Annotated in this window: 188 protein-coding genes, 13 tRNA genes and 4 pseudogenes (1 of these 205 running past the window's edge); 79 read left to right on the top strand and 126 right to left on the bottom strand. The window is 65.1% G+C overall.

The genetic code is table 11. The features are described 5' to 3' along the window. The 7 genes from tig to ACIPG5_RS01435 all read right to left on the bottom strand — a co-directional run. Nucleotides 1–1,002, bottom strand: partial view of a trigger factor gene (gene tig / locus ACIPG5_RS01465; protein WP_236237248.1) — the 5' portion only. The gene continues 312 nt to the left of window position 1, outside the view; the window shows 1,002 of its 1,314 coding nt (coding positions 1–1,002); its start codon is at nt 1,000–1,002; its stop codon lies off the left edge, out of view. 247 nt (nt 1,003–1,249) lie between these two features. Further along, on the bottom strand, nt 1,250–1,549 hold the full coding sequence (locus ACIPG5_RS01460; RefSeq protein WP_039603708.1) for a DUF6388 family protein: 300 nt from the start codon (nt 1,547–1,549) through the stop codon (nt 1,250–1,252). A gap of 267 nt (nt 1,550–1,816) precedes the next feature. Continuing rightward, nucleotides 1,817–1,901 (bottom strand) — tRNA-Leu (locus ACIPG5_RS01455). 57 nt (nt 1,902–1,958) lie between these two features. Further along, a tRNA-His gene (locus ACIPG5_RS01450) sits at nt 1,959–2,034 on the bottom strand. 43 nt (nt 2,035–2,077) lie between these two features. Next, a tRNA-Leu gene (locus ACIPG5_RS01445) sits at nt 2,078–2,162 on the bottom strand. Nucleotides 2,163–2,215: 53 nt separating this feature from the next. Further along, nucleotides 2,216–2,291 (bottom strand) — tRNA-His (locus ACIPG5_RS01440). 42 nt (nt 2,292–2,333) lie between these two features. After that, a tRNA-Arg gene (locus tag ACIPG5_RS01435) sits at nt 2,334–2,410 on the bottom strand. Between the two features lie 255 nt (nt 2,411–2,665). Between ACIPG5_RS01435 and folD the strand changes: the two genes are divergently transcribed. The 4 genes from folD to ACIPG5_RS01415 all read left to right on the top strand — a co-directional run bounded on the left by folD (nt 2,666) and on the right by ACIPG5_RS01415 (nt 10,263). Beyond that, entirely contained in the window at nt 2,666–3,520 is an 855-nt protein-coding gene (folD, locus tag ACIPG5_RS01430; protein WP_176512100.1) for a bifunctional methylenetetrahydrofolate dehydrogenase/methenyltetrahydrofolate cyclohydrolase FolD, read from the top strand. Between the two features lie 222 nt (nt 3,521–3,742). Next, complete coding sequence (locus ACIPG5_RS01425) at nt 3,743–4,807, top strand: ornithine cyclodeaminase (protein ID WP_401372971.1); 1,065 nt, start codon at nt 3,743–3,745, stop codon at nt 4,805–4,807. 73 nt (nt 4,808–4,880) lie between these two features. Then, nucleotides 4,881–5,369, top strand: coding sequence for an Lrp/AsnC family transcriptional regulator (locus ACIPG5_RS01420; RefSeq protein WP_176512102.1), 489 nt, complete (start codon nt 4,881–4,883; stop codon nt 5,367–5,369). Between the two features lie 73 nt (nt 5,370–5,442). Beyond that, complete coding sequence (locus ACIPG5_RS01415; RefSeq protein ID WP_401372968.1) at nt 5,443–10,263, top strand: dermonecrotic toxin domain-containing protein; 4,821 nt, start codon at nt 5,443–5,445, stop codon at nt 10,261–10,263. 5 nt (nt 10,264–10,268) lie between these two features. On the opposite strand, the gene ACIPG5_RS01410 is transcribed toward ACIPG5_RS01415, so the two are convergent. Further along, on the bottom strand, nt 10,269–11,957 hold the full coding sequence (locus ACIPG5_RS01410) for a bifunctional diguanylate cyclase/phosphodiesterase (protein ID WP_176512104.1): 1,689 nt from the start codon (nt 11,955–11,957) through the stop codon (nt 10,269–10,271). A 12-nt stretch (nt 11,958–11,969) separates the two neighbouring features. Next, nucleotides 11,970–13,535, bottom strand: coding sequence for a methyl-accepting chemotaxis protein (locus tag ACIPG5_RS01405; RefSeq protein WP_401372966.1), 1,566 nt, complete (start codon nt 13,533–13,535; stop codon nt 11,970–11,972). Nucleotides 13,536–13,800: 265 nt separating this feature from the next. Here ACIPG5_RS01405 and ACIPG5_RS01400 point away from each other — a divergent pair, with 265 nt between their 5' ends. The 5 genes from ACIPG5_RS01400 to ACIPG5_RS01380 all read left to right on the top strand — a co-directional run bounded on the left by ACIPG5_RS01400 (nt 13,801) and on the right by ACIPG5_RS01380 (nt 18,289). Next, a complete protein-coding gene (locus ACIPG5_RS01400) occupies nt 13,801–14,115 on the top strand; it encodes a helix-turn-helix domain-containing protein (protein ID WP_176512106.1) in 315 nt (104 codons plus the stop codon). 240 nt (nt 14,116–14,355) lie between these two features. Continuing rightward, nucleotides 14,356–15,666 (top strand): C4-dicarboxylate transporter DctA, encoded by a 1,311-nt coding sequence (locus tag ACIPG5_RS01395; RefSeq protein ID WP_176512107.1) that lies wholly within the window; start codon nt 14,356–14,358, stop codon nt 15,664–15,666. Between the two features lie 44 nt (nt 15,667–15,710). Beyond that, nucleotides 15,711–16,412, top strand: a complete 702-nt coding sequence (locus ACIPG5_RS01390; RefSeq protein ID WP_286915125.1) for a FadR/GntR family transcriptional regulator — start codon at nt 15,711–15,713, stop codon at nt 16,410–16,412. Between the two features lie 17 nt (nt 16,413–16,429). Next, complete coding sequence (locus tag ACIPG5_RS01385; protein ID WP_176512109.1) at nt 16,430–17,110, top strand: GntR family transcriptional regulator; 681 nt, start codon at nt 16,430–16,432, stop codon at nt 17,108–17,110. 129 nt (nt 17,111–17,239) lie between these two features. Next, nucleotides 17,240–18,289 carry a hypothetical protein gene (locus ACIPG5_RS01380; RefSeq protein WP_401372962.1) on the top strand — a complete coding sequence of 350 codons (1,050 nt, stop codon included), beginning with the start codon at nt 17,240–17,242 and terminating at the stop codon, nt 18,287–18,289. Nucleotides 18,290–18,296: 7 nt separating this feature from the next. Here the strand turns inward: ACIPG5_RS01380 and ACIPG5_RS01375 are convergent, their stop codons facing one another. Continuing rightward, complete coding sequence (locus tag ACIPG5_RS01375) at nt 18,297–18,725, bottom strand: PACE efflux transporter (RefSeq protein ID WP_176512111.1); 429 nt, start codon at nt 18,723–18,725, stop codon at nt 18,297–18,299. 100 nt (nt 18,726–18,825) lie between these two features. Between ACIPG5_RS01375 and ACIPG5_RS01370 the strand changes: the two genes are divergently transcribed. Together ACIPG5_RS01370 and mcpA are read left to right on the top strand one after the other, a co-directional pair. After that, nucleotides 18,826–19,704 (top strand): LysR family transcriptional regulator, encoded by an 879-nt coding sequence (locus ACIPG5_RS01370; protein ID WP_401372960.1) that lies wholly within the window; start codon nt 18,826–18,828, stop codon nt 19,702–19,704. A gap of 144 nt (nt 19,705–19,848) precedes the next feature. Beyond that, the gene (gene mcpA / locus ACIPG5_RS01365) at nt 19,849–21,735 is read left to right on the top strand and encodes a methyl-accepting chemotaxis protein McpA (RefSeq protein WP_401372958.1); all 1,887 of its coding nucleotides are present in this window, start codon (nt 19,849–19,851) and stop codon (nt 21,733–21,735) included. A gap of 107 nt (nt 21,736–21,842) precedes the next feature. On the opposite strand, the gene ACIPG5_RS01360 is transcribed toward mcpA, so the two are convergent. From ACIPG5_RS01360 to ACIPG5_RS01350, 3 genes are all read right to left on the bottom strand, one after another. After that, nucleotides 21,843–22,907, bottom strand: coding sequence for a hypothetical protein (locus ACIPG5_RS01360; protein WP_401372956.1), 1,065 nt, complete (start codon nt 22,905–22,907; stop codon nt 21,843–21,845). Nucleotides 22,908–22,976: 69 nt separating this feature from the next. After that, the gene (locus ACIPG5_RS01355) at nt 22,977–23,354 is read right to left on the bottom strand and encodes a RidA family protein (protein WP_176512115.1); all 378 of its coding nucleotides are present in this window, start codon (nt 23,352–23,354) and stop codon (nt 22,977–22,979) included. A gap of 12 nt (nt 23,355–23,366) precedes the next feature. Continuing rightward, nucleotides 23,367–24,503, bottom strand: coding sequence for an FAD-binding oxidoreductase (locus tag ACIPG5_RS01350; protein ID WP_236237237.1), 1,137 nt, complete (start codon nt 24,501–24,503; stop codon nt 23,367–23,369). Between the two features lie 114 nt (nt 24,504–24,617). Here ACIPG5_RS01350 and ACIPG5_RS01345 point away from each other — a divergent pair, with 114 nt between their 5' ends. The 3 genes from ACIPG5_RS01345 to ACIPG5_RS01335 all read left to right on the top strand — a co-directional run bounded on the left by ACIPG5_RS01345 (nt 24,618) and on the right by ACIPG5_RS01335 (nt 26,821). Then, nucleotides 24,618–25,241 (top strand): helix-turn-helix domain-containing protein, encoded by a 624-nt coding sequence (locus tag ACIPG5_RS01345; RefSeq protein ID WP_401372954.1) that lies wholly within the window; start codon nt 24,618–24,620, stop codon nt 25,239–25,241. 108 nt (nt 25,242–25,349) lie between these two features. Beyond that, a complete protein-coding gene (locus ACIPG5_RS01340; protein ID WP_176512118.1) occupies nt 25,350–26,135 on the top strand; it encodes a sulfite exporter TauE/SafE family protein in 786 nt (261 codons plus the stop codon). A 92-nt stretch (nt 26,136–26,227) separates the two neighbouring features. Then, complete coding sequence (locus ACIPG5_RS01335; protein WP_176512119.1) at nt 26,228–26,821, top strand: biliverdin-producing heme oxygenase; 594 nt, start codon at nt 26,228–26,230, stop codon at nt 26,819–26,821. Here the strand turns inward: ACIPG5_RS01335 and ACIPG5_RS01330 are convergent. From ACIPG5_RS01330 to ACIPG5_RS01315, 4 genes are all read right to left on the bottom strand, one after another. Beyond that, nucleotides 26,814–27,146, bottom strand: a complete 333-nt coding sequence (locus ACIPG5_RS01330) for a DUF3325 domain-containing protein (protein WP_401372951.1) — start codon at nt 27,144–27,146, stop codon at nt 26,814–26,816. The genes ACIPG5_RS01335 and ACIPG5_RS01330 overlap by 8 nt on opposite strands. Beyond that, entirely contained in the window at nt 27,143–28,657 is a 1,515-nt protein-coding gene (locus ACIPG5_RS01325; RefSeq protein WP_401372949.1) for a PepSY-associated TM helix domain-containing protein, read from the bottom strand. The genes ACIPG5_RS01330 and ACIPG5_RS01325 overlap by 4 nt, the downstream gene beginning before the upstream one ends. Next, complete coding sequence (locus ACIPG5_RS01320) at nt 28,654–28,941, bottom strand: iron transporter (RefSeq protein WP_176512122.1); 288 nt, start codon at nt 28,939–28,941, stop codon at nt 28,654–28,656. The genes ACIPG5_RS01325 and ACIPG5_RS01320 overlap by 4 nt, the downstream gene beginning before the upstream one ends. A gap of 140 nt (nt 28,942–29,081) precedes the next feature. After that, a complete protein-coding gene (locus ACIPG5_RS01315) occupies nt 29,082–31,322 on the bottom strand; it encodes a TonB-dependent siderophore receptor (RefSeq protein ID WP_401372946.1) in 2,241 nt (746 codons plus the stop codon). Between the two features lie 231 nt (nt 31,323–31,553). On the opposite strand from ACIPG5_RS01315, the gene ACIPG5_RS01310 reads away from it, so the two are divergent. Next, on the top strand, nt 31,554–32,837 hold the full coding sequence (locus tag ACIPG5_RS01310; protein ID WP_314614072.1) for an arsenic transporter: 1,284 nt from the start codon (nt 31,554–31,556) through the stop codon (nt 32,835–32,837). Nucleotides 32,838–32,906: 69 nt separating this feature from the next. On the opposite strand, the gene ACIPG5_RS01305 is transcribed toward ACIPG5_RS01310, so the two are convergent. Next, nucleotides 32,907–34,184: a Y-family DNA polymerase gene (locus ACIPG5_RS01305; RefSeq protein WP_401372944.1), complete on the bottom strand. Its 1,278-nt coding sequence runs from the start codon at nt 34,182–34,184 to the stop codon at nt 32,907–32,909. Between the two features lie 136 nt (nt 34,185–34,320). Between ACIPG5_RS01305 and ACIPG5_RS01300 the strand changes: the two genes are divergently transcribed. Then, a complete protein-coding gene (locus tag ACIPG5_RS01300; protein ID WP_401372942.1) occupies nt 34,321–35,526 on the top strand; it encodes an MFS transporter in 1,206 nt (401 codons plus the stop codon). Here ACIPG5_RS01300 and ACIPG5_RS01295 read toward each other — a convergent pair. Next, on the bottom strand, nt 35,521–35,952 hold the full coding sequence (locus ACIPG5_RS01295; protein WP_236238328.1) for a LexA family transcriptional regulator: 432 nt from the start codon (nt 35,950–35,952) through the stop codon (nt 35,521–35,523). The genes ACIPG5_RS01300 and ACIPG5_RS01295 overlap by 6 nt on opposite strands. 100 nt (nt 35,953–36,052) lie before the next feature. Here ACIPG5_RS01295 and ACIPG5_RS01290 point away from each other — a divergent pair, with 100 nt between their 5' ends. Further along, nucleotides 36,053–36,745 (top strand): SOS response-associated peptidase family protein, encoded by a 693-nt coding sequence (locus tag ACIPG5_RS01290; RefSeq protein WP_401372940.1) that lies wholly within the window; start codon nt 36,053–36,055, stop codon nt 36,743–36,745. Between the two features lie 104 nt (nt 36,746–36,849). On the opposite strand, the gene ACIPG5_RS01285 is transcribed toward ACIPG5_RS01290, so the two are convergent. The 9 genes from ACIPG5_RS01285 to ACIPG5_RS01245 all read right to left on the bottom strand — a co-directional run bounded on the left by ACIPG5_RS01285 (nt 36,850) and on the right by ACIPG5_RS01245 (nt 48,991). Continuing rightward, nucleotides 36,850–38,667 carry an ABC transporter ATP-binding protein/permease gene (locus ACIPG5_RS01285; RefSeq protein ID WP_401372938.1) on the bottom strand — a complete coding sequence of 606 codons (1,818 nt, stop codon included), beginning with the start codon at nt 38,665–38,667 and terminating at the stop codon, nt 36,850–36,852. Between the two features lie 189 nt (nt 38,668–38,856). Further along, the gene (locus ACIPG5_RS01280) at nt 38,857–39,060 is read right to left on the bottom strand and encodes a formate dehydrogenase subunit delta (protein ID WP_176512130.1); all 204 of its coding nucleotides are present in this window, start codon (nt 39,058–39,060) and stop codon (nt 38,857–38,859) included. Further along, complete coding sequence (fdhF, locus tag ACIPG5_RS01275) at nt 39,057–41,927, bottom strand: formate dehydrogenase subunit alpha (protein WP_401372936.1); 2,871 nt, start codon at nt 41,925–41,927, stop codon at nt 39,057–39,059. The genes ACIPG5_RS01280 and fdhF overlap by 4 nt, the downstream gene beginning before the upstream one ends. Continuing rightward, nucleotides 41,924–43,483 (bottom strand): formate dehydrogenase beta subunit, encoded by a 1,560-nt coding sequence (locus ACIPG5_RS01270; RefSeq protein WP_401372934.1) that lies wholly within the window; start codon nt 43,481–43,483, stop codon nt 41,924–41,926. The genes fdhF and ACIPG5_RS01270 overlap by 4 nt, the downstream gene beginning before the upstream one ends. Next, a complete protein-coding gene (locus ACIPG5_RS01265) occupies nt 43,477–43,959 on the bottom strand; it encodes a formate dehydrogenase subunit gamma (protein ID WP_286915098.1) in 483 nt (160 codons plus the stop codon). Before ACIPG5_RS01265 ends, ACIPG5_RS01270 begins: the two co-directional genes overlap by 7 nt. Nucleotides 43,960–44,184: 225 nt before the next feature. Beyond that, nucleotides 44,185–45,441: an OprD family porin gene (locus ACIPG5_RS01260; protein ID WP_401372931.1), complete on the bottom strand. Its 1,257-nt coding sequence runs from the start codon at nt 45,439–45,441 to the stop codon at nt 44,185–44,187. 46 nt (nt 45,442–45,487) lie between these two features. Then, nucleotides 45,488–46,201 (bottom strand): sulfite exporter TauE/SafE family protein, encoded by a 714-nt coding sequence (locus ACIPG5_RS01255; RefSeq protein ID WP_176512135.1) that lies wholly within the window; start codon nt 46,199–46,201, stop codon nt 45,488–45,490. Between the two features lie 21 nt (nt 46,202–46,222). Next, entirely contained in the window at nt 46,223–47,620 is a 1,398-nt protein-coding gene (locus ACIPG5_RS01250; protein WP_236238337.1) for an amidohydrolase family protein, read from the bottom strand. A 21-nt stretch (nt 47,621–47,641) separates the two neighbouring features. Then, on the bottom strand, nt 47,642–48,991 hold the full coding sequence (locus ACIPG5_RS01245; RefSeq protein ID WP_176512137.1) for a uracil-xanthine permease family protein: 1,350 nt from the start codon (nt 48,989–48,991) through the stop codon (nt 47,642–47,644). A 249-nt stretch (nt 48,992–49,240) separates the two neighbouring features. Between ACIPG5_RS01245 and ACIPG5_RS01240 the strand changes: the two genes are divergently transcribed. Both ACIPG5_RS01240 and ACIPG5_RS01235 read left to right on the top strand, forming a co-directional pair. After that, the gene (locus tag ACIPG5_RS01240; protein WP_401372928.1) at nt 49,241–50,266 is read left to right on the top strand and encodes a LacI family DNA-binding transcriptional regulator; all 1,026 of its coding nucleotides are present in this window, start codon (nt 49,241–49,243) and stop codon (nt 50,264–50,266) included. Between the two features lie 126 nt (nt 50,267–50,392). Further along, nucleotides 50,393–52,165 carry a phosphoethanolamine transferase CptA gene (locus tag ACIPG5_RS01235; protein ID WP_401372926.1) on the top strand — a complete coding sequence of 591 codons (1,773 nt, stop codon included), beginning with the start codon at nt 50,393–50,395 and terminating at the stop codon, nt 52,163–52,165. A 4-nt stretch (nt 52,166–52,169) separates the two neighbouring features. Here ACIPG5_RS01235 and ACIPG5_RS01230 read toward each other — a convergent pair whose 3' ends face one another. Then, nucleotides 52,170–52,790 carry a LysE family translocator gene (locus tag ACIPG5_RS01230; protein ID WP_176512140.1) on the bottom strand — a complete coding sequence of 207 codons (621 nt, stop codon included), beginning with the start codon at nt 52,788–52,790 and terminating at the stop codon, nt 52,170–52,172. Nucleotides 52,791–52,917: 127 nt separating this feature from the next. Here ACIPG5_RS01230 and ACIPG5_RS01225 point away from each other — a divergent pair, with 127 nt between their 5' ends. The 6 genes from ACIPG5_RS01225 (at nt 52,918) to ACIPG5_RS01200 (ending at nt 57,763) form a co-directional block, all read left to right on the top strand. Then, nucleotides 52,918–53,265 carry a metalloregulator ArsR/SmtB family transcription factor gene (locus ACIPG5_RS01225; RefSeq protein ID WP_176512141.1) on the top strand — a complete coding sequence of 116 codons (348 nt, stop codon included), beginning with the start codon at nt 52,918–52,920 and terminating at the stop codon, nt 53,263–53,265. 19 nt (nt 53,266–53,284) lie between these two features. Beyond that, nucleotides 53,285–54,568, top strand: a complete 1,284-nt coding sequence (locus tag ACIPG5_RS01220; RefSeq protein WP_401372923.1) for an arsenic transporter — start codon at nt 53,285–53,287, stop codon at nt 54,566–54,568. Nucleotides 54,569–54,595: 27 nt separating this feature from the next. Next, complete coding sequence (locus ACIPG5_RS01215; RefSeq protein ID WP_401372921.1) at nt 54,596–55,066, top strand: arsenate reductase ArsC; 471 nt, start codon at nt 54,596–54,598, stop codon at nt 55,064–55,066. 13 nt (nt 55,067–55,079) lie between these two features. Then, nucleotides 55,080–55,781, top strand: a complete 702-nt coding sequence (arsH, locus tag ACIPG5_RS01210) for an arsenical resistance protein ArsH (RefSeq protein WP_401372919.1) — start codon at nt 55,080–55,082, stop codon at nt 55,779–55,781. A 195-nt stretch (nt 55,782–55,976) separates the two neighbouring features. Continuing rightward, a complete protein-coding gene (locus ACIPG5_RS01205) occupies nt 55,977–56,324 on the top strand; it encodes a hypothetical protein (protein WP_401372917.1) in 348 nt (115 codons plus the stop codon). Between the two features lie 422 nt (nt 56,325–56,746). Next, the gene (locus ACIPG5_RS01200; RefSeq protein WP_401372915.1) at nt 56,747–57,763 is read left to right on the top strand and encodes a glycosaminoglycan attachment site; all 1,017 of its coding nucleotides are present in this window, start codon (nt 56,747–56,749) and stop codon (nt 57,761–57,763) included. Between the two features lie 388 nt (nt 57,764–58,151). Here ACIPG5_RS01200 and ACIPG5_RS01195 read toward each other — a convergent pair whose 3' ends face one another. From ACIPG5_RS01195 to ACIPG5_RS01185, 3 genes and pseudogenes are all read right to left on the bottom strand, one after another. Next, nucleotides 58,152–59,948, bottom strand: coding sequence for a DUF262 domain-containing protein (locus ACIPG5_RS01195; RefSeq protein WP_401372913.1), 1,797 nt, complete (start codon nt 59,946–59,948; stop codon nt 58,152–58,154). 301 nt (nt 59,949–60,249) lie between these two features. After that, nucleotides 60,250–60,863, bottom strand: a pseudogene (locus tag ACIPG5_RS01190) (DNA adenine methylase); the annotation flags it as partial. Nucleotides 60,864–60,979: 116 nt separating this feature from the next. Beyond that, a pseudogene (locus tag ACIPG5_RS01185) lies at nt 60,980–61,111 on the bottom strand (site-specific integrase); the annotation flags it as partial. A 101-nt stretch (nt 61,112–61,212) separates the two neighbouring features. Between ACIPG5_RS01185 and dusA the strand changes: the two are divergent. The 3 genes from dusA (at nt 61,213) to ACIPG5_RS01170 (ending at nt 65,460) form a co-directional block, all read left to right on the top strand. Then, on the top strand, nt 61,213–62,223 hold the full coding sequence (gene dusA, locus ACIPG5_RS01180) for a tRNA dihydrouridine(20/20a) synthase DusA (RefSeq protein WP_401372911.1): 1,011 nt from the start codon (nt 61,213–61,215) through the stop codon (nt 62,221–62,223). Nucleotides 62,224–62,501: 278 nt separating this feature from the next. Then, nucleotides 62,502–63,428, top strand: a complete 927-nt coding sequence (gene tal / locus ACIPG5_RS01175) for a transaldolase (protein WP_236235604.1) — start codon at nt 62,502–62,504, stop codon at nt 63,426–63,428. A 184-nt stretch (nt 63,429–63,612) separates the two neighbouring features. Further along, entirely contained in the window at nt 63,613–65,460 is a 1,848-nt protein-coding gene (locus ACIPG5_RS01170; RefSeq protein ID WP_401372909.1) for an alkaline phosphatase D family protein, read from the top strand. 126 nt (nt 65,461–65,586) lie between these two features. Here ACIPG5_RS01170 and rssC read toward each other — a convergent pair whose 3' ends face one another. The 3 genes from rssC to ACIPG5_RS01155 form a co-directional block, all read right to left on the bottom strand. Next, complete coding sequence (rssC, locus tag ACIPG5_RS01165; protein WP_016394629.1) at nt 65,587–66,069, bottom strand: anti-sigma factor antagonist RssC; 483 nt, start codon at nt 66,067–66,069, stop codon at nt 65,587–65,589. Continuing rightward, complete coding sequence (gene rssB / locus ACIPG5_RS01160) at nt 66,066–67,250, bottom strand: two-component system response regulator RssB (protein ID WP_286915133.1); 1,185 nt, start codon at nt 67,248–67,250, stop codon at nt 66,066–66,068. The genes rssC and rssB overlap by 4 nt, the downstream gene beginning before the upstream one ends. A 294-nt stretch (nt 67,251–67,544) precedes the next feature. Continuing rightward, a complete protein-coding gene (locus ACIPG5_RS01155; RefSeq protein WP_286915083.1) occupies nt 67,545–68,252 on the bottom strand; it encodes a VacJ family lipoprotein in 708 nt (235 codons plus the stop codon). A 190-nt stretch (nt 68,253–68,442) separates the two neighbouring features. Here ACIPG5_RS01155 and ACIPG5_RS01150 point away from each other — a divergent pair, with 190 nt between their 5' ends. Next, the gene (locus ACIPG5_RS01150) at nt 68,443–69,006 is read left to right on the top strand and encodes a phosphonoacetaldehyde phosphonohydrolase-related protein (protein ID WP_401372907.1); all 564 of its coding nucleotides are present in this window, start codon (nt 68,443–68,445) and stop codon (nt 69,004–69,006) included. 122 nt (nt 69,007–69,128) lie between these two features. After that, nucleotides 69,129–69,392: a DUF4404 family protein gene (locus ACIPG5_RS01145; RefSeq protein WP_176514510.1), complete on the top strand. Its 264-nt coding sequence runs from the start codon at nt 69,129–69,131 to the stop codon at nt 69,390–69,392. Nucleotides 69,393–69,431: 39 nt separating this feature from the next. Here the strand turns inward: ACIPG5_RS01145 and queF are convergent, their stop codons facing one another. Both queF and ACIPG5_RS01135 read right to left on the bottom strand, forming a co-directional pair. After that, nucleotides 69,432–70,262, bottom strand: coding sequence for an NADPH-dependent 7-cyano-7-deazaguanine reductase QueF (gene queF / locus ACIPG5_RS01140; RefSeq protein WP_176514512.1), 831 nt, complete (start codon nt 70,260–70,262; stop codon nt 69,432–69,434). 68 nt (nt 70,263–70,330) lie between these two features. After that, complete coding sequence (locus ACIPG5_RS01135) at nt 70,331–70,834, bottom strand: plastocyanin/azurin family copper-binding protein (protein WP_401372904.1); 504 nt, start codon at nt 70,832–70,834, stop codon at nt 70,331–70,333. Between the two features lie 149 nt (nt 70,835–70,983). Between ACIPG5_RS01135 and cinR the strand changes: the two genes are divergently transcribed. Together cinR and ACIPG5_RS01125 are read left to right on the top strand one after the other, a co-directional pair. Then, complete coding sequence (cinR, locus tag ACIPG5_RS01130; protein ID WP_176514515.1) at nt 70,984–71,664, top strand: two-component system response regulator CinR; 681 nt, start codon at nt 70,984–70,986, stop codon at nt 71,662–71,664. Beyond that, nucleotides 71,661–73,001, top strand: coding sequence for a heavy metal sensor histidine kinase (locus ACIPG5_RS01125; RefSeq protein WP_401373351.1), 1,341 nt, complete (start codon nt 71,661–71,663; stop codon nt 72,999–73,001). Before cinR ends, ACIPG5_RS01125 begins: the two co-directional genes overlap by 4 nt. Nucleotides 73,002–73,037: 36 nt before the next feature. On the opposite strand, the gene ACIPG5_RS01120 is transcribed toward ACIPG5_RS01125, so the two are convergent. The 3 genes from ACIPG5_RS01120 to ACIPG5_RS01110 are packed head-to-tail and all read right to left on the bottom strand — an operon-like array spanning nt 73,038 to nt 76,261. Further along, nucleotides 73,038–74,279 carry a lipoprotein-releasing ABC transporter permease subunit gene (locus ACIPG5_RS01120; protein ID WP_401372902.1) on the bottom strand — a complete coding sequence of 414 codons (1,242 nt, stop codon included), beginning with the start codon at nt 74,277–74,279 and terminating at the stop codon, nt 73,038–73,040. Between the two features lie 40 nt (nt 74,280–74,319). Beyond that, complete coding sequence (lolD, locus tag ACIPG5_RS01115; protein ID WP_176514519.1) at nt 74,320–75,003, bottom strand: lipoprotein-releasing ABC transporter ATP-binding protein LolD; 684 nt, start codon at nt 75,001–75,003, stop codon at nt 74,320–74,322. Nucleotides 75,004–75,010: 7 nt separating this feature from the next. Further along, nucleotides 75,011–76,261 (bottom strand): lipoprotein-releasing ABC transporter permease subunit, encoded by a 1,251-nt coding sequence (locus tag ACIPG5_RS01110; protein WP_236235597.1) that lies wholly within the window; start codon nt 76,259–76,261, stop codon nt 75,011–75,013. 93 nt (nt 76,262–76,354) lie between these two features. Between ACIPG5_RS01110 and ACIPG5_RS01105 the strand changes: the two genes are divergently transcribed. Together ACIPG5_RS01105 and ACIPG5_RS01100 are read left to right on the top strand one after the other, a co-directional pair. Beyond that, nucleotides 76,355–76,939: a PilZ domain-containing protein gene (locus ACIPG5_RS01105; protein ID WP_313395611.1), complete on the top strand. Its 585-nt coding sequence runs from the start codon at nt 76,355–76,357 to the stop codon at nt 76,937–76,939. Between the two features lie 32 nt (nt 76,940–76,971). Continuing rightward, a complete protein-coding gene (locus tag ACIPG5_RS01100; RefSeq protein WP_176514525.1) occupies nt 76,972–77,688 on the top strand; it encodes a glycerophosphodiester phosphodiesterase in 717 nt (238 codons plus the stop codon). A 48-nt stretch (nt 77,689–77,736) separates the two neighbouring features. Here the strand turns inward: ACIPG5_RS01100 and sthA are convergent, their stop codons facing one another. The 3 genes from sthA to ACIPG5_RS01085 all read right to left on the bottom strand — a co-directional run bounded on the left by sthA (nt 77,737) and on the right by ACIPG5_RS01085 (nt 81,978). Beyond that, a complete protein-coding gene (gene sthA / locus ACIPG5_RS01095; protein WP_176514527.1) occupies nt 77,737–79,131 on the bottom strand; it encodes a Si-specific NAD(P)(+) transhydrogenase in 1,395 nt (464 codons plus the stop codon). Nucleotides 79,132–79,334: 203 nt separating this feature from the next. Then, the gene (locus tag ACIPG5_RS01090; protein ID WP_401372899.1) at nt 79,335–80,333 is read right to left on the bottom strand and encodes an FAD:protein FMN transferase; all 999 of its coding nucleotides are present in this window, start codon (nt 80,331–80,333) and stop codon (nt 79,335–79,337) included. 181 nt (nt 80,334–80,514) lie between these two features. Beyond that, nucleotides 80,515–81,978, bottom strand: coding sequence for a glyceraldehyde-3-phosphate dehydrogenase (locus ACIPG5_RS01085; protein ID WP_176511690.1), 1,464 nt, complete (start codon nt 81,976–81,978; stop codon nt 80,515–80,517). 170 nt (nt 81,979–82,148) lie between these two features. On the opposite strand from ACIPG5_RS01085, the gene mfd reads away from it, so the two are divergent. The 3 genes from mfd to ACIPG5_RS01070 are packed head-to-tail and all read left to right on the top strand — an operon-like array spanning nt 82,149 to nt 89,499. After that, a complete protein-coding gene (gene mfd, locus ACIPG5_RS01080) occupies nt 82,149–85,598 on the top strand; it encodes a transcription-repair coupling factor (protein ID WP_401372897.1) in 3,450 nt (1,149 codons plus the stop codon). Nucleotides 85,599–85,607: 9 nt separating this feature from the next. Beyond that, nucleotides 85,608–86,180, top strand: coding sequence for a CsiV family protein (locus tag ACIPG5_RS01075; RefSeq protein WP_236235593.1), 573 nt, complete (start codon nt 85,608–85,610; stop codon nt 86,178–86,180). Between the two features lies 1 nt (nt 86,181). Next, on the top strand, nt 86,182–89,499 hold the full coding sequence (locus ACIPG5_RS01070) for an SNF2-related protein (protein ID WP_401372894.1): 3,318 nt from the start codon (nt 86,182–86,184) through the stop codon (nt 89,497–89,499). A gap of 117 nt (nt 89,500–89,616) precedes the next feature. Here ACIPG5_RS01070 and nagZ read toward each other — a convergent pair whose 3' ends face one another. The 3 genes from nagZ to ACIPG5_RS01055 are packed head-to-tail and all read right to left on the bottom strand — an operon-like array spanning nt 89,617 to nt 91,910. Continuing rightward, nucleotides 89,617–90,615, bottom strand: a complete 999-nt coding sequence (nagZ, locus tag ACIPG5_RS01065; RefSeq protein ID WP_176511691.1) for a beta-N-acetylhexosaminidase — start codon at nt 90,613–90,615, stop codon at nt 89,617–89,619. A 22-nt stretch (nt 90,616–90,637) separates the two neighbouring features. Then, nucleotides 90,638–91,162: a L,D-transpeptidase family protein gene (locus ACIPG5_RS01060; protein WP_401372892.1), complete on the bottom strand. Its 525-nt coding sequence runs from the start codon at nt 91,160–91,162 to the stop codon at nt 90,638–90,640. Between the two features lie 40 nt (nt 91,163–91,202). Continuing rightward, a complete protein-coding gene (locus ACIPG5_RS01055) occupies nt 91,203–91,910 on the bottom strand; it encodes a TetR/AcrR family transcriptional regulator (RefSeq protein WP_176511685.1) in 708 nt (235 codons plus the stop codon). A 221-nt stretch (nt 91,911–92,131) separates the two neighbouring features. Between ACIPG5_RS01055 and lexA the strand changes: the two genes are divergently transcribed. Beyond that, nucleotides 92,132–92,740: a transcriptional repressor LexA gene (gene lexA / locus ACIPG5_RS01050; protein WP_176511684.1), complete on the top strand. Its 609-nt coding sequence runs from the start codon at nt 92,132–92,134 to the stop codon at nt 92,738–92,740. A gap of 13 nt (nt 92,741–92,753) precedes the next feature. Then, the gene (sulA, locus tag ACIPG5_RS01045) at nt 92,754–93,230 is read left to right on the top strand and encodes an SOS-induced cell division inhibitor SulA (protein ID WP_176511683.1); all 477 of its coding nucleotides are present in this window, start codon (nt 92,754–92,756) and stop codon (nt 93,228–93,230) included. Between the two features lie 42 nt (nt 93,231–93,272). On the opposite strand, the gene ACIPG5_RS01040 is transcribed toward sulA, so the two are convergent. The 7 genes from ACIPG5_RS01040 to ACIPG5_RS01010 form a co-directional block, all read right to left on the bottom strand. Then, the gene (locus tag ACIPG5_RS01040) at nt 93,273–93,506 is read right to left on the bottom strand and encodes a hypothetical protein (protein WP_133970879.1); all 234 of its coding nucleotides are present in this window, start codon (nt 93,504–93,506) and stop codon (nt 93,273–93,275) included. Nucleotides 93,507–93,556: 50 nt separating this feature from the next. Then, nucleotides 93,557–94,072 (bottom strand): DUF6586 family protein, encoded by a 516-nt coding sequence (locus ACIPG5_RS01035; protein WP_401372889.1) that lies wholly within the window; start codon nt 94,070–94,072, stop codon nt 93,557–93,559. 183 nt (nt 94,073–94,255) lie between these two features. After that, complete coding sequence (gene topA, locus ACIPG5_RS01030; protein ID WP_176511681.1) at nt 94,256–96,868, bottom strand: type I DNA topoisomerase; 2,613 nt, start codon at nt 96,866–96,868, stop codon at nt 94,256–94,258. Nucleotides 96,869–96,968: 100 nt separating this feature from the next. Continuing rightward, nucleotides 96,969–97,220: a DUF1653 domain-containing protein gene (locus ACIPG5_RS01025; RefSeq protein WP_176511680.1), complete on the bottom strand. Its 252-nt coding sequence runs from the start codon at nt 97,218–97,220 to the stop codon at nt 96,969–96,971. An 80-nt stretch (nt 97,221–97,300) separates the two neighbouring features. Then, nucleotides 97,301–98,476 (bottom strand): acetyl-CoA C-acyltransferase FadA, encoded by a 1,176-nt coding sequence (gene fadA / locus ACIPG5_RS01020; protein WP_176511679.1) that lies wholly within the window; start codon nt 98,474–98,476, stop codon nt 97,301–97,303. A 31-nt stretch (nt 98,477–98,507) separates the two neighbouring features. After that, a complete protein-coding gene (fadB, locus tag ACIPG5_RS01015; RefSeq protein ID WP_401372886.1) occupies nt 98,508–100,655 on the bottom strand; it encodes a fatty acid oxidation complex subunit alpha FadB in 2,148 nt (715 codons plus the stop codon). A 500-nt stretch (nt 100,656–101,155) separates the two neighbouring features. Continuing rightward, entirely contained in the window at nt 101,156–101,593 is a 438-nt protein-coding gene (locus tag ACIPG5_RS01010; protein WP_176511677.1) for a hypothetical protein, read from the bottom strand. 109 nt (nt 101,594–101,702) lie between these two features. Here ACIPG5_RS01010 and ACIPG5_RS01005 point away from each other — a divergent pair, with 109 nt between their 5' ends. Then, the gene (locus tag ACIPG5_RS01005; RefSeq protein ID WP_176511676.1) at nt 101,703–102,143 is read left to right on the top strand and encodes a universal stress protein; all 441 of its coding nucleotides are present in this window, start codon (nt 101,703–101,705) and stop codon (nt 102,141–102,143) included. Nucleotides 102,144–102,253: 110 nt separating this feature from the next. Here ACIPG5_RS01005 and ACIPG5_RS01000 read toward each other — a convergent pair whose 3' ends face one another. After that, the gene (locus ACIPG5_RS01000; protein WP_176511675.1) at nt 102,254–104,182 is read right to left on the bottom strand and encodes an ATP-binding cassette domain-containing protein; all 1,929 of its coding nucleotides are present in this window, start codon (nt 104,180–104,182) and stop codon (nt 102,254–102,256) included. 221 nt (nt 104,183–104,403) lie between these two features. Here ACIPG5_RS01000 and ACIPG5_RS00995 point away from each other — a divergent pair, with 221 nt between their 5' ends. Beyond that, the gene (locus ACIPG5_RS00995; RefSeq protein ID WP_176511674.1) at nt 104,404–106,332 is read left to right on the top strand and encodes a transglycosylase SLT domain-containing protein; all 1,929 of its coding nucleotides are present in this window, start codon (nt 104,404–104,406) and stop codon (nt 106,330–106,332) included. A gap of 67 nt (nt 106,333–106,399) precedes the next feature. Here ACIPG5_RS00995 and ACIPG5_RS00990 read toward each other — a convergent pair whose 3' ends face one another. Next, nucleotides 106,400–107,203, bottom strand: coding sequence for an MOSC domain-containing protein (locus tag ACIPG5_RS00990; protein ID WP_401372882.1), 804 nt, complete (start codon nt 107,201–107,203; stop codon nt 106,400–106,402). 57 nt (nt 107,204–107,260) lie between these two features. Further along, nucleotides 107,261–108,196, bottom strand: coding sequence for a chemotaxis protein CheV (locus ACIPG5_RS00985; RefSeq protein ID WP_236235583.1), 936 nt, complete (start codon nt 108,194–108,196; stop codon nt 107,261–107,263). Nucleotides 108,197–108,549: 353 nt separating this feature from the next. Here ACIPG5_RS00985 and ACIPG5_RS00980 point away from each other — a divergent pair, with 353 nt between their 5' ends. From ACIPG5_RS00980 to ACIPG5_RS00970, 3 genes are all read left to right on the top strand, one after another. Further along, a complete protein-coding gene (locus ACIPG5_RS00980) occupies nt 108,550–109,062 on the top strand; it encodes a histidine kinase (protein WP_401372880.1) in 513 nt (170 codons plus the stop codon). 321 nt (nt 109,063–109,383) lie between these two features. After that, entirely contained in the window at nt 109,384–110,271 is an 888-nt protein-coding gene (locus ACIPG5_RS00975) for a sensor histidine kinase (RefSeq protein WP_176511670.1), read from the top strand. Beyond that, on the top strand, nt 110,268–110,927 hold the full coding sequence (locus ACIPG5_RS00970) for a response regulator transcription factor (RefSeq protein ID WP_176511669.1): 660 nt from the start codon (nt 110,268–110,270) through the stop codon (nt 110,925–110,927). The genes ACIPG5_RS00975 and ACIPG5_RS00970 overlap by 4 nt, the downstream gene beginning before the upstream one ends. Here the strand turns inward: ACIPG5_RS00970 and yegS are convergent. Then, nucleotides 110,911–111,798, bottom strand: a complete 888-nt coding sequence (yegS, locus tag ACIPG5_RS00965; protein WP_401372877.1) for a lipid kinase YegS — start codon at nt 111,796–111,798, stop codon at nt 110,911–110,913. The genes ACIPG5_RS00970 and yegS overlap by 17 nt on opposite strands. 307 nt (nt 111,799–112,105) lie before the next feature. Here yegS and ACIPG5_RS00960 point away from each other — a divergent pair, with 307 nt between their 5' ends. Both ACIPG5_RS00960 and ACIPG5_RS00955 read left to right on the top strand, forming a co-directional pair. Next, entirely contained in the window at nt 112,106–113,560 is a 1,455-nt protein-coding gene (locus ACIPG5_RS00960; RefSeq protein WP_176511667.1) for a mannose-1-phosphate guanylyltransferase/mannose-6-phosphate isomerase, read from the top strand. Between the two features lie 54 nt (nt 113,561–113,614). Next, nucleotides 113,615–114,862 carry a glycosyltransferase family 4 protein gene (locus ACIPG5_RS00955; protein ID WP_401372875.1) on the top strand — a complete coding sequence of 416 codons (1,248 nt, stop codon included), beginning with the start codon at nt 113,615–113,617 and terminating at the stop codon, nt 114,860–114,862. Here ACIPG5_RS00955 and glp read toward each other — a convergent pair. Next, entirely contained in the window at nt 114,851–116,077 is a 1,227-nt protein-coding gene (glp, locus tag ACIPG5_RS00950; protein WP_401372873.1) for a gephyrin-like molybdotransferase Glp, read from the bottom strand. The two genes, ACIPG5_RS00955 and glp, sit on opposite strands and share 12 nt — an antisense overlap. Continuing rightward, nucleotides 116,061–116,600 carry a molybdenum cofactor biosynthesis protein B gene (moaB, locus tag ACIPG5_RS00945; protein ID WP_176511664.1) on the bottom strand — a complete coding sequence of 180 codons (540 nt, stop codon included), beginning with the start codon at nt 116,598–116,600 and terminating at the stop codon, nt 116,061–116,063. Before moaB ends, glp begins: the two co-directional genes overlap by 17 nt. 175 nt (nt 116,601–116,775) lie before the next feature. Between moaB and ACIPG5_RS00940 the strand changes: the two genes are divergently transcribed. Continuing rightward, nucleotides 116,776–116,997 carry a YgdI/YgdR family lipoprotein gene (locus ACIPG5_RS00940; protein WP_176511663.1) on the top strand — a complete coding sequence of 74 codons (222 nt, stop codon included), beginning with the start codon at nt 116,776–116,778 and terminating at the stop codon, nt 116,995–116,997. A gap of 81 nt (nt 116,998–117,078) precedes the next feature. Then, nucleotides 117,079–117,155, top strand: a tRNA-Pro gene (locus ACIPG5_RS00935). 86 nt (nt 117,156–117,241) lie between these two features. Here ACIPG5_RS00935 and ACIPG5_RS00930 read toward each other — a convergent pair. The 3 genes and pseudogenes from ACIPG5_RS00930 to ACIPG5_RS00920 form a co-directional block, all read right to left on the bottom strand. Next, a complete protein-coding gene (locus ACIPG5_RS00930) occupies nt 117,242–117,955 on the bottom strand; it encodes a methyl-accepting chemotaxis protein (protein ID WP_371871923.1) in 714 nt (237 codons plus the stop codon). 171 nt (nt 117,956–118,126) lie between these two features. After that, nucleotides 118,127–118,285, bottom strand: a pseudogene (locus ACIPG5_RS00925) (HAMP domain-containing protein); the annotation flags it as partial. A 762-nt stretch (nt 118,286–119,047) separates the two neighbouring features. Then, nucleotides 119,048–120,808 carry an ABC transporter transmembrane domain-containing protein gene (locus tag ACIPG5_RS00920; RefSeq protein ID WP_401372870.1) on the bottom strand — a complete coding sequence of 587 codons (1,761 nt, stop codon included), beginning with the start codon at nt 120,806–120,808 and terminating at the stop codon, nt 119,048–119,050. A gap of 203 nt (nt 120,809–121,011) precedes the next feature. On the opposite strand from ACIPG5_RS00920, the gene ACIPG5_RS00915 reads away from it, so the two are divergent. Next, nucleotides 121,012–121,185, top strand: a complete 174-nt coding sequence (locus tag ACIPG5_RS00915; protein ID WP_176511660.1) for a PA1571 family protein — start codon at nt 121,012–121,014, stop codon at nt 121,183–121,185. Nucleotides 121,186–121,343: 158 nt separating this feature from the next. On the opposite strand, the gene pdxB is transcribed toward ACIPG5_RS00915, so the two are convergent. The 3 genes from pdxB to rlmM all read right to left on the bottom strand — a co-directional run bounded on the left by pdxB (nt 121,344) and on the right by rlmM (nt 123,954). After that, on the bottom strand, nt 121,344–122,486 hold the full coding sequence (gene pdxB, locus ACIPG5_RS00910; protein WP_401372868.1) for a 4-phosphoerythronate dehydrogenase PdxB: 1,143 nt from the start codon (nt 122,484–122,486) through the stop codon (nt 121,344–121,346). 60 nt (nt 122,487–122,546) lie between these two features. Then, entirely contained in the window at nt 122,547–122,789 is a 243-nt protein-coding gene (tusA, locus tag ACIPG5_RS00905) for a sulfurtransferase TusA (protein WP_176511658.1), read from the bottom strand. Nucleotides 122,790–122,886: 97 nt separating this feature from the next. Next, nucleotides 122,887–123,954 (bottom strand): 23S rRNA (cytidine(2498)-2'-O)-methyltransferase RlmM, encoded by a 1,068-nt coding sequence (rlmM, locus tag ACIPG5_RS00900; protein ID WP_314618298.1) that lies wholly within the window; start codon nt 123,952–123,954, stop codon nt 122,887–122,889. Between the two features lie 218 nt (nt 123,955–124,172). On the opposite strand from rlmM, the gene acnA reads away from it, so the two are divergent. Together acnA and ACIPG5_RS00890 are read left to right on the top strand one after the other, a co-directional pair. Next, complete coding sequence (acnA, locus tag ACIPG5_RS00895; protein WP_236235573.1) at nt 124,173–126,914, top strand: aconitate hydratase AcnA; 2,742 nt, start codon at nt 124,173–124,175, stop codon at nt 126,912–126,914. A 111-nt stretch (nt 126,915–127,025) separates the two neighbouring features. Continuing rightward, nucleotides 127,026–128,591: a PAS domain-containing methyl-accepting chemotaxis protein gene (locus ACIPG5_RS00890; protein WP_176517733.1), complete on the top strand. Its 1,566-nt coding sequence runs from the start codon at nt 127,026–127,028 to the stop codon at nt 128,589–128,591. An 85-nt stretch (nt 128,592–128,676) separates the two neighbouring features. Here ACIPG5_RS00890 and ACIPG5_RS00885 read toward each other — a convergent pair whose 3' ends face one another. The 5 genes from ACIPG5_RS00885 to ACIPG5_RS00865 form a co-directional block, all read right to left on the bottom strand. Continuing rightward, entirely contained in the window at nt 128,677–129,561 is an 885-nt protein-coding gene (locus ACIPG5_RS00885; protein WP_401372865.1) for a pseudouridine synthase, read from the bottom strand. Between the two features lie 30 nt (nt 129,562–129,591). Continuing rightward, nucleotides 129,592–129,915: a transcriptional regulator gene (locus ACIPG5_RS00880; protein WP_176517735.1), complete on the bottom strand. Its 324-nt coding sequence runs from the start codon at nt 129,913–129,915 to the stop codon at nt 129,592–129,594. Nucleotides 129,916–129,980: 65 nt separating this feature from the next. Further along, on the bottom strand, nt 129,981–130,412 hold the full coding sequence (locus ACIPG5_RS00875) for a D-Ala-D-Ala carboxypeptidase family metallohydrolase (protein WP_176517736.1): 432 nt from the start codon (nt 130,410–130,412) through the stop codon (nt 129,981–129,983). Between the two features lie 108 nt (nt 130,413–130,520). Further along, nucleotides 130,521–130,760, bottom strand: a complete 240-nt coding sequence (locus tag ACIPG5_RS00870) for a glutaredoxin family protein (RefSeq protein WP_176517737.1) — start codon at nt 130,758–130,760, stop codon at nt 130,521–130,523. Nucleotides 130,761–130,833: 73 nt separating this feature from the next. Continuing rightward, nucleotides 130,834–132,042, bottom strand: coding sequence for an ammonium transporter (locus ACIPG5_RS00865; RefSeq protein WP_401372862.1), 1,209 nt, complete (start codon nt 132,040–132,042; stop codon nt 130,834–130,836). A 326-nt stretch (nt 132,043–132,368) separates the two neighbouring features. Between ACIPG5_RS00865 and ACIPG5_RS00860 the strand changes: the two genes are divergently transcribed. The 6 genes from ACIPG5_RS00860 to ACIPG5_RS00835 all read left to right on the top strand — a co-directional run bounded on the left by ACIPG5_RS00860 (nt 132,369) and on the right by ACIPG5_RS00835 (nt 139,319). Next, entirely contained in the window at nt 132,369–132,683 is a 315-nt protein-coding gene (locus ACIPG5_RS00860; RefSeq protein WP_176517739.1) for a YqjD family protein, read from the top strand. 9 nt (nt 132,684–132,692) lie between these two features. Beyond that, the gene (locus ACIPG5_RS00855) at nt 132,693–133,067 is read left to right on the top strand and encodes a phage holin family protein (protein ID WP_176517740.1); all 375 of its coding nucleotides are present in this window, start codon (nt 132,693–132,695) and stop codon (nt 133,065–133,067) included. After that, a complete protein-coding gene (locus ACIPG5_RS00850; protein WP_176517741.1) occupies nt 133,064–133,393 on the top strand; it encodes a hypothetical protein in 330 nt (109 codons plus the stop codon). Before ACIPG5_RS00855 ends, ACIPG5_RS00850 begins: the two co-directional genes overlap by 4 nt. A gap of 98 nt (nt 133,394–133,491) precedes the next feature. Beyond that, nucleotides 133,492–134,823: a deoxyguanosinetriphosphate triphosphohydrolase gene (locus ACIPG5_RS00845; protein ID WP_401372859.1), complete on the top strand. Its 1,332-nt coding sequence runs from the start codon at nt 133,492–133,494 to the stop codon at nt 134,821–134,823. A 277-nt stretch (nt 134,824–135,100) separates the two neighbouring features. After that, entirely contained in the window at nt 135,101–135,721 is a 621-nt protein-coding gene (locus ACIPG5_RS00840; RefSeq protein WP_176517743.1) for a response regulator transcription factor, read from the top strand. Nucleotides 135,722–135,728: 7 nt separating this feature from the next. Beyond that, nucleotides 135,729–139,319 (top strand): transporter substrate-binding domain-containing protein, encoded by a 3,591-nt coding sequence (locus ACIPG5_RS00835; protein WP_401372857.1) that lies wholly within the window; start codon nt 135,729–135,731, stop codon nt 139,317–139,319. A gap of 38 nt (nt 139,320–139,357) precedes the next feature. Here the strand turns inward: ACIPG5_RS00835 and ACIPG5_RS00830 are convergent, their stop codons facing one another. Further along, nucleotides 139,358–139,702 carry a YggL family protein gene (locus ACIPG5_RS00830; RefSeq protein WP_176517745.1) on the bottom strand — a complete coding sequence of 115 codons (345 nt, stop codon included), beginning with the start codon at nt 139,700–139,702 and terminating at the stop codon, nt 139,358–139,360. 187 nt (nt 139,703–139,889) lie between these two features. Between ACIPG5_RS00830 and dacB the strand changes: the two genes are divergently transcribed. Next, the gene (dacB, locus tag ACIPG5_RS00825) at nt 139,890–141,353 is read left to right on the top strand and encodes a D-alanyl-D-alanine carboxypeptidase/D-alanyl-D-alanine-endopeptidase (RefSeq protein WP_176517746.1); all 1,464 of its coding nucleotides are present in this window, start codon (nt 139,890–139,892) and stop codon (nt 141,351–141,353) included. Between the two features lie 114 nt (nt 141,354–141,467). On the opposite strand, the gene ACIPG5_RS00820 is transcribed toward dacB, so the two are convergent. Both ACIPG5_RS00820 and rlmKL read right to left on the bottom strand, forming a co-directional pair. After that, on the bottom strand, nt 141,468–143,870 hold the full coding sequence (locus ACIPG5_RS00820; protein WP_401372854.1) for a diguanylate cyclase: 2,403 nt from the start codon (nt 143,868–143,870) through the stop codon (nt 141,468–141,470). 93 nt (nt 143,871–143,963) lie between these two features. Continuing rightward, the gene (gene rlmKL / locus ACIPG5_RS00815; protein ID WP_401372852.1) at nt 143,964–146,156 is read right to left on the bottom strand and encodes a bifunctional 23S rRNA (guanine(2069)-N(7))-methyltransferase RlmK/23S rRNA (guanine(2445)-N(2))-methyltransferase RlmL; all 2,193 of its coding nucleotides are present in this window, start codon (nt 146,154–146,156) and stop codon (nt 143,964–143,966) included. Between the two features lie 561 nt (nt 146,157–146,717). Between rlmKL and rmf the strand changes: the two genes are divergently transcribed. Beyond that, nucleotides 146,718–146,933 carry a ribosome modulation factor gene (gene rmf / locus ACIPG5_RS00810; protein ID WP_003248687.1) on the top strand — a complete coding sequence of 72 codons (216 nt, stop codon included), beginning with the start codon at nt 146,718–146,720 and terminating at the stop codon, nt 146,931–146,933. Nucleotides 146,934–147,030: 97 nt separating this feature from the next. Here the strand turns inward: rmf and ACIPG5_RS00805 are convergent, their stop codons facing one another. The 9 genes from ACIPG5_RS00805 to ppsA all read right to left on the bottom strand — a co-directional run bounded on the left by ACIPG5_RS00805 (nt 147,031) and on the right by ppsA (nt 156,389). Next, nucleotides 147,031–148,056, bottom strand: coding sequence for a quinone-dependent dihydroorotate dehydrogenase (locus ACIPG5_RS00805; RefSeq protein ID WP_401372850.1), 1,026 nt, complete (start codon nt 148,054–148,056; stop codon nt 147,031–147,033). 144 nt (nt 148,057–148,200) lie between these two features. Beyond that, the gene (locus ACIPG5_RS00800; RefSeq protein ID WP_176511840.1) at nt 148,201–149,238 is read right to left on the bottom strand and encodes an OmpA family protein; all 1,038 of its coding nucleotides are present in this window, start codon (nt 149,236–149,238) and stop codon (nt 148,201–148,203) included. A 110-nt stretch (nt 149,239–149,348) separates the two neighbouring features. Next, nucleotides 149,349–149,915 carry an RNA polymerase sigma factor SigX gene (sigX, locus tag ACIPG5_RS00795; protein WP_033696348.1) on the bottom strand — a complete coding sequence of 189 codons (567 nt, stop codon included), beginning with the start codon at nt 149,913–149,915 and terminating at the stop codon, nt 149,349–149,351. Between the two features lie 113 nt (nt 149,916–150,028). Continuing rightward, nucleotides 150,029–150,853, bottom strand: a complete 825-nt coding sequence (locus ACIPG5_RS00790; RefSeq protein ID WP_236235561.1) for a mechanosensitive ion channel family protein — start codon at nt 150,851–150,853, stop codon at nt 150,029–150,031. A 2-nt stretch (nt 150,854–150,855) separates the two neighbouring features. Beyond that, complete coding sequence (locus tag ACIPG5_RS00785) at nt 150,856–151,107, bottom strand: CrfX protein (protein ID WP_176511842.1); 252 nt, start codon at nt 151,105–151,107, stop codon at nt 150,856–150,858. Nucleotides 151,108–151,221: 114 nt separating this feature from the next. After that, nucleotides 151,222–152,217 carry a zinc transporter ZntB gene (locus ACIPG5_RS00780; RefSeq protein WP_176511843.1) on the bottom strand — a complete coding sequence of 332 codons (996 nt, stop codon included), beginning with the start codon at nt 152,215–152,217 and terminating at the stop codon, nt 151,222–151,224. Between the two features lie 27 nt (nt 152,218–152,244). Continuing rightward, nucleotides 152,245–152,736, bottom strand: a complete 492-nt coding sequence (gene rraA, locus ACIPG5_RS00775) for a ribonuclease E activity regulator RraA (RefSeq protein WP_401372846.1) — start codon at nt 152,734–152,736, stop codon at nt 152,245–152,247. Between the two features lie 183 nt (nt 152,737–152,919). Continuing rightward, nucleotides 152,920–153,912: an alpha/beta fold hydrolase gene (locus tag ACIPG5_RS00770; RefSeq protein WP_401372845.1), complete on the bottom strand. Its 993-nt coding sequence runs from the start codon at nt 153,910–153,912 to the stop codon at nt 152,920–152,922. 101 nt (nt 153,913–154,013) lie between these two features. Continuing rightward, entirely contained in the window at nt 154,014–156,389 is a 2,376-nt protein-coding gene (gene ppsA / locus ACIPG5_RS00765) for a phosphoenolpyruvate synthase (protein ID WP_176511846.1), read from the bottom strand. A 177-nt stretch (nt 156,390–156,566) separates the two neighbouring features. Between ppsA and ACIPG5_RS00760 the strand changes: the two genes are divergently transcribed. After that, nucleotides 156,567–157,385 (top strand): pyruvate, water dikinase regulatory protein, encoded by an 819-nt coding sequence (locus ACIPG5_RS00760; RefSeq protein ID WP_176511847.1) that lies wholly within the window; start codon nt 156,567–156,569, stop codon nt 157,383–157,385. A gap of 93 nt (nt 157,386–157,478) precedes the next feature. Here the strand turns inward: ACIPG5_RS00760 and ACIPG5_RS00755 are convergent, their stop codons facing one another. Then, nucleotides 157,479–162,344, bottom strand: a complete 4,866-nt coding sequence (locus tag ACIPG5_RS00755) for an NAD-glutamate dehydrogenase (protein WP_176511848.1) — start codon at nt 162,342–162,344, stop codon at nt 157,479–157,481. Nucleotides 162,345–162,589: 245 nt separating this feature from the next. On the opposite strand from ACIPG5_RS00755, the gene ACIPG5_RS00750 reads away from it, so the two are divergent. From ACIPG5_RS00750 to ACIPG5_RS00735, 4 genes are all read left to right on the top strand, one after another. Then, entirely contained in the window at nt 162,590–162,943 is a 354-nt protein-coding gene (locus tag ACIPG5_RS00750; RefSeq protein ID WP_401372842.1) for a hypothetical protein, read from the top strand. Between the two features lie 174 nt (nt 162,944–163,117). Then, complete coding sequence (locus tag ACIPG5_RS00745; protein WP_176511849.1) at nt 163,118–163,828, top strand: FadR/GntR family transcriptional regulator; 711 nt, start codon at nt 163,118–163,120, stop codon at nt 163,826–163,828. 103 nt (nt 163,829–163,931) lie between these two features. Further along, nucleotides 163,932–165,125, top strand: a complete 1,194-nt coding sequence (gene lhgO, locus ACIPG5_RS00740) for an L-2-hydroxyglutarate oxidase (protein ID WP_176511850.1) — start codon at nt 163,932–163,934, stop codon at nt 165,123–165,125. 44 nt (nt 165,126–165,169) lie between these two features. Beyond that, complete coding sequence (locus tag ACIPG5_RS00735) at nt 165,170–166,501, top strand: MFS transporter (RefSeq protein WP_176511851.1); 1,332 nt, start codon at nt 165,170–165,172, stop codon at nt 166,499–166,501. Between the two features lie 51 nt (nt 166,502–166,552). On the opposite strand, the gene ACIPG5_RS00730 is transcribed toward ACIPG5_RS00735, so the two are convergent. Next, nucleotides 166,553–167,836, bottom strand: coding sequence for a phospholipase effector Tle1 domain-containing protein (locus ACIPG5_RS00730; protein WP_401372839.1), 1,284 nt, complete (start codon nt 167,834–167,836; stop codon nt 166,553–166,555). A 184-nt stretch (nt 167,837–168,020) separates the two neighbouring features. Between ACIPG5_RS00730 and ACIPG5_RS00725 the strand changes: the two genes are divergently transcribed. The 9 genes from ACIPG5_RS00725 (at nt 168,021) to ACIPG5_RS00685 (ending at nt 180,627) form a co-directional block, all read left to right on the top strand. Continuing rightward, nucleotides 168,021–168,980: a MoxR family ATPase gene (locus ACIPG5_RS00725; protein ID WP_176511853.1), complete on the top strand. Its 960-nt coding sequence runs from the start codon at nt 168,021–168,023 to the stop codon at nt 168,978–168,980. 185 nt (nt 168,981–169,165) lie between these two features. Beyond that, nucleotides 169,166–170,110, top strand: coding sequence for a DUF58 domain-containing protein (locus ACIPG5_RS00720; RefSeq protein ID WP_176511854.1), 945 nt, complete (start codon nt 169,166–169,168; stop codon nt 170,108–170,110). Further along, complete coding sequence (locus tag ACIPG5_RS00715; RefSeq protein ID WP_176511855.1) at nt 170,107–170,601, top strand: DUF4381 domain-containing protein; 495 nt, start codon at nt 170,107–170,109, stop codon at nt 170,599–170,601. Before ACIPG5_RS00720 ends, ACIPG5_RS00715 begins: the two co-directional genes overlap by 4 nt. Then, nucleotides 170,594–171,670 (top strand): vWA domain-containing protein, encoded by a 1,077-nt coding sequence (locus ACIPG5_RS00710; RefSeq protein ID WP_401372836.1) that lies wholly within the window; start codon nt 170,594–170,596, stop codon nt 171,668–171,670. Before ACIPG5_RS00715 ends, ACIPG5_RS00710 begins: the two co-directional genes overlap by 8 nt. Continuing rightward, complete coding sequence (locus ACIPG5_RS00705; RefSeq protein ID WP_401372834.1) at nt 171,667–173,385, top strand: tetratricopeptide repeat protein; 1,719 nt, start codon at nt 171,667–171,669, stop codon at nt 173,383–173,385. Before ACIPG5_RS00710 ends, ACIPG5_RS00705 begins: the two co-directional genes overlap by 4 nt. Further along, complete coding sequence (locus ACIPG5_RS00700) at nt 173,382–175,010, top strand: BatD family protein (RefSeq protein WP_401372832.1); 1,629 nt, start codon at nt 173,382–173,384, stop codon at nt 175,008–175,010. The genes ACIPG5_RS00705 and ACIPG5_RS00700 overlap by 4 nt, the downstream gene beginning before the upstream one ends. A gap of 147 nt (nt 175,011–175,157) precedes the next feature. Next, complete coding sequence (locus tag ACIPG5_RS00695) at nt 175,158–176,396, top strand: exonuclease SbcCD subunit D C-terminal domain-containing protein (protein ID WP_401372830.1); 1,239 nt, start codon at nt 175,158–175,160, stop codon at nt 176,394–176,396. Further along, a complete protein-coding gene (locus ACIPG5_RS00690; protein WP_401372828.1) occupies nt 176,393–180,037 on the top strand; it encodes an AAA family ATPase in 3,645 nt (1,214 codons plus the stop codon). Before ACIPG5_RS00695 ends, ACIPG5_RS00690 begins: the two co-directional genes overlap by 4 nt. Beyond that, complete coding sequence (locus ACIPG5_RS00685; protein ID WP_401372826.1) at nt 180,034–180,627, top strand: glutathione S-transferase; 594 nt, start codon at nt 180,034–180,036, stop codon at nt 180,625–180,627. The genes ACIPG5_RS00690 and ACIPG5_RS00685 overlap by 4 nt, the downstream gene beginning before the upstream one ends. Nucleotides 180,628–180,748: 121 nt before the next feature. Here the strand turns inward: ACIPG5_RS00685 and ACIPG5_RS00680 are convergent, their stop codons facing one another. From ACIPG5_RS00680 to ACIPG5_RS00630, 11 genes are all read right to left on the bottom strand, one after another. After that, entirely contained in the window at nt 180,749–180,928 is a 180-nt protein-coding gene (locus ACIPG5_RS00680; protein WP_176511862.1) for a hypothetical protein, read from the bottom strand. A 123-nt stretch (nt 180,929–181,051) separates the two neighbouring features. Further along, a complete protein-coding gene (locus ACIPG5_RS00675; protein WP_314616306.1) occupies nt 181,052–182,182 on the bottom strand; it encodes a lactonase family protein in 1,131 nt (376 codons plus the stop codon). Further along, on the bottom strand, nt 182,148–182,438 hold the full coding sequence (locus tag ACIPG5_RS00670) for a DUF5629 family protein (protein ID WP_401372823.1): 291 nt from the start codon (nt 182,436–182,438) through the stop codon (nt 182,148–182,150). The genes ACIPG5_RS00675 and ACIPG5_RS00670 overlap by 35 nt, the downstream gene beginning before the upstream one ends. A gap of 153 nt (nt 182,439–182,591) precedes the next feature. After that, nucleotides 182,592–184,967, bottom strand: a complete 2,376-nt coding sequence (locus tag ACIPG5_RS00665; protein ID WP_176512288.1) for an RND family transporter — start codon at nt 184,965–184,967, stop codon at nt 182,592–182,594. A 20-nt stretch (nt 184,968–184,987) separates the two neighbouring features. After that, on the bottom strand, nt 184,988–186,028 hold the full coding sequence (locus tag ACIPG5_RS00660; protein WP_401372821.1) for a YCF48-related protein: 1,041 nt from the start codon (nt 186,026–186,028) through the stop codon (nt 184,988–184,990). A 255-nt stretch (nt 186,029–186,283) separates the two neighbouring features. Continuing rightward, nucleotides 186,284–188,941 (bottom strand): aminopeptidase N, encoded by a 2,658-nt coding sequence (gene pepN, locus ACIPG5_RS00655; protein WP_401372819.1) that lies wholly within the window; start codon nt 188,939–188,941, stop codon nt 186,284–186,286. 13 nt (nt 188,942–188,954) lie between these two features. After that, complete coding sequence (locus ACIPG5_RS00650) at nt 188,955–189,785, bottom strand: DUF2797 domain-containing protein (RefSeq protein WP_176512283.1); 831 nt, start codon at nt 189,783–189,785, stop codon at nt 188,955–188,957. Next, nucleotides 189,782–190,042, bottom strand: coding sequence for a YeaC family protein (locus tag ACIPG5_RS00645; protein ID WP_176512282.1), 261 nt, complete (start codon nt 190,040–190,042; stop codon nt 189,782–189,784). The genes ACIPG5_RS00650 and ACIPG5_RS00645 overlap by 4 nt, the downstream gene beginning before the upstream one ends. A 13-nt stretch (nt 190,043–190,055) precedes the next feature. After that, nucleotides 190,056–190,934 (bottom strand): rhomboid family intramembrane serine protease, encoded by an 879-nt coding sequence (locus ACIPG5_RS00640; protein ID WP_401372816.1) that lies wholly within the window; start codon nt 190,932–190,934, stop codon nt 190,056–190,058. Continuing rightward, nucleotides 190,931–191,905 carry a metallophosphoesterase gene (locus ACIPG5_RS00635; RefSeq protein ID WP_176512287.1) on the bottom strand — a complete coding sequence of 325 codons (975 nt, stop codon included), beginning with the start codon at nt 191,903–191,905 and terminating at the stop codon, nt 190,931–190,933. Before ACIPG5_RS00635 ends, ACIPG5_RS00640 begins: the two co-directional genes overlap by 4 nt. Next, nucleotides 191,902–192,792 carry an NAD(+) kinase gene (locus ACIPG5_RS00630; protein ID WP_176512280.1) on the bottom strand — a complete coding sequence of 297 codons (891 nt, stop codon included), beginning with the start codon at nt 192,790–192,792 and terminating at the stop codon, nt 191,902–191,904. Before ACIPG5_RS00630 ends, ACIPG5_RS00635 begins: the two co-directional genes overlap by 4 nt. A gap of 44 nt (nt 192,793–192,836) precedes the next feature. On the opposite strand from ACIPG5_RS00630, the gene ACIPG5_RS00625 reads away from it, so the two are divergent. Together ACIPG5_RS00625 and cybB are read left to right on the top strand one after the other, a co-directional pair. Next, nucleotides 192,837–193,817 (top strand): DUF1853 family protein, encoded by a 981-nt coding sequence (locus ACIPG5_RS00625; RefSeq protein WP_401372813.1) that lies wholly within the window; start codon nt 192,837–192,839, stop codon nt 193,815–193,817. Between the two features lie 162 nt (nt 193,818–193,979). Further along, complete coding sequence (cybB, locus tag ACIPG5_RS00620; RefSeq protein ID WP_401372811.1) at nt 193,980–194,525, top strand: cytochrome b561; 546 nt, start codon at nt 193,980–193,982, stop codon at nt 194,523–194,525. On the opposite strand, the gene ACIPG5_RS00615 is transcribed toward cybB, so the two are convergent. Beyond that, nucleotides 194,516–195,415, bottom strand: coding sequence for a 1-aminocyclopropane-1-carboxylate deaminase/D-cysteine desulfhydrase (locus ACIPG5_RS00615; protein ID WP_401372809.1), 900 nt, complete (start codon nt 195,413–195,415; stop codon nt 194,516–194,518). The genes cybB and ACIPG5_RS00615 overlap by 10 nt on opposite strands. Nucleotides 195,416–195,467: 52 nt before the next feature. Further along, a complete protein-coding gene (locus ACIPG5_RS00610; protein ID WP_176512276.1) occupies nt 195,468–197,504 on the bottom strand; it encodes an NADPH-dependent 2,4-dienoyl-CoA reductase in 2,037 nt (678 codons plus the stop codon). A 184-nt stretch (nt 197,505–197,688) separates the two neighbouring features. Here ACIPG5_RS00610 and ACIPG5_RS00605 point away from each other — a divergent pair, with 184 nt between their 5' ends. Next, a complete protein-coding gene (locus tag ACIPG5_RS00605) occupies nt 197,689–198,807 on the top strand; it encodes a nitrilase-related carbon-nitrogen hydrolase (RefSeq protein ID WP_176512275.1) in 1,119 nt (372 codons plus the stop codon). A 4-nt stretch (nt 198,808–198,811) separates the two neighbouring features. Next, nucleotides 198,812–199,852, top strand: coding sequence for an AraC family transcriptional regulator (locus ACIPG5_RS00600; protein ID WP_401372806.1), 1,041 nt, complete (start codon nt 198,812–198,814; stop codon nt 199,850–199,852). 237 nt (nt 199,853–200,089) lie between these two features. Here ACIPG5_RS00600 and ACIPG5_RS00595 read toward each other — a convergent pair whose 3' ends face one another. The 21 genes and pseudogenes from ACIPG5_RS00595 to leuC all read right to left on the bottom strand — a co-directional run bounded on the left by ACIPG5_RS00595 (nt 200,090) and on the right by leuC (nt 220,148). Beyond that, nucleotides 200,090–200,908, bottom strand: coding sequence for a DUF2242 domain-containing protein (locus tag ACIPG5_RS00595; RefSeq protein WP_401372804.1), 819 nt, complete (start codon nt 200,906–200,908; stop codon nt 200,090–200,092). Between the two features lie 188 nt (nt 200,909–201,096). Further along, nucleotides 201,097–201,173: transfer RNA gene (locus tag ACIPG5_RS00590), tRNA-Asp, on the bottom strand. A gap of 140 nt (nt 201,174–201,313) precedes the next feature. Then, nucleotides 201,314–201,390, bottom strand: a tRNA-Asp gene (locus tag ACIPG5_RS00585). Between the two features lie 99 nt (nt 201,391–201,489). Then, nucleotides 201,490–201,566, bottom strand: a tRNA-Asp gene (locus ACIPG5_RS00580). Nucleotides 201,567–201,646: 80 nt separating this feature from the next. Continuing rightward, nucleotides 201,647–201,722 (bottom strand) — tRNA-Val (locus ACIPG5_RS00575). A 147-nt stretch (nt 201,723–201,869) separates the two neighbouring features. Further along, nucleotides 201,870–202,645: pseudogene (locus ACIPG5_RS00570) on the bottom strand (SDR family oxidoreductase). Continuing rightward, complete coding sequence (locus ACIPG5_RS00565; protein ID WP_401372802.1) at nt 202,645–203,856, bottom strand: O-succinylhomoserine sulfhydrylase; 1,212 nt, start codon at nt 203,854–203,856, stop codon at nt 202,645–202,647. The pseudogene ACIPG5_RS00570 and the gene ACIPG5_RS00565 overlap by 1 nt, the downstream one beginning before the upstream one ends. A gap of 15 nt (nt 203,857–203,871) precedes the next feature. Then, nucleotides 203,872–205,377 carry an amidophosphoribosyltransferase gene (gene purF / locus ACIPG5_RS00560; RefSeq protein ID WP_176512270.1) on the bottom strand — a complete coding sequence of 502 codons (1,506 nt, stop codon included), beginning with the start codon at nt 205,375–205,377 and terminating at the stop codon, nt 203,872–203,874. A gap of 42 nt (nt 205,378–205,419) precedes the next feature. Continuing rightward, nucleotides 205,420–205,977: a CvpA family protein gene (locus ACIPG5_RS00555; RefSeq protein WP_176512269.1), complete on the bottom strand. Its 558-nt coding sequence runs from the start codon at nt 205,975–205,977 to the stop codon at nt 205,420–205,422. A gap of 182 nt (nt 205,978–206,159) precedes the next feature. Further along, entirely contained in the window at nt 206,160–206,837 is a 678-nt protein-coding gene (locus ACIPG5_RS00550; protein WP_401372800.1) for an SPOR domain-containing protein, read from the bottom strand. Between the two features lie 4 nt (nt 206,838–206,841). Next, nucleotides 206,842–208,128 carry a bifunctional tetrahydrofolate synthase/dihydrofolate synthase gene (gene folC, locus ACIPG5_RS00545; RefSeq protein ID WP_401372798.1) on the bottom strand — a complete coding sequence of 429 codons (1,287 nt, stop codon included), beginning with the start codon at nt 208,126–208,128 and terminating at the stop codon, nt 206,842–206,844. Beyond that, nucleotides 208,128–209,021, bottom strand: coding sequence for an acetyl-CoA carboxylase, carboxyltransferase subunit beta (accD, locus tag ACIPG5_RS00540; RefSeq protein WP_401372796.1), 894 nt, complete (start codon nt 209,019–209,021; stop codon nt 208,128–208,130). Before accD ends, folC begins: the two co-directional genes overlap by 1 nt. A gap of 223 nt (nt 209,022–209,244) precedes the next feature. After that, on the bottom strand, nt 209,245–209,865 hold the full coding sequence (locus ACIPG5_RS00535; protein ID WP_176512265.1) for a phosphoribosylanthranilate isomerase: 621 nt from the start codon (nt 209,863–209,865) through the stop codon (nt 209,245–209,247). 60 nt (nt 209,866–209,925) lie between these two features. Continuing rightward, nucleotides 209,926–210,780 (bottom strand): tRNA pseudouridine(38-40) synthase TruA, encoded by an 855-nt coding sequence (truA, locus tag ACIPG5_RS00530; RefSeq protein ID WP_176512264.1) that lies wholly within the window; start codon nt 210,778–210,780, stop codon nt 209,926–209,928. A 100-nt stretch (nt 210,781–210,880) separates the two neighbouring features. Then, nucleotides 210,881–213,607, bottom strand: a complete 2,727-nt coding sequence (locus ACIPG5_RS00525; protein ID WP_401372793.1) for a FimV/HubP family polar landmark protein — start codon at nt 213,605–213,607, stop codon at nt 210,881–210,883. 72 nt (nt 213,608–213,679) lie between these two features. Then, on the bottom strand, nt 213,680–214,684 hold the full coding sequence (locus ACIPG5_RS00520; RefSeq protein WP_176512262.1) for an aspartate-semialdehyde dehydrogenase: 1,005 nt from the start codon (nt 214,682–214,684) through the stop codon (nt 213,680–213,682). 170 nt (nt 214,685–214,854) lie between these two features. Continuing rightward, the gene (gene asd / locus ACIPG5_RS00515) at nt 214,855–215,967 is read right to left on the bottom strand and encodes an aspartate-semialdehyde dehydrogenase (RefSeq protein WP_176512261.1); all 1,113 of its coding nucleotides are present in this window, start codon (nt 215,965–215,967) and stop codon (nt 214,855–214,857) included. A gap of 63 nt (nt 215,968–216,030) precedes the next feature. Then, the gene (leuB, locus tag ACIPG5_RS00510) at nt 216,031–217,113 is read right to left on the bottom strand and encodes a 3-isopropylmalate dehydrogenase (protein WP_401372790.1); all 1,083 of its coding nucleotides are present in this window, start codon (nt 217,111–217,113) and stop codon (nt 216,031–216,033) included. A gap of 55 nt (nt 217,114–217,168) precedes the next feature. Continuing rightward, nucleotides 217,169–217,933 carry a class I SAM-dependent methyltransferase gene (locus tag ACIPG5_RS00505; RefSeq protein WP_401372788.1) on the bottom strand — a complete coding sequence of 255 codons (765 nt, stop codon included), beginning with the start codon at nt 217,931–217,933 and terminating at the stop codon, nt 217,169–217,171. Nucleotides 217,934–218,073: 140 nt separating this feature from the next. Beyond that, nucleotides 218,074–218,718, bottom strand: a complete 645-nt coding sequence (gene leuD / locus ACIPG5_RS00500; RefSeq protein ID WP_054885742.1) for a 3-isopropylmalate dehydratase small subunit — start codon at nt 218,716–218,718, stop codon at nt 218,074–218,076. Beyond that, nucleotides 218,715–220,148 (bottom strand): 3-isopropylmalate dehydratase large subunit, encoded by a 1,434-nt coding sequence (gene leuC / locus ACIPG5_RS00495; protein ID WP_236235524.1) that lies wholly within the window; start codon nt 220,146–220,148, stop codon nt 218,715–218,717. Before leuC ends, leuD begins: the two co-directional genes overlap by 4 nt. 130 nt (nt 220,149–220,278) lie before the next feature. On the opposite strand from leuC, the gene ACIPG5_RS00490 reads away from it, so the two are divergent. Next, nucleotides 220,279–221,157 carry a LysR family transcriptional regulator gene (locus tag ACIPG5_RS00490; RefSeq protein WP_176512257.1) on the top strand — a complete coding sequence of 293 codons (879 nt, stop codon included), beginning with the start codon at nt 220,279–220,281 and terminating at the stop codon, nt 221,155–221,157. Nucleotides 221,158–221,215: 58 nt separating this feature from the next. Then, the gene (locus ACIPG5_RS00485) at nt 221,216–224,512 is read left to right on the top strand and encodes a bifunctional diguanylate cyclase/phosphodiesterase (RefSeq protein ID WP_176512256.1); all 3,297 of its coding nucleotides are present in this window, start codon (nt 221,216–221,218) and stop codon (nt 224,510–224,512) included. Nucleotides 224,513–224,561: 49 nt separating this feature from the next. Here the strand turns inward: ACIPG5_RS00485 and ACIPG5_RS00480 are convergent, their stop codons facing one another. The 8 genes from ACIPG5_RS00480 to ACIPG5_RS00445 form a co-directional block, all read right to left on the bottom strand. Then, the gene (locus ACIPG5_RS00480; protein ID WP_176512255.1) at nt 224,562–225,005 is read right to left on the bottom strand and encodes an Hsp20 family protein; all 444 of its coding nucleotides are present in this window, start codon (nt 225,003–225,005) and stop codon (nt 224,562–224,564) included. A gap of 216 nt (nt 225,006–225,221) precedes the next feature. Continuing rightward, nucleotides 225,222–226,193, bottom strand: coding sequence for a tRNA dihydrouridine synthase (locus ACIPG5_RS00475; protein WP_401372784.1), 972 nt, complete (start codon nt 226,191–226,193; stop codon nt 225,222–225,224). A gap of 51 nt (nt 226,194–226,244) precedes the next feature. Further along, nucleotides 226,245–226,679 carry an acyl-CoA thioesterase gene (locus ACIPG5_RS00470; RefSeq protein ID WP_401372782.1) on the bottom strand — a complete coding sequence of 145 codons (435 nt, stop codon included), beginning with the start codon at nt 226,677–226,679 and terminating at the stop codon, nt 226,245–226,247. Between the two features lie 43 nt (nt 226,680–226,722). Then, nucleotides 226,723–227,556: an alpha/beta fold hydrolase gene (locus ACIPG5_RS00465; RefSeq protein WP_401372780.1), complete on the bottom strand. Its 834-nt coding sequence runs from the start codon at nt 227,554–227,556 to the stop codon at nt 226,723–226,725. Nucleotides 227,557–227,579: 23 nt separating this feature from the next. Further along, the gene (locus tag ACIPG5_RS00460; protein WP_236235521.1) at nt 227,580–228,119 is read right to left on the bottom strand and encodes a TetR/AcrR family transcriptional regulator; all 540 of its coding nucleotides are present in this window, start codon (nt 228,117–228,119) and stop codon (nt 227,580–227,582) included. A 173-nt stretch (nt 228,120–228,292) separates the two neighbouring features. Beyond that, nucleotides 228,293–228,368: transfer RNA gene (locus ACIPG5_RS00455), tRNA-Glu, on the bottom strand. A 43-nt stretch (nt 228,369–228,411) separates the two neighbouring features. Beyond that, a tRNA-Ala gene (locus ACIPG5_RS00450) sits at nt 228,412–228,487 on the bottom strand. 65 nt (nt 228,488–228,552) lie between these two features. Next, nucleotides 228,553–228,628: transfer RNA gene (locus ACIPG5_RS00445), tRNA-Glu, on the bottom strand. Nucleotides 228,629–228,632 lie beyond the last annotated feature (4 nt).

Raw genomic sequence — 228,632 nt, 5'->3', positions numbered from 1 at the left:
CTCGGCCGGCAGTTGCTCAGGCTTGATGTTGCCACCGAACTGCTGAACGGCCTGCACGCGCAGACGGTTGACTTCGTTTTCCAGCAGGGCCTTCGGCACTTCGATCGGGTTGGCGGCCAGCAGACCGTCCATGACCTGGTTCTTGACCTTGGTCTTGATCGCCTGGCGCAGCTCACGCTCCATGTTCTTGCGAACTTCGGTGCGGAAGCCTTCCAGGGTGGTTTCCTTGATGCCGAACTGGGCGAAGAATTCTTCGTTCAGTTCTGGCAGCTGAGGAGCCGACACGCTGTTGACGGTGATGGTGAACTCGGCGGCTTTGCCAGCCAGGTCCAGGTTCTGGTAGTCCTCAGGGAAGGTCACGTTGACAACGCGCTCTTCGCCCGCCTTGGCGCCTACCAGGCCATCTTCGAAGCCTGGGATCATGCGGCCGGAGCCCAGTACCAGCTGGGTGCCCTTGGCCGAACCACCGGCGAAGGCTTCGCCGTCGATCTTGCCGACGAAGTCGATGTTGACCTGGTCGTCTTTCTCGGCAGCGCGCTCAACGGCTTCGAAGCGCACGTTCTGCTTGCGCAGCACTTCCAGCATGTTGTCCAGGTCGGCGTCGGCCACTTCGGCGCTCAGGCGCTCGACGTTGATCGACTCAAGGCCAGCAACGGTGAACTCAGGGAACACTTCGAAGATGGCGACGAATTCCAGGTCCTTGCCCTTTTCGAAGGACTTCGGCTCAACGGCAGGTGCGCCAGCCGGGTTCAGCTTCTGCTCGACGATGGCTTCGTAGAAGGAAGCCTGGACCAGGTCACCGAACGCCTCTTGACGGGCATCGGCTTCGAAACGCTGGCGGATCACGCTCATCGGCACTTTGCCTGGGCGGAAGCCCGCGACTTTGGCGCGCTTGGCAGTCTGCTGCAGACGCTTGTTGACTTCGTTCTCGACGCGCTCGGCCGGAACGGCGATGGTCATGCGGCGCTCGAGAGCGGAAGTGTTTTCAACAGAAACTTGCATGGATATTCCTCGTTGCACAGACGTTAGCCGGCGATAGCCCGACTCCAGAATCAAGGGCAAGCATTCTAGTGAGTCACGCAGCAGAAGTCACCCCACCCGGGACGACGGGAAACTACGCCGGTCGATTAGCTTGCAAGGCCCGCACGGCGTGCCGCCAGGCCCGTTCATATCAGGGGGCTGCACAGCGCCTTTTGGCACCACGCCGCCGAAATAACTTGTCAAACAACCACAGCCTCGGAAAACACCCTTATTCGGGGTCGATTTCGTTGAACTGGCAGTACTCTTCCCAGGCCATGCCCAGCGCCTCGGCCACTTCGCGATGGGTTTCCAGGCGCATGGCCTGGAGCTGCTCGGGGCTTTCGGCAATCAGTTGCAGCGCCAGCTCCCAGGGCTGGATGCCCTGCTCATCGGCGGCATCCTCGAAGGCCCACTCGATCTGCTGGGCCTGCTCGCGCGCATCGAGCTCGCGGATTTCTTCGAGCAGTTGCGGGTTCGCCTCGGCGAATCGCTGCAGCGCCAGGGCCTGGCGGGCTTCTTTGGCAATCATGGGTAATCCTCTACCGGCATACGGGCCGGGGTTTCAACCGGCTGAAATCTATCAGCTTTTATTGGGGTGTCACCAGAGGATTACAAGGGCCGCATGCATTCTTGCCAGCCAATAGCATATTCCTACGCAAGCGAAGTGCGCCTGGTGCCAGAGCACACCCCTGCCCACTCCTAATCAGCCATCCGGCAAAAAGCAAAAGGGCAGCTCATGGGCTGCCCTTTTTACCGCCATGCCCTCAACAACTTGAAAGCACGCGCTTATATCAGATGGTGCGGACGAAGAGACTCGAACTCTTACAGCTTGCGCCGCTGGAACCTAAATCCAGTGTGTCTACCAATTTCACCACGTCCGCGCAACGCAGAAAAAACAAAGGCGCCCGATTATACAATCAAGGCGCCTTCGAAGAATATGGGGTGGACGATGGGAATCGAACCCACGACAACTGGAATCACAATCCAGCGCTCTACCAACTGAGCTACGCCCACCATATTGCGGTGTTGCTATGTTGCGGTACTGCCTACAGAAGCATGGTGCGGACGAAGAGACTCGAACTCTTACAGCTTGCGCCGCTGGAACCTAAATCCAGTGTGTCTACCAATTTCACCACGTCCGCGTAGCGCTTAAAACAAAGGCGCCAGATCTGCATCAAGGCGCCTCTGAAGAATATGGGGTGGACGATGGGAATCGAACCCACGACAACTGGAATCACAATCCAGCGCTCTACCAACTGAGCTACGCCCACCATATCGCTATACAGCCTTACTTGCTTGCCCAAGCTGCCTAATGGCGCACCCGGCAGGACTCGAACCTGCGACCATCCGCTTAGAAGGCGGATGCTCTATCCAGCTGAGCTACGGGCGCATAAGCTAAAAGCCTAACCGAACGAGTTACAAACCACCCATTCTGCCCGACTCTGCCAACCAGTGCTAGGCTGTGCCCGACAAGTGCGGCGAATCTTATAGGCGAGCCGTAGGAGCGTCAACACCTTTCTCAAAAAAATTTAAATTATTTAAGGGGTTAGGGGATTTGCCCGACCACCCGCCTTTGCCCTCGGGCCATGTCGTGCGAGAATGCGCCCTCTTTATTGTTCCTTTCTCGATGGTTAATCACGCGTCTATGACTGCACACCTAATCGATGGCAAGGCGATCGCCGCCAACCTGCGCAAAGAGATCGCTCAACGTGTCGAGGAGCGTCGCCAGCAAGGCCTGCGCACGCCGGGCCTGGCGGTGATCCTGGTCGGCACCGACCCTGCCTCCCAAGTCTACGTTTCGCACAAGCGCAAGGACTGCGAAGAGGTCGGCTTCATTTCGCAAGCCTTCGACCTGCCCAGCGATACCACGCAGCAAGCCCTGACCGAGCTGATCGACCGCCTCAACGACGACCCGGCCGTCGACGGCATCCTCCTGCAGCTGCCGCTGCCGGCGCACCTGGACGCCTCGCTGCTGCTCGAACGCATCCGCCCGGACAAGGACGTCGATGGCTTCCACCCCTACAACATCGGCCGCCTGGCCCAGCGCATCCCGCTGCTGCGCCCCTGCACGCCAAAAGGCATCATGACCCTGCTGCAAAGCACCGGCCAGGACCTGTACGGCATGGACGCGGTCATCGTCGGCGCGTCCAACATCGTCGGCCGGCCGATGGCCATGGAGCTGCTGCTGGCCGGCTGCACCGTGACCGTCTGCCACCGCTTCACCAAGGACCTGGCAGGCCACGTCGGTCGGGCCGACCTGGTCGTCGTGGCCGCCGGCAAGCCGGGCCTGGTCAAGGGTGAGTGGATCAAGCAAGGCGCCATCGTCGTCGACGTGGGCATCAACCGCCAGGACGACGGCAAGCTGGTGGGTGATGTGGTCTACGAGACTGCCCTGCCCCGCGCCGGCTGGATCACCCCGGTGCCGGGCGGCGTCGGGCCGATGACCCGCGCCTGCCTGCTCGAGAACACGCTGTACGCAGCAGAAGAGCTGCACAAGTAACATGGCGTGAAATGAAAACGGCACCTCAGGCAGGTGCCGTTTTTTTTGCCTGCACGCACGGCAATCCTGGCACTGCCAGGCAACACAGCCGATTCGGCTGCCACGGCCTTGAAATCAGCCGGTCCCGCTGCCCCGCCTCCCTGTTTCAGCCAGCCTTGGCTCCGCGCCCGCGGGACAATAGCCCTGCGCCCACTCTGAGAGCGCTGCTGCAGGGAGACCCCCATGACCCGCTATATCGACGTGCAAGACATCGCCCGCCTGGTCAACCGCAAGGGCCTGGCCACCTGCCTGATGGAAATGGCCGAATACATCCGCCAGGACTACCTGCGCTGGCCAGCCTTCGAGAAATGCGCGCGGGTGGCCAACCACTCGCCCGAGGGGGTGATCGAGCTGATGCCGGTTGCGGACGCCAACCTGTACGCCTTCAAATACGTCAACGGCCACCCGAAGAACACCCGCGTAGGCCTGCCCACGGTCATGGCCTTCGGCACCCTGAGCGAAGTGCGCTCCGGCGCGCCGCTGCTGCTCAGCGAAATGACCCTGACCACCGCGATCCGCACCGCCGCCACCTCGGCCCTGGCGGCGCGCTACCTGGCACGGGAAGAAAGCCGCAGCATGGCGCTGATCGGCAATGGTTCGCAAAGCGAGTTCCAGGCCATCGCCTTCAAGACGATGCTGGGCATCGATGAAATCCGCCTGTACGACACCGACCCCAAGGCCACGGCGAAACTGGTGGCCAACCTGGCCGGCCGGCCCGGGCTGAAGCTGATCGTCGCCCACTCCGTCGCCGAAGCCGTACGCGGCGCCGACATCGTCACCACGGTCACCGCCGACAAGCGCAACGCCACGATCCTGACCCCGGACATGATCGAGCCCGGCATGCACCTCAATGCCGTGGGCGGCGACTGCCCCGGCAAGACCGAACTGCACCGCGACATCGTCGAGCGCGCACGGGTGGTCGTGGAGTACGAGCCACAAAGCCGCGTCGAAGGCGAAATCCAGCAGATGCCCGCCGGCTCGCCGGTGACCGAGTTCTGGCAGGTGCTGGCAGGCAAGGCCCCGGGCCGCGAGCACGCCGCGCAAGTGACCCTGTTCGACTCGGTAGGCTTTGCCCTGGAGGACTACTCGGCGCTGCGCTACGTGCTGGACACCGCGCGGGCCTTGAACATCGGCCAGGGCATCGCGCTGGTGCCCTCGCTGGAAAACCCCAAAGACCTGTATGCGCTGCTCCAGCCCCGGGTGGTGGGCATTCGCACCACGCCCAAGGCCGGTAGCGCATGCGCCTGATTGACCAGGGGCTGCACGCCAGCCCCTTTTTGCCTAACCTGTGCATGCCCCTTCGACAAAGAAGCCGACGTGCATGGACACCCAGGACACCCCACCGCCGCTGGACCGCATCGACCACGCCATCCTCGATGTGCTGCGCGTGGATGGCCGCATCACCTTCGAAAAGCTCTCCAGCCTGGTCCACCTCACCCCGCGCCCGTGCCTTGAGCGCGTGCGCAAGCTGGAGCGGCGCGGCGTGATTCGTGGCTACGGCGCAATCATCGACCCGCACAAGGTCGCCCCGGGCCTGTCGCTGCTGGTGCTGGTGGCCCTGTCCAACCAGCGCGGGCGCGTCGCGCAGAAGGCCTTCGAGGCCGCCATGCGCGCCTGCCCGCAGGTGCACGAGTGCCACTTGATCAGCGGCCATTTCGACTACAGCCTGCAGCTGCACTGCCGCGACATGGAGCATTACCGGGTGCTCAGCGAAAGCTGGATGAACACCGAAGCCCTGCACATCGACAAGCTGGTCGCCCACCCGCACCTGGCCGTGGTGAAAAGCAGCGCAGGTACTGTCGACGGGTAGTGCCTATCTACCCGCGCTCCTGCCATCGGCATCGCTAGCCTCCCTGCTCCCCCCCTCCCCGCAGGAGCAGACGATGACGCATGCACATCACACCCACCTCGCCCTCATCCAACGCCAGATCCCCGACTGGCTGCGGCAAGCCAGCCCAGAGCAGCGCGCCGAACTGGCGCTGCTGATCCGCGACAGCCAGCAACAGACGCAGCGCCTGAAGCTGGCCCTGGCGCCCTTGCAGCCGATCGATGCCTTCTGCAAACCGCTGCTGGAACACGCGCTGGCACGCTGGTTCCCGCAAACGCCCGTGGCGAGCCTGCTCCAGGCGCAGGTGTCGTTTACCGGTGACGCCCCGCGCAAGCACCTGTCGATGCTCGAAGCCGCCCTGCAAAATGCCGAAGCCGACACCCCTGCCAAACTGCGCGCAGCCGACTTCAGCCCATTGGCGCTGGATACCGCGACCCTGGTCCGGGGTATCCGCAACCTGGACCTGGGCCAGCGCTACCGCGCTCACCTGGGCGATATCGTCGATAACGACGCTTTTCGTGCCCTGCTCGAAAAGCAGGACCGCAGTGCGTTGCGCGCCGAACTGGCGATGGCCACCCTGCGCGGGCATCTCGACAGCCACGGCCAGGCGCTGGCACAGGCAGTGCTGGAAGACCAGGCGCAGATCACCCGCGAAAGCGGCAGCCGCGTTGTCCAGCGCCAGTTCATCACCCTGTTCGGCACGCCGCTCAATGGCCCGCTGGTCATTCAGTTGCAGGACCCGAGCGCAGACGAAAGCTGCCTGCTGTACCTGCCCGGCGACCCACAAGGCGCGCTGCGCCAGCATGCCTCGCTGGGCGAACTGCGAGCCGCGCTCACCGACCGCCTGGCCGACCATGACTTCCGTGCCTTCTTCATCCGCCACGTCCCCCTGCCGGAGCAGGCCGGGTTCCTCCAACGCCTGCGCGAAACCCTTTACCCCCACTACCCCTACGCCGAACTGCACCCCACCCCGCCGGTGCTGGACAAGGGCGACAGGTTCAGCTGGCTCAGGCGCGCCTTCCCCGGCCCGCGTGACATCTGGCAGGAAACCCGCGACAAGAACGCCAGGCTGCCACTGGGCCTGGAGCAGTGGCCAGGTGACTGCTTCAAGGCGCGCGCACGCACGCAGGTGGAGCGCAAGTTCATCGATGCCGCCAGCATTGCCGTACCCGTCGCTCAACTGGACGCCAGCGCACTACTGGCGCGCCTGGAAAGCTGGCTGGGCGCCGGGCTGACGGTGCTCAACCTGGCCAGCTTCTTCGTGCCAGGCCTTGCCGAATTGATGCTGGTGGTGGGTGGCGCGCAGATCGTCGACGAATTCCTCGATGGCGTTCACGCCGCCAACGCGCACGACAGCGACGCGGCCATCGCCCACCTGTTCGGCGTGATCGAGAGCCTGGTGCAGTTCGCCGCGCTGGGCGCCGTGGAAGCACTGAGCGTACCCGCAGGCCCACTGCAGGGTTGGCATCTGGTCGACAGCGAGGCCGGCACTCGGCTGTGGCACGGCGACCTTGCACCCTTCCACCGCGAAGCACCAGGGCAACTGACCGTGCGCGCCGATGGCCTGCATCAGGGGCAAGGGCGAACCTGGCTGAAAACGCCCACCCACAACTACCCGCTGGAGCAGGCCGGCAATGGCGGCCGTCGCCTGGCCGCAGCGCCAGGGCAGCGCGTGCGGCCGAGCTTGCAGGGCATGGAGCCCGGGCCGTGGATCTTCGCCCATGAACAACCGCTGCACTGGGATCGCGCACAGCTGTTGCAACGCCTGGCCAACAGCGCAAGTGATATGGACACGCCTGCACTGCAGCGCGCCTTGCAATGCAGCGGCTACGACGAAGCGGTGCTGCGCCGGGTCATGGTCGATCGCGAACCCGCCCCGGCATTGCTGCTCGACGCCCTGGAGATGCTTGGCGGCCAGGTCCCGCCTGCGCCCGCGCGGGTAGCCCAGGGCGAGTTGCTGGCGCGGGACTTCCCCTCGCTCAGTGCCCGGGCACAAGCCGAGCTGCTGGCCCAGGCACGCCCCGCCGACCTGCTGCAGATGCAACGCACCCAGCGCCTGCCCCTGCAACTGGGCGAGTCCGCCCGCCTGTACCTGAGGGAAGCCCGGATCAACCGCGCCCTGGCCCGCTTGCACCAGCCCGGCGGCCCGGTCGAAGATCGCGACGCCCTGGTGTTCGGCGCCCTCGCGCAGTTGCCCGGCTGGACGGGCGAGGTTCGCATCGAACTGCGCGAAGGTTCGGTTTCCGGCCGGCTGCTGCAGGCCTGCGGCCCGGAGGCGCTGCCGGCGAAACGCATCGTTCGCAGCGAAAAAGGGTACGAGCCGCTCAATGAGCAAGGCGAGGCCCTGGCCAACCGGGCGGACATCTTCCAGGCGCTGCTCAATGCCCTGCCCGACAGCGAACGCACCGCACTCGGCCTGCAGATCCATGAGCCCGACGCGCTCAAGGATGCCCTGCTCGGCCTGCTCGCCATCGATCGCACCTCGGCGGCGCGGCACCTGGGCATGCAGCCGCTGCGCCCCTGGTACCGTTTGCCACGGCGGCTGCCCGGCGGCCAGGTCGGTTATCCCTTGAGCGGGCGCGGCCTGGGCTGGGTCAGCGAAGACGAACTGTTCAACCGGCTGTTCCCCTCCACCGAGCCACAAGCGCACCAGGCGCTGCGCCAACGCCTGCTCCAGGAGGCTGGAGGGCAACCATTGAGCGCATTGCTCGAACGCCTAAGGGGCGAGTACCTGCAGCTCGAAAGCACCCTTCAGCTGTGGATCCATGACCCGCATGTCGCCAACGGCACCTCGCTGGAGGCGCAGCGCGCAGTGCGCGGTGAAGCGGCCAGGCGCCTGCGCATGGCCTGGCGCCGCGAATCGACCCATGCTGCCAGCAGGGTCGACCATGTGATCCTCGAGCTCGATGGCCACAACCTGGGGCAGTTGCCCACCCTGCCGGCACCGATGCCCCATGTGCGGCAGCTGCGGATCACCTACCTGTCCGGCTCAGCGGTTGACAGCCTGGATGATTTCCTTGGCGCCTTCTCCAACCTGCAGACCCTGGACCTTGAGTACAACACGCTGGAAGCCATCCCGCCCTCGATCGGGCAGATGGATGCCCTGCAGAGCCTGGACCTGTCGAGCAACAGCGTGGACCTGGCCGAGGCTGCCAACCTCGAGCTGCTGGCCGGGCGGCGCAACCTGCGGCGGCTGAACCTGGGCAACGCGCTCGACGATCTCACGGTAGCCGCGCTGGAGCGGCTGGCGAGCCTGCCGTCGCTGACTACCCTGGCCATCGACAACAATGGCCTGAACCTCACCACCGAGCACTTCGAGGCGTTGCAGCGCTGGCCGTCGCTGATCGACCTGAGCATGACCAGCAACGACACCACCCTGAGCGAAGAAAGCCGGGCCGCACTCGCCCGCCTGAACCGCCTGCAGACCCTGTTCCTCGGCGAAAACCCGCTGGACCTGGCACCCGATGTCAGCGGCTGGCACCAGTTGCAGGCCCTGGACCTGCAGCAAACCGGCATAGACGTATGGCCCACCGGCCTCACCGAGCTGATGAACCAGCGCCCGCTGCAACTGCACAGCCTGGACCTCAGCGAGAACGAGCTCACCGAAGTTCCTGACCTTCAGGGCAGCGCGTTCGCCGAGGCGGTGCATGGGGCCGAGCCACGTGCCTCTTTCGACTTCGACAACAACCCATTCACCGAGCAAGCCCACCAGCGCCTGGCCGATGCCGGGTTGCCCGCGCTCGGCGACGTCGAGGTCGAAATCCCCTGGTACATCGACTGGCCTGACGAATTGCAGGAGCACCACGCGATGACCGCCGACGACCCCTCATGGCAGCCGCTCTACCAGTTGTTCGAGCGGCTGATCCTGACAGCCGACTACCAGAGCCAGCCAGGCCTCGTGCGCACCCGCATGCAGCACGTGCTGCGCACGCTCAGCGAGAACCCCGGCGAAGCAGCCGAGGGAGGATGGGGCCGGGCGCAGTTGCACGAGCAGGTAATGGAGGCGATCGACGATGCCACCCAGGGCTGCGTCGATCAGGCCAGCCTGCTGTTCCAGCAGATCGAAACCGACGTGATGCTGTGGGACGCGGTCAACACCGCGGCACCCGGCACGCACAGCGAGCAGGTGGCCCTGAACAGTGCTGCCGGCCTGCTGCGCCAGCAGCGCCTCGACGAGCGCATCGGCGACCTGTTCAATGCCCGCGTGGCCCGGCGCCGGGCACTGGCGCAAGCGGCTGATGCGCAAGCACGTGAAGCTGCCCCAGCGCTGGACGCCGACGACGACCTCAACGACGTTGCACTGACCGAGCCGGACTACAACGTCGACGAAATCGAAATGGCCCTGCACGCGCGCATGCAGCTACGCGGGCCGCTCGGGCTACCGCCGCAACCGCAGGTGATTCGCTTCGACTACCTGGCACGCCTGAGCCCGGCGACCGTCAACCGCCTGGGCGCTGGCGTAAACGCGCAGGTGGACGCCGCCCTGTTCAGCCAATGGGCATGCGACCAGCGCTTCTGGCAGCAGTGGCTGCGCCGCCTGCGTGCCGGGGAATTCCAAGCGCTGGCCAGGGAATGGGAGGCGGCAAGCGAGTACCACAGCGAACTGACCGAGCCCACGCAGAGCCTGGGGGACTACACCGGGCCACGCGTACCGGCGGCCTACATCGATGCACTGGAGCGCGAACTGGGCCACATCGACGGCCTGCAGTGGCGCCAGGGCGGCGCCTTGCAGCGGGTCGACCTGGTGTCCGGGCGCCATGCCGATGAAAGCGCCATCTACCAGCGGGCCAGCGAGCTGCTGCTCAGCACCCGCAAGGCAGCCGAAGACGCGCTGCTGCGCAGCCTGACCGAGGCCATGGCCAGCACCCTCACCTGAACCGGCTAGGCATCCTGCCATTCGCTGGGTTGCCGATAACCCGCCACCCACGGCACCACCTGGGTGGCGGGCATCGGTGGGGCAATGCAGTAGCCCTGCGCCAGTTCGCAGCCCAGCGCCATCAGCACCCGCCCATGCTCGACACTTTCCAGCCCTTCGGCCACCACCTCGCGGCCGAAGGCCCGCGCCAGGCCGATCACCGCGCCGGTCAGGGCCAGGTCGTCCTGGTCGTGGAGGATGTCGCGCACGAACGACTTGTCGATCTTGATGGTCTGGGTCGGCAGCCGCTTGAGGTAGCTCAACGACGAGTAGCCGGTGCCGAAATCATCCAGGGAAAACCGCACGCCCAGCGCCTGGCAGGCCTCCAGGCAGCGGCTGACATGCTGCAAGTTGTCGATCGCCACCGACTCGACGATCTCCAGGTCCAACCGGGCTGGGTCAACATGCGGATAGGCCGCCAGCAACTGTTTCAGCCGTTCGACGAAATCGCCACGCTGCAAATGCCGCGCCGCGATGTTCACGCTCAGCGACCAGGGTTTGCCCAGCCGCTGCCAGGCCAGCAGGCGCTGCAAGGCCTGCGCGATCACCCACTCGCCGATCTCGACGATCAGGTCGGTCTGCTCCACCAGCGGCAGGAACTCGCCGGGCAATACCAGCTCGCCCGAGGGGCGCTGCCAGCGCAGCAGTGCCTCGAAGCCCAGCACCTGGCCGGTGCGCAGGTTGACCTTGGGTTGATAGTGCAGGCTCAGCTCGCGGTTGCGCAGCGCCCAGCGCACCCGCGCCACGGTCTGGTGGGTGGCCTTGAGCTCGAGCTCCTCGGACACGTCGAACACCTGGTAGCGATTGCGCCCGCGCTGCTTGGCCACGTACATGGCCTGGTCGGCATGGCGCACCAGGGTGTCGGCGTCCTCGTCATCCTGGGGGAACAAGGTCACGCCGATACTGGCGCTCAAGGTCAGGCGCTGCTCGCGGATCACATAGGGCGCGGCCAGCGCCCGCAACACCCGCTGCAGGGCCATATGCAACTGCTGGGGGTTGTCGACGTGGCGCAGGATCAGCACGAATTCGTCGCCCGACAGCCGCGCCACGGCATCGCCGCCACGCAGGATGCCCTTCAGGCGCTGCGCCACTTCCACCAGCAGCAGGTCGCCGGCGGCGTGCCCGTAGCCATCGTTGACCGCCTTGAAGCCGTCCAGGTCGAGCATGCACACCGCCAGCGCAATATCTTCCCGGCGCGAGAAGGCCAAGGCCTGGTTGAGCAAGTCGGACAGGTAGGCGCGGTTGGGCAGGCCGGTGAGCACATCGTGCCCCACCCGCCACTGCAAGGTGTGCAGCAACTGGCGCTTCTCGGTCACATCGAAGCGGATCGACACATACTTGCGCACCTTGCCGCTGGCCGGGTCCACCAGCGGCACCATGGTGCTGTCGACCCAGTACAACGAGCCGTCCTTGGCGCGGTTGCAGATCTCGCCCTTCCACACCCTGCCCGCCGCCAGCGCCCGCCACATGCCGAGGAAGAACTCCGGCTCGTGCAGGCCCGAATTGAGAATGCGGTGGTTGGCCCCCAGCAGCTCCTCGCGGCTGTAGCCGGAGATGCTGCAGAACTGCTGGTTGACGTAGGTGATACGCCCGCGCAGGTCGGTTTCGGAAAAGATCGCGGCCGCGTCCACGGCCGCACGGTAGTTATCGTCCATAAGCATCCTGCTTCAGCGGTTGAAGCGCTCCACCAGGGCGCGCAAGCCGGCGCACACCTGCTCCAGCTCAGCACCGCGCGAGGCGGCGGCGTTGGCACTGTGGGCGCTTTGCTGGGCAATGCCCGCCACGCCATTGATCTGCCGCGAAACGTCCTCGGCCACTGCCGACTGTTGCTGCGAGGCCGTGGCCATCTGCTGGCTCATGCTGCTGATGCGCTGCACCGCGTCGCGGATGCCATGCAGGGTCTGCTGCGCCTGCTGCACCTGGGCCACGCCCTGCTCCGCTGCCGCGCTGCCCTGGCTGGCCATGCCCACGGCCTGCTCGGCGCCGCTGCGCAGGGCGTCGATGATGCTCTGGATGTGCAGGGTCGATTGCCGGGTCTTGTCGGCCAGGGCGCGCACTTCATCGGCGACCACCGCAAAGCCGCGGCCTTGCTCGCCGGCCCGCGCCGCTTCGATGGCGGCATTGAGGGCCAGCAGGTTGGTCTGCTCGGCGATGGCGCGGATCATCCCGGTGGCCTCGCCAATCCCGGCGCACTGGCCGGCCAGGTGCAGCACCGCCTGGTTGATCTGCTCGACGGTGGCGGCCAGCGCCTGGATGGCCGCGCCACTGGCATCGGCCACCTGGCTGCCCTGCTCGGCCAGCAGGTGCACGGTTTGCGCTTCGCCTGCGCTGAGTTGCACATGGCTGGCGACCTCGCTGATGGAGGCGGCCATCTCGGTCATCGCCGTGGCGCTGAGGTCGGTTTGCGCGCGTTGCTCCAGCAGCGCCGCCTCGGTGCCGCGAGACAGGCGCCCGGCGTCCTGGGCGGCCACGGCCATTTGCGTGGCCAGGTCGCTCAGGCGCGTGAGCGCGGTCTTCAGGCGCGCTTCTTCGCTGGTCAGCACCAGTTGCAACTGCCCAGCAGCACCGGGCAGGTCGCTGTAGGTCAGCGCGGCCAGCGGGTCGGCGAAGGTGCCTTCGGCGCCCTCGATCACCTGCTGCATCTGCCGGCCGAGGCTGTTGCGCATCCACAGCCCGTAGGCCGCGAACAACGCCAGGGTCAGCCCCTGGCCGGGCAACCCGGGCCAGAGCTGGTTGGCGCCCACGGCAAGCACCCCGCCCAGCAGTGGCAAGGCCAGCGCCTGGCCCAGCAGCGCCAGCCGGCGGCCCGCAGGCAGCGGGCCCTTGCCCTCGGCCAGGCGCGCGTACAACGCCTCGGCCCGGCGCACCTGCTCACGGCTCGGGCAGACCCGCACCGACTCATAGCCCACCACCCGCCCGCCTTCGCGTATCGGTGTGACATAGGCATTGACCCAGTAGTAGTCGCCATTGCGGCAGCGGTTCTTGACGATCCCCATCCAGCTCTTGCCGGCCTTGAGGTAGCGCCACATCAGCTCGTACACCGCCGGCGGCATGTCCGGGTGGCGTACCAGGTTGTGCGGGCTACCGATCAGCTCGGCTTCGCTGTAGCCGCTGATGGCGGCGAATTCGGGGTTGCAGTAGGTGATCAGGCTGGCGGTGTCGGTGGCCGAAATCAGCCGCTGATCCTGGGGGAAACATTGCTCGACCGGGGTTACCGGCAAGTTGAGGCGCACGATGAGACTCCATTCACTGACGGCCCGGACGCTGCCCTTTGGCAGCCATCGGAACCGATCCACGTCGATCCGCTCCAATGTGCAAATGTGCATCCAGCAGCCCGGGCCTGGCGCCCGATCGGGCTGGATGCGCGACGTTGACTATCCGGTCAAGCCAAGAATTCTACGAAATCCGTCACAAAAATGAAATGAAAGTGATGAAATATGGCGTTGTGCTATATGGATGAATATCGTTAAGTTCTTGATTCTGCATGGGAATTAAGTGATGACGAGATCAGGTCTGGGTTTTGCCCTGCGCCGCTACCGCAAACTGGCGGGTCTGACGCAGGCACAATTCGCCGAACGGACCGGTTTCGATCCCAAGACCATCAGCCGCTTCGAAACCGGCACCTACAGCCCCAGCATCGACGCCCTGTTGATGTTCGCCGGGGTACTGGGCATCAAGCCCAAGGAATTCTTCGCCGAACCCGACGACGAACAGGAGCAGCGCGCCTATCTGTTCGGCGTCATCCACAACGCCCCGCCCAAGGATCTTGGCAAGCTGATTGCAGCGGTCGACCAGGTGCTGGCCAAGCCCTGACTCCGTTCGTCCCACCGCTTGAGTGACCCTTTCCCACCCACGCACCGGACTAGAGCCCGGCAGGCCATCGTGCACCACAACTGGTCAGACCGGTAAGGCCAAAAACCCTTGCCTTGTAGGAAATTTCGCGGTTTTATGGCTCCGCGCTAAACAAACCGGTAAGACCACAAAAATAAATAAGTCCTGCGCTCTTTCGCCCCGTGCGGCACCGAAGCAAGGACACCGACAGAGATACCTCCCATGCTCAAATGGTGCTCGCGTTCGATCTTCCTGCAAGTGGTGCTCGGCCTTGCCCTCGGCATCGCCTGCGGCCTCAGCTTCCCCGACCTTTCCCTGCAACTCAAACCCCTGGGCGACGGCTTCATCAAGCTGATCAAGATGCTGATCGGCCTGATCGTGTTCTGCGTGGTGGTCAGCGGCATTTCCGGTGCCGGCGACCTGAAGAAAGTCGGCCGCATCGGCCTCAAATCGGTGATCTACTTCGAAGTGCTGACCACCATCGCCCTGGTCATCGGCCTGGTGTTCGCCTTCAGCAGTGGCATCGGCAGCGGTGCCAACATCCACCTGGACCAGCTGTCCAGCGCCGACGCCAGCAGCCTGGCCGAGCGTGGCCAGCACATCCACGGCGCCACCGCGTTCTTCATGGACCTGATCCCGACCTCGGTGGTGGGCGCCTTCGCCGACAACAACATCCTCCAGGTCCTGCTGTTCTCGGTGCTGTTCGGCAGCGCGCTGAACCTGGTGGGCGAATCGGCGGCCGGCATCTCGCGGCTGATCAACGAACTGAGCCACGTGATCTTCCGCATCATGGGCATGATCGTGCGCCTGGCGCCGATCGGCGTGTTCGGCGCCATCGCCTTCACCACCAGCAAGTACGGCCTGGAATCGCTGCAGCACCTGGGCGGCCTGGTGGCGCTGTTCTACCTGACCTGCGCAGGCTTCGTGCTGATCGTGCTGGGCACGGTGATGCGCATTTCCGGCCTGAAGCTGCTGCCGTTCATCAAGTACCTGCGCGAAGAGCTGACCATCGTCCTGGGCACCGCCTCCTCCGACGCCGTGCTGCCGCAGATCATGCGCAAGCTCGAGCACCTGGGCATCGGCAGCTCCACCGTCGGCCTGGTGATCCCCACCGGCTACTCGTTCAACCTCGATGGCTTCTCCATCTACCTGACCCTGGCCATCGTGTTCATCGCCAACGCCACCGGCACGCCGCTGGAAATGACCGACCTGCTGACCATCCTGCTGGTGTCCCTGGTGACGTCCAAGGGTGCCCACGGCATCCCAGGCTCGGCGCTGGTGATCCTCGCTGCCACCCTCACCGCCGTGCCGGCCATCCCCGTGGTGGGCCTGGTGCTGGTACTGGCGGTGGACTGGTTCATGGGCATCGGCCGAGCCTTGACTAACCTGATCGGCAACTGCGTGGCCACGGTGGCCATCGCCCGTTGGGAAAAGGACATCGACCTTGAGCGCGCGCAGAACGTGCTCGATGGCAAACCCGGCTTCGCCCATGCACCGCGCAAGGCCGCCAACGCCCATCAACAGGAATTCTGAGCCCATGTGGCCGGCGCTGGCGCCGGCCCTTTCAGGAGCGAAACGTGATCAGCTCATCGACCGTCGTCACCTCAGTGGTGGAAAAACTGCGCCAAGCCCTGGCCCGCGGCCAATGGCGCTCCGGCGACATGCTGCCGGGCCAGCGTGAACTGGCCGAGCAACTGGGCATCAGCCGCCCCAGCCTGCGCGAAGCGGTGACCGTGCTGGAAACCCTGGGCCTGGTGCGTTCGATGCCGGGCAAGGGCGTGCTGGTGCTGGACGCCGAGGCCGCCACGCTGGAAACCGCCAGCGATACCGCCGCCGCCAGCCTGGCCGACGTGCTGGAGCTGCGCTACACCCTCGAACCCTTCATCGTCGGCCTGGTGGCGCAGTCGGCCAACAGCCAGGACATCGGCCAACTGCGCCTGACCCTGATGGACATGCGCGAAGCCCTGGAGGCCGATGACAGCGAGGCCGGTGCCAAGGCCTACATCGCCTTCCACGAAGCGCTGTTCGCCCTGACCACCAACCCGATCTTCCAGAGCGTGGTGCAGCAGACCGGCAATGCCCTCAAGCAGAGCGCCGGCATGCTGCGCAATTCGCCCGAGCACCTGGCCGCGCGGCTCAAGGAAAACGAAGCGGTGGTGCGCGCCATCCGCGAGCGCAACAGCGCCCAGGCCAGTGCCCAGATGCGCCAGCACATCCTCGCCGAGGGCCAGCGCATGGGCATCGAACTGAACATCCCGGACGACCATCCGCAGCCCTGACCCGAAGGAGAGCGACCATGACCGCCTGCGCCCACGCCGCCCCCCGCCTGCCTGCCCTGCTCGCCGCCGGCGAAACCCGCCTGTCGGCCGAGCAGATCTACCCACGCCTGTTCGACGCCATCCTCGAACAGCGCCTGCCGCCTGGCAGCCTGCTGCCCGAACAGGCCCTGGGCAACGCATTCGGCGTCAGCCGCACGGTGATCCGCCGGGTGCTCGGGCGCCTCTCGGACCAGCAGGTGGTGGTGCAGCGCCCCAGCCACACCGCGCACCTGGCCGCCCCCGACCCGCAACAGGCGCGCCAGGTGCTCAGCGCCCGGCGCCTGGCCGAAACCACCTTGATCAGCCTGGCCGCGCAGCGCGCCCGGCCGGCGCAGGTGCGCCAGTTGCGCCAGCTGGTGGAGCGCGAACGCCAGCATCACGAACGCGGCGAGCGCTGTGCGGCGATCCGCCTGGGTGGCGAGTTCCACCTCAAGCTCGCCCAGGTGGCCGCCAACGCACCGCTGGCGCGGTTTCTCAATGGGCTGGTGCCGATGACCTCGCTGATCATCGCCCGCTACGAATCGCCCTGCTGCGACCACTGCGCCTGGCAGGAGCACGCGGCGATCATCGATGCCGTGGAAGCCGGTGACGAAGGGGCGGCGCTGGCGTTGATGCACGAGCACCTGGACCGCCTGGAAGACAAGCTGAACCTGGAGTGAACGGCGCCGCTTCAAGGCTTGCGCTGTATCTGTGGCAGCCGGCTTGCCGGCGATGGGCTGCAGCGCAGCCCCCAGCACCGCGCCCTATACTCGGATAACCGCCCAGCCTCTACCCAGGGAGGCCACCGAGTGAGCTTGCGCATCCCCCTGCTGCTCTGCCTTGTGCTGGCCCTCGCCGGCTGCGCCGGCAAACGCCCTGCTCCGCCGCCGCCGCCCGCCGTACTCAACCCCGCCGCCTGGCAACGCATCGACCAGGAGCTGATCGATGCCTCGGTCGGCGCCGCAGGCTCGGCCAACGACTATGCGCGGCGCTCGATGCGGGTGTGGAAGGAGCAAGTGCAGCAGCGCACCGAGAGCGATTTCATCCCCTGGTTCACCGGCTACTGGACCCAGCAATGGCTGACCCTCAAGGTGGCCTGGTACAAGCTCGACAGCGGCGAAGGCCGCGAGCCTGCGGAAAAACGCCTGGCCCTGTACCTGCAGGAGCAGTACCACAAGCGGGTGATCGACCCGGTGGCCGAGCAGATCAACCCCGAAGGCATCCGCGACCGCGCCTGCGAGCTGTACATCCAGCTGTTCGGCCAGCAGTTGCCGGCGATCATTCAGCGCTACAACGCCCCGCCCGAGCAGGTCAGCCAGCGCCTCAACCGCATCCCGGCGATCAACCTGGGCCCGCCGCCGGCGCGCAATGCCAGCCTCTACCAACTGCTGCGGGCCAAGGCCCTGGACCAGCAACCCGCCTGGCTGGCGCTGCGCGAATACCTGCATCAACAAGCCGCCAAGGGGCCAGGCAGGACCGATGTCGGCCTGTCATCGGTGGCCAACCGGGCCAGCGAAAAACTCGGCGCCACGCTCGCCCCACGGGGCATCGCCAGCGCCGTGGCCAGCGCGGTGGGCAAGGTGGCCGGAGCGATGATTTCGGTGGCGGCGGCGGGCTACGGGATGATCACCCATGACCGCGACCACCCGGAGATGGTCGAGCAGTTGCGGGTGATCCTCAACGTGGCGCTCAACCAGGAGTGGCAGGAGTTGATGGAAAACCGCCAGAGCGGGGCCATGGCGGGGGTGTACTACTTGTCGGGGCAGGTCGAGGACAGCCTGCTGGCCAGTGCGCCACGGGCGCAGGAGCCGGAAGAGGTGCCACAAGCCCAGCAACCGTTGCTGATTCGCCTGCCCTAGCGGCGCCTCAGGCAGTGGCCATGGCCGATGTCGGCAAGCCAAAGATGCGATCGAACGCCCAGTTGTAGGCAAAGGTGTAGCACGGCACCAGAATGATGAACGCCAGGTCCACCAGAAACGCCTCGACCAGGCTCATGCCCAGCCACCAGGCAATCAGCGGAATCAGGTACACCACCAAGGTCAGCTGGAACCCCACCGCATGCGCCACCCGCCGCGCCACGCTGCGCCCGCGCTTGGCCTGGCGGCTTTCCCAATACTCGAACAGGCTGTTGTAGATCAGGTTCCAGAGCATGGCGATGGTGGTGATCATCACCGCCAGCGGCCCGGTGTGCGAGGCCTGGGTGTCGGACAGATACGCCAGCCCCAGGGTCGACATGCACAGCCCGATCAGTTCATAGAAGGTCACATAGACCAGTTTGCGTTTGACTCCCTGCACCGGAAAAACCTCATGTCGCGAAAACGAAGGGCGCAAGGATGCTTCAATTAACCTGACAGAAAAAGTTGGCAGCTTTCAGATTAACTGACAGCATGCGCCCATGAACTTTTCCAGCGACAACATCTTGCTGTTTCTCGCCGTGCTCGACCGAGGCTCGTTCTCGGCAGCTGCCCGGGCCTTGCAGCGCGTGCCCTCGGCGGTGAGCATGGCAATCGGCAACCTGGAGGCGGAGCTGGGCTATGCCCTGTTCGAGCGCGGCCCGCGCGAAGTGCGCGCCACTGCCCAGGCCCTGGCGCTCGAACCCCACGCGCGGCTGATCGCCGAACAGCTGGGGCTGTTGCAGGTGCATGCGCTGGAGCTGTCCCAGGGGCTGGAAAGCCGCCTCACCGTGGCCGTGGTACCGGACATCGACCACCGCCCCCTGCTGGCCGCCATCGCCAGCCTCGGCGAGCGCTTTGCGCTGCTCGACATCGACTTGCTCAGCGCCCCCCAGGACGAAGCCCTGCAACTGCTCGACAGCGGCCGCGCCGACCTGTGCGTGGCCTTCGCCGGCCTGCAGGTCGATGCCCGGCGCGGCTTTCAGCACGTCGGCACGCAAACCCTGGTGGCGACCCTGGCGCCCCATCACCCGGCCCTGCGCGAAGGCCGCATCCGTAACCTTGAAGACCTGATCGAGGTGCGCCAGATCCTGGTGCGCAGCCGCGACCTGCCGCTGCTCGACCCGCGGGCGCTGATCGGTGCCACGCACTGGTCCACCGACAGTTTCGACCTGGCCCTGCAGATGGTCGAAGCCGGCCTTGGCTGGGGTGACCTGCCACTGGCCCGGGTCGCGCCGCTGATCGCCAGCGGCCGGCTGGTGCGCCTGGCGTTCGGCAACACGCGCAACGAACTGCAGTTGCCCATCCACGCCCTGTGGCGCAAGCAACAACCGCTGGGCCATGCAGCGCGCCTGCTGATCGAGCAGCTGGCGCACCGCTAGGGGTGCCGTCCGTCGCCTGCGGCGCAAGACAATGCGCCGGCATTTCAATGTTTTACCGCCCGCGCCGATAGCTCAGGAGACAGGCCCCGCCAGCGCGCCACAAGCGCGCGGCGCCCTCCCCTCCATGGCTTAAGGTCTCGAAACATGAACCTGAAATTTCGCCACAAAATCCTGCTCAGCGCCTGCGGCGTCGTGGTGCTGGCATTCGCCCTGTTCACCCTCTACAACGATTACCTGCAACGCAACACCTTGCGCCAGAACATCGAAGCGTCGGTCCAGCAGGCTGGCGCTCTGACCGCCAGCAGCGTGCAGAACTGGATGAGCGGGCGCATCCTGGTGCTGGAAAACCTCGCCCAGGACATCGCCACGCAAGGGGCCGGCGACACGCTGGCCGGGCTGATCGAGCAACCTTCCTACACGCGCAACTTCCTCTTCACCTACCTGGGCCAGGCCAACGGCGTGTTCACCCAGCGCCCCGACACGCAGATGCCCGCCGGCTACGACCCGCGCCAGCGGCCGTGGTACGCCAGTGCGGCGAACGCCGGGCAGACCGTGCTCACCGCCCCCTACCAGGGCGCTGTCGGCGGCCTGATGGTGACCATCGCCACCCCGGTCAAAAGCAAGGCCAGCGGCGAGCTGATCGGCGTGGTCGGCGGCGACCTGACCCTCGACACCCTGGTGCAGATCATCAATTCGGTCGACTTCGGCGGCATCGGCCATGCCTTCCTGGCCGACAGCGAAGGCCAGGTGATCGTCAGCCCCGACAAAGGCCAGCTGATGAAAAACCTCAAGGACATCTACCCCGGCAGCGGCCTGCGCGTGGCCGCGGGGATGCAGGATGTGCAGCTCGATGGCCAGGAGCGGCTGATCTCGTTCGCCCCGGTGGCCGGCCTGCCGTCGGCGCAGTGGTACATCGGCCTGTCGATCGACAAGGACAAGGCCTACGCCGCCATCGGCCAATTCCGCACCTCGGCGGTCATCGCCATGCTCATCGCCGTGGTCGCCATCGCCGTGCTGCTGGGCCTGCTGATCCCGGTACTGATGCGCCCGCTGACCACCATGGGCCGCGCCATGCGCGACATCGCCGAGGGCGAAGGCGACCTGACCCGGCGCCTGGACGTGCAGCACAAGGACGAGTTCGGCGAACTGGCCAGCTCGTTCAACCGCTTCGTCGAGCGCATCCACACCTCGATCAGCGAAGTGTCCTCGGCCACGCGCCTGGTGCATGACCTGTCGGAGCAGGTGGTCAACGCCTCCAATGCCTCGATCATCGGCTCCGAAGAGCAGAGCATGCGCACCAACAGCGTTGCCGCGGCGATCAACCAGCTGGGCGCCGCCACCCAGGAAATCGCCCGCAACGCCGCCGAGGCTTCGCAACATGCCAGCGGCGCCAGCGAACAGGCCCATGGCGGGCGCGAGGTGGTGGAGGAAACGATCAGTGCGATGACCGCCCTGTCCCAGCGCATCAGCGAGTCCTGCGCGCAGATAGAAACGCTCAACGCCAGCACCGACGAGATCGGCAAGATCCTCGACGTGATCAAGGGCATTTCCCAGCAGACCAACCTGCTGGCGCTCAACGCCGCCATCGAGGCTGCGCGCGCGGGCGAGGCCGGGCGCGGCTTTGCCGTGGTCGCCGACGAGGTGCGCAACCTGGCGCACCGCACCCAGGAGTCGGCCGAAGAGATCCACCGCATGATCACCGGCCTGCAGGTGGGCTCACGCGAGGCGGTGCACACCATGAACACCAGCCAGGTGTCCAGCGAGCAGACCGTGCAGGTGGCCAACCAGGCCGGCGTGCGCCTGGCCAGCGTGACCCAGCGCATTGGCGAGATCGACGGCATGAACCAGTCGGTGGCGACCGCCACCGAAGAGCAGACGGCGGTGGTCGAGAGCCTGAACCTGGACATTACCCAGATCAACGCGCTGAACCAGCAAGGGGTGGAGAACCTGAATGAAACCCTGCGCCATTGCGATGCGCTGGCGCAGCAGGCCGGGCGCTTGAAGCAACTGGTGGGCAGCTTCCGCATCTGAGGTGAACCCATCGCCGGCAAGCCGGCTCCCACAGGCAATATGCTGCAGCCAAAATCGCATGAAACCTGTAGGAGCCGGCTTGCCGGCGATTGGGCTGCGCAGCAGCCCTAGGCCACCGCCACCTTGCGCTGCCTGCCGCGCCGCAGCCAGGCCAGCAACACCGCCGCCATCAACACGAACCCCAGGTAGCCGAACAGCGGATACACCTGCCCCACCAGGCTGATGAAGCCCACCAGGCTGCAGACGAACGCCACCACCCCGGTCACCACCGAGCCCCAGCGGAACTTGGCGGTGCCCGCCGGCAGCAGGCGGGACAGGAACGAGAACAGCGTGCCCACCGCCGTGTTGACGATCATGCCGAAAATGATCAGGCACATCACCAGCCCCAGCAGCGGTGAAACCTCGTTGGCGATCGACAGCATCGGCATCGGCAGGTCGGCGACGCTGTCCAGGCGCGACAGCAAGCCTGCACTCATCACCAGCATCAGCCCACCCAGCGCGGCGCCGCCGAGCAAGCCGCCCCATATCGCGGTCTTCTCGCCCTTGGCCGAACCGCCAAGAATCGCCAGGATCGGCGCGCCGGCGACGATGTTGTACGACACATACAAGAACGCCCCCAGCAGCCAGTGGCGCGTACCGGCCTGCTGCTGGCTGGCCAGTTGGTCGAGCATGGCGAAACTCTGCCCGCGGGTGAACACGGCATACAGGGCGATGGCCGAGGCCACCAGGATCAGCAGCGGGGTGATGGCGCCGATGGCGACGATCACCTTGCGCACGTCCAGGCACACGATGCCCACCACCAGCAGGGTCACCAGCACGCTGCCGGTCAGCGCCGGGATGCCGAACTGCTGCTCCAGCAAGGCACCGCCGCCGGCCAGCATGACCACGGTCACGGCGAACATGAAGAAGGTGATCAGCCAGTCGACGAACAAACCCAGGTGGCGCCCGCAGATGGCCTGGATCACATCCTTGTGCGACGTCGCCCGCTGGCGATTGCCAAGCGCCGCCAAGGCCATGCCCAGGAAGGTGAACAGCGCGGCGCTGACCAGCGCCCCGGCCAGCCCCCAGACGCCGAAATCGACGAAGAACAACAGCAATTCCCGCCCGGACGCAAAGCCCGCCCCTACGATCACGCCGACGAAGGCCCCGGCGATCTTCAGTTGTTCTTGCATGTGAACCTCAGGTTATTTTTGTTGTGTGTGGGTGGCCCCGTCGCGGGCATGGCCGCGACGGGGCTGCACTCAGCCCTGGCCGATATAGGCCTGCACTTCGATTTCCACGTCCACGCCCAGCGCCAGTGCCGAGGCCACGGTGGAGCGCACCGGCAGCGCGTCGCCGAAGAAGGCCTTGTAGACCTCGTTGAAACCGGCGAAGTGGGCCATGTCGGACAGCCACACGGTCACCTTGACCACCTGGTCGAAGCGCGCGCCGCAGGCCTCCAGGCTCTCGGCGATGCGCTCGCAGGCGGCGCGCGTCTGGGTCTGGATATCGCCACGCACCACCTCGCCCGCCGGGCTCATCGGCACCTGCCCGGAAAGGAACAGGAAACCGCCCGCCTTGACGGCACGCGAGAACGGGAATGGCAGGCTGCTGGGGAAACGCTGGATGTCGTTGCTCATGCAAAGCTCCTTTCAGGATGACTGGAAACGTGCCGGGGACAGGCGCTCGGGCGCCACGCCCTGGGCAATCAGGCTCGGGCACAGCGGCTGCCCGAGCAACAGGTCGGCGGCCAGGCGCGAAGCACCGGCCGCCGACTGGATACCATAGCCGCCCTGCGCCGCCAGCCAGAAGAAGCCCGGCGCCTGCGGGGCGAAGCCGATCACCAGGTCGCCATCGGCGACGAACGAACGCAGGCCCGCCCAGCTGTGGCTGGGGCGGCGGATGGCCAGGGTGGTCATGGCTTCGATGTTGTAGATGCCCAGGGCGATATCGAGCTCTTCGGGGGCGGCGTCCTGCGGCTCGACCGGGTCGGCGTTGGCGGGGGAGCCCAGCAACTGGCCGGCGTCGGGCTTGAAGTAGAAGCTCTCGTCGACACCGATCACCGCCGGCCAGCGGGCGAAGTCCTGCTCGGCCGGGCCGGGGAAAGTAAAGGCGCTGCGCCGGCACGGCTGCAGGCCGATCGGCGCCACCGCGCATTGCGCGGCCACCCGGTCGGCCCAGGCGCCTGCGGCATTGACCAGCTCGCGCGCGCGCAACTGGCTGCCGTCGGCCAGCGTCACATGCCACACGCCATCCAGGTAGCGGCCTTCGAGCAGCTCGGCATTGCAGCGCAGCTCGCCGCCGGCGGCGCGGTAGCCGCGCAGGAACCCCTGGTGCAGGGCATGCACATCGAGGTCCATGGCGCCTGGCTCGTGCACGGCACCGGCGATGACTTCGTCGCGCAGGCTCGGCACCAGCGCCAGGGCGGCTTCGCGGTCCAGCAGGCTGACGTCGGTGCCATTGGCCAGGTTCTGCGCGTAGGTGGCTTGGAGCAATTCGCCCTGCTCGTGGCTGGCGACGTACAGGCAGCCACGTGGTTCGAGCAGCGGGTGCTCGCAGAAGCCGGCCGGCGGCGTTTCGTAGAACGCCCGGCTGGCGCGGGTCAGGGCCTGGATCTGCGGGGTGCCGTAGGCCTCCATGAACATCGCCGCGGAGCGCCCGGTGGAGTGGTAGCCCGGCTGCGCTTCACGCTCCAGCAGCAGCACCTGGCGCTGGCCCGCCAGGCGGTAGGCCAGGGAGGCGCCGGCAATGCCGGCACCAATGATCAAGGTGTCGTAGATCGGGGTCATGCACACTCCTGCCAGGGAATTATCATTTATGAGAATTCTAATATATGAGAATTTAGAATTAAGCAAGGCTGCAAGGTAAGATGCCCGACCTTTGCCCTACACCGAGAGCCGCGAATGCCCGATGACCGCCCTGCCGCCACAGGCCGCCCCACTGCCCTGCCCCTGCTCGATCGCGCCGAGGTTGGCGGGCGCCTGCGCCAGGTGCGCAAGGCCCGCCAGCTGACGCTCAAGCAGTTGTCTGCGCTCAGTGGCGTGCCGGTCTCGACCTTGTCGAAGATGGAATTGGCGCAGGTGTCGGTGGGCTACGAGAAACTCGCCGCCGCAGCGCGGGCGCTGAATATCGACATCGCCCAGCTGTTTCGTGCCAGCGGCTCGGTGAATGCCCCGGTACCTGTGACCGTGGTGGTCGACTCCTTGCCAGCGGCGGCGGGCTACTCCACCGGCACCTACGACTACCACCCGCTTGCCGGAGCCTTCCCGCAGCGACGCATGACCCCCGCCTATGCCCGCATCATCGCGCGCGAACGCGGCCAGTTCGATGACTTTATCCGCCACCCCGGGCAGGAGTTCGCCGTGGTGCTGAGCGGGCGCGTGCGCATCGAGTTCGAAACCGGCGAGGCGGTGCGCATCGGCCCGCAGGAAACGGCGTATTTCGACAGCCAGGTGGGGCATATCTACCTGTCGGAAAGCGACGACGGCGGCGACGCCCATGTGATGGTGGTGATGACCGACCGCTGAGCTGCCGCTGGTTATAACCTAATAACGAACAAGTCTATTTGGCTATAAAAACTCCCTATATGCTGGCACCCATCCGATCACGGGCAAAGCTGGGCAGTCGAGTAGCGTATGGATGTAGGTTCTTTCGGTTTCACCCTGGCCGGACTGGTTGTGGGTTTCATCGTCGGCATGACCGGCGTGGGTGGCGGCTCGCTGATGACGCCAATCCTGCTCTGGTTCGGCATCAACCCCGCCACCGCCGTGGGCACCGACCTGCTCTACGCCGCCATCACCAAGGCCAGTGGCGTCTGGGTACATGCCCGCAACAAGAACATCGACTGGAAGATCACCGGCCTGCTGAGCCTGGGCAGCGTGCCGGCTGCGGCACTCACCCTGCTGTTCCTCAGCACCCTGCACACCGACACCTCGGCGCTCAACGCCATCATCAAGCAGGGCCTGGCGGTGGTGCTGATCCTCACCGCGCTGGCGATCCTGTTCAAGTCGCGCCTGCAGGCCTTCGCCAGCCGCCATGCCGGTGACCACTATCACTTGAGCGACCGCAGCCTGAACATCCTCACCGTGCTGACCGGCGTGGTGCTCGGGGTGATGGTCACGCTGACCTCGATCGGTGCCGGCGCGCTGGGCACCGTGGCGCTGTTCCTGCTCTACCCGTTCCTGGTCACCCGCCGCCTGGTGGGCACCGAAATTGCCCACGCCGTGCCCCTGACCCTGGTGGCGGGCCTCGGCCACGCCGGCATGGGCAACATGGACTGGTCGCTGCTGGGTTACCTGCTGCTCGGATCGTTGCCTGGCATCTACCTGGGCAGCCACCTCACCGGGCGCATCTCCGACCGCGTGCTGCGCCCGTGCCTGGCGGCGATGCTGCTGCTGATCGGCTACAAACTGGCATTCTGAAGCGGCCAGGCCGCGATAAAGTCGCGGCCTGGCAGGAACACTGCGGTACGATCGCCAGTCCAACTAGGCGAAATGCCACCAGAGCCCGTTCAATGCCAGCCACCCCCAGCCCGTTACTGCTCGCCCTGCGCGAAGGCACCCTCACCTGCCACAAAGCCCTCGAGGCGCGCCTGCCGTTCTTCGATGCCGGCTTCGACACCGCCGCCTACAGCCGGCTGATGCAAGCCTACTACGGCTTCCACGCGCCGCTCGAAGCGCGCCTGGGCGCGTACCAGGAACCCTTGCGCGCCAAGACCCCCGCACTGGCCCTGGACCTGCAGGCCCTCGCACTGAGCGCCAGCGACATCGACACCCTGCCCTTGTGCCAGGCCTTGCCGGTGGTGCGCGACGAAGCCAGCGCCCTGGGCGTGATGTACGTACTGGAAGGCTCGACCCTGGGCGGCCAGGTGCTCAAGCGGGCGATGGCCGAGCGCCTTGGCCTGGGGCCGAGCAGCGGTGCGGGCTTCCTGGATGTGTACGGCGCCCTTACCGGGCGCTACTGGCGCGACTTCCTCGAGCGCCTCGACCGGGCCCCAAGCGCCCCGGCGGCGCAGGCCGCCACCGTGCAGGCCGCAATCGACACCTTCGCCTGTTTCGAACACTGGCTGGGGCAGCGCAACGTGCTCAACCCGGCGCCGGTCAACTGACCCACTGCCACAGCCCCCAAGCCGGCAGTGCGCCGGCCAGCCACACCGCCAGCCGCGGCCAGTAAGGCAACAGCACGACCAGCAGCAGCCCGGCCAGGGACAGCAGCGCGCACCACGCCACCGGCCCCATCGCCCAACCCCAGGCCTGGGCGCACAGCCACAGGCTGGCCAGCAGCGCCAGCCAACCCGCGCCGCGCAGGAGCTTGCCAAGCACGGCCGGGCACTCGCGCTGCCATACCTGTTTGTAGTGCCGCTGTAGCCCCTGGCAGAGCCCCAGCATGCCGGCGTAGGCAAACAGCCCGGCACCTGCGATCAACAACGTCATGCGCCCACCTCCAGCCGTCGCCCTGCCCCGACCTTGCGCGTTGCCGGCTGCGCCCGCTGAACGCGCAGCGCCACCAGGCCCAGCAAGGCGCCCAAGGCCAGCGCGCCTGCCGCCACACCCAGGCGCAACGCGTCATCCAGCCCGCCGAATGCCACCAGGCCCATGCACAGCAGCGCCGCCAAACCCAGTTGTTCGACCCAAGCCTGCCGCGCCGGCCTCACACCCGCATGCAACAGCGCCAACAACCACAGGCCGAAGAACGCCCGCACTTCCCAGGCCTCGCGCCCGGCCAGCTCCATCGGCAACAGGCGGCTGGCCCACAGCAGGCCCACGCACGCCAGCAGCAGCCCGGAAACGAAGCCGACATTGCACACCTCGGCCAGCCGGTACCAGCGGTGGCCAGGCGCTTCGCTGCTGGCGTACTTGCGCCCGCGCTTGACGCAGAACAGCACCAGCCCGCTGGCGATCATCACGCAGCTGATCACGCCGCAGACGAAATACAGCCAGCGCATCGGGTAGCCGCCGAACTGGGCAAAGTGCAGGCCGGCCATCACCCGCTGGGTCAACGGTGCCGCCCGCCACTCGCTGACATCGCTGAGCAGCGCGCCGCTGACTCCGTCGAAGACCATCGCCTGGCCCTTGGACAGTGCGATGCGATTGCCCAGTTCGGGGCGGATTTCGATACGTGCTCCTGCAGTGTTGGGGTTGCGGATGTTGAACCCGGCGATCGGCCCCAGCCGCGCCTCGGCCTGGGCCAGCAACGGCGCGATGTCGACCAGCTCGGCCGGCTGCTTGCTCAGCGCCCGTGGCTGCTCCAGGCGGGCGTTGCCCTGGGCCTGGAAATAGGCGCGGTTGTCGCCGGCGAACAACGCATCGACGCCGGCCGGGATGTAGATGAGCATGAAGATCACCAGGCCGGTGTAGGTGATCATCAGGTGGAACGGCAGCAACAGCACCGCGCTGGCGTTGTGGAAGTCCAGCCAGGAACGCTGGCCCTTGCCGGGCCGGAAGGTGAAGAACTCCTTGAAGATCTTCTTGTGGATGACGATGCCGGTGACCAGCGCCGCCAGCATCACCAGGGCCAGCGCCCCGACCACGAAGATGCCCCAGTTGCGCGGCAGGTCGAGGGTGAAGTGAAAGCGGAAGAAGAAGTTGCCGCCGACGCTGTCGCGCACCGCGATGGGCTCACCACTGCCTGGGTCCAGTTGCACCCCGCCGCCATGGCGCCGCTCGCCGGTGGACACCCGCAGCCCAGGGGCACGCTCGGTCGGCAGGCTGACGCCCCAGTTGCCGGCCTGGGCTTCGTTTGCCTTCAGGTAGTCGATGGCACGTTGCGCGGCGGTGGCCTGGGGCACTGCTGCCGACGGAATCTCCGGCTGCATCCAGTGGTTGAGCTCCTTGTCGAAGACCGCCAGGGTGCCGGTGACGAAGATGGCGAACAGCAGCCAGCCGAAGATCAGCCCGGCCCAGGTGTGCAGCCAGGCCATCGATTGGGTGAAGGTGTTTTTCATGCCAGCCACTCCAGGGCCTGGGGCCAGAAACCGACCAGTGCCAAGGGCACCGCCACCGCCAGCGGTGCCCAGGCGCGCAGGGCGTCACGGCTGGCGAAGGCCCAGAGGATGGCCAGGGTGTAGAAGATGAAGGCGGGCAAGGTGGCGACGATGACCGCGTCGCGGTCGGCCAGTGGCAACAGCCGGGCCAGGCAAGCGGTGGCGGCGTAGCTGAAGGCATAGCCGCCGAGCAGCGCGGCGGCGCTGCGGGAGAGGATTTGCAGCCAGGCGGGGGGGTTGCTCATTGGGGGATTCCTTGAGGTCATTGTGGCATTGGGGCTGCTTTGCAGCCCTTTCGCGACACAAGGCCGCTCCTACAGGAACATTCGCCTGCCTGTAGGAGCGGCCTTGTGTCGCGAAAGGGCCGCAAAGCGGCCCCCTGCAATCAGAAGGAGATATTCAGCGCAGCAAACAACGCCCGCCCCGGCTGGTTATAGGTATTGGCCCCCGAGCTGCTGGCATTGCCGCCACGCAGAATCTGCTTGTCGAACACGTTGTTCACCCCCACCCGCACGTCATAGTTGGCGTTGAACTTGTACCCGGCACTCACATCCACCAGCCCATAGGCCGCGACGTCCTGCTGCGCCTCGCTGTCGTACTTTTCCTGGGTGCGGTAGTTGTAGGTCGGCGACTTCTGCTTGCCGTAGTAGGTACCGGCCAGCTGGAACGACAGTTTGTCGGTGGCACGCCAGTCGAGGGTGCTGTTGACCGTGTACTCGGGGATCACCGACAGCGGCTCGCCGGTCTCGCGGTTGTCGTTGTCGAGCATCCAGGTCAGGTTGGTGTTCCAGTCCAGCACCGGGCTGAGCTCGACGAACAGGTTGCCCTCGATGCCTTCCACCCGCGCCTTGCCGGCGTTTTCCCACTGGGTCACGCGGCGGCCGTTGTTGATGGTGTAGAGCAGGTCGGTGCCGCCGATGATCTTGTTCTGGTAGTCGTTGCGAAAGTACGTCGCGCTGGTGCGCCAGCTGCCACGGTCGTACAGCAGGCCGATTTCCTTGTTGACGCTGATCTCCGGCTTGAGGTCGGCATTGCCCTGCAGGTAGCAGCCGCCCGAGTTGCCCTGCTGCACGCTGCAGCCCTGGCCTCGGCTGTAGAGCAGGTAGTTGGGGTTGGACTGGTACAGGTTCGGCACCTTGTAGGCGCGGGCGATGCCGCCCTTGACCGACAGCGCCTCGGTGAGCTTGTGCGACAGGTTGAGGCTGGGGCTGAAGTTGTCGCCGAACATCTCGTGGTGGTCGAAGCGCAGGCCTGGGGTCACGGTGGTGTCGCCAAGGATGATGTTGTCCTCGACGAACAGCGCGTAGCTCTTGGCGGTCATCTTCGAGTCGCTGCGGTCGAAGCCGATGATCGCGTTGCCGCTGCCGCCGCTCGGGTCGAAACTTTGCGGGCGGAACGAACCCTGGTCATTGAGCGACTCGTACAGGTATTCGCCGCCCAAGGTCAGCACGTGCTCGGTGCTGCCCATGGCGAACGGCAGGTTCACCTCGCTGCTCAGGCGCGTGTTGCGCAGCCGCGACATCGCCGCACCACTGTCGTTGATCGCCCCTTCCGGGCCACCGGCCAGGCCCTCGTTGAGGCGCCAGTTGCGCACGTACTCGTAGGCCAGAGTGCTCTTGCTGGTGCCCCAGGTGAAGTCGCCCAGGTGGGTCAGGTCGTAGGTGTTGCGCTGCATGACGTTGGTTTCGTGGCCATACAAACTGTCGATCAGTTCGAGGTTGCCGCCACCGTTGCTGTTCATGGTGTCGCCGGCGTAGATGTTACCCTGGCGGCTGTAGCCTGCGCTGGCCTCCAGGCGGTGCTCGTCGTTGAGCTTCCAGCTCAGCAGGCCGTTGATGTCCTTGTTGCGCACGCCCTCGCGGCCGGCCACCAGCGCGCTGTTGGCATGCCCGGCGTTGATGTCCAGGTCGTCGGCGTCGGTCTTGGCCAGGCCACCGAACAGGCGGAACCCGAGGTCATCGGTAAGGCCGCCGCTGAGGTTGAAGTTGGCGCGGCGGCTGGCGCCTTCGGCGCTGTCTTCGGGCATCTGGGTGTAGAAGTTGAGGTTGCCCTTGAGCTCGTCCGTGGGCCGCTTGGTGATGATGTTGACCACCCCGCCCATGGCCCCGGAGCCATAGCGCGCGGCCGCCGGGCCACGCAGGATCTCGATGCGCTCGACCGCCTCGGCAGGCACCCAATTGGTTTCGCCGCGGGTGTCGCGGTCGCCATTCCAGCCGTAGCGCACGGCGTTGCGCGCACTGGAGGGCTTGCCGTCGATGAGGATCAGGGTGTTTTCCGGGCCCATGCCGCGCAGGTCGATCTGCCGGTTGTTGCCGCGTGCGCCGCTGGCGCTGTTGCCGGTCAGGTTGACGCCGGGTTCGCGGCGGATGATGTCCGAGAGGTCGTTGGCCGGCGGGCGGCGCTTGATGTCTTCTTCGGTGATGATCGAGGAGCCCAGCGCCTGGCGCGCTTCGCGCTCGGCGGTGATCAGGGTGTCCTGGATCACCAGCGCCTTTTCCCCTGCCGGGGCCTGCAGCACCTCACCGGAACGCTGCGGCTCGGCGTCGGCGGCATTGGCCAGCATGGCTGGCGATGCCAGGGCGACGAAGGCCAGGGCCACGCTGTTGGGTGAGGTTTTGCACTGCATTGACACATCTCCTGCGGATCATGGGCGAACGGCACACCCCAGGCGGATGCCGGGGGCCTTCGCCCACCGGCCTCGTTTGGGGGCCAACAGGGATGGTGAATATAGTGATTCTCAAATGAGTTTAAATCTTATTTACGAAACTTACATGTTTGTAACGGAACTTGTCCGAAGCGGCGGTGGCCCGTGTACAGTCGGGACCGCCCTTCCCATCCACGTCGAGACAAGCTGTCCATGCTCACCGCCGCACTGATCTTCCTGTTCACCCTGACCCTGGTCATCTGGCAACCCAAAGGCCTGGGCGTGGGCTGGAGCGCCACCCTCGGCGCCGTGCTGGCGCTGCTGTTCGGGGTGGTCTCGCTGCACGACATTCCTGCCGTGTGGGCCATCATCTGGAACGCCACCGGCACTTTCATCGCCCTGATCATCATCAGCCTGCTGCTGGACGAGGCCGGGTTCTTCGAATGGGCCGCACTGCATGTGGCGCGCTGGGCGCGGGGCGATGGGCGCCGCCTGTTCGCCTTCATGGTGCTGCTGGGCGCGGCGGTGTCGGCGCTGTTCGCCAATGACGGGGCGGCGCTGATCCTCACCCCGATCGTCATGTCGATGCTGCTGGCGCTGCGCTTCTCCCCTGCCGCAACCCTGGCCTTCGTCATGGGCGCCGGCTTCATCGCCGACACCGCCAGCCTGCCGCTGGTGGTGTCGAACTTGGTCAATATCGTGTCGGCGGATTACTTCGGCCTGGGCTTCAACGCCTATGCCGCCGTGATGGTGCCGGTCAACCTGGTGGCGGTGGCGGCCACGCTGCTGGTGCTGTGGCTGTATTTTCGCCGGGACATTCCGCAACGCTATGCCACCGATGAGTTGAAGCTGCCGGCCATGGCCGTGCGCGACCGGGCGACCTTCCGTGTCGGCTGGGTGGTGCTGCTGGCGTTGCTGGCCAGCCTGTTCGTCCTCGAACCGCTGGGCATCCCGGTCAGTGCCGTGGCTGCAGCGTGCGCGGCGGTGCTGTTCGCCGTCGCTGCACGCGGCCACGTGATTTCCACCCGCCGCGTGCTGCGCGAGGCGCCGTGGCAGATCGTGGTGTTCTCGCTGGGGATGTACCTGGTGGTCTATGGCTTGCGCAATGCCGGCCTGACCGACTCGCTCACCAGCGCGCTGAACTGGCTGGCCGGCCACGGGCTGTGGGCCGCCTCGCTGGGGACAGGGCTGATTGCGGCGCTGTTGTCGTCGGTGATGAACAACCTGCCCAGCGTGCTGATCGGCGCGCTGTCGATCCATGCCAGCGAGGCGCAGGGGGTGGTGAGGGAGGCGATGATCTACGCCAACGTGATTGGCTGCGACCTGGGGCCGAAGATCACCCCGATCGGCAGCCTGGCCACATTGCTGTGGCTGCATGTGCTGGCGCGCAAGGGGGTGAGTATTGGCTGGGGGTACTACTTCAAGGTGGGGGTGTTGTTGACGGTGCCGGTGTTGCTGGTGACGTTGGCGGCGTTGGCCTTGCGGTTGAGTCTTTGAGTGTGTCGGGCTGCTGTGCACCCCATCGCCGGCTTGCCGGCGATGGGCCGCGCAGCGGCCCCCGCGATGTCACAAGCCGTTCACCCGCCACAACCCCGCCATCTGCGTGGTGAACCCTGCACTCATCAACTCCCGCCGCATCGCCCACTCCCCCGCCGCCGGCACCGCTGCACTGCGCAGCGTGCCCCTACCCCAACGCGCGTTCACCCCGTCGATCACACCCATCACCCGCTCGGCCTGCGCCGTCTGCGCTGGCGTGAACAGGTCGCCGGTGAACTCGCCGCGCTGGCACAGCTCCAGCAGCAGCACCTCGGCTTTGCTGTAGCGAAAGCCCTGGCGATAAACCCGCTCCAGCGCCTCCAGCGCCATGCGGGTGAGCAGCCGCACATCGTCAGTGGGATACGGCAACTGCACCACCACGCCATTGGCATAACGGGGCTCGTCCGGGTTGAACATGCCGGTGCGGATGCTCACGCGCATGCGCCGCGCCAGCGAGCGTTGCCCGCGCAGCTTCTCGGCGGCGCGCATCACGTAGGTGGCCACCGCTTCCTTGATCGGCGCCAGCTCGGTCAGGCGCTGGCCGAACATGCGGCTGCAGCAGATTTCCTGGCGGGGCGGGTCGATTTCCTGCAGCTGCAGGCACGGCGTGCCGGCCAGTTCGCGGGCGGTCTTTTCCACCACCACGCTGAAGGTCTTGCGCAGCAGCCCAGGGTCGGCGCGCGACAGCTCCCAGGCGCTGCGGATGCCCATGGCCTGCAGGTGCGCGGTCAGGCGCTTGCCGATGCCCCATACCTCGGACACGTCGCACTTTTTCAGCACCCACTCACAACGTGGCCGGTCGCGCAGGTCGACCACCCCGCCGCTCTGCACCGCCCAGCGCTTGGCCGCGTGATTGGCCAGCTTGGCCAGGGTCTTGGTGCCGGCAATGCCGACCCCGACCGGGATGCCGGTGTGCTTGAACACCCGCTCGCGGATGCCACGGCCCAGGTACTCGAGGTCGCCAGGCATGCCGGAAAGGTCGGCGAAGGCTTCGTCGATGGAATACACCTCCAGCGCCGGGACCATGCCCTCGATCACGGTCATCACCCGCTGGCTCATGTCGCCATACAGCGCATAGTTGGACGAGAACGCCACCACCCCGTGACGGCGCAGCAGGTCCTTCACCTGGTAGTAGGGCTGGCCCATCTTCACCAAGGGCTTGGCCTCAGCGCTGCGGGCAATGATGCAGCCATCGTTGTTGCTGAGCACGACGATGGGCGTGCGCAGCAGGTCGGGGCGGAACACGCGCTCGCAGCTGGCGTAGAAACTGTTGCAGTCGACCAGGGCATAGACAGGAGAAGGTTTCATCGGGCGGGTTCACGAATACTGTATTTATATACAGTTAACCACAGCGCCGGGCGCACGCGCTGCCCACTCATCCGATTTGCATCCTGCGCCCAGGCTCCTACAGTTTCGAACGTAGCGATCGCGCCGAGGCTCCACCATGCGCAGCGTCGAAAAAACCGCACCACCGGCCGCCAGCAAGGCCTTGCCAAAGATCCCCCGCAGCGTCTGGGCGCTGGGTTTCGTGTCGATGTTCATGGACATTTCCTCGGAGATGATCCACGCCCTGCTGCCGCTGTACATGGTCACCGTGCTCGGCACCTCGGTGGTGGCGGTGGGCGTCATCGAAGGCATTGCTGAGGCCACCGCGTCGATCACCAAGGTGTTTTCCGGCGCCCTCAGCGACCGCTTCGGCAAGCGCAAGCTGCTGACGGTGCTGGGCTATGGCCTGGGCGCGCTGACCAAGCCGGTGTTCCCGATGGCTTCGGGGCTGGAATGGCTGATCGGGGCGCGTTTCGTCGACCGGGTCGGCAAGGGTATCCGCGGGGCGCCGCGCGATGCGCTGGTGGCCGACGTGACCCCGGCCGAACTGCGCGGGGCGGCCTTCGGCCTGCGCCAGGCGCTGGACACGGTCGGCGCCTTCCTCGGGCCGCTGCTGGCGATCCTGCTGATGTGGCTGACCGCCAGCCACTTCCAGACGGTGTTCTGGGTGGCGGTGATCCCGGCGTTTCTGGCCGTGTACATTCTTGTCGCCTTCGTCCGCGAACCGCCGGCTTCGGCCGCGAAAAGCAGCGCCCGCTCGCCGCTGGCATGGCACCAACTGGCACGTTTGGGCCCGGCCTACTGGCGCCTGATCGGCCTGGCGATGGTGTTCACCCTGGGCCGTTTCAGCGAGGCGTTCCTGCTGCTGCGTGCCCAGGACATGGGCCTGGCGCCGCTGTGGGCGCCGGCCGTGCTGGTGTTGATGGCGCTGGCCTACGCGCTGTCGGCCTACCCCGCCGGCGCGCTGTCGGACCGCGTCGGCCGGCGCGGCGTGCTGATGACTGGGCTCGGCTTGCTGGTCGCGGCCGACGTGCTGCTGGCACTGGTGCCGGGCTGGGCCGGGCTGGCGCTAGGGGTGGTGGCCTGGGGGCTGCACCTGGGCTTTACCCAGGGCATCTTCGCGGCGCTGATCGCCGACAGCGCGCCGGCCCACCTGCGCGGCACGGCGTTCGGCCTGTTCAACCTGCTGACCGGGCTGGCGCTGCTGGCCGCCAGCGTGGTGGCGGGGCTGCTGTGGGATGGGCTGGGCTTTCAGGCCACCTTCCTGGTGGGCGCCGGTTTTGCCGGCGCGACCTTGCTGGGCGTCGCGCTGCGGGCGTCATGAATGCGGGTCGTGGCTGCGCACGCTGAAGGTCACCACCCCCCAGATGGTCAATTCGTCACCCTCCATGATGTAGCGTGGCGCAAACCGCGGGTTTTCCGAGCGCAGCACCACCTGCGCGCCAATGCGTTGCAACCGCTTGCACAAGGGTTCGCCGTTGACCGCGGCAATCACGATATGGCCGTGGCGCGCCTCGATCGAGCGGTCGACCAGCACCAGGTCGCCGTCGAAGATCCCGGCGCCCTGCATGCTGTCGCCGTCTATCCTGACCAGGTACATGTGCGGCGCGCGCAGGTTGAACAACTCGTCCAGCGAGATGGGTTGCTCCATGTGGTCCGCCGCCGGCGACGGGAACCCCGCCGGAACGCGAAACAGGTAGCGCGGCAGCGCCGCGCTGCCACAGGTGATCGGGCCCAGGATGGAAGCCATGTCACTGCCTTGAATAATAACTGTATGCATATACAGTAATGATATGCCTGCGGCCCGGTCAATCTCGGCGTAGGAAATTTCGACAAGTGGGGTGCATGCCATGTGCGGACGCTTCGCCCAGTACCAGGGCCTCGCCGATTACCTGCGTGAACTGGACGCCGAGCAGGACGTGATCAGCGGTTACGACAACCTGCCCATCGGCCGCTACAACGTCGCCCCTGGCAGCCGCGTGCTGATCCTGCACAACGCCGCCGATGGCCTGCGCATCGACCCTTGCCACTGGGGCTGGGCGCCGTTCTGGGCCACCGGCAAGCGGCCTGCGCCGATCAACGCGCGGGTGGAGACGGTGACCACCGGCAAGTTCTTCAAGGCCCTGTGGCCCCAGGGGCGGGCCCTGGTGATGGCTGATGGTTGGTACGAATGGGTAACCGACCCCAACGACCCCAAGCGCAAGCAACCCTATTTCATTCGCCTGAAAAGCCAGGCGCCGATGTTCATGGCGGCGCTGGCGCAGGTGCGTGTGGGGCTCGAGCCGAACGAGGGGGATGGCTTCGTGATCATCACCGCTGCCAGTGATGCCGGGATGGTCGATATCCATGACCGCCGGCCGCTGGTGCTGGCGCCGGCGGATGCGCGGGCGTGGATCGACCCCCAGGTGCCGGCCGCGCAAGCCGAGCGGCTGGCGCGCGAGCAGTGCTTGCCGGTGGAGGCGTTCGAGTGGTTTGCGGTGGGCAAGGCGGTGGGGAATGTGCGCAATGAAGGGGCTGAGTTGATCGTGATGCACGACGCGTGAATGGCGGGGGGTGTTCCGGCCCTATCGCCGGCAAGCCGGCTCCCACAAAGTACCTGTGTACTTTGTGGGAGCCGGCTTGCCGGCGATGGGGCCAGCCCATACACCTACACCTGCAGCTCAACCTCCGGCCGCTGCTCGAGGAACGACCACCCACCCTGCCCATCCACTTCCAGCCGATGGGTATGGAAGTCCGCCAGCGTGCTGCGATGCCCCACACTCACCAGCAAGGTCTGCGGCATCTCCCGGCGCAGCAGCGAATACAGCGCATGCTCCAGCCCTTCATCCATCGCCGACGTCGACTCATCGAGAAACACCACCTGCGGCCGGTTGAACAGCACCCGGGCGAACGCCAGGCGCTGCTGCTCGCCCACCGAGAGGATGTGCGACCAGTCGCAGCTCACCTCCAGCCGCTCAGCCAGGTGCGCCAGGTTGACCTGGCGCAGGGCCTGCTGCATGCGCGGCATGTCCTCGGCCGTGCCGCCGGCGGGGTAGGCGATGGCGGTGCGCAGGTCGCCCAGGGGCAAGTACGGGCGCTGGGAGAGGAACAACGCCTGGGTGCCCGTGGGCCGTCGCACTTCACCCTCGGCATACGGCCACAAGCCCGCCAGCGCGCGCAGCAGGGTGGTCTTGCCACTGCCCGAGGGGCCCTTGATCAGCAGCGCCTGGCCGGCGTGCAGGCGCAGGTCGAGGTTGGCGATCAGCGCATGGCCATCGGGGCGCAGCACCTGCAGCCCGCTGATGTCCAAGGCCTGCGCCTGCTCCTCGGTGAGCACCCGCGGCAATGCGGCGGCCTGCCGGTTGGCATCGAGAAAACCGGTCAGACGGTCGAGGGTGGCGCGGTATTGGGCGAAGGTGTCGTAGGACTCGCGGAAGAACGACAGCGAATCCTGCACCTGGCCGAACGCCTGGGAGGTCTGCATCACATCGCCCAGCTTGATCGCGCCACTGAAGAAGCGTGGCGCCTGGAGGATGAACGGGAACACCACGGCCACCTGGCTGACCCCAAGGTTGAAGCCGCTGAACTTCAGGTTCCGGTACACCAGCGCCCAGACATTGACGATCAGCGCGCCGAAGCGCCCGAGCAAGGTCGCCCGCTCCACCGGCGCGCCCTGGTAGAAGGCGATGTTCTCGGCGTTCTCGCGCAGGCGCATCAACGCGTAACGGAAGTTGGCGGTGAGTTTTTCGTTGAGGAAGTTCAGGCGGATCAGCGGCTGGCCGAGGCGGAAGGCAACCCACGTGGCGATCAGCACATACACATAGACGGCGAACACCATCGCCCGCGGGATCTCGTAGCCGGCCACCGTCAACGGCGCCGACAGCCCCCAGAGTATGCCGGTGAAGGCCACCAGCGACACCAGCGCGCTGACCGCGCCCAGCGCCAGCGACACCGAGTTGGTGACGTAGGCGTTGACGTCCAGCTCGATACGCTGGTCGGGGTTGTCCACCGGCTCGGCGAGGAACTGGCCGCGGTAGTAGGCATCGCCGTGCATCCAGTCACCGGTCAGGCGTTCGGTCAGCCACACGCGCCACTGGATGCTGAACGCCTGGGTCACGTAGAAGGTGAACAGCGCGCGCAGCACGTGGAGGGTCGCCAGCACCGCGAACACCCCCAGCAAGTACCAGAAGGCCGCCTGGTCGAGGGCCTGCAAGGCGCTGTAGAAGCCGTTGTACCAGAACGAGAACAGCACGTTCATGCGCACCGAGAACAGCGTCAGCACCAGCAGCAGGGCAAACCCGAGCAACGGCCGCCAACTGCGCCGGAAGGTGAAGTACGGGCCGGCCAGCTGCCAGAACTGCCGGCCCCAGCGCGTGTAGCGCACGGCCAGGGCAGCGGCGGCGGTGAAACCGATGAGGGTGATGAACGAGGCGATTGCAAGCCAGCTCAGGCTCTCTTGCAGGGCCTGGTGCCAGTTCATGTCCATGGGGGGGTATCCGTGCAGAGTGTTTCCGCGAGCGTAGCATTGTGCCGGGATTATTCTGGCCTAAATGACGGACATTTCATGTTGTCTGTACCGGCCCTATCGCCGGCAAGCCGGCTCCCACAGGTACAGAGGTACATAGGTGCTTTGTGGGAGCCGGCTTGCCGGCGATAGGGCCAGTGCAGCCAACGCCTAACCCAAAGCCTCCACCACCTTGGGGTCCAGCCCCTGCCCCGCATTGGCCGCTATCCACTCCCCCAGCTGCTGGCGCATCGCCGGGGTCCAGAAGCTCAACAGATGCTGCCGCACCCCCTTCACCGCCAGCTCATGGCTCGGCTCACAATCGAAATAATGGGCAATCTGGTTGGCCATCTTGACCAGGTTGTCACTGCTCATCGGCGCACCTCGGCTTGCTCTGCGCTGCGCCGCTCCTCGAGCAGGCGCCGCTGTTCGTCACTGAAGTCCTGGTAACGCTTCTGCCACTGCGACGGCTGGAACACCTTCACCACCTCCACGGCCGTGACCTTGTATTCCGGGCAGTTGGTGGCCCAGTCGGAGTTGTCGGTGGTGATCACGTTGGCGCCGGACTCGGGGAAGTGGAAGGTGGTGTACACCACCCCCGGCGCCACCCGGCCGCTGACCTTGGCGCGCAGCACCGTCTGCCCGGCGCGGCTGCCGATCCCCACCCAGTCGCCGTCGCGGATGCCACGGCTCTCGGCATCGGTGGGGTGGATTTCCAGGCGGTCGGCATCATGCCAGGCGACGTTGCCGGTGCGCCGGGTCTGGGCGCCGACGTTGTACTGGCTGAGGATACGCCCGGTGGTCAGCAGCAGCGGGTAGCGGCTGTTGACCTTCTCGTCGGTGGGCACGTAGCCGGTGAGCATGAAGCGCCCCTTGCCGCGCACGAACTGGTCGATGTGCATGGTCGGGGTGCCGTGGGGCGCTACGTCGTTGCACGGCCACTGCAGGCTGCCGTGGCGGTCGATCTCGGCGTAGCTGACGCGGCGAAAGCTCGGTGTCAGGCGGGCGATCTCGTCCATGATCTCGGACGGGTGGCGGTAGTGCATCGGGTAGCCCAGGGCGTTGGCCAGGGCCACCGTGGCTTGCCAGTCGGCCTTGCCGGCCAGCGGCTCCATCACCTTGCGCACCCGCGAAATGCGGCGCTCGGCGTTGGTGAAGGTGCCGTCCTTTTCGAGGAACGAGCTGCCCGGCAGGAACACGTGGGCGAACTTGGCCGTTTCGTTGAGGAAGATGTCCTGCACCACCACGCACTCCATGGCGCGCAGGGCGGCGGTGACGTGCTGGGTGTTGGGGTCGCTCTGGGCGATGTCCTCGCCCTGGCAGTACAGGGCCTTGAAGCTGCCATCGAGCGCGGCTTCGAACATGTTGGGGATGCGCAGCCCCGGGTCGGGCTGCAAGGTCACGCCCCAGGCCTGCTCGAACTCGGCACGCACGCCTTCGTTGGAAATGTGCCGGTAGCCGGGCAGCTCGTGGGGGAACGAGCCCATGTCGCACGAGCCCTGCACGTTGTTCTGCCCGCGCAGCGGGTTCACCCCTACCCCTTCGCGGCCGATGTTGCCGGTGGCCATGGCCAGGTTGGCGATGGCCATCACCGCGGTGCTGCCCTGGCTGTGCTCGGTCACGCCCAGGCCATAGTAGATGGCCGCGTTGCCGCCGGTGGCGTACAGCCGGGCGGCGGCGCGGATTTGTTCGGCAGGCACGCCGCACACCGGCCCCAGAGATTCCGGTGCGTTCTCGGGCAGGCTGACGAAGTCGCGCCAGCGGGCGAAGTCCTCGGTTTCGCAGCGGGCATCGATGAAGCGCTGGGCCAGCAGGCCCTCGCTGACGATCACATGGGCCAGGGCATTGAGCATGGCCACGTTGGTGCCTGGGCGCAGTTGCAGGTGCAGCTCGGCGCGGGCGTGGGGCGAGTCGACCAGGTCGATGCGCCGCGGGTCGATGACGATCAGCCGCGCGCCCTGGCGCAGGCGGCGCTTGAGCTGCGAGCCGAACACCGGGTGCGCGTCGGTGGGGTTGGCGCCGATCACCAGCACCACATCGGCCTGCATCACCGAGTCGAAGCTCTGGGTGCCGGCCGACTCGCCCAGGGTCTGCTTGAGGCCGTAGCCGGTGGGGGAATGGCAGACACGCGCGCAGGTGTCGACGTTGTTGTTGCCGAACGCCGTGCGCACCAGTTTCTGCACCAGGTAGGCCTCTTCGTTGGTGCAGCGGCTGGAGGTGATGCCGCCAATCGAATCGCGCCCGTACTTGAGCTGGATGCGCCGGAACTCGCTGGCGGCGTAGGCCACCGCCTCGTCCCAGCTGACTTCCTGCCACGGGTCTTCCAGGCGTTTGCGGATCATCGGCCGGGTGATGCGGTCCGGGTGGGTGGCATAGCCCCAGGCGAAGCGGCCCTTGACGCAGGCGTGGCCGTGGTTGGCGCCGCCGTTCTTGTCCGGGACCATGCGCACCAGCTGGTCGCCCTTCATCTCGGCGCGGAACGAACAGCCCACGCCGCAATAGGCGCAGGTGGTGATCACCGCCCGCTCGGGCTGGCCGAGCTGCACCAGGCTTTTTTCAGTGAGGGTCGCGGTCGGGCAAGCCTGCACGCAGGCGCCGCAGGACACGCATTCGGAGGCCAGGAAGTTGTCGCCGCCCGCGGCGGCCACCCGTGATTCGAAACCACGCCCGGTGATGGTCAGGGCAAAGGTGCCTTGGATGTCTTCGCAGGCGCGCACGCAGCGGCTGCAGACGATGCACTTGCTGGGCTCGTAGTCGAAGTACGGGTTGGAGGTGTCCTTTTGCTCGGCCAGGTGGTTGGCGCCGGCATAGCCGTAGCGCACCTCGCGCAGGCCGACCTGGCCGGCGACGGTCTGCAGCTCGCAGTTGCCGTTGGCCGAGCAGGTCAGGCAGTCCAGCGGGTGGTCGGAGATGTACAGCTCCATCACGTTGCGGCGCAGGTCGGCCAGGCGCGGGGTCTGCGTGCGCACCACCATGCCTTCGCTGACCGGCGTGGTGCACGAGGCCGGGTAGCCGCGCATGCCGTCGATCTCGACCATGCACATGCGGCACGAGCCAAAGGCTTCGAGGCTGTCGGTGGCGCACAGTTTGGGGATGCTGGTGCCGAGCAGCGCCGCGGCGCGCATCACCGAGGTGCCGGCGGGCACGCTGATGCTGCGCCCGTCGATGTTCAGGCTGACCTGTACGTCGCTGTCGCGGGCGGGGGTGCCCAGGTCGCTGGCGGGGTCGAAGTAGTTGATCACTGGGCGGCCTCCGGGGTGGTCAGGCCGAAATCGGCGGGGAAGTACTTGAGCGCGCTGGCCACCGGGTAGGCGGTCATGCCGCCCATGGCGCACAGCGAGCCGTATTGCAGGGTGTCGCACAGGTCGCGCAGCAACAGGGCCTGGTCGTGGCGCTCCGTGAAGCCGCTGCTGGCGATCAGCCGGTCGACCACCTCCATGCCGCGGGTCGAGCCGATGCGGCACGGGGTGCACTTGCCGCAGGATTCCTCGGCGCAGAACTGCAAGGCAAAGCGCGCCATGCTGGCCATGTTCAGGGTGTCGTCGGCCACCACCACCCCGCCGTGGCCCAGCATCGCGCCCATGGCGGCGAAGGCCTCGTAGTCCAGTGGCGTGTCGAAGTGGCTGGGCGGGACCCAGGCGCCAAGCGGGCCACCGACCTGGGCGGCCTTCAACGGCCGGCCGCTGGCGGTGCCGCCGCCGTAGCCTTCCACCAGCTCGCGCAGGGTCAGGCCGAAGGCACGCTCGACCAGGCCGCCATGGCGGATGTTGCCGGCCAGCTGGAAGGCCATGGTGCCCAGCGAACGGCCCATGCCGAAGTCGCGGTAGAACGCCGCGCCCTTGGCCAGGATGACCGGCACCGACGCCAGGGTGAGCACGTTGTGCACCAGGGTCGGCTGGCCGAACAGGCCTTGCAGGGCCGGCAGCGGCGGCTTGGCGCGGACGATGCCGCGCTTGCCCTCGATGGACTCGAGCAACGCGGTTTCCTCGCCGCAGATGTAAGCACCGGCGCCCTCGCGCACTTCCAGGTCGAACGCCTGGCCGCTGCCGGCCACGTCCGCGCCCAGGTAGCCGGCAGCGCGGGCGATGGCGATGGCCTGGCCCAGCACGCGGATGGCGTCGGGGTATTCCGAGCGCACATAGAGGTAGCCTTTGCTGGCGCCCACGGCAAGACCTGCGATGAGCATGCCTTCGATCAGCAGGAACGGGTCGCCCTCCATCAGCATGCGGTCGGCGAAAGTGCCGGAGTCGCCTTCGTCGGCGTTGCACACCACGTACTTCTGCCCGGCCACGGCGTCGCGCACGGTTCGCCACTTGATGCCGGCCGGGAACGCCGCGCCGCCGCGCCCGCGCAAGCCGGAGTCGAGCACGGCCGCGACCACCTCGGCAGCGCCCAGGGCCAAGGCCCGCTCAAGGCCGGTGAAGCCGCCATGGGCGCGGTAATCGTCCAGCGACAGCGGCCGGGTGATCCCCGCCCGGGCGAACAGCAGGCGTTGCTGGCTTTTCAGGTAAGGGATCTGCTCGACCGGCCCCAGCGCCAATGAATGGCCGCCCGGCTCGCCGGCCAAGGCATCGAGCAGCGCGGGCACCGCCTCAGGCGTGACCGGGCCAAAGCCGTTGCGCCCTTGCGGGCCATCGCACTCCACCAGCGGCTCCAGCCAATAAAGGCCGCGCGCGCTGGTGCGCTGGATGTCGATGGGCAACTGCCGGCGCTCGGCCTCGCGCTGCAGGGCCGCGGCGACCTGGTCGGCGCCCACGGCTCGCGCCACGGAATCACAGGCAATGAACAGCTTCAGCATGCTGCGTCCTCCAGGCAACCGTTCACCAGCGCCCGCAGGCGTTCGGGGGTGAGCCGTGCATGCACCTGGCCGTCCAGCTCCAGGGCCGGCGAACAGGCGCAGGCGCCCAGGCAATACACCGGGCGCAGGCTGATGGCGCCGTCGGCGCTGGTGCCGTGGTCGTCCAGCGCCAGCTGGTCACGCAGTTGCGCGGCCAACGCTTCGCTGCCGCGGCTCTGGCACGACTCGGCCCGGCACAGGCGCAAGGTATGGCGGGCCGGCGGCGAGGTGCGGAAGTCGTGGTAGAAGCTGATCACCCCGCGCACCTCGGCAAGGCTGAGGTTGAGGGCGTGGGCGACCTGAGGCACGGCGGCCTCGGGGATGAAACCGATGGCGTCCTGGATGGCGTGAAGGATCGGCAACAGGGCGCCGGGGGCGTCCTTCTCGCGGCTCAGGATGCTCTGGATGGCAGGCAGGTGAAGCAGTTCATCAGGCATTCAGCGGACCTCGGCATCACGGACCCTGCCTGGATGGGTAGGCGGGGCAGGTATCCGGCGTGTTCTGCTGCGGCATACCGGCCACGCCACGGTTGCGTGTCGGCCGCCTCCTTGCCGATGGCCGTGCGTCTGCGCGCACTGGGCTCACGGCATCACACAAGCATGGCACTTGTAGCGCCAGGCAGATGCATGCGAGCGACCAGGCGCGTCCTGAAACCGACCCGCTCAGAACAGCTCGATGGGCAGGCTGACGATCAGCCGATTCTCGGTGAAGTCGTTCGTGCCGAAATCACGCCCCACCTTGGCATTGATCCAGCGAACGCTCAGCCCCTGCAGCCGGCGGAACTGGAAGGTGTAGGTGAGCGCCACATCACGCTCCCATTCGCGCCCATCCGCCGTGTCGTCATTGCGCACCTGGTCGCCATGGGTATAGCGCGCCAGCAGCATCAAGCCGGGGATGCCCAATGCGGCAAAGTTGTAGTCGTAGCGCAGTTGCCAGGAGCGCTCGTTGGCGTACACGAAGGTGTTGGCGAACATGTCGTTGGCCAGGGTGCTGCCCAGGGTGCGGTCGATGGTGACCCAGCCATCCTCCCCGTACATCCGCTGCAAGCCCAGGTAGAAGCGGTGGCCGCCGTGCGCGGCCGACAGCAGCAGCGACGCCGCCTGGTTGTCCAGTTGCCCCGCGAAGGCTCGCCCCGCCTCGCGCGTGTCGAAGGCGCCGAGCACGCCGCCGAGCGTCCAGCCACCCAGCGGCTGGGCATGGGCAATGCTGTAGTAGTTCTGCCGGTAGACGTCTTGCAGCTCGGCCGTCCATGCACCCAGCACCGACGCCTGGCCCAGGCGGTACTCACCGCCCAGGAAGGTGAAACGGTCCGAGGTGGCCGTTGCCACGGTGCGGCCGGCGATCGATGGATAAAGCGCTTCGCTGTCTGCCGCACTGCGCGGGCTGAAGGCGTGGATGCGCCCGGCCTGCAGGGTGAGGTGGTCGATGGCGTTCGAGGTGAGCACGGCGCCCTGGAAAGTCTGCGGCAGCAGGCGGCCGTCGTTGTAGCGCAAGATCGGCAGCTCTGGCAGGAGTTCGCCCACACGCAATTCGGTACGCGCCAGGCGCACCTTCGCGGTCAGGCCCAGCCGCCCGTAATCACCCGGGGCGCGGCCGTCATCATGGTCATAGGGCAGCAATTCGGTGCCGGTGCGGTCCGGGCTGCTGTCCAGCTTCACGCCCAACAGCCCCAGCACATCCAGCCCGGCGCCGAGCCCCCCCTGGCTATAACCGGAGGTGGCTTTGAAGATGAAGCCCTGGGCCCATTCCTGGCGCTGGCTTTGCACCGCGCCGGTGTCGCGGTAGTCGCGATCGAAGTAGTAATTGCGCAGCAGCAACGTCGCCTTGCTTTCGTCGACGAGCCCCGCATCGGCATCCACTGCGCAGGCGCACAGGCACAGCAAACCCGCCCAGCCAGTGGGCAGCTTGACGTTCAACATGGCGAATTCCTTTGTTGTACTTGTTGTGGAATACGGCGGTCGTGACTTACTGCACCAGCAACAGCGCCCCGGAGACGAAGGCGAAGATCAGCACGAAGCGCCTCAGGCGCGCTTCATCGAGGTAATTGCGCACCCAGTTGCTGGCGATCACACCCAGCGCCAAGGGCAAGCACAGGGCCAGCACCGGCGACAGCTGTTCGGTGCGCAGATGCCCGCCCAGGGCCAGCACCACCAGCGAGATCACCTCCCCCACCAAAAAGCACAGCGCCACCGACCCTCTCAAGGTGGCCACCGGCGAGTGCTGGTACACCAGAGCAAGCGGCGGGCCACCGACGCCGGTGGCGGTTTCGGTGATGCCGGTGATGACCCCCGTGGAAATCAGCGCCCGCCGCCCCGGCACGAAGGAGGGCGCCATCCAGGTGACCAGGCAGGCGGCGATGGTCGACAGGCCGATGAACAGGTTCAGCTGCGAAAGCGGCAGCCAGAGCAGGATCCACACCCCGCCAAAGGTGCCGGCGAAGCGCCCCAGGGTGATCCACGAACTGCCCCTGAAGTCGATGGCGCGGCGTTCGCGCCAGGCGACGGCGGCGTTCAACGGCAGCATGAGGATCAACAGGCTCACCGGCAGCGTCTGGGGCGCCAGCAGGCCCATCACCGGCGCCACGATCAGCGCGAAGCCCATGCCGGTGGCGCCCTGGACGAGCGCGCCGCAGGCCACGGCGACGGCGATGAGGTACAGGGGGTCGAAAGGTAGATTCATTTTTTGCTCGTTCCACGGGAGTTACGCCACAGTCGGCAGGGGATGCACTTTATGGATGGGCGCCTGGTGCACGACGCTTCTGGCCAGCTCGTCCACCTGGCGCATCAGCGCGCGGGCGTCCCAATCGGTCGGCCAGCCTTGCCACAGGCGCAGCTTGCCGTGCACCACGACGGCCTGGATCTGCTCGCGGTTGGCCAGCCGGACCAGGTCCCAGCTGAGGTTCCACGACGGCAGCAGCTCCGGCACCGCCAGGTCCACCAGCAAAAAATCCGCCGCCCGGCCGGCGGCGATGCTGCCGGTCACCTGGCCCAGGCCCAGCGCATCGGCGGCCTGGCGGGTCGCCATGTCGAGCCACAGCTGGCCACCGCCACACACCGAGTCGCCGACCGGCAAGCCATGGGCAAAGCGTTGCGCCGCCTCGGCGTAGTCGAGCAGGCGGAAGCCATCGCCGCGGGTGCCGTCGGTGCCGAGCGCCACGGGGATGCCCAGGCAGTGCATCAAATGCGCCTGGGCCACGGCATTGCCCTTCCAGGCACTGGCCACCGGGTTGTAGCTGACCGTGGCGCCGCTCTCGCGCAACAGGCAGATTTCGTTCGAAGTGAGCAGCGTTGCGTGGGCGAGCAGCGCCCCAGGGCCCAGCGCACCGGCCCGGTGCAGGTGCTCCAATGGGCGCACGCCATAGCGTTCGAGCGAGCGCTCGACCGCGACCAGGTGCTCGTTGACATGGCTCTGGAACACCCTCCCCGCTTCACGGCACAGGCCATACACCGCCCCCAGGGTGCTGTCGGTGGCAATTTCCGGGATCGGCACCGCCAGGGACGGCGTGATCAGCGGGTCATTGTCCCACTGCGCGAGGTGTTGCTGCGCCCGCGAAAGCACCCCGGCGGCATCCAGCACCCGCTCACCTTCGAGGTCGTTGCAGGTTTTTGCCAGCACGCAGCGCATGCCCACTTCATGCACCGCCTGGGCGATGGCCTCGACCCCTTCCCTGGAACGGGTACCGGCATCGCACACGGTGGTGAAGCCGCCGCGCAGCGATTCGAACGCCGCCAGCTTGCTGGTCAGGTACAGCAGGTCGGTATCGAGCGAGCCCTCGAGCGGGATCCACACCCGCCGGAAGATCTCCGACGGCTCGCCAAACACCAGCCCTTTGCCAAAGCTCTGGCTGAGGTGGTGATGGGTATCGATGAAGCCGGGCATGATCAACTGGTTTTCCAGCCGTAGCAGCGCATGGCCTGGGTACCGGGCCTGCAGCAGCGCCAGCGGCCCGACGTCGGCAAAGCGGCCATCGACCACCAGCACGGCCTGCTCACGGCGCGGCCCTTCGGGCAGCAACAGCCAGTCAGGGGCCAGCAACTGGCCGGCAGCCAGCAGTTGTTCAGGCGCAAGCGCCAAATGCTTGGAAACAATGGAGTTCATAGATGAGCCTTAGTGTACGCGTCAGGGATTGAGCAGCTTGGCCTTGGCATCTGCCGAAGAGGCTTTGGCGCCCGTGCAATGGAAGAGGAAGTTCATGACCGCCGCGGTGAGCGCGCCCATGGCCACGCCATTACCGAGCAGGCCGGCCACGCCACTGGGGAACTGGCTGTAGACGCCCGGCACGAGAATCGGCAGCAGGCCGACTGCCAGGGCGACAGACACCACGTACAGGTTGCCGTGGCTGCGCATGTCCACTTTGCGCAGCATGTCGATGCCCATGGTGCCGACGATGGCGAACACGATCAGGCTGGTGCCGCCGACCACGGCCTCGGGCACGCCTTCGATCAGCCGCGCCAGCGGCGCCAGCACGGCGAACAGCAGCAGCAACACCCCGGAAACGGCCGTTACATAGCGTGAGCGCACCTGGGTGGCGCGGATCACACCGATGTTCTCGCCGCTGGTGATGATCAGCGAAGTGCCCATGAAGCCGCCCAGGATCGAGGTCAAGGCGTCCCCGCGAATGGTGCGCACCACATCGCGGTCGACATCCAGGGGCTTGTCCACCGCCTCGCTGATCGCCACCGTCTGCCCCGTGGCCTCGACCATCGAAACCAGGCAAAACAGCATCAGCGGGATGGAGGCGAACAGGTCGAAGTGCGGCACGCCAAAGGGCATGAAGGCAGGGAGGCTGAACAGCGGGGCGTCACCGCCGCCTGAATAATCGAAAGCGCCCAGCGCCACCGCCAGCAAGCTGCCCCCCAGCAGGCCGAGCAGAATCGACAGCTGCGCCAGCATGCCCCGCAACAGCCGGGCGCAGGCCACGGTGATGGCGATGGTGGCGAAGGCCAGCAGCAGTTGCTCGGGCGCGGCGAAGTGGCTGCTGCCAGGCTGGCCGACGATCAACTGCCCCGAGAGCTTGACCAGGTTGACCGCCACCAGCAGCAACATGGTGCCGACCACCACGGACGGAAAAAACCGCAGCAGCCGTCGGAACAGCGGCAATACCAGGAAGTAGAACGCGCCCGTGAGGATCACCGCACCGGACGCGGTGGCGACCCCGTTCTGCTGGGCGATCAGGATGAACAGCATGATCGGCGCGCCGCCCGGCAGCATGATGAACGGCAGCCGCGCGCCACAGCCGCGCAGGCCCAGCGACTGCACCAGCGTGCCCAGGCCGCAGACCAGGAAGGTGGCGCTGAGCAACTGCAGGGTCAACGCACTGGAAAAGCCCAGCGCGGTGGCCATCAGGAACACCGAGGCAATCGGCGATGCCGCCATCACCAGCACATGCTGGGCACCAAACATCAACAGCTGGCGCCAGGGCAGGCGCTCGTCAACAGGGCAAAGCGGTGTATCCACGCGATTCGGCATATCCCACCTCAAGCTGAGCCGCCTTGGGCGGCCCATTGAATTATTGTTATTAAGCGCTGGGTGAAGCCGCCTGGAAAATGCAGGCATTTACCAGACCAAATCGATTTTTATACTTACCCAAATCGATTTGGTTGAAATCTAGCCCCAACCCTTGGCAGTGTCAACGGCTGTTCGACACGGGCCGGCAAGTAGCCGCTGACTTTGTGGCAGCGTATAACTGCGGCCATCGTTCAAAGAGCCGCCCCGCCCATGCCCAGCAGCCCTTCTCGCCGCCCCACCATCGCCGATGTCGCCGACGCTGCAGGCGTTTCGCGCACTACCGTTTCCCACGCCTTGAACGACCGCGGGCAGGTCGACCCGCAAACGCGGGCCATGGTCAAGGCCGTGGCCGAGCGCCTTGGCTACAGCCCCAACCTGCGCGCCCAGCGCCTGCGCACCGGCCGCGCCAATGCCATCGCCCTGCTTTCGTCCATGCCATTCGCGGTTGCCGGTGGCTCGTCGCGCCTGGGCTTTTTGATGGAGATCGCCGCCACCGCGACCGAGGCAGCCATGCGCCAAGGCGTGGCACTGGTGCTGGTGCCGCCGATGGACGAAGCGCAGGCATTGCTGCACACGCTGGACATCGACGGCGCGGTGATCATCGAACCGGTCGCCGACGACCCCAACGTCGCCTGCCTGCGCAAGCGTGGGGTAACCGTGGTGACCATCGGGCGCCAGCCCGAGGCCCGAGAGGCGCTGCCGTACATCGACATGCACGGCGAACAGACCGGCGCGCTGCTGCTCGAGCACCTGCAGCGACAGGGCGCACGGCACATCGGCCTGATCATCGGCGCGCAGGCCCGGCATTCCTACCTGGACATGGAGCGGGCCTACCGCGCCTATTGCGCGCGCCACGGCCAGGTGGCGGCGATCGTGCGGGCCGATGAAGGCGGTGGCGAAGCGGCGGGCGCGGCGGCCTGCCTGCAACTGCTGCAGGCACACCCTGGCATCGACGGCCTGTGCGTGCCGGTCGACGCCTTCGCCACCGGCGCCGTGCAGGCGCTGCAGGGCAGCGGGCGGCAGGTGCCGGAGGATGTGAAAGTGGTCACCCGCTATGACGGCTTGCGTGCGCGGGAATGCTCCCCACCCCTGACATCGCTGGACATGCACCTTGAAGAGGTGAGCGCGCTCGCCATCGAACTGCTGTTCGAACACATCAACGGCACTGGCGCGCGCGAATGCATCCATGCCCCCATGCCCAGCCTGGTGGTGCGCGACTCAACCCGGCAGGCATAGCGCCATTCGCGCCACTTGATGGATTTTCCATGCCTGGATGACGCAATTTTCACATACGGCAGATTAGCGTCACCGCCTTTCGGCAGCGTGCCCACTTGGCCGCCGCCATGGTTCTAAGAGGCAAACGTGGCAAACACTGCATCCCCATCCGCGCCCAAGCGCGTGGACTGGGCCGGCCTGGGCTGGCTCCTGCTGTTCTTCTGGTACTTCTCCGGCGTCACCCAGGCGCTCTTGCTGTTCAGCGGCACGACCGGCTTTGCCGGCTTTCGTGACTCGCTGTTCCTCAGCACCCTGTGGCTTGCCCCGGTGCTGTTGCTGCCGCGTTTCACCCGCGCCACCACCGCAGTCATCGGCCTGGTGCTGTGGGCTGCCTCGCTGGTAGGGCTGAGCTACTTCGGCATCTATCGCCAGGAGTTCTCGCAGAGCGTGATCTTCGTGATGTTCGAGTCGAACACCGCCGAAGCCGGGGAATATTTCAGCCAGTACTTCAACATCTGGCTGATGCTGGCGTTGCTGCTGTACACCGTGGGCGCCGTGCTGCTGTGGAAACGCGTGCGGCCGGTCACCCTGCCCCTGCGCAGCCGCCTGCCGGTGGTGCTGCTGTTGCTGGCGGCCACCCTGGTGTTCCCGTTCTACAAGCAGATGGTCACGCAGGAACGCAACTTCGCCGACGCCCTGGAGAAGGTCCAGCAGCGCATGGAGCCTGCGGTGCCGTGGCAACTGCTGGTGGGCTACAAACAGTACCGCCAGCAGCTCGACAACATGCAAGCCCTGCTCGCCCAGAACGCCGCGCTGCCGCCCTTGCAGCAGCTGCAGGACAGCAGCGGCGACGCCCCGCGCACCCTGGTGCTGGTGCTGGGCGAGTCGACCACCCGCGAGCACATGCACCTGTATGGCTACAACCGCGACACCACGCCCAACCTCGACGCCCTGGCCGCCAGCGACAAGGGCCTGACGGTGTTCCAGAACGTGGTTTCGCCGCGCCCCTACACCATCGAGGTGATGCAGCAGATCCTGACCTTCGGCGACGAGCAGAACCCTGACCGCTTCCTCACCGACCCGTCGCTGATCAACTTGATGAAACAGGCAGGCTACAAGACCTTCTGGATCACCAACCAGCAGACCATGACCAAGCGCAACACCATGCTCACCACCTTCTCCCAGCAGACGGACGAGCAGGCGTACCTGAACAACCAGCGCAGCCAGAACGCCAGCCAGTACGACGATGTGGTGCTCGCGCCGTTCGAAAAGGCCCTGCAGGACCCGGCCAAGAACAAGTTCATCATCATCCATCTGCTTGGCACGCACATGGACTACCGCTACCGCTACCCGCAGGGCTACGAGCACTTCACCGACCGCCAGGGCGTACCTGCGGCGCTGAGCGACAGCCAGGTGGAAACCTACAACTTCTATGACAACGCGGTGCGCTACAACGACTACGTGGTGTCGAGCCTGATCAAGCGCTATGCGGCCACCACGCCCAACGGCTTCTTGATGTACCTGTCGGACCATGGCGAGGACGTGTACAGCTCCGGCGACCATGACCGCCTGGGCCGCAACGAAGGCGCGCCGACCCGGCCGATGTACACCATCCCGTTCCTGCTGTGGACGTCCCCCAGCTGGCAGGCAGCCCACCCGCGTGACCTGCAGGCCCTGGCCAACCGGCCGTACAGCAGCTCGCACCTGATCCACACGCTGTCGGACCTGGCTGGCCTGAGCTACGACCGCTTCGAGCCGGCGAAAAGCCTGGTGAGCCCGCAGTTCGTGGTGGCGCCGCGCTGGATCGGCGACCCGTACCGCAAGGACGGCCTGCACGAGTTCGACAAGCTGCCCCAGGACAAGGCCGAGCAGGTGCAGAAAACGGCCGACATCAGCCAGGAACAACCCGCCAGGCACTGAGCCCTTAGCGCCTGCCCAGTGCCAGCCGTGCGGCAAACAGGACGAACACCAGGCCTGTCGCACGGTCCATCCACTGGATGACCCTGCCCCGGCGCAACACACCCGCCAGTGACTGTGTTGCGCCGATCAGGGCCATCGACCAGAGCAACCCCAGGGCCACGTGAATGCCCACCAGGCCGAATGTCCAGGCCACCAGCGGCTGGCCCTGCGGGATGAACTGCGGCAGGAAGGACACGTAGAAAATCCCCACCTTCGGGTTCAGCAGGTTGCCCAGCATGCCTTTGAGGAACCAATTGGCTTGCCCGCGCCCCTCCCCTGCAACGGCCCCCAGCGACTGCCTGGGCCGCACCAGCATGTTCACTCCCAGCCACGCCAGGTAGGCGGCGCCGCAGTACTTGAGGATGTCGTAGGCCAGCGCCGACACCGCAAGCAGTGCGCCCAGGCCAAAGGCAACCGCAGCGCCCCACAGCAGGCAACCGGCATTGATGCCCAGCGCGGCACGCAGCCCTTGCTGGCGGCCCTCCACGGTGGCGGTGCGCAGGATCAGCGCGGTATCCAGGCCCGGGGTCAGGGTCAGCAAGGTGGCAGCGAAGGTGAAGGCAAGCAGGTTGTCGGCAATGGACATGGGCATTCGTGCCTGAGGGTGAAATGGCTTGAGGTTAGCATGCCTCCCCCGGCGCTCATCGCAGGCGACTTGCTTTTTACATATGGAAATCCGTATATTCGATTATCCATATGTAAAGGGCCCTGCCATGCTCACTCCTCCCGAGGTCTTCAAAAGCTTGTCCGACGAGACCCGCGTGCGTGCCACGCTGCTCATCACCCGCCTGGGCGAGCTGTGCGTCTGCGAGCTGATGTGCGCCCTGGACGACAGCCAGCCGAAGATCAGCCGCCACCTGGCGCAACTGCGCAGCAGCGGCCTGCTGCTCGACCGTCGCCAGGGCCAGTGGGTGTATTACCGCCTCAACCCCGAATTGCCCGCCTGGGTGCACGAGATGCTGCAGCTGACCTTGCAGGCCAATGCCCAATGGCTGCAGGACAACGCCTCGCGCCTGCAGAACATGGACGGCCGGCCCGTTCGTGACGCCGCCTGCTGCTGACCCCTCGAGCGAGCCTGCCATGCTGATTGCAGTAGCTGTCTTCGTCTTCACCCTGGTTCTGGTCATCTGGCAACCCAGAGGCCTTGGCGTCGGCTGGAGCGCGGCGCTGGGCGCGCTCATCGCACTGGCTGCCGGCGCGGTTTCCCTGCAAGACATCCCCACCGTCTGGGCCATTGTCTGGAATGCCACGGCCACCTTCATCGCCGTCATCATCATCAGCCTGTTGCTGGATGAGGCAGGCTTTTTCGAGTGGGCCGCCCTGCACGTGGCGCGCTGGGCAAAAGGCAGTGGCTACCGCTTGTTCGCCTTTTGCGTGCTGCTGGGCGCTGCGGTGTCGGCACTGTTCGCCAACGATGGTGCGGCGCTGATTCTTACGCCCATCGTCATGTCGATGCTGGTCGCTTTGCGCTTTTCGCCGGCGGCGACGCTGGCATTCGTCATGGCCGCAGGCTTCATTGCCGACACGGCGAGCCTGCCGCTGGTGGTCTCCAACCTGGTGAACATCGTCTCGGCCGACTACTTCAAGCTCGGCTTCGCCGAGTATGCCTCGGTGATGGCACCGGTGAACCTGGCCAGCGTGGCCGCGACCTTGCTGGTGCTGTTCGTGTTCTTTCGTCGCGACCTGCCAAGGCACTACGCCCTTGAAGCGCTGCAACAGCCCAGCGCAGTCATCCGCGACCGCGCCACATTCGTGGTGGGCGGGTGGACCCTGCTGTTGTTGCTGGTCGGCCTGTTCGCACTGGAACCGCTGGGTATCCCGATCAGCGCGGTGGCTGGCATGTGCGCAGCGCTGTTGTTCGCGGTCGCCGCGCGCGGCCACAAGATCTCTACCCGCCGCGTGCTGCGTGAGGCGCCCTGGCAAGTCGTGGTCTTTTCCCTGGGCATGTACCTGGTGGTATACGGCTTGAAAAATGCCGGGCTCACCGATTTGCTCACGCAGCTGCTCGACCGCCTGGCCGAGCACGGCGTGTGGGGCGCCGCCTTGGGTACTGGCCTGCTTTCAGCGCTGTTGTCGTCGGTCATGAACAACATGCCTAGCGTGTTGATCGGCGCGCTGTCGATCCAGGCGAGCGGCGCGGACGGGCTGGTGCGCGAGGCGATGATCTACGCCAACGTCATCGGCTGCGACCTGGGGCCCAAGATCACCCCCATCGGCAGCCTCGCCACGCTGCTCTGGCTGCATGTGCTGGAACGCAAGGGGGTACGCATCACCTGGGCGTACTACTTCAAGGTCGGCATTATCCTGACCCTGCCCGTTCTGCTGATCACCCTTAGCGCCCTGGCCCTGCGCCTGAGCTACTGAAACCCGACCTGAACCGAGGAGCCTTTCATGCGAGTTCTTTTCATGTGCACGGCAAACAGCTGCCGCAGCATCCTGTCCGAAGCCTTGTTCAACCACATGGCCCCCGCCGGGTTCGAGGCGATCAGTTCCGGCAGCTTCCCCAAGGGCCAGGTGCTGCCGCGTAGCCTCAGCACCCTGCAGCAAGCCGGCATTTGCATCGAAGGCCTCAGCAGCAAAGGTAACGATGCCTTCGAAGGCAACCCGCCCGATATCGTCATCACTGTTTGCGACAAGGCCGCCGGCGAAGCCTGCCCGGTGTATTTCGGCCCGGCGCTGAAAGCCCACTGGGGGCTGGCGGACCCGTCCGACGTCACAGGCAACGAAGCCGCCATAAGCGCCGCCTTCAGCGCGACCCTCGCCCATATCGAAAAACGTTTCCAAGCCTTCTTTGCACTGCCTTTCGACGCCCTCGACCGTGACCAGCTCAAGCACGAGCTGGCCCGGATCGGCGCGCTCTGAGCAGGAGGACCCCATGTCAGAAGAACTGCCCAACCTCGACCTTTCCCTGTTCGATACTCCTCCCGCCAAGGCGCGCAGCAGCGAGCACAAGCCGCGCATCCTGCTGCTCTACGGATCGACCCGCGAGCGCTCCTTCAGCCGCCTGCTGGTGGAAGAAGCCGCGCGCCTGCTCGAGCATTTCGGCGCCGAAACCCGCATCTTCAACCCCTCCGGCCTGCCCCTGCCTGACGATGTGCCGGTCGAGCATCCCAAGGTGCAGGAGCTGCGCGAGCTGGTGCAGTGGTCCGAAGGCCAGGTCTGGTGCTCGCCGGAGCGCCATGGCGCGCTGTCGGCGGTGTTCAAGGCGCAGATCGATTGGATACCCCTGGCGCTTGGCGCGCTGCGGCCTACCCAGGGCAAGACCTTGGCGGTGATGCAAGTGTGCGGGGGGTCGCAGTCGTTCAATGTGGTCAACCAGCTGCGCGTGCTCGGGCGTTGGATGCGCATGTTCACCATTCCCAACCAGTCGTCGGTGCCCAAGGCTTACCTGGAGTTCGATGAGGCTGGGCGGATGAAGCCTTCGGCGTATTACGACCGGGTGGTGGATGTGATGGAGGAGCTGGTGAAGTTCACGTTGTTGCTGCGGGATCGGCAGGAGTACTTGGTTGATCGGTATTCGGAGCGTAAGGAGAGTGCTGAGGCATTGTCTTCGCGGGTGAATCAGCGGGCGATTTGAAGGGGCGGATGCCAGACGCTGTTGGTAAAACTAGCGGCCTGTGCGATTGATTCGAATGCAGCGGAAGCCCAGCTCGCCTGAGCACATCGGGATTTGAACCCGTATCCTTCCTCAGCCCCTTTTCCCTTGCCAGGAGTCATGGCTACCACCTAAGCTCGACGCCTGCTTACACAAATACAAAGGCATGGAGAGCACATGAAAGTAACAGCACTTACCGGACTTATACTACAAATCAACAAAGTTATTGATTCCGGAAAATATAACGACATCAGCATTTCCGAAGTACACAGCGCGATAGACTCCCAAAGACTACTGCGATTCATGAAAGAAAAGTGCGGCAAAGACATTGACCTCAGCATCCACTTAGAGAGTAGAGCCTATGGTGACTTTGAGGCGTACTATGAAGAAAAAATCAATCAAATCTACAATGCCTATGCAGGGGATGAAAGACGTAAATGGGGCGTCGAAAATTTAGGGCTGTGTCTAGTCCTGGCGTGGACAAACGAAATCATACAGTGGGGCGAAGGACTACAGCTATCCTGATAGAACCTATGGGGGCAACATCAAAAGGGACAAAATTTTGACTGCATACACCCCGCTCGTGCTGAAGCATTAACGAAAAAAGGCGGCAACAGCCCAATACATAAGGGCTTAGACGCCTTTTTACGTATGCGGAAGCGCGCATAAATTGGTGTGTATTAGCATAGATGGACGTATGGCTTACCCATTTTTTGCCATAAGCTAAATTACCGCGCGTTAAGCTACAACGTGAAACCGGAAGGACAGCGCTTACGAATCGCCTTCTTAGAGTAAGTCAGCCACTATTAAGACAACCGCACTGACGCCTTCAACTTCGACAGCATAGCAACCCAGGAAGGCGACCAAATTTGCGGTGAAAAATGTGCGAAATCAAGAACCAAGCCTGATTGCCTCCCCAAACTATGCAAAGCCAAGTGAGACTATACATGGCCCTTGACCTTTTTACACCTATAGTATCTGACGAAGAGCAACACCCAATATTCCAAATGATACTTAACGAAGCGTACACACCCGAAAGATCAATAATTACGAGCTGGGCAGAAGGCTTCGAAGATCGAGACGGAAAATTTATAACTGAGTTTCAAAAAACCTTTGAATCTTCATTCTGGGAACTCTACCTGCACGCAGCCCTAAAAGACTTTGGCTTTGAAATTAACTTAGAACATCACGCGCCAGACTTTGCCATAGAGAGCCCTACTCCATTTTTACTAGAAGCGACTATTGCCGCTCCTCCAGCCGGAGGGAGGCCTCCCATAGGCGCAACCAAGGAAGAACTACCCAAAGACTTCACTGAATTCAACATTGAATCAACTCTTCGAATTTGCAACAGCTTTGACAGTAAATTAAAAAAATATCGTAAAAGCTACTCCAAACTTGATCACGTAAAAGACAAGCCATTTGTAATCGGAATAGCATCTTTTGACCGCCCACACTCACACTTTGCTGCAGGCCGAAGCATCATGGCCGCATTGTATGGAATTTATCATGATGAAGCAGCCACAAAACCAACTGACGAACGCGTCCCCTCTTACAACGTTAGTGCCGCGCCAAAAAATGAGAATACCAATATTGAAGTCGGCCTATTTTGCGACGACACGTACCCAGAGGTATCAGCAGTAATTTATAGTTGCTTAGCCACTTGGGGAAAAGTCAGAGCCTTAGCCGACAACCCCGACGCACTGACAATTTATCAAACAGTCCACCCCCGCGAAGGCAGCATACTTCCTGAAGTACGAAGCACAACAAAGAAAGACTACCATGAACATCTGTTAGATGGACTCTACGTACTACATAATCCGTTTGCCACCAATCCACTACCTCGCGGCCTGCTCAATCACGAACGCATTTGTGAAGTATCTGTAGCCAATGACGGAGAACTAATCATGGATGCCCCTGACGACTTCCTATTATTGCGCATGCTCTTCTCTGCAATCCCTAAATAGTGCCAAAGCCTACTAGACAACCGCCCAGTAATCGATACCGATGTTCACCCCGATTGAGCTGAATAGCAATGAAAAGGCGCCCAAGCACCGAGATATCGGCACTTGAGCGCCTTTCTTCCTTCCAGCATAAGCGTATGCATTGGCATGAAATAGTGCATGGCTTACCCAATGGGGCAACACCCAATAGGCCGAGCTAAGGACTTTATAACATCTGTCCTGTCGGGCACAACTGAGGCACCTTGAAGGATTGAGCATGCTCTGCTCAGGCAGCTCTAGGAACAAGGGGCTCAGTGTTTCGACTTTATTCCGTACCAGTTTTCTACCAAAGAAAAAGCCCAGCTCTCGACTGGGCTTCTAAAGGCTAAGCTATGCAGAGTCGGTTACGCTATCAAATCCCCGCGATAAAACGCCTAAATAGCTCACCATACTGGGCAGTAGGAATTTCTGCAAGCTTATTCCCGTGACGGATGTAGAACTGCCCTCCGTAACTTGATGGTTCGCTTTGAGCACAAGCTTCAAATACGAATATGGTCTTATCATAATACCGTACAGACTTTATGTTTCGAGCAACGTAATCCCGCAACGGCTCAGACAATGCAGATTGTTTAATTCTTGTGGTCAACTCCATGAACAAATCATCCAGACTCTTGTTTAACGCACCGGCTTCATGTTCGACACCCGTGATAAAAAAACGATCAAAAGGCGTGGGGTTCACACCATATAGGGCACTAACTCGTTGCGCATCTGCGTCGGTATCCGCGACACCAACCAGGACATAACCGCGAACGCCCTTACGCAGATTGGATATACCAACTAGAGTTTTTAAAATTTTTTCAAAACTATCTTCATCAAACGTATTCTTACCATCCAAACGCAAGAAACCCTGCTTGAAGTCATAGCACGCTTGCTCAGTGTATGACTGGGTCAGGATATTTTCCATCTGGGTTATCCAGCGAACCTTCCCAGGATCATATCCTTGCGACGGCCCAAATGCAGCGCCATAGATACCTGCGACCGCATTAACAGAATTCAAACGATCCTCAGCTCCCCATCGCCCGCCCTCCGGAACGTTAATCTGCTTTCCACTACCATCCATCAACTTAATAAGTTGATCTTGATCCACCACCTCCTGCCCTTGAACTACAATCAATTTATGCAGGGCGAGGAACACGACCTGGAAATAGCGTGGGGCGCGGGGTGGCTGTGCCCCGAAAAGAAGCTGTCCGAGCGTCTTCCCGCTGCGCTTTAGAGTAAGTTTCAGCTGATCCAATACTCGCTGAAAGTCAAGAGTAACAACTTCTACGGTATTTTTCTGTACGGCAAGCTCTATTTGATCATAGCGTGCTTGAGAGCTTTCGCCTTCGCTGTACCCAAAGAAATCATCTAAGACTTCGCTCCGAGATGGCGGCTTGACGTCCAACAGCATAAAGGCCAGCACATCCGCCACAACTTCCTCATCACGAGACTCGCGAACCTGCTCTTTGGTCAACACCCCTTGCTTGATCCAGAACATCTCATCGACATCAATGCCGTAATCCAACTCTTTGTTCGTAATCGAGATCTTTTTCATCTCATTAAGAGGGAGCTCATCGGACGAAGAAACATCTCCGCGAACTTTGGATGCGACATATCGAACAGACTGTGCAAAATGTCCTGTACTACCAGCAATGCGCAATTCCTGGCGAGACAGCTTTCGACCGCCGGAATTGATTCGACGAAAAACCTCGTCAACCTCCCCATCGCCCGAAAACTCATAAATTGAAAGGGGAATTGTATAGGAAGCAATCGCAACACAAGCTTCGCGAGGCAGAATAGGCTCTCGCTGCTCGATGATACCCGCATCAAGCAGCGCCTTCGTCTCAGCCATGGTATTCAAATCAAAATACATACCGTCAACTGAATACTCATTTTCGATATAACCGAATATTGCATTTAGTCGCTGCATCCCATCGATTATCTCAAACTGGCCAACTCCAGAGGCACCTTGACGCTCTGCGAGTAGGACGATAGGAACAGGGTAGCCAGAGCGCAGCGAGTCGATAAATCGACGCTTTTCTTCAAGCGTCCACACCAGCTTACGCTGGTACCGACGGTTGACCATGTACTGTCGCGACTGATAATTACCAAACACCCTTTCAACTGACTCACCTTTCACGGTGAGATCCTGCCTTTTTGAATCGTCCACTCGGCCTCTCCTAGGCTTGTCCGTGTTGCCGTCCAGTTTAAGGGTTGGCTTGTCATCCGACCATCCCCGACCCTTCGCGGCTTGACGTCTACTCAAGCTCCCCGCCGCGACCTGTTTCAGCTGTCAGCCGCCCTGCACCATCGAATCGAACAGCGCACAACAAATCAGGCTCAGCAACTGAAGGAGCTGCATCAGAGAGTAGTGGTAGGCCGATAGCTCATGGATTGAAGGAGCCGGGGGTGGGCAACCTGCCCGCCTTGTTTGCCCTGCATCAGAACAGCTGTCCAAGCCCAGCAGGCTGCTAGTTCATGATCACCAGCTCGCCAGTCACCTCCGCCTTTCCTTGCCGCTGGTTCGTGTTGCTGTAGCGGATGTCCAGGCACTCGAAGTGGAAGCCTCGAAGGCGCGCCCGATGTCCGGGTGGTCGTTGATGCTGACCATCACCCTGCCCTTGCTCCGGCGCATAAAGTCGGCCATGCGCTCGTACTCCTCGAAGGGGAAGTCTATGCCGTAGCCGGCGATCTTCCAATATGGCGGGTGCATGTAGAAGAAAGTGTGCACTCGATCATAGCGCTCGGCGCACGCTAGCCAGGAAAGGTTCTCGACGTAAGTGCCGGCGAGGCGGTGCCAGGCTGCGGACACATTCTCCTCGATACGCAGCAAGTTGATCGCCGGCCCGGTGGTGGCGGTACCGAACCTCTGCTCGGTGACCTTGCTACCGAAAGCATGTTGCTGCAGGTAGAAAAATCTGGCAGCGCGTTGAATGTCGGTCAGGGTTTAGGGACATGTCATCTTCTGCCACTCGAAAATCTGGCGAGAGCTGAGTGCCCACTTGAACTGTCGCACGAACTCCTCTAGATGGTTCTGCACAACGCGATAGAGGGTGACCAGGTCACCATTCAAATCGTTCAGCATCACGCGGCGAGCCTAAATACTGATCATATATACAGTAAAGAATTGCATACCTATCACTTGTCCAATCATTCCCTGGATGGGTTGCAGACGCGGACTGGCCGACCGCTTGATCCCCCTGCCACTGCAGCCTGTTTGCGGGCGAACGTTTTGCTCTCTTGGTAGACTGTCACCTTGTCGCGATTAATGCGGATCTGGACGAAGTAGCTAGCGCTGCCATCGGCCTTTTTACGCGTTCTGATCGTTGCCATCTGAGATTGGTACACGTCGTCTGTCGATTGGTACATAGCACCCGGCGCTTGATAAAACCGTCCCATCCCCCGAAAAATTGGTACAAAACACGTTGAACGAAATGACCGCAAATTCAGGCTCTAAGCCAGAAACCACGCGCCCTGAGCCGTCCCGCCGCTTCAGCGTTGCACCGATGATGGATTGGACCGACCGCCATTGCCGGTTCTTCCTGCGCCTGCTGTCCAAGCACACCCTGCTCTACACCGAAATGGTCACCACCGGCGCCCTGCTGCACAACGACGCCCACCGTTTCCTGCGCCACGACGTGTCCGAACACCCGCTGGCCCTGCAACTGGGCGGCAGCGTGCCGGCCGACCTGGCCGCCTGCGCGCGCCTGGCCGAGGAAGCGGGTTACGACGAGGTCAACCTCAACGTCGGCTGCCCGAGCGACCGGGTGCAGAACAACATGATCGGCGCCTGCCTGATGGCGCATCCGGCGCTGGTGGCCGATTGCGTGAAGGCCATGCGCGATGCGGTATCGACGCCGGTGACGGTCAAGCACCGCATCGGCATCAATGGCCGCGACAGCTATGCCGAGTTGTGCGACTTCGTCGGGCAGGTGCGTGAAGCGGGTTGCCGCAGTTTTACCGTGCACGCGCGGATCGCGATTCTGGAAGGGTTGTCGCCCAAGGAGAACCGCGAGATTCCGCCATTGCGCTATGACGTGGCGGCGCAGCTGAAGGCGGACTTCCCGGACCTGGAGATCGTGCTCAACGGTGGCATCAAGACGCTGGACGAGTGCCAGGCGCACCTGGAGACGTTCGATGGCGTGATGCTGGGGCGCGAGGCGTACCACAACCCTTATCTGCTGGCCGAGGTGGACCAGCGGCTGTTCGGCAGCGAGGCGGCGGTGGTCAGCCGCAGTGAGGCGATGGCGCAGTTGCGGCCTTATGTGGTTGCGCACATGCAGAGCGGTGGGGCGATGCATCACATCACCCGGCATATTCTTGGGCTTGGGCAGGGGTTCAAGGGGGCGCGGCGGTTCCGGCAATTGTTGTCGGCGGATATTCACAAGGCGCCGGAGCCGCTGGTGGTGTTTGATCAGGCGGCGCAGCTGCTGCAGGGTCGTTGAGGTTTGCCCTGCTTTTTGTGGGAGCCGGCTTGCCGGCGATGCAGGCGCCGCGGTGCATGGCACCGGCCTTGCCGGTGATCGCCGGCAAGCCGGCTCCCACAACACAAAGTGCGCTCATGGTAGCCCCAGCGCTACAGGCTGTTGTCAGGCGTGGGGAACCTCGTGCGGGCGGGTGACTCGAATCATCACCTTCGCCATTTCGCCCCCGCCCCACAGGCCCCTTGAGCGGCCGTCGGGGCTCGGGTAATGTCGAGCAATCGCACAGGACAGAGCACGCCATGACTTCCAAGCTGGAACAACTCAAGCAGTTCACCACCGTGGTCGCCGACACCGGGGACCTGGACGCCATCACCCGCCTCAAGCCGGTCGATGCCACCACCAACCCGTCGCTGCTGCTCAAGGCTGCCGCCATCCCTGGCTACGCCGACCTGCTCAAGCAGGTCAAGGCCGATGCCAAGGGCAACGTCGACCTGGCCTGCGACAAGTTCGCAGTGGCCGTGGGCTCGGGCATCCTCAAGGCCATCCCCGGGCGTATCTCCACCGAAGTGGATGCCCGCCTGTCGTTCGATGAGCCGGCGCTGCTGAACAAGGCCCGCCAGCTGATCGCCCTGTACGACGCCGCTGGCGTATCCAAGGACCGCGTGCTGATCAAGCTGGCCTCCACCTGGGAAGGCATCCGCGCTGCCGAGAAGCTGGAGAAGGAAGGCATCCAGACCAACCTGACCCTGCTGTTCTCCTTCGCCCAGGCCCAGGCCTGTGCCGATGCCGGGGTGTTCCTGATTTCGCCGTTCGTGGGCCGTATCTACGACTGGTACAAGAAAAGCACCGGCCAGGAGTACGTGGGCGCCGATGACCCGGGCGTGCAGTCGGTCACGCGCATCTACAACTACTACAAGGCCAATGGCTACGACACCGTGGTCATGGGCGCCAGCTTCCGCAATATCGGCCAGATCGAGCAACTGGCCGGCTGCGATCGCCTGACCATCAGCCCGGAGCTGCTGCAACAGCTCAGCGACGACCAGGGCGAGCTGCCACGCATGCTCAAACCGGGCAATGCCGGCGAGGCCAAGCAGGTGCTGAACGAAAGCCAGTTCCGCTGGGCGATGAACGAAGATGCCATGGGCACCGAGAAGCTGGCCGAAGGCATTCGCCAGTTCGCGCGGGACCAGGAGAAGCTGGAGAAGTTGATGGCTGACAAAGCCTGATACATCTCAGGTTTGCCAGGCGGGCGGGAAATGTTCAGCATTTTCCGCCCGTTTTTGTTTCATCTGATTTGATTTGAACGCCAGGGCCTCTTCGCGGGGCAAGCCCGTTCCCACAGGTGCAAAACAGTACCTGTGGGAGCGGGCTTGCCCCGCGAAGAGGCCCGCATAGCCCCCCGAGCTGTCGATGACCTCCTGCGCCCCACTGCCCAAAGTGCTCGTTGGCCCGATACTGCGCCGCCTGGAACCCCAGCGCCTGGCCATCTGGCTGGTCGGCACGCAACCCTTGCAACCCGAGCTCATCATGGATGCTGCGGCCAAGGTCGATTGCCAAGTCATCCCCGTAGGCCAGCACGCCTTCATCCACCTGCTGGACATCCACTTCAGCCAGCCCCTGCCCTGCGACATCGCCCTCGAGTACGACCTGCTCATCGACGGCCTCGGCATCGCCAGTTGGGCGCCGTACCTGCTCTACCCCGGCCAGCAACGCCCCAACCTGGTGCTGCGCGGCCGCCTGGACCAGCTGCTACACGGTTCCTGCCGCAAGCCACACCACCCGGCCAGCGATGGCCTGCTGTGCGCCGACCGCTTGCTGTTGGCCTGCCAAGACCCGCAGCAGCGCCCTGCCGTGCTGCTGATGACAGGCGACCAGGTGTATGCCGACGACGTCGCCGGGCCGATGCTACGGGCCATCCATTCGCTGATCGAAGGCCTGGGCCTGTACGACGAAGCGCTGCAAGGCGCGGTGGTCGCAGGCAGCCAGGCGCTCTATCGCCACCCGGCCAGCTACTACCACCGCGCCGACCTGCTGCCCGCCCAGGCGCGCAACGAAAGCCTGCGCGAGCGCTTCTTCGGCGGCAAGCGCAAGCCGATCTTCTCTTCCAGCAACGCCGACAACCACCTGGTGACCTTCGCCGAGGTGTTGGCCATGTACCTGCTGGTCTGGTCGCCCGTGCCTTGGCAACTGGTCAGCCTTAGCATGCCCGCAGGCCTCGCCGAGCCGCACCAGGCGCGCTACAGCCAGGAGCTGCCGCTGATCGAGGCGTTCGCCGCCAACCTCGGCGAGGTCGCGCGGGTGATGGCCCACCTGCCCTGCCTGATGATCTTCGACGACCACGACATCACCGACGACTGGAACCTCTCGGCGCAATGGGAAGAAACCGCCTACGGCCACCCCTTCTCGCGCCGCATCATCGGCAATGCCTTGCTCGGCTACCTGCTGTGCCAGGCCTGGGGCAACGACCCGGACGGCTGCCAGGCGCTGGTCGGGCAATGCCAGCAGCTGGGCAGCCAATCCCGGGATGCCTTGATCGACGAATTGCTGCGCTTCCAGGGCTGGCAGTTCAGCCTGCCCAGCGAGCCGCCGTTGCTGGTGCTGGACACCCGCACACGGCGCTGGCGCAGTGAAAGCGACCTGGCCAAGCCTTCCGGCCTGCTCGACTGGGAAGCGCTGTGCGAGCTGCAACAGGCTCTGCTGGATCACCCTTCGGCGATCATCGTCTCGCCAGCGCCGATCTTCGGCGTGAAGTTGATCGAGACGGTGCAACGGGTATTCAGCTGGCTGGGCTATCCGCTGCTGGTGGATGCCGAAAACTGGATGGCCCACCGCGGGGCTGCGCAGGTGGTGCTGAACATCTTCCGCCATTCGCGCACGCCCGGGCATTACGTGATCCTGTCGGGCGATGTGCACTATTCGTTCGTCTACGAGGTGCTGATCCGCCATCGCCAGCGCAGCCCGCACCTGTGGCAGGTGACCAGCAGCGGCATCAAGAACGAATTCCCCCGGCGCCTGCTGGATGTGCTGGACCGGCTCAACCGCTGGCTCTATTCGCCGCGCTCGCCGCTCAACTGGTTTACCAAGCGGCGGGAGATGGAGGTGGTGCCGCGCACACCCAGCCACAGCAAGGCCGGGGAACGGCTATGGAATGGGGCGGGGTTGGGGCAGGTGTTCTTCGATGAACAGGGGCGGCCGGTGCGGGTGTTTCAGCTCAGTGCCGAGGGTGGTGAGGCGACCGAATTCATTCGGCGGGAGTGACGGGGGTGGCTGCGCTGGCCTCATCGCCGGCAAGCCGGCTCCCACAGAAGATCCGCACTGCCAGCAGGCTGGTCATTTACCCATGGGAGCCGGCTTGCCGGCGATGAGGCCGCAGCAGGCTGAAGATCAGGTACGCTCCAGGGCGTTCACCAGGTCATGGAAGGCTTCACGGTTGGAGTCGTTCAGGCCCATGAGGATCTTGTGCGCCTCCAGCACCTTGGAACGCACCACATCCTCGTTCTGGTCCTGGGACGGCAGGTCGGTCAGGCATTCCGGGCACGGCACCGGGCGATCGACGATGTTGAACACCTGATCGAAGCCCATGGACTGCAGCAGGCGCGAAATGTCCGGGTTGGTGGTGACCACGGTGGGCAGCAGCCCCACCTTCTGCCGCGACAGGATCGACAGCTTGGCCAGCAGGCCCAGGGTGGTGCTGTCGATGCTCTCGGTCTCGGTCAGGTCGATGACGATGGCCGAGAAGTTCAGCGCGGTGAAGATCTTCTCGATCGTCGCATCCAGCGCCGAACACAGGGTCAGGCGCACCTCACCGACGAATTTCAGTACAAAGGTACCGCTCTGCTCGGCGAACTGAATTCTACCGGTACTCATTGAAGGTTCCTGCTCAACACCAATAGGGCGATATCATCCGGCATCTCCCCAAGCGTAGCCAATCCGAAACGTTGGCGCAGCCCATCCAGGCTGCCACCCGCTGCCTTGACGATATCCGGCAAGGCGGCCTCTTTATCTTTGAGCGTGTCACCCGGCAAAAGGTCCAGAATGCCATCGGACATCAGGCTCAGGCTGAACTGCGGCGGCAACTCGATCACCAGGTCCTGGTAGGTCGCCTCTTCGAACAACCCCACCGGCAGGCCACGGCCTTCAAGGTAGCGCGCCTGGCCCGGGGTATACAGCACCGGCAGCGGCAAGTGGCCACCCACGGCGTAGGTCAGCAGGCCGGTCTCTTCGTCGATCACCCCGCCGACCATGGTCACATGCTTGCCCAGCTTGCAGTTGATCAGCCCGCGGTTGATGTGGCTGAGCACTTCCGAGGGCTTGAATTCGCGCAGCTTGCTGTTGCGCTTGAATTCGAACAGCAGGCGCGTGGTCATGAACTTCAGCAGCACCGTGACGAAGGCCGACGACGCGCCATGCCCCGACACATCGGCCAGGTAGAAGGCAATGCGCCGATCATCCACGCGGAAGTAGTCGGTAAAATCGCCCGACAGGTACAGCGACGGGATGATCTGGTGCTCGAAGGCAAACTCGCCCAGCGACCGCGGGCTCTCCGGCAGCATGTTCATCTGCACCTGGCGACCGGCTGTCTGGTCTTCCTGCAACAGGTGCAGGCTGGCCTCCAGTTCACGGTTGGCCGCTTCGAGCTTGTCGCGGTAGCGCTGGTTTTCCAGCACCAGGCGCGAACGGTCCAATGCCCGGCGCACCGAATGCTCGAGCACGGCCAGGTCTTCCAATGGCTTGATCAGGTAGTCGGCGGCGCCCAGGCGCAAGGCCTCGACCGCGTCGCTCATCACCCCGGCACCCGAGACCACGATCACCGGCAACTGCGGCGCTCGCTCGCTGATCTGGCGGATCAGTTCGAGCCCGCCCATCTGCGGCATGCGCAGATCGCAGATCACAAGGTCAGGCTGGTGTTCTTCGAAGACCTGGAGCCCCTGCTGGCCGTTACTGGCCTGAAGGACGCTGAAGCCACTGTCTTCCAGATAGGCGGCGAGGCTCGCACGGACCACGTCGTCATCATCGATGATCAGCAGCGTTGCACTGATTTTCTGCATGTGGGCGAACGGCGCCGATTTGGGGTGATGCAGGGGCGTCTGCAAGGCTGACATCCGACTGCTGGAATTCTTGGTAGTAACGCTCTACTTGAGTTGTAGGCCAATTACGCAGGCCAGGCAACCGGCAGAGGTACCTCGTAAGGCGCAGACGGTACTCCCATCCGCCAGGGGTTTCAAGCATACGAGGGTCGAGTCGCCTGCAGTTTGAACGGCAAATTCCCGGCAGTTATAAGAAAGGCCAGCACAGTGACTAAAAAGGCGACCCGAAGGTCGCCTTTTTAGTCAGGGCATGAATCAGAAATCGTCTTCGACTTCGCCGTCCTTGACCTTGAACTCGCGGTTCTGCAGGTAGGCATTGCGAATGAAGATGTACTTGTCGCCCTGGATCAGCTTCTCCGCCGACAGCAGGCTGGCACGGGTGTCGACCACGTCCAGCGCGAAGATCGAGTTGCGGGTCGGCACGTGGTCGATGTAGCGGTAGGGTTCGGTGTAGGTGTCCGGGTACTTGGCCAGGCCGTCACGCACGGTGCTCGGGCCCAGCAGCGGGATCACCACGTAGGGGCCGCTCGGCACGCCCCAGTAGCCCAGGGTCTGGCCGAAGTCTTCGTCGCTGCGGGTCAGGCCCATCTTGGTGCCGACGTCGAAGAAACCGCCCAGGCCGAAGGTGGTGTTGACGATCAACCGCGCGGTGTCCACGCCCGCGGCATGCGGTTTGAACTGCAGCAGGTTGTTGGCCAGGTTGGTGACATCGCCCAGGTTGCGGAAGATGTTGTGAATGCCGTCCTCGAGGAACTGCGGGGTGACCGCCTGGTAGCCTTTGGCCAATGGCTTGAGGGCATACGTGTCGAGGGTATCGTTGAAGCGGAAGATCGGTCGGTTGACCGCCTCCCAGGGATCCTCCTCGGTGGCTGCCTGGGTGGCCGCCACGGGTGCCAGCAGCAAGCTGGCACAGACACAGGCCTGGGTGACTCGCTCGATCACACCGGCACCGATCCTACGCATAGATGATTCTCCATCGAAATTCTTGGCCGCAAGCGCAACGGGTCGCGCAGCTGGTAAGGCGGCAGTATAGAGGCTTGCGGGCTGATAAACAGCTTTACACATTTTTGCTCAATATTTTGTGAACATCTGTTGCCGTCACAGCACCGTAACAATCAGCGCCTAGCCTGCGGACTATTTCAGGGACGTTGCCATGCACGATGCATCCGCCTTCACCGCTGTGCTGTTCGGCCTGCGCGGTTGCCTGGTCCAGGCTGCCAACGGCAGCCCCCTGCCCGCCCCCGGCGCCCTCGAGGCCCTGGCCAGCCTGCGCCGCCAGCAAGTGCCGTGCATCTGGCTGGATGACCTGAGCAACACCCAGAGCCAGCGCCTGGCCAGCGTTTTGCCGGACTGGCTGCCGGGCCAGCGGGTCAATGGCGTGCAGTGGCCTGCGCCCAATGCCTGCTGGCAGGCCCTGATGACCCTGGACAGCCAACGCCTGGACGGCTGCGTGCTGGTCAGCGGCGAACCGCGCCTGCTGCAGTCGGGCCTCAATGCCGGGCTGTGGACCATCGGCCTGGCCGCCTGCAGCCCTTCCTGCGACCTGGGCTCACAGCATTGGCAGGCCATGAGCGCGCAAGAACAGGAGCTGGCCCGCGGCAAGGCCACCCTCGAGCTGTTCGGCCTGGGCGTGCATTCGGTGATCGACCACCTCGAAGCGCTGGACACCTGCCTGGTGGACATCGCCCAGCGCCGGCGCAAGGGTGAAAAACCCTGATCCAGGCCGTTGATGCGGATCATGCAAAGCGACGGCGAGTGGATTACGCTTGGAGACAGGTGCGAACCTTTGCCGCTTCGCTGAGGTCCATGCCTTGCCAAGCCATTGATGGAGAACAGCCAATGCCTGCCCGCGAATTGCAAGAGCGCCTGAACAGCTTGCGCGAGCAACTGGATAGAAACGTACCGCTTACCGATGAAGAACTGGCCGCGCTGCACGAGGAGGCCAGGCAGATAGAGGCGCAGCTGAAAATCGAGGAAGCCACCCCGGACAACAACCTGGTCGATGGCGTGAACCTGGCGATCGAGCGCTTCGAGGCCGAACACCCCGACCTCACCGCCACCCTGCGCAGCATTGCCAACTCGCTGCACAGCATGGGTATCTGAAACAACCAGGGGCCGCTTTGCGGCCCCTGCCATTGCACGTTACTGACGAACCAGGCGCAGATTCTTCGGGCTGATCGCCCCGGTGCTGCGGTACGGGTTGATATCCAGCCCACCCCTGCGCACATAACGCGCGTACACCGTCAGGTGCTCCGGCTGCAGCAGGTTCTTCAGGTCCAGGTAAATCCGCTCCACGCACTGCTCGTGGAAGTCGGCGTGCTGGCGGAAGCTGATCAGGTAGGTCAGCAGGCTGGCATGGTCCAGCGCCCTGCCCTTGTATTCCACCACCACACTGCCCCAGTCCGGCTGGCCGGTCACCGGGCAGTTGGACTTGAGCAGGTGGCTGTGTACGGTTTCTTCCACCTGCCGGTCCGGGCTGCACTGCAGCAACTCAGGCTGCGGCTGCTCATAATTGCTGATGGCCACGTCCAGCGCATCGATGCACAGGCCCGGCAGCGCCGTCACGCCTTGCGCCTCGACCTCAGCCAGGGTGTGCACCTGCACGCCCACGGGCTTGCCCGCGGCTGCCGACAGGTCCTTTTCCAGGCACGCGCGCAGCTCGGCGATCGAGGCGAACACGGTCTGGTTCAGCGAGTTGAGGTAGAGCTTGAACGACTTCGATTCGATGATGTTCGGCGAATCGGCCGGGATGGCGAATTCGCCAATCGCCACCACCGGCTTGCCCGACGGCAGCAGCCAGGACAGCTCGAAGCAGTTCCAAAAGTCCACGCCCTGCCATGGCAGGGTCTGGGCAGTCACGCCCAGTTCGGCCCACTTGGCCGTGCGCGGGATCGGAAACAGCAGCGAAGGGGTGTAGGTGGCGATGTATTCGCTGGACTTGCCCAGCGGAGAGTGTTCGGCAGCAGGGTGCATGGAAACTGACCTGAAGGTTCGGAAATGCACCTAGTTTACCGGTTTTACCCTGCGCCTTGGAGCGCAAGTCACTCGATGGTCAACGGCCCGACCATGCCGGCCTGGTAATGCCCCGGCACGTTGCAGGCAAACTCGATGGGGGCGGCCTTGCGGAAGGTCCAGGTCAGCTCGGCGCGCTGGCCAGGCTGCACCAGCACGGTGTTGCCGGTGTCGTGGCCATGGGCGCCATGGTTCATCTGGCCGTGGTCCATGCCTTCGTGGTTCATGCCTGCGGTAAAGATCTTGCCTTGCATGGCGAGCATTTCTTTCTGGTGCTCGGCGTGCATGGCCTTGTCGCCCAGGTTGAACTCATGGGGCAGCTGGCCCTGGTTGATCAGCACGAAGCGCACGGTTTCGCCGGCCTTGACCTGCAAGCTCTTGGGTTCGAAGGCAATATCCTTGAGCACCACCTCGACGGTGCGGGTGGCCTTGGCCGCCGGGGCCGGCTCACCGAAGGCGAAGGTGTTCGCTTCGCCAGCGAAGACAGGCAGGCTTGCCAAGGCAAGCGTGGCGGCGATGAACAGGTGCTTCATGATGACTCCAGAACTTTCAACGAGATAAGGCCACTTTAAAAAGGGCTGACTGGCAGCGACCTGACAGCGAGATTACAACTTTGTCAGCTTGGGCGACGCCGGGCAGAGTCACGTATCATTTCAGCCATCACCCAGACTGCGGACACTGCATGAAACTGCTGATCGTCGAAGACCAGGCCCGCACCGGCCAGTACCTGAGCCAGGGCCTCAACGAAGCCGGCTTCGCCACCGAGCTTGCGGCCGATGGCGAGACCGGCCAGTTCCTGGCACTGACCGGCGATCACGACCTGCTGATCCTCGACGTGATGCTGCCCGGGCGCGACGGTTGGCAGATTCTCCAGGCGGTGCGCCAGGCAGGCCTGGATACCCCGGTGCTGTTCCTGACCGCCCGCGACGCCGTGGAGGACCGCGTGCACGGCCTGGAACTGGGCGCCGACGATTACCTGGTCAAGCCCTTCGCCTTCTCCGAACTGCTGGCCCGGGTGCGCAGCCTGCTGCGCCGCGGCTCTAGCCCCAGCCAGGAGACCACCCTGAGCCTGGCCGACCTGCGCCTGGACCTGCTGCGCCGCCGCGCCGAACGCGCCGGCCAGCGCATTGACCTGACCGCCAAGGAGTTCGCCCTGCTCGAGCTGCTGCTGCGTCGCCAGGGCGAAGTGCTGCCCAAGTCGCTGATCGCCTCGCAGGTGTGGGACATGAATTTCGACAGTGATACCAATGTCATCGAAGTGGCCATCCGCCGCCTGCGCCTGAAACTCGACGACCCGCACCCGACCAAGCTGATCCACACCGTGCGCGGCATGGGCTATGTGCTCGAGGAGCGCCCCGACTGATGCGCAGGCTTTCCCTCGGCACCCGCCTGGCCCTGTTGTTCGCAGCCTGTACCGCCGCCGTGTCGCTGGGCGCGGGCCTGCTGTTCAACCACGCCAGCAAGCAGCACTTCATCGAACTGGACCAGCAATTGCTGGAATCGCGCCTGTCGCTGTTTCGTACCCAGCTCGCCGGCCTGGCCAACCCGGCCGACCTGCAAAGCCGCCTTCCAGCCCTGCGCGAGGAGCTCAGCCACCAGGCCGACCTGGCCTTGCGCATCACCGGCCGCGATGGCGCCCCCTGGTACGCCAGCCGCCCGTCCTTGCCGCAAGCGCCCTCCACCACGGGCCTGGCGACCGTGCACGCCGACGGCATCGACTACCGCAGCCTGGCCGTGCCCTTGAACGAAAACGCCCGGCTGACCCTGTTCCTCGACATCACCCACCACCAGCACTTCCTGCAGGGCATGCAGCGCCTGATCTGGCTGACCGTGGGCCTGTCGGCACTGGCCACCGCGCTGCTGGGCGCCTGGGCCGCACGCCGCGGGCTGCGGCCGCTGCGCCAGATGGGCCAGGTGGCCGACAGCGTCTCGGCGCGCTCGCTGACCACCCGCCTGCCCGTGGAGCAGATGCCCGAGGAGCTGGCGGCACTGGCCAGCACCGTGAATGCCATGCTGCAACGCCTGGACGACGCCTTCCAGCGCCTCTCGGCGTTTTCCGCCGACATCGCCCATGAGCTGCGCACGCCGCTGTCCAACCTGCTGACCCACACCCAGGTCACCCTCACCCGCCCGCGCAGCCTCGAGGAATACCGCGAAGCGCTGCACGGCAACCTGGAAGAGCTGCAGTGGATGGCGCAGATGATCAACGACATGCTGTTCCTGGCCAAGGCCGACCACGGCCTGCTGGTGCCGGGGCAGGCGCCGCTGGCGCTGCATGAGGAAGTGGATGCGCTGCTGGAGTACTACGCACCGCTGGCCGAGGACGGCGAAGTGGCGCTGGTGCGCGAGGGTGAAGCGATGCTTAGCGGTGACCGGCACATGCTGCGCCGGGCCTTGTCCAACTTGCTCGACAATGCCTTGCGCTTTACCCCAGCCGGCGGGCAGATTCGCGTGTCGCTTTCGCCTGGCTCACGGATTTGCGTGGCCAATACCGGGGCGCCGATCGACAGCGCTGCGTTGCCTCGGCTGTTCGATCGGTTCTATCGCGTGGACCCGGCGCGGCGGGAAGGCAGCAGCGAGCATGCGGGGTTGGGGCTGGCGATTACCCGCTCGATCGTGCAGGCCCATGGCGGGCAAATTCGCGCGGAATGTGAGGGTGGCTGGACGCGGTTCGTGATCGAATTCGGGGCAACCCGTTAGGGCTACCTTGCCGGCGATAGGGCCCTCAAGCCTGAATCAGACCGCCAAGCCGATCGCCGGCTGCACCTGCGACGCCCGATACGCCGGGTAAATGGTCGCCAGGAAGCTCATCACCAACCCCGCCACGCAGATCATCGCCACATCCCCCCACTGCAACTCCGACGGCAAGCTGCTGATGAAGTACACATCCGAGGTAAAGATGTGCTGCCCGCTCACCCGCTCCAGCCAGCCGACGATCTGGCTGACATTGAATGCGGCGATCACCCCGAGCACCCCACCGATCAGCGTGCCGACGATGCCGATCAGGCTGCCCTGGACCATGAACGTGCCCATGATCTGCGCCGGCGTGGCGCCCAGGGTGCGCAGGATGGCGATGTCCGGCCCCTTGTCGTTCACCACCATCACCAGGGTGGCGATGATGTTGAAGGCGGCCACGGCGATGATCATCATCAGCAGCAGGCCAATCATGGTCTTTTCCATCTTCATGGCGCTGAACAGGCTGCCCTGGGTGTGCGACCAGTCGTCAGCGCGGTAGGCATCGCCCAGCCCCGTGACAATCGCCTTGGACACCTGCGGCGCGGCGTACAGGTCGTGCAGCTTCAGGCGCACGCCCTGCACCTGGCCCGGCGCCCAGCGCTGCATTTCGCCGGCATCGGCGACGTGCATGTAGGCCTGGGAGCCATCGAGCTCGGCGCCGACCTTGAAGATGCCGACCACGGTCAGGCGCTGCATGCGCGGGGTGATGCCGCCCGGCTCCTTGCTGATTTCCGGCACGATCAGGGTCAGCTTGTCGCCGGTATTGAGGCGAAAGCGCCGTGCGGTCAGCTCGCCGATCACCACGCCATATTCACCCGGCTGCAGGTCCTGCAGGCGGCCCTGGACGATATGCTGGCCGACGATCGACACCTTGCCCTCTTCGGCCGGGTCGATGCCGCTGACCTGGATCGGCTGCATCGACCCCTTGTAGGAGAGCATGCCCTCCATTTCGGTGATCGGCGCCGCCGCCATCACGGCCGGGTTCTTCAACGCGGCATCGGCGGTCGCGCGCCAGTCATCCAGCGGCTGCACGCCAAGAATCGCGGCATGCGGCACCAGGCCGAGAATGCGCGAACTCATCTCGCGCTGGAAGCCGTTCATCACCGACAGCACCACGATCATCGCCAGCACGCCCAGGGACAGGCCGATCATCGAGGTCATCGAGATGAACGAGATGAAATGGTTGCGGCGCTTGGCACGGGTGTAGCGAGCACCGATGAACAAGGGCAAGGGTCTGAACATGTACGAAAATACCCAATGAAATAAGGTGGGGCGGCCTGGCTCAGATCGCGACCAGGTGGCCGTCGTCGAGCTTCAGCACACGGTCCATCTGGCGCGCCAGGTTGAGGTCGTGGGTCACCACCAGGAACGCCGTGCGCGAGGAACTGGACAGCTCCTGCATCAGCTCCTGGATGCCTTGGGCGGTGTGGTGGTCGAGGTTGCCGGTCGGCTCGTCGAGCATCACCAGGCCCGGGCGGTTGACCAGCGCGCGGGCGATCGCCACACGCTGGCGCTCGCCGCCGGACAGTTCGGCCGGCTTGTGGTGCAGGCGGTGGCCCAGGCCCACGCGCTTGAGCAGCGCCTCGGCGCGCTCACGGGCTTCGGGGATGGCGGTGCGGCCGATCAGCAGCGGCATGCACACGTTCTCCATGGCGGTGAACTCAGGCAGCAGGTGGTGGAACTGGTAGACGAACCCCAGCTCGCGGTTGCGCAGCAGGCCGCGGGCGCGCTCGCCCAGGGCCGACAGTTCTTCGCCGGCCAGCCAGACGCTGCCCTGGGTCGGCCGGTCGAGGCCGCCCAGCAGGTTGAGCAAGGTACTCTTGCCCGAGCCCGAACTGCCGACGATGGCCACCCGCTCACCGGCGTGCAGCTCCAGGTTCAGGCCCGACAACACCTGCACCGACTCCGGGCCCTCGTCGTAGGACTTGCCCAGGTTGCGGCAACTCAGAACTGCTTTATCACTCATGCGCGACTCACTCATAACGTAGCGCCTCTGCAGGCTGGGTGCGGGCCGCACGCCAGGCCGGGTACAGGGTGGCGAAGAAACTCAGGACCAACGCCGCACCACAGACCATGTACACGTCCTGGGCCTGGATCTGCGACGGCAGGTAATCGATGAAGTACACGTCGGCATTGAGGAACTTGTGCCCGATCAGTTTCTCGATGCCGGCGATCGCCGCGCTGACATTGAGCGCGGCGAGGATCCCGACCACGGCGCCGATCAGGGTGCCGATCACCCCGATCACCGTGCCCTGAACCATGAAGATGGCCATGATCTGCCCGGGCGTGGCGCCCAGGGTGCGCAGGATGGCGATGTCGCCGCGCTTGTCGTTGACCACCATCACCAGGGTGGAAATGATGTTGAACGCCGCCACCGCGACGATCAGCAGCAGCAGCAGGCCGATCATGGCCTTCTCCATGCGGATCGCCTGGTACAGGTTGCCGTGGGTGCGGGTCCAGTCGCGGCTGTAGTACTCCTGCTCGCCCAGCTGCTGGGCGATGCTCCAGGCCACCCGTGGCGCCTGGAACAGGTCGTCGAACTTCAGCCGCAGGCCCTGCACCTGGTCGGCCTTCCAGCGGTGCAGGCGGGACAGGTCGGCGATGTTGGTCAGGCCCAGGTAGCCGTCGATCTCGCCGGCGCCGACGTGGAAGGTGCCGACCACCGTGAAGCGCTTCATGCGCGGGAACATGCCGGCCGGGGTCACGCTGACCTCGGGGGCGACGAAGGTCAGCTTGTCGCCGACGGCCACGCCCAGCTTGGCGGCGGCCTTGTCGCCGATCATGATGCCCCACTCGCCCGGCGCCAGCTGATCGAGGCGGCCCTGCAGGATGAAGTTGTCGATGATCGACACCTCACGCTCGCGCGCCGGGTCGATGCCGTTGAGCAGCACCTTCTGCACCTTGCCGTCATGGGTCAGCAGGCCCTGCATCTGGGTGTAGGGCGCAACCGCCAGCACCTGCGGATTCTGCTTTACTTGTTGGGCAAGGGCAGGCCAGTCGTTGATCGGCTGGCCGCTCTCCAGCGTGGCATGCGGGATCATGCCCAGCACGCGGGTACGCATCTCGTGGTCGAAACCGTTCATGACCGAGAGCACCACGATCATCACCACCACGCCCAGGGCGAGGCCGATCATCGAGGTCAGGGAAATGAACGAGACGAAGTGATTACGGCGCTTGGCACGGGTGTAACGCGTACCGATGAATGCGAAAAGAGGTCTGAACATGTCGGGGCTTGTTCGGATGAAAGGGAACGTCCTTGTGGCGAGGCGCCTGTGGCGGCTTTACACTCGGACCACCGCCGCTACCATGGGTTCGCCATGACGACATTAGACGAAGAAGATCGCCGCGAATACTACCGCATCGAAGATCGGATCGCACTGGAAATAAGCCCCTTGAGCGCGGCCCAAGCCCTTGAGCCAGAACTGTTGCAGGATGATTCACCACTGTTCAACCTGCTCAGCGAGCTGCACCTGTCAGACTTCGAGTCACAGCACCTGCTGCGCCAATTGAGCGAGAAGGACCGCACCCTGGCGGCTTTCCTGCGGGCGCAGAACAAACGCCTGGACCTGCTCAGCGCGGTGGTCGCGCAAAGCCTGATCGGCGAGATCGGCCAGCCGCAACGGGTGATCATCTCCGAGGGCGGCATCGAGTTCGCCCAGCCCCAGCAGATTGCCCCTGGCACCCGGGTGAAGGTGAAGATGGTGCTGATGCCACGCGCCCACGGCCTGCTGCTGCGCGGGCGCATCACCCACTGCGACCCGCGCCCGGAAGGCGACTACGAGGTCGGCACCGAATTCATCGACATGACCGATGCCCAGCGCCAACTGCTGGCCCGCTATATCCTGCAGCGCCAGCAGCAACAACGGCGCCAGCAGCTGGAACAGAACGACCCCGCCTCCTGAGCCTTATTCATTCTTGACCTGAAGGAACGAACGTGACCCTTATCTACGGCCACCGTGGCGCCAAGGGCGAAGCGCCCGAGAACACCCTGACCAGCTTCCGTCAGTGCCTGTCCCACGGCGTCAATCGCTGCGAGCTGGACCTGCACCTGTCGGCCGACAATGAGCTGATGGTCATCCACGACCCCACCCTCAAGCGCACCACCGGCCGGCGCGGCAAGGTGGCCGAACACCCGGCCGTCGACCTGGTCACCTACGACGCGCGCAAGGGCGGCCCGGGCCATGTGCAGCCCTGCCCTATCCCGCGGCTTGAGGAGTTGTTCGAGAAATGCGCCTTCGAGCACTGGCAGCTCGAAGTCAAGAGCGCCTCGCGCACCCGCGCGGCCACCACGGTGCTGGCGATCCGCGAACTGGCCCAGCAGTACGGCTTGCTGGACAAGGTGACCATCACCTCCAGCTCACGCGAGGTGCTGGGCGCGGCGCTGGAACTGGTACCGGACGTGAAACGCGGGCTGGTCGCCGAATACGCCTGGCTCGACCCGCTGAAGGTCGCGCAGAACTATGGCTGCGAGATGCTGGCGTTGAACTGGACACTGTGCACCCCGGAGCGCCTGCTCAAAGCACAGGGCCAGGGTTTGCACGTGTCGGTGTGGACGGTCAACGAACCGGCACTGATGCGCCGGCTCGCTGACTTTGGCGTGGACAGCCTGATTACAGACTTTCCCGGTTTGGCCAAGACCACCCTCGGGTAGGGCTGAAATCGGTCTCCCCGACCGGCTCAGGCCACCGGCCGGAGCCGCTCAAAAAAGCCGGTTCAGGCCGTCGTAGGCAGCTACCCGATAGGCTTCGGCCATGGTCGGGTAGTTGAACGTGGTGTTGACGAAGTACTTCAGGTTATTCAGCTCGCCCGGCTGGTTCATGATCGCCTGGCCGATGTGGACGATTTCCGAAGCCTGGTAGCCGAAGCAGTGCACGCCGAGGATTTCCAGGGTTTCGCGGTGGAACAAGATCTTCAGCATGCCCTGCGGCTCGCCGGCGATCTGTGCACGCGCCATGCCCTTGAAGAACGCCTTGCCCACTTCGTATGGCACCTTGGCCTGGGTCAGCTCCTGCTCGTTCTTGCCGATCGAGCTGATCTCCGGGATGGTGTAGATGCCGGTCGGCACGTCGTTGACGAAGCGCCAGCTGCCGTTGTCGACGATGCTGCCCGCCGCCGAGCGGCCCTGGTCGTGGGCGGCACTGGCCAGGCTCGGCCAGCCGATCACGTCACCGGCGCCGTAGATGTTCGGCACGCTGGTGCGGTAGGCCTCGTCGACCTCGATCTGGCCACGGCTGTTGACCTTGATGCCGATGTTCTCCAGGCCCAGCTTGTCGGTGTTGCCGGTACGGCCGTTGCACCACAGCAAGGCGTCGGCCTTGATCTTCTTGCCCGACTTCAGGTGCAGGACCACGCCGTTGTCCAGGCCTTCGACCCGCTCGTACTCCTCGTTGTGGCGCACGGTGATGTTGTTGTTGCTGAAGTGGTAGCTCAGCGCCTGGGAGATTTCCGAGTCCAGGAAGCTCAGCAGCTGGCCGCGGTTGTCGACCAGCTCCACCAGCACACCCAGGCCGCTGAAGATCGAGGCGTATTCGCAACCGATCACACCGGCGCCGTAGACGATCAGCTTGCGCGGGGTGTGGCTGAGGCTGAGGATGGTGTCGCTGTCATAGACGCGCGGGTGATGGAAGTCGATGTCGGCCGGGCGATACGGGCGCGAGCCGGTGGCGATGATGATGTGCTTGGCGTTGAGCTTTTCCACCACGCCGTTGGGGCACACCACTTCCACGGTCTGCTCGTCGGCGAAGCTGCCGGTGCCGAAGAACACGTCGACGCGGTTGCGCGCGTAGTAACCGGTGCGCGAGGCAACCTGCTTGGAGATCACCTTCTCGGCGCTCTTGAGCACGTCGGGGAAGGAGAACCAGCGCGGCTCGCCGATGGCACGGAACATCGGGTTGGTGTTGAACTGCATGATCTGCCGCACCGAGTGACGCAGTGCCTTGGACGGGATGGTGCCCAGGTGGGTGCAGTTGCCACCGACCTGACGACGGCTATCGACCATCGCCACCTTGCGCCCTGCTTTGGCGGCGTTCATTGCCGCACCTTCTCCGGCCGGGCCGGAACCCAACACCACTACGTCGTAGTTGTAGACAGCCATGCGTACTCCTTCAGAACTGGCCCGCCAGCCACGGTCGCCGCGGGACTCGATCATGCCGCCGGAGCGCCATGAGAAAATTCGTGTGCAGTCTAATCAAGCGTGAACGCCGCGCACATTAACCCTTGGTCGCGTCGTAGGCCAATTTTGCCTGCACTACATATGGTTTACCGGTTCCCTGGCGTGGATCTTCCCTGCTTGCGCTTTCATTCGCCTTTCACGGCCCGTTCGAACGCGGGCGTAGCTCGGGAGACGAAGCCACCCGCCACCCGAGTCACCAGCACGGCGGCCAGGTCATGGGCAACGGCAAAATCCCAACCTTGCTCCGGCCCGAGGATCAGCAGCAGGGTCGAATAACCGTCCGCTTGCAGCGCCGAGCCATCGAGCACGGTCACCGCTGCCAGGTCATGCTCGACCGGCCGCCCGAGGCGGGCATCGAAGGTGTGCGAATAGCGCCGGCCATTCTCCTCGAAATAGTGGCGATAGTCACCCGAGGTCGACAACGCCAAGCCATCGACCGGGATGACCTGGCGGGCAATCTGCAGGTCGTCGCGCGGCAGCTCCAGGGCGATGCGCCAGGGGCTGCCATCGGGCTTGCGGCCGAGCGCCTTGAGCTCGCCGGTGACTTCGGCGACGAAGCTGGCCACGCCCATGGCGCGCAGGCGTTCGGCAATCAGGTCGACCGCGTGGCCGGCGGCGATGCTGTTGAAATCCAGCTCCACGGGGGCGTCCTTGCACAGCGCCTGGCCGTCCAGGTGCAGGTGCCGGTAGCCGACGCGCTGGCGGGCCTGGGCCAGCGCCTTGGGGTCGGGCACCTGTTCGTGGCGGGCCTGGGGGCCGAAGCCCCAGAGGTCGAGGAGCGGTTCGACGGTGAGGTCGAAGGCGCCGTCGCTCTGCTCGGCCAGGTGCTGGCCGAGGGCGACCAGTTCGAGCATGTCGGCGGGCAAGGCCAGGCACTGGTTGGCGGGGAGCTGGTTGAACTGGCTGACGGTGGAGTCGCCGCGGTAGGTCGAGTAATGCAGGTCGATGTCCTGCAGGATGGACTCGACCGCCGCCTGCACCTGGGCCGGTGCCGGGCCGCCGGGTTCGCGCACGTATTGAATGCTGTAGCTGCTGCCCATGGTCGGGCCGCCCAGGCGCTCCAGGGCCGGGCCCTGGTTGCAGGCGGTGAGGAGCATCAGGATGAACAGCAGGGCTGTGCGCACAGTTGGAGTCTCGCTTGTCGGCAACGGCCCTATCGCCGGCAAGCCGGCTCCCACGGGTACGACGGTGCTGTCATTGTGGGAGCCGGCTTGCCGGCGATAGGGCCGGTAGATACACCCTAAAAGCTGGTCAAAAAAAACGGGAACCCGAAGGTTCCCGTTTCTCTAGCACTTTACAAGCGAATCAGCGTGGAAACGCTGGCGGGTTCACACCGGCCATCTCTTCCATCACGCGAACCACCTGGCAGCTGTAACCGAACTCGTTGTCGTACCAGACGTACAGCACAACGCGGTTGTCGTTGGCGATGGTCGCCTCGGCATCGACCACACCGGCGTGGCGCGAACCCACGAAGTCGGTCGAAACCACTTCCTGGGAGCTGACGTAGTCGATCTGCTTGTGCAGTTCCGAGTGCATGGCGGTCTGGCGCAGGTACTCGTTGATTTCGTCGCGGTTGGTGCCTTTCTCAAGGTTCAGGTTGAGGATGGCCATCGACACGTTAGGCGTCGGCACGCGAATGGCGTTGCCGGTCAGCTTGCCCTTGAGCACTGGCAGTGCCTTGGCGGCTGCGGTGGCAGCACCGGTTTCGGTGATGACCATGTTCAGCGGCGCGGCGCGGCCACGACGGCTGCCCTTGTGGAAGTTGTCGATCAGGTTCTGGTCGTTGGTGAACGAATGAACGGTTTCGACGTGGCCGTTGACGATGCCGTACTTGTCGTTGATGGCCTTGAGCACCGGCACGATGGCGTTGGTGGTGCAGGAGGCGGCCGAGATGATCTTGTCATCGGCGGCGATGTCACCGTGGTTGATGCCGTGCACGATGTTCTTCAGCGCGCCCTTGCCAGGTGCGGTGAGGATCACGCGGGCAGCGCCCGGGCAGGCCAGGTGCTGGCCCAGGCCGTCGGCGTCACGCCATACGCCGGTGTTGTCGACGATCAGGGCGTTGTCGATGCCGTACTGGGTGTAGTCGACTTCGCTCGGGCTCTTGGCGTAGATGACCTGGATCAGGTTGCCGTTGGCGGTGATGGTGTTGTTGGCTTCGTCGATGGTGATGGTGCCATCGAACGGGCCGTGCACCGAGTCACGGCGCAGCAGGCTGGCACGCTTGACCAGGTCGTTCTCGGCGCCCTTGCGCACGACGATGGCGCGCAGGCGCAGGCCGTCGCCGCCACCGGTCTTCTCGATCAGGATGCGCGCCAGCAGGCGGCCGATGCGGCCGAAGCCGTACAGGACGACGTCGGTGCCCTTGCGCGCCGAAGCGTTCTGCTGGCCAACCACGTCGGCCAGTTCTTCACGCACGAACTGCTCGGCGCTGCGGCCGTTGCCTTCCTGCTTGAACTTGTTCGCCAGCTTGCCCAGGTCGACCGAGGCGGCGCCCAGCTTCAGCTCGCTCATGGCCTTGAGCAGGGGGAATGTCTCGTGGACGGACAGCTCGGTTTCGTCGGTTTGACGGTGACGCGCAAAGCGGTGTGCCTTGAGGATCGAGATAACCGAACGGTTGATCAGGCTGCGGCCATAAATCGAGCTCACCACATTGTTGTTGCGGTAGAGCTGACCGATAAGCGGGATCATCGCTTCAGCCAGAGCTTCACGATCAATCCACTCACCAAGACACTGGTCGGGCTTCTGAGTCACGGGAACCTTCCACATGTAGGGGGAGAAAAAAGGGGCTACATTATGACGCCCCAACGCGTAACCGGCAATGAGCGCCTGTCGATGCAGCGCCAGCCCGCGTCCATGCCCCTTTTCCGAGCCTGACAGCACGCACTGGCACCGGTACAATCGACCTCTTTGCCGCAACGCTTGGAGTGCAATCTCCCGTGTCAGTTCTGCGCCTACCGCAACTGTCGGCCACGGCCGGCAAACAAACCTGGGGCAACCTGCCCGGGGCCGCCCTCAGCCTGGCCATCGCCGAAGCCGCCAGCAGCGCCGGGCGCTTCACCCTGTTGCTGACTGCCGACAGCCAGGCCGCCGACCGCCTGGAACAGGAGCTGCGCTTCTTCGCCCCGGAGCTGCCGGTGCTGCCGTTCCCTGATTGGGAAACCCTGCCCTACGACCTGTTCTCGCCGCACCAGGACATCATCTCCCAGCGCATCGCCAGCCTCTACAGGCTGCCGGAGCTGAGCCATGGCATCCTCGTCGTGCCGATCACCACGGCCCTGCACCGCCTGGCGCCGACGCGCTTTCTGCTCGGCAGCAGCCTGGTGCTGGACGTGGGCCAGACCATCGACGTGGAGCAGATGCGCACGCGCCTGGAGGCCAGCGGCTACCGCTGCGTCGACACGGTCTACGAGCACGGCGAGTTCGCCGTGCGCGGCGCGCTGATCGACCTGTTCCCGATGGGCAGCAAGCTGCCCTACCGCATCGACCTGTTCGATGACGAAATCGAAACCCTGCGCACCTTCGACCCGGAGACCCAGCGCTCGATCGACAAGGTCGACTCGATCCGCCTGCTGCCGGCGCGCGAATTCCCCATGCAGAAGGAGGAAGTGACCCGCTTCAAGGCGCGCTTCCGCGAGCGTTTCGACGTCGATTTTCGCCGCAGCGCGATCTTCCAGGACCTGGCCAGCGGCATCATCCCCGCCGGCATCGAGTACTACCTGCCGCTGTTCTTCGAAGAAACCTCGACCCTGTTCGACTACCTGCCCAGCGACACCCAGGTGTTCTCCCTGCCGGGCGTGGAACAGGCTGCCGAGCACTTCTGGAACGATGTGCGCGGGCGCTATGAAGACCGCCGCGGCGACCTGACCCGCCCGCTGCTGCCCCCGGCCGAGCTGTTCCTGCCGGTGGAAGACTGCTTCGCCCAGCTCAAGCAGTGGCCACGGGTGGTGGTCAGCGCCGACGACATCGAGGCCGGCGGCGGCCGCGAACGCTTCCCCGCCCGCGCTCTGCCCAACCTGGCCATCGAGGCCAAGGCCAACCAGCCGCTGGCGGCGCTGTCGGCGTTTCTCGACCAGTTCGACGGCCGCGTGCTGTTCACCGCCGAATCGGCGGGCCGCCGCGAGGTGCTGCTGGAGCTGCTCGAACGCCTCAAGCTGAGGCCGCAGACAGTCGAAAGCTGGGCCGACTTCATCACCGGCAGCGAGCGCCTGGCGATCACCATCGCCCCGCTCGACGAAGGCCTGCTGCTCGAAGACCCGGGCCTGGCCCTGGTCGCCGAAAGCCCGCTGTTCGGCCAGCGCGTGATGCAGCGCCGGCGCCGCGACAAACGCGGCGAGGCGGCCAACGATGCGGTCATCAAGAACCTCACCGAATTACGTGAAGGCGCCCCGGTGGTGCACATCGACCACGGTGTGGGCCGCTACCTGGGCCTGGCCACCCTGGAAATCGAAGGCCAGGCCGCCGAGTTCCTCACCCTGGAATACGCCGAGGGCGCCAAGCTCTACGTGCCGGTGGCCAACCTGCACCTGATCGCCCGCTACACCGGCAGCGACGATGCCCTGGCACCGCTGCACCGGCTCGGTTCGGAAACCTGGCAGAAGGCCAAGCGCAAGGCCGCCGAGCAGGTGCGCGACGTGGCCGCCGAGCTGCTCGACATCTATGCCCGCCGCGCCGCGCGCAAAGGCTATGCCTTCGCCGACCCGGCCGCCGACTACGCCACCTTCAGCGCCGGCTTCCCGTTCGAGGAAACCCCGGACCAGCAGAACGCCATCGAAGCGGTGCGCGCCGACATGCTCGCCGCCAAGCCGATGGACCGCCTGGTGTGCGGCGACGTCGGCTTCGGCAAGACCGAAGTGGCCATGCGCGCCGCCTTCATTGCCGTGCACAGCGGCCGCCAGGTGGCGGTACTGGTGCCCACCACCCTGCTCGCCCAGCAGCACTACAACAGCTTCCGCGACCGCTTCGCCGACTGGCCGGTGACGGTCGAGGTGATGAGCCGCTTCAAGTCGGCCAAGGAAGTGGCCGCGGCCGCCGCCGACCTTGCCGAGGGCAAGATCGACATCCTCATCGGCACCCACAAGCTGCTGCAGGATGACGTGCGCTTCAAGGACCTGGGCCTGGTGGTGATCGACGAAGAGCACCGCTTCGGCGTGCGCCAGAAGGAGCAGCTCAAGGCCCTGCGCAGCGAAGTCGACATCCTCACCCTTACCGCAACGCCGATCCCGCGCACCCTGAACATGGCCGTGGCCGGCATGCGCGACCTGTCGATCATCGCCACGCCGCCGGCGCGGCGCCTGTCGGTGCGCACCTTCGTCATGGAGCAGAACAACAGCACGGTCAAAGAAGCCCTGCTGCGTGAACTGCTGCGCGGCGGCCAGGTGTACTACCTGCACAACGACGTGAAGACCATCGAAAAATGCGCCGCCGACCTCGCCGAGCTGGTCCCCGAGGCACGGATCGGCATCGGCCACGGGCAGATGCGCGAGCGCGAGCTCGAGCAGGTGATGAGCGACTTCTACCACAAGCGCTTCAACGTGCTGATCGCCTCGACCATCATCGAGACCGGCATCGACGTGCCCAGCGCCAACACCATCGTCATCGAGCGCGCCGACAAGTTCGGCCTGGCCCAGCTGCACCAGCTGCGCGGCCGGGTCGGGCGCAGCCACCACCAGGCCTACGCCTACCTGCTCACGCCTGCGCGGCAGAAGGTCAGCAGCGACGCCGAGAAGCGCCTGGAAGCCATCGCCAACACCCAGGACCTGGGGGCCGGTTTCGTCCTGGCCACCAACGACCTGGAAATCCGCGGCGCCGGCGAGCTGCTGGGCGAAGGCCAGAGCGGGCAGATCCAGGCAGTGGGCTTCACCCTCTACATGGAAATGCTCGAGCGTGCGGTCAAGGCCATCCGCAAGGGCACCCAGCCGAACCTCGAACAGCCCCTGGGCGGCGGCCCGGAGATCAACCTGCGCCTGCCGGCGCTGATCCCCGAGGACTACCTGCCCGACGTGCATGCGCGCCTGATCCTGTACAAGCGCATTGCCTCGGCGGCCGACGAAGAAGGCCTCAAGGACCTGCAGGTGGAAATGATCGACCGCTTCGGCCTGTTGCCCGAACCGACCAAGAACCTGATTCGCCTGACCCAGCTCAAGCTGCAGGCGGAAAAGCTCGGCATCAAGAAAGTCGACGCCGGCCCCAATGGCGGCAAGCTCGAGTTCGAGGCCGAAACGCCGGTCGACCCGCTGACCCTGATCAAGCTGATCCAGAGCCAGCCCAAACGCTACAAGTTCGAAGGTGCCACCCAGTTCCGTTTCCTGGTACCGATGGAACGCCCCGACGAACGATTCAATACTCTGGAAGCGCTGTTCGAGCGCCTGACCCCACAGACTGTCTAAGGAAGATCCATGCGTGCCATCCGTTGCCTGACCTTGTTGCTCGCGCTGTTCGCGCCGGCCGCCTTCGCCGAAGGCCTGTATCAGGTGGAAATGCTCCTTGTGCGGCAGAACAGCGTGCCCGCCTTCACCAGCCCGTTCGCCCCGGAAGACTGGAGCGCCGGCGCCCCGCGCCTGGACAAGGGCGCCGAGCGGCCATTGGCACTGCAAGACGAGGCCACCCGCCTGCAAGCCACGGCCGACTACACCGTGCTGCTGCACAAGGCCTGGCAGCAGCAGGTAGGCAGCGCGCCGAGCCGCATCGCCCTGGGCGCGGGTGAAGAGCAGTTCGGCCACTTCCCGATCGAAGGCAACCTCAGCCTCACCGAGGGCCGCTTCATCGCAGTGGAGGCGAACTTCTGGGTCAACCAGCTCGACAGCAACGGCAACGTGCTGCAGAGCGAGCAGTTCAAGCAGAGCAACAGCAACATGAAAGGTGGCCAGCTGACCTTCATGGATGGCGGCCACCTTGCCCTGCTGCTGAAGGTGACCCCTCCCGGCACGCCGAAAATGCCGGTGATGGACCCGGAGATGATGGAGCAGTGATGTGAGCACGGAGGATGCGCGGCACCTGCTGAGGGCCCACCCGGGCTGGGTAGACCACATCCAGGACGGGGCCATGAAGCGGGGCCGGGCATACGCGGCGCAAGGCCGCACCCGCCTCCTGGCGCTGCACGACAAAACCATCGAAGCGACCTGCCAGGGATCGTCGGGCGAGCAGTATCGGCAGACCATCGAGCTGCTGCTCAACGGCGCCGAGCTTCGCGTCTACGGGCGCTGCAGCTGCCCGGTGGGCCTGAACTGCAAACACTGCGTGGCCGCGCTGCTGGCTGCCCAGCTGGGTGATAGCCTGCCCGACAGCCAGCCGGCGCAGCAGCCTGCGCTGTCACCGGCGCTCGACCAATGGGTAGAAACGCTCGAAGCCACCGGCCAGCAGGTGGCCGCGGCCAAGCCCGAACGCAAGGGCCCGGCCATTCACTACCTGATCCATACCGGCAACCAGCAGTGCACGCTGGAAGTGGCCAAGGGCACCCGCCAGGCCGACGGCGGCGTGCAGTTCGGCAAGATCACCTCGTTGCCTGAACTGATCTACTACCCACCCCGCTACGTCACCCAGGACGATGCCCGATTATTGCGCCTGATCGATGCCACCAACCAGGCCGTTCGCCCCGTGGTCGAGCTCGAAGGCAAGCAAGGCGCTGAGCTGCTTGGCTACGCACTGGCCACCGGGCGCCTGCATTTTTCCACCGACGCCCTCCCACTGGAGGGTGGACCGGCGCTGCAGGCCGAGTTCCGCTGGGTCAGGCTGGACGATGGCAGCTACCGGGGAGCCTGGTACCAGGGCGAGCAGACCCAACTGCTGGCGCTGCCCGTCGAACCCATGTACTACGTCGACCGCGCCGCGCACCTGCTGGGCAAGCTGCAGCACGACTTGGACCCTTTCATCGCCAGCCAGCTTGCCCGTGCCCCCACCGTTCCGGAACACCTGGTCGTACCCTTGAGTCATCGATTGAACGCCTTGAACCGCCAAGTCCCCACACCCACCACCGTCAACACCGAGCAACTCGAAGGCATCCTGCCCAAGGGCCACCTGACCCTCGGCAGCCTCGAATTCAGTGCCTACATGCCCAAGACCGGCCGCATGCAGCGCCAGATGCAGCATCGCGCCGCGCTGTCATTCGACTACGACGGCCTGCGCGCCAGCGGCAGCGACGACAAGCCACTGGCGCGCCTGGTCGGTACCACCAGCCAGCGCATCCGCCGCCAGCCGGCAGCCGAGCAGGCGCTGCGCAAAGCCCTGCGCGACCTCGGCTTCAAGCCCGCCACCCGCCAGAGCAAGGCGCTGCCCGACAGCGCCGGCGAGATGCTGCAACTGCCCGACGACGAAGCCTGGCTGCACTTTGCCCGCGAAGGCCTGCCGCGCCTGCGTGAGGCGGGCTGGGACATCGATATCCACCGCGACTTCGCGTTCAACCTGCAGGAGGTGGACGACTGGTACGCCAGCATCGACGAAGCGCCTGGCCACGAATGGTTCGACCTGGAACTGGGCATCGTCGTCGATGGCCAGCGCCACAGCCTGTTGCCGATCGTGCTGCAACTGCTGCGCAGCAACCCGGAGCTGCTGCGCCCCAGCGAACTGACCCGGCGCAGTGACGACGAACACCTGCTGATCGACCTCAACCGCGGCCGCCTGGACAGCCCGGCGCTGCGCGTGGCTCTGCCCTACGGGCGGATCAAGGCGGTAATGGGCACCCTCGGCGAGCTGTACCTGCACGAAGACGCCGCCGGGCCCACCCTGCGCATGGACCGAGCCGACGCGGCGCGCCTCAACGACATCGAGCACCTGCCCCTGCACTGGGAAGGCGGCGCCCACGTGCGCGACCTCGGCCGGCGTCTGCGCGATGCCCGCGACCTGCAGGTCGAGCCGCCCAGCGGGCTCGCCGCCACCCTGCGCCCCTACCAGCAGCAAGGCCTCAACTGGCTGCAGGCCCTGCGCGAGATGGGCACCGGCGGCATCCTCGGCGACGACATGGGCCTGGGCAAGACCCTGCAGACGCTCGCCCACCTGCTGCTGGAAAAACAGCACGGGCGCCTGCCCCACCCGGCCCTGGCGGTGATGCCCACCAGCCTGGTGCCCAACTGGCTGGACGAGGCCCAGCGCTTCGCCCCGGGGCTGCGCGTGCTGGCCCTGCACGGCCCCGGCCGCAGCAAGCATTTTGCCAAGCTGGGCGAGTACGACCTGGTGCTGACCACCTACGCCCTGGTGCCGCGCGACCTGGAGCACCTGCGCGCCAACCCCTGGAGCGTGCTGGTGCTCGACGAAGCGCAGAACATCAAGAGCAGCACCAGCAAGGCCGCCCTCGCCGTCTGCGAGCTTGAGGCCAGCCAGCGCCTGTGCCTGACCGGCACCCCCATGGAAAACAACCTGGGCGAGCTGTGGTCGATCTTCCACTTCCTGATGCCGGGCTGGCTGGGCGAGGTCAAGCGCTTCAACCAGGACTACCGCACCCCGATCGAACGCCACGGCGATGGCGAACGCCTGGCGCACCTGGTCAGCCGCATCCGCCCGTTCCTGCTGCGCCGCACCAAGGAACAGGTGGCCACCGAACTGCCGGCCAAGACCGAGATGGTCCACTGGGTCGAGCTCAGCGACGCCCAACGCGACACCTACGAGGCCGTGCGGGTGGCGATGGACAAGAAGGTACGCGACGAGATTGCCCGCAACGGGGCGTCCCGCAGCCAGATCGTGATCCTCGATGCGCTGCTCAAGCTGCGCCAGGTGTGCTGCGACCTGCGCCTGGTCAAAGGCGTCGAAAGCAAAGGCAACCAGGCGGACAAAGGCAAGCTTGGGGCGCTGCTGGAGATGCTCGAGGAGTTGCTCAGCGAAGGCCGGCGGGTTTTGCTGTTTTCGCAGTTCACCTCGATGCTGGCGCTGATCGAGCAGGAGCTGGTAAAGCGCAAGATCCGCTACAGCCTGCTCACCGGCGACACCCGCGACCGGCGCACGCCGGTGCAGCAGTTCCAGAAAGGCGACAGCGAGGTATTTCTCATCAGCCTCAAGGCTGGCGGCGTCGGCCTGAACCTGACCGCGGCGGACACAGTGATCCACTTCGACCCGTGGTGGAACCCGGCCAGCGAAAACCAGGCCACCGACCGCGCCTACCGCATCGGGCAGGACAAGCCGGTGTTCGTGTTCAAGCTGATTACCCGGGGCACGGTGGAAGAGAAAATTCAGCAACTGCAGCAGGAAAAGGCCGCGCTGGCGGCGAGCTTGCTCGATGGCGGGCAGGCGGGGCAGTGGCGCCTGGGGGATGAAGAGATCGACGCGCTGTTTGCGCCGTTGCCTGGAAAGCGTGGGCGTTAGCCTTTTGCAGCCTGAGATGGCCCTATCGCCGGCAAGCCGGCTCCCACAGGATTTTCACTGCCCTTCAGGGCGGCGCGTTACCTGTGGGAGCCGGCTTGCCGGCGATAGGGCCTGCGGTCAATCGATCAACTGTGCGTCCTTCAACGCCCCCAGCGCCTCCAGCCAACGCGGCTGCTGGCGATAGTCGGTACGCGCAAAGCCCTGCCCGCGCATCCGTGCAATACGCGGCGAAGGCTTGACCTTCAGCCGCTGCGCCGCCGTCAACGCCAGCTCCGCCGCCGCCCGGTCGTTGCACACCAGGCCCATGTCGCAACCGGCACTCAGCGCCGCCTCGATCCGGTTGGCCGCATCGCCCACCACATGCGCGCCCGCCATCGACAGGTCATCGCTGAAAATCACCCCGTCAAAGCCCAGCTCGCCGCGCAAGATGTCCTGCAGCCAGCGGCGCGAGAAGCCGGCAGGCTGGTTGTCGACTTGCGGGTAGATGACATGCGCCGGCATCACCGCCGCCAATTGCCCACTGAGGCGGCTGAACGGCACCAGGTCGGCCTGGCGCAGTTGCTCAAGGCTACGCTCGTCGGTGGGAATGGCCACGTGCGAGTCCGCCTCGGCCCAGCCATGCCCCGGGAAATGCTTGCCGCAGGCAGCCATGCCCGCCGCGTTCATGCCACGAATGAAGGCACCGGCCAGCTGCGTGGCACGCTGCGGGTCGCCTTCGAAGGCACGGCTGCCGACTACCGCGCTGCGCTGGTGATCCAGGTCCAGCACCGGGGCGAAGCTCAGGTCCAGGCCCACTGCCAGCACCTCGGTGGCCATCAGCCAGCCGCATTGCTCGGCCAGGTACTCGGCATTGGCATTGTCAGCAATCGCGCGCATCGCCGGCAGGCGCACGAAGCCCTGGCGCAGGCGCTGCACCCGGCCGCCCTCCTGGTCTACCGCAAGGATCAGGTCGGGGCGCACGGCGCGAATGGAGGCGCACAGCTCGCGCACCTGGCGCGGGCTGTCGATATTGCGGGCAAAGATGATCAGGCCGGCCACTTCAGGCTGGCGCAGGAGCTGGCGGTCCTCGGCGGTCAGCCATTTACCGGCGATATCCACCATCAGGGAGCCTTGCAGGCTGGCGGTCATAGGCAATCCTTCATTGCAAACTAATGGAAGCCCACTGGGGGCATGCGGCCTCGTCGATGCGCACCGGGCAATGCGCCGGTACACGCTCGAACAGGCCAAGCAGGTCGGTGTTGCGCAGGCGTATGCAGCCATGGGACAGCGGTACGCCCAAGGGTTGCGTGTCGGGCGCGCCGTGCAGGTAGATGTAGCGGCGGAACGTGTCCACCGGCCCCAGGCGATTGAAGCCGGGTTCGCAGCCACTGAGCCAGAGAATACGGGTGAGGATCCAGTCGCGGCCGGGGTATTGCGCCTCAAGCTGCGGCGCCCACAGCTCACCGGTCCAGCGCCGGCCGCAGAGCACGGCATTGAGCGGCAGGCCCGCGCCGATCTTCGCCCGCACCTGATGCAGCCCGCGCGGGGTACACCCCGAGCCGTTGCGTTCGCCGGCACCATTACGCGCGGTGGACACCTGCAGGCGTACGCGCAGCTGCCCATGGGCAAAGCCATAGAGGCACTGGTCGGCGAGGGAGATATGCAGGAAATCGAGGTCGGGCATGGGCGCTAGCTTAGCCGAAGCGCCCTGCCCCGCCCAGCCTTCAGGCCTTGGCGGTGGCGCTGGCGGTCTTGCTGCGTGGGCGCAGCTGGGCCGCGGCCATGGCATTGTCGGTGACGCCACTGTCGGCGCGCATGCCCGCTGCCAGGAATGGCACCATCAGGCGCATGACCTGTTCGATCGAGGTATTGATGCCGAAGTCGGTTTCAGCGATGGCGCGCAGCGCCTTGATACCAGACATGCTGAACGCCGCCGCGCCGAGCATGAAGTGCACGCGCCAGAACAGCTCAAGCGGCGGAATGCGTGGCGCGGCCTCGTTGACCAGCAGCATGTAGCGGCGGAACACCTTGCCGTACATGTCTTCGAGGTAGCGGCGCAAATGGCCCTGGCTCTGGCTGAAGGCCAGGCCCAGCAGGCGCATGAAGATCGACAGGTCGTTGTTGCTGCGCGGCTGCACCGCCAGGGCCTGCTCGACCAGCATCTCCAGCAGCTCCTCGAGGCTGGGCTTGTGCTCGGGCTTGGCCTGGCGCCGCTCCAGCTCGCGTTCGAGGCTGGCGCAGAACGGGCCGAGGAAGCGCGAGAAGACCGCCTGGATCAGCGCCTTCTTCGAACCGAAATGGTAGTTGACCGCCGCCAGGTTGACCCCGGCCTTGCTGGTAATCAGCCGCAACGAGGTTTCCGCAAACCCCCTTTCCGCGAACAATTGCTCGGCAGCATCGAGAATGCGTTCAACGGTTTCCGATTGGGCCATGACTACTCCGGCAGGCAGACAAACAGGTGTTTGAAACATACGTTTCAGGCCTGACCCTGTCAAGGCCAGGTGACCCGCCGGTCGCCATTAAAATGCGCCAAGCTGCAGGCTGCAAGCGACAAGATGCGCCGTTTGCCGCTTTTATTGCAGCTTTGGCGCTTGCAGCGCATCCGGTACTGTATATAATCCCAGTCACTGTATAAAAAGACAGAGCGCTCGCCATGTTGAAACTGACGCCACGCCAAGCCGAAATCCTGGCTTTCATCAAACGCTGCCTCGAAGACAACGGCTTCCCGCCGACCCGCGCGGAAATCGCCCAGGAGCTGGGGTTCAAGTCACCCAACGCCGCTGAAGAACACCTCAAGGCCCTGGCTCGCAAGGGCGCGATCGAAATGACCCCGGGGGCCTCCCGCGGCATTCGCATTCCTGGCGTCGAAACCAAGGCCGAAGACAGCGGCCTGCCGATCATCGGCCGGGTCGCTGCCGGTGCGCCGATCCTCGCCGAGCAGCACATCGAGCAATCCTGCAACATCAACCCGGCCTTCTTCCACCCCCGCGCCGACTACCTGCTGCGCGTGCACGGCATGAGCATGAAGGACGTCGGCATCTTCGACGGCGACCTGCTGGCAGTGCACACCTGCCGCGAGGCCCGTAACGGCCAGATCGTCGTGGCCCGCATCGGCGACGAAGTGACCGTCAAGCGCTTCAAGCGTGAAGGCAGCAAGGTCTGGCTGATGGCCGAAAATCCCGAGTTCGCCCCTATCGAAGTCGACCTGAAAGAACAGGAACTGGTGATCGAGGGCTTGAGTGTCGGCGTTATTCGCCGCTGATCCAGGAGGCGTCATGCAACAGTTCATCCAAGCACAACAGCAGGTCCAGCTTCCCCTGTTCGAGGCCTTCCTTGCCCAACCGGTTCTGCCGGGGCTCAAGGCCACCGAGCAGGCACGCAAAAGCAGCCAGCCGGAGCTGTTCAGCGAACTGTCCTTGCGTGGCGCCCCCGAGCACTGCCAAAGCCTGCTGGCGCCGGTTTTGCGCGAACTGAGCGAAGAGCAGGAGGCCCGCTGGCTGACCCTGATCGCGCCCCCTGCCAGCCTGACCCAGGCCTGGCTGCGTGACGCCGGCCTGAACCGCGAGCGCATTTTGCTGCTGCAACCCAGCGACAACCAGAGCGCGCTGCAACTGGCCTGCGAGGCCTTGCGCCTGGGCCACAGCCACACTGTGGTGAGCTGGCTTGGCAGCGTCAATGCCACTGCACGCCAACAACTGGTACGCGCCGCCAGCACCGGAAATGCACAAAGCCTGAACATCCGCCTTGGCTGATGTTCAGGCTTTGCCTGTCTTGCAATAGAAACCTGGAGGGGCTCAGTGCAGCACGCGAGGCCCTTCGTCGCGCTCAAGCTCACCATCGATCAGCCGGCCGGCCATCTGCACACCCACACTCAGCATCGCCTTGGCGACTTCGACATGCTGGCCTTGCAGGAACGCCTTGGCGTCTTCCGAGAAATCCAGGGTTACCAAAGAGCCTTCATCCTCGGCGCGACGCAGTTCGATGCGGCCATCAGGCAACTCGACAATTTCCAGAAACGACGTAGACATAAAGGGCTGTTCTCCACGAAAGGCGGCCATTGTACCAGCCGCCGCCGCGCTCAGCACTCACTCAACGCGTCGCGGAAACGTCTCACCAGCCCTTTGAGGTTGCTGCGCCAGCTTTCCAGTTCTTCACGCGACAGCGCAGGTGGCTCAGGCTGGTCGAGATTGACGGCCTGGATCAGGGGCTGGGTGACATCGGTTTTGGGCGTTTTCTTCGCGACAGGTGGTCGGAACAAATCGGCATAAGCGCCGAGCAGTTGCGCCAACCAGGTTTCCCGCTGACGGGCCAGCTCCAGCAATTCGGCCACTTCAGGAATGGCAATGGCACTCAGCGCGTCGTCGGCCAGCAGTTGCTCAACGCTTGGCGCCATGGACAGGCGATAGTAGCCGGCAATTTCGTGGCACAACCCCAGCAGCGCGCCATAGAGGTGGAACAATGCCGACTCGCGTTCGGCCTGGACCAGGCCCTGGGCATTCATCGCCTGGCTATCGGCCGCCTTGGCCATGGACTCCAGGGCAAGGCCAGCGAAGAACAGCTTCTGGTTGGTGCGGGTGTAGAGTTCCTGGGCCATGTCGAGTGGCCTCCTTTAGGCTGCAAGGCGAATAGCTGCAGTTTCAAGGATCGAGGGGTGCTTGTCACCAATGAAATGGGGCCGCTTCGCGACCCATCGCCGGCAAGCCGACTCCTACAGATCTGTGGGAGCTGGCTTGCCAGCGATGGGCCGCAAAGCGGCCCCATTCACAGCACCGAAAAATCAGCGCTTGTCTTCGACCTTCCAGGCATTGCCGTCGTAGAAGGCCTTCCAGCCAGTCGGCTTGCCATCGACCTCGGACTGTACGTACTGCTCCTTGGTCTTGCGGCTGTAGCGGATCACCGCCGGGCGCCCGTCCGGATCCTTCTGCGGTGCATCGCAGAGGAAGTGGTATTTCGGGTCGATCTCGTGCTTGTGCGGCAGAATCTCCAGCACCAGCGGCGCGCGGGTTTCACGGTTTTTAGGGAACTGGCTGGCGGCCAGGAACAACCCCGAAGCACCGTCGCGCAGCACGTAAGTGTCGTCGACCTTCTCGCACTTGAGCTCCGGCATGTCCACCTTGTCCATCTTCGGTGGCGCAGCCTCGCCGCTCTTGAGCAGTTTGCGGGTGTTCTTGCACGCAGGGTTGGTGCAACCGAAGAACTTGCCGAAACGGCCGGTCTTGAGCTGCATCTCGCTGCCGCACTTGTCGCACTCAAGGCTTGGCCCTTCATAACCCTTGATGCGATAGCTGCCCTCCTCGATCTCGTAGCCGGCGCAATCTGGGTTGTTACCGCAGATATGCAACTTGTGCTTCTCGTCGAGCAGGTAGGCATCCATGGCCGTGGCGCAGATCGGGCAGCGATGCTTGCCACGCAGCACCAGCGATTCGGATTCACCCTCGTCGTCGGCGGCAATCTCGTCGCCCGGCACCAGGTTGACGGTGGCCTTGCAGCGCTCTTTGGGCGGCAAGCTGTAACCGGAGCAGCCCAGGAACACGCCCGTGGAGGCGGTACGAATCATCATCGGCCGGCCACATTCCTTGCACGGAATGTTGGTCATGGTCGGCTGGTTGGCGCGCATGCCGTTCTCGGCAGACTCGGCGGTCAACAGCTTCTTGCTGAAGTCACCGTAGAACTCGTCGAGCACGTGCTTCCAGTCGCGTTCGCCGTGGGCCACGTCATCGAGGTTCTCTTCCATGCCGGCGGTGAAGCCGTAGTCCATCAGGTTGGAGAAGCTCTCCGACAAGCGCTCGGTGACGATGTCACCCATCTTCTCGGAATAGAAACGGCGGTTGTGCAACGTCACATAGCCGCGGTCCTGGATGGTCGAAATGATCGCCGCATAGGTCGACGGGCGGCCAATACCGCGCTTTTCCATTTCCTTGACCAGGCTGGCTTCGGTGAAGCGTGCCGGCGGCTTGGTGAAGTGCTGGCTCGGGTCGAGCTGGATCAGCTTGAGCACCTCGCCCTGGCCCATTTCCGGCAGCACGTCGTCTTCGCCCGGCTTGCTCTGCTGTGGCAGCACGCGGGTGTAACCGTCGAACTTGAGGATACGGCCCTTGGCGCGCAGCTCGAAGTCGCCTGCAGCCACGGTGACGCTGGTGGACAGGTATTGCGCGGGCGGCATCTGGCAGGCCAGGAACTGGCGCCAGATCAGCTCGTACAGACGCTCGGCGTCACGCTCCATGCCGGTGAGCTTGGTCGGGTGCGTGTTGACGTCGGACGGGCGAATCGCCTCGTGCGCCTCCTGGGCGCCTTCCTTGCTGCCATACACCACGGGCGCTTCCGGCAGGTACTGCTTGCCGAACTCGTGCTCGATGTAGCTGCGTGCCATGTCCACCGCGTCGGCCGACAGGTTGGTCGAGTCGGTACGCATATAGGTGATGTAGCCGGCTTCGTACAGACGCTGGGCCATCATCATGGTCTTCTTCACCCCGAAGCCCAGGCGGTTGCTCGCTGCCTGCTGCAGGGTGGAGGTGATGAACGGTGCCGACGGCTTGCTGCTGGTCGGGCGGTCTTCACGCTTGATGACGCTGTAGCTGGACGCCTTGAGCTTCTCCAGCGCGGCCATGGCCTGGGCTTCGTTGAGCGGCTTGAACGCCTCGCCCTTCTCGCGGGCCACCTCGAAACGCACCTTGGCGTTCTTGGCAGTGCCGAGGTCGGCGTGCACTTCCCAGTACTCCTCCGGGTTGAAGGCACGGATCTCGCGCTCACGCTCGACCACCAGCTTCACCGCCACCGACTGCACGCGCCCGGCCGACAGGCCACGGGCAATCTTGGCCCACAGCAGCGGCGAGACCATGTAGCCCACCACGCGATCGAGGAAGCGCCGCGCCTGCTGGGCATTGACGCGGTCGATATCCAGCTCGCCTGGCTGCGAGAACGCCTCCTGGATGGCCTTCTTGGTGATTTCGTTGAACACCACGCGCTTGTAGCGGCTGTCGTCGCCGCCGATGGCTTCGCGCAGGTGCCAGGCAATGGCTTCCCCTTCGCGATCCAAGTCGGTTGCGAGATAGATGGTGTCAGCATCCTTGGCCAGGCGGCGCAGCTCTTCGATCACCTTTTCCTTGCCGGGAAGGATCTCGTACTTGGCCTTCCAGCCGTGATCGGGGTCGACGCCCATGCGCGCCACCAGCTGGCGGCGTGCCTTCTCTTTCGGCGACAGGGCCGGAGCCTCACCCGCAGCGGCCTTTCCACGCTTGGCGGCCGGCTCTTTGCTGGCGCTGGCCGAACCGCTGGTGGGGAGGTCACGGATGTGGCCGATACTCGACTTCACCACGTACTGGTTGCCCAGGTACTTGTTGATGGTCTTGGCCTTGGCCGGGGATTCCACAATGACCAGCGATTTGCCCATGGATCGGAGTATTCCTGAATCTGAAGATGAAAAACGCGTCAGGTGCCGGACGCGGCACCGCTATATATAGTGGCAAAAGAGTGAGGTCAAGCGCGGTCGTTCACTCGTGCGACTTGCCAGGCACTAAAGGCAGCCCCTCTTCGGCCTTGACCAAAGCAAAGCGTGGCACCTGCTCGCCGTCAACCTCGACGGACTCCTGGAACATCGAAAGTGGCCGCACCCAGTAGCTGTAATCACCATACAGGCATTGGTAGAAGACCATCCACTCTTCGCTCTCGGAGTGCCGTGCAACACTGAAGACACGGTACTCAGGCCCTTTGTAATGCCGGTATACGCCTGGTTGTATCTGCATGCCGCCTACCCTCTTGAAACAAATTCCGTAAAAAAACAAAAACCGGGGCACGAGGCCCCGGTTGCTGCCTTGCGACGCGATCAGACGCGTTCGAAGACAGTGGTGATGCCTTGGCCCAGGCCGACACACATGGTGGCGACACCCAGGGTACCGCCATTCTGCTTCATGACGTTGAGCAGGGTGCCGGAAATCCGTGCACCAGAGCAACCGAACGGGTGACCCAAAGCGATGGCGCCGCCGTGCAGGTTAACCTTCTCATCCATCTTGTCGAGCACTTTCAAGTCTTTGAGCACTGGCAGGGCCTGTGCAGCGAAGGCTTCGTTGAGCTCGATGAAGTCGATATCGGCCATGGTCAGGCCGGCACGCTTGAGGGCTTTCTGGGTCGATGGCACAGGACCGTAGCCCATGATTGCAGGGTCGACACCCGCCACGGCCATGGAACGGATCACCGCCAGCGGCTGGATGCCGAGGTCCATGGCGCGCTGGCCGGACATGACGATCATGCACGAGGCGCCGTCGGTGATCTGCGACGAAGTACCGGCAGTTACGGTACCACCTTTGGGGTTGAACGCAGGCTTGAGCGAAGCCAGGCCTTCGAGGGTGGTTTCCGGGCGAATGGTTTCGTCGAAGTCGAACACCTTCAGGAAGCCGTTCTCGTCATACCCTTGCATCGGGATGATCTCGTCCTTGAACTTGCCTTCGACTGTCGCCTTGTGGGCGAGCTGGTGCGAACGCAGGCCGAACAGGTCCTGCTGCTCACGGGTGATGCCGTGCATCTTGCCGAGCATCTCGGCCGTCAGGCCCATCATCCCGGAGGCCTTGGCCGCGTGCAGCGACATGTGCGGGTTGGGATCGACGCCATGCATCATGCTGACGTGGCCCATGTGCTCCACGCCACCGACCACGAACACATCGCCGTTGCCGGTCATGATCGCCTGGGCAGCGGTGTGCAGCGCGCTCATCGACGAGCCGCACAGGCGGCTGACGGTCTGCGCAGCCGAGGTGTGCGGGATCTGGGTCATCAGCGAGGCCATGCGGGCGATGTTCCAGCCCTGCTCCAGGGTCTGGTTGACGCAGCCCCAGATCACGTCCTCGACTTCTTTCGGGTCGACCTTGCCGTTGCGCTCGAGCAGTTTGCTGATCAGGTGCGCCGACATGTCTTCGGCGCGGGTATTGCGGTGCATGCCACCCTTGGAGCGGCCCATCGGCGTGCGACCGAAGTCGACAATCACCACGTCTCTTGGATTGAGGCTCATATCAATATTCTCGCTCTAACTCGTTGGCCGCTCAGTTGAAGAAGCGCTGGCCGTTCTTGGCCATTTCACGCAGCTTGGCGGTCGGGTGGTACAGCGGCCCCAGGTCGGCGTACTGGTCGGCCAGGGCAACGAATTCGGCCACGCCGATCGAGTCGATGTAGCGCAGCGCACCACCGCGGAAGGGAGGGAAGCCAATGCCGTAGACCAGGCCCATGTCCGCTTCGGCAGCCGTTTCGACGATGCCGTCTTCCAGGCAGCGCACGGTTTCCAGGCACAGCGGTACCATCATCCAGTTGATGATGTCTTCGTCAGTGACTTCACGCTGCTCGAAGATGACCGGCTTGAGCACGTCGAGTACGGTGGCATCGAAGACTTTCTTCGGCTTGCCGCGCTTGTCGGTCTCGTAGGCGTAGAAGCCCTTGCCGTTCTTCTGGCCCAGGCGGTTGGCCTCGTACAGGGCGTCGACGGCGGAGCGGCGATCGTCCTTCATGCGGTCCGGGAAGCCTTCGGCCATCACGTCGCGGCCGTGGTGGCCGGTGTCGATGCCGACCACGTCCATCAGGTAGGCCGGGCCCATCGGCCAGCCGAACTTCTCCATGACCTTGTCGATGCGCACGAAGTCGACGCCAGCGCTGACCAGCTTGGCGAAACCGCCGAAGTACGGGAACAGCACACGGTTGACCAAAAAGCCCGGGCAGTCGTTGACCACGATCGGGTTCTTGCCCATTTTCTTGGCGTAGGCCACGGTGGTGGCGACGGCCACTTCACTGGACTTCTCGCCACGGATGACTTCGACCAGCGGCATCATGTGCACTGGGTTGAAGAAGTGCATGCCGACGAAGTTCTCGGGGCGCTTGAGCGCCTTGGCCAGCAGGTTGATGGAGATGGTCGAGGTGTTGGAGGCGAGGATCGCGCCCTCTTTGACCTGGCCTTCTACTTCCGCCAGCACGGCCTGCTTGACCTTCGGGTTCTCCACCACGGCTTCGACGACGATGTCGACGTTAGCGAAATCGCCGTAGGACAGGGTCGGGCGAATGGCGTTGAGCGCCTCGGCCATCTTCGCCGGGGTCAGGCGGCCCTTCTCGACGCGCTTGCCGAGCAGCTTGGAGGCTTCGTTCAGGCCCAGCTGGATGGCTTCCTCGCGGATGTCCTTCATCAGGATCGGCGTGCCTTTGACAGCCGACTGGTAGGCGATGCCGCCGCCCATGATACCGGCGCCGAGCACGGCAGCCTGTTTCACGTCGTGGGCGATCTCGTCGTGGGCCTTGGCCTTGCGCTTGAGCTCCTGGTCGTTGAGGAACAGGCCGATCAGGCTTTCGGCGACCGAGGTCTTGGCCAGCTTGGCAAAACCTGCCGCTTCCACTTCCAGGGCCTTATCACGGCCGAAGTTGGCGGCCTTCTGGATGGACTTGATGGCTTCGACCGGCGCCGGGTAGTTCGGGCCGGCCTGGCCGGCAACGAAGCCCTTGGCGGTCTCGAAGGCCATCATCTGTTCGATGGCATTGAGCTTGAGTTTTTCCAGCTTGGGCTGGCGCTTGGCCTTGTAGTCCAGCTCGCCGCTGATGGCGCGCTTGATCAGGTCCAGGGCACCGGCCTGCAGCAGCTCGGGTGCGACCACGGCGTCGACGGCACCGACTTTCAGGGCTTCTTCGGCGCGGTTTTCCTTGCCGGCGGCGATCCACTCGATGGCGTTGTCCGAACCGATCAGGCGCGGCAGGCGCACGGTACCGCCAAAGCCCGGGTAGATCCCCAGCTTGACTTCCGGCAGGCCGATCTTGGCGCTGCTGGACATGATGCGGTAATCGGCCGCCAGGCACATTTCCAGGCCGCCACCCAGGGCGATGCCGTTGATGGCCGCCACGGTCGGCACTTCGAGGTCTTCGAAGGCATTGAAGATGCGGTTGGCTTCCAGGTTGCCGGCAACCAGTTCGGCCTCGGGCAGCTTGAAGTTATCGACGAATTCGGTGATGTCGGCGCCGACGATGAACACGTCCTTGCCACTGCTGACGATCACGCCTTTCACCGAGGCGTCGGCCTTGATGGCGTCGACGGCCTGGCGCAGCTCTTCCAGGGTCAGGCGATTGAACTTGTTGACGGACTCACCCTTGAGGTCGAACTTCAGTTCGACGATGCCGCTTTCAAGAGCCTTAACCGTGATGGCTTTACCTTCGTAAATCATCAACTGATCTCCACGATATGGAAGCTGAACTGTACACGCCGATCGCTGGTGGGAAAGCAGCCTATCGCTGCCCTCGCCCCAGGCACACCCGTCAGCGCGCTAGTCGGGATTCTGTACGAGCGGTGTGACATACAAACGCTCAATTCATACGCCCGTTTGATTTGGGTATGCACACATTCTCCGAAAAGATCCGCGTTGTCAAATGCTCGCAAGCAGGGTGAAAACGCGACTTTGCGGTCATTTTCCATAGTCCGTGTGCAAAACGTGATGACAGTGATCGCAGATCATTCATGTCAGCAATCGACCACAAACCACGCACAATGCTGCATTTTTCTCATGCGCAGGTTCAAAGCTGGCTACACTGCTACTCGCTCCATGAAATTCCCGGCCTGCCTGGCCTTTTCTGCACTGCAGAAACGACAAAGCGGCAACCTGGCAGCACCTCCAAGGGTGCTGCCAGGTTGCCGCTTTGTCGTTGCAGCGCGAGCGTTAAGACGCCATCAGGCGAGGGTTTCGAACGCGTGGGCAATATCCTGCAATACAGATTTATCACCGCGCTCGCTCCAGTACAGGGCGAGCATGCGCTTGTCGGCCTCGACCTTGTAGACGGTTGCCGGCAAGCGCGCGAACACCTCGCTCAGGCGCGGCTCCTCGCACACTTCACGCCACTGGTTCCACCACACGCCAGGGCTGACCTGCCAGTAACACCAGCTGTCCTCATGGCCTCGGCGCCGCGCCCGGTGGTATTGCGGGCATGGGCTCGGTGGCTCGTTTTCCAGCCAGTGCGGCCACTTCTGCGGCGCCAGCTGCATGGCCAGGCCCATGCGCCGCGCCTCCAGGCGCAGGGTCATCTGCTCGCCCTGCTTGCGCGACAGGCGCAGCCACGAAAGCGGGCTGAGAATCAGCGCAAGGATTGACACCACCAGCCATACCGTCATATCTGTAGATTCCATAAAGCGTTGCAAATGAGCGGGTTACTCGGTTTCACGGATGACCTGCCCGAAAGCGACCATACTTCTACTATCGCGATTGTCAGGAGTACAGCTCATGTCCTACGAACATCTTCTGGTCGCCGTCGACCTCACCGAAGAGTGCGACCCGGTGATCAAACGTGCCATGAAGCTCGCCGAACCTACCGGAGCCAAGGTTTCGCTGGTGCATATCGTCGAACCCATGGCCATGGCCTTTGGTGGTGATGTGCCGATGGACCTGTCGCAACTGCAACAGCAGCAGTTCGACCAGGCCAAGGAGCGCATGGACCGGCTGTTCAACAAGTACCCGGACATCAACCGCGGTGATTCGCACCTCACCTACGGCCAGCCGCGCCAGGAAATCCACCAGCTGGCCAAGGACCAGCAGTGCGACCTGATCGTGGTGGGCAGCCATGGCCGGCATGGCCTGGCGTTACTGCTCGGGTCCACTGCCAATGACGTGCTGCATGGTGCGCCGTGCGATGTGCTGGCGGTGCGGTTGCAGAAGAAGGAATGATGTAGCCGGTACCGGCCTCATCGCCGGCAAGCCGGCTCCCACAGGGTTAGCTCAGATATTGAGAACCGTGTGGGAGCCGGCTTGCCGGCGATGAGGCCCGAAGGCCGAACTCAGCCTTCCAGCTCAGCCCAACGCTCTACCAGTACATCCAGCTCGCCCTGCAGTTTCTCGATCTGCGCCAGCACCGCCGTAGTCTCGGCGATCGGGCGCTGATAGAAGCCCGCAGCATTGACCTCTTCCTGTGCCACCGCCATGCGCTGCTCCAGCGCATCGATCTGCCCTGGCAACATCTCCAGCTCGCGCTGCAGCTTGTAGCTGAGCTTCTTCTTCGCCGCATCGGCCGCAGGTGCTACCGGCGCAGGCGCTGCTTCCTCAGCCACCTTCTCGACCACCGCACTGTTGAGCTCGGACTTGCCGCCCTTGCTCTCGGTGACGCCCAGCAGCTTCGGCGAACCACCCTGGCGGATCCAGTCTTCGTAGCCGCCAACATACTCGCGCACCTTGCCCTGGCCTTCGAATACCAGGGTGCTGGTGACCACGTTGTCGAGGAATGCCCGGTCGTGGCTGACCATCAGTACCGTGCCCTTGTAGTTGCACAGCACTTCTTCGAGCAGCTCGAGGGTTTCCACGTCGAGGTCGTTGGTCGGTTCGTCGAGCACCAGCAGGTTGGCCGGCTTGCTGAACAGCTTGGCCAGCAGCAAGCGCGCACGCTCACCACCAGACAACGCCTTGACCGGCGTGCGGGCACGTTGCGGGCTGAACAGGAAATCGCCCAGGTAGCTCAGCACATGGCGGCTCTGGCCATCGATGTCGATGAAGTCGCGGCCCTCGGCCAGGTTGTCGATCACAGTCTTTTCCAGCTCGAGCTGGTGGCGCATCTGGTCGAAATAGGCGACTTCCAGCTTGGTGCCGCGCTCGACCTTGCCCGAGGTAGGCTCCAGGTCGCCGAGCATCAGCTTGAGCAGGGTGGTCTTGCCGGTGCCGTTGGCGCCCAGCAGGCCAATGCGGTCTTCACGCTGCAGGACCATGGAGAAGTCCTTGACCAGCATCGGGCCGCCCGGGTGCGAGAAGCTGACGTTCTCCAGCACCATCACCTGCTTGCCGGACTTTTCCGCCGCTTCGATCTGGATGTTGGCCTTGCCCTGGCGGTCGCGCCGCTCGCTGCGCTCGACGCGCAGCGCCTTGAGCGCGCGCACCCGGCCTTCGTTACGGGTACGACGGGCCTTGATGCCCTGGCGGATCCACACCTCTTCCTGGGCCAGGCGCTTGTCGAACAGCGCGTTGGCGGTTTCCTCGGCGGCCAGGGCGGCCTCCTTGTGCACCAGGAAGCTGGCATAGTCGCCGTTCCAGTCGATCAGCCCGCCGCGGTCCAGTTCGAGGATGCGCGTGGCCAGGTTCTGCAGGAAGGAACGGTCGTGGGTGATGAACAGCACCGCGCCGTTGAAGCCGCTCAGGGCTTCTTCCAGCCAGGCGATGGCGCCGATGTCCAGGTGGTTGGTCGGCTCGTCGAGCAGCAGCAGGTCGGGCTCGGACACCAGTGCCTGGGCCAGCAGCACGCGGCGGCGCCAGCCACCGGAGAGCTCGGCCAGGGTCTTCTCGGCAGGCAGCTGCAGGCGGCTCAGGGTGCTGTCCACCACCTGCTGCAGGCGCCAGCCGTCACGGGCCTCGAGCTCGTGCTGCACGTGCATGAGCTTTTCCAGGTCTTCGTCGCCGTGGATGTTCTGGCTCAGGTGATGGTATTCGGCCAGCAGCTCGCCCACGCCGTCCAGGCCGGCGGCAACCACGTCGAACACGCTGCGCTCATCGGCCACCGGCAGCTCTTGCGGCAGTTCGCCGATCTTCAGCCCAGGGGCGCGCCAGATCTCGCCGTCATCGCCCTTCTGCTCGCCCTTTACCAGGCGCAGCATGCTGGATTTGCCGGTACCGTTGCGGCCGATGATGCACACCCGCTCGCCACGGGCGATCTGCCAGGACACTTTGTCCAGCAGCGGCATCGCGCCGAATGCGAGGGACACATCGCTGAATTTGAGCAGGGTCATGTTCGTCTCCAGAAAGCGGGCGCGCATTCTACCTGAGTTGGCCCATTCCGGCATTAAGTTGACTGCGCCGCCAGGGCATTGCGACATCCGGTCGACGTTAACGCATTGATACAAGCACAGTGCTTTCACCCGCTGCCGGCAAACGGCTAAGCTAAGGGCAATGCTTCCAACCGTGCTGGCTACGCCGTCACTTTCCCATGGTTCAACTGCCCGGACGTATCATGCGCAGCCGCCTGTTACAGATTGCTTCCTGCCTGCTGCTCACCGCCGCTACCGCCCATGTGGCGCAGGCCGCCGACCTTACCCTGCAGCGCCAGTACTACGATGAGGCCAAGCGTGCGCTGGCCAAGGGCGACAAGGGCCCTTACCTGCGCTATGCCCAGGCCCTGCGCGATTACCCGCTGACGCCCTACCTGGCCTACGACGAACTCACCGCACGCCTGAAAAGCGCCAGCAACGAGGAAATCGAAGGGTTCCTCGCCAAGCATGGCGACCTGCCCCAGGCCAACTGGATGAAGCTGCGCTGGTTGCGCTGGCTGGCCGAACGCGGCGAGTGGGACACCTTCGTCAAGTACTACGACCCCAAGCTCAACTTCACCGAGCTGGACTGCCTCAATGGCCAGTACGAACTGAGCCACGGCAAGCGCGCCGAAGGCTATGCCAACGCCGACAAGCTGTGGAACGTGGGCAAGTCGCAACCGGCCGCCTGCGACACCCTGTTCGGCATGTGGGCTGCCGAAGGCCAGCTCACCGAGGCCAAGCGCTGGAACCGCGCCAAGCTGGCGGCCCAGGCGCGCAACTACAGCCTGGCCAGCAGCCTGGTCCAGGGGCTCACCACCCTCGGCCCGCAAGGCCGCCTGCTGATCGATGTGGCGCAGAAGCCCGAGCTGCTCAACCAGCCTTCGCGCTTCATGCCGGCCAACGAAGCGATGTCCGACGTGGTCAGCCTCGGCCTGCGCCGCCTGGCCCGCCAGGACCCTGACCGGGCCATGGCGTTGCTCGACGACTATGCCCAGCGCATGCACTTCTCCCGCGACGAGAAGGTCGCCATCGCCCGCGAGATCGGCCTGACCCTGGCGCGCCGCTACGACCCGCGCGCCCTGGACCTGATGACGCGCTACGACCCGGAACTGCGCGACAACACCGTCAGCGAATGGCGCCTGCGCCTGCTGCTGCGCCTGGGCCGCTGGGAAGATGCCTACGAGCTGACCAAACGCCTGCCGCAGGACCTGGCCACCAGCAACCGCTGGAAGTACTGGCAAGCGCGCAGCCTGGAGCTGGCCCAGCCGAACAACCCGCAGGTTCCACAGCTGTACAGAAACGTGGCGCGCGAGCGTGACTTCTATGGTTTCCTCGCCGCCGACCGGGCGCAGACGCCGTACCAGTTGAACAACAAGCCGCTGGTGCTGAGCCCTGCCCTGGTCAGCAAGGTGCGCAACACCCCGGGCGTGCAGCGCGCGCTGGAGTTCCATGCTCGCGGGCAGATCGTCGAAGGCCGCCGCGAGTGGTACCACGTCAGCCGCCACTTCACCCGTGACGAAATGGTCGCCCAGGCTCGCCTGGCCTACGACCTGCGCTGGTACTTCCCGGCCATTCGCACCATCAGCCAGGCGCAGTACTGGGACGACCTGGACATCCGCTTCCCGATGGCCCACCGCGATACCCTGGTACGCGAAGCCAAGGTGCGCGGCCTGCATTCGAGCTGGGTGTTCGCCATCACGCGCCAGGAAAGCGCCTTCATGGAAGATGCACGCTCCAGCGTCGGCGCCAGCGGCCTGATGCAGCTGATGCCGGCCACGGCCAAGGAAACCGCGCGCAAGTTCAGCATTCCGCTGGCATCGCCACAGCAGGTGTTCAACCCGGACAAGAACATTCAGCTGGGCGCCGCTTACCTGAGCCAGGTGCACAGCCAGTTCAATGGCAACCGGGTGCTGGCCTCGGCGGCCTACAACGCGGGCCCAGGGCGGGTACGCCAGTGGCTCAAGGGCGCCAAGCACCTGAGCTTCGACGTGTGGGTGGAGTCGATCCCGTTCGACGAGACGCGCCAGTACGTGCAGAACGTGCTGTCGTATTCGGTGATCTACGGGCAGAAGCTCAATGCGCCACAACCGCTGGTGGACTGGCATGAGCGGTATTTCGATGACATGTAAGTGATCGTGGGCCTGTGCCGGCCCTGTCGCGGATTCATCTGCGACAGGGCCGGCACAGCCTTGATTGTCACTCCAGGATTTCCACTTCCATCCCCACTTCCAGCCAACCACTGCCATCCACGGCCAGGTTCTGCCCGAACAGGATATCCCCCTCCTTCTCCCGGAAGGTCTTCAAGGTGGTCAGCGGTTCACGGTCTGGGCTGCGCTCCCCGGTCGCCGGATCGAGCGTGGTAAAGATGCACCGCACGCTGGGCTTGAGCACCCGAAACTCCAGCGCGCCGATGCGAATCCGTTTCCAGCCGTCCTCGGCGAAGGGCTCAGTACCCTGCACCACCAGGTTGGGCCGAAAACGCAACATCTCCATCGGCCGCCCTACCCGCCGGCTCAACTCATCCAGCGAGCCCTGGCCTATCAGCAGCAATGGGAAACCATCGGGAAACGCCGCGCGGTCACTGTTCAGGCCGTAGCCGCTGGGCAGGTAGCGCGCCCGCTGCTCGGGGCAATGGACCAGGCGCACCGGCTTGCCCAGCAGCTGCGACAACCAGGCCGCCGCCTCATCGCCCGCGTCGGGTACGCGCAAGGTGTCACGCCAGATGGTCACCCCACGCAGGCTGTCGTCGCCAGCCGGCACCGCCACCCGCAGCGCTGCCAACCCCGGCGCCTGAAGCAGCAGCTCGCCGGCTTCGCCTTCGCTTGCCTTGAGCAGCCCTAGCTGGGGCCATGCACGCTGGGTAAGGAAGCGTCCGTTCTCTTCCTCGACCACCATCCAGCGGCGGTCCCCCTGCAACCCCAGCAGGCCCACCGGCGAGCCCTGCAAGCGTTGCGCCTGCCCCGACTTCACCGGGTATCGATACAACTCACTCAGAAACATCCCTGCCTGCCTCGTGCCATGCCAAAACGCCAAGCTTATACCTGGCAGGCCCAGGGATCACGCAGTGGCAGCATCCAGCAGCAGGCGTTGCTTGACCACATCGACCAGGCGGTCGGGCTGGAACTTGGAAAGGAAGTTGTCGCAACCCACCTTTTTCACCATCGACTCGTTGAAGCTGCCCGACAGCGAGGTATGCAGCACCACGTACAACTGGCGCAGGCGCGCATCGCTGCGAATCTCGGTAGTGAGGCGGTAGCCGTCCATCTCCGGCATCTCGGCGTCGGTGAACACCATCAGCAGTTTTTCGCACACATCCTCACCGGCGTCGGCCCAGCCCTTGAGCATGCGCAGGGCCTTCAGGCCATCGCTGGCCACATGCAGTTTCACCCCCAGTTGCGAGAGGGTGTCACGCAGTTGCGCCAGCGCCACGCTGGAGTCATCCACCAGTAGCACTTCACGGCCACGTGCACGCGCCAGCACCGGGTCGGCGAGCTTGTCGCCAGACACCCTGGCGTTGTAGGGCACGATTTCGGCCAGCACCTTCTCCACGTCGATCACCTCCACCAGCTGCTCGTCCACCTTGGTGATGGCCGTCAGGTAGTGTTGGCGTCCGGCGCTGGTGGGCGGCGGCATGATGGCTTCCCAGTTCATGTTGACGATGCGGTCCACCCCACCCACCAGAAACGCCTGCACCGAGCGGTTGTACTCGGTGACGATGATGGTGCTGTCCGGCCCCGGCTGCAGCGGGCGCATGCCGATCGCCTGGGACAGGTCGATCACCGGCAGGGTCTGCCCGCGCAGGTTGACCACGCCGCAGACGAACGCATGGCGCTGGGGCATCAAGGTCAGCTTCGGCAGTTGCAGCACCTCCTGCACCTTGAACACGTTGATCGCGAACAGCTGGCGACCGGCCAGGCGAAACATCAGAATTTCCAGTCGGTTCTCACCCACCAGTTGCGTGCGTTGGTCTACCGTGTCGAGAATGCCAGCCATTGGAAAACCCCCGGGCTTGAGTGGGAAAAAGGTGAATTCATTCACCCTGTATCGGCCGCTTGGGACGCAGCTTGACCCCCGCGAGAAAATGCCGCACAGGCAATTGATATCACATTACCATCATGCTTTACTGCGGGCATCGCCACCTTGGATCCATTCACGCGCTCAAGCGTCGCACCCTAGGCAACCATCAGGGAAACCCCTAGTGGCAATCGGGTGCAACCTGATGTTCGCGATATCCTTTAGCCATTAATGTGACGCCATTCTCACTGCATGAATGGAGTCAGGCTCTTGCTAGCGATCGACATGGCGTGGCCATCCCTTGCTCCTGCCCTACGCGCCGGAGTGTCATGATGGACAACATCGTCTTCCCCAACAGCGCCTTGCAGGAGTTCCTGCTCGATGCGCAGGTCTTGCTGACCCAGACCCAGGAATGCCTGCAGCACCTGGAGCTGATCGCCAATGACCCGGACGCCTGTCACTGCCTGAACAACGCCCTCGACACCCTGGCCCGCCGCGCCAGTGGCCTGAACCTGCACGAAGTCGCCCATTACGCCGCAGCCCTGCAGGCGCTGCTCGCGCCGGCCTGCCAGCAGCTGCACGTGCACAGCGAGGTGCTGCCTGCGCTGGATGCCTGCCTGACCCTGCTGGCCTGGCAGCTGGAACTGGTGGACCTGCGCACCGGCCGCCTTGCCCTCGATACCAGCGAGCAAGCGGCGCTGCTGCACGACCTGGCCAACGCGCTCGGCCAACCCGTGCCGCAAATGTGTGCCCCTTGCCATGAAACTGGCAGTAGCTGCCTCCACCCCCATGCACCTGTGGCTAAACACTCGCATGCACTAACAAGTGCATCCAGGCGCAACTAAAGGCACTGTACGCGGTTATTTCAACGCAAACTTGTCAGGTGATAAGCAGCCATTTCGAGCCATACGCCAACAGTGGCACATCGCCACTTATCGGCACCGTCGAGCCCCCGTGTTCCCCCCGTAATTCCTGAGCTTTCAAAGCATTACCCAGTCGCGACCAAAGCAGTTCGAAGTGATACCATGCGCACTAACAAAACCCGGCCACCCGTATATGAATCGCTTTCCACGCGCACTTGCCCAGTGTTGAAAGCTCGACGCCAACGCCTCTGGTAAAACATGTGCAAGGCCTCCATCAGCAAGACTTCAGTGGCTTCCCTATCTATGTCCCCACGCTTGAAGATCCCTCTGCGTCGCTGTTCTCGCGCCACCTTGCTGCGCTGGGCGACGGCGATGCTGTGCGTGGTGTCGCTGATCGCCAACCTGTCGCTGGTGGCCCTGCAAGCCCTGCCCGCTGGCCTGCTGCTGTTGCAGCTCATCGCCACCCTTGGCGTCTGCTGGCACCTGAGCCACGGCGCACGGTCGATCAGCATGCGCCCGGCGGAACTGGCCGACCGCATGCTCAAGGTGCAGGAAAGCGAGCGCCAGCATCTGAGCCGCGAACTGCATGACGACATCGGCCAGCTGCTGACGGCCGCCAAACTGCAGCTCGACTGGCTGCAGCGGCGCGTGCCTGGCGAGCTGCAAGCGCACTGCGGCGCGTTGCGCAGTACCCTGGAAGACTCCCTGAGCAAGGTGCGCGACGTCTCTGCCATCCTCAACCCGCGGCAACTGGCCAGCCTTGGCCTCGAGGCCAGCCTGCGCGCGCACCTGGTGCGCACCCTGGCAAACAGCGACGTGCACTGGAGCCTGGAGTGCCAGCAGCGGCTGGGCGGCGTGTCGGAGGAAGTGGCCATGGCAGCCTTTCGCATTACCCAGGAAGCGGTGACCAACATGTTGCGCCATGCCCAGGCAAGCAACCTGACCATCCGCCTGCAGCGCAGCCCCAGCGGCTTGGCCTTGATGATCCAGGACGATGGCCTGGGCTTCATCCCCGCCAGCAACCCGGCCGAGGCGGGCCAGCGTGGCATGGCCGGCATGCAGGAGCGCGCCACCGCACTCAAGGGCAGCTTGCAAATCACCAGCCAGCTGGGCCTGGGCACGCGCATCGAAGCCTTGTTCCCGTGGCCACCGCGCACCCATGAACGTGCCAGGACTCCGCACTCGCCATGACCTGTAGATTGCTGCTGGTGGATGACCACTCGCTGATCCGCGCCGGGGTGCGTGCCCTGGTGTCCGATATCCCCGGCTACACCGTGGTTGGCGAAGCCGACGATGGCGACCAGTTGCTCGAACAGGCCCTGCAGCTGGCGCCCGATATCGTCCTGCTGGACATTTCCATGCGCTCGACCAGCGGCCTGGATGCCCTCACTTCCCTGCGCGCCACCGGCAACACCTGCAAGGTGCTGATCCTGTCCATGCACACCGACCCGGACCTGATCATGCGCGCGCTGGAAAGCGGCGCCCACGGCTACCTGCTCAAGGATGCCACCGCCACCGAGCTCGAGCAGGCGCTGACCGCGTTGCGCAGTGGCGAGCGCTACTTGAGCCCGGCCATCGCCCACACCGTGATCAACCAGGCGCTGATGCGTGCCCAACGCGGCAAGCAGGCACCCGCCGACCGCCACAACCTGACCGCGCGGCAACTGGAAATCCTGCGCCTGATCGTGCGCGGCAAATCCACCCGGGAAATCGCCAGCGGCCTTGGCCTGTCGATCAAGACCGTGGAAACCCACCGCTCGCAAATCATGAAGCGCCTGCAGATCTACGACGTTGCCGGCCTGGTGCTGTTTGCCGTGCGCGAGAAGATCATCAGCCTGGACGACTGAGCAGCGGCGAGTTCGCCGGCAAGTGCAGGCGCAAGGCCGCGGGGCAGGCCTCGAAGCGCAGGCTGTTGGCCTGCAGCGGTTCGCCATCGAGGTTGATGTCCAGGCCTTTGGAGCACTTGATCTCAACCCAGGGCAAGCGAGCCCGCACGAACAGCCCCTGCCCTGCCAGCAACTCGCGCAACGCGCCGACCACTTCCTGCGGCGCCGGCAGAATGGCCACGTCGAGCAAACCGTCGTCCACCCACGCCTGCGGGCACAACACCTGCCCGCCGCCGGCCTGACGGCCATTGCCGATGCCCAGCGCCAGCAGCTCGCCCTGCCACTGGAAGCCCGGCCCGGTCAGCTCCACCGTCGCAGCCTGCAGCTCGCTGAAACGGGACAGCCCGGTGAACAGGTAGGCGGCCGCGCCCAGCACCTTCTTCAAATCCTCGGACGTGCTGGCGGTGACCTGGCTGCCAAAGCCGCCCGTGGCCATGTTCAGGAACCATTGATCGCCCACACGCCCCAGGTCGATCAGCCGCGCCGGCTGGTCGAGCAAGGCCAGGGCTTCGCCAGGCTGCAGTGAAACACCGGCGGCCTTGGCAAAGTCGTTGGCGGTGCCCAACGGCAGCAGCGCCAGGCTGGCATCGGTGGCCGCCTGGCCCATGGCCTCGGCCACATCGCGCAGGGTGCCATCACCGCCGCCGGCGACCACATGGGTGTAGCCTGCCGCCAGCGCTTCGCCGACCAGGCGCTGGGCATCACCCGCTTCCCAGGTCACCCGCACATCCAGTTTCCAGCCCCGCTCGCGCATGGCCGACACGGCCTGGCGCACCTCTTCGTTCATCGCCTGCTTGCCATGCAGGATCAACATCGCCTTGCGCGTTTGCATAGCGCCTCTCCATGGGGGCTTGTCAGTCCAGATCTCGACCACAGGCGCAGGCAGAATGCTGCATGCCTGCGGCAAATTCATTACGGCTCGAAGGGTTATTTACCCAGAAACGTACAAAAAATAGCCAGATTCACACAAATATCATTGAAAGCTTTTCGCATTGGGCGCATGATCGACAAAATTTTGGCCTTCATGGATGATGCCGTTGTGAAAAGTCGGTTTTTTGACTTTGCCCGCCAGAACCCTGACAGGTCGCAAGTTCCCCTTCATCGCGCCGCCACCCGGCGCCCTGAGTCGAGGCTGTGAAATGAGCGTTCTGATCCCCTGCATCATCGCTGGCGGTGCTGGCACTCGCCTGTGGCCGGTATCCCGCGAGGCCATGCCCAAACCCTTCATGCGCTTGCCCGATGGCCAAAGCCTGCTGCAAAAGACCTTTGCCCGCGCCAGTGCGCTACCGGGCGTGGGCCGCGTGCTGACGGTCACCAACCGCGAGGTGTTCTTCCGCACCCAGGACGAGTACCGCCAGGTCAACCCCGGCAACCTGCCGCTGGATTACCTGCTCGAAACCAACGGGCGCAACACCGCCCCCGCCATTGCCGCAGCCGCGCTGCACTGCGCGCGGCACTACGGTGAAGACAGCGTGCTGCTGGTGATGCCCGCCGACCATGTGATCGAGGACTTCGAGGCGTTTGCCGTAGCGGTGGGCCAGGCCCAGGCACTGGCGAGCGAAGGCTGGTTGAGCACCTTCGGCCTGCTGCCCGACCGCGCAGAAACCGGCTTCGGCTACATAGAACAAGGCCCGGCGCTGGGCGAACACGCCCATCAGGTTGCCGCCTTCGTGGAAAAACCCGACGCCCTTACCGCCCGCGAGTACCTCGAAGGCGGTCGTCACCTGTGGAATGCCGGCATGTTCTGCCTGCACGTGGGCACCCTGCTGGCCGAGCTGCACAAGCACGCCCCGCAAGTGCTGGCCAGCGTCAGCGAATGCCTCGAACGCAGCGCGATCAAGCAGGGCGATGGCACCCTGCAGGTGGAGCTAGACCCCGAAAGCTTCGCCCAAGCCGAGGACATCTCCATCGACTACGCGCTGATGGAGCGTTCCGACCGGGTGGCCGTGGTCCCCTGCGAACTGGGCTGGAACGATATCGGCAGCTGGGAGGCGGTGCGCGGTCTGCGCCACAGCGACGACGACGGCAACCACTGCAACGGCGAAACCGTGCTGCACGACGTGCACAACTGCTACATCGATTCGCCCAAGCGGCTGGTCGGCGCGGTGGGGCTGGACAACCTGATCGTCATCGATACGCCCGACGCCCTGCTGATCGCCGATGCCGCGCGCAGCCAGGAAGTCAAGGTCATTGCCCAGCAGCTCAAGCACCAGGGCCACGACGCCTACCGCCTGCACCGCACGGTCACGCGCCCGTGGGGCATGTACACCGTGCTCGAGGAAGGCCCGCGCTTCAAGATCAAGCGCATCATGGTGCGCCCTGGCGAATCGCTGTCGCTGCAGATGCACCATCACCGCAGCGAACACTGGATCATCGTCAGCGGCATGGCCTGCGTGACCAACGGTGAAGAAGAGTTCCTGCTCGACACCAACGAGTCGACCTTCATCAAGCCTGGCCGTACCCACCGCCTGACCAACCCCGGCGTCATCGACCTGGTGATGATCGAGGTGCAAAGCGGCGAGTACCTGGGCGAAGACGACATCGTGCGCTTTACTGATATCTACGGACGCGTCCCGGCAGCAGCGATTGGCTGAGTGCACTCAGGGGGCGCGTTTTTTGTCCGCGGCCTTTCACGAGGATTCCGGTTCATGCGCATACTCTGGACGCTGCCCTACCTGCCCTGGCCCACCACCAGCGGCTGCAAGACCCGGCAATACCACCTGCTGCGCGCCCTCGCGCAGCATGGCCATCGGATCACCTTGCTGGTGCAGTCCAAAGTGCCCCTCAGCGATGCCACCCGCGAAGCCCTGGAACCGCTGCTCGAGCGCCTGATCGTGATCCCCAGGCGCGCCGTGCACAGCCCGCTCAACCTCTTGGCCTCGCCGATCATCGACTACCCCATGCGGGCGATCATCAACGGCCTGGCGCCGTGCCTGCGGCATCGCTTCGAGCAGTTGCTGGACGAGCCCTGGGACGTGATCCAGATCGAGCACAGCTACAGCTTCCAACCGTTCGAAAAAGCCCTGCAGGCCCGCGGCCTGCCCTACATGCTCACCGAGCACACGCTGGAATCGGTGATGGGCGCCGCCTGCCACGATCGCCTTCCCTTGTGGCTGCGCCCACTCAATGCCTTCGACCGCTGGCGCTATCGGCGCTGGGAACAGCGCGTGCTGCGCCAGCCCAGCGAGGTGGTGGCGGTGAGCGCGCACGACGCCGAGCTGATCGGGCAGATCAGCGGGCGGACGGTGAACGTGGTGGTCAACGGCGTCGACTGCGACTACTACCAGGACGTGCGCCCGGCCCTGCACAGCCAGCGCCTGCTGTTCGTCGGCAACTTCGAGTACGGCGCCAACCAGGAAGCGGTCGAATGGGCGCTGGAGGAAATTCTCCCGCAGGTGTGGATGAGCAATCCGGCGGTGCGCCTGGCGATTGCCGGGCATGCCCTGCCGGCCAGCTGGAAACTGCACTGGAATGACCCGCGTATCGAATGGATCGGCTATCGCCCCGACCTGCGCGAGCTGCAACGGCGCTCGGCGCTGTTCTTCGCGCCGCTGCGCTACGCCGGGGGCTCCAAGGTGAAGATCCTCGAAGCCATGGCCGCCGGGCTACCGGTGATCACCACTCGCAAGGGGGTATCAGGGCTTGCGGCGAACAACGGCGAGCACTACCTGGGCAGCGATGACGGTGACCAGCTGGCGCTGTCGATCACCCAGCTACTCAACCAGCCCTGGCGCATGTGCCAGATGAGCGAGGCCGGCCGCCAGTTTGCCCGGCAACGCCACGACTGGAGCGTTGCCGCGCAGCAACTGGAAAACGTGCACATGCGCCTGACCCAGTCGGCGCCGGCCGATCTCACCCAACGCGGCGCGAGCTGGGTCGGCCGCTCAACCGAGTAGTTCGCTCAACGGAATGAACGGCACGCTATCGCCCACCTTCGGCGTGCTGCCTTCACGCACCTCGACCAGGCCTTCGGCCCAGGCGGCGCTGCGCAGCACGCCGGAGCTCTGGTTCTTGTAGATACGCACCTGGCCATTGTCGATGCGGGCGCGCAAGTACTCGCGCCGGGTACCGGCCTTGGGCCAATCGAAACCTGCGGGTACCTCGAACTGCAGCGGCGTGACGGCGCTTACCCCCTGGCGCCGCAGCAGGTAAGGCCGGGTGAGCAGGCCAAAGGTGACCAGCGTCGAGGCCGGGTTGCCGGGCAGGCCAATCACCGGCACGCCCTGGTAGTGGCCGAAGGTCAACGGCTTGCCCGGTTTGATCGCCAGCTTCCACAGCGCCAGTTCACCCGCTTCGCGCAGCGCCGCGCCCAGGTAGTCGGCCTCGCCGACGGAAACGCCGCCGGTGGACAGGATCAGGTCGACATCGCCCAGGCTGGCCAGGCACTCACGGGTGCGCGCCAGGTCATCGGGCAGGATACCCATGTCGCGCACCTCGCAGCCCAGGCGCTGCAACCAGCTCACCAGCAGGCGCCGGTTGCTGTTGTAGATCTGCCCCGGGCCCAGCGGCAAGCCTGGCTCGACCAGTTCGTCACCGGTAGACAGCACCGCCACGCGCACCCGGCGCACCACCTGCAGGTGGGCATGCCCCAGGGTCGCCGCCAGGCCCAGCTCGATCGGCCCCAGGCGCGTGCCGGCCACCATCACCTGCTCGCCCTTGCGGGTTTCCTGGCCTTGCGGGCGAACGTTCTGGTCGAGCTGCAAAGGCTCGAGGAAGCGCACCCGGCCGTCTTCGAGCACCTGGGTGTTTTCCTGCATCTCGACGCAATCGGCACCGGCGGGCAATGGCGCGCCGGTGAAGATGCGCGCGCAGGTGCCAGGCTGCAGCGGCTCGGGAGCGTGGCCGGCGAAAATCCGCTGGCTCACCGGCAACGGCTCGCCCACGTTGTCGGCCAGGCGCAGGGCATAGCCGTCCATGGCGCTGTTCGGCCACGGCGGTAGATCGAGCGAGGCCACCAGGTCGGCTGCCAGCACGCGGCCCTCGGCTTCAGCCAGGGAAACCTCTTCGAGCTCTTTGATCGGCGCTGCCTCGGCCAGTGCCAGCAGGCGTTCGAGGGCTTCTTCCACCGGCATCAGCGGCCGGGCTTGGGTTGCCTCAGCCACGGCTGTCACAGGCCGCTACCTGCTTCAGGTGGGGCACGAAGTTGCAGGGGCGATGACGGGCGTCGAGCTGTTCGGCGAGGATGCCGTCCCAGCCGGTGCGCACGGCATTGGTCGAGCCTGGCAGGCAGCACACCAGGGTGCCGTTGGCCAGGCCGGCCAAGGCCCGCGATTGCACGGTGGAGGTGCCGATGTCAGGTACGGAAATCTGCCGGAACAGCTCACCGAAACCGTCCACCTGCTTGTCCAGCAGGCAGGCCACGGCTTCCGGGGTGCTGTCGCGGCCGGTGAAGCCGGTGCCGCCGGTGATCAGCACCACTTGCACGCTGTCGTCGGCAATCCAGGTGGCGACCTGGGCGCGGATCTTGTACAGGTCGTCCTTGAGCAGCACGCGGGCGGCCAGCTGATGGCCCGCGCCGGTCAGGCGGTCGACGAACATCTGGCCGGAGGTGTCGGTTTCGAAGGTACGGGTGTCGCTGACCGTCAGCACGGCGATGTTCAGCGCCACGAAGGGGGTATCTGCCTTGGCTTTCATGAGTGTCCGTCGCAGGAGAGGGAATCGCGCATTTATATCACAGCAGGCCCCACGCCAACCTTTGCAGATCCAGGTCAACACCTCGTCATCAAGGCTATGCTGAAAATGCAAAGGAACTTGCGCAGACGCACCGCGTCATAAACGTCATCTAGCACCATTGCACTGGAGAAACACGATGATTCAACGGACTCTTCCCGCCTTCTTCCTCGCCCTCGGCCTTGGCGCCCTCGCCGGCTGCGCTTCGCCGAGCGTGATCACCCTGAACGATGGCCGCGAAATCCAGGCGGTGGATACCCCGTCCTTCGACGAGGACTCCGGGTTCTACGAATTCAAGCAGCTCGACGGCAAGGTCATGCGCCTGAACAAGGACCAGATCCGCACCGTCAAAGAGCTCTGATTCGCCCCCTGTTTTGGGCATAAGCCCTTTTAACAACAAGGGCTTGCGCTCAAAAATGCGATGCAGTAGGATTTCGTTCATCGGAGTGTAGCGCAGCCAGGTAGCGCGTCTCGTTCGGGACGAGAAGGCCGCAGGTTCGAATCCTGTCTCTCCGACCAAATCCTGTTCAAAAAGCCCGCCTTGCGCGGGCTTTTTGTTGCCTCGAAGAATCCGCCGGGCGCTTTTACGAGCGCCCGGCGCCCTCTCAGGCGGTAAGCCGCGAGGTCACTTCGCCCAGCTGCCCCGACAGCCCATGCAGACGCTGCCCGGCCTGCTCGGTGTGCTGCACGGCCTCCTGGTTGGCCGTGGCGATACGGGTGATTTCGATCAGGTTGCGCGAGATGTCTTCGGCAACGCTGGTCTGCTCCTCGGCCGCCGTGGCGATCTGCCGGTTCATGTCGCGGATCGCCTCCACCGCAGTGGTGATGCGCTGCAGCATCTGCCCGGCCTGCTGCACCTGCTCGGCGCCCTCCTCGCTGCGCTGCTGCCCGCTCTCGATGGCCTTGACCGCTTCCAGCGCGCCCGACTGCACCGCCTCGATGATCTGGTGAATTTCGGCAATCGAGGCTGCGGTGCGCTGGGCCAGGCTGCGCACCTCGTCGGCGACCACGGCAAAACCACGCCCGGCCTCGCCGGCACGGGCAGCCTCGATCGCCGCGTTGAGCGCCAGCAGGTTGGTCTGCTCGGCAATGCCGCGGATCACTTCCAGCACCTTGCCGATGCGCGAGCTGTCGTTTTCCAGGTCGCGGATCACCGCCGCGGTGCCGGCGATTTCACGGTTGACCACGCCGATGATATCGATGGTCTGCTGCATGACCTGTTCGCCGGCCTGGGCACTGTGGTCGGCGTCATCGGCAGCCCGTGCCGCTTCAGCCGCGTGGCGCGCCACTTCCTGGGCGGTGGCGGACATCTCGTGCATCGCCGTGGCCACCTGGTCGGTGCGCTGGAACTGGTCATGGGTGCCGCGGGCCATGTCGCCGGCGATGTTGCGCAACTGGCCACTGGCGCCTTCGAGCTCCTGGGCGTTGTCCTTGAGGCGGCCCACGGTGTCGGCGAGAAAATCGCGCAGGGTATTGGCTGCCCGCGCCAGGCGGCCCAGCTCGTCCTCGCGGCGGCTGTCGACGCGCTCGGCAAAGCGGCCCTGGCTCAATTGCGCAACGTACTCGATCAGTTGCCGAATCGGCTCGATCAGGCTGCGGTTGACGCGCCACAAGCTGAGCAGGCCCACCAGCAAGGCCGAACCGAGCATCACCAGCACGCCCACCCATACCGTGCGTTCGGCGCTGGCATTGATGCTGGTGGCGCGGGTGCGGGCCTCGGCGCGCAACTGCTCGACCAGCGCGCTCATCTGCTCGCTGGCCGCACGGTCGACGCCTTTGACAGCCTGGTCACCCGCCACCGGGTCGCCACCGGCAGCCAGAAACGCCTGGCGCCCCTGCGCATAGGCCAGGCCCAATTGGCGGTGGGTGTCACGCAGCTGCTGCAAGGGCGCCTTCAATGCCCCATCGCTGCTGTCGATCAGTTGCCCGAGCAATTGCTGAACCTGCTGCTCGCGCGCCTGGAACTGCTGCCAGTATTTGTCCAGCTCGGCCGGCTGACGCCCGCGCAGCAGCACGTTCTTCCATTCCTGCACCTGGATCTTGAACTGCAGGTTGGCTTCATCGATGGTTTGCGAAGCCCGCAGCGGCCCATCGACCAGTTCGGCATAGCCCCGCACGCTGGAGGACAGGAACTGGAAACACACCAGGGCGATCAGCAGGATCGCCGCCAGGCTGGCGCCGAGCAAGGTGAGAATTTGCACTCTGAGGGATTTACGCAACATCGCGGATCTCGGGAACAAGAAAGTAGGAAACGGCGCCATTGGCAGCGCCGCGACAGACATCCATGTCCTCGTTCGCAGGCCAAAAAAAAGCTGCCATCGGTCGATAGCAGCCAGGTCGAGCACTTACGCAACAGTTGAAGCTCATACTCTCAGGCAATTGCTACAGAAATGTTACAAATTGACGATGGCTTAGCCGTTGCTGAACTGCAGTGCGGCCAGGCGCGCATACAACGCGTTTTCTTCGATCAATTGCCGATGGCTGCCCACTGCCACCACCTGCCCCTTGTCGATGACGGCGATACGGTCGGCATGCTGCACCGTGGCCAGGCGGTGGGCGATGACCAGCGTGGTGCGGCCCGCCATCAGGCTGGGCAGGGCTTGCTGGATCAGGTACTCGCTCTGCGCATCGAGGGCGCTGGTGGCTTCATCGAGCAGCAGGATCGGGGCATCCACCAGCAACGCGCGGGCAATCGCCAAGCGCTGGCGCTGGCCACCCGACAGGCCGATGCCGCCCTCGCCGAGCAGGGTCTGGTAACCCTGGGGCAACTGGCGGATGAATTCGTCGGCATGGGCGCCGCGTGCGGCCGCCTGCACTTCGGCCAGGCTCGCCTCGGGCCGGCCATAGCGAATGTTGGCTTCGACGGTGCCACGAAACAGCGCCGGGTTCTGTGCCACCAAGGCGAACTGGCGGCGCAGGTCGCTGGGCTCAAGCGCGGTGATCGGCACGCCATCGAGCACAATGCGCCCTTGCTGCGGGTCGTAAAAGCGCAGCAGCAAGTCGAACAAGGTCGACTTGCCTGCCCCCGAAGGCCCCACCAGCGCCAGCGTCTGGCCGGGCTCGATGGCCAGGCTGAGGTGGTCGATGGCCGCCACCGTGGGCCGCGAAGGGTAGGCAAACACCACCTGCTGCAACTCGATGCGCCCGCCGCCAGGCTGCGGCAGCGCCACCGGCGCCTCGGGTGGCAAGATTGCGCTGCGCGCCGCCAGCAATTCGGCGATGCGCTCGGCCGCACCGGCGGCGCGCTGCAGTTCGCCGATCACTTCGCTGAGGGTGCCGCAGGCACTGCCGACGATCAGGCTGTAGAACACGAACGCCGCCAGGTCGCCCGCCGAGATGCGCCCGGCGATCACATCCATGCCGCCGACCCACAACATCACCCCCACCGCGCCCAGCACCAGCACGATCACCAGGGTGATCAGCCAGGCACGCTGGGCGATGCGCCGGCGGGCCACGGCAAAGGCCGCCTCGACCGTGTCGGCGAACAGCGCCTGGTCCCGTGCCTGGTGGTTGTAGGCCTGCACGGTCTTGATCTGACCCAGGGTTTCGGCCACGTAGCTGCCCACGTCCGCTACCCGGTCCTGGCTTTGCCGCGACAGCCTGCGCACGCTGCGGCCGAACAGCAGGATCGGCGCCAGCACCAGCGGCAGGGCCAGCACCACGATGCTGGTGAGCTTGACGTTGGTGATGAACAACAGCACCACGCCGCCGATCACCATCAGCACATTGCGCAGGAACATCGACAGCGACGAGCCGATCACCGACTGCAGCAGGGTGGTGTCGGTGGTCAGCCGCGACTGGATTTCCGAACTGCGGTTGTCTTCGAAGAAGCCCGGGTGCAGCCCGACCAGGTGATCGAACACGGCCCGGCGGATGTCGGCCACGCAGCGCTCGCCGATCCAGGAAACCAGGTAGAAGCGGCTGAAGGTGCCGATCGCCAGCGCCAGCACCAGCAGCAGAAACAGGCCGATGGTCTGGTTGAGCTGGTGCGCCGAGCGGGTCATGAAACCCTGGTCGACCAGCAGGCGGATGCCCTGGCCCATGGACAGGGTGATGCCTGCGGTCACGATCAGCGCCAGCAATGCCAGCAGGGCCTGACGGCGGTAAGGGCGAATGAATTGCCAGCCGAGGCGCAAGGCGCGGCGTTGGCGAGTGGAAACCGGTTCGGGCATGACGCAGACCAGGGCAGCGGAAAAAACGCAGACTACCACCCCCGCGCCGCTCGAGTGGCTATAGCCCAACGTTCTAAGGGGCCTCTGGAGGTTTTTGCCGCTTTCTGTTGGACTGTGGAAGTCCGTGGCACCTGTAATTTCTTGTCACAGGCCGGTCACGGCACAGGTTTACCTTGATATTGGACCTGATGAGGAGACAGTGAATGAGCTTGCAGCATGGCAGCGACTCCCCGAAAACCCAGAGCGCCCCGCAACCCAAGGCCTGTGGCTCGATCATCGACGCCGACGGCCATGAGGTTCCGATTACCGAGCAGATGATTCAGCAGGCTTGCAAGAAGCTTGAGGAAAGCCGGGTCGAAAAAGTGCGAAAGGGTTGAACCGCGAATGCCTTGCGGCCCGGCGCTTGCGCCGGGTTTTTATTGCCTGGGAAAGGTGCTTGGGCCTCATCGCCGGCAAGCCGGCTCCCACAGAACCAGCGTCGAACCTGTGGGAGCCGGCTTGCCGGCGATGAGGCCGGAGCAGCATCACAACACCGTCAGACCACCACCCCACCCAACGCACTGACCATCTGCACCAGCTGCGGCGCCTCGCCCCGCACCCGCACTGCCAGCCCTTCGATCTCGCGCCGTGGCGGGTAATGCTTGCGCAGCTGATCGAACGCGGCGCGCTGCTCGCCCACCTCGTCACTTAAGCTGCGGCGGAAATCGGCATCGTCACGGCGCGGGTCATACACCGCCCGGCACAAGGTCGCCAGCGCCCACTCAAGGTCTGCCTCGCCATCCAGCTCGACCTGGGCCAAGGGCGGGCGCGGCAGCAAGTCGGCCAGTTGCACCTGCTCGGCCTGGCCCAGGAACCGGCACAGGGCCTGGTAGATCTGCGCCGTGCCGCGCTGGCGGCCGTCCAGGCTGTAGCCGGCGATGTGCGGCGTGGCCAGGGTGCACAGGTCGGCCAGTTGCAGGTCGACCTGTGGCTCGCCTTCCCATACATCCAGCACCGCGTGCACATCTTCGCGGTCCAGCAGCAGCTCGCGCAGGGCCGCGTTGTCGACCACCGGCCCACGGCTGGCGTTGATCAGCCAGGCGCCGGGGCGCAGGCGCGCCAGTTGCTCGCCCGCCAGCAGGTGCCAGGTGGGGTATTCGCCGTCGCGCTGCAGCGGCGTGTGCAGGCTGATCACGTCGCATTGGTCGAGGATGGCCTGCAGGCTGACGAAGTCGCCGCCCTCGCGCGCCTGGCGCAGCGGGTCGCAGACCAGCACCTTCCAGCCCAGGCCGCGCAGCACGCGGACCAAGCGGCCGCCCACTTCACCGGCACCGACCACGCCATACACGCGCTGCGCCAACCCAACGCCGTCGAGCTCGGCCAGGGTCAGCAAGCTGCCCAGCACGTAGTCGACCACGCCGCGGGCGTTGCAGCCCGGGGCGCTGCTCCAGTGGATGCCGGCCTCGGCGAAGTAGCCAAGGTCGAGGTGGTCGGTACCGATGGTGCAGGTGCCGACGAAGCGCACGTTGCTGCCTTCGAGCAGTTGCCGGTCGACCTTGGTCACCGAGCGCACCAGCAGCACATCGGCGTCTTTGACGCTGGCCGCGTCGAGGCTCCTGCCGGGGTAACGTCGGATCTCGCCGAAGCCTTCGAAGAAGGCATCGAGCAGCGGGATATTCTCGTCGGCAACTATCAGCATGGCGCTCTCCTGTCAGGGGAACGCAGTGTAGGCGCTACGGCGGGCGGGTTCCAGCGCGGCTCAGTCGGCCTTCTTGCGGATCCAGTAGAGGAAGGTGCCCGCCTCTTCCTGTTGCTGCAGCAGCTCGTGGCCGAGGAAGTTGCAGAACTTGGGGATGTCGCGACGGGTCGAGGGGTCGGTGGCGATGACCTTGAGCAGGCCGCCGGCGGCCAGCTTGCGCACGTGCTGGTGCAGCATCATGACCGGCTCCGGGCAGTTCAGGCCGGTGGCGTCGAGGATCGCGTCTGGGGTGAAGTCAGTCATGGAGGGCTCCGCAAATGATCGCTATTGTGGCGCATAGTGGCGTGTGGACCAAGGGGGGCCATGGGCCCCAATCGCCGGCAAGCCGGCTCCCACAGGTTCAGCGGCGACCCTGTAGGTCGAGCCTGCGCAGATGACAGGTCACTTCCTCACGGTCGTGATACAGCTGCTTGCAGGCAATCGACACCTTCACCTTGCGCGCCTTGAACGTCGCCTCCATGCGATCGAGCAAGCGCCGCACTTCGGCATAACGCTGCTTCATCGGCAACTTCAGGTTGACCACCGCTTCCCGGCACAGCCCCTCGCCCAGCCAGGTCTCGATCAGCGCGGTGGTACGCGCCGGCTTCTCGACGATGTCGCAGACCATCCAGTCCACCGGCTGCTTCGGCTGCCAGGTAAAACCATCGGCCATCAGGTGCTGGACCAGCCCGGTGTCCATCAGGCTTTCGGCCATCGGGCCGTTGTCGATGGCGGTGACCAGCATGCCACGGCGCACCAGCTGGTACGTCCAGCCGCCCGGCGACGCGCCCAGGTCGACACCGGTCATGTCGTCGCCCAGGCGCAGGTCCCAGTGCTCCCGCGGGATGAACTGGTGCCAGGCTTCTTCGAGCTTCAGGGTCGAGCGGCTGGGCGCCTCGCGCGGGAACTTCAAGCGCGGGATGCCCATCGGCCACAGCGCGCTGTTGTTCGCCTCGGCCACGCCCACGAACACCCGCCGGCCACTGATGAAGGTCAGCAGCAAGCGCGGCCGGCTGGCGTCATCGACCAGGCGCCCGGCCTTCTCCAGCGCCTTGCGCAGCGGCACCTCGAACTTGCGGCAGAACGTCGACAGCTCCTTGCCATCGTTGCTGTCCAGCACTTCCAGCCACAGGCTGCCGAACACCGGCAAGCCGGCCAGGTGCTCGAGCAGCACGCTGATGCGATCGCTCTCCGGCAGTTCGATGTAGCTGCCACGGGCCCACTGGCGCGGGAAGATCAGCTGGGCGAAGCGCAACTGCGCCATCAGCCGTTCGGCACCGTCGGCCTCGGCGCACACGAACTCGGCACAGGCGCTCTGCGGCTTGCCTTTGGCATAGCCGGCAACCTCCAGGCGCGCGGCCTGTTCGCTGATCTCGGCGCAGACCTCGCCCTCGAAACCGGGCCGGCAATGCATGAACAGGGTATTCATCTCTCACTCCACTACGGCTGGCGCGCTACGGGCGCCGGCAGGGCGGCGATGATAAAGGAAGTTCGGAACCTGCGACACGCCCCGCCGGTCCAGAAAAGGGTCAGGGGCGCCAAACCGGGCTAACCTGACCATTCAGCCAGGTCCGTGCCGTGCGGGCCGAAACAGAGCGGTGCACCGGCCACGCCAAAGGCCGGGCACCGGTGCATAAGGAGTTGGCAATGCCCTCGCTCGATAGCCTGAACACCCTCAAGACCCTGAAGGTAGCCGACCACACCTACCACTACTACAGCCTCACCGAGGCTGCGCGCCAGCTCGGCGACCTGCAGCGCCTGCCCATGTCGCTCAAGGTGCTGCTGGAAAACCTGTTGCGCTGGGAAGACGGCGAAACCGTGCGCGGCGACGACCTGCGCGCCCTCGCCAGCTGGCTGCAGGAGCGCCGTTCCGACCGCGAGATCCAGTACCGCCCGGCGCGGGTGCTGATGCAGGACTTCACCGGCGTGCCGGCGGTGGTCGACCTCGCCGCCATGCGCGCCGCCATGGCTAAGGCCGGTGGCGACCCGCAGCGGATCAACCCGCTGTCGCCGGTGGATCTGGTGATCGACCACTCGGTGATGGTCGACCGCTACGCCACGCCCCAGGCGTTCGGCGAAAACGTCGACATCGAGATGCAGCGCAACGGCGAACGCTACGCCTTCCTGCGCTGGGGCCAGAGCGCGTTCGACAACTTCCGCGTGGTGCCGCCGGGCACCGGCATCTGCCACCAGGTCAACCTGGAATACCTGGGGCGCACGGTCTGGACCCGTGAAGCGGACGGCCGCACCTACGCCTTCCCCGACACCCTGGTCGGTACCGATTCGCACACCACCATGATCAACGGCCTGGGCGTGCTCGGCTGGGGCGTGGGCGGCATCGAGGCGGAGGCGGCCATGCTCGGCCAGCCGGTGTCGATGCTGATCCCCGAAGTGATCGGCTTCAAGCTGACCGGCAAACTGCGCGAAGGCATCACCGCCACCGACCTGGTGCTGACGGTGACGCAGATGCTGCGCAAGAAGGGCGTGGTCGGCAAGTTCGTCGAGTTTTACGGCGATGGCCTGGCCGACCTGCCGCTGGCCGACCGCGCCACCATCGCCAACATGGCGCCTGAGTATGGCGCCACCTGTGGTTTCTTCCCGGTCGATGAGGTCACCCTCGATTACCTGCGCCTGTCGGGCCGGCCGAGCGAAACCGTGCAGCTGGTCGAGCAGTACTGCAAGGCACAGGGCCTGTGGCGCCTGCCGGGGCAGGAGCCGATCTTCAGCGATACCCTGGCGCTGGACATGGGCGAGGTCGAAGCCAGCCTGGCCGGACCCAAGCGGCCCCAGGACAGGGTCGCGCTGGGCCAGGTCAGCCAGGCCTTCAACCATTTCATCGAGCAGCAGCCCAAGGTGCTGGCCAAGGAAGTCGGCCGCCTGGAAAGCGAAGGCGGCGGTGGCGTGGCGGTGGGCAATGCCGACCAGGCCGGCGAGATCGACTACAGCCACGGCGGCCAGACCCACACCCTGCGCCACGGCGCCGTGGTGATCGCCGCGATCACCTCCTGCACCAACACCTCCAACCCCAGCGTGATGATGGCGGCCGGGCTGGTGGCGAAAAAGGCCCTGGAAAAGGGCCTGCAGCGCAAGCCGTGGGTCAAGAGCTCGCTGGCGCCTGGCTCCAAGGTGGTCACCGACTACTACAACGCCGCCGGGCTCACCCCCTACCTGGACCAGCTCGGCTTCGACCTGGTCGGCTATGGCTGCACCACCTGCATCGGCAACTCCGGCCCGCTGGATGAGGCCGTCGAAAAGGCCATCAGCAGCGCCGACCTCACCGTCGCCTCGGTGCTCTCGGGCAACCGCAACTTCGAAGGCCGCGTGCACCCGCTGGTCAAGACCAACTGGCTGGCCTCGCCACCGCTGGTGGTGGCCTATGCCCTGGCCGGCAGCGTGCGCGTGGACCTGACCAAGGACGCCCTGGGCACCGGCAAGGATGGCCAACCGGTGTACCTGCGCGACATCTGGCCGACCCAGCAGGAAATCGCCGAAGCCGTCGCCAAGGTCGATACCGCCATGTTCCACAAGGAGTACGCCGAGGTGTTCGCCGGCGACGCCCAGTGGCAGGCGATCGAAGTGCCGCAGGCGGCCACCTACGTCTGGCAGGACGACTCCACCTACATCCAGCACCCGCCATTCTTCGACGACATCGGCGGGCCGCTGCCGGTCATCGAGAACATCCAGGGTGCCCGCATCCTCGCCCTGCTCGGCGATTCGGTGACCACCGACCACATCTCCCCTGCCGGCAACATCAAGGCCGACAGCCCGGCCGGGCGCTACCTGCGCGAGAAGGGCGTGGAGCCGCGCGACTTCAACTCCTACGGCTCGCGCCGCGGCAACCACGAGGTGATGATGCGCGGCACCTTCGCCAACATCCGCATCCGCAACGAGATGCTCGGCGGCGAGGAAGGCGGCAATACGCTGTACGTGCCCACCGGCGAGAAGCTGTCGATCTACGATGCGGCCATGCGCTACCAGGCCGAGGGCACGCCACTGGTGGTGATCGCCGGCCAGGAGTACGGCACCGGGTCCAGCCGCGACTGGGCGGCCAAGGGCACCAACCTGCTGGGGGTCAAGGCGGTGCTGGCGGAGAGCTTCGAGCGCATTCACCGCTCCAACCTGGTGGGCATGGGCGTGCTGCCCCTGCAGTTCAAGCCGGGCAACGACCGCAAGCAACTGGGCCTGACCGGCAAGGAGCGGATCGATGTGCTGGGGCTGGCTGGCGCGCAGATCAAACCGGGCATGAGCCTGCAGCTGCTGATCACCCGCGAGGATGGCCAACAGCAGCAGATCGAGGTGCTGTGCCGCATCGATACGGTCAATGAAGTGGAGTACTTCAAGGCCGGTGGGATCCTGCACTACGTGTTGCGCCAATTGATCGCGAGCTGAAGCCTCCGGGGCCGCCCTGCGGCCCCTTCCCCACCTTGCCTTGCAATTAATCATTCAACAAAACCGCTGGCCTGCCGATACCTGTTCAAAGCCTTGCGGATTACACGACCCATGCGTAACAACCAGCCGATTACTCAACGCGAGCGGACCTTCCCCGCCCAACAACGGTTGATCTCCACCACCAACGCCAAGGGTGTGATCACCTACTGCAACGATGCCTTCATCGAGATCAGCGGTTTCTCGCGCGAGGAGCTGACCGGCGCGCCGCACAACCTGGTACGTCACCCCGACGTGCCGGCGGCGGTGTTCGCCCACATGTGGCAAACCCTCAAGCAAGGCTTGCCATGGATGGGCATCGTCAAGAACCGTTGCAAGTCGGGCGACCACTACTGGGTCAACGCCTATGTCACGCCGGTTTTCGACAACAACCAGGTGGTCGGTTTCGAATCGGTGCGGGTCAAGCCCAGCGCCGAGCAGATCCGCCGCGCCGAGGCGCTGTACCAGCGCATCAACCAGGGCAAGACCGCCATTCCGCGCCGCGACAAGTGGCTGCCGGTGCTGCAGGACTGGCTGCCGTTCATCCTGGTCAGCCAGGTCGGCTTCCTGATCGGCAACTGGCTGGGCCACTCCTGGGGCTTCGCCCTGGCCGCTGGCCTGTCGGTGCCGCTTGGCCTGATGGGGCTGGGCTGGCAGCAACGGGGCCTCAAGCGCCTGCTGCGCCTGGCCGAACAAACCACCTCCGACCCGCTGATCGCGCAGATGTACACCGACAGCCGGGGCGTCCAGGCTCGCCTGGAAATGGCCATGCTCAGCCAGGATGCACGCCTGAAGACCTGCCTGACCCGCCTGCAGGACAGCGCCGAACACCTCAGCGAGCAGGCACGCCAGTCCGATGAGCTGGCGCACAAGAGCTCATCGGGGCTGGAGCGCCAGCGCGTGGAAACCGAACAGGTCGCCACCGCCGTCAACCAGATGGCCGCCACCACCCAGGAGGTGGCCAACCACGTGCAGCGCACCGCCGATGCCACCCAGGAAGCCAACCGCCTGACCGCCCAGGGCCGGCAGATTGCCGGGGAAACCCGCGACGCCATCGAGCGCCTGTCCAGTGCCGTGGGCGAAACCGGCGCGACCGTGACCCAGCTGGCCAAGGACAGCGACGAAATCGGTGGCGTGGTAGACGTGATCAAAGGCATCGCCGACCAGACCAACCTGCTGGCGCTCAATGCCGCCATCGAAGCGGCGCGTGCCGGTGAAATGGGCCGCGGTTTTGCCGTGGTCGCCGACGAAGTGCGCCAGCTGGCCCAGCGTACCGCCGAGTCCACCGGGCAGATCCACGGCCTGATCGCCAAGCTGCAGCAAACCGCCAACAACGCGGTGCAGACCATGGAAAGCGGCCACCGTCAGGCCCAGGAAGGTGTCGAGCGGGTCATGCAGGCCGACCAGGCGCTGGTCGGCATCAGCGAGGCGGTGGCCAACATCACCGACATGGCCACGCAGATTGCCGCAGCCACCGAAGAGCAGACCGCCGTGGCGGACGAGATCAGCCGCAACATCAGCACCATCGCCACCCTGGCCGACGAAACCGCCGAACAGGCCCAGCACTCGGCGTTGCTCAGCGAAGCCTTGAGCAGCACGGCAGGCGGCCAGTACTCGCTGGTGGAGCGCTTCAACCGCTAAGTTCGCAGGGCCTCATCGCCACAGGCACTGACAGCTCTGTGGGAGCCGGCTTGCCGGCGATGAGGCCCTCATGGGCTGCAACCGCCTACCAATCCAGCGTCAGGCGGCTTTCGAAGTAGCGCTCCTCGCCCGTCAACGGGTCGCTGAAGCGCAAGCTGTGCGCCAGCAGCTTCAGGGGCCGCTGGTAATCGTCGTGTTCCTCGAGCAGGTCGGGATAGAACGGGTCATTGCAGATACCCGCCCCAAGGGCTGCCATGTGTACCCGCAACTGGTGAGTTTTGCCGGTGACCGGCGACAGGCCGTAGCGCCACAGCTCACCCTGCTTCTCCAGCACCTCGGCGTGGGTTTCGCTGTTATCTACCCCGTCCACTTCATGCATGCGGAAAAACGGCTCGCCGTGCACCAGCCGGCTTTTGTGCACCCGCGGAAACGCGTGCTGGGGCATGGCGGCGGCGATGGCCTGGTAGCGCTTGTCGATACGCCGCTCCGGGAACAGCCGCTGATAGGCGCTGCGGGTTTGCGGGTTGGCGGAGAACAGCACCAGCCCCGCGGTGTGCCGGTCGATGCGGTGCAAGGGCACCAGGTGCGGGTTGTCCAGGCGGCGGATCAAGCGCCGGAGCAAGGTTTGCTCGACGTACTCGCCGGTCGGCGTGACGGGCAGGAAGTGCGGCTTGTCGGCCACCACCAGGTGCTCGTCGACGTGCAGGATGGCCTCCTCCACCGGGATCGGCCGCTCGTTGGCCACCTCACGGAAATAGTGCAGGCGCATGCCGCGCCGGTAAGGCAGGTCGGCAGCGACCGCCTGCCCCTGGGCGTCGAGCACCCGGCCACGGGCAAAACGGTCGAGCCACTGCTCACGGCCAATGGCCTTGAAGTGGTCGCACAGGCAATCGAGCACCGTGGCCCAGTTGCCAGGTGGCAGGCACACCGTGCTGGCTTGCTGGCGGGCAGGGTCGAAGGGGCTGGTCATGGCGTAACTCGAATCGATCAAAGCCGAGCATTATCCCCCAAGCCCGGCAACGCAACCAGCCTCGCCCTCGCTGCGCGCCTTCAGCCAGCGCAATACCTGCACGGGCTCCCAGCGGCCAGGGTCGTAGAGCGCATACAGCAAGCCCTCGTAACCCACCACGTCCAACCCCCGGTGATAGCCGGCACGCTGGAACAGCGCTTCGATCTCGGCGAAACAGGTATTGAAATGGACCTTGCCGAACGGCGTGCGGTCCTCGGTGACCAGGCCTTCAAGGCGCATTTCCAGCACAGCTTCGGCCACCCGCTCTACCGGCATGCGGTTGACGCTGTACTTGAGTTGCTCGACGTTGAGCATGCATTCACCTCGATACTGTATTTATATACAGCATACGAACAAGCGCTTGCCGCCGTCAATGCGGCTTATTGCAGCCCCGGCAGGTAGCCTGTGCCTTTGCGGATGGTCAGCACCTGCCGGCGTGGCGCGGCCTGCGCCACCGACAGGTGCACCCAGCGGTCGAATTCGAGGATCAGCTGGTCGAAGGCCACGGCGCTCTCGCTGACCTGGCGCACCACCTCGCGCGGGGTCATTCCCAATACCGTGAAGTCTGCCGCCAGCCCCTGCACATGCTGGCTGGTGGCCGCGCCGCCAACGCGCTTGTTGACAGCCACGCTGCGGTAGCCGCTGCTGACGACAATCGGCACACCGAACAGGGCGCGTACCTGTTCCAGTACGCTGCACAGCAACTGCAGGTTGGCGCGTGCCTCGGGTGGTGGGGTGTTGTCGAGCCCGTCCCTGGCTGCGAGCTGCGAAACGATCATTTCATCGAGGGTGAAATGAGGGGTGATGAACATGGCTGGATTCCTGACGACCTATGAATGATGCCGGCATCGGTGCGCCGGCACCCGATCATCACAGCGCAGCATTGATCATGGCGCAGGGATACCATTCCCCAGGCGTTTTCACTGCCCCAGAAACGCCACCACCTGTTCGCCATCGAACGGCCAGTGCAACTCGGCACCGGTATCGCTGCGCCGCAGCACCGGGATGGTCAGGCCATAGCGCTCGAACAGTGCCTCGCTGTCGGCGATATCGACCAGCTCGACCAGCAGGCCATGTTCGACAAATGGCATCAGCACGGCTTCGGCCACTTCGCACAAGTGGCAGCCGACAGTGCCGAAGAGTTGGCATTCAGGCAGCATGGAGCAGGACTCGCTAGGCAGGGGACAGACACCTATTCTAGGCCCGCCCCGCCCCTTGCGCACCCTGCCGGGGTCAATCCTGGCTGGTGGCGCCGATGCGGTGCAGCGACAAGTCGGCCCCCTGGAACTCCTGCTCGTGGCTCAGGCGCAGGCCATGCAGGCGGCGGATGAGGCCATACACGGCAAAACCGCCGGCCAATGCCACCACCACCCCCGCCAGGCTGCCGATCAACTGGCTGGCAAGGCTGACCCCGCCCATGCCACCCAGGGCCGCCTGGCCGAAGATGCCGCAAGCGATGCCGCCCCACAGCCCGCACAGCCCGTGCAGTGGCCAGACGCCCAGCACGTCGTCGATCTTCCAGCGGTTTTGCGCAGCGGTGAAGCTCCACACGAACAGCACCCCCGCCACCAGCCCGGTGGCCAGCGCACCGATCGGGTGCATCAGGTCGGAGCCTGCGCAAATCGCCACCAGCCCGGCCAGCGGCCCGTTGTGCAGGAAACCTGGGTCGTTGCGGCCAGCCAGCAAGGCCGCCAGGGTGCCGCCGACCATGGCCATCAGCGAGTTGATCGCCACCAGGCCGCTGACACCCTGCAGGGTCTGGGCGCTCATCACGTTGAAGCCGAACCAGCCGATGATCAGGATCCACGAGCCCAGGGCAAGGAACGGGATGCTCGACGGCGCAAAGGCCACCAGGCGGCCGTCGCGGTAGCGCCCGCGCCGCGCCCCCAGCAGCAGCACGGCGGCCAGTGCCAGCCAGCCGCCCATGGCATGCACCACCACCGAGCCTGCAAAGTCATGGAACGGCGCACCGAAGCACGCCTGCAGCCAGCCCTGGATGCCCAGGTTGCCATTCCACACCACGCCTTCGAAGAAGGGGTAGATGAACGCCACGATCAATGCCGTTGCGCACAGCTGCGGGACGAAACGCGCGCGCTCGGCGATGCCGCCGGAGATGATCGCCGGGATCGCCGCCGCGAAGGTCAGCAGGAAGAAACACTTGACCAGGGCATAGCCGTGGTCGGCCGCCAGCTGCGCCGCCGGCTGGAAGAAGTTCACGCCGTAGGCGATCCAGTAGCCGATGAAGAAATACACCAAGGCCGAGATGGCGAAATCGCTGAGGATCTTCGACAGGGCATTGACCTGGTTCTTGTGGCGCACCGTGCCCACTTCGAGGAAGGCGAAGCCGGCATGCATGGCCAGCACCAGAATGGCGCCCATGAGGATGAACAGGGTGTTGGAACCGTGGACCAGGGAGTCCATCGCGCTGTGGGTGTTTTCCATGAAAGAGGCAGACCTGCTGAAAAGGCACCAGGACAGTTCAAGCGCCTGCATCCCTGCACCGAATCGGTGCCAGCTCCTTGCCCAGGTTTTCCGGCCCGGGCGAAGCCTGCAGAGTTTTTTCTTGGGTTTGTCGTGGATTGGGTTAAGGTTTATCGGTACGCGCCGGGCGCGCTCGCCCTGAATCGGCGCACAACCCCAGGCACTGCCCCGGGTTGTGGCAAGCGCCATCGGGCAATGGCTTAGCAAGGCCTGTACCAGCGCCGCACTGAACCTTCGGCGCACCGGCAAACTCGAATGATCTACACACCACACAGGGAGAGAGCCCCATGGCCAGCAAATCGGCAAAGACTGCACAAGACATACTGATGGCTGACTTCCAGGCCTTGGTCCGTGATACCGAGAAACTGCTGGCTGACACCGCCAACCTGGCGGGCGACCAGGCCGACGAATTGCGCGGGCAGATTCACGACCGCCTGACCCAGGCCCGCGAGACCCTGCAGCTGACCCAGGAGTCGGTGAAGGAGCGCGGCGAAGCGGCGCTGGGTACGGCCGAGCAGTACGTTCAGGACAACCCCTGGCAGGCCATCGGCATCGCCGCCGGTGTCGGCCTGCTGATCGGCCTGCTGGCCAATCGGCGTTGAGGAGCCCCCATGGAGAATGACGCCATTGCCAGCGGCGCCTCGGGCAAGCGCCTGGGCGCGGCACTGCTGGGGCTGCTGCACAGCCATATCGAACTGTTCGGCATCGAGTTGCAGGAGCAGAAGGGCCGCACCCTGAGCCTGCTGCTGTTCGCGGGCCTGGCGCTGGTGTTCGCGCTGCTGCTGCTCACGGCGCTGTCGGGCCTGTTGCTGGTGCTGTTGTGGGACAGCTATCGCCTGGCCGGCATCGTCGGCCTGTGCGTGTTCTACGGCATCGCTGCGCTGTATTGCGCACTGCGGCTCAAGGCTGCGGTGTTCGACGAGTCGTCGCCCTTCGGTGCCACCCTCGAAGAACTTGCCAAGGACCGGGAGCGCCTGCTGCCATGAGCCTGCCTGAACTGCCGAACACCCGTAACCCAAGAGAATTGCGCAAGGCCCTGCTGCGTTTGCGCATGGAGATGCACCGCCAGGAAATCCGCCACGAATCCGGGCAGCTGCTGCAACCGTTGCAGCGCCTGCGCGGCATGGGCGGCTCGCTGCACGAAGGCCTGGGCATCAAGCACGCGCCGCTGTGGGGCATTGGCGCCGTAGTAGCGCTGGGCTTTCTGACCGGCAAGGGCGTGCGCAGCGGCAACCTGTCGCGCCTGGTGCGCCTGGGCAGCAGCCTGCTGCCGCTGGTACGCCTGTACCTGCAGGCAGGCCGGCGTCCCTGACCCTGTGCACCGCTGGCTGGCCAGCGGTGCCTGCCCACCCTTGCGCAGCCCTGCCTGACACAGGATGCTATGCCCTTCGATCGACAGGAGACCGCGCCTTGGACTGGCACACCCTGCTCACCCGCGAGCGCCTGGGCAAAGCCCTGTACAGCTCTGAAGAACTGGGGCGCAGCCCCTTCCACAAGGACCACGACCGGATCATCTTCTCAGGCGCGTTTCGCCGCCTGGGGCGCAAGACCCAGGTCCACCCCGTTACCAGCAATGACCATATCCATACCCGCCTGACCCACTCGCTGGAGGTCAGCTGCGTCGGCCGCTCGCTGGGCATGCGCGTGGGCGAGACCCTGCGCGACAGCCTGCCCGACTGGTGCGCGCCCAGCGACCTGGGCATGATCGTGCAGTCCGCCTGCCTGGCCCACGACATCGGCAACCCGCCCTTCGGCCACTCTGGCGAAGATGCCATCCGCCACTGGTTCCAGCAGGCCGCCGGGCGTGGCTGGCTGGACGACATGAGCGACGACGAGCGCGGCGACTTCCTCAATTTCGAAGGCAATGCCCAGGGTTTTCGGGTGCTGACCCAGCTTGAGTATCATCAGTTCGATGGCGGCACCCGGCTGACCTACGCCACCCTCGGCACCTACCTGAAGTACCCCTGGACGGCGCGCCACGCCGACGCCCTGGGCTACAAGAAGCACAAGTTCGGCTGCTACCAGAGCGAGCTGCCGCTGCTCGAGCAGATCGCCCGCAAGCTGGGCCTGCCGCTTCTGGAAGAGCAACGTTGGGCGCGCCACCCGCTGGTGTACCTGATGGAGGCCGCGGACGACATCTGCTATGCCTTGATCGACCTGGAAGACGGCCTGGAAATGGAGCTGCTGCACTACGCCGAGGTCGAGGCGCTGCTGCTCGACCTGGTGGGTGACGACCTGCCGGAAACCTACCGCCAGCTCGGCCCGTCCGATTCGCGGCGGCGCAAGCTGGCGATTCTGCGTGGCAAGGCCATCGAACACCTGACCAACGCCGCCGCCCACGCCTTCGTCGAACAGCAGCAGGCACTGCTGGCCGGGCAGTTGAGCGGCGACCTGGTCGAGCACATGCATGGCCCGGCCAAGCGTTGCGTCCTGCAGGCCAAGGACATGGCGCGCAACAAGATCTTCCAGGACAAACGCAAGACACTGCACGAGATCGGCGCCTACACCACCCTGGAAATCCTGCTCAACACCTTCTGCGCCGCGGCCCTCGAACAACAAGGCGGGCGCACGCCCTCGTTCAAGAGCCGCCGGGTGCTCGACCTGCTCGGCAACAGTGCGCCCAACCCGCATGACTCGCTGTACAAGTCGTTCCTGCGCATGATCGACTTCATTGCCGGCATGACCGACAGCTATGCCAGTGAGATGGCGCGGGAAATGACTGGCCAATCGACCCCGTCCTGAATGCCTGCGATGCCGCCTGGCGCGACTGCCGGGCGGTTTTTGTAGGATGCTTCCTACAGTCGACGTTCAATCATTAAACACTGGCGAACAACTCGACGTTACGGGCATTGAAAATAGCCTGAACTCGGAATTGTTTTATTACACTTCGTGGCGCAAGTTGCTTTGTGTTGTAGGCAATTTCCCATAACGCCGCATTCGCCTCTCCACGCGTCCCCGACAACTTTCAACTGCGTTAAGGTGCGCCCTGCCTTCGTCATCCGCCGCAGGGAACTTGCACATGTATTCCGTATTCATAGTCGATGATCACCCGGTCATTCGCCTGGCTGTCCGTATGTTGCTCGAAAACCAGAGCTACAAGATCGTCGGCGAGTCCGACAATGGCGTAGACGCCATGCAAATGGTGCGCGAAACGCTTCCAGACCTGGTAATCCTCGACATCAGCATCCCCCGGCTGGACGGCCTCGAGGTGCTGTCACGCTTCCAGGCCATGGCCCTGCCCTCCAAGGTACTGGTTCTTACCGCGCAATCACCGGCGCTGTTCGCCCTGCGTTGCATGCACTCAGGCGCCGCTGGCTATGTGTGCAAGCAGGAAGACCTGAGTGAATTGCTCAGTGCAATAAAAGCCGTACTTGCCGGCTACAATTATTTCCCCAGCCAGACCGTCAACAATGGCCCGCAATCAGCGCAAGCCGACCTCAAACTGTTCCGCCAGGTCAATGATCGCGAGTTGATGGTGCTGCAACTTTTTGCCCAGGGAAGAAGCAACAAGGAAATCGCCTCCGGCATGTTTCTGAGCAACAAGACCGTCAGTACCTACAAGAAACGCCTGATGCAGAAGCTTCAGGTCGACACCCTGGTCGACCTCATCGAAATGGCCAAACGCAACGCGCTGGTCTGAGGCAGACATGGCGCGATTTCTAGCCGTCCTGCTCGTTTGCCTGGCAGCTTGCGCAGGCTGTGCCCAGGCCTCGGAACAGGAGGCCATGCCCTACACCTTGCTCGCCCGCTCATCGGCGGCAGCGGTGCGGCTGCAGCCCACACCGGCGCAGCAGCAATGGCTGCAGGAGCGTCAACAGCTGACCCTGGGCACCTCGGCGCCTGACTATCCCCCCTTCGACATCACCAGTGGTGGCCGCGACTACCAGGGTTTGACGGCCGAATACGCCGACCTGATCGGCAAGGCCCTGCAGCTGCCGATCCAGGTCAAGCGCTATTCCAGCCGGCAAGCGGCAGTGGCGGCGCTCAAACGCGGTGACATCGACCTGCTCGGCAGCGCCAATGGCTATGAAGCCGCCACCGATGGCCTGGCCCTTTCCCACCCCTATGCCATCGACCAGCCGGTGCTGGTCACCCGCGAGGACGAGCGGCGCGCGCTCGCCCCGGGCATGCACGGCATGCGCCTGGGCATGCTGTATCACTACCTGCCCACCCAGGACATCCTCGCCGCCTACCCCGAAGCCGAACTGCTGGCTTTCGGTTCTTCCTCGCAAGCCTTGAATGCCGTTGCCTTCGGCCAGGCCGACGTGTTCATCGGCGATACCCTCTCCACCCATTACCAACTCAATCGCGGCCACCTGCCACGCTTGCGCATGGCCAGTTTCGGCGAGCACGAAAACGTCGGCTTCGGCTTCGCCATGCGGGCCGATGACAACCTGCTGATCGAGCTGGTGAATGCAGCCCTCGAGCATCAACCAGGCAGCGTGCGCGCCAGCCTGCTCAAGCGCTGGAGCGCCGGTGGCGAGCTGCTGCTGAACAATCGCCATCTGCACCTCACGCCAGCCGAGGCGCACTGGTTGCAGGAGCACCCGATCATGCAGGTGGCCATCGACGAAACCGCAGCACCGCTGTCCTATTTCGACAGCAACGGGCATTTTCGCGGCATAACGGCCGACCTGCTGGAGTTGATTCGCCTGCGCACCGGCTTGCGTTTCGAGGTGCAGCGGGCCAATGGCATTGCCGACATGGTCGCCCGCCTTGAAGACGGGCGCGTCAACATGATCGCCGCCCTGGCGGTAGAGGGCGCGCGCGACCTGCGCCTGCAGATGAGCCGCCCCTACCTCGAAAGCCCCTACGTGCTGGTGACCCGCGCCGAGGACAACGAGTACGCATCGCTCGAGCAACTGCATGGGCGCCGTATCGCGATCACCCGCTACAGCGCCATGGCAGAGCTGCTGGCCAGCCGCTACCCGCAAATCGGCTGGATCGAGACGGACAGCCCGTTCTATTCCATGGCCTTGCTCAGCAGTGACGCCGTCGATGGCGTGATCACCACGCTGGTCGACGCCAACCATGCCCTGGCCGGCAATGCCGACCTGGCCATCCGCCGCACGGTGGGCAGCGAGCCGGCCACCTTCGCCATGGCCACCGCTGCCCAGGCCACGGCGCTCGCGTCGATCCTGGATAAAGCCTTGCTGAGCATCTCACCGGAAGAGCTTGGCGGCATCAACAACCGTTGGCGCGACTTCAGCCGGCATGACGACGGCAGCTGGGCGCCGTTTCGCCGCCTGGCCCTGCAAGTGCTGCTGGGCACCGGCCTGCTGCTGTTGCTGGCGCTGATCTGGAACGCCCACCTGCGGCTGCAGATCCGCCAGCGCAAACATGCCGAACGCGCCCTCGGCGACCAGCTGGAATTCATGGGCGCCCTGCTCAACGGCACGCCCCACCCCATGTACGTGCGAGACCGCGACGGTTGCCTGCAAAGCTGCAACGCCAGTTACCTGGAGGCGGTGCAGGCAGACCTCGACCAGGTGCTGGGCAAGCGCCTGGAAGACAGCCTGTTCGCTGCCACCGAGCAAACCCGGCAGATCCAGGCCGACTACCTGCAAGTCATGGCCGCCGGCGTGCCGTTGGTGGTCGACCGCCCCTTGCGGCTCAAGGACCAGGAAATCACCATCTACCACTGGATCCTGCCGTACCGCGATTCGCTGGGCGAAGTACGCGGCATCATCGGCGGCTGGATCGACATCAGCGAACGCCGCAAGCTGGTGCAGGAACTGCGCGAGGCCAAGCAGCAGGCCGAAGAGGCCAACCGAGCCAAGAGCACCTTCCTGGCCACCATCAGCCACGAGATCCGCACGCCGATGAATGCCGTGATTGGCATGCTCGAGCTGGCGGTAAAGCGTGCCAACCACGGCCAGGTCGACCGCACTTCGCTGGAGGTCGCCCACCATTCGGCGAAGGACCTGCTCGGCCTGATCGGCGATATCCTCGACATCGTGCGGATCGAGTCCGGGCACCTGACCCTGGCGCCGGAGCCGGTCGATGTGGCGGCACTGGTCGAATCGGTCGGCCGCATCTTCGAGGGCCAGGCGCGGCTCAAGGGGTTGGCCCTGGAAGTCATCATCAACCCCAGCGCCCGCTGCCATGCGTTGCTCGACCCGCTGCGCTTCAAGCAGATTCTCTCCAACCTGGTCAGCAATGCCATCAAGTTCACCGAACATGGCCATGTGCGCCTGTGCCTGAACCTGCGCGAAGCAGGCCCAAGGTCGGCCCCGAGCCTGGCGCTGGAGGTACGCGACAGCGGCATCGGCATTCATGACGACGACCTGCAGCGCCTGTTTAACCCCTTCGTCCAGGTCAACCCGCACAGCCAGGGTGCCCGCGCAGGCACCGGGCTGGGCCTGGCCATCTGCCGCAGCCTGTGCGAAATGATGGGCGGCAGGCTGAGCATCAAGAGCCTGCCGGATTTCGGCACCCAGGTGCGCATGACCCTGCCGCTGCAGCCTGCCACTACGCCGCCCTTGCCTGCGCCGATCGAAGACGAGGTCGACACCCCCGACCCCCGCCTGAACGTGCTGGTGGTCGACGACCACCCGGCCAACCTGCTGCTGATGGCCCAGCAGCTGGGCTATCTGGGCCTTCGCCAAACCACCGCCAGCGGCGGTCGCGAAGGCCTGGATACCTGGCGTAACGGGCAGTTCGATGTGCTGGTGCTGGACTGCAACATGCCGCACATGAACGGCTACCAGCTGGCCGCCGCCATTCGCGCCGAAGAACGCCGCAGCAAGCGGCCACCCTGCGTCATCCTCGGCTATACCGCCAACGCCCAGCCGGAAGTCAGGCAGAAATGCCTGAGCGCCGGCATGGACGACTGCCTGCTCAAGCCCATCAGCCTGCGCACACTCAGCCAGCGCCTGGCGGTGATTGCCCGGCACGGGCAAGCGGCGCCGTTCGACTTGCAGGGCCTGCGCAGCATCGTCGGCGACAACCCAAGCGAACGCGACCGCCTGCTCACGGCCCTGCACCAGAGCCTGCAACAGGACCTGGCCGAACTGATGGGCCTTGACCCCGACACCCAGGCCCTCGAGCTGGGCGAGCAGGCACACAAGATCCTCAGCGCCGCGCGGATGCTGGAAGCCAAGGGCATGATGCTGGCCTGCGAGGCCATGGGCGAGGAGGCGTTGCCGGTGCCACAGCTGAGGCTGCGTCGGCAGGTATTGGCACGGCACATGCGCCGTGTGGAGAAAGCCCTGGCCAGGGAACTGGCCAGGGCTTGATCGAACGCCGCCCGTGCGGGCGGGCGCTCAAGCGTGCATCAGGAAGCCGGGTTGATCGGCTTTTCCGGATACCAGGCGTCCAGCAGCGGGCTGACTTCGATGCTAGTCAGTTCGCTGCGGCCCTTGAGCCAGGCTTCGACGGCAGCGCGCTGTTCTTCGCTGACCGAGCCACGCTTGGCCGAGCACACCAGGCCGAAATCATCGCCGCCGACATAGTCCAGGCCATTGGCATCCATGGCTTCTGCGAGGAAGGCGTCGAGGAAGGCATCGATGGCTTCGTCAGACAGGTCTTCCTTGAAACCCAGGTTCAGTTCGAAACCCAGCTCCTGGAATTCATCCACGCACAGTTTCTTGCGCAGACGACGGGAACGGTTGGTAGCCATGAAACAATCCTCTTGAGTAATTACGCGCGGCACTTTAACAGTTTCCGCAGGGCAACGGCGCTTTTCCGTCGAACGTGGCGCATCAGCGCTGCGCTTGGGGCATAATGCGCACTATATTTCGTTCTGGGGTCATCACTTCTTACAGCCCCAATCTCCTTTTCCCTCGTGCGCAGGGTATTAATCTCTTATGATCAAAACGCTTCGTCCCTTCGTTCTCGCCGGCCTGCTGCTGCCGTTCGCACTGCCCAGCCAGGCGGCAACCGTCAATACCACCCTGCCACCCAAAGTGCAGCAGGCGCTCAAGGCCAACAAGCTGCAGGACAACGCACTGTCTCTGGTGATGCTGCCGCTGAACGGCCCCGGCACGGCGACCGTGTTCAACGCCGATGTGTCGGTGAACCCGGCGTCGACCATGAAACTGGTCACCACCTATGCCGCGCTCGAGCTGCTTGGCCCGACCTTCCAGTGGAAAACCGAGTTCTACACCGACGGCACCCTGAGCAACGGCGTGCTCAACGGCAACCTGTACCTCAAGGGCGGTGGCGACCCGAAGCTGAACATGGAGAAGCTGTGGCTGCTGATGCGTGACCTGCGCGCCAACGGCGTGCGCACCGTCACCGGCGACCTGGTGCTGGACCGCAGCCATTTCGTGCAGCCCAACCTGCCGCAGTTCAATGACGATGGTGGCGATGTCAACAAGCCGTTCCTGGTCAAGCCCGACTCCCTGCTGGTCAACCTCAAGGCCCTGCGCTTCGTCGCCCGCAACGACGGCGGCAAGGTGACCGTGGCGGTCGAGCCGCCGATCGCCAGCATCCGCATCGATAACCAGGTCAAGGCCGTGGCCTCCAAGCAATGCACCGGCGATGTGCGCTACAACCCGGTGCCGCAGCCGGATGGCATCAGCGTGGTGGTCAGCGGCCAGCTGGGCGATGGCTGCAATTCGCAGACCTACCTGTCGCTGCTCGACCACCCGACCTACGCCGCCGGTGCGGTGCGGGCGATCTGGAACGAACTGGGTGGCACCATCCAGGGCCGTGACCGCATCGAGAACGTGCCCAAGAGCGCGCGCCTGCTGGCCCGGGCCTTCTCGCCAGACCTGGTGGAAGTGATCCGCGACATCAACAAGTACAGCAACAACACCATGGCCCAGCAGCTGTTCCTGAGCCTGGGTGCGCAGTTCCGCACCGACGCCGACGGCGACGACGCCCGCGCCGCCCAGCGGGTGGTGCGCCAGTGGCTGGCGAAAAAGGGCATTACCGCCCCGCACCTGGTGATGGAAAACGGCTCGGGCCTGTCCCGCGCCGAACGGGTAAGCACCCGCGAAATGGCGGCGCTGCTGCAGGCGGCCTGGAAGAGCCCATACTCGGCCGAATTCATCAGCTCGATGCCGCTGGTGGGCATGGATGGCACCATGCGCAAGCGCCTCAAGCGCACCGCCTTGACCGGCGAAGGCCACATCAAGACCGGCACCCTGAACACCGTGCGCGCCATCGCCGGCTTCAGCCGCGACAGCAATGGCAACACCTGGGCTGTGGCGGCGATCCTCAATGATCCGAAGCCGTGGGGCGCCTCGCAGGTGCTGGACCAGGTGCTGCTGGACCTGTATCGCCAGCCGAAGACGGCCGACAGCACGGCCGCCGTCGCGCCCTGATTCAACGGCTGGGCCCCTCGCCGGCAAGCCGGCTCCCACAGCTACCGCGCTGGCTTCAACAACAGCGCAGTACCTGTGAGAGCCGGTTTGCTGGCGAGGGGACCACGAGCGGCATCAACCCAGCTCTCCCTCGACCCGGTCCCTGCCCGCCTGCTTGGCTGCATACACCCCCGCATCCGCCCGCAACAGCAAGGCATCGGCGCCCTCCCCCGGCCGCCACCCCGCCACGCCAAAACTCGCCGTCACCCTGCCCACCCCGTCGACCGGCACGCTGCGCACCCCCTGCCACAACTCCATCGCCAACATCCGCGCCTGCTCGGCATTGCTGCCCGGGCACAGCACCATGAACTCCTCACCACCGAGCCGGCAGAACACGTCGGTACGCCGCAAACGGTGGCCAATGCGCTGGCACAGGCTGCGCAGCACATGGTCGCCCACGGCATGGCCATACTGGTCGTTGATGCGCTTGAAGTGGTCGATATCGAGCATGATCACGGCCAGGTCCTGATTGTCACGCTGGGCGCGATCCAGTTCGGCCTTCAGCCGCTCCTGGAAATAGCGGCGGTTGTGGATGCCGGTGAGCGAATCGGTCACCGACAGCGTGCGCAAGTCTTCCTCGACGCCCTTGAGGTCGGAAATGTCGGTGAGGTAGCCATGCCAGAGCGTGCAGCCCGCCTCGCCCACTTCCGGCGTCGCCTCGCCGCGCACCCAGCGCAAGCCGGCACGTGGCAGGCACACGCGATACTCCTCGCGCCACGGCGTCAGGTGCTCGGCCGAATAGCGCACCGAGCGGCGCACGTGCTCGAGGTCGTCGGGGTGAATCCGTTCGAATACCGCCGTGGCATCCTCGCGCAGCAGCTGCAGGTCGACTTCGTAGATCTCGAACATGCCCTGGCTGGCATAGGGGAAGCAGGAATGGCCATCGGCATCCAGCCGATATTGGTAGATGCCCCCCGGCACTTGCGCACTGAGCTTCTCCAAGAGCCGGTCACGCATCGCCAGCGCCTCGTGCACGCGGCGCCGCTCGGTGACATCGATGCAAATGGCCAGGTAACCCACCCACAGCCCCTGCTCATCGAGCACCGCGGTGACCAGCATGTTGGCCAGCAGCTGGCTGCCGTCCTTGCGCACCAGGGTCCACTCGCTGGGCTCGGCGCCGCCCTCCTGCAGGGTATCGGCGAACATCGCCTGGCCACCGGCGATGTGCCGCCCGTAGCGCAGGCTCAGGGCGTGGGCGCGCTGGTTGAGCTCCTCAGGCAGCACCAGGTATTCCAGGCGCAGTTGCCCTACCGCCTCGCCCGCCTGGTAGCCGAGCATGCGCTCGGCACCGGCGTTGAAGGTACTGACCACGCCCTTGAGGCTGGTGGCGATGATGGCCACCTGGGTGGCGGCGTTCAGCACGCTGCGCAACTGGTTGTGGGTGTCGCGCAGTGACTGCTCGCTGACACGCAGCTGCGCGGTGCGCTGCTCCACCAGCTTCAGGGCGCGTTGCCGCTGGCTGAACAGGTTGTAGAGCAAGGCACTGAGCAGCAGGCTCAGCAGGCCGCCGAGAAGCCCCACCGCCAGCGCCGCCGAGGAGCGGTTGCCCTGCATGAACACCTGGCTTGGGCGGATATCGAGCTGGAAGTGGTGGTCAGCCAGGTGCAGCAACTGATTGCTGAGCAGCGCCAAGGGGGCCGGCGGGTTCTCTGAGTCGAACAGCACTTCGTGGCCATCGCGCCCGCTGGGGTCGATGATGCGCACCACCAGGTTGTCCTCGCCGGCCGATGGCAGGCCATCGCTGATCAATTGCCGCAGGTTCAGCAGGGCCATGACGTAACCGGCGGGTGCGCCTTGCGCCTCGCCCGGGGCCTTGTCGGAGAAAACTGGCGCGACCATCAGCAGCCCGCGGCTGTAGCCCGCGGCAACGTTGATCATGTCCAGCGGCTCGGACACCGCCATGCTGCCCGGCAACAGCGCACGCTGCAGGGTCTGCTCGCGCACCGGCTGGCCGCGCAAGTCGAGCCCGTAGGGTTGGCCCTGCTGCTGCGTAGCCTGGGTGTAGAGCACCGGGAAGTAGTGATCGCGAGGCGGCGCCGCCTGCCAATTGCCCTGGCTATCCAGGTCGCGTATCTCATAGGGCTGCCCGAGCCTGGCGCTGGCTTGGCGTTCGAAATCGCCCCGCTGCCCCTGCTCGACGCGTGGTGCCCAGGAGTAGGCCTGGGTGCGGCGCAGCAGCGGGCCGGCGAAACCGTCGAATTCGCCGGGGGTGATCTCGTTGGAGAAACTGAAGAAGCGCCGCAGGCTGTCCAGGCGCTGCTCCTGGTCGTCGAAGCGCTCGGCGATGCGGCTATAGCGCTCGCTGGCCAGCAACTCGAAGCGCTGGCGCAACTGCTGCTTGTAGAACGCCTGGGTGGCCAACGCCAGGCCGGCCGACAGCAAGCCGCCGGCCACCAGCGCCACCAGGGCCACGGCCCAGGCAGCCAGCGCCTCGCGGCACAGGCCCATCACCTTCGCACGCACGCCATACTTCGACATAGATCGATCTCGTCACGTCAGCGTCCTGCGATTGTCCGGCCCTGTGCTGAGTTATAGCTATTGGCCATTAGCTATGCAATCACGCTGGTCGCTTCAGCGCAGTTGCAGGCGCCAGGCCCGGTGGATGCGGTTGTTGCGGGCGAAGTCCGGGTCCAGGGTCTGGGCACTGATTTCTTCCACCACGTAGCGCGCCGCCAGGTGCTCATCTAGCTGGAACTTGCGGAAGTTGTTGGAGAAGTACAGCACGCCACCCGGGGCCAGGCGCGCCATGGCCAGGTCGAGCAACTGCACATGGTCGCGCTGCACGTCGAACACCCCTTCCATGCGCTTGGAGTTGGAGAAGGTCGGCGGGTCGATGAAGATCATGTCGTAGCTGTCGCGGTTGCCTTCCAGCCAGGCCATGACATCCCCCTGCTCCAGGCGGTTGCGCTCGGAGAAGCCGTTCAGCGCCAGGTTGCGGCGCGCCCAGTCCAGGTAGGTTTTCGACAGATCGACGCTGGTGGTGCTGCGCGCGCCACCCTTGGCCGCATGCACGGTGGCCGTGGCGGTGTAGCAGAACAGGTTGAGGAAGCGCTTGCCTTCGGCCTCTCGCTGGATGCGCATGCGCATCGGGCGGTGGTCGAGGAACAGCCCGGTGTCGAGGTAGTCGGTAAGGTTGACCAGCAACTTCACACCGCCTTCCTTGACCTCCAGGAAGCGCCCTTCGGTGGCCTGGCGCTCGTACTGGCGGGTGCCGGCCTGCCGCTCGCGGCGCTTGAGCACCACGCGCTGCGGGTCGATGTTCAGTGCCTGGGGGATGGCCGCCAAGGCGTCGAGCAGGCGTGCCTGGGCCTTTTCCGGGTCGATCGAGCGCGGCGCGGCGTATTCCTGCACGTGCACCCAATCCTGATAGAGGTCGACCGCCAGGGCGTACTCGGGCATGTCGGCATCGTACAAGCGGTAGCAGTCGACTTGCTCGCGGCGGGCCCACTTGCCCAGCTGCTTGAGGTTCTTCTGCAGGCGGTTGGCGAACATCTGCGCACCTTCCGACAGGCGTGCCGGCTCGCTGGCCACGGCTGCCGGGCTGCGCGCCTCGCCGTTGTCACCCTGGGCGTCGCGACGCTCACCGGTGACGAACTGGTCGGGCTGCACCTTGAACAGCAGCAGCTTGCACGGCAGCGCGCCGTTCCAGAAGGCATATTGCTTGTGGCTGCGGATGCCCATGCGCTTGCCCAGCTCAGGGGCCCCGGTGAATACCGCCGCTTCCCAGCCCATGCACGCCTGGCGCAGGCGCTCGCCGAGGTTCTGGTAGAGGTACAGCAAGCTGGCTTCATCGCCCAAGCGCTCGCCGTAAGGCGGGTTGCTGATGACCAGGCCCTTCTGGTTCTGGTCCGGGCGCGGCTCGAAGCTGGCCACTTCGCCCTGGTAGATCTTGATCCAGTCGCCAAGGCCTGCGCGCTCGACGTTGTTGCGCCCCGGCTGGATCAGCCGCGGGTCGGCCTCGTAGCCGCGGATCCACAGCGGCGGCTTGGCCAGGCCGGCCTGGGCACGGGCCTGGGCTTCTTCATGCACCTTGCGCCAGGTGGCCGGCACATGGCCGAGCCAGGCGCTGAAGCCCCAGCGCTCGCGCTTGAGGTTGGGGGCGATGTCGGCGGCGATCATCGCCGCTTCGACCAGGAAGGTACCCACACCGCACATCGGGTCGGCCAGCGCGCCGCCTTCGGCGGCAATGCGCGGCCAGCCGGCACGGATCAACACGGCGGCGGCGAGGTTTTCCTTCAGCGGCGCGGCGCCTTGCTGCAGGCGGTAGCCGCGCTGGTGCAGGCTGTGGCCGGAGAGGTCGAGGGACAGGATCGCCTCGCCACGGTCCAGGCGCAGGTGAACCCGCACGTCCGGGTCGACCTTCTCCACCGACGGGCGCAGGCCTTCACGGTTGCGCAGCTTGTCGACGATCGCATCCTTGACCTTGAGTGCGCCGAAGTGGGTGTTGTCGATGCCCGAGCCGTGGCCGCTGAATTCCACCGCCAGGGTGCCGTCGGCGGCCAGGTGGTCGGCCCAGTCCAGGGCATGCACGCCGTCGTACAGGTCGTCGGCGTTTTTCATCGAGAAGCGCTTGAGCACCAGCAGCACGCGGTTGGCCAGGCGCGACCAGATGCAGAGGCGGTAGGCGGTTTCCATGTCGGCGGTGCCGCGGATGGCCGAGGTGTGCTCGCGCACTTCGTCCAGGCCAAGGCCCTTGGCCTCTTCGGCAAGCAGGCCTTCAAGGCCTTTGGGGCAGGTGAGGTAGAGTTCGAAACGGTCCGACATGTGTATTCCAGAGCCTTGGGCTATTTGAGTGACGAGGCGACGCATCGCCCGCCGATGTTTGCCCGAACGCCTTTCCAGCAAGCGTCCGAGTGGCCTTCGCCCCTGCCTCATGGCAGCGGGCCGGCCGGGCCGCCTGATCGATCTGCCGCTCGCCGGGTGGCAGGAACAGCTTAGATCATCAGGCAGTACGAATAATTTCTGGCGAGCGAGGATCAGGCGTGACCCTTCGTCGCATTACCAAATATTTCTGTCATCAGGGCGCCACGCTGGCGAAATGACGTCAACTCTCAGCAAACCCCAGCCATAGCGGGCTCAAGGCCAAACAAGGTTGAGTCGCATTTATTTACTTATCCCCTGACCCTTGGAAAGGTTACGTGCTTATGACAAATCGATCATTCCCTCTGTGACCTGCATTCGTTAGAACTGGTCTCAGGCCGCTTCGCAACGAGGCGGCACCTTCAGCCCGCCACGCCGGCAGCGGGCGCACACCGGCAGAAAGACTCTGCCCGGCCTCGGAGAGGCCGACGGGACATTACAGTCAACAAGTGAGGGCAACACCCTATGAGAAGACTTAAGCGTGATCCGTTGGAAAGAGCATATTCACGTGGCTACCAATACGGGGTTACCGGCAAATCCCGCGAACTTTGCCCCTTCAATCTTCCTTCTGTTCGCCAAGCCTGGATCAACGGCTGGCGCGAAGGTCGCGGTGATAACTGGGACGGAATGACTGGCACCGCTGGCATCCATAGACTCAACGAAAATCACGCCGTTGGCTGATCGAGGACACTGAATTCGAGTTACCATGCACGCCCCATCCGGGCGGCGGGCTAAGGCCCAGGGGCCCCTAGATGGGGCCCTTTTTTATGCCTGCAGGTTAGCCCCGCGGCATCGCAGCAATCGCATCCACCGCTTCACGGATCAGCGCCGGGCCCTTATAGATGAAGCCCGAGTAAATCTGCACCAGGCTCGCGCCGGCAGCGATCTTCTCTGCCGCATGACGGCCTTCGGTGATGCCCCCTGCGGCGATGATCGGCAGCTTGCCGCCCAGCTCGCCGGCCAGCACCTTGACGATGTGGGTGCTCTTTTCCAGCACCGGCGCACCCGACAGGCCGCCCGCTTCGCCACCATGAGCGAGGCCCTCGACGCCTTCGCGGCCGAGGGTGGTGTTGGTGGCAATCACCGCGTCCATTCCCGACTCCATCAGCGCCGCCGCCACCAGTGCGGTTTCTTCATCGCTCATGTCCGGGGCGATCTTGATCGCCAGCGGCACGCGCTTGCCGTGGCGGGTAGCCAATTGCTCACGGCGCTCGGCCAAGGCATCGAGCAGCTGCTTGAGCGGGTCGCCGAACTGCAGGCTGCGCAGGCCCGGGGTGTTCGGCGAGCTGACGTTGACGGTGATGTAGCTGGCCGCGGTGTAGACCTTGTCCAGGCAGATCAGGTAGTCGTCGACAGCACGCTCCACCGGGGTATCGAAGTTCTTGCCGATGTTGATGCCCAGCACGCCGTTGTAACGCGCGGCGCGCACACGCTGCAGCAGGTGATCGACACCCAGGTTGTTGAAGCCCATGCGGTTGATGATCGCAGTGGCTTGCGGCAGGCGGAACAGGCGTGGCTTGGGGTTGCCCGGCTGCGGGCGCGGGGTCACGGTGCCGATCTCGACGAAGCCGAAGCCCAGCTGGGCAAAGCCGTCGATGGCCGCGCCATTCTTGTCCAGGCCCGCGGCCAGGCCTACCGGGTTGGCGAAATTCAACCCCATCACCGTCACCGGTAACGCTGCTGGCTGCTTGCACAACACGCCGTTGAGCCCCAGGCGGCCACCGGCGCCGATCAGGTCCAGGGACAGGTCATGGGAGGTTTCCGGAGAAAGCTTGAACAGCAGCTGGCGGGCCAGGGTATACATGGGCGGGCAAGGCTCGGGGTGAATGAGGGTGCGATTATAGCCAGCACGCGCTCACCATGACAGGGCCTTGGCATACGCACCCGCAAATCGCAGGCAAAGAAAAACCCGGCCTAGGCCGGGTTTTTCATTGAAGCTTCAGGCCAATTACTTGGACTGGGCTTCTACCTGAGCTTCAACGCGACGGTTGATAGCACGGCCTTCTTCGGTGGCGTTGTCGGCAACCGGACGGGTTTCGCCGTAGCCAACCGAGTCAACACGGCTGGATTCTACGCCGTACTGCTGGGTCAGGACCTGCTTGACAGCGTTGGCACGACGCTCGGACAGCTTCTGGTTGTAAGCGTCTGGACCCACGGAGTCAGTGTGACCTTCAACCACGGTGGTGGTTTGTGGGTACTGCTTCATGAAGTCAGCCAGGTTCTTGATGTCGCCGTAGCTGTTAGGCTTGACGACCGACTTGTCGAAGTCGAACTTGACGTCCAGCTCAACGCGAACGACTTCAGCAACAGCTGGGCAGCCATCGGCGTCAACGGTGACGTTGGCCGGGGTGTCCGGGCACTTGTCGACGTTGTCGCACACGCCGTCGTTGTCGCTGTCGGAGCAGACTTCAGCAACTGGAGCCGGAGCAGGAGCAACTTTGCCACCGCTGCCACCGAAGTTCAGACCAACACCAACGGATGGGCCCCACTCGGTGTTGCCGTTGTCGATGTTGTACATGGCTTCAACGCCGGCACGGGCGAAGAACATGTCGGTGATGTACCACTTGGCGCCAGCGCCAACGTTGGCGAAGGTGGAGTGGTCACGGCCGCTACGAGTGGCCTGACCCAGGCTCTCGTGAGCGAAACCAGCGGAAACGTACGGACGCAGTGCGTCGCCGACGGTACCGAAGTGGTAGGTAGCGTCCAGCTTAGCCTTGGAACCTTTGATGTCTTTGTTGAAGACTTCGCCACGAGCGTTGTGAGTCTCGTTGTAGCCCAGGTCCAGGGAGACGTCGTCGGTCAGGAAGTAACCGAGGCGAACACCAGGATTGGTGCCGTCGTTCTTGAAGTTACGCTCGCTGTCGTAGTACTGCTTGGTAACGTTACCTTCGATTTCGACTGCGCCTTGGCCTTGAGCCAGAACGCCGAACGAAGTAGCGGCTACGAGCGAGCCAATGGCCAAGCCCAAGGTGTTTTTCAATTTCATCCGTTAAATCCCCATCTGGTGATAGTTAAGCAGTCCCACCAACATCCGGGGGACAACTCGACGGCAAGTCTAGCAGAACTCGCCGATTCGTTAGAGATATTTACAAGCCGCTAAGTTTCATCCAGGCCTGCAAATTTCTCTCTTAGCTTGTCTAGCGCGCGCTTGTAGCGCATTTTCGTAGCGCTCAGGCCCATGTGCATGATATCGGCGATTTCCTGAAATTCCAGTTCTGCGACAAATCGCAGCACCAGAATCTCCCGGTCGATCGGGTTCACATGCACCAGCCACTTGTCCAGCCCGCCCTTTTCTTCCGGCTTCGGAGCCTTTTCTTCAGACGCCTCTTCAACAGGGTCAAGACTCAAGGCATCCATCAACCGGCGTTTGCGACGCTCCTTGCGGTACTGGGTAATGCACTCGTTGTAGGTGATGCTGTAGAGCCAGGTCTTGAACTTGGATTTACCCTCGAAGTTCTTCAGACCGTACAACACCTTCAGCATCACCTCCTGACAGACATCGTCGGCATCCCGGTCGTTCCCCAGATAACGTGCACAGACGTTGAACAGGGTCCGCTGGTAGCGCCGCATGAGTTCCTCATAGGCGCGGGTAACGTGATACAGCTCCTCATGCGAACGCGCCACCAACTCCTCGTCGGTGAGCTCGCGGGGGTCGTAACGCATGGGCGGCGAATGAACTTTATTCAAAACGGATCTGGCCGACAGTCAGGTCAATGTCGCCGCTCAGCCCCACGGGCCGATTTTTGCGGCGGCATACATTAACAGCTTTTGTGCGGTTAGCGGCTATTCACGCGCTGCTCGAGCAGCACGCGGTTGGACAGCGACACCAACTCACCCTCATCGGTCAGCACTGTCGTCTTGACCGTACCGATCTCCTCGATCTGCCCTTCGACCTCTCCAATTCGCACCTGCTGGCCGACCTGGAAGAGTTCGCGCACGTAGATCCCGGCCAGAATCTGCCCGGCAATTTCGCGGCTGCCCAGGCCCATCGCCAGGGCGACGGCCAGACCAACGGTAATTAGGCCAATGACGATCACATGGTTCAGCAGGTCGGTCTTGACCTCGAGCTGGCTGATGGCCACCGAGATGCTGATGATGATCACCAGGCCCTGGGTGATGCGCCCAAGGCCCGCCGAGTACTCAAGGCCAATGCCTTCGGCAGCGCCGCGCACCAGGCCATTGGCGACCTGCGCCAGGAGCACGCCGGCCAGCAGCACCAGCGCCGCGCCGAACACCTTGGGCAGGTACAGGGCGAGCATGTCGAGGGTGGCCGAGACGCGCTCCAGGCCCAGCGACTCGGCGGCCGAAACCAGGAAGATCAGCAGCACGAACCAGTAGACGATCTTGCCGATCAGGGTCGAGATCGGCACCTGGATGCCCACCCGGCCGAGCATCTTGGTCAGCCCGGTACCGGCCATCAGGCGGTCCAGGCCGAACTTGGCGAGCAGTTTCGACAGCAGCGTATCAAGCAGCTTGGCCACCACGAAACCGAGCAGCACCACGACCAGCGCGCCGAACAGGTTGGGGATGAAGTTCGCTACCTTGGTCCATAGGGCGGTCATCGCGGTGACCAGGCTCTGGGTCCAGAGATCGAGTTCCATATTCAATCGGCCTTATCAGCTTTGCTGCCAGCGGCAGCGTTACGACGTACAGGCGCAACATGCGCCGAGCCATTGTTCACGGCAATCAGCAGCGCCTGGCTCCAACGGCCAAGCAGGCTGAACAGATCGCCCGCACCAACCTGGCGGTTGGCGGTTTTCAGCACGCGACCCAGGCACGCGGCATCGTCCCGGTCTTCACCGGATGGCGATGCCTTGAGCAGGTCACGCAGGGATTGTTCAAACGGATCGTGCATGGGCACCTCGCGCAGTATCAGTCAGAGACGAGAGCGCCGGGCGACGGGTCACACATCCGGTTAGGACGCGTGTCTCAAAATGCGCGAGGCTTGCCAGTACGGCCCCCTGCCCCACTAGACCCACCGCAACCGCCGGAACAGCCACCACTGCCCGACCGCCAGCGCCAGCACGATGGCGCAGGCAAACAGGAAGCCATACGGGTTCTCGGCGCCCGGAATACCGCCCACGTTGATGCCCAGAAGCCCGGTGATGAAGCTCATGGGCAGGAAAATGCAGGTGATGATGCCGAAGCGGTACATGGTCCGATTCATCCGCTCGCTGCGCCGGCGGTCCTCGCTTTCCAGCACCAGCGCGGCCCGCTCGCGGGTCAACTCGAGCTCTTCGAGGTAGCGGATCAGGCTGTTGTTCAACTCGTTCCAGTAGTCGGCATCGGCCTCGGCGAACCAGCTCCACTTGCTGCGCGACAGCTGTGCGTAGATTTCCCGCTGCGGCGCCAGGAAACGCCGCAGGCCGGCAGCGCGACGGCGAATCTGCTGCAGGCTGCCGTTCTCAGGCGTATACCGTTCGTCGGATTCAACCTTTTCCTCTTCCAGGTCGACCAGCTCGGACAGGTCGCTGACCAGTGCCTGGACCTTCTCGGTGAGCAGTTCACCCATCAGCAGCAGTAGCTCGGAAGCCGATGTCGGCCCCCTGCCCTCGCTCAGCAGCTGCAGCACCTCGTCACTGGCGCGCAACGGCCGCAGGCGCAGGGAAATGACCCGTTGCGCCTCGGCGAAGATGCGCACCGAAACCATGTCCTCGGGCTCGGCGCCCGGGTTCAGGTTGACCCCGCGCAGAAACAGCAGCAGCTGCTCCCCCACCATGGGCAGCAAGCGCGGGCGGGTGTTTTCTTCCAGCAGCAGGTCACAGGCGAACTCGCTCAGGCCGCTTTCCTGCAGCAACCAGGTGCGGGTCTGTGGATGGCTGCGGTCCCAGTGCAGCCACAGGCTCTCCTGTGGCTGCAATTGCAGGCCGCCCAGCTCGGTCCGGGCGATCGAGCGCGCGCCGCCTTTGCCATCGAGCACCAGGGCATGCACCAGCCCCCACTGCGCGTTGTCTTCCTCGAACATCAAAGCTCCATCAGCGCGCGGGGCGCGTCACTCCGGTATTTTCAGCGGGCTTGGCGAGATGATCACGCCGTTGTTGTCGGCGTACACATACTCGCCCGGGCGGAAGGTCACACCGGCGAAAGTCACGGCCACGTTCAGGTCGCCGATGCCGCGCTTGTCGGTTTTCATCGGGTGGCTGGCCAGGGCCTGTACACCCACGTCGGTCTGGATCAGCACGTCGACGTCACGCACGCATCCGTAGATCACCAAACCTTCCCAACCGTTTTTGGCAGCCTTTTCGGCAAGCATGTCACCCAGCAGGGCCCGGCGCAGCGAGCCGCCGCCATCGACCACCAGGACCTTGCCCTTGCCATCGAGCTCGACCTGCTCTTTGACCAGCGAGTTGTCTTCGAAGCACTTGATGGTGACGATCTGGCCGCCAAACGAGTCGCGGCCACCGAAGTTGCTGAACATCGGTTCCAGCACCTGGACCAGGTCGGGGTAGGCATCGCAGAGGTCGGGCGTTACGTAATGCTGCATGGGAAGCTCCTGTCAGTCACAACGAAAGCGGATGTCGGGCAAGGCTACACCGGGGAGGCGGTTGCAGTCATCCGGGACCGGGCAGTCAGTTATGCGCAAGCTGCACCGGCCCTATCGCCGGCAAGCCGGCTCCCACAGGGAAACCACTGTCATTGAAAATGTGGGTGCCTACACATCACACGCTCAGCTGGCCGGTACAGGCTCGCCCACCAGCGTCGATTCATGCACAGCAAGCAAAGGCGCCCGCAGCCAACGCTCCACCAGCGGCCAAACCTGCGCCTGCGCCGCCTTGCTCACCAGCATGTCGACATGCCCGAACGCCTCGAAACCTTGCTCGCGCCCCAGGCGCAAAAACTGCTTGCGCTCGCCACCGAGCTGATCGAACAGCTTGCGACAAGCCCACACCGGGTCCTGGAAGTCCGCGGCTCCCGCCACCGCCAGCACCGGCACATCGACCTCGGCCAGGCCCGCCCACCAGTCGTTCTGCTTGTCGCCAAAACGCCCGAACAGGCCATGCCAGCGCATGCTTTCCAGGGCCAGGCCGATCGGTTCGTCCTCCGGCCCACGCTTGAACCGCGGCCCGGAAATCTGCCCCCAGCGCTTGAGCAACAGCTTCGCGCCCCAGGTCAACGGCGGCACTTTCAGCGGCCAATAGACGCGGCTGACCTGGGTGCCGAAAAACGCCGCGCTGGCGACCTGGTCGGCGCGCAGGAAGCCGCCACCCAATGCCGCCGCCAAGGTCGTGCCACCCAACGAGTGGCCCACCCAGTGCGGCGCCTGGCCGGCCTGCTCCTGGACGAAGGCCGCGATCAGCGGCAGGTCGTCTCGGGCATAGTCGGCCACCTGGTTGTGCTTCCAGTTGCGATTGCGCGGCGACAAGCCGTGGCCACGCATCTCCGGGATCCACACATCGAAACCGGCGCGGGCCAGGTAGGCGCCCAGGCCGATGCCCTTGGGCGAATACCAGAAACGCCGGTTGGAAAAACTGCCGTGCAGGAGAATGACCGGCACGCCCTGGGCACCGCCCTGGTCGGCCAGGCCCAGGCGGGTCAAGGCAATTTCGACGCTGGGGTCAGGGCTGTTGCCGGCCTTGATCCGGTACACGTCTTCACTGAGGTCGCCGCGCCGCTCGGCACTGAGCAGGGCGACGGGAAATAGATTGCTGCTGCTTTGCATAGGTTGCTTGGTGCACAAAAAAGGGCGGGATCCATTGCTGGAGCTCGCCCTGGATAAAACCAGGCGGGGGCACGCCAGACGCACCCCCGCATTTCACCGCATCAGGCCGCGCCCTGGCCTTCGGCCAGGAAGAACCAGGTCTCGAGCACCGAGTCCGGGTTCAGCGACACGCTTTCGATGCCTTGTTCCATCAGCCACTTGGCCAGGTCCGGATGGTCCGACGGCCCCTGCCCGCAAATGCCGATGTACTTGCCGGCCTTGTTGCACGCCTGGATGGCGTTGGCCAGAAGCTTCTTCACGGCCGGGTTACGCTCGTCGAACAGGTGGGCGATGATCCCCGAGTCGCGGTCCAGGCCCAGGGTCAGCTGGGTCAGGTCGTTGGAGCCGATGGAGAAGCCGTCGAAGTACTCGAGGAACTCTTCGGCGAGGATGGCGTTGGACGGCAGCTCGCACATCATGATCACGCGCAGGCCATTGTCGCCACGGGCCAGGCCGTTTTCGGCGAGCAGGTCGACGACCTGGCTGGCCTCGCCCAGGGTGCGCACGAACGGCACCATGATCTCGACGTTGGTCAGGCCCATCTCGTTGCGCACGCGCTTGAGCGCACGGCACTCGAGCTCGAAGCAGTCACGGAACGACTCGCTGATGTAGCGCGAAGCACCGCGGAAGCCCAGCATCGGGTTCTCTTCTTCCGGCTCGTACAGCTTGCCGCCGATCAGGTTGGCGTACTCGTTGGACTTGAAGTCCGACAGGCGCACGATGACCTTTTTCGGGTAGAAGGCCGCCGCCAGGGTGCTGATGCCCTCGACCAGCTTCTCGACATAGAAGCCGACCGGGTCGTTGTAGCCGGCGATGCGCTTGTCGACGCTGTCCTTCAGCTCGGCCGGCAGGCCGGCGTAGTTCAACAGCGCCTTGGGGTGCACGCCGATCATGCGGTTGATGATGAATTCCAGGCGCGCCAGGCCGACACCGGCGTTGGGCAGCTGGGCAAAGTCGAAGGCGCGGTCCGGGTTGCCGACGTTCATCATGATCTTGAACGGCAGCTCCGGCATGGCATCGACCGAGTTCTGCTTGACGTCGAAGCCCAGCTCGCCTTCGAAGATGAAGCCGGTGTCGCCTTCGGCGCAGGAAACGGTGACGCCCTGGCCGTCCTTGAGGATCTGGGTGGCGTTGCCGCACCCGACCACGGCCGGGATGCCCAGCTCACGGGCGATGATCGCCGCGTGGCAGGTACGCCCGCCGCGGTTGGTGACGATGGCGCTGGCGCGCTTCATCACCGGCTCCCAGTCCGGGTCGGTCATGTCCGACACCAGCACGTCGCCCGGCTGCACCTTGTCCATCTCGGACACGTCGTTGATCACGCGAACCTTGCCGGCGCCGATGCGCTGGCCGATGGCGCGGCCTTCGACCAGCACGGTGCCCTTCTCCTTGAGCAGGTAGCGCTCCATGACGTTGGCGCTGGCGCGGCTCTTAACCGTTTCAGGGCGGGCCTGGACGATGTACAGCTTGCCGTCGTCACCGTCCTTGGCCCACTCGATGTCCATCGGGCGCTGGTAGTGCTGCTCGATGATCATGGCCTGCTTGGCCAGTTCGTTGACTTCGTCGTCGCTCAGGCAGAAGCGTGCACGCTCGGCACGCTCGACTTCGACGGTCTTGACCGAACGGCCGGCCTTGGCTTCGTCGCCATAGACCATCTTGATCGCCTTGCTGCCCAGGTTGCGGCGCAGGATGGCCGGGCGGCCGGCCTGCAGGGTCTGCTTGTGGACGTAGAATTCGTCAGGGTTGACTGCACCTTGCACCACGGTTTCACCCAGGCCGTAGGCGCCGGTGATGAACACCACGTCGCGAAAGCCCGACTCGGTGTCGAGGGTGAACATCACCCCGGCAGTGCCGGTTTCCGAGCGGACCATGCGCTGCACGCCGGCCGACAGGGCCACCAGCTTGTGGTCGAAGCCCTGGTGCACGCGGTAGGCAATGGCGCGGTCGTTGAACAGCGAGGCGAACACTTCCTTGGCCGCGCGGATCACGTTGTCGACGCCGCGGATGTTGAGGAAGGTTTCCTGCTGGCCGGCGAACGAGGCGTCCGGCAGGTCTTCGGCGGTGGCCGAGGAACGCACGGCCACGGCCATGTTGTCGTTGCCCTGGGACATGGCGGCGAAGGCGGTGCGGATTTCCGCATCCAGGCGCGCCGGGAACTCGGCTTCCATGACCCACTGACGGATCTGCGCGCCGGTTTTGGCCAGGGCGTTGACGTCGTCCACGTCCAGCGCGTCGAGCGCGGCGTGGATGCGCTCGTTCAGGCCACTCTGATCGAGAAAGTCGCGGTACGCCTGAGCCGTAGTGGCAAAGCCGCCCGGCACCGAAACGCCAGCACCTGCGAGGTTGCTGATCATCTCGCCCAGGGATGCGTTCTTGCCCCCCACATGCTCTACATCATGGACGCCGAGCTTTTCGAGGGAAACTACGTACTCTACCAAGGTGATCTCTCCACTAACTGTATTGGAAAAGCTCAAGGGCGCCCGCCTGCCTGCTTGGACTTGGCCGGGCGCTTGTGGCCTGTACCTGGAAAATAAGTGAGAATGCCGACAGCCGCATTCGGCAAACCGAACTTATCATATCCAAGAATCGTCATCAGCTTAAGGCCCAGATCGCAAATGAAACGAACCGCGTTCTTCATCTCCGATGGCACCGGCATTACCGCCGAAACCCTGGGCCAAAGCCTGCTTGCGCAATTCGAGAGCATCCCGTTCAACAAATTCACCCGCCCGTACATCGATACGCCGGACAAGGCGCGCACCATGGTGCAGCAGATCAACACGGCCGCCGAGCGCGACGGCATGCGCCCGATCATCTTCGACACCATCGTCAACCAGGACATCCGCGAGATCCTGGCCACCTCGAACGGCTTCATGATCGACATCTTTTCGACGTTTCTATCCCCGCTCGAGCAGGAATTGACCGCCCATTCGTCGTATTCCGTGGGTAAATCCCACTCGATCGGCGGCAACTCCAACTACATGGAGCGCATCGAGGCGGTGAACTTCGCCCTCGACAACGACGATGGCGCGCGCACCCACTACTACGACAAGGCCGACCTGATCCTGGTGGGCGTGTCGCGCTGCGGCAAGACGCCGACGTGCCTGTACATGGCCATGCAGTTCGGCATCCGCGCCGCCAACTACCCGCTGACCGAAGACGACATGGAGCGCCTGCAGCTGCCGGCAGTGCTGAAGAAGCACCACAACAAGCTGTTCGGCCTGACCATCGACCCGGACCGCCTGACCGCCATCCGCCACGAGCGCAAGCCCAACAGCCGCTATTCGAGCTTTGCCCAGTGCGAGTTCGAGGTGCGCGAGGTAGAGAGCCTGTTCCGCCGGGAGAACATCCCCAACATCAACTCCACGCATTTTTCGGTGGAAGAGATTTCGGCGAAGATCCTCGTGGAAAAAGGGGTGGAGCGCAGGTTCAAGTAGGCCTGTGGGAGCCGGCTTGCCGGCGATAGGGCCAGAACAGGCACAAAAAAGCCCCGGCATCACTGCCGGGGCTTTTTCATTTCAGCCTGAAGATCAGGACGGCACCACCGCCGCCTGCCCACTCATCGCCAGGTCGACCAGCTCGCGGTTGGCCACCGCATACATCGCATAGTCGGTGCCCGTGGCGTTGCGCAGGTCGTCGAGCATCGCGCGCCAGCGCTCGACCATCACCCGGTGCTGCTCGGCCCACAACGCCACGCGCGCGTCCATGTCCTGCGGCGCATCGGCCATCTGCAGCACGGAAATGGTGATCGCCCGCTGCTGCAGGTCGATGTCGTCGCGGAACGCCTCGCGGGCCAGGGCCTGCCAGTTGTTCTCCACCGGCAGGTTGCTGATCTCCTGCAGGTACCAGGTCAAGTCCAGCGCGCTGCCCACGGCGAAGAACGCCTTGGCCACCTGGGCCGGCTCATGCCCGGTGACATCCGCCGCCTCGATGATCGGCAACAGCGTGTACAGGTGGCTGGTGCCGGCGACCATGCGCGCCAGGAGCTCCGGCACGCCAGCCTCGACGAAGCTCTGGTAGCGCACCATCCAGCGCTCGCGGGTCGGGCCTTCGAGCAGCTCGTCGAGCTTGAGCCCAAGCTGGGCGATTTTCGGCCCGAAGTGCGCGGTATCGCGCCCGGCATCCTGCTCGTTGCGCCGGCTGCGCAGGAACCAGCGGGTGGCGCGGCGGCCCAGGCGCATCAGCTCGTCCATCAGGGTCAGCTGGATTTCCGCCGGCACCTGGTAGTCCAGCGCCTCGATCTGGCGGAACCAGTGCGGCAGGTGGAAGATGTCGCGCACGATCACGTAGGCACCGGCAACGTTGGCCGGGCTCATGCCGGTGGACTCCTTCAGGCGCTGCACGAAGGTGATGCCCATGTTGTTGACCAGGTCGTTGGCGATCTGGGTGCTGACGATCTCGCGCTTGAGGCGGTGGCGGCGCATGGCCTCGGCGAACTTGCTGACCAGCGACGGCGGGAAGGCGGTTTCCATGTCGCGGGTCAGGTAGTCGTCGTCCGGCACCAGCGACTTGAGCAGTTGCTCCTTGAGGTCGATCTTGCTGTAGGAGATCAGCACCGACAGTTCGGCACGGGTCAGGCCCTGGCCGGCCGCCAGGCGCTCGGCCAGCTGCTCCTCGGACGGCAGGAACTCGATGGCCCGGTCAAGCTTGCCGCGGCTTTCGAGGTCGGCCATCAGGCGCTTGTACTCGGCAATCCGCTCGCGGGCGCGGCGGGCGGCCAGCGACAGCGCCTGGGTCTGCTTGTAGTTGTTGCCCAGCACCAGGCCGGCCACTTCATCGGTCATGCTGCCCAGCAGCTGGTTGCGCTGCTTCTCGGTCATGTCGCCACCCTGCACCACTTCGTTGAGCAGGATCTTGATGTTGACCTCGTGGTCGGAGCAGTCCACGCCGCCGGCGTTGTCGATGAAGTCGGTGTTGGTGGCACCGCCCTGCAGGCCGAACTCGACGCGGCCCAGCTGGGTCATGCCGAGGTTGCCGCCCTCGCCCACCACCTTGCAGCGCAGCTCGTTGCCGTTGACCCGCAGCGCGTCGTTGGCCTTGTCGCCGACATCGGCGTGGCTTTCGCTGCTGGCTTTCACGTAGGTGCCGATACCGCCGTTCCACAGCAGGTCAACCGGCGCCTTGAGCAGTGCATGCAGCAGCTCGGTCGGGGTCAGGCGGTCGGCTTCGATGGCGAAGCGTTCTTTCATCTGCGGGCTGATGGCGATGCTCTTGGCACTGCGCGGGAAGATCCCGCCGCCTTCGGACATGATGCTGGTGTCGTAGTCGCTCCAGGCCGAGCGCGGCAGGTCGAACAGGCGCTTGCGCTCGACGAAGCTGGTGGCTGGGTCCGGGTTGGGGTCGATGAAGATATGCAGGTGGTTGAACGCGGCCACCAGTTGCAGTTTGTCCGACATCAGAAGGCCGTTGCCGAACACGTCACCGGCCATGTCGCCGACGCCGATCACGGTGATCGGGTCTTGCTGCACGTTGATGCCACGCTCGCGGAAGTGGCGTTGCACGCCGACCCACGCGCCGCGCGCGGTAATGCCCATCTTCTTGTGGTCGTAGCCGGCCGAGCCGCCCGAGGCGAACGCATCGCCCAGCCAGAAGCCGTAGTCGATGGCGATGCCGTTGGCGATGTCGGAGAAGGTCGCGGTGCCCTTGTCGGCCGCCACCACCAGGTACGGGTCGTCGTCATCGTGCCGCACCACGTTGGCCGGCGGCACCACGCCACCGTCCTTGAGGTTGTCGGTGATGTCGAGCAGGCCGGAGATGAAGATGCGGTAGCAGGCCACGCCTTCGGCAGCGATTTCATCGCGGGTGCCGCCCAGCGGCAGGCGCCGTGGCAGGAAGCCGCCCTTGGCGCCGACCGGCACGATCACCGAGTTCTTCACCTGCTGGGCTTTGACCAGGCCCAGCACTTCGGTACGGAAGTCTTCTTCGCGGTCCGACCAGCGCAGGCCGCCGCGGGCGACGTTGCCAAAGCGCAGGTGCACGCCTTCGACCCGCGGCGAATAGACGAAGATTTCGAACTTCGGCACGGGCTTGGGCAGCTCGGGAATCAGCTTGGGGTTGAACTTGAAGCTGAAGTACGACTTGTTCTGGCCGTTGGCGTCGGGCTGGTAGAAGTTGGTGCGCAGGGTGGCCTTGATCAGGTCCAGGTAGCGGCGCAGGATGCGGTCCTCGTTGAGCACCTGGACATCGTCCAGGGCGGTGAGGATCGCCTGCTCCAGGCGCTGCTGCTTGTCGTCCAGGTCTTCGTTGGTGAGCTTGCGCGCCAGGTAGAAGCGGGTCTTGAACAACCGGGTCAGCTCGCGGGCGATGTCGGTGTGGTTGTTCAGGGTGCTGGCGATGTAGCCCAGGTCGAAGCCCAGGCGGATCTGCTTGAGGTAGCGGGCATAGGCGCGCAGCAGCGCCACGTCACGCCACGGCAGGCCGGCGGTGAGCACCAGGCGGTTGAAGGCGTCGTTCTCGGCGTCGCCCTGGACGATATGCACGAACGCATCCTGCAGCACATCGTTGAGCTGCTGGATGTCCAGGTTCAGGCCTTCGCTGTAGGTGAAGGCGAAGTCGTGGATCCAGTACTCGCGGCCACTGGCGTGGCGCAGCCGGTAGGGGAACTCGCCAAGCACGCGCAGGCCCAGGTTCTCGAGGATCGGCAGCACGTCCGACAGCGCCAGCGGGGTATCGGCGTGGTACAGCTTGCAGTGCAGCAGGCGCTCGCCCAGGCGCGTCAGCGGCTGGTAGAAGCTCATTGCCAGCGGTTTGGCCTCCGACAGTGCCAGCACGTGCTGCAGGTCGACCACCGCCGAGTGCGCGGCAAAGCGCTCGCGGTAGCCGGCCGGGAAGCCTTTGGGGAAGTCGGCGAGGATGTTGGTGCCCTGGGCTTCGCCGAAGTTTTCCACCACCAGCGCCGAATAGTCGTCATGCCACGAGCGGCACGCCTGGATCACTTCGTTTTCCAGCTGCTGCGGGTCGATGTCGATGCGGTTTTTCGGGTCGACCCGCAAAATCAGCTGCACACGTGCCAGCACTGATTCGGAGAAGAAGGTCCAGAACTCGCAGTCGCTGGCTTTGAGGCGCTCCATGAGAACCTGCTGGATCTTCTGGCGCACCTCGGTGGAATAGATTTCCCGCGGCACGTAGGCCAGGCAGTAGCAGAACCGACCGTAAGGGTCCTTGCGCAGGAACACGCGGATCTTGTTGCGCTCCTGGATCTGCACGATCGACATCACGGTGCTGAAAAGCTCGTCGATCGGGGTCTGGAACAGGTCGTCGCGCGGCAGCACTTCGAGCACCTGGGCCAGTTCCTTGCCCAGGTGGGCCTTGGGGTCGAAGCCCGAACGGCGCTCGACTTCAGCAACCTTGACGCGGATGTAGGGGATGGCATGCACGCTCTCGCCGTACACCGAGGAGGTGTACAGGCCCATGAAGCGGTGCTCCTTGACCACCTTGCCGTCGGCGTCGAGCTGGCGGATCGACACATAGTCCGGGTAGGCCGGGCGGTGCACGCGGCTAGGCAGCGCGGCCTTGGCGAACGACAGCAGCAGCGGCTCGGCCAGGTAGGCCACGGCGTAGTCTTCGATACGCAGCTCTTCAGGCGTCAGGCCCACGCGCAAGCGGCGCGGCAGGCCGAGGAAGGAGTGCTCGTCGTAGAGCATCTGGCCGCCGGCAGCATCGCCCTGCACGGTGAATTCTTCATAGCCGAGGAAGGTGAAATGGTTGTCCAGCAACCACTCCAGGAACGCCTTGACCTCGCCCTTCTCATGCTGCACCGGGGCAAACGGGGTTTGCTCCACCAGCGCCACCACTTCGCGCAGCTTGGCCTTCATCGGCTCGAAATCGGCCACGGCCACGCGCACTTCGGCCAGAACCTGCTCGATCTCGCGGGCCAGCACGTTCAGCTCGGCGGCGTTGGCGCAGCGGTCGATCTCCAGGTACATCAGCGACTCGTGGCGCACGCCTTCGCCATGGGTGCCCTTGGGCAGCAGCTCGAGCAGCTCGCCCTTGGGCCCGCGGCGCACGCTGAGCACGGTGGTCTGCAGGGTGTGGATGCTGTAGCCGCGGCGGTTGAGCTCGGTGCGCACCGAGTCGACCAGAAATGGCAAGTCATGGTGCAGCACCTCGACCACGGTGTGGGTCGATTGCCAGCCGTTGCGTTCGTAATCGGGGTTGTACACCCGCACCTGCGGTTGCTCGGGGTCGAAGCGCTCGATGATGCGCCAGGCCGACAGGGTGCAGCCGGCCAGGTCCGACAGCCTGCGCTGGGTGAGTTCGTCCAGGGAAATGATGCCGAAGAACTGCTCGGCGAACAGCGCCACTTGTGGCAGTGACTGTTCGCTGATGTGCTGCGCCAGGGCCGCCTGCAGTTGATGCTGGAAGTCGGCTTTGCTGGCTGCGGTGAAGAACGCCATCTGTGGTACTCCGCTTGGGCTTTGTAATAGTTGAAGCGTCGCGTGCGTCCGACGGTCACGGATCAACGATAGCCAACCCGTGGCAAGCCGGACGTAAAGTTCAGGGCTCGCCGAAGCTTAACGACTGATCGGTCATCGCCGCTTGCAGCGCTGCGACAATTTCGGTCAAGGGGCGGTAACTTTACGTTTATGGATGCCCACAACACTGTCAGAATTCCCTTTCATTTCCTTGACCCGAGCCCGCTATGCAAATCAATACCGCCCTGCTCTTCGCCACCCCCTGCGATGACGAGGAAGACAACATGGCGACCTTGTGCTGCCACAGCGACAAGGGGCAGATGTTCCTGCTGACCCGCTATCCGGACGAGGACACGGTCGACCTGACCCTCGATGACGAGCCTTCGACGCTCGATGGCCTGAAGGTGACCTTGAGCGCACAGCGCTTGCTGATCGAAGTGGCCGCCGGGGACCGTGATGCGCTCAAGGGCGATGAGGTGCTGGAAATCGTGCTGACCTCGGCGGGCACTGACCTGGAAGAGGTCGAGCTGACCTTGCGCAATATTCTCGATGGCACGGGCACCTTCGTCAGCGAGCTCTGAGCTTTTTCGGCAGTGGCCCTATCGCCGGCAAGCCGGCTCCCACAGATTCTCTGCGTGGGAGCCGGCTTGCCGGCGATAGGGCCCTGACAGACACTCCATAACCCCTTGAAAATATTGACAGCCCATCCACCGACAGGCATTGTCTGACAACCTGACCACTAGGCAACCGCCCCCATGCTAGAGCTCCAGCGCCCCGACACCCTGGTCGAACGGGTTGTCAGCGCCATCCGCGCCGAGATCGATGCCGGCCGCCTGGCCGCCGAATCGCGCCTGCCCACCGAACAGCAACTGGCCGAACAGCTCAATGTCAGCCGCTCGGTGGTGCGTGAGGCAGTGGCGCAGCTCAAGGCTGATGGCGTGCTGATCGCCCGTCGCGGGCTCGGCTCCTACATCTCGCAAACCCCCAACGGCACCGTGTTCCGCTTCCCCGGCAGCCAAGGGCGCACGCCTGACCTGGTGCAGATGTTCGAGATGCGCCTGTGGATCGAAACCCAGGCCGCGGCCATCGCCGCGCGCCGGCGTGACGCCGATGACCTGGCGCACATGGCCAAGGCCCTGCAAGCCATGCTCGATAAAAGCAGCGACTTCGCCACCGCCTCGGCCGCCGACGTGGCCTTCCACCGGGCCATCGCCGAAGCCAGCAAGAACGACTACTTCGTGGCCTTCCACGACTTCCTCGGCGGCCAGCTGGCCAGCGCGCGGCGCACCGCCTGGGAAAACTCGGCCAGCCACTCGGTAGGCGGCTCGGCAGACGCTAACCGCGAACACCAGGCGCTGTACCAGGCCATCGCCGACGGCGACCGGCAAGCCGCAGCCGCCTGCGCCGAAGCGCACCTGCGCGCCTCGGCCAAACGCCTGAAAATCGACCTTCCCGCCCTCGACTGACCCCGGAGCACTCACCGTGGCCTGGCGAGGCCTTTTGCACGCACTACTTAGTCTGACAACCTGATAAGCAGATCCACCGACAAGAACACCAAGGTACCCCTGCATGACTTACGACTACTGCATCATCGGCGGCGGCATCGTCGGCCTCGCCACCGCGATGGCCCTGCTGCAACAGCGCCCCGGCGCGTCCTTGCTGATCCTGGAAAAGGAAGCCAGCCTCGGCCGCCACCAGACCGGCCACAACAGCGGCGTGATCCATGCAGGCATCTATTACGCCCCGGGCAGCCTCAAGGCCGAGCTGTGCAAGCGCGGCGCCCAGGCCACCAAGGACTTCTGCCGCGAACACGGCATCGCCTTCGACGTCTGCGGCAAGCTGCTGGTGGCCTCCAACCCGCTGGAAATGCAGCGCATGGAGGCGCTGTACCAGCGCTCGCAGCAGAACGGCCTGAAGGTCGAGCGCCTCGACGCCGGCGAACTCAAGCGCCGCGAGCCGAACATCGCCGGGCTCGGCGCGCTGTTCGTCGACGCCACCGGCATCGTCGACTACAAGCAGGTGTGCTACGCCATGGCCAAGGTGATCGAGCAGGCCGGCGGCGAAGTGCGCCTGTCCACCACGGTGCAGGGCATCCGCGAGCTGGGCGAGCATGTCGAGATCCGCGACCACGGCCAGACCTGGCGCGCCCGCCAGCTGGTCGCCTGCGCCGGCCTGCAATCCGACCGCCTGGCGCGCCTGGCCGGGGTCAGGATCGACCATCAGATCATCCCCTTCCGCGGCGAGTACTACCGCCTGCCGGCCAGCAAGAACCAGATCGTCAACCACCTAATCTACCCGATCCCCGACCCGGAACTGCCGTTCCTCGGCGTGCACCTGACGCGCATGATCGACGGCAGCGTCACCGTCGGCCCCAACGCCGTGCTCGGCTTCGGCCGGGAGAACTACCGCAAGTTCTCGGTGAACTGGCGCGATGTGGCCGAGTACGCCGCCTTCCCCGGTTTCTGGAAAACCATCTGGAACAACCTCGGCTCCGGCACCGCCGAGATGAAGAACTCGTTGTTCAAGCGCGGCTACCTGGAGCAGTGCCGCAAGTACTGCCCATCGCTCGAGGTCGAGGACCTGCTGCCCTACGAGGCCGGCATCCGCGCCCAGGCGGTGATGCGCGACGGCACCCTGGTGCATGACTTCCTGTTCGCCGAGACCCCGCGCATGGTGCACGTCTGCAATGCCCCGTCGCCTGCGGCCACCTCGGCCATCCCGATCGGCCAGATGATCGCCGAGAAGATCCTCAAGGCCCGCTGAACACTGCTGCAACACAACACTACAAAGACAATAAGGAACCTCAGATGTCGGTACACGAGGCGGCGCTGGCCGCAACCGAAACCCCGCAACAGCAACGCAAGCGCCTGCGCAAGGTAGCCGCGGCAACCATCTTCGGCTCGATGCTGGAGTGGTACGACTTCTACCTCTACGCGACCATGGCGGCGATCGTGTTCTCGAAGATCTTCTTCGATGCCAGCAACCCGGCGGTGGCCTCGCTGCTGGCGTTCTCCACCTTCGCCATCGGCTTCATCGCCCGACCCTTCGGCGGCGTGCTGTTCGGCTACCTGGGCGACCGCTTCGGGCGCAAGCACGTGCTGGTCATCACCTTCTGCATGATGGGCGTGTGCACCGCGCTGATCGGCCTGATCCCCAGCTACGCCACCATCGGCATCTGGGCACCGATCCTGCTGGTGGTGATCCGCATCATCCAGGGCCTGGGCGCCGGCGCCGAGCTGTCGGGCGCGGCGGTCACCTCCTACGAGCATGCCAGCGAAGGCAAGCGCGGCAGCCAGGGCGCCTGGCCGGCATTGGGGCTGAACCTGGGTTTGCTGCTGTCGTCGCTGACCGTGTACCTGCTGACCATGAACGGCAACGAGTTCCTCCTGGCCGGCGGCTGGCGGATCCCGTTCATCGCCAGCATTGCCCTGGTGGCGGTCGGCCTGTGGGTGCGCAAGAGCATCCCGGAAACGCCCGATTTCAAGAAGGCGCACGACAAGGTCGACGACCAGCCCCAGGTGTCGCCGCTCAAGCTGCTGTTCAAAAACGACCTCAAAGGCCTGGCCGTGGTGTTCTTCGTGGCCATCGGCTACAACGCCCTGAGCTATATCTTCAAGACCTTCTCGCTGGCCTACCTGACCCAGTTCAAAGGGGTCGAGGCGCATGTCACCTCGCTGTCGGTGACCATCGCCAGCCTGGTGGCGATCTTCACCGTACCGTTCTTCGGCTGGCTGTGCGACCGCTGGAGCAGCAAGACCGTGCTGATGCTCGGCGGCGTGCTGTCGGCACTGTTCGCCTACCCGTTCCTGCAGCTGCTGAGCACCGGCGAGCCGACCCTGATCTACGTGGCCATCGCCATCGGCACCGGCATCCTCGCGCCAATGATGTTCGCCCCGCAAGGTTCGTTCCTCAGCCGCCAGTTCCCGACCCAGACCCGCTCTTCGGGCTTTGGCACCGGCCGCGAGATCGGCACCGCCGTGGCCGGTGGCCTGGCGCCGCTGGGCGGGCTGGCGCTGGTGGCAGGCTCGGCGACCCACTCCACCGACGGCGTGGCGTTGATCCTGGCGATCTCCGGCGTGCTGGTGGTGGTGTTCGCGCTGTTCGACCAGGGCCGCAAGCACTCCACCTCGAAGAACTGAGGGGTGTACGGCAGTACCTGCGACGGTGCAGGCACTGCCGCCGCTTGGGCTTCAACCCAGCGGATTGTCATGCATGACCCGGCCCCCTTCCTCGGGCCGGTTGATGTACAGCATGTCCAGCGAGCTGTTGCGCAACCCCGCCAGGGCATTCCAGTGCGCCGAGGTATGCACGTATTTGCGCTGCAGCAAGGCCTGCTCGGCGGGCGTCAGTCGCAGCCCCTGGCAACGCCCAAGGGCATAGTCGTGCAGTTTTTCGCTGATCGCCTGCAGCTCTTCGGGCAGCCGATGCGCCTCATCCCCACCCAGCCCGGCGAATGGCACGCCGCAGCTCACGGCCAGCTCACGCATGATGCTCAGGTAGATGCGCGACAGATGCCCGCTCACCTCACGCTCCCGATACACGGCGACGTAGACCTGTTTTTCCGGGTCTTCACGCTTGCCTCGGCCTTCGCTGACCGGCTCCTCCCAGACCTGCAGGCAGGGCTGCGGGTCGCCCACCTGCACGATTGCCGAAGCCAGCAAGGCCTGCACCGCCGCGTAGGCGCGGGTGTGCTCTGCCGGCGTGGCCGCAGGCACCCGGTTCGATTGCGGTTTGCACAACAGCACCTGCTCGCGCAGGGTGGCGGGGTAACCGCCGCCGATGTTCGAGTGCACGCCGGGCACGACAATGTCGTTGCCGCAGCGCAGCAAGGGGAAGTAGTGCCGCCGCTCGTCGCCGGCCACCAGCTGCACTACTTGCCGCGCAGTGCCCTGGCCAAGGCCCAGCTGCAAGCCATCGTAATCGTCATTGGCAGGGTCGAAGTTGCCACGCAGCGGCGCGACGATCGCCGCCACCGTGTCGAACAGGCCGATGAACTCGATCACCCGGTGGCACTGCAACTCGTCCGGCAGGCCCTCTGCCGCCTCGCTCAGCCGGTTGGCCAGGTGCCTGGCCGCTGCCGCTCCCCGGCTGAACCCGAACAGGTCGAAGGTGATCTTGCCGGGCAACACCTGCGGTTGGCTTGCCAGGCAGTCGCGCACCTGTTGCGCCACCGCGGCCAAGGCCTGCTCGACACGTGCCTGGACCCCGGCATGCCCCCGGCCAGTCGCGCCGCCGAAGGCCGAGTCGGGTGCCCCTTGGCAGGTGCCGATGCCCTGCACATAGCACTTGAGGAAGCATTCATCATCGACCTGGCCGCCAGGGTACAGCGCATGCAACAGGGCGATGTTGCTCAAGGCGTTGGCGTAACTGCCCCCTTCACCGCCTTGCGCGGCCTGGGCATTGGCTTGGTTGTTGCCGGTTCCGTCGAAGAATATGCCCACCCGCAAATGGGCTGGGCCATGCTGCTGTTCCATGCTCACGCTCCTTGATGATTGGGAGCGTGCAAGCAAGCGATAGCGGGCGGCGGTGGAAAATCAGCCAATGCAGCAAACAGCGAGCGCAGATTTCGACGTGGCACCGCGGATGGATTAAAGTATCCCCCCTTGCCAGGCCAGTTGCCTTTCGCGCTCGCCCTGCCCATTCCAGGAACCGCCATCGATGGAACACCGTGAAGCGCTGATCGCGCTACGCACCTTTCTTTCCACCCAGATTCTCGGCCAGGAAAAGCTGGTCGAACGGCTGCTGATCGTGCTTCTGGCCGACGGCCACATGCTGGTGGAGGGCGCGCCGGGCCTGGCCAAGACCAAGGCGATCAAGGAGCTGGCCGAAGGTATCGAGGCGCAGTTCCATCGCATCCAGTTCACCCCCGACCTGCTGCCGGCGGATATCACCGGCACCGAAATCTATCGCCCGGAAACCGGCAGCTTCGTGTTCCAGCAGGGGCCGATCTTCCACAACCTGGTGCTGGCCGACGAAATCAACCGCGCCCCGGCCAAGGTCCAGTCGGCGCTGCTCGAAGCCATGGCCGAGCGCCAGGTCAGCGTGGGCCGCAGCACCTATGACCTGTCGCCGCTGTTTCTGGTCATGGCCACGCAGAACCCGATCGAGCAGGAAGGCACCTACCCGCTGCCCGAAGCCCAGCTCGACCGCTTCCTGATGCACGTGAAAATCGGCTTCCCCGATGCCGCCGTGGAGCGCCGCATCCTCGCCCAGGCCCGCGGCGAAGCCCTGGGCGGCGAAGTGAAGCCTGAGCGGCGGGTCAGCCAGCTGGCGATCTTCGCCGCGCGCAAGGAAATTCTTGGCCTGTACATGGCCGACGCGGTGGAGGAATACCTGGTGCAGCTGGTCATGGCCACGCGCACCCCGGCCAAGTTCGACAGCGAACTGGCCGACTGGATCGCCTACGGCGCCAGCCCGCGCGGCTCCATCGCCCTGGACCGCTGCGCGCGTGCCCATGCCTGGCTGGCCGGGCGCGACTTCGTCAGCCCCGAAGACATCCAGGCGGTGCTGTTCGATGTGCTGCGCCACCGCATCATCCTGTCGTTCGAAGCCGAGGCAGCTGGCGTTGACCAGGACCGGGTGGTGCAGCGCATTCTCGACGTAGTCGCCGTCGCCTGAGCTCAGGTGTTCTTCTCGACCAGGGTTTTCCGAGGGGCTGTTCGAACGCACGGAGCGCAATGTGGGCAATGTGCGTGCCCAGGCAATCGCGCACATTTTTAGCGAACGCATTGGTCGTCACCACTGCGGATGCATTAAAGTAGGGGCCTCTGCCCAGCGCGCCCTCGACCTCGTCGCCTGACCCCATGCCCGCCACGCACCTCGCCGCCCCCGGCATCCGCATCGGCCTCGCCGAGCTGATCGACATGCGCCACCGTGTGCGCGAGATTCAGCTGTTTTCCCGCCCCGGCCAGCGCAGCCCGCTGATTGGCCTGCACCATTCCAAGCTGCGCGGGCGTGGCGTGGACTTCGACCAGGTGCGCGTCTACCAGGCCGGCGACGACGTGCGCAACATCGACTGGCGCGTCACTGCCCGCACCCAGGAGCCGCATACCAAGCTGTTCCACGAAGAGCGCGAGCGGCCCATCTTCATCCTCGTCGAGCAAAGCCAGCGGTTGTTCTTCGGCTCGGGGCTGATGTTCAAGTCGGTGCTGGCGGCCGAGGCCGCGGCGCTGTTCGGCTGGGCCGCGCTGGGGCATAACGACCGCATCGGCGGGCTGGTGTTCGGCGACAACGAGCACCACGAAATCAAGCCGCGGCGCAGCAAGCAAAGCCTGCTGCAGCTGCTCAACCGCCTGGCCAAGGTCAACCAGGCGCTGCACACCGAAGCCGCGCCCCAGGCCGACAGCCTCGGCCTTGCCCTGCGCCGCGCCCGTGAAGTGCTGCGCCCGGGCAGCCTGGCCATCGTGATCTGCGACGAACGCTCGCTCACCGACCAGGCCGAACAGCACCTGGCCATGCTCTCGCGCCATTGCGACCTGCTGCTGCTGCCGGTTTCCGACCCACTCGACCATGCCTTGCCCGCCGCCGGCCTGCTGCGCTTCGCCCAGCGCAGCGCGCAACTGGAGCTCGACACCCTGGACGCCAACCTGCGCCGGGCCTACCGTCAACAGGCCGAAGCGCGCATCGAACGCTGGGACTTGATGGCGCAGAAGCTGCGGGTGCTGCTGATGCCGCTGAGCACCCAGAGCGAGATGATCGAGCAGTTGCGTGAGTACCTCAACGCCCAGCGCCCACGGAGCGGCCAATGAACCCGCTGGACCAGCTGCAACCCTTGCTCGCGCCACCGGCGATCGGCCTGTGGCCACCGGCGCCAGGCTGGTGGCTGCTGCTCGCGCTGCTGCCGCTGCTGGGCTGGGGCCTGTGGCGGCTGCGCCACTGGCGCCCGGGCAAGCGCCCGGTGGTGCGCGCGGAACTGCCACTCGACCCGGTGCGCGTGGAAGCCCTGGCCGAGCTTGCGCGCCTGCCCCGCCCCTACGACGGCGCGCCGGCCGGCGCCTGGCTGCAGCAGATCAACGCACTGCTCAAGCGCCTGTGCCGCAACCACTACCCCGGCGCCAACAGCCACACCCTCAACGGCCGCCAGTGGCTGGCGTTTCTCGACAACCGCTGCCCGGCGGCCGGCCTGACGCGCTGGATGGTGCTGGTCGAAGGCGCCTACAAGCCCGAGTGCAAGCTCGACGACAAAGCCATTGCCGGGCTCAGCCAGGCCGTCGAAACCTGGATCCGCAAACATGTTTGAACTGGCCTGGCCGTGGATCTTCCTGCTGCTGCCGCTGCCTTGGCTGGCGCGCCTGCTGCTGCCCGCCGCCGACAGCGGCGAGCCGGTGCTCAAGGTCGGCTTTCTCGATGAACTGGAAAGCCTCGCCGGGCGCCGGGCGCGCCTGAACCTGCCGACCTGGCGCCAGCAGGCGCCGTTCGTGCTGATCTGGCTGTTGCTGCTGCTGGCCGCCGCCCGCCCGCAATGGCTCGGCGACCCGGTGCCGGTGGCCGCCAGCGGCCGCGACCTGCTGGTGGCGGTGGACGTGTCCGGCTCCATGGACTTCCCCGACATGCAGTGGAAGGACGAAGACATCAGCCGCCTGGACCTGGTCAAGGCGCTGCTCGGCGACTTCCTGCAGGCGCGCGAAGGCGACCGCGTCGGCCTGATCCTGTTCGGCAGCCAGGCCTACCTGCAGGCGCCGCTGACCTTCGACCGGCGCACCGTGCGCACCTTCCTCGACGAAGCGCAGATCGGCATCGCCGGCAAGAACACCGCCATCGGCGATGCCATCGGCCTTGCGGTCAAGCGCCTGCGCCAACGCCCGGCGCAGAGCCGGGTGCTGGTGCTGATCACCGACGGCGCCAACAACGGCGGGCAGATTCACCCGCTGACCGCCGCCCGCCTGGCCGCCCAGGAAGGCGTGCGCATCTACACCATCGGCATCGGCGCCAACCCCGAGGCCAGCGGCACCCCGGGCCTGCTCGGGCTGAACCCGAGCCTGGACCTGGACGAAGCGTCGCTCAAGGAAATCGCCGACATCACCCACGGCGCCTACTTCCGCGCCCACGATGGCGCCGAACTGGACGCCATCGGCGACACCCTCGACCAGCTTGAACCGGTCGCCCAGCAGCCGACCCAGGCGCGTACCGCCAAAGCCCTGTACGCCTGGCCCTTGGCCCTGGCGCTGCTGCTCAGCGTGCTGCTGGTGGCCGCCGTGCAGTGGCCAGACAACCTGCTGCAACGCGCGCTGCGCCGGCCGCGCTTCCTGCAGCCGCACCCGCAATGGCGCGAGCGCCTCAAACGGCTACGCCTGAGGAAGCGCCGATGATCGACCTCTGGCCACAATGGCTGCGCCCCCTCTGGCTGCTTGCCGTGCCGCTGCTCGCCTGGCTGCTGTTCAAGCTGTGGCACCGGCGCAAACGGGCCGGGCGCTGGCAGATGATCCTGCCGGCCGCCTTCCACCCGGTGCTGCTCGGTGGCGGCAGTGGCAGCAACAGCAAGCTGCCCTGGGTAGCCCTGGGCCTGGCCTGGCTGCTGGTGGTGCTGGCCCTGCTCGGGCCGAGCTGGCAGCGCCTGGAAGAAACCCGTCAGCGCCCGGCCGACCCGCTGGTGATCCTGCTCGAGCTGACCCCGCAGATGCTTGCCGAGGACGTTGCCCCCAACCGCCTGGAACAGGCCCGGCGCAAGATCCTCGACCTGCTCGAACACCGTAGCGAAAGCCAGACCGCCCTGGTCGTCTATGCCGGCAGCGCCCATACCCTGGTGCCGCTGTCCGACGACCTGGGCACCACGCGCAACCTGCTCGAAGCGATCGACCCCTCGATCATGCCGCAGCCCGGCCAACGCGCCGACCTTGCCGTGCAAAAGGGCCTGGCGCTGCTGGCCCAGAGCGGGCTGGGCCAGGGCCGCCTGCTGCTGATCGGCTCGGAGCTGAGCGCGCCGGAGCGCCAAGGTATCGTCCAGGCCCTCGGCCGCCAGGGGCCAAGCCTGCTGATGCTGGGCATCGGCAGTGCCGAAGGTGCACCGGTGCGCCAGGCCAATGGCGAATTCCTCAAGGACCCGCAAGGCGGCATTCTGGTGCCGCGCCTGGACAGCCCGGGGCTCAAGGCCTTCATCAGCGGCACGGGCGGGCGCTACCGCCATGCCCGCATCGACGACCTCGACCTGCGCGGCCTGGGCCTGTTCGACAACCCGCGCAGCCTGCGCAACGACGGCCACAACGTGCAGCTCGACAGCTGGGCCGACCAGGGTTACTGGCTGCTGATCCCCCTGCTGCTGCTGGCGGCCTGCGCCGGCCGGCGGGGCTGGCTGTTCTGCCTGCCGCTGCTGCTGGCGCTGCCGCAGCCCAGCCAGGCGTTCGAGCTCAACGACCTGTGGCTGCGCCCCGACCAGCAGGGCCAGCGCCTGCTCGAGCGCAATCGCCCAGCCGACGCCGCACGCCACTTCCAGGACCCGCAATGGCTGGGCATGGCCCTGTACCAGGCCGGCGACTACGCCGGCGCCGCCAAGGCATTTGCCCAGGGCAACAGCGCCGAGGCCCACTACAATCGTGGCAATGCCCTGGCCCGTGACGGCGAGCTGGAGGCGGCCCTGGACGCCTACGAACAGGCCCTGGAGCGCCAGCCCGACCTGCAGCCGGCGCTGGCCAACCAGGCGCTGGTGCAGCAGTTGCTGCAGCAGCGCGAGGCGCAAGCCGAGGAACAACCGACCAACAGCGATGCCCAAGGCACGCCCGGCAGCGAAACCGAGGGCAACAGCAGCTCGGCCAGCAGCCCGGCCCAGGGCACACCCGGTCAAGAGCAACAGGCCAGCGCCGAACAGCCCGGCGAAGGCAACAGCGACAGCCAGGCAAGCCCCGGCAACCAGGCAGGCGATGACGACAGCGTGACCCAGCCGCCCCAGCGGCCGGTCTCGACCAGCCTCGATGCCGAACAACGCCAGGCCCTGGAACAATGGCTGCGGGAGATCCCGGACAACCCGGCCGAGCTGCTGCGGCGCAAATTCTGGTATGAACAGCAATTGCATCAGGAAACCCCACGATGAGTCGCCTCGGCGTCTTGCTTCTCAGCCTGCTGTGGGCCGCCCTCGCCCAGGCCGAACCGACCCTGCAGGCCAGCGTCGACCGCTCCCGCCTGGAAGCGGGCGAAACCCTGGAACTGACCCTGGAAAGCCAGGACGTCACCCAGTTCGGCAAGCCCGACCTGCGCGCGCTGGAAGGCGACTTCGAGGTGCGCGGCACGCGCCAGCTCAACAGCCTGCACACCCTCGACGGTGAAACCCGCGCCAGCACCCGCTGGATCATCACCCTGCTGCCACGGCGCAGCGGCACCCTGCGCATCCCTGAGCTGCAGCTGGGCCAGTCGCACAGCCAGGCCATCGAGCTGCAGGTGCTGCAAGCCGATGCCAACCGCCAGGACAGCGCCTCGCAGGTGTTCGTCGAAGCCACCCTGGACAGCAATGAGGTGTACGTCCAGGCCCAGACCGTGCTGACCCTGCGCATCTACCATTCGGTGTCGCTGTACGACGACAGCAGCCTCAGCCCACTGCAGCTGGAGAACGCCAAGGTCGAACCGCTGGGCGAGTCGCGCACCTATGAAAAGGAAATCAATGGCGTGCGCCATGGGGTGATCGAGACCCGCTACGCGCTGTATCCACAGCAAAGCGGCAGCCTGGAAATCCCGCCCCTGACCTTCACCGCCACCGCCGCCGACAACCCCCAGCCGTCCGCCGGCAGTGGCCGGCAGACCGGCCGCCAGGTGCAGGTCAGCTCGCTGCCGCTGCGCCTGGCGGTACGCCCCATCCCCGCCGACTGGCCGGCCGGCGCGCCCTGGCTGCCGGCGCGCAGCCTGACCCTCGAAGAACACTGGAACCCCGACCCGAGCACCCAGCAACCGCAGATCGGCGACTCCCTGACCCGCAGCATCACCCTGCGCGCCGAGGGCCTGTCGAGCACCCAGCTGCCGCAGTTGCCGGCCACCGAGATCGTCGGCCTGCGCCGCTACCCGGACCAGCCGCTGCTGCGCAACGAAATCAGCGAGCGCGGCATGACCGCCAACCGCGAGGAACGCGAGGCGCTGGTGCCGACCCACAGCGGCAAGCTGGCCCTGCCGGCACTGGAAGTCACCTGGTGGAACACCCGCGAAGACCACCTGGAACACAGCAGCCTGCCCGCGCGCACCCTGGACGTGCTGGACAACCCGGCCCTGAGCGCGGAATCCCCCGCCGACGACAGCGCCGGCGTCAGCCACCTGCTCTGGCCCTGGCAGCTGGCCACCCTGCTGTTCGCCCTGACCACCGCGCTCGGCTTCGCGCTGTGGTGGCGCGCCCGCTCGCAACCGGCCGTACTGCGTGCCGCGCAGAATGGCCCAAGCCCCCGCACTCTGCTCGACGACCTCAAGCGCGCCTGCCTGGCCAACGACCCGCAGGCTACCCGCCAGGCGCTGGATGCCTGGGCGCGCCAGCAACCGGAAACCCTGGCCGAGATGGCGGCGCGCTTCGTGCCGCTGTCCGATGCGCTGGATGGGTTGAACGGGGCGCTGTACAGCGAGAGTGGGCAGTTTTGGCAGGGCGAGGATCTGTTGCGGGCGATCGGCACCATTCCACCGGCGGAGCAGGTGTTGCTGCCAGCGGGTGAGAGTGGCAGCTTGCCGCCGCTCTATCCCAAGTAACGCACTGCCTGTTCGGGCCTGATCGCCAGCGATCGGGCCCGGGCAAACTGCACAACCTCCAGGGTTGGGTTACCATACCCGCCTTCGCGAAGCCCACCCTTCAAGCCAAGCCCTGCGCTTGCCTGACTCGACACCAACAGGTCATCCATGCGTCTGTTTCACACCTCCGACTGGCACCTGGGCCAAAGCCTGCACGGCCAGGAACGCGACTTCGAACACGCCTGCTTCCTCGACTGGCTGCTCGGCCAGCTGCGCCTGCGCCAGCCTGATGCGCTGTTGATCGCAGGCGACATCTTCGACACCGTCAACCCGCCGGTCAAAGCCCAGGAGCGGCTCTACGACTTCATCGTCCAGGCCCACGAGCAACTGCCGAAACTGGACATCGTGATGATCGCCGGCAACCACGACTCCGGCTCGCGCATCGAACTGCCCGCAGCGCTCATGCGCCGCCTGCGCACCCACGCGCTGGGCCGGGTGCACTGGCTCGACGAAGGCCAGCTGGATGCCGAACGGCTGCTGATCCCGCTGACCAACGGCCGCGGCAAGGTCGCTGCCTGGTGCCTGGCCCTGCCCTTCCTGCGCCCGGCCGAGGTCACCGGCCCGCAGCTGGGCGACGACTACCTGCAGGGCATCACCCAGGTGCACCAGCAACTGATCGGCGCCGCGCAAAAGAAGCGCAAGAAGGACCAGGCACTGATCGCCATCAGCCATGCGCACATGGCCGGGGGCGCGGTGTCGGAGGACTCCGAGCGCAGCCTGATCATCGGCAATGCCGAAGCCTTGCCGGCCAAGCTGTTCGACAAAGACATCAGCTACGTCGCCCTGGGCCACCTGCACAAGCCGCAGAAGGTCAACCGCGAAGCGCGCATCCGCTACAGCGGCTCGCCGATTCCGCTGTCGTTCGCCGAAATCAACTACCCGCACCAGGTGCTGGAAGTCGAACTGCAAGGCAGCGAGTTGCTCAGCGTCGAAGCGCGCCCGGTGCCCCGCGCCGTGGCCCTGCAGCGCCTCGGCCCGGCCCCGTTGGGCGAGCTGCTCGAAGCGCTTGCCGAGCTGCCGGTGATCGACCTGCTGGAAGACCCCAACCGGCAACCCTGGCTGGAAGTGCGCGTGCAACTGGACGAACCGCAACCGGACCTGCGCCAGCAGGTCGAGACGGCCCTGCAAGGCAAGGCGGTGCGGCTGGTGCGCATCAGCGCCGAGTACGCCGGCCGTGGCGGCCAGGACGATGACGAGCAGGCCTTCGTCGAACTGTCGCAGATGACCCCGCAGGACCTGTTCAGCCGCGCCTGGGAGCAGGCCTACGGCAACCCCGCCGACGAGCAGGCCCTGGCCGACTTCGCCCTGCTGCTGCAGGACGTCCAGCAGCAAGAGGAGCAGCCATGAAGATTCTCGCCATCCGCCTGAAGAACCTGGCATCCCTGGCCGGCCCGGTCGATATCGACTTCACCGCAGAGCCCCTGGCCAGCGCCGGCCTGTTCGCCATCACCGGGCCCACCGGCGCCGGCAAGAGCACCCTGCTCGACGCCCTGTGCCTTGCCCTGTTCGGCACCGTGCCGCGGCTCAACGACATCGGCCGCGAAGCCAAGGTGCCGGACGCCGACGGCGACATCCCCACCTACGACCCGCGCAACCTGCTGCGCCGCGGCACCGGCAGCGGCTTTGCCGAGGTCGATTTCGTCGGCATCGATGGCCATCGCTACCGGGCGCGCTGGGAAGCCAACCGCGCCCGCGACAAGGCCAATGGCAAGCTGCAGAACAGCCGCCAGAGCCTCTATGACCTGGACAGCGAACAGTTGCTGGGCAGCGGCAAGCAGGAATACAAGCAGCTGGTGGAGGCACGCCTGGGCCTCAACTTCGAGCAGTTCACCCGCGCGGTGATGCTGGCCCAGAGCGAATTCGGCGCCTTCCTCAAGGCCGACGACCGGGAGCGCAGCGAGCTGCTGGAAAAGCTCACCAACACCGCCATCTACACCCGCCTGGGCCAGCGTGCCTTCAGCAAGGCGCGGGAAACCGGCGAGGCCCACAACGCCCTCAAGGAGCGCGCCAGCCACCTGCTGCCGATGCCCGCCGAGGCGCGTGATGAGCTCGACCAGCGCCTGGAGCAGGCGCTGGCGCAGTTCAAGGCCGACCAGGCCAGCGAGCGCCAACTGGAACAGCAACGCAACTGGCTGAACGAGCAGTGCCAGTTGCAGGCCCAGCATGCCGAAGCCGGCCAGGCCCTGGCGGCAGCCGAGCAGAACTGGCAACAGCTGGCCGAACAGCGCCTGGACCTGCAACGCCTGGAACGCCTGGCCCCCCAGCGCCACCAGTTCCATCGCCAGCAACTGCTGAGCGCGCAACTGGCCCCCTTGGCCGCGACCATCTGCGAACAGCAGCGCCAGCAAACCGAGCTGCAGGCACGTACCGGCGAACTGGAGCAGGCGCTGGAGGCGGCGCGCCAGGCACTCGTTCAACACCAGGCCGAACACGGCGAACAGGCCCCGCGCGTGCGCCAGGCCTTCGCCGCCCAGGACAGCCTGGCCCGCCTGGCGCAAGAGCAGCAGGCGCAACACAGCGCCAGCGAGCAGGCCGACCAGCAGGTGGTCGACGGCCAGCAGCAACTGCAGCAACTCGAAGAACACCAGCAGCGCAGCCTGCAGCAGCTCGCCCAGATCGACAGCGCCCTGGCCGACAGCCAGCACCTGGAAGGCCTGGCCAATGCCTGGCAGGCCTACCTGCCGCAACTCAAGCAGGTGATGCTCACCGGCGGGCGCCTGGCCAAAGGCCGCGAAGAGCTGCCCGGCTTGCAGGCCCAGGCCAGCCAGGCCAATGCCAAACTGCAGGCCGAGCGCGACGCCTTCGAGCTGTTGTTCCAGGAAGCCGGGGCCGAGCCCCAGGCCCTGGCCGAGCAGATCGACCTGCTCGGCAACATGCTGCAGGACAACCGCAAGCAACAGCGTGCCGTCGAGGAGCTGTCGCGCCTGCATGGCCGCGAACTGGAATTGCGCCAGCAGCTCGAGGCCCTGCGCCAGCGCCAGCAACAGGCCATGCAGCAGCGCCAGCAGCTGATTGGCGAAGGCACCACCGCCAAGGCGAACCTGGAAGCCGCCGAGCAGGCGCTGAACCTGACCCGCCAGTTGCTGGCGCGCCAGCGCCTGGCGCGCAACACCAGCGTCGAGGAACTGCGCGCCCAGCTGCTTGACGGCGAGCCGTGCCCGGTGTGCGGCAGTGCCGAACACCCGTTCCACCAGCCTGACGCCCTGCTGCAGAGCCTGGGCCGCCATGACCAGGCCGAAGAAGATGCCGCGCAAAAGCAGGTGGAGGCGCTCAACAACAGGCTGGTGGACCTGCGCACCCAACTGGGCGTGGTCAACGCCCAACTCAAGGACTACCAGCAGCAACAGGCCCAGCTGGGCGAGCAGCTGCAGCCGGTTCAGGCCCAGGTGCAGGCCCACGCCCTGTGGCCGGCCCTCGCGGCCCAGGATGACCCGGCGCGCAGCGCCTGGCTCGACAGCCAGCTGCGCCGGCTCTTGGCTGAAATCAGCCAGGACGAGCAGCGCCAGAGCGCCCTGCTCGCCCTGCAAAAGGACGCCGCCCGCCTCACCCAGCAGGTGCAGGCGGCGCAGCACGCCCAGCAGCAGGCGCAACAGCAGCTCGATCACCAGCACCAGGCGCTGGCCAACGATGAACAGCAACTGCAGCAAGGGCTCAACGACCTCGCCAACGTTCTGCCCCAGGATGTGCTCAAGGCCCTGAGCGACGACCCGGCCCACGCCTTCCTCGCCCTCGACCAGCAGATCGCCCAGCGCTTGCAGCAGCTGGAGCAACGCAAGGACGAGCAGCAGGAACAGCAGGCGCGCCAGGTACAGCTGGACAAGCTGCGCGACCAGCAGCAGGTGCGCCTGCAGGCGCAACAGCACCTGCAGCAGCAACTCGCCGCGCTGCAACAACAGCACCAGCAGGCCCGCACGGCGCTCGACGAACTGCTTGGCCAGCACAGCAGCGCCGAGGCCTGGCAACAGCACCTTGACGCACAGCTCGAGCAAGCCCGCGCCCTCGATGCCGACACCGCCCAGCGCCTGCAGGACCTGCGTACCCAAGGCGTGCAGCTGGCCAGCGAGCTGAAGGCCAACACCCAGCAGCAACAGGCCCTGGACAGCGAATGCCAGCAGTTGCAGGGTGCAATCGCCCAGTGGCGCGCAGCGCACCCGGAGCTGGACGATGCCGGCCTCGACCGCCTGCTGGCGATGGACGATGCCCAGCTCAATGCGTTGCGCCAGTGCCTGCAAGGCGCCGACCGGGCCATCGAACAAGGCCGGGTGTTGCTGCAAGAGCGCGAGCAGCGCCTGCAGCAGCACACCGCCCAGATGGCCGTGGAAACCTCGGCCGAAGGCCTGGAGCAGGCCCTCGGCGCGTTGCGCGAGCGCCTGGCCGGCCATGAACAGCAGTGCGCCGAGCTGCGCGCCCAGCAGGCCGACGACCAGCGCCGCCAGCAGGCACACCAGGCGCTGGCCGGCGAAATCGAGCAGGCATACCAGCAATGGCAGCGCTGGGCACGCCTGAATGCCTTGATCGGCTCGGCCTCCGGCGATGTCTTCCGCAAGATCGCCCAGGGCTACAACCTCGATCTGCTGCTGCACCATGCCAACGCGCAACTGCGCCAGCTGGCACGCCGCTACCGCCTCAAGCGCGGCGGCAGTGCCCTGGGGCTGCTGGTGATGGACACCGAAATGGGCGACGAACTGCGCTCGGTGCACTCGCTGTCCGGTGGCGAGACCTTCCTGGTGTCGCTGGCGCTGGCCCTGGGCCTGGCGTCGATGGCATCGAGCACCTTGCGCATCGAATCGCTGTTCATCGACGAAGGCTTCGGCAGCCTCGACCCCGAGTCGCTGCAACTGGCCATGGACGCCCTCGACGGCCTGCAGGCACAGGGGCGCAAGGTTGCGGTGATCTCCCACGTGCAGGAGATGCACGAGCGCATCCCGGTGCAGATCCAGGTCCGCCGCCAGGGCAATGGCTTGAGTGATGTGCAGGTGTGCGGGTGATTCTCTACTCGTTCCGCCGCTGCCCCTGGGCCATGCGCGCGCGCCTGGCGCTGCGCTATGCCGGGTGCGCGGTGCAGATCTGCGAAGTGGCGATGAAGCACAAGCCGGCCGAGTTGCTGGCCGTTTCGCCCAAGGGCACGGTACCGGTGCTCGACACCGGCGCCGGGGTGCTGGAGGAGAGCCTGGACATCATGCGCTGGGCACTGCAGCAGCACGACCCGGATGACTGGCGCCTGCAGGCCGACCCCGCTGCCGCGCAGCAGGCCGAGGCACTGATTGCGCGCAACGACACGGCGTTCAAGGCGCAGGTGAACCTGTACAAGTATGCCGAGCGCTACCCTGAGCATTCACGCCAGCAGTATCGCCAGCAGGCCGAGCCTTGGCTGGCGACGCTGGAACAACTGCTCGAAGGCCGGCCTTACCTGCTGGCCGACCATCCGAGCCTGGCTGATGCCGCGTTGCTGCCCCTGATGCGCCAGTTTGCCGGGGTCGAACCGCAGTGGTTCGCCGAGGCAGCTTATCCGCGGCTGCGGAGCTGGCTGGAGGGGTGGTTGGCATCAGAGCTGTTCAAGGGCGTGATGGCGCGCTGAACGCTGTTTGCCGCCTTGGCCCTATCGCCGGCAAGCCGGCTCCCACAGGCACTCCACAGGCTTTGAGCATTGTGCTGTAGCTGTGGGAGCCGGCTTGCCGGCGATAGGGTCATGGCAGGCTTCAATGGCTGTGCTTGGCACTCAACGCCGCATGGTAATGGGCGCTCTGGCGCAGGTACTGTTCGGTGTAGCTATGGGTGCCGGACGCCTTGGGGCTGGTGTCGGCATGGGCATGGGTCGGCAGCACCACGGAGGCGGAAATGGCGGATGCGGCAATGACCGGGAAGAGATTGAAGTTCATCTGGGCAGACCTCGACGGCGGTGGTTTGACGTGAGCCCCTGTGGGCCTTGGTTCAAACTTACGCCGCTGAGCGCGCCTGCAGAAATTCATTGCGCTGCTAAGGATTATCACGCGTATCGATAGTCACTCGATGAACTTCAGGTCCGATGGGGCGGCCTGGTCCATGGTCTGCACCGTCTCGCCCAGCTTGCCGCTGCGCGGGTCGCGGCGGATGACCACGATCTGGTTGCTCTTCTGGTTGGCCACCAGGAGGAAGTTGTCACTCGGGTCCAGGGCAAACTCGCGCGGGTGGTCGCCCTCCACCGTGCGCCGCTGCAGGAAGGCGAGCCGGCCATCGTCCTTGCCCACGCTGAACACCACGATCTCATTGGCCGTACCGCGATTGCTGACATACAGGAAACGCCCATCGGCCGACAGGTGCAGGCCGCCGGCGGCCTTGGCAGCGGCATCTTGCTGGTCGGTCAGGGGCAGGCGCTGGCGTTCGAGCAAGGCATCGTTCTCGACATCGAACATCACCACTTCAGCGTTCATTTCCAAGGTCAGGTAGGCATGCCGGCCCTTGGCGTCGAACAGCAGGTGGCGCGGCCCGCTGCCAGGCGGCAGGTCTACCGCCGCAGGGATTGCCGGGGTCAGCGGGTGGTCGGCGCTGGCGCCGTCGTAACGGTAGATGAACACCTTGTCGGCACCCAGGTCGCAGGCATAGACGTGCTGGCCGTCCGGCGACAGCACCAGCGAATGCACATGGGCGCCGGCCTGGCGCTCGGGGTTCACGCCACTGGGCTTGTGCCGCAACTGCTGCACCACGTCCTTGAGCTTGCCGTCCTTGGCCACCGGGATCACCACCAGGCTGCCACCGGGGTTGGGCGCGACCGAATAGTTGGCGACGAACAGGTAGCGCTGGTCGCGGCTGAGGCTGGCGTGGGTCGGCTCGTCGCCGCGGGTGGCAACCTGGTTGAGCGGCTTGATCTGGCCGTTGCTGGCGACGCTGAAACTGCTGGCATGGCCTTGCACGGTTTCATTGACCACGAACAGCTGGCGCTGATCGGCCGAAAGCACCAACCACGACGGGCTGACGCTCTTGACCACTTGCTGCGGCGCAGGGTCGATATGCCCGCTCTTGCTGTCGAACGCGTAACGGTAGATGCCCTGGCTGGCGCCATCGGTGTAACTGCCGACCAGCAGCGTGGCGGCGTTGGCAGTGAGGGTCAGGCTCATCAGGCTAGCGGTCAGCAGGCTCGTCCAGATCCGGTTCATCGTCGTCTTCATCCGGGGCGCGAAAGGCACTCATACAGACTAGACGATGCTCGCCCTGGGAATCGCCCACTTGCCATTCTTCACCTGCGCCGGTGGCGGCGGCGACCTGCTCGGGGGTGAACGACCAGCGGCGCAGCTGGCGGCCATCCATGCATTCGATCGTGAGGCCGGTTTCGTCGTAGGTGAAGTCGAAGGCGTGCAGGCCATCGATCAGGAGCATGTCGCAGGATGCGAGGGCGGTGGCGAGGGAAGACATGGAAGTACTCATCTTGAATGAGCCGGCATTATAGCCTTGGGGCTGCTTTGCAGCCCAATCGCTGGCAAGCCAGCTCCCACTCTGTTCAGGCTTGTGCTGTACCTGTGGGAGCTGGCTTGCCAGCGATTGGGCCGCAAAGCGGCCCCTTACCCCTCAATGGGCGAAGATCGAGCCCCCTTCCTTGCCCACCATCTTCTCGGGCTTGATCAAAAACCGCGCCAGTGCCGGCAGCAGCCACAGGGCGCCAAACATGTTCCACAGCAGCATGAAGGTCAGCATCAGGCCCATGTCGGCCTGGAACTTGATCGCCGAGAAGATCCAGGTGCACACCCCGATGGCCAGGCACAGGCCGGTGAACAGCACCGCCTTGCCGGTGGAACGCAGGGTTTCGTAGTACGCCTCCTGCAACGGCAGGCCGGCACGCAGGAAGCTTTCCAGGCGGCTGTAGATGTAGATGCCGTAGTCCACACCAATGCCCACGCCCAGCGCCACCACCGGCAGGGTGGCGACCTTCACGCCGATGCCCATGAACGCCATCAGCGCGTTGCCCAGCACCGAGGTCAGGACCAGCGGCAGCACGATGCACAAGGTGGCGGCAAAGGAGCGGAAGGTGATCAGGCACATCACCGCCACGCAGATGTAGACCAGCACCAGGATGGTCAGCTCGGCCGACTTGATCACCTCGTTGGTGGCCGCCTCGATCCCGGCATTACCGGCCGCCAGGAGGAACTGCAGGCCGTCCTTGTTGTGGCTGTCGGCGAACGCCTTGGCCACCTGGGTGACCCGCTCCAGGGTTTCGGCCTTGTGGTCGTTGAGGAACACCAGCACCGGCGCCAGCGAGCAGTCGCCGTTGTACAGGCCGTCGGCGCGGGCGATGGAGTTGTTGAGCACATCCGGGTTGCGCGACAGGGTTTCCCACTTCAGGTTGCCCTCGTTCATGCCCTTGATCACCTGCTTGGACACGGTGACCAGGGAAATCGCCGACTGCACCCCCGGGGTGTTCTCCATGGTCCACATCAGCTCGTCGATCGGCGCCATGGTGGAATGGATCGAACAGCTTTCCGCCGGCGTCTTGACCATGATCACCAGCACATCGGAGCTGGTGGAGTAGTTGCTGATGATGAAGTTGTTGTCCTGGTTGTAGCGCGAATCGGGGCGCAGCTCCGGTGCGCCCTGGTCGAGGTCGCCGATCTTCAGGTTCTGGCTGTACCACAGGCCGCCACCGAACATCACCAGTGCCAGGATGACCGACACCGGCGCCACCTTGGCGCTGGCGAAGTTCGACAGCAGGCGCCAGAACGGGTGCTCGCGGGTGGCGTCCTTCTTGCTGCGCTCGACGGCCTTCTTGCTGATGCCGACATAGGAAATCGCCACCGGCAGCAGGATCAGGTTGGTGAAGACGATCACCGCCACGCCGATCGAGGCGCCGATGGCCAGCTCGCGGATCACGCCGATGTCGATGATCAGCAGGGTGATGAAGCCCACCGCGTCGGCGAGGATGGCGATCATCCCCGGCAGGAACAGTTGGCGGAAGGTGCGCCGGGCGGCGGTCAGGGCGTTGTCGGCGCCACTGGACTGCAAGGCGATGCCGTTGATCTTCTGCACCCCGTGGGAAATGCCGATGGCGAAGATCAGGAACGGCACCAGCATCGAGTAAGGGTCCAGGCCGAAGCCCACGGCATGCATCAGGCCCAGCTGCCAGACCACCGCCACCAGGGTGGTGATGAGCACGGCGATGGTGCTGCGGATGCACCAGGTGAACCAGTACAGCAGGATCCAGGTGATGACCAGGGCCACGCCGAAGAACATCGCCACCATCACCAGGCCGTCGATCAGGTCGCCGACCTTCTTGGCGAAGCCGACGATGTGGACCTTCACGTTGGGGTTCTGCGCCTGGAACTTGTCGCGGATCTGCGCTTCGAGCTGGTGCGAGAACTTCTGGTAGTCGAGCTTGACCTGCTTGCCCGGGTCCTGTGGGTCGGGGAAGCTCTCCAGCAACGGGATATCGACGATGCTGGACTTGAAGTTGTTGCCCACCAGGCGCCCGACCTGGCCGGACTTGAGGACGTTGTCACGCAGCGTGTCGAGGCTTTCGGCCGAGCCGTTGTAGGTATTGGGGATCACCTCGCCGCCGGAGAAGCCCTCCTCGGTCACCTCGCTCCAGCGCACGCTGGGGCTCCACAGCGACTTGAGCCCGGCGCGGTCGACGCCTGGGATGTAGAACACCTCGTCATGGATCTGGCGCAGCGTCTCCATGTAGTTTTTGTCGAAGATATCGCCGTTGACCGCCTCGACCGAGATGCGCACGGTGTTGCCCAGGTTGGCCAGGTCGTTACGGTGCTCCATCATCTGCTCGATGAAGGGGTGCTGCAGCGGGATCATCTTCTCGAAACTGGTCGAAGGGCGGATCTGCGTGGCCTGCCAGAACAGGAAAATGCTCACCAGCAGGCACAGGCCGATGACCACCGGGCGGTTGTTGAAGATCAGGCGCTCGAGCAAGGTGGCCTTGTCCTGGTGGTGCGGGTGCATGGTAATGCTCTCCCTGCTGGTCATGGACGCGGCTCCTTGTTGGCTTGGTCGGCACCTTCGGCGGTGGCCACATGCACGCCACCCTGCCCCACCAGCAACAGGCCGCCATCGGCCAGGCCACTGACCCCGGCCAGGGCGATGCGGTCGCTGCGGTTGTAGACGCTGAACGTCTGCCCATCGTCATGGCTGCGCAGCACGCTGCCGCCATTGCCGACCAATACCAGGCTGCCATCCTCCAGAAGCGTAGCGCTTGCCAGGCCGAATTCGAGGTTGCCGCGGGCGGCCTTGAGCTCGATGGGCTGCCAGCTGTCGCCGAAATCGGTGGAGCGGAACAGGTTGCCGCGCAGGCCGTAGGCCAGCAGCGTGCGGGCACTGGCGGTGCCGATCACACCGAACAGCGAGCCCTCGTAGGGGCCTTCGAGCCTGGCCCAGGTCTGGCCGTTGTCACCGGAGCGGTACATGCTGCCCTGCTCGCCGACGATGAACAGCCCGGCGTCCTTGACCACGGCGATGCCGTTGAGGTGGAACTGGTCGGGGTTGTCCAGGCGCTCGCCGACGTCTTGCCAGTGCTGGCCGCCATCGGTGGTTTCCAGCATCGCGCCATAGGCACCGACGGCAAAGCCGTGGTGGGCATCGAGGAAGGCGATATCGAGCAGCGGCGCTTCACGGGAGAGGTCTTCGAACTGCTTGGTCCAAGTGGCGCCACCGTCGTTGCTGGTGAGCACCTGGGCGTCGTGGCCGACCGCCCAGCCGCGCTTGTCGTCGAGGAAGAACACGGCGGTGAGCAGTTGCCGGGTGGGCACCCGGGCCTGGGTCCAGGTCTTGCCCTGGTCGTCGGAGAACAGGATGTGGCCGCGATCGCCGACCACCACCAGGCGTGAGCCGGCATGGGCGGCAGCGATCAGCAGGCTCTGGCTGGCCCTGGCCGATTCGCTGGAGTATTCGTCGGCGCCCGCCGCTTGCGCGGTGTCTGCCCAGATGCCCAGCGTCAGCGCCAGCATCGCGCCGGCTGCCAATGGCCAGGCGCTGCGCCTGGCCTGCGTCGTTACCCGCTCCCTCATGACCGCCCCCTGTTTGTTCTTGTTAGTGGGTCTGTGCCTTGCAGGTATTGCGAAAAGCTCGTGGTAGAGGCCTGCAATAGCTTGCGGCCATCGTATCGGGGGGGATTGAGAGATTACAACGCACGCTGCGTTATGTTTTGTTAACCAGAAAAAGCAGGGGCCGCTTTGCGGCCCATCGCCGGCAAGCCCGGCTCCCACAAGAACAGGTAGGAGCCGGCTTGCCGGCGATGGGCTGCAAAGCAGCCCCAATAGCCCTCAGGCCAGGCTCTTGCTCACCACTTCATACACATCGCTGGACAGCGCCCCAGACGCCAGAATCCGCTCCAGCTCCGCTTTCATCAGCGCCTGGCGCGCAGCGTCGTACTTGCGCCAGCGCGTCAAAGGCGCCAACTGCCGCGAGGCAATCTGCGGGTTCAGTGCATTGAGCTCGATCACCAGGTCCGCCAGGAAGCGATACCCCGAGCCATCGGCCGCATGGAAGTTGACCAGGTTCTGCCCGGCAAACGCGCCAACCAACGCCCGCACCTTGTTCGGGTTCTTCAAGGTGAACGCCGGGTGCTGCATCAGCGCCTTGACCCGCGCCAGCCCGCCCGGCAAGGCGCTGGCGGCCTGCACGCTGAACCACTGGTCCATCACCAGCGGGTTGTCCTTGAAGTGCTCGGCAAAGCTTTCCAGCGCCTTGGCGCGTTCGGCTTCGAACGGCGAGTTGACCAGCACCGCCAGCGCCGTCAGGCGCTCGGTCATGTTGTCGCACTGTTCGAACTGCTCCAGGGTTGCTTGCAGCACCTGCGCCTTGCCGCTGAGCATCAGGTACGACAGGGCGATGTTCTGCAGGCTGCGGCGGGCGAAGTGCTCGGCGGCGGCCACGTAAGCGGTGTTGCGCGACACCTCGCGGTTGGCCTGGTAGCGCGCCCACAGGGCATCGAACAGTTGCTCGGCGATCTGCCGGCGGGCGAACTCGCGGGCGGCGTGGATGGCATCGACATCCGCCACCTGGCTGATTTCGGTGAGGTAGGCCTCGCCCGGCAGCGACAGCATCTCGGCCACCATGGCCGCGTCCAGCGCATCGTTGCCCAGCACCGTGCCCAGGGCGGTGATCAGCCGTGGGTCGAGCTTCAGCGCTTCACCGCGCTGGTGCTGGCCGATCAGCTCCTGCAGCACCTGCACCGACAACTGCTGCCCCGCTTCCCAGCGGTTGAAGCCGTCGCTGTCGTGCTGCATGAGGAACATCAGCTGGTCGCGGTCGTAGGGGAAGCTCAGCTTCACCGGCGCGCTGAAACCGCGCAGCAGCGACGGCAGCGGCTTGGCGCCGATGCCTTCGAAGGTGAAGGTCTGCTCGGCCTCGGTCACCGACAGCACGCGGGTGCTGCCGGCAGCGGCCGATTCACCTGCCAGGCGCAGCGGCAGGTCGTTGCCCTGGGCGTCCAGCAGGCCCAGCTCCACCGGGATCACGAACGGCAGCTTCTCGGCCTTGTCCGGGGTCGGCGGGCAGCTCTGGCGGAAGGTCAGGCTGTAGGTCTGTGCGGCGCTGTCGTAGGCCTCGCTGACTTCCAGGCGCGGCGTGCCGGCCTGGCTGTACCAGCGCTTGAACTGGGCCAGGTCGACGCCGTTGGCATCTTCCATGGCCTTGATGAAGTCGTCGGTGGTCACCGCCTGGCCATCGTGGCGCTCGAAGTACAGGTCGCTGCCCTTGCGGAAGCCCTCGGCCCCCAGCAGGGTGCGGACCATGCGCACCACTTCGGCGCCTTTTTCATACACGGTCAGGGTGTAGAAGTTGGAGATCTCGATGAAGCTGTCCGGGCGCACCGGGTGGGCCATGGGGCCGGCGTCTTCGGCGAACTGGTGGGTACGCAGGTAGGCCACGTCCTCGATGCGCTTGACCGTGCGCGAGTTCATGTCGGCGCTGAACTCGGCGTCACGGAACACCGTGAAGCCTTCCTTGAGCGACAGCTGGAACCAGTCGCGGCAGGTCACGCGGTTGCCCGACCAGTTGTGGAAGTACTCGTGGGCGACCACCCCTTCGACGCGCTGGTGGGCAGCATCGGTGGCGGTTTCGGCGCGAGCCAGCACGCAGCTCGAGTTGAAGATGTTCAGGCCCTTGTTTTCCATGGCGCCCATGTTGAAATCGTTGACCGCGACGATCATGAAGATGTCCAGGTCGTATTCACGGCCGTAGACCTCTTCGTCCCAGCGCATGGACTTCTTCAGGCTGACCATGGCGTGGTCGCACTTGTCGATGTTCTCGGGCTCGACGTAGATGCGCAGGGTCACGTCGCGGCCGGACTGGCGCACGAACTTGTCTTCCACGCACCAGAGGTCACCGGCCACCAGCGCGAACAGGTAGGCCGGCTTCATGAACGGGTCTTCCCAGGTCGCCCAGTGGCGGCCGTCTTCGGCCGGGCCGCTGCCGATCGGGTTGCCGTTGCTCAACAGCACCGGGTAGCGATGCTGCTCGGCGATCACCGTGGTGGTGAAGGTGCTCATCACATCCGGGCGGTCGAGGTAGTAGGTGATCTTGCGAAAACCTTCGGCCTCGCACTGGGTGCAGAACATCTTGCCGGACTTGTACAGGCCTTCCAGCGCGGTGTTGCTTTCCGGGTGGATCTTCACGCTGGTGTCGAGGGTGAAGCGCTCGGCTTTGGGCTGCACGGTCAGGCTGTCGGCTTCGAGCTGGTAGTCGCTGGCCTGCAGCTCGGCATCGTCCAGCGAAGCGCGCAGCAGCTCCAGCGCCTGGCCGTCGAGCACCAGTGGCGGCAGGCCGGCACCGCGTGCCGGGTTGCGGCGCATGACCAGTTGCGCATGGACCAGGGTGTGGTCCTCGAACAGCTCGAAGGTCAGGTGCGTCTCGTCGATCAGGTACTCGGGCGCCTGGTAGTCCTTGAGGTAGATCACTCGCGGTTGTTCGGTACGCATGTGCAGGTCCTTTTTACTGGAGTACGGCCAACTGGTAGGCCGTGTACTTGCGAATGTTGATCACGCCGGTGTCGAAGATCAGGTACTGGCCCTTGATGCCCAGCAGCGTGCCTTCCACCACCGGGTCCTTGTCGAGGTTGAAGCTGACGATCTTCTTCGGGTAGGCCTCGACCGGGTATTTCATCTGCACCACTTCGGCGTCCGGCAGCGGCTGGATCGCCTGCAGGCCAAAGCGCCCCTGCAGCTCGCGCAGGCGCTCGGCGCAGGCGTCGAAGATTTGTTCGCGGATGGCCACCAGGTCGAGCACTTCGGCGTCGCCCTTGAGCAGTGCGCGCCAGTTGGTGCGGTCCGGCACCTGGCTGCGCAGCACATCTTCGACCAGGCCCGATTGCTGGCGGGTGGCCACGCGCATGATCGGCAGCGCCTGGCTGGCACCCTGGTCGAGCCAGCGGGTGGGCAGCTGGGTGGCGCGGGTGATGCCGACCTTGATCCCCGACGAGTTGGCCAGGTAGACCACATGGTCGGTCATGCAGAACTGTTCGCCCCAGGACGGTTCGCGGCAGGTGCCGGCGTCGTAGTGGCATCTTTCCGGGGCCATGATGCACACGTCGCACTGGGCCAGCTTGGTCATGCACGGGTAGCAGTAACCCTGGCTGAAGCTGGTCTTGGTGCGCTTGCCGCAATGGCTGCAGTGGATGGCGCCCAGGTACTCCAGGCGCAGGCGCTGGCCGATCATGGGGTTGACCGGCACCTGGGTGTCATCCAGGCGCAGGTTGTACTGCACCAGCGGCGCCTGCAGGCTGACCGCCATCTTGCTCAAAGAGCCACGAGCGAGTTCGATCAATGTACCGAGTCCGACTTGAACAGGATGTTGGCAATCGGTGCGGACTTCGAGGCGCACTCCTGCGGGCCCATGTAACCGGTACGCTGGTCTTCGGGCAGGTTCTTCATCTCCCAGGCGATCACCGCCTGCAGCGACAGCTCTTTCTGCTCGGCGGTGAGCTTGCGGCCATCGGACCATTTGCCGATTTCCACCGCCGTTTTCAGGCTCTGGTAGATTTCCGGGGTGATGTTTTCGATCATTTGCGTGAACGTGGACATAGCGTCTCCTAAATCAAGCGGACAGTTTACGCCGGGCCAGCGCCCCGCCCAAGAGGCCCGTCAGGCATCCGATGAGCAGCCCGCCGACGTGGGCGGCGTTGGCGATCTGGCCGAAGCCGAGCTGGCCGACCACACCGGTCAGGCAGATGACCAGCCAGACCAGCATCATCACCAGCACGCCCTTGGGCAGGCTGAACAAACGGTTGGGCGCCAGCCACTGGTACAGCCAGACGTGGCCGAGCAGGCCGTACAGCACGCCGGACAGGCCGCCGAACAGGCTCGGCCCGCTGGTGTAGTGCTGGGCCAGGTTCGACACCAGGCTGAACAGCAAGGTCAGGCCCAGCAGCATCCAGGGGCCCTGGCGCAGTTCGATGCGCTTGCCCAGCTCCCAGTACCACAGGCCGTTCATGGCCAGGTGCAGCACGCCGAAATGCAGCAGCATCGGCGACACCAGGCGCCACCACTGGCCTTCGGCCAGGCTCTGGGCCAACGGGGTGAAATGCAGGTATTCGCCCTGGACGCGGAAGTCGAGGAAGGTGAACCAGCTGATGGTGGCGAGGTTGTCGCCCAGGCTGGTGAGGCCGGCGACGACCAGGCAGAGCACCAGGATGAAGGCGGTGACCTTGCAGGCTTTTGCCTGTTCGGCCAGGGTCGGGCCTTGGGCCGGCAAGCCAACTGCCACAGAGGGTGCAGCGGCTTCGATGTCGGCATTGCCGTCGGGGTAGCGCTGGTACAGCTGGAGCACATCGGCCACCAGGGTGTCCGGGGCCCAGAGCACCTGGACCTCGCCCTCTTCACTGACCCGGTGGGGCACCTGCAGGCGCTGCAGCAGGTGGACGAAGCCGCTGAGGTCAACCGACAGCGGCAGGCGCATCACTTCGACGATATTCATTGGCTGGCCTGTGGGCGGTCAACGTCGACCCAGACGAACTTGTGCGGGTCGATACGGGTTTCATCATCCAGCCGATAGGCCGCCAGCTTGCCGTACAGCACCGCGCTGTAGTCGAGGCAGGCCAGGTTGCCGCGGATCGGCGCCGGTCGGCCGCTACGCCAGTAATGGCCGACGAACAGCAGCGGCTCGTCCTCGGCATAGCGTAGCAAGGCATTCTTCTCGGTGTGGCTCAGGGGCGTGCGCGCCACATCGTCCGGCAGCGCATCGGGCTGGAAGACGATGTCGCCATAGGTTTGCGGGTCTTCTTCCCAGAACTTGGTGCGGAAGAAGGCGCGGGTCAGGCCGTCGCCGCCGGTCAGGGTCAAGCCGTCCGGCAGGCGCATGTCGGTGCCGCGCAGCAAGCGGTTGCACACGGTGGCGGCGAAGCTGCCGGGCACTGCCGAGGCCTGGATGAAATGCTCATCGATGCGCCCGTCGGGGTACTGCTGGCGCAACGGCGCGATCAGCCGCGGGTCCCAGCAGGCATGCACCAGGCGGAAACGCCCGGCGTCGACGAACAGCGGCATGTCGTAGAACCACTGGAGGAAATCGTGCCAGTCGCCTGGGTGATGGGCGAACTGGGTCAGGGTTTCGTCGATCAGCCGGGCATGGCGCGGGGTGTGCTCGCGCACGAAGGCCTTGCCGCTGCCGGGCAGGGCCGGGGTGACCCAGCCCAGGGCGTTGTATTCGTGGTTGCCCATGATGCAGAACGCCTGGCCGGCCTCGACCATGTCGTGGACGATGTGCAGCGCCTCGCGGATGCGCGGGCCGCGGTCGACGATGTCGCCGAGGAACAGCGCCTGGCGCCGCGGGTGGCGCCACACGCCGCCGACACGCTTGTAGCCGAGGGCGTCGAGCAGGCGTTCGAGGGTCAGTGCACAGCCATGCACGTCGCCGATGATGTCGAAACTTCGCGCCGGATCGAGCATCAGTCGTCCCTGCCTCCCAGGCGGCTGCCCCAGCCGAGCTTGGTGCGGCAAACCTCGTAGTAATTGTGGTCGAGCGGGTGGATCAGGCGCAGCTTCTGCGGCTTCTTGCTCACCGTGATGGTGTCGCCGGGGGCGCAGGTGAAGTGGTTCTGGCCGTCGCAGGACACTTGCGGGTAGATCTGCAGGTCCTTGGACACCACGATCTTCAGCTCGCTGTTGCCATCGACCACGATCGGCCGGCCCGACAGGGTGTGCGGGTACATCGGCACGATGACGATGGCGTCGAGCTTGGGATGCATGATCGGGCCGCCCGCCGACAGCGCGTAGGCGGTGGAGCCGGTCGGGGTGGCGACGATCAGGCCGTCGGCCTTCTGGCTGCAGACGAACTGGCCGTCGATGTAGATCTCGAACTCGATCATCCGCGTCGACTTGCCCGGGTGCAGGACCACGTCGTTGAGCGCATCGCCCTGGCCGATAGCCTCGTTGTGGCGGCGCACCTCGGCCTGCAGCAGGAAGCGGTTTTCCACCAGGTAGTGGCCGTCGAGCACCTCGGCGACTTTTTCTTCCAGCTCGTCGGGGCGGATGTCGGTGAGAAAGCCCAGGTTGCCGCGGTTGATGCCGAGCACCGGGATGTTGTGCCGCGCCAGGGCGCGAGCGGCGCCCAGCAGGCTGCCGTCGCCGCCGACGACGATGACCAGGTCGCAGACCTCGCCCAGCAGCTTGCGCGTGGAGGTCTGCAGGCCGTGGCCGGGCAGCACTTCGGCGATGGTGTCCTCGAGGATCACGTGCAGGTGGCGATCGAGGAGGAATTTTTTCAGTCGGCGAATGGTGTCGAGCACCTGGGAGCTGCCAAGGCGGCCGATGATACCGATATTGCGAAATTGCTCCATGGGGCTCCTGGGAGGCTCTGCGGCGGGGTGACAATGCCGGGATTATGGGCGAAACGACCGGCCAGCGGCAAACCGGCTATGCTCGCAGCATGATGCCTTTCGCCGAGCTGCACGCGCTGCCCCGCCAATTGCGCTGCCCCGCCGTGCGCGACCTGGCCTGGGTGCTGTTGTCGCCACCGCTGCTGAGCGCCCCACCCTGCCCCCAGCGCCATCCGCTGGCGGGCAGCGCCTGGGCGGCGGACCCCGGGCGCCTGAAGAGCTGGTTGCAGGCGTTGGACAGCGACCCGCAGCCGCTGCGCCAATGGCTGGCAAAACTCACCAGCCGGCGCCTGGGGCTGTACTACGAAAGTCTGTGGCAGTTCGCCCTGCACCATGCGCCCGGTGTCGAGCTGTTGGCCGCCAACCTGGCCATTCGCGACCACAACCGGACATTGGGCGAGCTGGATATCCTGCTGCGCGACGGCGATGGCACCCATCACCTGGAGTTGGCCATCAAGCTCTACCTTGGGCCAGTCGACGGCGCGGGGCGTGATCCGGCGCAGTGGCTGGGGCCTGGCTGCCATGACCGGCTGGGCATCAAGCTGGCGCACCTGGCCGGGCATCAGCTGCCGATGTCGGGGCAGGCGCACAGCCGCGAGGCGCTGGCTGGGGTCGGGGTGCAGCAGGTGCAGGCGCACCTGTGGCTTGCAGGTTACCTGTTTTACCCCTGGCCCGGGCATGCCGAAGCGCCTGAAGGGGCCAACCCGCAGCACCTGCGTGGGCGCTGGATAAGGCGGCGGGATTGGCCTGTGACCGCGACGGAACATTGGCAACCACTGCCCCGCCATGCCTGGCTGGCACCGGCGCGGGTCGAGGCGGATGAGTGCTGGGCGCCGCTGCAGTTCGCGCACTGGTTGGCGGAGCTGGACCCGCAGGCGCCGGCGCAGATGCTGGTGAAGCTCGAGCCCGACTCGGCGGGTGATTGGCATGAAGCCGAGCGGGTATTCCTGGTGTCCGATAGCTGGCCGCAATTGCCCGGCTTTTAGGTCGCCTGCCCAGGCCCTATCGCCGGCAAGCCGGCTCCCACAGGTAACTCACCGATCCCTTTTACAAGACTTGGCGCAAAGCTTTATTCACTCCAGGCAGTTAGAGTTGACGATGAGCGCCACCAAGAGCGCCACACAATGACCTGATGACGAGGACCGCCCATGGTTTCATCCACCTCCGCGAACCACTATTCGCGCCTGTCCATCGCCCTGCACTGGCTGATGCTGGTGCTGCTGGCCGCCGTCTACGCCTGCATCGAGCTGCGCGGCCTGTTCCCCAAGGACAGCGCCGAGCGCAACCTGATGAAGGACCTGCACTTCATGCTCGGCCTGAGCGTGTTCGTGCTGGTGTGGCTGCGCCTGGCCGTGCGCCTGGTTCGCCCTGCCCCGCCCATCGTGCCCAAGCCGCCGGCCTGGCAGACCGGCCTTGCCCACCTGATGCACCTGGCGCTGTACCTGCTGATGATCGGCCTGCCCCTGGCCGGCTGGCTGATTCTCAGCGCCGCCGACAAGCCCGTGCCCTTCTATGGCCTGGAATTGCCGCACCTGATCGGGCCAGACCCGGACCAGGCCAAGTTCATCAAGGGCTGGCACGAGCGCGTGGCCACCTGGGGCTACTGGCTGATCGGCCTGCATGCGCTGGCCGGGCTGTACCACCACTACGTGCAGCGCGACAACACGCTGCTGCGCATGCTGCCCTACAAGTAACCGCGTCGGCCCTGCAGCCCGCCGGTGTGCAGGAAGATCAGGCGAGTACCGGGCGCGAACAGCCCGGCCTCGACCTGATCGCGCAGGGCCAGCAGGGCTTTACCGGTGTAGAGCGCCTCTAGCGGGACACCCGTGTGGGCTTCGGTTTCGGCGATGAACGCCAGCAGTTGCTCATCGACCTTGGCGAAGCCGCCCCGGCACGCCTCATGCAGTTGATAGCCACGCGTACCTGCCAGCGCTGTCACCGTCTCGGGCACGCCATGATCCCCTGGCACCGCCAGCGCCCCATGCACGCCATGCGCCCCGGCCTCGGCCAGCACCAGGCCAGCCAGGGTGGTACCGGTGCCAGCGGCCAGCCACCAGGCGTCATAGTCCGCCCAACCCAGCGCCGCCAACTGCACCCGGGCCTGTTCGACGATCACTGCACACCCCTGCGCCCCGGCCAGGCCGCCGCCGCCTTCGGGGATGCAGTGCCATTTGGCGTAGCGCGCCTGCCAGGGCGCCCAGAAGCCGTCCTGGTGACGGGCGCGGTAGCCGCCGTAGCCAAGCCAGTGCAGCTCCATGCCCAGTGCCTGCAGGTCACGTACCGTCGGCGTTTGCTGGGGGTGGCCACGCAACAGGCCGACGGTGGCGAAACCGAAGCGCTTGCCTGCGGCGGCCAGGGCGTGAAGGTGGTTGGAGTGATTGCCGCCGAGGCTGATCAGCCCTGGGGCGCCGGCTTGTTGAGCTTGCTGCAGGTGGTGGCGCAGCTTGAACCATTTGTTGCCGCTGATCAGCGGGTCGATCAGGTCCAGGCGCAGGATGGCAGCTGCTATCCCGGCGGTTGCCAGCCAGGGCAGTTTCAGGGGTTGCAGAGGGGCTTGGGGGAGGTCTTGCAAGTGCGTGGTCATGGGCAGGAGTTTACAGGGAAAAACTGGGGCCGCTGTGCGGCCCCTGGCTACCTCAAAGCTCGGCTGCCAGCCGCGACCCCTGGTTGATCGCGCGCTTGGCATCCAGCTCCGCCGCCACATCCGCACCACCAATCAGGTGCACCGACTGCCCGGCCGCCAGCAGCCCTTCATGCAGCTCGCGCAGCGGCTCCTGCCCGGCGCAGATCACCACGTTGTCCACCGCCAGCACCTGCGGCTCGCCTTCGCCTACACGAATGTGCAGGCCCGCATCGTCGATCCCCAGGTACTCGACGCTGTTGAGCATCTGCACGTGCTTGTTCTTCAGCCCCGTGCGGTGGATCCAGCCGGTGGTCTTGCCCAGGCCATCGCCGACCTTGGACTTCTTGCGCTGCAGCAGGTAGACCTGGCGCGCTGGCGCATGCGGCTGGGCCTTGACCCCTGCCACGCCACCGCGCGCCTCCAGCTGGGTGTCGATGCCCCACTCCTTCCAGAACGCCTCGCGGTCCTGACTGGTGGCCACACCCTGGTGCACCAGGTATTCGGAAACATCGAAACCGATACCGCCAGCACCAATCACCGCCACCGCGTCGCCCACCGGCTTGCGCTGGAGCAGCACGTCCAGGTAACTCAGCACCTTGGCATGCTCGACACCTGGAATGGCCGGCGTGCGCGGGGCAATGCCGGTGGCGAGGATGATTTCGTCGAAGGCGCCATCCACCAGCGCCTGCACGCCCACCCGGGTGTTCAGGCGCAGGTCGACACCGGTACTTTCCACCTTGTTGCGGAAATAACGCAGGGTTTCGAAGAACTCCTCCTTGCCCGGTACGCGCTTGGCGACATTGAACTGCCCGCCGATCTCGCTGGCCGAATCGAACAGGGTCACCGCGTGGCCGCGCTCGGCCGCCACCGTGGCCGCCGCCAGGCCGGCCGGGCCGGCACCGACCACGGCAATGCGCTTGACGCTACGCACCGGCAGGTAGTTGAGCTCGGTTTCATGGCAGGCACGCGGGTTGACCAGGCAGCTGGTCAGCTTGCCGCCGAAGGTGTGGTCCAGGCAGGCCTGGTTGCAGCCGATGCAGGTGTTGATGGTATCGCTGCGCCCGGCAGCGGCCTTGTTGACGAAGTCCGGGTCGGCGAGGAACGGCCGCGCCATCGAGACCATGTCGGCATCCCCCTCGGCCAGTACCGCTTCGGCCACTTCCGGGGTGTTGATGCGGTTGGTGGTGATCAGCGGGATCTTGACCGCGCCACGCAGCTTGGCGGTGACCTTGCTGAAGGCGGCCCGTGGCACCTTGGTGGCGATGGTCGGAATACGCGCTTCGTGCCAGCCGATGCCGGTGTTGATCAGCGTGGCGCCGGCCTGCTCGATGGCCTTGGCCAGCTGGACGATCTCGTCCCAGCTGCTGCCGCCTTCGACCAGGTCGAGCATCGACAGGCGGAAGATGATGATGAACTCGGGGCCAACGGCCTCGCGCACCCGGCGCACGATCTCCACGGCCAGGCGCATGCGGTTCTCGTAGCTGCCGCCCCAGCGGTCGGTACGGTGGTTGGTATGGGCGGCGAGGAACTGGTTGATGAAGTAACCTTCCGAGCCCATCACCTCGACCCCGTCATAGCCGGCGCGCTGCGACAACACGGCGCAATTGACGAAGTCGGCGATCTGCTTCTCGATGCCCGCCTCGTCCAGCTCCTTGGGCTTGAACGGGTTGATCGGCGCCTGGATCGCGCTTGGCGCCACCTGCCGCGGGCTGTAGGCGTAGCGCCCGGCATGCAGGATCTGCAAGCAGATCTTGCCGCCGGCGGCATGCACGGCCTCGGTGACGATGCGGTGCTTGTCGGCTTCTTCCTCGGTGCTCAGCTTGGCCGCGCCGGAATACACGCCACCTTCATCGTTGGGCGCGATGCCACCGGTGACCATCAGGCCGACGCCGCCTCGGGCACGCTCGGCAAAATATGCCGCCATGCGCTCGAAACCACCCGGGCGCTCCTCCAGGCCGGTGTGCATCGAGCCCATCAGGGTGCGGTTGCGCAAGGTGGTGAAGCCCAGGTCGAGCGGGGCCAGCAAGTGCGGATAACGTTCGGCAGCCATGGAAGGGTTCCCCTGGTGGCATGATCACGGAGTGCGGGTGCCTCGGCGGGCCCCGTCGTTTATGTCAGCGACATTAAACAGCCGTTTGAATGCGCTCAATGATCGAAACTGACAACTTATTGATCCTCCCGCACAGCAGGACTACCCTAGGAAACCTTTGTACTCACAGGCGCTGTACCGCTGCATGCGAAAACTCCTGGCAGGCGCCCTGGCGCTGGTGATGATTGCCGCCATCTGCGGCTACGGCTTCTGGACTCAACAACGCCCGGAGGGCCACTACCTTTCCGACTTGCGCATCGAACTGGCGCTCAACCACGGCGTGCCTGGCGATCATGGCAACCTGCTCGGCGTCGAGCCGTTACTGTTCCCCAGCGACTACCAGAACCTGCAACGTCTGCACCGCAAGCTTTCTGCCTACCTGGAACAAGCACGCGCCCAGGGCCTGGTTGGCCCGCGCACGGTTGTTGTTCTGCCGGAACACATCGGCACCTGGCTGTGGGCCCGTGGCGAAAAGAAGGAGCTGTACCAGGTCACCCACAGCCGCGAAGCCGAGCAGTGGCTGGAGCTCAGCAACCCGCTGCGCTACGGGCTGGCCATGATGCAGGCCAGCGGCGATGACCGACGCGCCGATGCGCACTTGCGCATGAAGGCCAAGCAGATGGCCAGCGACTACCAGCAGCTGTTCGGCGGCCTGGCTCGGGAGTTCGGCGTCACCCTGGTGGCCGGCTCGATCGTGCTGCCGGCCCCCTATGTCGAACAGGGCGTGTTGCATGCCGGCAATGGCCCGCTGTTCAACAGCAGCCTGGTGTTCGCCGCCGATGGCTCGCTGCTGGGCCAGCCCCAGCGCCAGCAGTACCCCGACAGCGAAGTGCGGCGCTACATCCACCACGGCCGGCACTTCCCGCTGCAAGTGCTGCAGACACCGGCCGGGCGCCTCGGCGTGCTGATCGGCAGTGACAGCTGGTACCCGGAGAACCAGCAGCAGCTTGAACAGCTACAGGTGCAACTGGTGGCCAACCCGGTATTTCTCAGCGGCAAGGGCAGCTGGCAAGCGCCATGGCGTGGCAACCGCCACCAGGACGCCACGGCCGAGCTGGCCCTGCAACGCGGCGAAGTCAGCGAACAGGCCGCATGGCAGCAACTGACCCAAGCGGCCGGCAGCCAGGTGAGCAGCATGAGCGTATTCATGCGCGGGCAGTTCTGGGAACAGGGCAGCGACGGCCAGGGCTTTGCCCACCAGGCCGGCGAGCTGCTGGCGGGCCCGCCCAGCCATGGCGCGCGCCTGCTGAACCTGTGGTTGTAGGGCGATGCCTCGCCCCCGCGTGCGCTTGGGTGAGCTGTCGGTAGGGTTCGTCCAACCCCTGGCCGAAGCCTTGTGCGCCCTGGGCCACGACCCGACCCCCTTGCTGCGCCGCTACGGCCTTGACCCGACGCGCCTGGCCGAAGCCGGCGCACGCCTGTCGATCCCGCGCTATATGCACCTGGGGCATGCTGCCATCGCCTTGTGCGGGGAGCCCGCGCTGGGTTTGCACATGGGGCGCCTGAGCCGGCTGGCCCAAGCCGGCCTGGCGGGCGTCACCGCGGCCCAGGCGCCCACCTTGGGAGAAGCTGCACGTACCCTGCTGCGTTTCGAGCCGCTGTACGCCGCCAACTACCGAGGCCATTCGAGCTTTCTGGAAGACCCCCAAGGCGCCTGGCTGCGCTTCTATTCGATCAGCCCCTACAACACCTACAACCGCTTCGTGGTCGACTCGCTGCTGGCCGGCTGGCTGGCTCAACTGGGCGCACTGGCCGGTGCCCCGCTGCAGGCCGAGCGGCTGGAAATGGAGTTCGAAGCGCCGGACTACGCCAGCCATTATCAGCCGCTGTGCAGCAATGCCGTGCAATTTGGCGCCAGCGGCAACCAGCTGCGCCTGAGCCGCGCCACCCTGGAGCTGCCCAACCCGCAACACTGCCCAAGCACCTGGCAGCACTTGCTGCAACTGTGCGAAGCAGAAATGCTCCAGCGCACGCGGGTGCGCAGCCTGGGCGAACGCATCACCCATCTGCTCGGCCCGCTGCTCAATGGCGGCCGTGAACCGGACCTGGAAGAAGTGGCACTGCACCTGCAACTGCCCACCTGGACCTTGCGGCGCAAACTGGCCGAAGAAGGCACGCGCTTTCGCAACCTGCTCAACGACACACGGCGCGACCTGGCCGAGACCTATATCCGCGATACGGAACTGGCCTTTGGCGAGATCGCTTATCTGTTGGGGTTTGCATCGGCAGAAGCCTTCCAGCGCGCATTCAAGCGCTGGACGGGCGTCACGCCGGGGGAGTTTCGCCGCAGCCAGCGGCGGGTAGGCTAAAGCTCGGTGGCGTCGTCGGCTGGCTCCGGGGTGTCCAGCTCATAGGCCTGGTATTCGAGCAACTCTTCCTGATAGTCATCCATCGCCTGCGTCCTCTTCACGCTTTGTCTACGTTTGTCATGCCTCCACGCTAGGCGAGCGGGATGAAGGCATGATGACAAGCACACAAGTGGTAAACGTAGCAGGTGGCAGGGAAGTTATCCCCCGCTCATCTGTAACATCGGATGTTTGCGCGCTTCACGGCGAAGGTGGCGTGGCCTCGGCGGGCGGTGCGTCCTGCTGCACCTGGATCGGCGCAGCCTCTGACGGCGGCGCAACTGGCTGCGAGCCCTGGCTGTCATCCACCGCCGGTGCTGGCACTGCCTCGCTCGCGGGTGCGGCTGGCGCAGGGGCCGGCTCGGGCGCTGCGGGGGCGACAGGTGCGGGGGCAGCTGGCGCTATCGAGGCCTGCTCGGGCAAGCCCAGGTCAGGCGCAGGTTTTTCCGGTTTCGGCGCAGGGGCCTCGACCTTGGCTTTGCTGACCTTCTTCGGCTTGGGCAGGTAGCTTTCCACCAGGGCAAAATAGCGCTCGTAGAATTGCGGCGCGGTCACCGTTTCGCTGGCGACCTTGACCATGGAGTCGTCGCTGGAACCGATCGGCATCGACACCGACCCCAGAATGCCCACGCCCAAGCTGGCCGAGGTATTCGACTTCTTGAGCGCATAGCGATCCTGCAGGGCATTGGCGAACACCGTCGAGCGCTGCTCGTCGCTGCTGTCGGGTGCGCAGGTCACGCTGAAGCTGATCTGCAGGTGGTTCTCGTTGTTCTGCTGGAAACTCTTGTTACCGGCAATCTGGTTGGCGCCACTGCTGGTGATGATGTAGCCCTGGCTCAACAGCGCGCGGCGCGCGGCCTCGCAGGAGCCTGCCTCGGTGACGGGGAAACTGCGCGAGTAGGTGCCCGAGTCATCGAAGTTCTCGTGCTCGTAGATCGCCGCTTTTTTCGAGGAGCAACCGGTCACGCCCGCCAGCACCAGGGCCAGCCCGAGCGCACCAAAGACGGATGATCTGGTCATTGCCAATTCCGGGTATGTCGAGAGGTGCCTATTGTGCATCACTGCACCCGATCACTGAAACCGTTCATCAGTGAAGAGTCTGTCAGCTTCGTGTAAAAGTGGCCTGGGTGGCCCGGAAACGAAAAAAGCGACCCGAAGGTCGCTTTCTCGTTGTGCTTCGAGGCGTTCAAGGGGCCTCGAGGCGAAGATGGCGCAGCGGACGGGACTCGAACCCGCGACCCCCGGCGTGACAGGCCGGTATTCTAACCGACTGAACTACCGCTGCGTATCATCCAGGCTTGCGCCCGGTTGAAACCTGGGGCTGCCCTTGCGACTCGATGGCCTCGGGGCAGGCACAAAAAAAGCGAAACAGGTTCGCTTCTTTTGTGTGTGCTTCAAGGCGTTCATGGGGCCTCGAAGCGAAGATGGCGCAGCGGACGGGACTCGAACCCGCGACCCCCGGCGTGACAGGCCGGTATTCTAACCGACTGAACTACCGCTGCGTATCGTTCAGGCTTGCGCCCGATTGAAACTGGGATCAGCCTCGGGCATGTTTGCCCTTGGCTTCAGACCGGTGCCAGGCACCCATCTGTTACTAAAAATGGCGCAGCGGACGGGACTCGAACCCGCGACCCCCGGCGTGACAGGCCGGTATTCTAACCGACTGAACTACCGCTGCGCAGTGTGGACTTGCGTCCTGTTCCTCTCTGGCACTTGGCTTCTTGCGAAACCGCCTGCGTCAGGAACAACCTCAGGAAGTGGTGGGTGATGACGGGATCGAACCGCCGACCCTCTGCTTGTAAGGCAGATGCTCTCCCGGCTGAGCTAATCACCCTCGCGATGTTGCTTGTTGCGTTTGCTTCGCTGAGGCCGCGAAATTTACGCAGGTACCGATGCTAAGTCAATAGCCCCGTTGAATTTTTTTCAAAAAGACTGAAAAAAGAAAAGGGACCTCGCGGTCCCTTTGCTCACAGCTGGCAACTCAGGTGTAGATCATCTTGCGGGTCATGCCGCCATCGACCACGAACTCCTGGCCAGTGACGAACGCCGCCTGGCGCGACAGCAACCAGGCGACCATGGCCGCCACATCTTCCACGGTCCCTACCCTGCCCGTCGGATGCTGGGCATGGTCGGCTTCGCTCAGCGGCTCGGCGCGGCGCGGCGCTGGGACGGATCACGCGCATCGATCCAACCCGGGCTCACCGCATTCACACGAATCTCCGGGCCCAGGCTCATGGCCAGGGCATGGGTCAAGGCCACCAGGCCACCCTTGCTCGCCGCGTAGGCCTCGGTGTCCGGCTCGGACTGCCGGGCGCGGGTCGAGGTCAGGTTGACGATCGCGCCATTGTGCGCCCGCAGGTACGGCGCGCAATGCTTGGCCAGCAGCATCGGGCCATTGAGGTTGACCGCCAGCACCCGGTTCCATTGCGCCAGGCTCAGGCTTTCCAGGGTCTGGTTGTGCGGGTTGGCGATGGCTGCGTTGCACACCAGCGCGTCCAGCCGCCCGAACTGCCCGAGCACTTGCGAAACACCGGCGCTGACCTGGGCCTCGTCGGCCACGTCCATGGTGATGAACCAGGCATTGTCGCCCAGGGCCTTGGCCACCTTGGCGCCGCGCGGGCGGTCAAGGTCGCTGAGCACCACCTGCCAGCCTTCGCAGATCAGCCAGGCGGCGATGCCCAGGCCGATGCCGCGCGCGGCACCGGTGACCAGGGCAACCCGGCCATTATGGCCCGGCACACCGCCCCTGATTTCCATCACAGCACCGCCAGCCCACGGGCGAGGTCCGCCTGCAGGTCGGCCACGTCTTCAAGGCCCACGGCAACCCGGATCAAGCTGTCTCGAATCCCCGCAGCCTCACGCTCCTGCGGCGTCAGGCGGCCGTGGGAGGTGGTGGCCGGGTGAGCGATGGTGGTTTTGCTGTCGCCCAGGTTGGTGGTGATGGAGATGACCCGCGTGGCATCGATGAAGCGCCAGGCGCCCTCTTTGCCACCCTTGACCTCGAAGCTGACCACCGCACCGAAACCGCTCATCTGGCGCTTGGCCAGTTCGTGCTGCGGGTGGCTCGGCAGGCCGGCGTAATGCACCTTCTCCACGCCTTCCTGCTGCTCCAGCCATTGAGCCAGCAACTGGGCGCTCTCGCAGTGGGCACGCATGCGCAGCTTCAGGGTTTCGAGGCCCTTGGTGAAGATCCAGGCATTGAACGGGCTGAGCGTAGGGCCTGCGGTACGCAGGAAGCCCACCACTTCTTTCATCTGCTCGGCGCGCCCTGCGACTACACCACCCATGCAACGGCCTTGGCCGTCGATGAACTTGGTGGCCGAGTGGAACACGATGTCGGCACCCAGCTTGAGCGGCTGCTGCAAGGCCGGGGTGCTGAAGCAGTTGTCGACCACCAGCATGGCGCCGCGGGCGTGGGCGATTTCGCTGAGCGCGGCGATATCGACCAGCTCGGCAAGTGGGTTGGACGGCGATTCGACGACCAGCAGCTTGGTGTTGGCCTTGATGGCCTTTTCCCAACCGTTGAGGTCGACCAGCGGCACGTAGTCCACCTGCACGCCAAAGCGCTTGAAGTACTTTTCGAACAGGCTGATGGTCGAGCCGAACACGCTCTGCGACACCAGCACATGGTCGCCAGCGCTGCACAGCGACATCACCACGGCCAGCAACGCTGCCATGCCGGTGGAGGTCGCCACGGCCTGCTCGGCACCTTCCATGGCGGCCAGGCGCTCTTCGAACACCCGCACCGAGGGGTTGGTGTAACGCGAGTAGACATTGCCCGGCGTTTCGCCGGCAAAGCGCGCAGCCGCATCGGCGGCCGTGCGGAACACATAGCTGGAGGTCAGGAACAGCGCTTCGCTGTGCTCTGCTTCCGGTGAACGGCTCTGACCGGCGCGCACCGCGAGGGTGTCGAAACCGACACCTTCGAGGTCACTGTCCAGTCGCCCGGCATCCCATTGATCCGTCATGCCGCTGCTCCCTGATCAGTTGTTGTAGAGGTCGATGATCGCGCTGACGGCCTGGTTCTTCACCTTGGCCAGGTCGTTACGGGCCTGCTCGATGCGATCGAGGTAGGCTTCGTCGATGTCGCCGGTGACGTATTCACCGTTGAACACCGCGCAATCGAAATGCTCGATCTTGATCTTGCCGCCACCGACCGAATCGATCAGGTCAGGCAGGTCCTGGTAGACCAGCCAGTCGGCGCCGATCAACTCGGCCACCTGTTCGGTGGTGCGGTTGTGGGCGATCAGTTCGTGAGCGCTCGGCATGTCGATGCCGTAGACGTTGGGGTAGCGCACCGCGGGTGCCGCGGAGCAGAAGTAGACGTTCTTGGCACCGGCTTCACGGGCCATCTGGATGATCTGCTTGCAGGTGGTGCCGCGCACGATCGAGTCGTCGACCAGCATCACGTTCTTGCCGCGGAACTCCAGCTCGATGGCATTGAGCTTCTGGCGCACCGATTTCTTGCGCGCGGCCTGGCCGGGCATGATGAAGGTACGGCCGATGTAGCGGTTCTTGACGAAGCCTTCGCGGAACTTGACGCCCAGCCGGTTGGCCAGCTCCAGCGCGGCGGTGCGGCTGGTGTCCGGGATCGGGATGACCACGTCGATGTCGTGCTCCGGGCGCTCGCGCATGATCTTGTCGGCAAGTTTTTCACCCATGCGCAGACGCGCCTTGTACACCGAGATACCGTCGATGATCGAGTCAGGGCGGGCCAGGTAGACGTGCTCGAAGATGCAGGGCTGCAGTTTCGGGTCTTGCGCGCACTGCTTGGTGTACAGCTGGCCTTCTTCGGTGATGTACACCGCTTCGCCCGGCGCCAGGTCGCGAATCAGGGTGAAACCGAGCACGTCCAGGGCCACGCTTTCCGAGGCGATCATGTATTCCACGCCTTCGTCGGTGTGGCGCTGGCCGAACACCACCGGGCGGATGCCGTTAGGGTCACGGAAGCCGACGATGCCGTAGCCGGTGACCATCGCCACCACCGCGTAGCCGCCGACACAGCGGCTGTGCACGTGGGAAACCGCAGCGAACACGTCGTCTTCGGTCGGCTGCAGCTTGCCACGCACCGCCAGCTCATGGGCGAACACGTTCAGCAGCACTTCGGAGTCGGAGTTGGTGTTGACGTGGCGCAGGTCAGACTCGTAGATCTCCTTGGCCAGCTGCTCGACGTTGGTCAGGTTGCCGTTGTGCGCCAGGGTGATGCCGTATGGCGAGTTGACGTAGAACGGCTGGGCTTCAGCCGAAGTCGAGCTGCCCGCGGTCGGGTAGCGCACGTGGCCGATACCCATGTGGCCCACCAGGCGCTGCATGTGGCGCTGCTGGAAGACGTCGCGCACCAGGCCATTATCCTTGCGCAGGAACAACCGGCCGTCGTGGCTGGTCACGATACCGGCAGCGTCCTGGCCGCGGTGCTGGAGGACCGTAAGCGCGTCATACAGCGCCTGATTGACGTTCGACTTACCGACGATACCGACGATGCCACACATGCGACGCAACCCCTACATTGATGAAACTTGAACGAAAGGTACTCAAGGCCTTGCAGGCCCGAGCAGCTGTTCCTTGAACGGAAGATCAGCCGGAGTGCTGATCACCCCACTGGACATCCACTGGCTGGTGAAACCCAGGATCAGGTTCTTCGACCAGTCAGCGACCAATAGAAATTGTGGTATCAGGCGCGATTCCTGCCACCAGGTATCTTGTTGCACCGGCCCCAGGCTGAGCAGGCCGATGGCCACCACTACCAGCAAGGCACCGCGTGCGGCGCCGAAGGCCATGCCGAGGAAACGATCGGTGCCGGACAGCCCGGTCACGCGGATCAGTTCTCCGACCAGGAAATTGACCATGGCCCCCACCAGCAAGGTGGCGACGAACAGAATGGCGCAGCCGGCGATGATGCGCATCGACGGGGTCTGGATATAGCTTTCAAGGTACACCGAGAGCGACCCGCCGAACATCCAGGCGACTGCACCGGCAATGATCCAGATGAGCAGGGACAGGGCTTCCTTGACGAAGCCGCGTTTTAGACTGATCAGTGTGGAAACGGCGATGATCGCGATGATCGCCCAATCAACCCAGGTAAATGCCACGGTGCTGCCTGCAGACGTTTGAGGCGGCGCATTTTACCAGAGCGGCGGGCTGGGGGTAAGCAGAATGTCAGCTCGTTTGACAGCGCCCGCTGGCGGCGCGAGCCCGCTCCCACGGGCTTTTCGTGGACTTTGAAGTCAAGAAAACCCAGCGGGAGCGACGCCGTGAAGATTTGCCTGGGGCCTCAGCCGCGTTCCGGCTGGAAGCGCACCACGATACCCTTGAGGTTCTGCTGCCGATTGATCACATCGCGAAGCCTTTCAGCCTCGCTACGCTCGATCAACGGGCCGACATACACCCGATTCAGGCCACCTGCCGAACGGATATAGGCGTTGTAGCCCTGGCTGCGCAGGGTCTTCTGCAAGCTTTCGGCACCCGCCCGGTTGGACAGGCTGGCCAGCTGGATCGACCAGCTCACCGGCAAGCCGTTGGCATCGATCTTCGACGGCGCACTGGCGGTAGCCGCTGGTGCAGGCGTTGCAGCCGGCCGCGTTTCGGCCTTGGCCGCCGGCGCAGGGGTCGGCACCGGCGTCTGCGGCTTGGGCTGGACCTGTGCCTGTGCCTGGGTCTGTGGCGACGGGGTGATCGGCTGGCTCGGCGTGGCCACCGGTGCGCTCGATTCGTTGACCACCACCGGCGGCTGTTGCGGCTCCTCCGGCAGTGGCTGCGGCTCGGGCACGGCAACCGGGTCTACCTTGACCTCAGGCAGGCTCGGCATCGCCGGCGCCTGCGGGGCCTCGACGCGCACCTGGCGCATCTCGTCCTCGCGGGTGAACAGCATCGGCAGGAAGATCACCGCCAGCGCCACCAGCACCAACGCACCCACCATGCGCTGTTTCATCCCTTTATCCAGCACTGCCATCTACTCACCCCTCCAGGGCCTGCCGCTCCAGCCACTCCAGGGCCTGGGCGACACAGAAAAACGAACCGAACAGCAGGATCTGGTCATCCGCCGTCGCCTGCGCGCATTGCCCTTCGAGGGCGGCGTCGACGCTGGCATAAGACTTCACCGAGGCACCACAGTTCGTCAAGGCACTGGCAAGCTCAGGGGCCGGACGGCTGCGCGGCGTGTCCAGCGGCGCCACCGCCCAATCGTCGACCAGCGCCTGCAGCGGCGCGATGACGCCCTCCAGGTCCTTGTCGGCGAGCAGGCCGAACACCGCCAGGCGGCGGCCTTGCAGTGGGCGCGCCGCCAACCGCCGCGCCAGGTATTGCGCGGCATGGGGGTTGTGCCCGACATCCAGCAGCAGCTCCACCTGCTTGCCCTGCCAGTACACCACGCGCCGGTCCAGGCGCCCGGTGATGCGGGTGGCAAGCAACGCCTGGCGCAACTGCGCAGCATCCCATGGCAGCCCCATCAGCAGGTAGGCCTGCAGCGCCAGGGTGGCGTTTTCCATCGGCAGGTCGAGCAGTGGCAGGTCACGCAACTGCACCGCGGTACCGTCCTGGGTGACCCCACGCCAATGCCAGACACCCTCTGCGCTTTCCAGGTCGAAATCACGCCCGCGCAGGAACAACGGCGCAGCCAGTTCGGCCGCCTTGTCCAGCAGCGGCTGGGGCGGATCGAGGTCGCCGCACAGCGCAGGCTTGCCCGGGCGGAAGATGCCGGCCTTCTCGAAAGCCACCAACTCGCGGGTATCGCCCAGATAATCGACATGGTCGACGCCGATGCTGGTCACCAGGGCCATGTCGGCATCGACCACATTGACGGTATCAAGCCGGCCGCCAAGGCCCACTTCAAGCACCACGGCATCCAGCTGGGACTGGTGGAACAACCAGAACGCCGCCAACGTGCCCATCTCGAAATAGGTCAGGGAAATCTCGCCCCGCGCCGCCTCGACGGCAGCAAAGGCTTGGCACAGGCGCTCATCGCTGGCTTCCTGGCCGTCGATCAGCACCCGCTCGTTGTAACGCAGCAGGTGAGGCGAGCTGTACACGCCCACCTTGAGGCCCTGGGCCCGCAGCATCGACGCCACGAACGCACAGGTCGAGCCTTTGCCGTTGGTGCCGGTGACGGTAACCACACGTGGCGCCAACTTGCCCAGCGCCAGCCGGGCAAGCACCTTCTGCGAACGCTCCAGGCCCATGTCGATGGCCGACGGATGCAATTGTTCGAGGTAGGCGAGCCACTCGCCCAGGCTACGCTCCGTCATCACGCGACCGCAGCCGCCTCACGCGCCTGCTCTGGCGTTTCCTGACCGGTCATCTGTGCCAGCAGGCGGGCCAGGCGCGGGCGCAGTTCGCCGCGCGAGATGATCAGGTCGATGGCGCCGTGCTCCAGCAGGAACTCACTGCGCTGGAAGCCTTCTGGCAGTTTTTCGCGCACGGTCTGCTCGATCACGCGCGGGCCGGCGAAGCCGATCAGCGCCTTCGGCTCACCGACGATGACGTCGCCAAGCATCGCCAGGCTGGCAGAAACACCACCGTAGACCGGGTCGGTCAGCACGGAGATGAACGGGATGCCTTCTTCACGCAGGCGTGCCAGCACGGCCGAGGTCTTGGCCATCTGCATCAGCGAGATCAGCGCTTCCTGCATGCGCGCGCCACCGGAGGCCGAGAAGCAGACCATCGGGCAGCGGTTTACCAGGGCGTAGTTGGCGGCGCGCACGAAACGCTCGCCGACGATGGCGCCCATCGAACCGCCCATGAACGAGAATTCGAAGGCGCTGACCACGATCGGCATGCCCATCAGGGTGCCGCTCATGGAGATCAGCGCGTCCTTCTCGCCGGTCTGCTTCTGCGCAGCGGTCAGGCGGTCCTTGTACTTCTTGCCGTCGCGGAACTTCAGGCGGTCGACCGGCTCCAGCTCAGCGCCCAGCTCGGCACGGCCTTCCGGGTCGAGGAAGATATCGATACGTGCACGTGCGCCGATGCGCATGTGGTGGTTGCACTTGGGGCAGACATCCAGGGTCTTTTCCAGCTCCGGACGATACAGCACGGCCTCGCAGGATGGGCACTTGTGCCACAAGCCTTCTGGCACCGAGCTCTTCTTCACCTCGGAACGCATGATCGAAGGGATCAGTTTGTCGACTAACCAGTTGCTCATGCTTTATTTCTCCAGTATTGGCGGGCGGGGACCGGTCTGGCCGGCCAAGCCCTGCCCTTTGAGCTCAAATTCTTCTATGAAACGATGACGGCCCGGCCGCAGGGGCTGCCTGCGCAGCGCGCCGTCTTCAATGTGTGCGCTGGCTGCCCGGCACGCCGGCAGCCGCCCCGCAGGGCTGCGATAGCTATGGACGATGGCGCGCAGCCAGCCGTCACATCTGCTGTCACGCCTGTTTCACCGCGCGCATGAATGCCTCGATCCGGGCGGCATCCTTGATGCCCTTGGCCTGCTCCACGCCGCCACTGACATCCACCGCATAGGGCCTTACCTGGGCGATCGCCTGGCCGACGTTATCGGCCGACAAGCCACCGGCAAGGATGATCGGCTTGCTCAACCGCGCCGGCACCAGCGACCAGTCGAAGGCCTCGCCGGTGCCCCCCGGCACGCCGGCCACGTAGGTGTCGAGCAGGATGCCACGGGCCCCGGCATAGTGCTGGCAGGCGGCTTCCAGATCGTCACCGGGGCGTACCCGCAGCGCCTTGATCCAGGGGCGATGGTAGCCCTCGCAGTCGGCCGGGGTTTCGTCGCCGTGGAACTGTAGCAGGTCCAGCGGCACCACTTCGAGAATCTCGTTCAGCTCGCAGCGCGAGGCATTGACGAACAGCCCGACGGTGGTCACGAACGGCGGCAGCTCGGCGATGATCGCCCGTGCCTGGCGCACGTCCACGGCACGCGGGCTCTTGGCATAGAAGACGAAGCCGATGGCATCGGCACCGGCTTCGGCGGCTGCCAGCGCATCCTCGATGCGGGTGATGCCGCAGATCTTGCTGCGTACGTTGCTCATGGACTGCAAACCCTGAGTGGACAGTGAAAGGCTCGATGGTAGCAAATGCCTTTTCGCCCGTCAGTCGGCCAACGCCTCGTAACCTGTCAGAAAGTGTGGGCCGATGTAACGCTGCGGCAGCTGGAATTCTTCCGGGTACTCCACCTGCACCAGGTACAGGCCATAGGGGTGGGCGGTCACCCCGCCCTCGCGGCGGTTGCGCCCCTCCAGCACTTCCCGGGCCCAGCTCGCCGGGCGTTCGCCGGCACCGATGGTCATCAGCACCCCGGCGATGTTGCGCACCATGTGGTGCAAGAATGCGGTGGCGCGCACGTCCAGCACGATCATCTGGCCATGACGGGTGACGCGCAGGTGATGGATATGCTTGATCGGCGACTTGGCCTGGCACTGGCTGGCGCGGAAGGCACTGAAGTCATGGGTGCCGAGCAGATACTGGGCGGCCTCGGCCATGCGCTCGACATCCAGCGGGCGATGGTTCCAGGTCACCTCTTCGGCCAGGTGCGCCGGGCGGATCGGGTCGTTGTAGATGACGTAGCGGTAGCGCCGGGCGCAAGCCTTGAAACGGGCGTGGAAGTCGGCCGGCATTGGCCGCGACCAGACCACACTGATGTCGTGGGGCAGGTTGAAGTTGGTGCCCAGGGTCCAGGCGCGCTCGTCGCGCACGGCGCGGGTGTCGAAGTGCACGATCTGGCCGCAGCCATGCACGCCGGCATCGGTACGGCCGGCGCACACCACGCTGATCGGCTCGTCGGCCACTTTCGACAGCGCTTGCTCCAGGGCCTGCTGGACGCTGGGCACGCCGCTGGCCTGGCGCTGCCAGCCGCGGTAGCGCGAGCCCTTGTATTCCACGCCCAGGGCGATGCGGGTGAAGCCTGCGGCGGCGGATTCGGAGGGGGCGGTGTCGATGATGTCCAAGCGCGTGAAACCTGTGGGGCAATACGGAATGGCGGGATTATAACGACAACGGCAGCCTTGTTGGGCTGCCGTTGGTTTTGCGCGGAGGTGGAGGACGTTTTCAGACCAACCGCGAAAGCATCTCCTCGGCTTCCAGGCGCTGGGTGTCATCGCCATCCTTGACCACTTCATCGAGGATGTCGCGCGCCCCCTGGTGGTCGCCCATGTCGATGTACGCCCGCGCCAGGTCGAGCTTGGTCGCCACTTCGTCACTGCCCGAGAAGAAGTCGAAGTCCAGGTCGTCCAGCGGCTCCGGCTCCTGAGCGGCATCGGCGGCGGTGAAGTGCGGCTCCAGCGACGGCGACTCGAGGCTCTGCGAGAGCTTGTCCAGCTCGGCGTTGACGTCATCGAGCTCGGAGGCAAAGCTCTTGGCCGCCGGCGACTCGTCGTCCAGCGACAACGACAGGTCGAAGTCTTCCGGCAGCTCCAGTTCGGAAATCGGGTCGAATTCCGGGATTGCGTCGAAAGCGGCCAGCTCGGCGGCGACGTCCACAGGCTCTTCGGGCGCTTCGACCGGGCTGACGGGCTCACCGACGTCCAGGTCGAAATCGGCCAGGTCATCGATGCTTTGCGGCTCGGCCTGGGCCTGGGCGAGCAGGGCTTCGAAATCTTCGTCAGCGTCGGTCTGCGGCGTGGCGTCGATTTCAGGCTCAGGCTCCGGCACAGGTGCCTCATCCCGCACCGGCACCTCGAGCGGGTCGGCTTCCGGCAGCTCATCGCCCAGGCTCAGGTCGAAGGCGCTGTCCAGGTCGTGGTCATCCAGCACCGAGGTCTCGACGAAGGCTTCAGCGGCCGCATCGAGGCCCGGCTCAGGCTCAGGCTCGGGTTCGAGCTCAGGCGCTTCAAGTTCAGGCTCTGGCGCGTGCTGGTCGAGTTCAGGCGCAGGGGTATCGAGCGGGGCCGGTTCAGCCTCGGTGACCGCTGGCAGCTCGGCTTCAGCCGGCGCCTCAGGTTCGTCCTGCAGCAGTTCCTGGACGTACTGGTGGTCCATTTCCGCCGCCAGCGCGGCAGCCCCCAGGCCAGCGGCAGCGAGGCCGAGCATGGCCGGGAAGCGTTCCTTGAGCGTGCTGACTTGCGCAACGTTCTCTTCGCTGGCGGGCAGTTTGCGTTCCTGCTCGACGAAGGCGCTTTGATCGCCCTGACGGGCATAGACTTCCATCAGCTTCAGGCGCAGGTCATCTCGCTCGGGCTGCGCGGCGATCGCCGTTTCCAGCAGGTCGGCGGCGTGATTGAGACGCCCGCGCGCCAGGCTCTGCTCCACTTCGGCCAGCAGTTCGGCGTTGGCATCCTGCTCCGGAGCCACAGCAGCCGGGGCAACAGGTTGTTCGGCAGCAACCGCCGCTGCGGCCGAAGCGGCAACCACGGCCGGCGACAAGGTGACGCTCGGCGCGGCAACGTCCAGCTCGTCGAAGCTGCTCGGCGGCAGGTCGAGGTCAGGGTTGCGCTCGCCCTCCTCGGCCAGTGCGCGCGCCATGCGCAGGTGCTTTTCAGCTTCCTGCTGGGCCTTGCGCTTGCGGGCCAGCAACAGCAACAGCAGCAACAGCACCAGGAAGGCGGAGCCCGCGATCAGGCCGAGCACGACCGGGTTGCCCAGCATCTCGTCCAGTGCGCTGGGTTTCTGCGCCACAGGTGCAGGTTCGCTGGCCGGGGCTGCTGCAGGTGCGGTATCGGCGGCGGCAGGTGGCGGGGCAATGACCGGCTCGGCCGGTTGCGCCGGGGTATTGTCTGCCGGTTGTGCCGGGGCCGCTTCGCCCGGCAAGGCTGCGGTCGGCGCCTCACCGGCCGCGCCTTGCGCTTCCAGGCGGGCCAGCTGGTCGTTCTTCAGCTGGATCAACTTCTGCAGCTTGTCCAGCTGGCTCTGCAGGTCGGTCATCCGGCTCTTGAGTTCTTCATTGTCGCGACGGCTGGTGTCCAGGCTTTCCTGGGCCACGGCCAATTTGTCGTTGATCGCCTTGGCGCCGCCAGCGCCTGCCTGGTTGCCCGGGCTGACCAGGCGCAGGTTGTCGCCCTGGGCGATACGCTCGGGCGCCGCATCGGCGGCGCCGCGGCGGGTAGCATCGAGCTGGCGGGCACGCGGGCCCAGGCGCCGGCCTTCACGCCAGGCCGCGTACTGTTCGGCCACTTCGCGGTTGGCCTCGCCCTGGGGGATGCTCTGGATCTGCTGCTGGTCGGGCAGGCGCAACACTTGGCCGACCTTCAGCTGGTTGATGTTGTTGCCGATGAAGGCATCCGGGTTGAGCGCCTGGATGGCGATCATGGTCTGCTGCACCGAGCCGCCACCCTGAGTATTGCGCGCGGCAATCTGCCACAAGGTATCGCGGCGCTTGGTGGTGTAGCTGCCGGTGACGGCCGGGGTGACATTGCCTGCCGCCGGCTGCTGGCCCTGGGCCTTGGCCTGGTCGAGCAAGACGCTGTAGTCGCGCAGCAGGCGGCCCTGGGGCCACATCACCTGGACCAGGAACTTGACCACCGTGCCTGGCAGCGGCTGGCTGGAGGTGACGCGCAGCACGCTCTTGCCGTTGGGGTTGATCACCGGGGTGAAGGTCAGGTCTTCGAGGTAGGTTGGATACGCCACCCCGGCCTTGCTGAACTCTTCCGGCGGCGCCAGGCTCGGCGCCACTTCGGCAGCGGTCAGGTCGCGCACATCGAGCAATTCGATCTCGGCGTCCAGCGGCTGGTTCTGCGCCGACTTGAGCGTCAGCTCACCCAACCCCAGGGCATTCGCCATGCCAGACGACAGCGCCGACGCTGCCGCCACGGCCAGAACCAGTTTGCGAATTCGAAGCATGACCTCTTCCCTTGTATGAATCGTCCCGGAAACCTGCAGGCAGAGCGGGACAAAAGTGCTCGCCAGTATCTTTTACGCTATCTGTTTAATCAACAATTGTGCCACCTGCACGGCATTCAGCGCGGCGCCCTTGCGCAGGTTGTCGGTGGTCAGCCAGAGGTTGAGCTGTTGCTGCTCGTCAATTCCATGGCGCACACGACCAACATAGACCACGTCTTGCCCCACTGCGTCACCGACCGGTGTCGGATAGTCATCACGCTCGACCAGCTCGACGCTGTCGGCGGCCTCGAGGGCGTCGTTGACGGCGGCCAGGTCCACCGGCGCCCGGCTTTGTACCGCCACACTGAAGCTATCGCCGAAAAACACCGGGACTTGAACGCAGGTCACGGAAATCTTCAGTTCCGGCATCTCCAGCAGCACCCGCAGCTCGCTCACCAGGCGCTGCTCCAGGGGCGTATGGCCGTGCGCATCGGCGGCGCCGACCTGGGCCAGCAGGTTGAAGGCCACCTGACGGTCGAAGAAGCGCGGCTCCAGCGGGCGGGCATTGAGCAGCTCGGCGGTCTGCCGGGCCAGTTCGTTGACCGCTTCACGCCCCTGGGCAGACACCGCCAGGGCAGCCATGACCTGCACGCGCTCGATGGCCAGCTGGCCTTTGAGCGGCGCCAGGGCGACGGCCAGGGCAACGGCGGCGGAGCTGGGGCTGGCCAGGCGTGCCGGCAGCTGGAGGTTGGCAATGCGCGCGGCATTGGCCTCGGGCACCACGGCGAGGGCATCGTCCAGCCCGCCGGAGAGGTCGATGATAGTGCAGCCGGCCTGTTCGGCCTTGCTGGCGAAGCTGCGGCTGACGGCCGGGCTGGCGGCGAAGAAGGCCAGCTTGACCTGGCTGAAGTCGAAGCTGTCCACCTCGCGGACCTTGATCTTCTTGCCGGCGAACATGACGCTGCTGCCCGCCGATTCCATGCTGGCCAGAAGATGCAGGGTGGCGACCGGGAACTGCAGTTCTTCGAGGATCTGAACGAGGGTTTCACCGACGCTACCGGTAGCGCCGACGACGGCGATGTCCAAGGGTTGGGTCATGGTGGGGATCCTTTTGCTGAAACGGCGGGGGGCGGCACTTTACTTGGATTGTAGAGTTTTGTCTGTGCTGGCCCAGCTGTGTTGTTCTCAGTGCGCGAACAACGGCAAGCGCAAGCGCATAAAAAAACCCGCGCTGTCTCCAGCACGGGTTCTTGGCTAGCGCAACGCGATCAACGCTCCAGCAGAATCCGCAGCATGCGACGCAGCGGTTCGGCAGCGCCCCACAGCAACTGGTCGCCAACGGTGAACGCGCCCAGGTACTGGGAGCCCATGTTCAGCTTGCGCAGGCGGCCAACCGGCACATTCAGAGTACCGGTCACCTTGGTCGGTGCCAGTTCCTGCATGCTGATCTCGCGCTGGTTCGGCACCAGTTTCACCCAAGGGTTGTGCTGGCTGATCATGCCTTCGATGTCGGCCAGTGGCACGTCCTTGTTGAGCTTGATGGTCAGCGCCTGGCTGTGGCAACGCATGGCGCCGATGCGCACGCAGATGCCATCGACCGGGATCGGGTTCTTGAAGCGGCCGAGGATCTTGTTGGTTTCGGCCTGGGCCTTCCACTCTTCACGGCTCTGCCCGTTCGGCAGCTCCTTGTCGATCCATGGGATCAGGCTGCCGGCCAACGGCACGCCGAAGTTCTCGGTCGGGAACGCATCGCCACGCATGGCTTCGGCGACCTTGCGGTCGATGTCGAGGATGGCGCTGGCCGGGTTGGCCAGGTCATCGGCGACTGCCGCGTGGATGCCGCCCATCTGCTTGATCAGCTCGCGCATGTTCTGCGCGCCGGCACCGGACGCCGCCTGGTAGGTCATGGCGCTCATCCACTCGACCAGGCCCGCTTCGAACAGGCCGCCCAGGCCCATCAGCATCAGGCTGACGGTGCAGTTGCCGCCGATGTAGTTCTTGGTACCGGCATCGAGCTGCTGGTCGATCACCTTGCGGTTGACCGGGTCGAGCACGATCACCGCGTCGTCCTGCATGCGCAGCGACGAGGCGGCGTCGATCCAGTAACCCTGCCAGCCAGCTTCACGCAGCTTGGGGAAGACCTCGTTGGTGTAGTCGCCGCCCTGGCAGGTCAGGATCACGTCGAGGGTCTTGAGCTCTTCAATCGAATAAGCGTCCTTGAGCGGCGCAATATCCTTGCCCACGTTCGGGCCCTGGCCACCGACATTGGAGGTGGTGAAGAACACCGGCTCGATAAGGTCGAAGTCCTGCTCCTCCAGCATCCGCTGCATGAGCACGGAACCGACCATACCGCGCCAACCGATCAGACCTACACGTTTCATCGCAACTACACCTTTGCTAAAAGTGGGCCGCCACCGACCAAAAACGGTGGCGGGCCAGAGAGATTACAGATTCCGCAGCGCTGCGACTACTGCGTCGCCCATTTCCTGCGTGCCAACTTTGTTACAGCCCGCCGACCAGATGTCACCGGTGCGCAGGCCCTGGTCCAGCACCAGGCTTACCGCCTGCTCGATGGCTTCGGCGGCGGCGTGCTGGTTGAAGCTGTAACGCAGCATCATCGACACCGACAGGATGGTCGCCAGCGGGTTGGCGATACCCTGCCCGGCGATGTCCGGCGCCGAACCGTGGCACGGCTCGTACATGCCCTTGTTGTTGGCATCCAGCGAGGCCGAAGGCAGCATGCCGATGGAACCGGTGAGCATGGAAGCTTCATCCGACAGGATGTCACCGAACATGTTGTCGGTCACCACCACGTCGAACTGCTTGGGTGCGCGCACCAGCTGCATGGCAGCGTTGTCCACGTACATGTGGCTCAGTTCGACGTCCGGGTAGTCCTTGGCCACGGTTTCGACCACTTCACGCCACAGCTGGCTGGAGGCGAGCACGTTGGCCTTGTCTACCGAGCACAGCTTCTTGCCGCGTACGCGGGCCATGTCGAAGCCGACGCGGGCGATGCGGCGCACTTCGCTTTCGCTGTAAGGCAGGGTGTCGTATGCCTGGCGCTCGCCACCTTGCAGCTCGCGCTGGCCGCGCGGCGCACCGAAGTAGATGCCGCCGGTCAGTTCACGGACGATGAGGATATCCAGGCCCGAGACGATTTCCGGCTTCAGCGAGGAAGCATCGGCCAGTTGCGGGTAGAGGATGGCCGGGCGCAGGTTGGCGAACAGGCCCAGTTGCGAACGGATCTTCAGCAGGCCGCGCTCGGGGCGGATGTCACGCTCGATCTTGTCCCATTTCGGGCCACCGACCGCGCCCAGCAGCACGGCATCGGCCTGGCGCGCACGCTCCAGGGTCTCGTCGGCCAGGGGCACGCCGTGCTTGTCGATGGCGGCGCCACCAATCACGTCGTGCGCGAGGCTGAAGCCGAGCTGGAACTTGTCGTTGGCCAGCTCCAGCACCTTGACCGCTTCGGCCATGATTTCCGGGCCAATGCCATCACCTGGGAGAATCAGAATCTGCTTGCTCATGCTTTCCTCTATTCATTCAAGCGGCGCGGCCGGCTCGGCCCCACCGTAAAAAAACTCAGCGCTCGGCCCACAACACGATGACATCGGTGCTGAACGAGCCATCGGCTTCGATCTGGTAATACTCCCGCACTTCCTGGCCCATGGCCTGCTGCAACTGGCGAATCGCCACGCGCAATGGCTCGGGCGTGCGCATGCGCTCCACCCAGGACGCCCACTCCAGGCGCAGGCGCTGGCGCGAATGGCTGCGCACGTGCAGGCCGGCTTCACTCACCAGGCGCTGCCACTGGGCAGCAGAATAATCGCGTACATGGCTGGTGTCGCGCAGCACTTCCACCGACTGCAGGTAGGTGTCGAGCAGCGCGCTGCCCGGCGACATCACGTCGATGAACGCGGCCACACCACCCGGCTTGAGCACCCGGCGCACTTCGCGCAGGGCCAGGCCCACATCGCTCCAGTGGTGCGCCGAATAGCGGCTGAACACGAAGTCGAACGAGGCGTCGCCGAACGGCAGGCGCTCGGCGGCGCCGTGGGCGGTCTTGACGTTGCCCAGGCCACGCTCGGCCGCGGCGCTGGCGACCACCTCGAGCATCGCTTGCGACAAATCGTAGGCAACCACTTCGGCGACCAGCGGTGCCACGTGGAAGCTGACGTGACCGGCACCGCAGCCCAGGTCCAGCACGCGCGCGCTGCCCTGCCCTGCCAACTGCGCCTGGAGCAGGGCGAATTCGCTGCCCTGGGCATGCACGGCGCTGCTGAGGTAGGCATTGGCCTGTTCGCCGAACTGGCGTTGGACCACATCGGTATGGGTAGTGCTGGTCATGGGCTGTTCCTTCTGGTTTTGGGGTGCTGGTACGGCCGCTATCGCCGGCAAGCCGGCTCCCACCCGGTGGCCGCGCAATGGCGGTGCACCTGTGGGAGCCGGCTTGCCGGCGATGAGGCCAGCAAGCCCAACTACATCATTCAGGCATCGCGAAACAGCCAAGGCTGCCCGGCGCGGTGCTTGCCTTCGAAGGCCTTGATCGCGTCGCTGTCCTGCAGGGTCAGGCCGATGTCGTCCAAGCCGTTGAGCAGGCAATGCTTGCGGAAGGCGTCGATCTCGAAATGCAGCACCTTGCCGTCCGGGCGGGTCACCGCCTGGGCCTGCAGGTCAATGGTCAACTGGTAGCCCGGGTTGGCTTCGACCTGCTTGAACAGCTCATCGACTTCCTCGTCGCTGAGGATGATCGGCAACAGGCCGTTCTTGAAGCTGTTGTTGAAGAAGATGTCGGCGAAGCTTGGCGCGATCACGCTACGGAAGCCGTATTCGTCCAGCGCCCACGGCGCGTGCTCGCGGCTCGAACCGCAGCCGAAGTTCTCCCGCGCCAGCAACACGCTGGCACCCTGGTAGCGTGCATGGTTGAGCACGAACTCCTGGTTCAACGGGCGCTTGCTGTTGTCCTGGTAGGGCTGGCCCACATCCAGGTAACGCCACTCGTCGAACAGGTTGGGGCCGAAACCGGTGCGCTTGATCGACTTGAGAAACTGCTTGGGGATGATCTGGTCGGTGTCGACGTTGGCACGGTCCAACGGCGCGACGAGGCCAGTGTGCTGGGTAAAGGCTTTCATGCTGCGCTCCCTTGGATCAACTCGCGGACATCGATGAAGTGGCCGGTCACCGCGGCGGCGGCGGCCATCGCCGGGCTGACCAGGTGAGTACGGCCACCGGCGCCCTGACGGCCTTCGAAGTTGCGGTTGGAGGTGGACGCGCAGTGCTCGCCGCTCTCCAGGCGGTCCGGGTTCATGGCCAGGCACATCGAGCAGCCTGGCTCACGCCATTCGAAGCCGGCTTCAAGGAAGATCTTGTCCAAACCTTCGCGCTCTGCCTGGGCCTTGACCAGACCCGAGCCCGGCACCACCAACGCCTGCTTGACGTTGGCCGCGACCTTGCGGCCCTTGGCGATTTCGGCGGCAGCGCGCAGGTCTTCGATGCGCGAGTTGGTGCACGAGCCGATGAACACACGGTCGAGCTTGATATCGGTGATCGCCTGGTTGGCGGCCAAGCCCATGTACTTGAGGGCGCGCTCGATCGAGCCACGCTTGATCAAGTCTGGCTCGGCAGCCGGGTCCGGCACGCGCTGGTCGACCGCCAGCACCATCTCGGGCGAAGTGCCCCAGCTGACCTGCGGCTTGATCTGCGCGGCATCCAGCTCGACCACGGTATCGAACACGGCATCGGCGTCCGACACCAGGCCTTTCCAGGCTTGGGCGGCCAGCGTCCACTGCTCGCCCTTGGGCGAATACGGGCGGCCTTCGACATAGGCGATGGTGGTGTCGTCGACTGCCACCAGGCCCACACGGGCACCGGCCTCGATCGACATGTTGCAGATGGTCATGCGGCCTTCCATCGACAAGTCGCGGATGGCGCTGCCGGCGAATTCCATGGCGTGGCCATTGCCACCGGCGGTACCGATCTTGCCGATCACGGCAAGCACGATGTCCTTGGCGGTGACACCGGCCGGCAACTGGCCTTCGACCCGCACCAGCATGTTCTTCATCTTCTTGGCGACCAGGCACTGGGTGGCGAGCACGTGCTCGACCTCGGAGGTGCCGATGCCGTGGGCCAAGGCGCCGAACGCGCCGTGGGTGGAGGTGTGCGAGTCGCCGCAGACCACGGTCATGCCCGGCAAGGTAGCGCCCTGCTCGGGGCTGATGACGTGGACGATGCCCTGGCGCACGTCGTTCATCTTGAATTCGACGATGCCGTATTCGTCACAGTTTTCATCGAGGGTCTGCACCTGCAGGCGCGACACCTGGTCAGCGATGGCCTCGATGCCGCCCTTGCGCTCTGGCGTGGTCGGCACGTTGTGGTCGGGCGTGGCGATGTTGGCGTCGATGCGCCATGGCTGGCGTTTGGCCAGGCGCAGGCCTTCGAAGGCCTGCGGCGACGTCACTTCATGGATGATATGGCGGTCGATGTAGATCAAGGACGAGCCGTCATCACGGCGCTTGACCTCATGAGCTTCCCAGAGTTTGTCGTAGAGCGTTTTGCCAGCCATCAGACTGTTCCTCATCAGCGTCTTTCTATGCCAAAGACCCCTTGGCTTGTACGGACGATGCTATGGCGATAGATTGAATAACTCAAATTCATAATTTTTATGCTTTGGATAACCAACAGGAATTCTACCCATGGACCTGGCCAACCTCAGCGCCTTCATCGCCATCGCCGAAACCGGCAGCTTCTCCGGCGCCGCCGAGCGCCTGTTCCTGACCCAGCCCGCCATCAGCAAGCGCATTGCCGGGCTGGAGCAGCAACTGGGGGTGCGCCTGTTCGATCGCCTGGGCCGTGAAGTGACCCTGACCGAAGCGGGCCGCGCCCTGTTGCCGCGCGCCTACCAGATCCTCAACGTGCTCGATGACACCCGCCGGGCCCTGACCAATCTGACCGGGGAAGTGGCAGGCCGCCTGACCCTGGCCACCAGCCATCACATCGGCCTGCACCGGTTGCCCCCGCTGTTGCGCGCCTTTACCCGGCAGTACCCGTCGGTGGCGCTGGATATTCAGTTCCTCGACTCGGAGGCGGCCTACGACGAAATCCTCCATGGCCGCGCTGAAATTGCCGTCATCACCCTCGCGCCCGAACCCCATCACCTGGTCAAGGCCGTGCCGGTGTGGGACGACGCCCTGGATTTCGTCGCCGCCCCCGAACACCCGCTGGCCAGCAACCAGCAGGTCAGCCTGGCCGACGTGGCGCGCCACCCGGCGGTGTTTCCCGGCGGCAACACCTTTACCCACCACATCGTCCAGCGCCTGTTCGAAAGCCAGGGCCTGACGCCCAATATCGCCATGAGCACCAACTACCTGGAAACCATCAAGATGATGGTGTCCATCGGCCTGGCCTGGAGCGTGCTGCCGCGCACCATGCTCGACGATCAGGTTGCACCCATCGCTTTGCCCGGCATACAGCTGTCGCGCCAGCTAGGCTACATTCTGCACACGGAGCGAACGCTATCGAATGCGGCCAGGGCCTTCATGGCCCTGCTCGACAGCCATGCAGGGTCCGCCTGACCGGTCGTCAGCACGGCACCAACTCAAGGACGCGTCAAACGCCAAAGGTCTGGTACCAATGCCCAAATCAGCAAACCGCTTTCCGCGCCTGCCGCGTATCCCGGCGGCCGACCCCCAGGAGTCCGAGCAAGCCTGGCAGAACGCCCCGCAGCTGCTGGCGGCGCTCAACGGCGCGCGCCTGGGGGCCTGGCTGTGGGATATCGAGACCGGCCGGATCAGCTGGTCGCGGGGCACCCAGGCGCTGTTCGGCTTCGACCCGCAGCGCCCGCTGCCCAACGACATCGACTACCTTGACCTGCTGCCCGAAGAAGACCGCGCCCGCACCCGCCAGCTGTTCCAGGCGGTGGTCAATGGCGAACCGGTGGAAAAGGCCATGCGCCACCGCATCCGCTGGCCGGACGGCAGCCTGCACTGGCTGGAAATCAACGGCAGCCTGACCCACGACCGCCACGGCCGGCGCCAGATGATCGGGGTGATCCGCGAAATCACCCGCCAGCGCGAGCGGGAAACCGCGCTGATCAACTCGGAAAAGCGCTTTGCCACGCTGTTTCACTTAAGCCCCAATGCCATTTTGCTGACCCGCCGCCACGACGGCATGATCTTCGAGGTCAACCAGCACTTCGAAGACATGTTCGGCTGGCCTGGCAGCTACGTGATCGGCAAGACCAGCCTGGAGCTGGGGCTGTGGGAGCACCCCGAACAACGCCAGCAGATACTCCAGGCAACCCGCGCCAACGGCGGCCCGCTGACCATGGAAGTGCAGTTTCGCGCCAGCAACGGCAAGCTGCATGATGGCATCTTGTGCACCCAGGGCATCGAACTGGAGGGGGTGACCTTCCTGCTCAGCACCTTTGTCGACACCTCCGAACGCAAGCGCGCCGAGCAGGCGCTCAAGGACAGCCAGGAACGCCTGGACCTGGCCCTGGATTCGGCGCAACTGGGCACCTGGGACTGGCACATCCCCAGCGGCATGCTCTATGGCTCGGCGCGGGCCGCGCAATTGCACGGGCTGGACCCGATCCCCTTCCACGAATCGTTCGACTCGTTCTTCGAAGGCGTGCCGGAAGAAGAGCGCGATGCCATGCGCCAGGCCTATCGCAGCCTGCGCGAGGGGCCGGCCGGCAACTACCAGATCACCTATCGGGTGCAGCTCGAAAACGGCACCTCGCGTTATATCGAAAGCCGCGCCCGCCTCTACCGCGACGAGCACGGCACGCCGCTGCGCATGGCCGGCACCCTGCTCGACATCACCGAACAGGTGGAGCGCGAACTGCGCCTGAGCGCCTCGGAAGAGAAGTTCGCCAGCCTGTTCCAGGTCAGCCCCGACCCGATCTGCGTCACCCGCCAGGACACCGGGCAGTTCATCGAGATCAACCCGGCCTTCACCCAGACGTTCGGCTGGGGCGCCGACCAGGTGATTGGCCGCACGGCCGAAGAAATCGGCCTGTGGGCCGAATCGATCGAACGCGCCCGGCGCATCGAGCAAGTCATCCGCGAGCAGGCCCTGAGCAATGTCGCCGTGGTGGTCAACCACCGCAATGGCTCGCCGCTGACCTGCGTGATCGCCAGCCGGCTGATTACCGTCGACAACCAGCCGTGCAGCGTCACCACCTTGCGCGATATCACCCAGCAGCAACGGGCGGAAGCGGCGCTGAAATCCAGCGAGGAGAAATTCGCCAAGGCGTTCCACTCCAGCCCCGACGCCATCACCATCACCGAGCGCCACAGCGGCCGCTACGTGGAGGTGAACGATGGTTTCTGCCGCCTCACCGGCTACAGCAGCGCCGAAGTGGTGGGCCGCAGCGTCTTCGAGCTGGGCATCTGGGCCGACGACAAGCAGCGCAGCGCCCTACTCGCCGAGCTCAAGGAGCGCGGCCGGGTGCACCACCGGGAAATGCTCGGGCGCAACAAGCGCGGCGACATCCTCACCGTGGAAGTGTCGGTGGAGCCGATCAGCCTCAATGAGGTCGACTGCCTGTTGCTGACTGCCCGCGATGTCAGCCAGCTGAAGAACGCCCAGGCGCAGATTCGCCACCTGGCCTACCACGACCCGCTGACCAACCTGCCCAACCGCGCCCTGCTGATGGACCGCCTGAGCCAGCAGATCGCCCTGCTGCGCCGCCACAACCTGCGCGGCGCCTTGCTGTTCCTCGACCTGGACCACTTCAAGCACATCAACGACTCGCTCGGCCACCCGGTGGGCGACACGGTGCTGAAGATCATCACCGCACGCCTGGAAGCCAGCGTGCGCCTGGAAGACACCGTGGCGCGCCTGGGCGGCGACGAGTTCGTGGTATTGCTCAGCGGCCTGGAAGGCAGCCGCGAGTCGGTCGAGCAGAAGGTCCGTGAGCTGGCCGACACCCTGCGCGAGCTGCTGGCCGAACCGATGTCGCTGGATGGCCAGCGCCTGCAGGTGACGCCAAGCATCGGCGTGGCGCTGATCCCCGACCACGGCGCCACCCCGGCCGACCTGCTCAAGCGCGCCGACATCGCCCTGTACCGGGCCAAGGACTCGGGGCGCAACACCACGCAGCTGTTCCACACCACCATGCAAAAGGCCGCCAGCGAACGCCTGCGCATGGAAAGTGACCTGCGCCTGGCCTTGGCCCGCGGCGAGCTGGCCCTGCACTTCCAGCCCCAGGTGGATGCCCGCGACAACCGCATCGTCGGCGCCGAGGTGCTGCTGCGCTGGCACCACCCGCAACTGGGCCAGCAACCGCCCTCGCAGTTCATCCAGGTGCTCGAAGAAAGCGGCCTGATCCTCGAAGTAGGCAGCTGGATACTCGACGAAGCGTGCGATGCCTGCGCGCGCATGCTCGAAGACGGGCTGATCGATGCCGATGACTTCAGCCTGTGCGTGAACATCAGCCCGCGGCAGTTTCGCCAGAACGACTTCGTCGAGCGGGTGTTGCGCAGCCTGGACGATTACCGCCTGCCGCGGCACATGCTGAAGCTGGAGATTACCGAAGGCATCGTGATCCAGAACCTGGAGGACACCATCAGCAAGATGCGCGAGCTCAAGCGCTACGGGGTGAGCTTTGCCATGGACGATTTCGGCACCGGCTATTCATCGCTGACCTACCTCAAGCGCCTGCCGGTGGACGCCTTGAAGATCGACCAGACCTTCGTGCGCGATGCCCCGCAAGACCCCAACGACGCCGAGATCGTCCGCGCCATCGTGGCCATGGCGCGCAGCCTGGACCTGGCCGTGATCGCCGAAGGGGTGGAGCTGACCGAGCAACTTGAGTTCCTCGAGCAGCTGGGCTGCCACCTGTACCAGGGCTACCTGCACAGCCGGCCGCTGCCGCTGCCGGAATTCAGGCAGATGCTGCTGGAGGCGCCAGCGGATTACTGAACGAAAAAAGGGCACCTTCGCAGGTGCCCTTTTTCGTATCACGCCAAACTCAGTTCAGCGCTGGCTTGTCGCCATTGATCGGAATGCGCTTGGCCTTGGCTTCTTCCGGCACGATGCGCAGCAGGTCGATGCTGAGCAGGCCGTTGGCCAGGCCCGCGGACTTGACCTCGATATGGTCGGCCAGGCGGAACGACAGCTTGAAGGCGCGCTGGGCAATGCCCTGGTGCAGGTAGGTCACTTCCGTCGCGCTGTTTTCGCGCTTGCCGCCGATCACGGTCAGCACGCCTTTTTCGACCTGCAGGTCGAGGTCCTGCTCCTGGAAGCCGGCTGCGGCAACCACGATGCGATAGTGGTCATCGCCATGTTTTTCCACGTTGTAGGGAGGGTAGCTGCTACCCGCCTCGTTACGTGCCGCGGATTCGAACAGGTCGTTGAAACGGTCGAAGCCAACGGAATGGCGGAACAGTGGAGCGAGAGAGAAAGCACTGGTCATGGTCATAAACTCCTGAAATTCAGCAAGTAAGTCATTACGCGACCCGACTTCGGCATCGCGTACTGAATAAATAGGGGTCAGGAGAAGGCTTTCAAGAGGGCACGCGAAATTTTTTTTACTTGCAGGGAGCTGGTGGCCCCATCGCTGGCGAGCCAGCTCCCACAGGTATTTGCGCAGGGCACCTGTGGGAGCCGGCTTGCCGGCGATGGGACAGGCTCAGGCCACACGTTCCTCGAATGCGTGCACCTCAACCCCAAGCAACCGGCTGATCCGCGCGCAGTCATCTTCCCTGCGCAGCTCAGCGAACAGCACCACCGCCTCGGGATAACTGCGCGTCAGCATCGCCAGCCACTGCTTCATCCGCCCCGGCGCATAACGCGGCGACAGCTTGGCCTGGGCCTGGCGCCAGAACTCGCGCAGCAACGGCAGCAACGCCTCCCAGCTCAGCGGCTGGTAGTCGCGGCCATCACGCGCGGCCGCAATCTGCAACGCCAGGTCCGGGCGCGATACCAGCCCACGGCCGAGCATGATGTCCTCGGCGCCGCTGACCTCACGGCAGCGCCGCCAGTCGTCGACGGTCCAGATCTCGCCATTGGCGAACACCGGCACCTTGACCACGTCCTGCACTCGCGCCACCCATTCCCAATGCGCCGGCGGCTTGTAGCCCTCGACCTTGGTCCGCGCGTGCACCACCAGGTGCGCCGAGCCCCCTTCGGCCAAGGCCGTGGCGCAGTCCAGCGCGCCATCCGGGCTGTCGAAGCCCAGGCGCATCTTCGAGGTGACCGGAATATGCGCCGGCACCGCCCGGCGTACCTCACGCACGATGGCGTGCAGCAACTCCGGCTCCTTGAGCAGCACCGCCCCGCCCCGCGACTTGTTCACGGTCTTGGCCGGGCAGCCGAAGTTCAGGTCGATCACCGGCGCCCCCAGCTCGCAGGCCAGCGCCGCGTTTTCGGCCAGGCACACCGGGTCCGAGCCCAGCAATTGCACGCGCATCGGCACGCCGGCGGCCGTGCGCGCGCCCTGGCGCAGCTCTGGGGCGAGCTTGTCGAACGAGGAGGCTGGCAGCAGGCGGTCACAGACGCGGATAAACTCGGTGACGCACCAATCGATGCCGCCCACTCGGGTCAGGACGTCGCGCAGGATGTTGTCGACCAGCCCCTCCATGGGGGCCAGGGCAATTTGCATTTCGGGGACTCGGCGAGAAAAGCCGGCAGTCTAGCAAAAATTGCTGCCGGTTCAGGCACCGATCAGCGCCGGGCCGTATCCGTCGATGAATTCGGCCGGCATGCGCCTGGGCTTGCCGCTGGACAGCTCGATGCAGGCGAACGTGGTCTGCGCACGCAGCAGGGTCACGCCGTCGCGCGGGCGCTTGAGCTGGAAGCGCCGGGTCATGCGCAGGCGCTGGTCCCAATCGATGATCCAGGTGGCCAGCTGCAGCTCGTCATCTTCGTAGGCGGCGGCGAGGTAGTCGATCTCATGCCGCAGCACCGCCATCGCCCGGTCCAGGCGCCGGTATTCCGCCAGGTCCAGGCCCAGGCGCTGGGAGTGGCGCCAGGCGCAGCGCTCGAGCCAGGTGACGTAGACCGCGTTGTTGGCGTGGCCGAGGCCGTCGATGTCCTCGCTGCCGACCCGCAGGTCGATGATGAATGGCGTTGCCAGGTCCCAGCTCATGCCCGCTCCCCAAGTCAGTGAAGGGGCAGAGTGTAATGGAAGTTCAGGCGCTTTGCCGGGCCGGGGCACTGCTGCTGGCCAGCAGTTCGAGCACGGCCTGGCTCAGGCGCGGGTCGGCCAGCACGCGCTGGTGGCCTCCCCCTTCCAGCAGCAGCAGGCGGCTGTCGAACCAGGCCTTGTGAATCAACTGGGCCTCGCTGGCGGCCACCAGCTGATCATCCGCCGCATGCACGACCAGGCCCGGAATCTCCAGCTGGTAGCCACTGACATCGAGGCGGGCGACCTGGATGCCGACATCCCGCTCGACCTGGCGAATGAACGCTGCCCTGGCCCGCGCCGGCATCCCTAAGTGCTTGGCGAAGCCGCGCAACACGCCCAGCAGCTGCGCCGGTGCGGCGATGCTGACGGCGGCCTCGGCGCGCAGCCCCATTTGCAGCGCCAGCATGACACTGGCGCCGCCCATGGAATGGCCGATCACGGCTCGCAGCGGCGGCAATTCGGCGGCCGCCTCCAGCAGCGCGCGGGCAAACAGCACCACGTTCGCCTGCTGCCCGGGGGAACGGCCATGGGCCGGGCCTTCCAGGGAAACCACCGTGTGCCCGGCCTGCACCAGGGTGTCGATCAGGGCGGCAAACTGGGTGGGGCGCCCTTCCCAGCCATGCATCAACAACACCGTCGGCCCCTCGCCCCAGCGCAAGGCGGACAGCCCGAAACGCAAGGTGATGCGCTCGGCGCTCGCCAGCAATGGCAGCTCCCACTGCCGCGGCGGCAGATTGCGCGGCGTCATGAACGCCCGGCGCATCTTGCCGGCGACATGCTCGGGGGCCAGGTGGCCGAGGGTGCCATTGACGCCACGAATCCAGCTCAAGGTAGTCATCGCCTTGCTCCAAGGTCACAGGTTCAGATAACCGCCGATTTGGCGGCGCGCAAAATGCGGTCAGACAGCTCGCCGGCGCCCAGGGCCCGGGCCAGCGCCAGGCCGCCGATCATCAGGGCCAGGTCGGCCAGGGCCTTGTCGGCATCCTCGGGGCGATCGACCATCGCTGCAGTCATCAGCTCGATGTGTTCGGCCAGCACTTCGCGAAACGCCTCGGGCAGGCGCTGCATCTCGCTCAGCGCACTGGGCAGCGGGCAGGCATGCACCTCGGCATCACGGTGCTTGCGCGACAGGTAGAAGGCACCCGCCAGCGCTCGCCGCCCGGCGCCATCGAGGCTGGGGTCAACCTGCGCGAGCAAGGCCCGGCGCTCGCCGAGCAGCTGGCGGAAGGCTTCGAGCATCAGCTCGTCCTTGCTCTCGAAGTGCGCGTAGAAGCCGCCGACGGTAAGGCCGGCGGCGCCCATCACCTGGCTGACACTGGGTTCGGCCGGGCCATGCTGGATCAACGCACTGCGTGCAGCTTCGAGGATGCGTTCGCGGGTTCTGCTCTTCTTGTCGCTCATGGCGGCATTTACCGATCAAAATATGATGATCGAAATATTATATGAGTAATATTTTTATGCAAGCGAAAATGCCTGCCGCCAATCGGCGCAAAATTTTTGAGGGAGCAGAAAAAACAAAAGGCCCATTCAATAAGCGAATGAGCCTTTAAAGTCCCGCAAAACGCGGGTAAAAGTGGCGTCCCCTAGGGGACTCGAACCCCTGTTACCGCCGTGAAAGGGCGGTGTCCTAGGCCACTAGACGAAGGGGACGTAAACCTTCGCGAAAGTCCGCTTATGCGAACCCTGGCAGAATTGGTGGAGCTAAGCGGGATCGAACCGCTGACCTCCTGCATGCCATGCAGGCGCTCTCCCAGCTGAGCTATAGCCCCGAAAACAAAAGGCTCATCCAAAAACCGAATGAGCCTCTTCAAGCCCCGCAAAACGCGGGTAAAAGTGGCGTCCCCTAGGGGACTCGAACCCCTGTTACCGCCGTGAAAGGGCGGTGTCCTAGGCCACTAGACGAAGGGGACGTAC

Origin of the sequence: Pseudomonas sp. NPDC087029 (assembly GCF_044745345.1) — a bacterium.
GTDB lineage: Bacteria > Pseudomonadota > Gammaproteobacteria > Pseudomonadales > Pseudomonadaceae > Aquipseudomonas > Aquipseudomonas faucium.
The sequence above is the reverse complement of the archived record's forward strand: the minus strand, read 5'-3'. Positions and strand labels throughout refer to the sequence as shown.

Excerpts from the sequence above, each read along its gene's own strand:
- ACIPG5_RS01460 (WP_039603708.1), bottom strand. The coding sequence starts at position 1,549 with ATGATTGCCAAAGAAGCCCGCCAGGCCCTGGCGCTGCAGCGATTCGCC.
- folD (WP_176512100.1), top strand. The coding sequence starts at position 2,666 with ATGACTGCACACCTAATCGATGGCAAGGCGATCGCCGCCAACCTGCGC.
- ACIPG5_RS01425 (WP_401372971.1), top strand. The coding sequence starts at position 3,743 with ATGACCCGCTATATCGACGTGCAAGACATCGCCCGCCTGGTCAACCGC.
- ACIPG5_RS01420 (WP_176512102.1), top strand. The coding sequence starts at position 4,881 with ATGGACACCCAGGACACCCCACCGCCGCTGGACCGCATCGACCACGCC.
- ACIPG5_RS01415 (WP_401372968.1), top strand. The coding sequence starts at position 5,443 with ATGACGCATGCACATCACACCCACCTCGCCCTCATCCAACGCCAGATC.
- ACIPG5_RS01410 (WP_176512104.1), bottom strand. The coding sequence starts at position 11,957 with ATGGACGATAACTACCGTGCGGCCGTGGACGCGGCCGCGATCTTTTCC.
- ACIPG5_RS01400 (WP_176512106.1), top strand. The coding sequence starts at position 13,801 with ATGACGAGATCAGGTCTGGGTTTTGCCCTGCGCCGCTACCGCAAACTG.
- ACIPG5_RS01395 (WP_176512107.1), top strand. The coding sequence starts at position 14,356 with ATGCTCAAATGGTGCTCGCGTTCGATCTTCCTGCAAGTGGTGCTCGGC.
- ACIPG5_RS01385 (WP_176512109.1), top strand. The coding sequence starts at position 16,430 with ATGACCGCCTGCGCCCACGCCGCCCCCCGCCTGCCTGCCCTGCTCGCC.
- ACIPG5_RS01370 (WP_401372960.1), top strand. The coding sequence starts at position 18,826 with ATGAACTTTTCCAGCGACAACATCTTGCTGTTTCTCGCCGTGCTCGAC.
- mcpA (WP_401372958.1), top strand. The coding sequence starts at position 19,849 with ATGAACCTGAAATTTCGCCACAAAATCCTGCTCAGCGCCTGCGGCGTC.
- ACIPG5_RS01360 (WP_401372956.1), bottom strand. The coding sequence starts at position 22,907 with ATGCAAGAACAACTGAAGATCGCCGGGGCCTTCGTCGGCGTGATCGTA.
- ACIPG5_RS01355 (WP_176512115.1), bottom strand. The coding sequence starts at position 23,354 with ATGAGCAACGACATCCAGCGTTTCCCCAGCAGCCTGCCATTCCCGTTC.
- ACIPG5_RS01350 (WP_236237237.1), bottom strand. The coding sequence starts at position 24,503 with ATGACCCCGATCTACGACACCTTGATCATTGGTGCCGGCATTGCCGGC.
- ACIPG5_RS01345 (WP_401372954.1), top strand. The coding sequence starts at position 24,618 with ATGCCCGATGACCGCCCTGCCGCCACAGGCCGCCCCACTGCCCTGCCC.
- ACIPG5_RS01340 (WP_176512118.1), top strand. The coding sequence starts at position 25,350 with ATGGATGTAGGTTCTTTCGGTTTCACCCTGGCCGGACTGGTTGTGGGT.
- ACIPG5_RS01335 (WP_176512119.1), top strand. The coding sequence starts at position 26,228 with ATGCCAGCCACCCCCAGCCCGTTACTGCTCGCCCTGCGCGAAGGCACC.
- ACIPG5_RS01330 (WP_401372951.1), bottom strand. The coding sequence starts at position 27,146 with ATGACGTTGTTGATCGCAGGTGCCGGGCTGTTTGCCTACGCCGGCATG.
- ACIPG5_RS01325 (WP_401372949.1), bottom strand. The coding sequence starts at position 28,657 with ATGAAAAACACCTTCACCCAATCGATGGCCTGGCTGCACACCTGGGCC.
- ACIPG5_RS01320 (WP_176512122.1), bottom strand. The coding sequence starts at position 28,941 with ATGAGCAACCCCCCCGCCTGGCTGCAAATCCTCTCCCGCAGCGCCGCC.
- ACIPG5_RS01315 (WP_401372946.1), bottom strand. The coding sequence starts at position 31,322 with ATGCAGTGCAAAACCTCACCCAACAGCGTGGCCCTGGCCTTCGTCGCC.
- ACIPG5_RS01310 (WP_314614072.1), top strand. The coding sequence starts at position 31,554 with ATGCTCACCGCCGCACTGATCTTCCTGTTCACCCTGACCCTGGTCATC.
- ACIPG5_RS01305 (WP_401372944.1), bottom strand. The coding sequence starts at position 34,184 with ATGAAACCTTCTCCTGTCTATGCCCTGGTCGACTGCAACAGTTTCTAC.
- ACIPG5_RS01300 (WP_401372942.1), top strand. The coding sequence starts at position 34,321 with ATGCGCAGCGTCGAAAAAACCGCACCACCGGCCGCCAGCAAGGCCTTG.
- ACIPG5_RS01295 (WP_236238328.1), bottom strand. The coding sequence starts at position 35,952 with ATGGCTTCCATCCTGGGCCCGATCACCTGTGGCAGCGCGGCGCTGCCG.
- ACIPG5_RS01290 (WP_401372940.1), top strand. The coding sequence starts at position 36,053 with ATGTGCGGACGCTTCGCCCAGTACCAGGGCCTCGCCGATTACCTGCGT.
- ACIPG5_RS01285 (WP_401372938.1), bottom strand. The coding sequence starts at position 38,667 with ATGGACATGAACTGGCACCAGGCCCTGCAAGAGAGCCTGAGCTGGCTT.
- ACIPG5_RS01280 (WP_176512130.1), bottom strand. The coding sequence starts at position 39,060 with ATGAGCAGTGACAACCTGGTCAAGATGGCCAACCAGATTGCCCATTAT.
- ACIPG5_RS01270 (WP_401372934.1), bottom strand. The coding sequence starts at position 43,483 with ATGCTGAAGCTGTTCATTGCCTGTGATTCCGTGGCGCGAGCCGTGGGC.
- ACIPG5_RS01265 (WP_286915098.1), bottom strand. The coding sequence starts at position 43,959 with ATGCCTGATGAACTGCTTCACCTGCCTGCCATCCAGAGCATCCTGAGC.
- ACIPG5_RS01260 (WP_401372931.1), bottom strand. The coding sequence starts at position 45,441 with ATGTTGAACGTCAAGCTGCCCACTGGCTGGGCGGGTTTGCTGTGCCTG.
- ACIPG5_RS01255 (WP_176512135.1), bottom strand. The coding sequence starts at position 46,201 with ATGAATCTACCTTTCGACCCCCTGTACCTCATCGCCGTCGCCGTGGCC.
- ACIPG5_RS01250 (WP_236238337.1), bottom strand. The coding sequence starts at position 47,620 with ATGAACTCCATTGTTTCCAAGCATTTGGCGCTTGCGCCTGAACAACTG.
- ACIPG5_RS01245 (WP_176512137.1), bottom strand. The coding sequence starts at position 48,991 with ATGCCGAATCGCGTGGATACACCGCTTTGCCCTGTTGACGAGCGCCTG.
- ACIPG5_RS01240 (WP_401372928.1), top strand. The coding sequence starts at position 49,241 with ATGCCCAGCAGCCCTTCTCGCCGCCCCACCATCGCCGATGTCGCCGAC.
- ACIPG5_RS01230 (WP_176512140.1), bottom strand. The coding sequence starts at position 52,790 with ATGTCCATTGCCGACAACCTGCTTGCCTTCACCTTCGCTGCCACCTTG.
- ACIPG5_RS01225 (WP_176512141.1), top strand. The coding sequence starts at position 52,918 with ATGCTCACTCCTCCCGAGGTCTTCAAAAGCTTGTCCGACGAGACCCGC.
- ACIPG5_RS01220 (WP_401372923.1), top strand. The coding sequence starts at position 53,285 with ATGCTGATTGCAGTAGCTGTCTTCGTCTTCACCCTGGTTCTGGTCATC.
- ACIPG5_RS01215 (WP_401372921.1), top strand. The coding sequence starts at position 54,596 with ATGCGAGTTCTTTTCATGTGCACGGCAAACAGCTGCCGCAGCATCCTG.
- arsH (WP_401372919.1), top strand. The coding sequence starts at position 55,080 with ATGTCAGAAGAACTGCCCAACCTCGACCTTTCCCTGTTCGATACTCCT.
- ACIPG5_RS01205 (WP_401372917.1), top strand. The coding sequence starts at position 55,977 with ATGAAAGTAACAGCACTTACCGGACTTATACTACAAATCAACAAAGTT.
- ACIPG5_RS01200 (WP_401372915.1), top strand. The coding sequence starts at position 56,747 with ATGGCCCTTGACCTTTTTACACCTATAGTATCTGACGAAGAGCAACAC.
- dusA (WP_401372911.1), top strand. The coding sequence starts at position 61,213 with ATGACCGCAAATTCAGGCTCTAAGCCAGAAACCACGCGCCCTGAGCCG.
- tal (WP_236235604.1), top strand. The coding sequence starts at position 62,502 with ATGACTTCCAAGCTGGAACAACTCAAGCAGTTCACCACCGTGGTCGCC.
- ACIPG5_RS01170 (WP_401372909.1), top strand. The coding sequence starts at position 63,613 with ATGACCTCCTGCGCCCCACTGCCCAAAGTGCTCGTTGGCCCGATACTG.
- rssC (WP_016394629.1), bottom strand. The coding sequence starts at position 66,069 with ATGAGTACCGGTAGAATTCAGTTCGCCGAGCAGAGCGGTACCTTTGTA.
- rssB (WP_286915133.1), bottom strand. The coding sequence starts at position 67,250 with ATGCAGAAAATCAGTGCAACGCTGCTGATCATCGATGATGACGACGTG.
- ACIPG5_RS01155 (WP_286915083.1), bottom strand. The coding sequence starts at position 68,252 with ATGCGTAGGATCGGTGCCGGTGTGATCGAGCGAGTCACCCAGGCCTGT.
- ACIPG5_RS01150 (WP_401372907.1), top strand. The coding sequence starts at position 68,443 with ATGCACGATGCATCCGCCTTCACCGCTGTGCTGTTCGGCCTGCGCGGT.
- ACIPG5_RS01145 (WP_176514510.1), top strand. The coding sequence starts at position 69,129 with ATGCCTGCCCGCGAATTGCAAGAGCGCCTGAACAGCTTGCGCGAGCAA.
- queF (WP_176514512.1), bottom strand. The coding sequence starts at position 70,262 with ATGCACCCTGCTGCCGAACACTCTCCGCTGGGCAAGTCCAGCGAATAC.
- ACIPG5_RS01135 (WP_401372904.1), bottom strand. The coding sequence starts at position 70,834 with ATGAAGCACCTGTTCATCGCCGCCACGCTTGCCTTGGCAAGCCTGCCT.
- cinR (WP_176514515.1), top strand. The coding sequence starts at position 70,984 with ATGAAACTGCTGATCGTCGAAGACCAGGCCCGCACCGGCCAGTACCTG.
- ACIPG5_RS01120 (WP_401372902.1), bottom strand. The coding sequence starts at position 74,279 with ATGTTCAGACCCTTGCCCTTGTTCATCGGTGCTCGCTACACCCGTGCC.
- lolD (WP_176514519.1), bottom strand. The coding sequence starts at position 75,003 with ATGAGTGATAAAGCAGTTCTGAGTTGCCGCAACCTGGGCAAGTCCTAC.
- ACIPG5_RS01110 (WP_236235597.1), bottom strand. The coding sequence starts at position 76,261 with ATGTTCAGACCTCTTTTCGCATTCATCGGTACGCGTTACACCCGTGCC.
- ACIPG5_RS01105 (WP_313395611.1), top strand. The coding sequence starts at position 76,355 with ATGACGACATTAGACGAAGAAGATCGCCGCGAATACTACCGCATCGAA.
- sthA (WP_176514527.1), bottom strand. The coding sequence starts at position 79,131 with ATGGCTGTCTACAACTACGACGTAGTGGTGTTGGGTTCCGGCCCGGCC.
- ACIPG5_RS01085 (WP_176511690.1), bottom strand. The coding sequence starts at position 81,978 with ATGTGGAAGGTTCCCGTGACTCAGAAGCCCGACCAGTGTCTTGGTGAG.
- ACIPG5_RS01075 (WP_236235593.1), top strand. The coding sequence starts at position 85,608 with ATGCGTGCCATCCGTTGCCTGACCTTGTTGCTCGCGCTGTTCGCGCCG.
- ACIPG5_RS01060 (WP_401372892.1), bottom strand. The coding sequence starts at position 91,162 with ATGCCCGACCTCGATTTCCTGCATATCTCCCTCGCCGACCAGTGCCTC.
- ACIPG5_RS01055 (WP_176511685.1), bottom strand. The coding sequence starts at position 91,910 with ATGGCCCAATCGGAAACCGTTGAACGCATTCTCGATGCTGCCGAGCAA.
- lexA (WP_176511684.1), top strand. The coding sequence starts at position 92,132 with ATGTTGAAACTGACGCCACGCCAAGCCGAAATCCTGGCTTTCATCAAA.
- sulA (WP_176511683.1), top strand. The coding sequence starts at position 92,754 with ATGCAACAGTTCATCCAAGCACAACAGCAGGTCCAGCTTCCCCTGTTC.
- ACIPG5_RS01040 (WP_133970879.1), bottom strand. The coding sequence starts at position 93,506 with ATGTCTACGTCGTTTCTGGAAATTGTCGAGTTGCCTGATGGCCGCATC.
- ACIPG5_RS01035 (WP_401372889.1), bottom strand. The coding sequence starts at position 94,072 with ATGGCCCAGGAACTCTACACCCGCACCAACCAGAAGCTGTTCTTCGCT.
- topA (WP_176511681.1), bottom strand. The coding sequence starts at position 96,868 with ATGGGCAAATCGCTGGTCATTGTGGAATCCCCGGCCAAGGCCAAGACC.
- ACIPG5_RS01025 (WP_176511680.1), bottom strand. The coding sequence starts at position 97,220 with ATGCAGATACAACCAGGCGTATACCGGCATTACAAAGGGCCTGAGTAC.
- fadA (WP_176511679.1), bottom strand. The coding sequence starts at position 98,476 with ATGAGCCTCAATCCAAGAGACGTGGTGATTGTCGACTTCGGTCGCACG.
- fadB (WP_401372886.1), bottom strand. The coding sequence starts at position 100,655 with ATGATTTACGAAGGTAAAGCCATCACGGTTAAGGCTCTTGAAAGCGGC.
- ACIPG5_RS01010 (WP_176511677.1), bottom strand. The coding sequence starts at position 101,593 with ATGACGGTATGGCTGGTGGTGTCAATCCTTGCGCTGATTCTCAGCCCG.
- ACIPG5_RS01005 (WP_176511676.1), top strand. The coding sequence starts at position 101,703 with ATGTCCTACGAACATCTTCTGGTCGCCGTCGACCTCACCGAAGAGTGC.
- ACIPG5_RS01000 (WP_176511675.1), bottom strand. The coding sequence starts at position 104,182 with ATGACCCTGCTCAAATTCAGCGATGTGTCCCTCGCATTCGGCGCGATG.
- ACIPG5_RS00995 (WP_176511674.1), top strand. The coding sequence starts at position 104,404 with ATGCGCAGCCGCCTGTTACAGATTGCTTCCTGCCTGCTGCTCACCGCC.
- ACIPG5_RS00990 (WP_401372882.1), bottom strand. The coding sequence starts at position 107,203 with ATGTTTCTGAGTGAGTTGTATCGATACCCGGTGAAGTCGGGGCAGGCG.
- ACIPG5_RS00985 (WP_236235583.1), bottom strand. The coding sequence starts at position 108,196 with ATGGCTGGCATTCTCGACACGGTAGACCAACGCACGCAACTGGTGGGT.
- ACIPG5_RS00980 (WP_401372880.1), top strand. The coding sequence starts at position 108,550 with ATGGACAACATCGTCTTCCCCAACAGCGCCTTGCAGGAGTTCCTGCTC.
- ACIPG5_RS00975 (WP_176511670.1), top strand. The coding sequence starts at position 109,384 with ATGTCCCCACGCTTGAAGATCCCTCTGCGTCGCTGTTCTCGCGCCACC.
- ACIPG5_RS00970 (WP_176511669.1), top strand. The coding sequence starts at position 110,268 with ATGACCTGTAGATTGCTGCTGGTGGATGACCACTCGCTGATCCGCGCC.
- yegS (WP_401372877.1), bottom strand. The coding sequence starts at position 111,798 with ATGCAAACGCGCAAGGCGATGTTGATCCTGCATGGCAAGCAGGCGATG.
- ACIPG5_RS00960 (WP_176511667.1), top strand. The coding sequence starts at position 112,106 with ATGAGCGTTCTGATCCCCTGCATCATCGCTGGCGGTGCTGGCACTCGC.
- ACIPG5_RS00955 (WP_401372875.1), top strand. The coding sequence starts at position 113,615 with ATGCGCATACTCTGGACGCTGCCCTACCTGCCCTGGCCCACCACCAGC.
- moaB (WP_176511664.1), bottom strand. The coding sequence starts at position 116,600 with ATGAAAGCCAAGGCAGATACCCCCTTCGTGGCGCTGAACATCGCCGTG.
- ACIPG5_RS00940 (WP_176511663.1), top strand. The coding sequence starts at position 116,776 with ATGATTCAACGGACTCTTCCCGCCTTCTTCCTCGCCCTCGGCCTTGGC.
- ACIPG5_RS00930 (WP_371871923.1), bottom strand. The coding sequence starts at position 117,955 with ATGCACGAGATGTCCGCCACCGCCCAGGAAGTGGCGCGCCACGCGGCT.
- ACIPG5_RS00920 (WP_401372870.1), bottom strand. The coding sequence starts at position 120,808 with ATGCCCGAACCGGTTTCCACTCGCCAACGCCGCGCCTTGCGCCTCGGC.
- ACIPG5_RS00915 (WP_176511660.1), top strand. The coding sequence starts at position 121,012 with ATGAGCTTGCAGCATGGCAGCGACTCCCCGAAAACCCAGAGCGCCCCG.
- pdxB (WP_401372868.1), bottom strand. The coding sequence starts at position 122,486 with ATGCTGATAGTTGCCGACGAGAATATCCCGCTGCTCGATGCCTTCTTC.
- tusA (WP_176511658.1), bottom strand. The coding sequence starts at position 122,789 with ATGACTGACTTCACCCCAGACGCGATCCTCGACGCCACCGGCCTGAAC.
- rlmM (WP_314618298.1), bottom strand. The coding sequence starts at position 123,954 with ATGAATACCCTGTTCATGCATTGCCGGCCCGGTTTCGAGGGCGAGGTC.
- acnA (WP_236235573.1), top strand. The coding sequence starts at position 124,173 with ATGCCCTCGCTCGATAGCCTGAACACCCTCAAGACCCTGAAGGTAGCC.
- ACIPG5_RS00890 (WP_176517733.1), top strand. The coding sequence starts at position 127,026 with ATGCGTAACAACCAGCCGATTACTCAACGCGAGCGGACCTTCCCCGCC.
- ACIPG5_RS00885 (WP_401372865.1), bottom strand. The coding sequence starts at position 129,561 with ATGACCAGCCCCTTCGACCCTGCCCGCCAGCAAGCCAGCACGGTGTGC.
- ACIPG5_RS00880 (WP_176517735.1), bottom strand. The coding sequence starts at position 129,915 with ATGCTCAACGTCGAGCAACTCAAGTACAGCGTCAACCGCATGCCGGTA.
- ACIPG5_RS00875 (WP_176517736.1), bottom strand. The coding sequence starts at position 130,412 with ATGTTCATCACCCCTCATTTCACCCTCGATGAAATGATCGTTTCGCAG.
- ACIPG5_RS00870 (WP_176517737.1), bottom strand. The coding sequence starts at position 130,760 with ATGCTGCCTGAATGCCAACTCTTCGGCACTGTCGGCTGCCACTTGTGC.
- ACIPG5_RS00865 (WP_401372862.1), bottom strand. The coding sequence starts at position 132,042 with ATGGAAAACACCCACAGCGCGATGGACTCCCTGGTCCACGGTTCCAAC.
- ACIPG5_RS00860 (WP_176517739.1), top strand. The coding sequence starts at position 132,369 with ATGGCCAGCAAATCGGCAAAGACTGCACAAGACATACTGATGGCTGAC.
- ACIPG5_RS00855 (WP_176517740.1), top strand. The coding sequence starts at position 132,693 with ATGGAGAATGACGCCATTGCCAGCGGCGCCTCGGGCAAGCGCCTGGGC.
- ACIPG5_RS00850 (WP_176517741.1), top strand. The coding sequence starts at position 133,064 with ATGAGCCTGCCTGAACTGCCGAACACCCGTAACCCAAGAGAATTGCGC.
- ACIPG5_RS00840 (WP_176517743.1), top strand. The coding sequence starts at position 135,101 with ATGTATTCCGTATTCATAGTCGATGATCACCCGGTCATTCGCCTGGCT.
- ACIPG5_RS00835 (WP_401372857.1), top strand. The coding sequence starts at position 135,729 with ATGGCGCGATTTCTAGCCGTCCTGCTCGTTTGCCTGGCAGCTTGCGCA.
- ACIPG5_RS00830 (WP_176517745.1), bottom strand. The coding sequence starts at position 139,702 with ATGGCTACCAACCGTTCCCGTCGTCTGCGCAAGAAACTGTGCGTGGAT.
- dacB (WP_176517746.1), top strand. The coding sequence starts at position 139,890 with ATGATCAAAACGCTTCGTCCCTTCGTTCTCGCCGGCCTGCTGCTGCCG.
- ACIPG5_RS00820 (WP_401372854.1), bottom strand. The coding sequence starts at position 143,870 with ATGTCGAAGTATGGCGTGCGTGCGAAGGTGATGGGCCTGTGCCGCGAG.
- rlmKL (WP_401372852.1), bottom strand. The coding sequence starts at position 146,156 with ATGTCGGACCGTTTCGAACTCTACCTCACCTGCCCCAAAGGCCTTGAA.
- rmf (WP_003248687.1), top strand. The coding sequence starts at position 146,718 with ATGAGAAGACTTAAGCGTGATCCGTTGGAAAGAGCATATTCACGTGGC.
- ACIPG5_RS00805 (WP_401372850.1), bottom strand. The coding sequence starts at position 148,056 with ATGTATACCCTGGCCCGCCAGCTGCTGTTCAAGCTTTCTCCGGAAACC.
- ACIPG5_RS00800 (WP_176511840.1), bottom strand. The coding sequence starts at position 149,238 with ATGAAATTGAAAAACACCTTGGGCTTGGCCATTGGCTCGCTCGTAGCC.
- sigX (WP_033696348.1), bottom strand. The coding sequence starts at position 149,915 with ATGCGTTACGACCCCCGCGAGCTCACCGACGAGGAGTTGGTGGCGCGT.
- ACIPG5_RS00790 (WP_236235561.1), bottom strand. The coding sequence starts at position 150,853 with ATGGAACTCGATCTCTGGACCCAGAGCCTGGTCACCGCGATGACCGCC.
- ACIPG5_RS00785 (WP_176511842.1), bottom strand. The coding sequence starts at position 151,107 with ATGCACGATCCGTTTGAACAATCCCTGCGTGACCTGCTCAAGGCATCG.
- ACIPG5_RS00780 (WP_176511843.1), bottom strand. The coding sequence starts at position 152,217 with ATGTTCGAGGAAGACAACGCGCAGTGGGGGCTGGTGCATGCCCTGGTG.
- rraA (WP_401372846.1), bottom strand. The coding sequence starts at position 152,736 with ATGCAGCATTACGTAACGCCCGACCTCTGCGATGCCTACCCCGACCTG.
- ACIPG5_RS00770 (WP_401372845.1), bottom strand. The coding sequence starts at position 153,912 with ATGCAAAGCAGCAGCAATCTATTTCCCGTCGCCCTGCTCAGTGCCGAG.
- ACIPG5_RS00760 (WP_176511847.1), top strand. The coding sequence starts at position 156,567 with ATGAAACGAACCGCGTTCTTCATCTCCGATGGCACCGGCATTACCGCC.
- ACIPG5_RS00755 (WP_176511848.1), bottom strand. The coding sequence starts at position 162,344 with ATGGCGTTCTTCACCGCAGCCAGCAAAGCCGACTTCCAGCATCAACTG.
- ACIPG5_RS00750 (WP_401372842.1), top strand. The coding sequence starts at position 162,590 with ATGCAAATCAATACCGCCCTGCTCTTCGCCACCCCCTGCGATGACGAG.
- ACIPG5_RS00745 (WP_176511849.1), top strand. The coding sequence starts at position 163,118 with ATGCTAGAGCTCCAGCGCCCCGACACCCTGGTCGAACGGGTTGTCAGC.
- lhgO (WP_176511850.1), top strand. The coding sequence starts at position 163,932 with ATGACTTACGACTACTGCATCATCGGCGGCGGCATCGTCGGCCTCGCC.
- ACIPG5_RS00735 (WP_176511851.1), top strand. The coding sequence starts at position 165,170 with ATGTCGGTACACGAGGCGGCGCTGGCCGCAACCGAAACCCCGCAACAG.
- ACIPG5_RS00730 (WP_401372839.1), bottom strand. The coding sequence starts at position 167,836 with ATGGAACAGCAGCATGGCCCAGCCCATTTGCGGGTGGGCATATTCTTC.
- ACIPG5_RS00725 (WP_176511853.1), top strand. The coding sequence starts at position 168,021 with ATGGAACACCGTGAAGCGCTGATCGCGCTACGCACCTTTCTTTCCACC.
- ACIPG5_RS00720 (WP_176511854.1), top strand. The coding sequence starts at position 169,166 with ATGCCCGCCACGCACCTCGCCGCCCCCGGCATCCGCATCGGCCTCGCC.
- ACIPG5_RS00715 (WP_176511855.1), top strand. The coding sequence starts at position 170,107 with ATGAACCCGCTGGACCAGCTGCAACCCTTGCTCGCGCCACCGGCGATC.
- ACIPG5_RS00710 (WP_401372836.1), top strand. The coding sequence starts at position 170,594 with ATGTTTGAACTGGCCTGGCCGTGGATCTTCCTGCTGCTGCCGCTGCCT.
- ACIPG5_RS00705 (WP_401372834.1), top strand. The coding sequence starts at position 171,667 with ATGATCGACCTCTGGCCACAATGGCTGCGCCCCCTCTGGCTGCTTGCC.
- ACIPG5_RS00700 (WP_401372832.1), top strand. The coding sequence starts at position 173,382 with ATGAGTCGCCTCGGCGTCTTGCTTCTCAGCCTGCTGTGGGCCGCCCTC.
- ACIPG5_RS00695 (WP_401372830.1), top strand. The coding sequence starts at position 175,158 with ATGCGTCTGTTTCACACCTCCGACTGGCACCTGGGCCAAAGCCTGCAC.
- ACIPG5_RS00690 (WP_401372828.1), top strand. The coding sequence starts at position 176,393 with ATGAAGATTCTCGCCATCCGCCTGAAGAACCTGGCATCCCTGGCCGGC.
- ACIPG5_RS00680 (WP_176511862.1), bottom strand. The coding sequence starts at position 180,928 with ATGAACTTCAATCTCTTCCCGGTCATTGCCGCATCCGCCATTTCCGCC.
- ACIPG5_RS00675 (WP_314616306.1), bottom strand. The coding sequence starts at position 182,182 with ATGAACCGGATCTGGACGAGCCTGCTGACCGCTAGCCTGATGAGCCTG.
- ACIPG5_RS00670 (WP_401372823.1), bottom strand. The coding sequence starts at position 182,438 with ATGTCTTCCCTCGCCACCGCCCTCGCATCCTGCGACATGCTCCTGATC.
- ACIPG5_RS00665 (WP_176512288.1), bottom strand. The coding sequence starts at position 184,967 with ATGCACCCGCACCACCAGGACAAGGCCACCTTGCTCGAGCGCCTGATC.
- ACIPG5_RS00660 (WP_401372821.1), bottom strand. The coding sequence starts at position 186,028 with ATGAGGGAGCGGGTAACGACGCAGGCCAGGCGCAGCGCCTGGCCATTG.
- pepN (WP_401372819.1), bottom strand. The coding sequence starts at position 188,941 with ATGCGTACCGAACAACCGCGAGTGATCTACCTCAAGGACTACCAGGCG.
- ACIPG5_RS00645 (WP_176512282.1), bottom strand. The coding sequence starts at position 190,042 with ATGTCCACGTTCACGCAAATGATCGAAAACATCACCCCGGAAATCTAC.
- ACIPG5_RS00640 (WP_401372816.1), bottom strand. The coding sequence starts at position 190,934 with ATGAATATCGTCGAAGTGATGCGCCTGCCGCTGTCGGTTGACCTCAGC.
- ACIPG5_RS00630 (WP_176512280.1), bottom strand. The coding sequence starts at position 192,792 with ATGGAGCAATTTCGCAATATCGGTATCATCGGCCGCCTTGGCAGCTCC.
- ACIPG5_RS00625 (WP_401372813.1), top strand. The coding sequence starts at position 192,837 with ATGGGCGAAACGACCGGCCAGCGGCAAACCGGCTATGCTCGCAGCATG.
- cybB (WP_401372811.1), top strand. The coding sequence starts at position 193,980 with ATGGTTTCATCCACCTCCGCGAACCACTATTCGCGCCTGTCCATCGCC.
- ACIPG5_RS00615 (WP_401372809.1), bottom strand. The coding sequence starts at position 195,415 with ATGACCACGCACTTGCAAGACCTCCCCCAAGCCCCTCTGCAACCCCTG.
- ACIPG5_RS00610 (WP_176512276.1), bottom strand. The coding sequence starts at position 197,504 with ATGGCTGCCGAACGTTATCCGCACTTGCTGGCCCCGCTCGACCTGGGC.
- ACIPG5_RS00605 (WP_176512275.1), top strand. The coding sequence starts at position 197,689 with ATGCGAAAACTCCTGGCAGGCGCCCTGGCGCTGGTGATGATTGCCGCC.
- ACIPG5_RS00600 (WP_401372806.1), top strand. The coding sequence starts at position 198,812 with ATGCCTCGCCCCCGCGTGCGCTTGGGTGAGCTGTCGGTAGGGTTCGTC.
- ACIPG5_RS00595 (WP_401372804.1), bottom strand. The coding sequence starts at position 200,908 with ATGACCAGATCATCCGTCTTTGGTGCGCTCGGGCTGGCCCTGGTGCTG.
- ACIPG5_RS00565 (WP_401372802.1), bottom strand. The coding sequence starts at position 203,856 with ATGACGGATCAATGGGATGCCGGGCGACTGGACAGTGACCTCGAAGGT.
- purF (WP_176512270.1), bottom strand. The coding sequence starts at position 205,377 with ATGTGTGGCATCGTCGGTATCGTCGGTAAGTCGAACGTCAATCAGGCG.
- ACIPG5_RS00550 (WP_401372800.1), bottom strand. The coding sequence starts at position 206,837 with ATGGCAGTGCTGGATAAAGGGATGAAACAGCGCATGGTGGGTGCGTTG.
- folC (WP_401372798.1), bottom strand. The coding sequence starts at position 208,128 with ATGACGGAGCGTAGCCTGGGCGAGTGGCTCGCCTACCTCGAACAATTG.
- accD (WP_401372796.1), bottom strand. The coding sequence starts at position 209,021 with ATGAGCAACTGGTTAGTCGACAAACTGATCCCTTCGATCATGCGTTCC.
- ACIPG5_RS00535 (WP_176512265.1), bottom strand. The coding sequence starts at position 209,865 with ATGAGCAACGTACGCAGCAAGATCTGCGGCATCACCCGCATCGAGGAT.
- ACIPG5_RS00525 (WP_401372793.1), bottom strand. The coding sequence starts at position 213,607 with ATGCTTCGAATTCGCAAACTGGTTCTGGCCGTGGCGGCAGCGTCGGCG.
- ACIPG5_RS00520 (WP_176512262.1), bottom strand. The coding sequence starts at position 214,684 with ATGACCCAACCCTTGGACATCGCCGTCGTCGGCGCTACCGGTAGCGTC.
- asd (WP_176512261.1), bottom strand. The coding sequence starts at position 215,967 with ATGAAACGTGTAGGTCTGATCGGTTGGCGCGGTATGGTCGGTTCCGTG.
- leuB (WP_401372790.1), bottom strand. The coding sequence starts at position 217,113 with ATGAGCAAGCAGATTCTGATTCTCCCAGGTGATGGCATTGGCCCGGAA.
- ACIPG5_RS00505 (WP_401372788.1), bottom strand. The coding sequence starts at position 217,933 with ATGACCAGCACTACCCATACCGATGTGGTCCAACGCCAGTTCGGCGAA.
- leuD (WP_054885742.1), bottom strand. The coding sequence starts at position 218,718 with ATGAAAGCCTTTACCCAGCACACTGGCCTCGTCGCGCCGTTGGACCGT.
- leuC (WP_236235524.1), bottom strand. The coding sequence starts at position 220,148 with ATGGCTGGCAAAACGCTCTACGACAAACTCTGGGAAGCTCATGAGGTC.
- ACIPG5_RS00490 (WP_176512257.1), top strand. The coding sequence starts at position 220,279 with ATGGACCTGGCCAACCTCAGCGCCTTCATCGCCATCGCCGAAACCGGC.
- ACIPG5_RS00485 (WP_176512256.1), top strand. The coding sequence starts at position 221,216 with ATGCCCAAATCAGCAAACCGCTTTCCGCGCCTGCCGCGTATCCCGGCG.
- ACIPG5_RS00480 (WP_176512255.1), bottom strand. The coding sequence starts at position 225,005 with ATGACCAGTGCTTTCTCTCTCGCTCCACTGTTCCGCCATTCCGTTGGC.
- ACIPG5_RS00475 (WP_401372784.1), bottom strand. The coding sequence starts at position 226,193 with ATGCAAATTGCCCTGGCCCCCATGGAGGGGCTGGTCGACAACATCCTG.
- ACIPG5_RS00470 (WP_401372782.1), bottom strand. The coding sequence starts at position 226,679 with ATGAGCTGGGACCTGGCAACGCCATTCATCATCGACCTGCGGGTCGGC.
- ACIPG5_RS00465 (WP_401372780.1), bottom strand. The coding sequence starts at position 227,556 with ATGACTACCTTGAGCTGGATTCGTGGCGTCAATGGCACCCTCGGCCAC.
- ACIPG5_RS00460 (WP_236235521.1), bottom strand. The coding sequence starts at position 228,119 with ATGAGCGACAAGAAGAGCAGAACCCGCGAACGCATCCTCGAAGCTGCA.